Genomic DNA, 230686 nt, shown 5'->3' with positions numbered 1-230686 from the left:
TAACGCTTCAAAACAAAAACACGCTGATAATAGATCCTTCGGGAAATATTGTTTTAAATTCAATAAAAAACCATCAGTTTGAAAGCGTAATTGCACCTGACACTTATATCATTGTTAATAATATCACCAAAAAGAAAGGTGTAATAAATTCATCCGGACAATATGAAATTGAATGTAAATATGATGATATTCAATTTTCAAATTCAATTTACGAGGTAAAAAAAGATGGAAAAGAAGGTCTTGTTGATAAAAGAGACTCTGTTTTGAAACCCTTAATTTATGATACCGTATATGGCGTTTTTTACAAAGACAGCATTTCATTTAAAAATCAATATGAAGTTTCTAAAGGAAATTTAAAAGGTATTATAAATCCTTATTTAGAGAAAGAAATAATTCCGATTTCATATAAGTCTGTACAGCAATTTTATAATTATCACATTACAACAAATGCTGAAGATAAAAACGGTTTGTTTTCTGCTGACGGCCAGGTAATAATTCCAGAAGATTATGAGTTTTATACTGCTGCTCAAAATAAAATATTTGCCGTTAAAAATTCAAAAGAATATCTTCTAACCGTTGCAAATAACAGTTATACGAAAACAGAAATCATTGTTGGAGAATTCATTAAAGAGGAGTTCCGTTTCGGCGGTTTTAAAAAAAGCAATTATCAGGTTTTTAATTCCCAAAACAAAATTGGAGTTTTAAGCAATGAAAATAAAATTGTAATTCCGGCGGAATACGATTACATCAAAGAAATTTATGGTACAGGAGAGTTTGTTGTAAAGAAAAACAATAAATACGGAGTTTTAAATTCAGACAGCCAAATACTCCTGGAATTAAAATACGACTCGTTTCAAATCATTAAAGAAGCCGTACAATTTAATATAAAGAAAGACAAAGTATCAAAATATTACGCTGTTAAATTTCCTTTTGAGCCTCAATAACCTTCCATTCTTTTTTCGTTAAATAATATAAAAAAGCGGTTAAATTGCAAATATTGCAAAATGCATTCTATTTTATTATATATTTGAACGAAATACGATGTTTATGGAAGAATATGGCAAAATATTGATTATCGCAATGCCGGTTTTTTTAGTTTTAATTGTAATTGAAAAGATTTACGGTATTTACAAAAAAAACGATACTGCTCCATTAATTGACAGTGTTTCGAGTATCAGCTCCGGAATTACCAATTCTGTAAAAGATGTTTTAGGACTAAGTGTTACCTTTCTATCGTATGAATGGCTGGTTTCTAAAATTGCTGTTTTTCATCAGGAAGCCAATGTTGTATCTTATATTATTGCCTTTTTTGTCATTGATTTTTATGGTTACTGGAGCCACAGGCTGGCACATCAAATTAATTTTCTCTGGAACAAACATGCGATTCATCACAGCAGTGAAGAGTTTAATCTCGCCTGCGCACTCCGACAACCTATTGCGAGTTTAGTTAATCTATTTACTTTTTTATTAATTCCTGCAGCTTTATTGGGTGTTCCGGCTTCTGTAATTGCTATTACACTTCCACTCCATTTATTTTTGCAATTTTGGTATCATACTAAACATATTAAAAAAATGGGATTTGTGGAGCATATTTTGGTTACACCATCCCATCATCGGGTTCATCATGCTATAAATCCCGAGTATTTAGATAAAAATCATTCACAAATTTTTATTTTCTGGGATAAACTTTTTGGGACTTTTCAGGAAGAATTAGATGATGTTCCTCCGGTTTTTGGAATTACAAGACCCGCAAATACATGGAATCCGATTAAAATAAATTTTCAGCATTTGACCTTATTAATAAAAGATGCATGGCGTGCTGAAAGCTGGAAAGATAAACTCACCATTTGGTTTAAACCAACAGGATGGAGACCCGAAAATTTTGAACAAAAATATCCTGTAAACAAAATTGAAGACGTTTTTAACTTTGAAAAATACGGAACCCAAAATTCGCAAAAGCTTATTTACTGGTCGGTTATGCAAATTTTAATCACACTTTTGTTTGTGAGTTATCTTTTTGACAATATTGCCAAAATTGGTCTTCCAAATATTTTTGTCTATGGATTTTTTATTTTAGTTACCATTTACAGCAATTCAGAATTAATGGACAAAAGCAAGTTTGCCATTGTATGGGAAGGTTTCAGATTATCGATCGCGATCGCCATTATTGGATTTTACGGCGATTGGTTTGGTTTAAATACTGTTTTTTCTCTAAGCAATTATATAATTCTGGGATATCTGAGTCTGTCATTCTTAACCACCATTTATTTTGTAACGGTTGAATTTAGAATGAACCAAAACCAAACCATAAATTCACAAACCGCATAATGAAAAACGCTGTATTTTTTAAAATTTATATCGCTTTCAGCTTTATTTATTTGCTGCTTTTATATCTTGGATATGAAAGTATCGACTGTTATTTAAAACCGATATTAATTCCATTATTAATTGCAGGAGTTTATTTTTCTAAAAAATTTCCAACTCAAAATATCCTGTTAAGTGCCTTGTTGTTTTCATGGATTGGCGATGTTATTTTACTTTTTTCAGATATCGCTGAGATTTATTTTATTCTGGGATTAGTTTCTTTTCTGATTTCTCATATCATTTACTGCCTGCTTTTTAATAAACAGGCCAAAGAAAAAATCAAAAGAAATGCTGTAATTTTTGGCATTGGAAGCATCGTAATTGCTTGTTATTTAACTGGAATGCTGTATGTTTTACTTCCGGCATTAGGCGATTTAAAAATTCCGGTAATTGTTTATGCCAGTGTAATTTCGGTTATGCTTTTATTTTCCTATAATGGACTTTTAATCTGGAAAAAACCGGCAAATCAATATGTGTTTTTTGGTGCTTTATTTTTTGTTGTTTCAGATAGTATTTTGGCAATCAATAAGTTTCATATGCCAGTTCAAAAAAGTTCATTTATTATCATGCTGACTTATCTTGTGGCACAATATCTGATTGTAAAGGGTATATTAAAACTGAATTCAAAAAAGGAAATATAAAAGCACACTGATAATACAGCTAAAAAAAATTATCAGAGAGTTTATTTTTCTTTTTTGATTTTACAATCGGTACTAAAAACCTTTTACATTTGTGTGACCAAAATAAACCTCAACCATGAAAAAAGTAAGTCTTTTTATTCTTTTATTGATTACAGTAACTTCTTGTATAAGTACAAAATCGACTTTAAAAAATGTAGATGACAATGCTCCGGATTTAATCTTAAATAAAAATAATACATTTATTATCACGCAATTCAGCAAGGATAAAAAATACGGTTATGACCCTGATTATCCAATAAATATATTCTTTAGAAATACTCTGGATGAAACGGTAAACGAAGTTCGTTTTCTGAATGCTTTAGCAGGACCAAATGGAGAAAAAATCACTTACAAACGATTAGAAACCTGCTGTCCTTTTCCAACTAAAAGAAGCAATATGGGAGCCGGATTTTTAAATGTATATGAACTTACCTGGGAAGGCCAAAAAAAGCCTGTTACGCTGTATTTGAATATTTATGAAAAAGGAATTTTAATGGTTCCGATGGGATTGAGTTTGAAGAAAGAGTAAAAATTATAGATTATATAAACCATCATTTTTTCAGTATGTTCGGAATATCTCCTTTTATTTTCATTCTCTTACCTTTATTATTCCAGTTGTTTTATGGTGAAAAAGCAATTCATAAAACAATATCTAAAAGTTTTGGAACAATAACTTTCATCAGCCTCATTTCGCAAATTATTTTTTCTGTTATTGCCTTTTATATTGCGTCTTATAATTTTACAAAAAGTCTCGAAGGTAGGCCGTATAGATGTGGAATGGGAATATTGCCAATAGTTGCGTTTGCATTCTTATTTACGATTATTCTTTTGATTGTAATTATCGTACAGTATTTTATTAAAAAATCTCATGATAAGAAATCTAACAATTGATTAAAAAATTACTGAAAAGTTATAGTAATTAGAATAATATCCTAATTAAAAATAATGGTTTTTAAATCTCATTATTTTCTTTCTTTCCAAATATTAAGAAAAATTGTTTGTCGAGAAACTCTTATAAAAAATTTCAAAAACAATTATACGAAGAAAAGTATTACAATTTTAACAAAGCTGATCTTAAAATAATCTTAAATCTTCATCCGCTATTCATAAATCATAACTACCTTTGCATTGCAAAAAAATAATTTTATGAACTTACAACATATTCCACAAATCAAGCATACTGACAGCGGAAATTTCTTTTTATTGGCGGGGCCTTGCGCTATCGAAGGAGAAGAAATGGCGCTTAGAATTGCTGAAAAATTAGTTGGTATTACCGACAATCTTCAGATTCCTTATGTTTTTAAAGGATCTTTTAAAAAAGCGAACCGTTCCAGAATTGATAGTTTCTCAGGAATTGGAGACGAAAAAGCTTTAAAAATCTTAAGAAAAGTTTCAGAAACTTTTCACATTCCAACCGTTACAGACATTCATACAAACGAAGACGCTGACATGGCGGCACAATACGTTGATGTTTTACAAATTCCAGCATTTTTAGTTCGCCAGACAGACTTAGTTGTCGCTGCAGCAAATACCGGAAAAACAGTAAACCTGAAAAAAGGACAATTTATGAGTCCGGAAAGTATGAAACATGCTGTCCAAAAAGTATTAGACTGCCATAACGAAAATGTTATTGTTACAGATCGTGGTACCATGTTTGGCTATCAGGACATGATTGTTGACTTTAGAGGAATTCCAACTATGCAGCAATATGCAACAACAGTATTAGACGTTACGCATTCATTACAACAGCCAAACCAAACTGCAGGAGTTACGGGCGGAAGACCTGATATGATTGAAACTGTTGCAAAAGCTGGTATTGCAGTTGGTGTTGACGGTATTTTTATCGAGACGCATTTTGATCCTGCAAACGCAAAAAGTGATGGCGCTAACATGCTTCATTTAGACTATTTTGAAGGTTTAATGACGAAGCTGGTTGCTATCAGAAAAACAGTTAACTCATTTTAAATTTTAATACCAATTTCGTTGAAAACAAAATTTTTATTTTTCTTACTGACTTGTGTTTCTTTAAACACATTTGCTCAGGAAGAAATACCTGTACAAAAATATACAGCTCACAACAAAGGAAAATTCTTTGTTACTTGGGGCGGTAATAGAGAAAGTTACTCAAAATCTGATGTGAATTTTAGAGGTAAGGATTACAACTTTACAGTTTCTGATATGAAAGCTCATGACAAACCAAAAGGATGGCATGTAGATTATATTAATCCTGCAAATATGACTATTCCGCAAACCAATTTGAGATTAGGATATTTTTTTAGTGATCACTACAGCGTTACAATTGGTGTCGACCACATGAAATATGTAATGACACAAAATCAAATTGCAAATGTTAGTGGTGATATTAATTTACCTGCTGATCAATCTGGTTCTATCTACAATGGACATTATGACAACACGCCTGTGGATATGTCCCAAAATGGCGCTCAGGAAGGTGGTTTTGATAAAGGTACTATTCAACCAGGCAATCCTGCATTTTTGATGTACGAACATACAGATGGTTTGAACTATATTAATACCGAGGTTTCCAGATTTGACGATATTTCAAAATTGTTTAGTCTGCCAAATATAGACAAAGTTCAGATTAACTTAACCGAAGGTTTGGGTGCAGGAGTTTTATATCCAAAAACAAATGCAACTGTTTTAGGCAAAGAACGTCATGATGATTTTCATGTTTCCGGTTACGGTGTTTCTGCAAAAGCAGGTCTAAATATTACTTTCTTTAAGCACTTCTATGTTCAGGGTGAATTAAAAGGCGGTTATATCGATATGAAAGATATCAAAACTACAATGAGTAATGATGATAAAGCTTCTCAACACTTTTTATTCTTTCAGAGAATTATTGCTGTTGGAGGAATCTTCAGAATTTAATTTCAATTCGAAAAATATATTTAAAATAGTTACCATTTATTTGGTAACTATTTTTTTTATCATTTACTTTGTAACTCAAAGTACTTTATTTACTATTTGAGATATTATGAAGAAACAAAAATATATTTTCCTTATTGTTACTTTCCTGTTTAGTTTTGGTTTAGCCCTATTTGTGGCGATGAAAGTCTTTCCAAATAATCCATTTTCGAAAACCAAACCTGAAACCAATACTGTTTCAAATAAAATTCATGATGGAGATATTATATTTCAAACCTCCCAATCTGCACAATGCGAAGCGGTAAGAATTGCGACCAATTCTAAATTTTCACATTGCGGAATCATCTATGACATAAACGGAAACTGGTTTGTTTTTGAAGCCGTTCAGCCTGTAAAACTTACTCCGCTTGAAGAATGGATTGAGCATGGAAAAGACAATAAATATGTGGTCAAAAGATTAAAAAATGCCGATACAGTTTTGACTCCGGCGGTTCTTCAAAAAATGAAAGATTACAGCCAGCAGTTTGACGGAAAAGAATATGATGCTTATTTTGAATGGACTAATGAAAGAATCTATTGTTCTGAATTGGTTTGGAAAATCTATAAAAACGCCGCCGGGATTGAACTTTCAAAACTTAAAGAGTTGAAAGATTTTAATCTTCAGGATGCAAGAGTTCAGAAAATATTGAAAGAACGATATGGAAATGATATTCCGTTAGAAGAAAAAGTTGTTGCCCCTTCTGATCTGGACGATTCTAATTTGCTTATCACGATCATCGACAATTATTAAAACCAATAAAAGCTGATTCTAAAAATTAGCTTTTTTATTTCTTATTTTACTTTGAATTTCAAAGAACTTTTAATCAGTCCTAAAAACATGAAAGATCAATTAATCGAAAAACTTTACGAGTGCACGAAAAAGCCTTATCAAAAATATTTTAAAAAGAATGAGCCCTGGAATATCGATAAAAATGAATTGATGAATTATCCGGAAGAAAGTCTGGGTTTGGGTCTCGGAAATTTTCTTAATAAATATCATTTTGATATTCAGGAAAAACTAGAAGATCATGATATCATTCATGTTTTGACCAATACAGGAATTTCTGTTTATGAAGAAATTGGAATGCAGTATTATCTTTTCGGAAACGGAAAAAGAAGCTTGTATTTGTTTATGGTGACTTTATCCGGAATTATTTTTTATCCAAAAAAAATAAAGTATTTCATTCAGCAGTATAAAAAGGGAAAACAGGCACTTCCTTTTCATTATCTGGATTTTTCAAAAATGCTTTCTCTACCTGTTCAAACTATTCAGCAAACTTTTAAAATTTAAAAAATCATGAAAACAATAGACAATGAACCTTTTGAAGAAAAACAATCTACAGAATTAGCAATTGGCTCTTTTATAATTATTACACTTTTATTTATACTTTACATTCTTTCGGATCAAAGTCCAAACGTACTTATTATTGCATGGCCGTTTGCACTTTCGGCTATAATTGTAAATGCTATAATGCTATTTCATTTAACCGAAAAATTTATTCATTTACCGTTGCAGCGAAGAGATATTGCTGTCAAGATCTTAATTCTGCTTTCAAATATTCCTATAGCCTTTTTTTATTATTTATTAGTAATGAAAAATTAATTTATAAAGCAAAAAAAAAGCTGCGAATAGAAACTCGCAGCTTTTTAAATATTTTAGGCTTTCAAATTTAATTTGCAGAAGGAAGAATAATTCCTGTTTGGTCAATTAAGTAAACAAGTGACGTCATAGTTGCTGCCCCAAGTTCTAATTCTCTTTTATTGATCGCATCAAATTTATCATTTGCAGCGTGGTGATAATCAAAATAACGCTGCGAATCTGGTTTTAAACCTGCTTTTACAATTGCTTTAGACGTTAAATGATCGATATCTGATCCTGCATGTCCAATTGTAAAACTATGAACTAAATAAGGCTCAAAAAAGTCTCTGTAACCCTGAATCTTTTTCAAATTAGCATCATCTGCCTGAATTGAAAATCCTCTTGGACTAAATCCTCCTGAATCGCTTTCTAAGGCAAAAATGTGGTTTTCATTATTTTTCTTTGAAACTTCTTCGTATTTCGCTCCACCTTTTCCGCCATTTTCTTCATTCATAAATAAAACTACACGAATTGTATTTTTTGGCTTGTAGTTTAAGTTCTTTAGGATACGAATAACTTCCATACTTTGCACTACTCCTGCTCCATCATCGTGAGATCCGTCTGCCAAATCCCAGGAATCTAAGTGTCCGCCTATAACCATAATATTTTCAGGATGTTCTGTACCAGTAAGTTCACCAATTACATTATAGGATAAGACGTCTGGTAATGTCTCACAAGATTGTTTGAAATAAAATTTCAAAGCCGGATTAAATTTTAAAGTTTTACTCAACAATTCGGCTCCATTTGTACTAATTGCAGCTGTTGGTATGTATTGCTCTTTTGGAAGATCGCCATAACTTTGAACTCCTGTATGAGGAAAATCATCTAAACGTAAATTCATCGAACGAACAATTGTTCCTACTGCACCAAATTTAGCCGCTTCTTTTGCACCGGCAAATCTTTGGTCAACACATGCTCCGTAAGAAATAAATGTTTCGATATTTTCAGGATTCATTGGTCTGTTAAAAAACACAATTTTTCCTTTTACTTTATCTCCTAATGTTTTAAGTTCGTCGATTCCCTGTACTTCTATAATTTCTGCAGTAAGTCCCGTTTTTGGAGTTGCAACAGACCCTCCCAAAGCACAAATAGGTACAACCGTTTTTTCTTTTCCGTTTAAGATATAAGCAGTTTCTTTTTCACCACGAACCCAATGAGGCACCATCACTTCCTGCAGGTAAACTTTATCAAGTCCAATACTTTCTAATTGCCTTTTGGTGTATTGAACTGCTTCTTCGGCAGTTTTAGAACCTGATAAACGTGCTCCAATATCGTTGGACAAATACTCTAACCAGCTGTAACACTTTGATTCAGTTAAAGCTTTTTTATAAAATAATTTAATGTTTTTCTCATCATTTGACTGCGCAAAAGATGTCAATCCGTTTAAAACTAAAACAGTTAAAAGAATCGTTTTTTTCATGGTTTTTATAGCATTTTTGGGTTATCGTTCACATTTTCTGTGAGCATTACAAAGGAACAAAATTCTTTACAACCCGAAGGTATTTTTCTTAAACCTTTTCTGAAAAAAACCTCCAACTGCAAATTTTGTTATTCGCAATTAGAGGTTCAAATTTTAATTAAATCAAAATTATTTTACTTCAATAATTTTATTTTTATTCCCGATTCCGTTTTCGTTAAAGGCCTCAATTGTAAAATAATATTTTGTGCCTTTATCCAAACCTCTAAAATCATATGAACTTTCACCATAAACCATGATACTGTTGTATAATTTATCCGGAGAAATTCCGTAGTAAATATTGTATCCAACTGCATCATTTTGTTTTTTCCACGAAATCATAGCGTTTCTTGAATCTTGTTTATTTCTGTCAACCGTAAAAGCTGCAACTGCTTTTGGTTTTTCTGATAATCCGTTTCCAAAAACTCTGAAGTCTGAAATGGCAAACAATCCTGAAGCGTTGTGGATGTTTTCCATTTTAATATAACGCGCTTTAAATGATTTTGTCAATTCTATATAGTCATGCGGAACGTCTTTATCATTCTTAGATTTGTCTACAACCAAGGTCCAGTTTTGGGCATCATCAGACATGAAAATTTTGTATTGATAATAAATATCCATCGCTTTGTTATATTGGTTTGCTTTATGGTCAGCATAATTAATCTGCAGTGCATTAATTTCCATCTGCCTGCCTAAATCCATTTGAAGCCATTCGTCAGGATTACTTGTTTTTGCAGACCAATAAGTTTGAATATTTTCATCGGTTAAATTTTCAGGACCATAGCAGAATTTCTCATAGACTTTTTTTCCTCCATTGTCCATTCTGTGTGTTTCTACTTCCATACATTCTTCAGAAGAAGAAACAGTTACAGGCTTTTTATAAGACAATAACATCCATCCTGATGAAGCTCCTTTTGTCTGATCGCGCTGCTGCGTTGGAAGAACAATTGGAAAATCTCCATAAGAAGTGATTGAATACATTACATCGTCTTTGTCAAATCCGGCAGGAAACATGTCGATACGACGCTCAAAACGATCTTTTATAGATATTTTGCATGTTCCTGTATTCCAGTAATTTCCATAATTGTCTGCAAAAGTATTTCCGTGTCCCGCGCCAATTACAAATCCGCCCGGTTTATAAGACATTGGATTATGTTTTTGATACGTAAATGGCCCTAATGGATTATCACCTACGTGAACACCATTTGCATAACCTTTAAATTCAGTTGCCGGCGCTCCATACTGCATGTAATATTTTCCATTGTGTTTGGTCATCCAGGCGCCTTCAATAAAATTCCCCCATGGAGCCGGTTCCATATCATTGTTTGGCCCAAAACGTTCCCAGCCGTGAGCTGCAGGATCTAAAATAGCAACTTCTTTAATTTTTCCGTAAGGTTTTTGAATATCTTCTACTTCAGTTGCTTTATACAATTCTGCATAATCGGCCTGATTCCCTTTTGGAAGCCATGTTTTATAATCGACTTCAGTCCCTACAAGAGGCAGTTTTCCACTTGAGCCGTAATACATATATACTTTTTTATCGTCATCCTGAAAAATCGCAGGATCCCATGTTGGCAGCATTGCTTTATCTACATGGCGCGTCCATCTTCCTGATTTTGGATCAGCAGTTTTCCAGATTGGATGATCTCTTTTCCAGGTCGAGCCTACATAAAACAAAGTATCATTTACAACCCATGCAGCAGGTGCACACTGGTCATCGTCGCCGGGCTGTCTTTGAAAACTTCCATACACAAAATTCCAGTCTGACATATCTTTACTCCAAAAAAAACCTGCCTGATTGGTTGCAAATAAGTAATACTCTCCTTTGTAGGTAATAATTACAGGATCTGCACTTGAACGACGGGATTCCGGGATTCCATTATGATTGTATGTAGTAAAATTGTACCCAATATTGATTGGATTACAATAAGTTGAAGCTGGTTTGTTAGGATCAAACCACTCCGTTTTGCCCTGAATTGATTCCTTTTGTGCCGAAATATTTGCTGTGAAAGCAAATAATAACAATATAAATATCTTTCTCATTCGTATTCTTTTTAAGTTTTTATAGAATCATCTTGTAGAGTAAAAATGATGATAATCTATTTTTTCTTCTGCAGTCTTTCGTTCAGAAGTTCAGGTTCGTTTGTTGTTATGTAATTGAATTTATGCTCAATAATCCAATCCATATCGGCAGGGTCGTTTACTGTCCATGCATTTAGGATAATATTATTTTCTTTTGCCTCTTTAATCCACTCCGGATGTTTTTTAAAAACCGAATAATGGTAATCGACACCGTTAATATTATCTGTTTTTACTTCTTTAGGAGATTTATTTCCTTCTAAATACTGCAAAGAAGCTTTAGAATCGATTCTTCTAATTTGTTTTAAAATCTCATAATCGAAACTTATATAACAAGTAATTTTATCTGCCTTAAGTTTTTTAATAATTTCAACAGAAATTAATGCTGTTTTTTGTCCTCTTTCTTTACTTATTTCAGAAGGTTTTATTTCACAGACCAAAAGAGTGTGTTTGTTATTCTTTTTTCCTTCTGAAATGTATTCCCGTAAAGTCGGTAATTTTTCTCCGTTTGAAAGTTTGAATTTAATCAGATCGGCATAAGTAGTCTCTTCGATAAGCATTTTGTTATAATGTGCATCGTGATTAATGACAAGAGAATCGTCTGCGGTTCTCCAGACGTCAAATTCTGAACCAGGTAGTTTTAAATCAATTGCATGCCTTAAAGATGCAATCGAATTTTCAGGAAAATTGTTTTTCTTCCACGCCCCGCGATGCGCCACAATTGCGTTTTCTTTTATACTACACGATTGAAAAATAATGGCTGCAGCCAAAAAAAGTGATATGCTGAATATTTTAACAGAGTTCATTATTTTTAAATTATAATTTATAAAAAATGTTCTTTTATGAAAAAGCCCTCCGTCAACCAAACGAAGGGCTCTTTACTAATCAATAAACCAACTATTTAGTTAACTCAAAACTAACTTTCGTGTCGGCAGTTGAGTTTCCTCCAACGAAAACATCAAACTGTCCAGGTTCTGCTGCGAATTGCAAATCAGAATTATAAAATTTTAAATCTTCAACAGTAATGTCAAAACTCACCGTTTGTTTTTCACCTTTTTTAAGTGCTATTTTTTGGAAACCTTTTAATTCCCTAACTGGTCTCGTTACGGAACCAACTAAATCCCTAATATATAACTGAACGGTTTCTTTTCCATCATAATTCCCAGTATTGGTAACATCAACCGTTACTGTTAATTCTCCGCTGAAATTCATTTTATCAGAAGAAATTTTAAGGTTTGAATAATCAAAAGTAGTATAACTTAAACCAAACCCGAATGGAAATAATGGTTCGTTTCTTTCGTCAATATAGTTTGATCTGAATTTTTCGAATTTCCCTTCTGTATTAGAAAGAGGTCTTCCTGTATTTTTGTGTGCGTAATAAATTGGCAGCTGACCAACGCTTCTTGGGAAAGTTGACGTTAATTTCCCTGATGGATTTACATCTCCAAATAAAACATCTGCAATTGCATATCCAGCTTCTGTACCGGCAAACCAGGCATTTAAAATGGCCGGAACTGTTTTTTCTTCTTCAGTAATGACTAACGGGCGTCCGTCAAATAATACTACTACAACTGGTTTTCCTGTTTTTAATAAGGCATTTAATAAATCTTTTTGTGCTTGCGGAATCTGTAAATTTGTACGGCTGCTTGATTCTCCGCTCATTTCTGCAGATTCTCCCAGTGCAGCAACAATTACATCAGATTGTTGTGCCGCTTTTAAAGCTTCTGCTAACAATTCTTCTTTTGAACGGCTGTCACGGTGCAGTGTCTTTCCAAACATGGTTGCGTTTGTTTCAAAAGTTTCATCGTAATCTAAATTGCTTCCTTTAGCATATAAAACTTTCGTCGATGGTCCTGCTACTTCTCTAATTCCTGCTAATAATGAAACGGCATTTTCCATTCTTGTAGCAACACTCCAGGTTCCGGGCATGTTTTCTTTTGCATCTGCCAATGGTCCGATTAAAGCGATTGTTCCTGATTTTTTAAGAGGCAGTAACTGATTTTGGTTTTTTAATAATACCAAAGACTGCGCCGCAATCTGACGTGCTTCTTTTCTGCTGTCTGTTGTGAAAATTTCTGTTTTAGCTCTTTTTTCGTCACAATATTTATATGGATCTTCAAATAATCCTAAGTCATATTTAGCTTCTAAAATAAGTTTAACTGCATTATCTATAGTTTCGATTGAAACTCTTTTTTCATCTAAAGATTTTTTCAAAGTTCCTAAGAAACCTTCTCCTACCATATCCATTTCAACTCCGGCGTTTAAAGCCAAAGCAGAAACATCCTGAAGATTACCCATTCCGTGTTCGATCATTTCAGGAATTCCTGTAAAATCTGTTACTACAAAACCTTTAAATCCCCATTGTTTTCTTAAAACATCTGTCATTAACCATTTATTTCCGGTTGCAGGAATTCCGTCAATTTCATTGAAAGAAGCCATAACCGAACCTACACCAGCATCAACTGCAGCTTTGTAAGGAGGAAAATAGTCATTAAACATTCTGATGTGACTCATATCAACTGTGTTGTAGTCACGGCCTCCTTCTGGCGCTCCGTATAAAGCAAAATGTTTTACGCAGGCCAAAATTGAGTTGTTTTTTGAAAGATCATGCTGTTGGTATCCGTTTACCATTGCTTTTGCGATCTGGCTTCCTAAATACGGGTCTTCTCCAGATCCTTCAGAAACTCTTCCCCATCGAGGATCGCGGGAAATATCCACCATTGGCGAAAATGTCCAGTTGATTCCGTCTGCACTTGCCTCTTTTGCAGCAATTTGCGCACTTCTTTCAATTAAACCCATGTCCCATGTACAAGACAATCCTAAAGGAATTGGGAAGGTTGTTTCGTAACCGTGAATCACGTCCATACCAAAAAGTAATGGAATTTTTAAACGGCTTTTTTCAACAGCAATTTTTTGTACCTCTTTAATTTTTTGTACTGATTTTATATTGAACAAACCGCCTACTTTTCCTTCGGCAATATTTTTTGCAACATTTGAGCTATTTGCCTGTCCTGTTGTAATATCGCCAGATGTTGGTAAATTTAATTGTCCTAATTTTTCTTCTAATGTCATTTTTGACATTAATTCTGCTACAAACTCCGACTTAGGTTTAATTTTTACTGTACTCTTTGTGCTCTTTTTTTGAGCGTAACCCAAAACAGCACATCCTAAAAAAAGTAAGACTAATTTGTTTTTCATTCTGTTTGATTTATTATTTGTTCGTATTTGATTTTGTCTGCTTCAGCATCCAGTCATAGATTTCAGGATTGTCGTAAACCCTTGTCCAGCTATCGTGACTTGCATCGTCAAAAATGGTCAGATTCACATCTTTTGCATTACACTTTTTCAATTCTTTATAAATTGTGATTGCATAATTCACATTAACTACATCATCTAATAATCCGTGGAAAATTCTGGTTGGAATGTTGGCTATTTCACAAGTATGTTCTAACTGAATTAAATCTACAAAACCAGCGACAGGTACGTTTGCTGCAAATAGATCCGGATGTGAAAAAGCCAAATTCCATGAAGCCCAGCCTCCTGAGCTCAAACCAGTAACATATATTCTTTCTGCATCAATTTTATTTTCCTTCTGGATTTTTAAAATCAGCTGATATATTGATTCGGTATCCCAATTCTCATCTTCTTTACATTGCGGAGCCAATACGTATGTATCTAATGTATGGGTTTTTAAATATTTTAAAGGTCCGTGAACCTTCACTTTTTCGAGATCTGTCCCTTTTTCTCCATCACCTGAAATAAAAACTATTAATGGCTTTTTATCTTTTGTATTGGCTGGTTTGTGCAATACATAACCTAATTCATTATTGGTTACAATAACTGTTTTTAATTTTCCTGTAGTTTCACTTTGTGCAAAGCCCAGTACAGAAAAAAACAGCGATAGTAAGCCTAATTTATATTTCATAATATCCTATTCTTAAATCCCGTATTTTCCTGATGTAAATCCAAGTTTTTTCAGACCTTGTTTTGTATCTGATGCATTCATGAATAATTTCCACAGCAATCCAGTTCTATAGTTTTCAATCATAGGCGCAATTGTTCCCTGATCAATTGCTAAATATCTCGCTGTTACCCAATTGTATTGTGGAGAAAAAGCATCATACGGGCCTGCAATTCCAACATATTTTGCTTTATTTTCATCATACAAATAATGTAGAAATTTCATTGATTCTACCGGAGTATAAGGAAATGATGATAAAGCAGCTGTTGGTGAAATTACACCATTATCATTATTTGGCTGATGAGCTGTATAACCTGTAGTTCCGTCAGGGTTTCTGGTATAACTTGCTGTTAATCCCCAGCATTTATCTGAATAATCCTTAAAACCTTTTGGGTTTGAAATACTATACTGAACCATAATTTTTGCATGGTTTTGTGTCAATTGCCAATAATCAGCGTATTTGTCTTTTAAGTTATTTGGATCTAAACCTAAATAAGAATAATGCGACCAAAACATTGGCCCAACATTTCCTGTAGCTCCGTTGTAGTTTAATACGACAGGAATTCCATATTGAGAACCGCCGTTTACAATTGCTCCACTTCTTGCCCAAGCTTTATGATAAGCTTCTGCAGAGATTGGGTGTGTTGGTGAAGAAGCTGCCATTACATAGGTAATTAAACACTCATTATATCCTTCTAATTTGAAGTTCATTTCCCATCCATAATTTGGTGACCAATGCCAGTATAATGCGTCTTGACCTTGTGTATACCAATCCCATTCTACACCTTTCCAAAGTTCATCAGCTTTTGCAGCTAATGCTTTTTCGGATGTACTACCGTTTTTAAAATATTCTCTGATCGTTATTAATGCCTGACAAACGAAAGAAGTTTCTACCAAATCTCCTCCATTATCTTTTGTCCCGAATGGAATTACTTTCCCTGCCTTATTGTCCATCCAATGCGGCCACGCTCCGTGGAAACGATCTGCTTTTTCCAAAAAGGCTAAGGCTGTTGTAAGTCTAGAAACAGCTTCAGCTCTTGGCAAAAAACCTCTTTCTATACCTACAATAATACTCATTAAACCAAAAGCTGAACCGCCAGTAGTGACAATATTTGACTCAAAATTAGGATCTTCAGTTAGATATCTTTCTCGTGCAAGTTTTGAATTAGAATCAGCATATTCCCAAAAATATTTTATGGCGTCTTTCTGAACCTGATCCATAGCTTCAGTATCTGTCAAAGGTTTAGTTGGGGTGGTTGGATTTGTTGGTAATGGGGTTCCGCCTCCTGTTCCCTCTGGTGATGATGATGAACATGAATTAAAAAAACTAAAAAGAGAAACTATGTATATTGAAATTTTCATTTTCTTTAAAATAATATATTACTAATTAAAAATACACCTAGAGGATAACCTCTAGGTGTGATAATGTTTATCTTTTGTCTTTTTCCAGCTTATATAAAGCTACGACTTCATTATCTGTAAGAGCTGCATCATAAATTCTGAATTCATCCATTAAACCTGTGTAGTGAAGCATCCATCCATCAGCTGCACCCCAGGGAGTACCCAAATGCTGCTGGTAACCTCCAATTATAAATTTAGAAACCTCTGAATTTGCTAATTCACCATAAGGACCGCCTCCTGTAGCAGGATCACTTGCATATCTTTTTGCAATAGAAGCCGGAATATCTAATTTCTGTCCATCAATGTAAATACTATAAGTAGAACTTGTACCATTGTAAGTCCACACTAAGTGTTTCCATGTTCCAAACATATTTGCTAAAACATTTGCTCCTCCATGTTCAATAAATTGTCCTGACCAAGGAATACTAGGCGTGACATCTCTTTGAATATGATTTTTTAACAGCATTGTTGTTGCCGGTCCTGTTCCTTCAATAAGAGTAAAAATATTTCCCCAGAAATCTGTTTTTTTAGGAAGCATAAACAACGATTGTGCACCACCTGTGTGTGGATCCGTTTTAATCCACATTGAGACTGTAATGTTTTTTAAATTGACTACAGAACTCGCTACATCATTATAAGCAATAAAAGAACTTGCAGAACCTTGATAAGCTTCGCCTTTTATACCAGTTCCATAAGTAACATTCGTTCCTGTTCCGTTTGTTATGTTGTTTTTAGAATCGGCAATATTACCATCAAAACTAAATTTAGATACTAAGTGAGTCGATGCAACATCATCAGAATTCTCATATCCTCCAATCGATTCGTAAGGAATTGGACTGTTTACTTTATCAATACTATCCTCACAGCCCGCAAAAAATGTCGAAGCTAAAGCAAAAGAAAGCAAGAAAATAGATTTATTTTTTTTCATTTTTAATGTCTTTAAGAATTAATAACCAGGGTTTTGTGCTGATAATCCGTCTGCCTGTTTGATAAATGACGCCGGAATAGGAAATAATTCGTTTTTACCTTCGGTAAAAGTTTTTCCATCTACAGCAAAAGCAGCTTTTGCCTGACCCGTACGTACTAAATCAAAAAATCTGTCGTGCTCAAAAGCCATTTCAACTCTTCTCTCTCTCCAAATTGCAGTTCTTATATCCGCTTGTGATGAGAAAGTTGTATTTGCTAAACCTGCTCTGTTTCTAATTTGATTTAATAACGGAATTGCATCTGAAGTTTGTCCCAATTCATTTAATGCTTCTGCTTTCATTAATAAAACCTCAGCATATCTTAAATATTTAATATCAACATCTGTTTCCCATGCATCAGTATAAGCTGATGAATAAGCCTTGTAATTGTATCTTTCGTTTTCAACTGTTGTTGGTATAACTCTTCCGTCGTATAAAGTTGATCCTCTAAAAATAATAGTTGCTGCTTTTCTAACGTCTCCTGGCTCATAAGCATTTACCAGACTTTGAGAAGGTGTATTAAAACCCCAGCCCCAGCCTCCGGTACCACGAGCTCCCTGCGTGTTAGAATAACCTTCAATTCCTTTAGCTGGTACAGCGCCTTGTGCATAAATTTCAAAAATAGATTCTGAGTCAAATTTCCCTGTTGCTCTGTACATTGAAGCGTAATCGCTAACAATAGAATAACCCGTAACTTTATTACAATTGTCTATTACTTGCTGCCATTTCTTTTGATATAAACTTACTTTTGCTAATAAAGCATATGCAGCACCTTTTGACGCTCTTGATTTTTCATTCGCAGAATAAGCTGTTTTTTCAGGTAATGCTGCAATTGCATCATTTAAATCTGATTCAATAAAAGCATATACTTCCGCAGATGTTTTACGTGTCAACTGCATGATTCTATCTGAATCTGACCCCGGAACCGGCAAGTGGTCTACAATTGGCACTCCTCCGTAACATTTCACTAAAGTAAAATACATGAATGCTCTTAAAAACTTCGCTTCACCAGTTAATCTGTTTCTTAAATTAGCATCCACTTTATCTAATTTAGGAAGCATATTTAAAGCTTGGTTACATCTGTTTATTCCATCGTAATTAGCTATAAAAGTACTTTCAGCAGAAGGATTAGAAGCATTATAAGTTAATGCATCCAATACATCTTTGTCTGTTCCTGTATCTCCTGCAGAAGACCCTTTATCTGCATCATCAGATGTGATACTTGATAAACCGATCCATCCAAAAGAAGTCATGTCCCAATTCAAGAACTTATTATAAATTGCCGTCACAAATTGAGATGCTCCAGCTTCATTATTAAATAATTCCACATCGCTTGTCGAAATAGATTCTGTTTGATCTACATCAAGATAATCGTCTGCACATCCTGTAAAAAAGAATGCTGATAATACAAACGTCGCTATATATATCTTTTTCATAATATTAAAATTTTAAATTAGCACCAATTACAAATGATCTTAAAGTTGGGTAAGCATCAAGCTCAACCCCCTGAGTTCCATAAGGATTTCCATCTCCATTTAATTCTGGAGAAAATCCTGAGAATTTCTGTGTAATAAATGGATTAATAGCATTTATATAAATTCTGCATGCGCTAATAAAACTGTCTTCCTGCAATGGCAATTTGTATCCTAATGTTATATTATTGATTCTAAAAAAGTCTCCTGATTCTAAATAATAAGTAGAAGCTACAGGTACCTGATTAAACGGTGCCGGATTTGAAGCTGTTAAATTATTTGGTGTCCAGAAATCTGTTGCAATTGAATTTTCGATGTTTTCTCCATAAAAACGCTGTGCTTTTTTTCCATTATATACTTTTGCCCCAGCAGTACCATAACCATCAACAGAGAAATCAAAGTTTTTATAAACGAATCCTAAAGAAACTCCATAGTTAGATTTTGGCAAACTTGAACCTACGTATTTTTTATCTACAGTAGCACTTAAAGCATCCTGAGTTACTTTATCTCCTGCTGCATTGTAGTATAACATTTTTCCATTTGCAGGGTCAAATCCAGCATATTCATAGATATAAAAACTTCCTAATGGCTGCCCAACGGTAGTATTGTCAAGTAACTTTGTATCTTGACCATTTCCTAAACCACCGCCAATTACCGGAGATAAAACAACATTTTTTAAACCTGTAAGTTCGTTTTTATTGTTAGAGTAGTTTCCTCCAATATAGTAGCTGAAATTTTCACCTATTTTATCATCCCAACGTAATGAAATTTCATAACCTTTATTTGAAACTTCACCAACATGTGCCGGAGATGCAGTAGTAATACCAGATGTAATGTAAGGTTTCGTATTAAGGATTACGTTATTTGTATTTTTATCATACAAATCAACAGTACCTTTAAGCCTGCTGTCTAAGAATTCAAAATCTAAACCAACAGAAGATTCTTCTGTAACCTCCCAAGATAAACTTGGATCAATTTGTGAGTTAATAGTAGTTCCTTCATTAAGAATTGATCCGCCTAAATAAGCATTTAGACCCGAAGTATATCCCTGACTGTTAAGCGGTACATTTTGATTTCCTAATTTACCCCAGCTTCCTCTTAATTTTAATAGATTAAGTCCTTTTGCATCTGCTAAAAAACTTTCTTTAGAAATGATCCATCCTGCACCGAAAGCAGGGAAAGTTCCCCAACGATAATCTTTTCCAAAATTTGAAGATCCATCACGTCTAACTGTTCCTGTTAATAAGTATCTGTCTAACAATTTATATTGGAAACGGCCTAAATAAGATGCCAGTTTAGTTTCGTTAAAAACCTCATCTTTGTAACTTGTAACGTTTGTAGCATATTCAACGTCTTTTAAAGACCAATAATCAGCATCTGCATTTACATTTTTTCGTTTTATAGTCAGTTTTTCTCTTGAACCTTTCACATAAGTTTCAATACCTGCAGTTACTTCAATATCATGGATTTCGTTAAATATTTTATTATAAGTCAAATAATTTGACAAACTCCAGTTATAATATTGTTCTCTTCCTTTTGTCAATAAATTAATATTTGCATTTGGAAATTCTTTCTCATAATCACTTGCAACCTTATTAGGGTTTGCAGCTAACCATACATTTTTTGTATCTTCAAAATTATAATTTTTCCAGGTATAGTATTCTCCATTAAATTGTGAAGTGAATTTTAAAGACTTTAAAATTTCATAATCCAATTTTAAACCTCCCTGTAATGTAATGCTGCGCTGTTGTTCGTCAAAGAAATTTAATTGAGCAACAGGGTTTCCAACATTATTAATTGAGTTTCCAGTTTCGCTTGCAAAACCATTATCTCCTACACGTGCAACTCCATATTTACCATCTGCAAAATATACAGGAACAATAGGTGATTGTTTATATGCAGCTGTAAAAGCTGATAATGGTTTTGGAGTTGATTTAGTAGATGTTAAACTAAAGTTTTGAGTTAAGGTCAGTTTTTTAGAGATTTTGTACTCATTATTATTTCTAAAAGTTGTACGACCATAATCTAAACCATTTAATATTCCTTTTTCTTCATAATTTCCTAAACTGAAAAAGTATTTTACATTTTCAGTCGCTCCGGAAACAGAAACGTTGTTTTGAGTATAGCTGCCTGTTCTTGTAATCTCATCAAACCAATCTGTATTAACCGGCTGGTCCTGAGAATAAGTAGTAGACTGTAATGCTGCATTAGTATAATGAGCATATTTATTACTTCCAGCCATTTTTACTTTTTTAAGTGGAGTCCTTACACCACCAAAGCTTTCAACCTCAACAGAAACTTTGTCACCTTTACCTTTTTTGGTTGTAATGATAATAACTCCATTTGCTGCTCTCGTACCATAAATTGCCAGTGCAGAAGCATCTTTTAAAATATCATATGAAGTAATATCATTTGTATTAATGTTGTTGATGTTTTCTGTAGCCATTCCATCTACAATATATAAAGGTGTTCTTCCTCCCAATGCAGTACCCAAACCTCTAATAACCACTGATGGTGTACTTCCCGGAACATCAGAAGATGTTACCTGAACCCCCGCTGCTTTACCTTGAATAGCCTGCGAAGCATTTAATACTTTTGTTTTTGCGACATCTTCTCCTTTTAAAGAAGAAATTGCGGTTGTATTATCAATCTTTTTTCTGGTACCGTATCCAATTACGACTACTTCTTTCAGGGCAGTGTCGGCTGCTTCTTTTAAAGTAATTGTCATTGGTGCGGCAGTTGCCGGTACAGAAACTGGATCAAAACCTAACATCGAGATTTTTAAAATATCTCCCGGTTTGGCATTGATGGTAAAGTTTCCGTCGAAATCTGCATCTGCAGTTGCCCTCGCGTCCGAAGAAGCAATTACTGCTCCCGGAATTCCCATTCCGCTGCTGTCAACTACTTTCCCTTTAATTGCTTGTACTTGCCCAGACATATACGCTGGCAGTAATAAGAGCGCTAAAAAGCTAAAAATAAAATTTTTCATACAGTTTGTAATCGTTTAAGTTAGTAGAGCCAAATTAAGCAATTACATCGTTGTAGTACATCAAAAACCACTACTACACAGCTACATCATTATGTTAAAATTTAAGAATATAATACTGATTATCAAATTTTTATACCGAAAATAAATTTCATTAACATAACGTTATGATGTAGTAATGATGTATTGGAATTATGTAAAAATCAAGGGTTAAAAATATAAAATCTGTAAAAAACAAAATCAAATCTTACAGAGTTAATAAAAATTTTGACAGGTTTTCTTCCTGAGAAAGATTTAATTTCTTTCTAAGACGATATCTATGTAATTCTACTCCTCTAAATGAGATATTCATCATAGGTGCAATTTCCTTAGAAGACAGATTCATTTTAAGATAAACACAGAGTTTAATATCCTTGGGAGTTAGGTGTGGGTACTTTTTGGAAAGATTTATTATAAACTCATTATGGATTTGATTTAAATTAGTTTCAAATATTTCCCATTCGTGTTTATTTACTTCATTAATCTTAATTGCCTTTTTAATTTCACTTTTTAGCTTATTAAAATCTTTTTCAGAATCTAAAATGTTCTGAATATTTTCAATCATTTCACTTTGTTTAGCAATTGACAGAGACTTCCCTGCAACTTCAGAAGATTTTGTTTGAAGTTCTAATTCTAAAATATGCTTTTCGTATTCCTGTATGTTTAGTTCATTTTCTTTTTTCAGCTCCATTTCAAGAATTTCACGCTGATGTTTTAATTCTTCTGCCTGCAATTTTAATTTTTGTGTATAACGAAGTTTATTCCATTTATAATACAAAAATAAAACTGCCGCAATTACCAGCAGATAAAGAAATATCATCCAAAAAGAAAAATACCAAGGCTGGGCAACTCTAAAATCAAAGCCAGAAACTTTTTCATAATTGGCTCCGTCATGTTTAAAGATAGAAATAGTATGCGAACCGCTGCTTAAATTATTTAAAATGATGGCACCATTTGAAATCGGGATATAATTTTTTCCTTTATTTATCTGATAAAAAAGATTAGGCTTACTGGCGCCATAAATTCCGGAAATCACATTTATACGAAGCTCTGTATTATGTTTTATTTTCCCATCATTTTCAAGAAGTTCATTATCATTATAAGCTTCTACCTTAACACCTTTATTCTGCTTATTCTGATATCCTAACTGAAGCGAAATAAAGCCGTCATCAAGATTGAGAAGATAATGATTTTTACTTCTAAAGATTCTTAAATTTTCATTAATCAGCTTTCCTTTATAATATTTCTCCTGAATAATATTCCATATAAATTTATTATTGTGAGAATATATATGATAAAGAATCCCATCCTGAAGTACAATAAAATGATCCGGATCAATGGCTACGACATCGGAGATATTTTTGAAATTAGTATTGAATAATTCATTCTCCTCCAATTTGTTGGATATGGAATTAAAAGTATACCAGACATTATTTATCAGAAAAAGTATTTCGTTTCTAAATTCGAAAATCTTGACACCAAAATCATTTTTGATTTTACTTTGCTGTGTGATATTTTCAACTTTTTGAGTTGTAAAATTATCATCGAGAAAAACGCGGTACAATCCACGGTAATTATCTGCAGCCCAAATTTCATTTTTTTTGTTCTGGGCTACGTACTTAATAGGTTTTGAAAGATCTTTTATTTTTAAACTCTGGCTGAGTTTCAATGCGTCATTGTACACCAAAACACCGCTGTATGTGGACTGAAAATAAGTGTCGTTAATAATACTTTTAGATAAATTCCAGCCTCCGCTAACATTATTAATTTTTGCCAGTACTCCATTTTCATAGCAAAAAGTTCCGTCATTATGTCCAATAACATATTTATTGCCAATTTTGGTAATATTCCAGCCCTGTCCCTGTGTATTGGGCAGCATTTTGAAATTACCTGAATCAAATTCAAAAATTCCGTGATTTGAAGCAATTAAATATCCTTTATCAATAGTAGCAACTGAATATACTGATCCGAGAATTCCGGAATTATCATAGAAAAATGAAATTGGGGAATTTACCTCAACGTGTGCAAGTCCGTTATCGAGTCCAAGCCATAAGTCTTCTTCTTTATCAAATCCAATACTTAAAACCGAATTATTCATTAAAACATTGTTCCGGTCGATATTTTTGAAAGTATTGCTTACAAAATCATATATAAAAACACCTTTATTTCCTGTTCCCACAACAAGTTTATTATTTTTAATAAACTTGGCGACATTTATACCGTTAGATTTTAATGTTTCATTTAACGGATTATTCCAGGGCTTTAATCCAGTATGTTCTACGATAAAAATTCCTTTTTTTTGTGTAAAAATATAAGTCTTTCCTTTATATTTTTCGATGGCATGAACAACGGTATTTTTTAAAATGTCCCAGCCTTTTGGGTTTGAAATTTTAGAGCCGTTCATTTTAAAAACACCTTTTTCAACCGACGCTGCGTAGAGATTATTATCGACAACAAAACAGTATGAAATTAAAAAAGGAAACTTAATTTTTTTAACCTTTTTTCCGTCATAAATAAAAACATCATTAAAGGACTGAAAATATAAAACACCATTATACCGGAAGATTTTCCAGATTTCTTCATTGTCTTTTTCAGCAAAGAGGCGAAGTTTTTTGGTAATTGAAACATAATTCATTTTACCATTTTTTCTGTACCAATAACCAAATTCTTTATAAGAACCTGAATATATACGATCTCCTTCAATTAAAATTGAACGGATAATAGTTTTGTTTGGAAGCGAATATTTTTCCCAGATAACGCCGTCATACCGCAATAAATAATGATTATTGGCAAAATACATTGCTTTATCGCTGCCTTGTGCAACATTCCATATTTGATTATCTCCCTGATAATCTGATTTATTATAATTTTCTACAAAAGGAAGTAATTCTTGTGCTTGAATATGAAAAGCAATGAAAAAGAAGAAAAATGATTTTAAAAGTATCGTTTTCAAGTTATTCGGATTTAAATTCAAAGATACTGACAAAAATTTAATCTGAAAGCATAAAAAAAGCTCCTAAATGAGGAGCTTTCTTCATAGTATTCAATTTTAAATTCTTATTTATATAATTCCAAAACTAAAGTCAAAATACTAATTAACAGACATAATGGCGAATAGTATTTGGTATCGTTTACAGCAAACTGTGATGTTTTGTATTTTTTGAAGAAACCAACATAATTAAACTCTCCAATAGCTCTTAAAGTAAATATGGAAATCAATATCCAAAATCCTGATTTATAAAGCCATATTGGCAAGCTGATCTGGATGAATCCTGATTTTATTAGATAAAAAGTTCCAAAAGATAATAAGCTGACAGCGACAATAAAAGTAGAAACTGCACCTGGAATAAAAACCGGAATTCCATTGTTTTTTGTTGGTACAACTGCCTGACTTCCCCATTTTCCTCCAAAACCCCAATAAAAATGAATTACAGAAAGAAAAAGAAATAGTAAGAACAATACAATTGATATGATTTTCATTAGTTTTCCAACAATTGATATACCTGATTTGCAATTTCGTATTCTTCGTCTGTTGGTACAACCAATACTTTTACAATTGAATGTTGTGTGCTGATTTCTCTGATTTCTTTAGAACGAATTTGATTTTTTTCTTTGTCAATCTCAATTCCAAAATAATCCATATCTGTGCAAATCAATTTTCGCATATAAGAAGAATTTTCTCCAATTCCGGCTGTAAATACAATCGCGTCCAGACCGTTTAAAGCAGCAGCATAAGCGCCAATTGTTTTTTTAATTCTGTAAGCGTTCATCAATAAAGCAAGCTGACAGTCTTTGTCTCCTTCTTCGGCCCTGGTTTCAATATCACGAAGATCACTATAGCCGGTTAGTCCAAGCATTCCGCTTTGTTTCAATAAAATTGAATTTACCTCATCTGGTGTATATCCCAGATTTTTAACCATATAAAAAATTACTGACTGATCGATATCTCCTGCACGAGTTCCCATTATTAAACCATTTGCAGGCGAGAATCCCATTGTGTGGTCAATACTTTTTCCATTTTTTACAGCGGTCATACTGCAGCCATTTCCAAGATGAATGGTGATTATTTTTGAATTATTTTCTAAATAGCTGATCGCTTTTTCTGAAACATATTTATGACTTGTTCCGTGAAAACCGTAAACACGAATTTTATGTTCTGTTAAAAGATAATTTGGAATCGCATATTTATGAGCAACAACCGGTATTGTCTGATGAAAAGCAGTATCAAAAACGGCTACTTGTCTGGCATTCGAAAAAATTTCTTCGGCTACATTTATTCCAACTAAATGCGCCGGATTATGAAGCGGAGCTAGTTCTGAAAGTTCTTTTATTTTCTCTTTTACTTCTTCCGTAATTATCGTTGTATTAGAAAAATAACTTCCGCCATGTACCACTCTGTGTCCTACTGCATTAATTTCAGAAGTTGATTTTATAACCCCTTTTTCAGGATCAAGAAGCATATCTGCAACTTTTTGCAATCCTACTTTGTGTGTTAAAATTGGCAGTATTTCTTCATGCGAATCTACTGCAGTTTTAAAAGTTATATTGGAAGTTTCCAAACCAATCCTGTCGATCATTCCGGAACAAATTACTTTGTTTTCCGGCATGACCATTAATTGATATTTTATTGAAGAACTCCCGGAGTTTATGATTAATATTTTCATTTTTTTTTAAAGGTGCTAAGATTCTAAGGGTCTGAGTTTTTTTTAAAGCTCAGAACTTTTTATTTTTTATTTTTTAAGGTTTAAAGCTAACTCGTAATTATTAATTAAAGTCCTTGTGCCTGAATTGCAGTAATTACTACTGTATTTATAATATCGTCAACTGTACAGCCACGGCTCAAATCGTTTACAGGTTTATTGAGACCTTGTAGCATTGGTCCAATTGCCAAAGCTCCGGTTTCTCTCTGAACCGCTTTATAGGTATTATTTCCGGTGTTTAAATCCGGGAAAATAAGTACGCTTGCCTGCCCGGCTACTTCAGAATCTGGCATTTTGCTTTTTCCTACCGCACGATCAACCGCTGCATCATATTGAATTGGTCCTTCAATTTTTAAATCAGGTCGTTTTTGTTTTACAATTTCTGTCGCAGTTCTTACTTTATCAACCTCATCCCCTTTTCCTGAAGCTCCTGAAGAATAGGAAAGCATGGCAATTTTGGGTTCAATTCCGAAAGCTGAACTTGATTCTGCCGATGATATCGCAATTTCTGCCAATTGTTCCGCTGTTGGGTTTGGATTAATGGCACAATCTCCAAAAACAGAAACCCTGTCTTCTAAGCACATAAAAAATACAGACGAAACAACCGAAGAATTTGGTTTGGTTTTAATGAATTGCAGCGCAGGTAAAATAGTATGTTGTGTAGTATGCGCTGCACCGGAAACCATTCCATCTGCATGACCTTTATACACCATCATGGTTCCAAAATATGAAACATCTTCCATTAAATCCCTAGCCATTGTAATACTTACATTTTTAGCTTTTCTAAGCTCATAATACGTATTAGCGTAATCTTCATAAAATTCAGATTCTATTGGATTTATAATATTGACTTTTGAAAAATCTAACGAAATCCCTAATTCGGTAACTTTATTTTCAATTTGTTTTTTATCACCAATAATTGAAATATCGACTACATCCATCGCTAAAAGTCTTGAAGCTGCAATGATAATCCGGTCATCATTTCCTTCTGGCAGAACAATATGTTTACGATGCTGTCTGGCTCTTTTAACCATGTTATACTGAAACATTTTTGGAGTCATGCCTTCTGCTTCAAAAGTGATTAATCTTTGAGATAAAGCTTCATTATCAACGTATTTTTCGAAAGTAGTAATTGAGGTTTCAATTTTATGTGTATTGTTGGCATAAATCTTTGATTTTATAGCCCCAATTCTGTTTGTAATATGATACGTACCGCCATCAACTGCAATAATGGGAACAATGGCTGAAAGTCCTTCAATAAGTTTTAAAATACTTTCTTCAGGCACTATATTTCCTGTCAGGATAATTCCTGAAATCGTTGGGTAATTTGCCGATTCGTTTGCCTGCAGAGCGCCGAGTATAATATCAGATCGGTCACCTGGTGTTATTACAAGTGCGTTATTATCCAAATGTACCAGATAATTATGCAATTGCATCGCTCCAACGCTAAAGTGTCCAATTTCGTTATTTAGATAATTTTCTCCAAAAAGAACTTTTGCATTCAGTTCATTAACAATCTCCTGCATTGTTGGATTGTTCAGACTTGAAATGAGCGGAATAGTATTTACCAGTACATTTGGCGGCAAACTTTTTTGCAGGCTTTTTGTAACTAATTCAATATTTTCAGGTTGTACTTTATTAGCAAAAACCGATAATACTTCTACTTCTTTTACTTTAAAAGAGTCGTACACCAAATACAAACTATCGAGCAGCTCTTCTAATGTCTTTCCGATTCCGGAACCCACAATAATAGTTGGAATTCCGAGGTTTTTTGCGATTAAAACATTCAAGTCTAATTCGATAGAAGTTCCTTCACCGGTAAAACTTGTTCCTTCAACCAGGACAAAATCAAAGTTTTCTTCCAGCTTTTTATATTTTTCAATAATTAAGTCCAGAACCTCACCTATTTTTCCTTTATTTTTCTTTTTGATCAGTTTGCTTTTTGTAATGGCGTATGCATCTTCAAACTTAATATCAAGGTTAAAATAAGATAAAACAGTTTCGATATGGTTATCAACTTCACCATCAACAAAATCTTCAATTATAGGCCTGAAATAACCCACCTTAGCCGTTTTTCCAATCAAAATGCTCATTAAGCCGAGGGTTATTATCGACTTTCCGCTGTTTTGATCGCTTGTGGCTATATATATAGCTTTACTCATAATTATTATATTATTCTAAATAAAAAATTTTAATTATTTTGTTTTTGAAACACCTAAAACCAACGCCTTTTTTTGAAATAAACAATTAGTGCAATAACTAATAAGAACATGATTCCCATTACCACAAAATAGCCATTTTCTGTTTTGAGTTCCGGCATGTTTTCAAAGTTCATTCCATATACTCCAACAATAAAAGTCAGCGGAATAAATATGGCAGAAATAATAGTCAGCGTTTTCATAATTTCATTCATTTTTCGGCTTTGTTCCGAAAAATAAAAATTAGACGCACTTTCTAACGCACTCATATCTGATTCTATTTGTTCTAAAAGTTCTAAACTTTTTTGGTGAAGCCTGATAAAAAAATTAAACGTCTCTTTTTGAATTAATCTATTTTCATCTTCATCATCCTTTATCGTTTTTAGATAATAAAGTGAATCACGAAGCGGAACAATCGAACGCTTTAAGAAATTTAAGTTATCCCGATGATTCTCAATTTTTTCCAGAATAACGGGATTAGCACCTTTTTTGGTCAAATTGATTAATTCTTCAATTTTATCTTCTTCATTTTCAATTGTTATATAGAAATTTTCCATTACAGCGTCTAAAAGTAAATACAAGAGATAATCTACTTTTTTAGTTCTCACAATTCCGGCATGTGTGCGAAGGCGCTCGCGAATGTGCGTAAAGAAATCACTTCGTTTTTCCTGAAATGAAATTAAAATTCCTTCTTTTAAAATAAAACTGATTTGTTCGACACTAATATTATCTGAATATTCAGAAGGAAGTAATGACTTTATATTAAAGAAAAGAACATTTTGCTGTTCTTCTAATTTTGTTCTTTTGGTTGTATTTAAAATATCGGCAAGTAAAAAATCATCAAGTTTAAAATGTGTCCCGATAGTTTTTATCAGATTAATGTCATTTAGTCCATGAATATTGAGCCAGTTATTTTTAGTATAATCAAAACAAGAATTCAGCGCCAGAACTGTAAACTTTTCATATTCAACAACATCATTGTCATCATACACAAAAAGCTGCATTTCGCTTTCACTTTCTTTATGCGCTCCTGTATATTCTAATGTAATATGCTGCAGTTTGCGTCCTTTTTTGTATTTAATCTTTCTCATTCAAAAAAATTTACAATAGTAATATTACGAAAAAGAATCGGAACGGGAAATGACATTTGTCAGTTTATGAAAATCTTAAAAGTAGACGCACTGCAGTGCGTCTCAACCTTCATAAAAATAGAGCATAAAAAAACCGAGTCATTTCTGACCCGGTTTTCTATCTTAATAAATTATACTAATTGCTTAGTCTAAAGAATTATTTTACTTCTTCGAATTCAACGTCTTCAACATTGTCTCCAGAAGACTGCTCTTGTTGCGGAGCAGCTTGTTGTCCTTCACCACCTTGAGCGTACATTGCTTCTGTAGCTGTTTTCCAAGCTGCATTTACATTGTCTAATCCTTTTTGGATTGCGTCAAGATCTTGAGATTGGTGAGCCATTCTCAATTCAGTTAAAGCATATTCGATAGCTGTTTTGTGCTCATCTGTAAGTTTATCTCCTAACTCTTTCAATTGAGATTCAGTTTGGAAGATAGTACTGTCAGCTTCGTTTAATTTTTCAGCTCTTTCTTTTGCAATTCTGTCAGCATCAGCGTTAGCTTCAGCATCTTTTTTCATTTTTTCGATTTCTTCAGCTGTTAAACCAGAAGAAGCTTCGATACGGATATCGTGAGATTTTCCAGTTCCTTTATCAGTTGCAGAAACTTTGATAATACCGTTAGCATCAATATCGAAAGTAACTTCGATTTGAGGAACTCCTCTTGGTGCTGGCGGGATACCGTCTAAGTGGAAACGACCAATAGTTTTGTTATCAGCAGCCATTGCTCTCTCTCCTTGTAAAACGTGAATTTCAACAGATGGTTGAGAATCAGCAGCAGTAGAGAATACTTGAGATTTTTTAGTTGGAATAGTTGTGTTAGACTCGATTAATTTAGTCAATACACCACCCATAGTTTCGATACCTAAAGAAAGAGGCGTTACGTCAAGTAACAATACATCTTTTACATCTCCAGATAAAACTCCACCTTGAATAGCAGCTCCAATAGCAACAACCTCATCAGGGTTAACACCTTTAGAAGCTTTTTTACCGAAGAATTTCTCCACTTCGTCAGCGATTCTTGGCATACGAGTAGAACCTCCTACAAGGATAACTTCGTCAATATCAGATGTAGATAAACCTGCATCTTTTAATGCTTTAGCAACAGGCTCCATAGAACGTTTTACTAAAGAATCAGATAATTGTTCAAATTTAGCTCTTGATAATTTTTTCACTAAGTGTTTTGGTCCAGAAGCAGTAGCAGTTACGTATGGTAAGTTGATTTCTGTTTCAGCAGAAGATGATAATTCAATCTTAGCTTTCTCAGCAGCTTCTTTTAAACGCTGTAATGACATTGGATCTAAACGTAAGTCAATACCTTCTTCAGATTTGAATTCGTCAGCTAACCAGTCAATAATAACCTGGTCAAAATCATCACCACCTAAGTGAGTATCACCATTTGTAGATAATACTTCAAATACACCGTCTCCTAATTCAAGAACAGAGATATCAAAAGTACCTCCACCTAAATCGTAAACAGCAATTTTTTGATCATTTCCTTTTTTATCTAATCCGTAAGCAAGTGCAGCAGCAGTTGGCTCGTTGATGATACGCATAACTTTAAGACCAGCGATTTCTCCAGCTTCTTTAGTAGCCTGACGCTGAGCATCGTTAAAGTAAGCAGGAACTGTAATAACTGCCTCAGTTACTGTTTGACCTAAATAGTCTTCAGCAGTTTTTTTCATTTTTTGAAGTGTCATTGCAGACAACTCCTGAGCAGTGTATAAACGACCGTCAATATCCACACGTGGTGTATTGTTGTCACCTTTTACAACACTGTAAGGAACTCTTTTTGCCTCATCCTGAGTTTCAGCAAAAGTGTGCCCCATAAAACGTTTAATAGAAGCAATCGTTTTTGTAGGATTCGTTACTGCTTGTCTTTTTGCAGGATCACCTACTTTAATTTCGCCACCTTCAACAAAAGCGATGATAGATGGTGTAGTTCTTTTTCCTTCTGCGTTAGGGATAACAACTGCTTCGTTACCTTCCATTACAGAAACACAAGAGTTCGTCGTACCTAAGTCAATTCCGATTATTTTACCCATTTTTTATATATTTAATTTTGATTTATTTTTTATAACTCAGGTGGCATAAGTCAATCTTTGTGCCAATATAAAAAACCAAAGTAAAATGTCAGTTTTGCTGTTGACACATTAATAATCATCTGACAACATGACATTTTTAAAGACTGACATGCATGGCATAATCTTATTACATGTCATCAATTAGGAGTTCTTTTCTGGGGGCAGTACTTGCATTTTAAAGGAACTTTTATATCTTTTCAAAATCAGAATAATTTTTAATTAAATATCGAATTAAGTACATTAGCATTTTTCTAAATCCAAAAAATGGAAAACTACAGCATCATTATATTCATACTCGCCATTGTTATAGGATTATCAGCCTTTGCCGATAAAGCAAAACTTCCCTATCCTATTCTTCTCGTTATTGTTGGAATAGCCATCGGGTTTATCCCGACAATGACCGAAATACAAATTAATCCCGAAATTATCTTTTTGATATTCCTGCCGCCATTATTATATGATGCATCGTTTAATATTTCTCCAAAAGATTTCAAAACCAATCTTAACACCATCAGTACGCTGGCGATAACCCTGGTTTTCCTCACAACTTTTTGGATTGCTGTAGTAGCGCATTATATGATTCCGAATATAACCTGGCCTCTTGCCTTTGTAATTGGAGCCATACTCTCTGCAACCGATGCCGTAGCTGCCGTAAGCATCACAAAAGGACTCGGAATATCCCATAAAACGATTACCATTCTCGAAGGCGAAAGTCTTATAAACGATGCTTCGGCGCTTGTTGCTTATCGTTTTGCCGTAGCAGCTGTAATGGGATCCGCCTTTGTAATCTGGAAAGCAACGCTGCAGTTTATTTTGCTATTAGGAGGCGGTTTTTTGGTGGGAATGGTTATCGCAAAAATTTTAGCTTTTATATTGAGTAAAGTACACAAAAACACTAATGTTACTATCAGTTTTATGTTACTAATGCCATTTGTAGCTTATTTGGTTGCAGAACAATTTCATGTTTCAGGCGTAATTGCAGTTGTAGTTTCCGGACTGGCCATTGCCCGTTTCAGCAAAAAGATATTTCCGGAACATTTAAAAAACAGTTCCCGAAGCCTTTGGGACATTATCATTTTCCTTTTAAACGGATTAATCTTTATCCTGATCGGACTTAATTTTAGATACGTATTAAAAGATATCGAAAACGATATGATTCTGCCTTATATTGGTTATGCTTTTATCATTACAATTGTGGCCTTATTAATTCGGTTTGTTAGAATATTTCTCCAAAAAATTAACCTTCAAAAAGCTTTCAAAAAGAATCGAGGCGGAAAAAGAAAAATCAGCGAAGATGCACTTTTAGACTTTAATAATAGTATCATTTTAGGATGGTCCGGAATGCGCGGCATTGTTTCTCTAGCCATTGCGATTGGACTTCCAAAACTTCTCGAAGACGGAACTCCTTTTCCCGAAAGAAATACGATTATCTTTATTTCTGTTGCAGTTGTACTTTTTACCCTTATCGGACAAGGACTTACACTTCCGTGGATTGTTAAAAGGCTAAATGCTAAAAATGACAAGGAAGAAATGACAAAGAAGGATATATCGGCAGAGCAAATAAAGCTTACTCAAAAACTATAAATCTTACCAAAAACAAAAAATAAATGGATCAGGAATTACAAAACCACTTTGAAGAATTTGAAAAACCATTAATCATCAGAAGAAAACTTTTACCATGGTGGATTAAAACTTTCTGCTGGATTTTTATGATTATGGGAACCCTGAGTACAGGAACACTCGTTGCCAGTGCATTTTTAACCACCGTGAATCTATCTCTTTACGGTTTCACCAGCAGCACAGCATATTCTGGAGTTGGGATTTTTATAATTGCAGTAATGTTACTTAAAGGCTTTGCAGCTTATTCGTTATGGTTTGAAAAATCAAATGCCATAACAATTGCCAAAATTGATGCTATTGTTGGAATTGTCGTTTGCGTGTCCTCAATGTTTATAAATCCAAATGATAATGGAAATTTTTCTTTAAGGTTAGAAATTTTTCTTCTAATTCCATATTATATCAAAATAAATAAAATTGAATATGAATGGGATAATTTAGAAACCATTTAAATTTATTTCAAAAAAATAAAATATAAAATACTGAAAATCAAATATTTAATTTTGTTTTAAAATTCATTTCAAAAAAAATTAAATATTTTGTCCAATTCTGAAAGTTCGATTGTTATTAGAGTATAACATTAAAACTTATACAAAATGGAAACAAGAATTAACATTCACGCAAAAGGACAAGAAGCATTAAAAACACTTTACGGAATTGGCGGTTATTTAAAAAAATCTTCTGTAGAATTAGCGCTTTTAGAATTGGTTTACTTTAGGGTTTCACAAATCAACAGCTGTGCTTATTGTTTAGACATGCATTATAAAGATGCAAGACACAAAGGTGAAACAGAACAGCGTTTATACGGATTAAGCGCATGGCGTGAAGCTCCATATTATACAAACAGAGAAAGAGCCGCTTTTGCATGGGCAGAAGCTGTAACAAAATGTGACGTCCCGGATTCAGTTTATCAGGAAGCTATAAAAGAATTTACGGATCAGGAATTAATTGATTTAACTTTAGCCATTACTACAATCAATACTTATAACAGAATTAACCTTGCGTTTCCAAACGAACCCGGAACTTACAGAGTAGGGCAATTTGGCTAATTAATTATCACAACAAAACATTGTTATAAAAAAAATAATATCATGAACGAATTTGTATTAATATTTCGCAGAGATTATATCACAAAAGAAACTCAGCCTTCTCCGCAGGAATTGCAGGAATCACTTAAGCTTTGGCAGGACTGGCTGGGCGGAATTGCGGCTCAGGATAAGTTAGCAAAACCATTACAGCGATGGGACGGCGAAGGTAAAATAGTAAAATCGAATAAAAGTGTAATCAACGGTCCTTATGCTGAAATTAAAGAAGCAATTGGAGGATTGATTATGATTAAAGCTGCTGATTATGATGAAGCTGTAAGCATTGCAAACGGCTGTCCAATTTTAGAATTAGGCGGCAATGTCGAAATTAGAATGGCCGTTACCGGAACATATTAATCTTTTTACTTTTACTTTTAAAAAAAGATTTTTAACAGATGGAAGAAAGCCAGCTTTTACCCAATTTATTTAGAACAGAGTACCGAAAAATAGTTTCGGTACTCTGTTATTTATTTGGAATTGAAAATATCGAAATTGCCGAAGACATTACCAGCGATACTTTTCTGGCCGCAACAGAACTCTGGAGTGTAAAAGGAATTCCTGAAAACCCGGCTGCATGGCTTTATACCGTTGCAAAAAACAAAACAAAAAATTATTTAAAACGCGATACTCTTTTTGAGCAGAAAATTGCAGTTGAAGTAAAACACAATGCCGATAAATCTGAAGAAATTGAAATTGATTTATCCAATAAAAACATTTTCGACAGTCAATTAGCGATGATTTTTACGGTTTGTAATCCTGTAAATTCTGCCGAAGCACAAATTGCACTAGCACTAAATTTGTTATGCGGATTTGCAATTCAGGAAATTGCAGATGGTTTTATTACCAATAGAGAAGTCATTTACAAAAGAATTAACCGGGCTAAGGAAAAGCTCAAAGAAGCCAATATAAAAATTGAACAACCGGACAATAATGAAATTAAAAACAGGCTTGAAAATGTTTTGACAACGCTGTACTTATTATTTTCAGAAGGATATTATTCTGTTTCCCAAAACACAACTTTACGAAAAGATGTTTGTGCAGAAGCAATGCGTTTAACTTATTTATTAATAGAAAATCCGGCAACAAACCTGCCGCCTGTCAACGCATTACTTTCTTTAATGTGTTTTCATTCTTCGCGGTTTGATGCGAGAACGGATCATAACGGAGAAACGATTTTATATCATGATCAGGATGAAACCTTGTGGAATCAGGAACTTATAGAAAAAGGCGCTTATTTCCTTGCTCAGGCATCCAAAGGAAATGTGCTTAGTAAATACCATCTCGAAGCCGGAATTGCCTATTGGCACACACAAAAAGAAGATTCAGCAGTAAAATGGGAAAATATATTACAGCTTTACAATCAGCTTTTGATTCTCGAATATTCGCCTATTGCGGCACTCAACCGGACTTATGCTTTGGCAAAAACAAACGGAAAACAAAAAGCTATCAGCGAAGCTGAAAAATTAAACTTAAACGATAATCATTTTTATTATTCTTTATTAGGGAACCTGTATACCGATATTGACAACAAAAAAGCCGTAACTCATTTTGAAAAAGCATGGCAGCTGGCAAAATCTGCCTCAGATAAAAATACCATAATGCAAAGTATCAAATCTTTAAAAGAATTATAGTTTTGAGGCTTTAGTTTCTCTGCCGATTTCGGTTTTTATTTGTAATTTAGATTTCTTAAAAAATGTTCATTCGCAGAAATAATTCAGGAATAACATTTTAAATATTATTAAAATACAACTAAAAAAATGGCTTCATTTACAAAAGAAATCTCTTTTCGCTGGTCAGATCTTGACCCAAATTTTCACGTTCGTCATAGTGCATATTACGATTTTGGTGCACAGCATCGTATTGAAATCCTGGAAGAACTCGGCTTAACTCTAAAAGTAATGCAGACACAGGGTTTTGGTCCGGTTTTATTTAGGGAAGAATGTGTTTTTAGAAAAGAATTAAAACTTTCAGACAAAATATTTATTCATACCAAAACATCCAAAATGAAAGCCGATGCTTCGCGCTGGTCAATCATTCACGAATTTAGAAGAGAAGACGACACACTTTGCGCAACTATTACCGTTGATGGCGCATGGATGGATACTAAACTTAGAAAACTGGCTTCTCCTACTCCGGAAATTGCAATTCAGGCATTAAGTATTTTTCCAAAAAGTGATGATTTTGTTGGACTATAAAAGCAAAAACAAATGAGGTATACAATAGCGTTTTTATTTATTCTTGTACTTTTTACAAATTGTGAATCTCGTAAAACTTCAAAAGAAACTGCCGTTCAGGATTTGCCCAAATCTCCTAAAGAAACCGTAGAGGCTTATTTAGCTGCTGTAAACCGGTTTGATTTTAAGACTGCCAAAGAATTCGTTATTCTAAATCCGAAGAATTTAGCAACTCTTGAAGATCTTAAAAAAATGGAAAAAAGTATTCCCGATGATCAGAAATCGAGGTTTTTAAATAAAGAAAAAGACGCTGTTTATTACGAAAAAGAAATAACAGATTCGACTGCCCGGATTTTCGTAACTCCAAATCAGGATATTGTTTTACCAATCGAATTTAATTTGAAAAAAGTAAACGAAAAATGGTTAATTGAATCTGTCATCTCACATTGATTTAAAAATCCCAAAAACTATTTGCATCTTTTTTCTGATAATTTTAAGACTTTTATTTTTGCTTTTAAAAATGCATAGCGTTAAATTTATAATACTTAACTTAAAAATGCATCGCAATGAAAGCTATAAAACTCCTTGTACTGTTATTACCCTTTTTTTGCTTTTCGCAGAAAGAAAAAATAAAGGAATTAGATATAAATCTAAGCAATTATGAATATCCGTTTCCAGTTCAATTTTTAGAACTGAACAATCAGCGCCTGAATTTAAAAATGGCGTACATGGATATAAAACCAGATAATTACAACAATAAAAATATTGTTTTGCTGCATGGCAAAAATTTCAACGGAGCGTATTGGGAAACAACCATAAAAGCCTTAACCAAAGAAGGTTTCCGTGTTATTGTTCCGGATCAGATTGGTTTTGGAAAATCATCAAAACCTGATAATTTTCAATATACTTTTCAACAGTTTGCAGAAAACACAAAAAAATTACTCGATCATTTAGGCATTACAAAAACGACTGTTTTAGGGCATTCTATGGGCGGAATGTTAGCCACAAGATTTGCCTTAATGTATCCCGAAACTACAGAAAAACTGGTTCTCGAAAACCCAATTGGCTTAGAAGACTGGAAACTTGTTGTTCCGTATAAACCCGTAGACTGGTGGTTTGAATCTGAATTGAAACAAAATTATGAAGCTGTCAAAAAGTATCAAATGGAAAATTATTATGACGGAAAATGGAATGCCGATTATCAAAAATGGGCTGAACTTGCTGCCGGCTGGACCACAGCACCGGATTATAGCAAAGTTGCCTGGAATTCTGCCTTAATGTATGATATGATTTTTACGCAGCCGGTTTTATATGAATTTAAAAATATTAAAAGCCCGACACTTTTAATCATCGGAACAAGAGACAAAACCGCAATTGGAAAGCCTTTAGTGTCTGAAGAAATCCGAAAAACCATGGGAAATTATGCCGAACTGGGTAAAAAAACACAAAAAGCAATTCCAAATTCAAAATTAGTCGAAGTTCCCAATACAGGACATTTGCCACATATTGAATCTTTTGATTCATTTATAAAACCATTAATCGTATTTTTGAAATAATATTTTTTTTTACCGCGAATTACACGAATTTTAATTTAGTTATCATTGAATTAATTAGTGCAATTTGTGTAATTCGCGGCAAAAAACCCGAATCTAAATTTAATAATCTAAAATAATAAATATGTTTACTATTGATCAAATAAAAGAAGCACATGCTAAAGTAAAAAGCGGAGCCGATTTTCCAAATTATATACAAGACTTAATCATTTTGGGTGTAAAAGGTTACGACACCTTTGTAAATGATGGGCATGTTGAATATTATGGTGTAAATGGATACAGCGTTACATCTGACGAAAAATACAATCCAATTTCGATTGCTGTAACTGTAAACAAAGAACTTTTTATAGAGTTTTTGGTAAAACACCAGCAGGGAGAAACAGATTATCTTACTTTTTGCAATCATGCGGGGCAATGTGGTATTGCAAAATGGAGAGTTGACATTATCGAAATGACATGTACTTATTTTGACAGCGCGCAAAACGAAATTTTAATTGAAAAAATTCCAGGTTAATCCAATAAATCGATGGCAAATTTTAATCTAATTTATTCGCTGGCTAAAAAAGGTATTTTACTGCTGCTTTTTTTAATTAGCTTTTCCGTTTTTTCTCAGCATAAAAAAGAAAAACCAAAGTTTAAGGTAATTGCATTTTACACCGCAAAAAATGATCAGGCACATATCAGTTTTGTACATGAAGCCAACAAATGGTTTCCAAAACTAGCTGAAGAAAATCATTTTGTCTACGATTCGACCGATAACTGGAAGAATTTAAACGCAAAATTTTTAGCCAATTATCAGGTGGTTTTATTTTTAGATACAAGACCGGAAACTCCGGAGCAGCGTGCCGCTTTTCAGCAATATATGGAAAATGGAGGCGGTTTTATCGGATTTCATTTTTCGGCATTTGCTTTAAATAATTCAGCTTATCCGCAAAATTGGGATTGGTACCATAATACGTTTTTAGGTTCAGGCGAATACGGAAGCAATACGTGGAGGCCAACGTCGGCAGTTTTGAGAGTTGAAAATCTGCATCCGGTTACTAAAAACCTTCCTAAAACTTTCATATCTGCACCAAACGAATGGTACCGATGGAATAATGATCTTAGGAAAAATCCGGATATTAAAATTCTTCTGGCCATTGACGAAAGCAGTTTTCCGTTAGGAACCGGTCCAAAAGCACATGAAATCTGGCATGAAGGATATTATCCTGTAGTCTGGACCAACAAAAACTATAAAATGCTGTATGTCAATATGGGGCACAATGATATTGACTACGAAGGCGGAACCAACAAAACCCTTTCCTATACTTTTGAAAATAAAACACAAAGCAAACTGATCCTTGATACATTGCTTTGGTTAGGAAATTCTAAAAAATAAAACGATTTAAAATGTCCAGTAAACTTTCTCCTATCATAAATGCTGATGATTTATTAAAGCTAAATAACGAATCAGAAATTGTTTTAATTGATGCCAGAGCCGGAATAAATGCCCAAGAAAATTTTAAGGCAGAACACTTAAAAGGCGCGCGGTATGTAGATTTAAATAAAGATTTGGCAGCCGTTGAAAAAGATCCTGCAAATGGAGGAAGACATCCTCTGCCTTCTTTTTCAAAATTCTCAAAAGTACTTTCAAAACTCGGGATTTCACCTTCATCTCATGTTGTAATTTATGATGATAAAAACGGATCAAACGCTGCAGCAAGATTTTGGTGGATGCTCCGTGCGGCCGGACATGAAAAAGTTCAGGTACTAAATGGTGGTCTGCAGGAAGCGGTTAAAAAGGGTTTTGCTGTTAGTTCAGAAATAGAAAATTTTCAAAAAACAGAAAATTATCCTGTTACAGAATGGAAGTTGAAAACTGCGGATATTGAAGACGTTGAAAAAGCCAGAAAAAGTTCTGAAAAAATCGTAATTGACGTAAGGGACAAAAACCGTTTTGACGGACTTACAGAACCTCTTGATTTAATCGCCGGACATATTCCCGGTGCGGTAAATGTTCCGTTTAGCGAAAATCTGGACGAAAACGGCCTTTTTAAAACCTCAAAAGTTCTGGCAGAAAAATATACTGAAGTTTTAAAAAATAAATCATCGGAAAACACTATTGTACATTGCGGCTCCGGAGTTACTGCCTGCCATACTTTACTGGCTTTGGATTATGCCGGAATTGAAATTCCAAAACTTTATACAGGTTCCTGGAGCGAATGGTCGAGAAATGACCGCGAAATGGCACTAAAAAAACCAGAATAAGATTTTTGCCACAGATGAAGAATTAAAAACAGCAATCACTTAAATCTGTGAAATCTTGGCAAAAACTCAATACACACAACAAATTTTAAGATACCATAATGCAGCATTGGGATATACTTTTATCAAATCAGGTAAATAAAAAAGCTTTTATAGACAATATTTTAAATGGAGAAGCAAAAGGAGAACTAGCATTTTTTAATGACCAAAAAGGAATTTTGTTCTCAGATATTGCAATTGAAAAATTCATCGAAAAAGAGTATCAGTATGACAGCGTAGAAGCTGCTCCTGAATCACACCGGCAGCTTCGTACTTTTTCATCCGGAGAACGCAAAAAAGAGTTTTTAAAATACTGCATCAATCAAAACCCGGATTTTATTATTTTCGACAATCCGTTTGATCATTTGGATCAGGCTTCGCGGGTAATTTTAGCAGATTCTTTAAAAGATTTAACTCAGGAAATTGCTATTATTCAGCTTTTAAATCGTGTTGTTGATGTTTTGGAATTTGTTCCCAACAAAGCACAAATCAAAGACAATACTTTTGAGCTGTATCCCATTACAAAAACCGAAAGCCATTTTAAAACCTTAAATACATCGGCAATTCCAAAACCAATTGAGCCGCATTCCTTCCACGAAAGTGTATTAATAAAACTGGAAAACGTTTCGGTAAGTTATGAGGAAAGAAAAATTCTGGACAACATTTCCTGGACAATAAAACAAGGTGAATTCTGGCAGTTGATTGGTCCGAATGGTTCCGGAAAAAGTACTATTTTATCTTTAATTACAGGCGATAATCCAAAAGGATTTGGTCAGGATTTATTTTTGTTTGGAAGAAAAAAAGGCAGCGGAGAAAGTGTTTGGGACATCAAAAAGCAAATCGGAATCTTCGCCACTTCCATGACCGATTTATTTCAAAAAGGACATACTTTGGAAGAAATGATTCTTTCCGGATTTTTCGATTCCATTGGGCTTTATACTGAGCCGACAACGCATCAAAAACAAATCGTTTCGCAATGGCTTGAAGTAATCGAAATGACACATTTAAGAAAAAAACGTTTCATCGATCTTTCTATAGGCCAGCAAAGAGTTGCTTTAATCGTACGTGCCGTTTTAAAACACCCGCCATTATTAATTTTAGATGAACCTGTAGAAGGTCTGGACGACGAAAATGTAGATTTGGTGATTCAGCTCATCAACACAATTAAACAGGAAACAAATGTTACGATTTTATTTGTTTCCCACAGAATTGAGTCCGGCCTCGCTCCTACTTCTGTTTTTGAACTTATACCGTCTGAAACCGGATCAACAGGAATAATAAAACAGCAACCCGAATTCAATTAAAATGCAAAAATATACCACCGGAATCCTTCTTTTTTTTATTTTAATATCTTGTTCACCAACCCTGTCCACTAAAGACAAAGAATATCAAATTAGCGAAAAAACAAAATTTGAAAAAGAATGGAAATTTGAAGCCAAAGAATGGTCCTTAGAAAATAAAATTTTAGAAGGAAATGGATCTGCCGAACATTGGGCAGCCATTATTTCTAAGAAGAATCTTCCCGAAAATTATGAAATTACTTTTGAGATGAAGCTTCTGGCGGGAAACCTTACAGAAGTGATGCTTAATTTTGACAAAACAAATTATATCCGCGCTTACGCCTACAATATTGACAAAAACATTATAATTGGAAGAGGGACTTATAATGAAAAAAGCGATGAATATGGAAAACGCGGCGGCCCGACGCTCTTGAAAAAACCATTTGATTTTACATCAAATATCTGGCATCTCGTAAAAATCAAAGTTCAAAACAACCAGCTTCAATTTACGGTAAATGACAATATAACCTTAGAATGTTCTTTAGAAAAATACAATCTCAGCTCCAAAGGAAAACTAGGTTTTATTACAAATGGAAAAACAGAAATTAAAAATCTGGTTATCAAAACCCTATAAAAAAAGCTCCGAAAGGAGCTTTAATTTTATAAGTAACCAATAATTATCTAATTATCAAATTGACTAATTATCTAATTAATTCTCTTCTTCATCTGTATTATGCGATTTCACATAGTTACGCCATTTTTCAATACAATCCTGAAAATCCTGCGGCAATTCTGTATCAAAACGCATTAATTCTCCCGTATTTGGATGAACAAATCCAAGCGTTTTAGCATGCAGCGCCTGACGTGGCAAAGCTTTAAAACAATTCTCTATAAACTGTTTGTATTTGGTAAACGTTGTTCCTTTCAAAATTAAATGTCCGCCGTAACGTTCATCATTAAACAAAGGATGTCCAATGTGTTTCATGTGCGCACGAATCTGGTGTGTCCTTCCGGTTTCTAATTTACACGAAATCAAAGTTACATAACCAAAACGCTCCAAAACTTTATAATGTGTAATTGCCGGTTTTCCAATTTCAGGATCAGCAAAAACTGCCATCTGCATACGGTCTTTTAAATGTCTTGCAAGGTTTCCTTCAATAGTTCCGCTTTCGGCTACAACATTTCCCCAGACAAGAGCAATATACTCGCGTTCTGTTGTTTTGGCTTCAAATTGTTTGGCCAAGTGCGTCATTGCGGCTTCGGTTTTCGCAACAACCAAAAGTCCGGACGTATCTTTATCTATTCGGTGAACCAGACCGGGACGTTCGCTGCTGTTCATTGGCAGATTATCAAAATGATGCGCCAAAGCATTTACAAGAGTTCCGGTATAATTTCCGTGACCCGGATGCACAACCATTCCCGGCTCTTTATTGATTAACAAAAGTGCATCATCTTCATAAACAATATTCAGCGGAATATCTTCCGGAAGGATATGGTTTTCAAATGGCGGATGCGATAACATAACCGTTATTACATCAAAAGGTTTTACTTTATAATTCGATTTTACCGGAATATCATTCACAAAAATGTTTCCGTTCGCTGCCGCATTCTGAATTTTATTTCTTGTGGCATTCGGAATCAAATACATTAAATATTTGTCAATACGCAAAAACGCCTGACCTTTTGGGACTTCAAACCTGTAATGCTCAAATAATTCGTCTTCCAGATCTAAATTTTCTTCAATATTATTGTTCATCACTTGGGGTTTCAACAGGCACTGCAGTACTGTCTGCCTGACTATCATCTACATAACTCGCTTTTCCGTCACCTAAAACCAAATCAATTTTAGACGCTTTCAAAACACGGTCTCCTACTTTTAAATTTCTGCCTTTGTAACGCATTTCCAAAACCATATCTTTTCCAAGATTCGGAATATAAGTAATCGTTCCTGGCTCAAGTCCTAAAGCTTTCAGAGTTGGAACCGCTTCACGGTATGTTTTCTCAATTAAATCAGGAATTTTCACAGACGAAAATCCCGATGAATTAATTTTAATATATATTTTTCGTCCTACTTTTACTTTAGTTCCCGGCAGCGGATCCTGCTCAACAACACTAAATTTCGGATATTCACTTCGATAGTCAACGCTGTCCAAAAGCACATAATCTAAATCAAGTTCGTCTAGTTTTTCTTCAACTTGTTCTTCTGTCAGTCTTGCTAAATTAGGAACCGCAATTTCGTGTCCGTGATCAGTTGTAAAAGTCAGCCAATGCATAAACAAATAACCTAAAATTGCAATGATAGCCGCCGCAGCCAATACTTGTAAAAAAAACACCCGGCTGGTTAAATACTTACGTAAACTCATAAATTTATTTTTAGTTGTCGCAAAGATAAAGTATTTCATTTCAAAAAAAATGATAATTTTGTTTAAAACAAGAAAGTCCTGAATTGTCATGCTGAACAAAGTTTAACAGCAATTTTCAGAATAATAATCAGGAGCTGTTTCCTGCTGTACGCTATATCTTTTGTGTCTCGTTAAAAAAAACGAGACACAAAAGGATGTCGCTTCCATCAGGGCTAAAAGACTCATTTTCAATACAACATTCCGATTAATAAATTAACGATTAAACAAATAAACAAAAAGTCAATGAAAAACATTGCCATCATCATGGGCGGATATTCAAGCGAATACAAAATTTCGCTTATCAGCGGAAACGTTGTTTACCAATATCTTGACAAAACAAAATACAACGGATTCCGAGTTCACATCTTCAAAGAAAAATGGGTGTATGTAGATGCAAACGATGCCGAATTCCCAATTGACAGAAATGATTTTTCTGTAACTGTAAACGGAGAAAAAATTACATTTGACTGCGTTTTTAATGCCATTCACGGAACTCCGGGCGAAGACGGATTAATGCAGGCTTATTTTGAATTATTGGGTATTCCGCAATCATCCTGCGATTATTACCAATCGGCGTTGACTTTTAATAAACGTGATTTATTATCGGTTTTAAAACCATATGGAATCAAAACCGCGATTTCTTATTATTTAAATAAAGGTGACGAAATCAATACGGCTGAAATTGTTAAAAAAGTAGGTTTACCATGTTTCGTAAAACCAAATAAAGCCGGTTCCAGTTTTGGAATCTCAAAAGTAAAAACAGAAGCTGAACTTCCAATCGCAATTGAAGTTGCTTACAAAGAAGATAACGAAATTATCATTGAAAGTTTCCTTGACGGAACAGAAGTTTCTGTAGGTGTAATTAATTACAAAGGCGAAATCAAAGTTTTACCAATCACAGAAATTGTTTCAGATAATGATTTCTTTGATTATGAGGCAAAATACGAAGGAAAATCGCAAGAAATCACACCGGCCAGAATCTCTGACGAATTGACACAAAAGGTTGGAGAAACTGCAAAACGTGTTTACGAAGTCTTAAAAATGAAAGGATTCTCAAGAAGTGAATTTATCATTGTAGACAACGAACCTTATATGCTCGAAATGAACACGATTCCGGGTTTAACAACAGAAAGTTTAATTCCGCAGCAGGCAAAAGCAGCCGGAATTTCACTGGAAGAATTATTTACAAATGCAATAGAGCTGGCTTTAGCTTAAGATGCTAAGATACTGAGGTGCTAAGATCCTAAGATTTAGCACCTTTTTTTTATCCTTTTGTTTTTAGAAGTATCTAAAAACTATCAAAATTTCAAGAATTTTTTTTTGTCAAACATGGAAATTTAAATAAGTTTCTGCTGTAAAAACTTAGTACCTTAGTATCTCAGAACCATAGAACCTAAAAAAAATGAAAGAAATCTTTGAATGGGAAAGACTGCTTTTTAATAATCTACCGCAGAATTTTCTGCTGGAAGTTATATTTCGCTCCACCGTTATGTTTGTCATTTTACTGCTCACCTTAAAAATGGCAGGAAAACGAGGTGTAAAACAGCTTTCTATATTCGAAACGGTTATTATTATTGCGCTTGGCTCTGCAGCCGGCGATCCAATGTTTTATGAAGATGTAGGTATTATTCCGGCAGCTGTAGTTTTTACAGTTATAATTATTTTATATCGCTCCGTAACGTGGCTTACCGGAAAGAGCAAAAAATTTGAAGAATTTATTGAAGGAAAAACAGAATGTTTAATTAACGATGGTAAGTTTTCGGTTTCTACTTTTAAAAAAGAAAGTCTGGCGCAGGACGAATTTTTTACAGAACTTCGAATTAAATCCATCGAACATCTGGGTCAGGTAAAACACGCTTTTATAGAAACCAGCGGAGAAGTAAGCATTTTTTATTATGAAGATAAAGATGTAGGCTATGGACTTCCAATACTGCCGGCATTATTTGGTACAAAAAGTAAAATTATACCAAATGACGGTATATATTCGTGTACTTTCTGCGGTCATACTACAGAACAAAAAGCCGGAACTGCACAATGTGACGTTTGTCATAAACATGAATGGGTCGCTTCTATAAACACGCTCAGGGTAACTTAGAAAAAATACAATTCAATTTCAAAATAAAAACAATAAAAAGCTTTAACAAATTTAGTTCCTTTGTAACTTTGAAACTCCAAAACTAAAAAAGCTTTGCCTTTGCGGCCTTGAAGCTTTCAACCTTAAAAAGAAACAAATGCGAAAAGCTATATTTCCGGGATCATTTGACCCAATTACACTTGGACACGAAGACATTATCAAAAGAGGAATTTCTCTTTTCGACGAAATTGTAATTGCAATTGGTGTCAATGCCGAAAAAAAATACATGTTTTCACTTGAAGAAAGAAAACGCTTTATTGAAGAAACCTTCAAAGATGAACCGAAAATTTCTGTTATTACTTATGAAGGACTAACAATAGATTTGGCAAAAAAACTTAAAGCCAATTTCATTTTAAGAGGTTTACGCAACCCCGCGGATTTTGAATTCGAAAAAGCTATTGCCCACACCAACAGACGCCTTTCTAAAATCGAAACTGTATTCTTATTAACTGCTGCAAAAACTTCTTACATCAGCTCAAGTATTGTTCGTGATGTATTGAGAAATGGCGGTGAATATGAATTATTAGTTCCGGATGCTGTTAGAGTACAAAAATAATTACAATTTAAATTTCTTCAAAAAATGACATTAACCAAAATAATTATTCCCTTTTTTTTATTAATATTTTGCAATATCTCTTTCGGTCAAAAATATTTTGGTCAAATTGTAACACCAAAAAATGATACTTTAACTGTTGAAGTAAAACTTGAAGGATTTTTTAATGTTAACCGATTAATTAATTTACAAGAAAAAATTTCTGTTGTTGAAAATGGAGTTACCAAAATTTATCTGCCAAAAGATTTAAAAAGTTTTAAAATCAAATTAGAAAAAGAAATAATTCCTTTTGAAAGTGTTGATAATAAAGCTTTTGCTCAAATTCTATATTCTAATAAAATAAAACTTTATAAAATCTTAAACCAAATATCACATAGTCACATTATAAGAATATATGTTATTAAAAAACCTAACAATATCAATTATATGAAAATGCCTGCTATGGGACTAAGTAGATTAATTACCAAAAATGATATGTTACCGGCAATTGAAGATTGCAAATCTTCCTATGAAAAAATCAAAAATGATGAAGTTAAAATTAAGGATGAAAAAGTTTTAATAGAATTTATTAAAGATTATGAAACGAGTTGTTTTTAAAATTAAATCAAATAAAAAACAATAAACAGCAAACTTGCCTGCGGAGCAAATTATAAGTAATTTCGCATTTTTAAATAAAGCATAAATAATGAGCATCGAAAGAGAATTGAGCAAACGAAGCGGATCGAAATGTGAGCTTTGCGGAGCCGAAGAAAACCTAAAAGTATATCAGGTATTACCAACACAAAAAGGCGGTATTGATGAAGCTATTTTAGCTTGTAATACCTGTATTGACCAAATTGAGAACCCGGACAATGTCGATTTAAATCACTGGAGATGTCTTAACGACAGCATGTGGAACGAAAATATTCCGGTTCAGGTTGTGGCCTGGAGAATGTTAAGCCGTTTACGCTCTGCCGGATGGCCTCAGGAATTACTGGATATGATGTATTTAGATGAAGATACTCTTGCCTGGGCACAAGCAACCGGAGAAGGCGAAGAAGATGAAAATAAATTAATTCACCGCGATAGTAACGGCGTTGTTTTACAGCACGGAGATTCGGTTGTTTTAATCAAAGATCTTAAAGTAAAAGGATCAAGCATGGTTGCTAAGCAGGGAACTGCGGTTAGAAATATACGTCTGGATCACGAAAATGCTGAATACATAGAAGGAAAGGTAGATGGACAGCAAATTGTTATTATTACGCAGTATGTAAAGAAAATATAGTTTTTTTAAGGTGCTGAGGTTCTAAGTTGCTAAGATTCTAAGATTTTATTTAGAGAGTTATTTAACCGCAAGCACGCAAATATTTACGCAAAGTTCGCAAAATTTATGTTCAAAGCTTTGCGAACTTTGCACTTTTATAAGCATAATACCTTTAAAAAACTTAGCGTTCTTTGCGTTAAAAAAATGCACAAAGTACAGCACGTCAGACAATAAAAAAAGCCGTTCAGTTTTGAACGGCTTTTTCTATTTATTTCTGAAAACAAATTATTTTTGGAATAATTTACTGATTTGATCTTTTACTAATGGCTCAGAAACACTATTTGTAGCAGCATCTCTGTCTTTGCTTGAAACCATAAACTGAACTGTAGCTTTATCCGGCACCACATTTCCTGTGTAGTGTAACCAAATGTAGTTGTTTGGTAATTCTAATTTAATGTCATACAACGGAGTCGCTGTAAAACCTCCTATAATAATGTTATAAAGATTCGTGTAATCATTATTAACATTTTTGAATGAAAATTTTCTCAAAGGCGAAGAATCATCATCGTTTAAGATACTAGTGTAGTACACTGTATACTCGTCTCCAATTTTCTGAATGTAGTTGTTATTTACTTTTCCTAATTTCTCTACAGGAACTGTTTCAATAACTTTAATTTGTGCAAACGAAACAAAACTAAAGAACAAAATGGCAATGGTAATAATCTTTTTCATAGTGGATTTGGGGTTTACAATTTTACTGCAACAAAAAAACACAGAAATATTGAAAAAACAGCTATCAATTCATTATTTTTTTAACACAAAATTGTTAATGTTCTTCGATAAATCATAAAAAACTGATATACAGAAACATAAATACAATTCTAACTCTTTACAACTATCTTAAAAGGCCTAAAATTTCTTATTTTTCTCCTCTTCTTTCTTTATAACATTTCGGGCAACTTCAATTTTAAACTTCTTCCCTTTCATTTTTTCGTCTTTAATATTTTTCAAAAGTTCTTTTACCTTTCCAAATTTAACAGCTGCAAACGAAACAAAATCTTTTACTTCAATAATTCCTAAATCATCTTTTTCCAGTTTTCCTTTTTGAGAAAAGAAACCCACTATATCAAACTTATTTAATTTTGTTTTTTTTCCTCCGCTAATATATATGGTTTGAAATTCCGGTGGTTTTGGCAGACTCACTACATTTTTTACATCCAGGATTTCCATCTCATAATCAATGTAATCCAGTTGTTTTTCACTTTCATGAATAATAATATAAGCCGTACCCGTTGCCTGCATACGTGCTGTACGCCCGTTACGATGCGTAAATTCGTCCTCTTTTAAAGGCAGATGATAATGAATTACATGTTTCATTTCCGGAATATCCAATCCCCGTGCGGCAAGATCTGTCGTGATGAGGTAACTTATACTTCCGTTTCTAAACTGAATCAAAGCGCGCTCACGTTCATCCTGATCCATTCCTCCATGATAATAAGTCGCGTAAATTCCTTTTTCGTTTAGAGTGTCGCTGATACGTTCTGCAGCATCACGATGGTTGCAAAAAATAATAGCCGACTGCGATTTTAAGGAACAAATAAGGTTGAACAAACTTTCTAATTTATCTTTAGAAGACGAAACAATCATTTTCATCGAAAGATTTGTTTTTTCTTCTTCTTCGGGAATAAAATCTAAAACAGTTGGATTTACAACTCGTGTATATTTCGGAATTTCAATATCAGATGTGGCAGAAACTAATACTCTTTTATTTACTTTTGGCAATCTCCCAATGATAAAAGACATTTGTTCATGAAAACCTAACTGAAGCGATTTATCAAATTCATCTAAAATTAAAGTCTGAATTTTATCTGTTCTAAAAGTTTCTCTGTCAATATGATCGGCGATTCTTCCCGGAGTTCCAATTAATACTGCCGGCGGATTGCTTAAATTCTTTATTTCGGTATCAATTGAGTGTCCGCCGTAACAAATGTTTACTTTGTACTGCGTTCCCATTTTTTTCCAAACCTGTTCAATCTGAAGGCCAAGTTCTCGTGACGGAACCAAAATTAAGCATTGGACAGAAAGAATTTCAGGCTGTAACAATTCTAAAACAGGAAGCAAAAATGCCAGTGTTTTTCCTGATCCGGTTGGCGAAAGCAGTAAAACATTATTATCATTTAAGATTACATCTTGTGCAGTTTCCTGCATTTCATTCAGGCTCTGAATCCCTAAATTCGAAAGTATATTGTTGGAATGGTGATTTTTATTCATTTTGCAAAAGTAATTAAAAGGTTTCAGGTTTCAGGTTTTCTTTTGTTTCAAGTTTTTAACCTCAGGAAAAAAGATTTTATTTCTAGCAGATTTGGCAGATTGAGCAGATTAAGTATTTAAAAAAAATCTACGAAATCTGCCAAATCTGCGAGAGGAAAAACAACCACAAAGCATATCAAACTTAAAACAAAAAAACTATATTTGATTTCCGATAAAACCAAAACCATGAAACTTTTTACCCTTCTGATTTCCCTTTTTACCATCTCCATTTTCGCTCAAAATAATAAAAAATATGATACCTTTTTTGAGAAAGGAAACGGAAATCAATCGGCAGATTATTATGAAACTATTCGCTATTTTAAGCTTTTGGCAAATGACTTTCCAAAGATTCAAATAAAAGAAATGGGACTTACAGATTCTGGCGAGCCATTGCACATGATTACTTTTAATCCTGACAAAGAATTTGATTTTGATAAAATTCAGAAAACCAAAGCTGTTTTGTTTGTAAATAACGGAATCCACGCCGGAGAGCCGGACGGAATCGACGCAACAATGCAGTTTTACAGAGATTTAGCAACAGGAAAATTGAAAGCGCCAAAAAATACAGTTTTGGTCACGATTCCGGTTTATAATATTGGCGGCGCTTTAAATCGTAATTCTACAACGCGAGCCAATCAGGACGGACCAGAAGTTTACGGTTTTAGAGGTAATGCCAGAAACTACGATTTGAACCGTGATTTAATGAAATCGGACACCAGAGATACCAAAAGTTTTGTTGAGATTTTCCAGAAAATAAATGCCGATGTTTTTATCGATAATCACGTGAGCAATGGTTCTGATTATCAATACAAACTGACATATATTATGACACAGCACAACAAACTCGGAACGGTTTTAGGCAATTATATGAACGATGTCATGATGCCGGCTTTGGTAAAAGATTTGCAAAGCAAAAAAATCGAAACTACCCCGTATGTCGATTCTTTTAAAGATACTCCGGACAAAGGTTTCGGGCAGTTTGTCGACAGTCCGCGCTACACGACGGGCTATACTTCGTTATTTAACACAATTGGTTTTGTAGTAGAAACACACATGCTGAAAAAATACGCCGAACGTGTAAAAATGACGTACGAATATATGAAATCGACTTTGGATTTTACCGATGCCAATTATCAGAAAATCAAAGAACTGCGTATCAAAAACTTGGAACAATATCAGCCTAAAAAATCCTATACCTTAAAATGGGAAATGGACATCACCAAAACAACTAAATTTTCTTTCTTAGGTTACGAAGCAGGTTACAAAAAAAGTGAAGCCACCACAGGCGAACGTTTGTATTACGACCGAAGCAAGCCTTATAAAAAAGATGTTCCGTATATTAAAGAATTCAAATCACAAAAAGAAGTTGTTATTCCATCTGCTTATATCATTCCGCGTGGTTATTGGAACATTATTGAACTTTTGAAAAATAATAACATTCAATATTCACAGCTGAAAAACGACACTATTATTGAAGTCGAAAGTTACAGAATTGCCGATTTTAAAACTGTTCCTTCTGCCTACGAAGGGCATTATTTGCATAGAAATACAACGGTAACTTCTAAAATCGTTAAATTGGCTTTCGCCAAAGGAGATTATTTCGTTTCGACTAATCAAAAAGGTGTAAAGTATCTTTTAGAAGCTTTTGAACCGGAAGGAGTTGATTCATTTTTCAACTGGAATTTCTTCGATGCGATTTTACAGCAAAAAGAACATTATTCTGAATATATTTTTGAAGATACAGCCGCAAATCTTTTAAAAGAAAACCCGGCTTTAAAAGCAGAATTAGAATCTAAAAAACAAACCGATGCCGCTTTTGCTAAAAATCCCGAAGCACAGTTGGATTGGATCTATAAACATTCTGTTTATTATGAAAAGGCACATTTGCAATATCCTGTTTATCGTGTGCTTTGAGTTTTTTTTATTTTGCCGATATTTTTTAACGCAAAGTGCGCCAAGATTTTTTTTGATTTTGATTGAGTTGAAAAAACGCTAAGATCGCAAAGCTTTAGGTGTAGAACTTTGCCAAAGTTTTTACCCAAAGTTTGTCATTTCGACGAAGGAGAAATCTCCGCGAGAAGCTCGACAAAGATTGAATTCACATTGCGGAGCTACTTACGGAGATTTCTCCTTCGTCGAAATGACAAGATTATTCTATAAATTTTAAAAATTAAAAATGTCATACAAACTTTTTCTTGATGATATCAGAGATGTAAACATGGTTTACAAAAAACTTACTAATGATAATTTTGTTATCGTTAGAAATTTCAATGATTTTAAAAAAGTAATTCTCGAAAAAGGACTTCCAGAATTAATTAGTTTTGATAATGATTTAGGTCTTGATGAGAATGACAATGTTGCAGAAGATGGCTACGCTTGTGCCAAATGGCTGGTTTACGAATCTGGTCTTGATTTAAGAAATTTGAAATTCAATGTACATTCTGCAAATCCTGTTGCAAGTCAGCAGATTCAAAGTCTTCTTGATAACTACATTAAACATTTGAGAGGTTAATAATCCACGAGTGAGATGCTTTCTTAAAGAGTTTTTTAATCAAGGCATTAATCAATTATGGATTTCCGTAATTTTCGCACTTTACATGTTTTTATTTTTGAATATTCATTAATTTAAAAAATAAAAAATATGGCTTGGAGTTTTCGTAAACGTATTAAAGTTATACCAGGGGTTCATTTAAATTTAAGCAAAAGTGGTATCAGTACTTCGATTGGAGTTAAAGGCGCTAGCATAACTTTTGGAAAATCAGGAAATTATTTAAATACAACTGTACCTGTTTTAGGAATTTACAATAGGTATAAATTATCTGCTTCTGAAAACAATACAAAACCACAAATTTATGAACCTTTAGCACTTTCTGACAATATTTTCAGTTCCGATATTCATGAAATCACAAGTCAGAATATGCAAGGAATTAAAGAAGCAATTATTTTAGCCAATCAACAAAAAAAAGACCTGAAAAAAGATTTATTAAAGATTCATAAATCATTAAATTCTTCAAAACTAAAACTTGGTTTAAGCTATTTTTTAGTTTACGGATTGGTTAAAAAAAATATTCCCGAAAATATAAAAATAGATATTGAGGCAAAAAAAGAAGCCATAAAACAGACAAATGAGCAAATAGAAAACAGTTTTGTCAGACTTGATATAGAATTTGATCCTGAAATCATGGAACAATATGAAATTCTTTTAGAAGCATTTAAAAAACTAACCTTTTCACAAAAAATTTGGGATGTCACAAGTGCACATTATCAAGATAGAGTTGTTGCTAGGTCTTCTGCCAGTACTTTAGTAAATAAGAGAGATGTTAGATTTGCTTTAAAATCGCTTCCTGATATAAAGTCAGACTTTAATGCTTTGTATTTTCAAAATGCAAATGGTGGAGATTTATATTTTTATCCTAGTTTCATCGTCATGTATTCAAACAATTCTAATTTTGCCCTGATTGGAATTGATGAAATCATTTTTAACCAGAGTTATGTCAGATTTACAGAAACTGGATTTGTTCCAAAAGACTCTAAAGTAATTGATAAAACTTGGGCAAAAGTTAATAAAAATGGCACTCCAGATAAGAGATTTAAAGGAAACTATCAGATTCCTGTTGTACGCTATGGAGAAATTAAACTTAAAACAAATACAGGATTAAACGAAGAATATGAATTTAGCAATTATGAGGCAACTGAGGAATTTGGTAAAGCTTTTAGAGAATACCAAGCAACCATTAGATCTTTAAAAATTCTTAATTAAATCCTATTTTTTTTGAATCGAGGTACCAAGTAAAGTGAAGCTCCGCGTGAGGGATAGAGCCAAGCTACCGAAGTAGCGGCGAAAGCCCGACAGTATTTACAAAAAGACCCGATGAACGCAAAGTTGATTGGGTCTTTTTGTAAATACTGGCACGCCCTGAATTTTAAGATTCTGAGATACTAAGATTCTAAGTTTTTTAATCTGCTTTGACTTTTACTTCTTCTGCAAATAAGAGCTTAATATTTTCATAAGAGTTTTTAAGCGCTTCTTTAATTTGTTCCGGATTTAGCCAGGCTACCTTTTCTATGCCTTCTTCGATTTGTCCCTGCGGAGTTCCTTCAAAATCAGACTGCATTTCGAACCAATGCGTGATTTTAAGTTTGTATTTTCCGTTGCGTTTAAAAACGTGATATGTTTTTTGAAGTTTGTTGGTAATCCGTAATTTATTTACGCCGGTTTCTTCCTCTACTTCACGCATTGCGGTGGTTTCAATATCTTCCCCTTTTTCGATTCCGCCTTTTGGCAAATCCCATTTTCCGTTTCTAAAAATGAATAAAACCTCGCCTTTTTTATTATAAACAAAACCTCCGCCGGCTTTGTTTACCGGAATTTTGGCTTTAAGGGTTTTCATAATTTCACTTTCGTCGGGATGATATAAAATAGCTTTTTGAATTTTATTTTGAAAAATTTTAACTATAAGCTGTTCAATATCAATACTCTCCAACAAGAACAATTGAAAATCTGTTTCCTTTGAGATTTCATTTGTCAAAAAAAGTGGTTTGTCGTTCACAAAAACTTTATACATTTGTACTATGATTTTTAATAAAGATACAGCCGAAAAAACAGCCGAATTGCTTTTGCAAATAAATGCAATTAAATTGAATCCCGAAAATCCTTTTACATGGGCTTCTGGTTGGAAATCTCCTATTTATTGCGATAATAGGTTAATTCTTTCATTTCCTATCATCCGAAACTACGTTCGGGATGAGTTTGCCAAGAACATTGAAAAACAATTTGGAAAACCTGATGTTATTGCCGGTGTTGCCACTGGAGCCATTGGAGTTGGAATTCTTGTGGCCGAAAGTCTTGGACTTCCGTTTGTTTATGTTCGTCCGGAACCAAAAAAACACGGAAGACAAAATCAGGTTGAAGGTTTTTTGCAAAAAGGACAAAATGTTGTAGTTGTTGAAGATTTAATCAGCACAGGAAACAGCAGTTTACTTGCCGTTGAAGCTTTACGTAATGAAGGCGCCAATATTAAAGGTATGGCTGCCATTTTTACCTATGGATTTGGCGTTGCAGAGGAAAATTTCAAAAAAGCTAATGTGGATTTGTTTACATTAAGTAACTACGAAAACTTATTAGATTTGGCAGTTCAAAAGCAATATATTACAGAAGACCAGCAATCTACCTTACAAGAATGGAGCGTTAGCCCATCGACCTGGGGGCAGGAATAATTTTAGATTTTAGATTTTAGATTTTAGATTTTAGATTTTAGATTTTTTAAAATCGCTTTGCTCTTTTGGAATTTGGGATTTAAAGATTGGAATTTTATTAAATAAAAAACAAATAAACACTATATGAACTTAGAAAGTCCAAAAGTTACTGTTCAGAAATCAGCACAGGATTTATTCGATCAATTGACTGATGTAAAGAATTTTGAAAAATTAATGCCGGATAACATCGCTAAATTTGAAGTTACAGGCGAAGACGCTTTTATTTTTGGATTGAAAGGCATGCCGGAAATCAAACTTAAAATGAAAGACAAAACGGCTCCAAACAAAATTGTTTTAGGTGCCGCAAGTGATAAACTTCCGTTTACTTTAACTTCAAATATTGAGAGCATTTCTGATTCAGAAAGCGCAGTTCAATTGTTTTTTGAAGGTGAATTTAACGCTATGATGGCAATGATGATTAAAGGCCCAATTAGCAAGTTTATCGAAACTTTAGCAAACAATATGAATAAACTTTAATAATGGTTAATTATTAATTGTGAATTATAAATAAAGCCCGATGAAAATCGGGCTTTATTATTTCTTCTCATTTCCACCAAAAGGAGAAATGACAAAATGCGTTTCTAAATAAATCTTAGAATTTTAGTAACTTAGAGCCTTAGTAGCTTTAATAAAGCATCTGAATTTCTTTTATTTCATATTCGGCAATAGAATCGTCTTCTAACAAAACCTGCAATTTTCCCTGTTCTGAAACTCCCTGAATGATTCCCATAAAATTCTTGTCCTGAAGATTTTTAAAGGGAGTTGGAATGCCCTTTCTGAATAAGGAATTAAAATAATCTTCCCAAAAAACAGAAGAAGATGTTTCCCACAATGCTGTTTTTTCTTGTATTTTCTCGGCTATTAACAGAGTTAGATTATTTATATTAAAAGTTTTTCCTGAAATGACTGCCAATGAAGAACCACGCGGCAGTTCATCAAAATTTGTCTGATTGATATTTAAGCCAATCCCGACAACTGACACGATCCTGCCATCACTTTTGAGAGTATTTTCAATTAATATGCCACCAATCTTTTTGTTGTATGACATAATGTCGTTTGGCCATTTTATGCATAAATCAGGAATATTTAACGATTTTAGAGTTTCTAAAACCGCCAGGGAAACTACAATACTAAGATTAAAAACTTCTTGATTATCAAACAGAAAATCCTTAACCAAGATACTCATAATTAAGTTTTTACCCTTTTCAGAGTTCCACTTTGCTCCCATTTGCCCCTTGCCTTTTGTCTGATTTTCAGCCGTTACCACTGTAAAATTATCCAGTTCATCCTGACTTGACATTGATTTTAGGAAATCATTTGTAGAATCTATGGCATCGAGTTTGATTAGTTTCATTAAATAATTTAAATATCTTAATTTAATATTTTGTTAAGGTTCAAAAATAATCACAAAATTTGGTAACTTTACAAATTCATATAAAATAATTCATGGCGAAAAAGACTATTAATAATGATGTTCTACTGGCGAACATAATCAAAGGGATTGAGGAAGTAAAAGGAAATGATATTGACATTCTTGACTTAAGAGATATAGACACAGCGGTTTGTGACTATTTTGTCATTTGCAACGGTAGCTCTAATACCCAAGTTAACGCCATAGTAAACTCAATTCAAAAAACAGTATCTAAAGACTTAAAAGACAAACCTTGGCACGTAGAAGGAACCGATAATGCAGAATGGGTTCTTATGGATTATGTGCATATTGTGGTACATGTTTTCCAAAAACACATTCGTGAATACTATAATATCGAGAGCCTTTGGGGTGACGCCAAAATAACTACAATCGAAAACAAATACTAAAAGAAAAATTTTTCTAAATGGCTAAAGATAATAATCCAAATCCGAGTAAATTTAAAATAAGTCCCTGGTTAATATATACCGCAATACTTTTGGTTTTTTTATTTATAAGTTTTGCAACCGGAGGATCTAATTTAAGCGAACCTGCTCAATTGACTTCTTCTAAATTCAATACCTTATTAGAAAAAGGACAAATTGAAAAAGTAATCGTTTATAATAAAGCAGAAGCTGAGGTATACCTTACTACTGCCGCTCTTAAAGATCCGGCAAATGAAAAGGTATCTAAAGATATTTTTAAAAACCCTAATAAAGGGCCGCATTATACTTTAGAGATTGGTAACGACCAAATCTTTCAGACTAAACTTGAAAAAGCTGTTGGCGAAGGCAAACTAAAAGATTTCAATTTTCTTCAAAAAAATAACTGGAGCGATATTCTAATCAGCTTACTTCCTATCATCATCATTATTGGTGTATGGATTTTCATCATGCGTAAAATGTCTGGCGGAGGCGCTGGCGGAGGCGGACAGATTTTCAATATCGGAAAATCTAAAGCAAAACTTTTTGATGAAAAAACAGATATCAAAACTACTTTTAAAGATGTTGCAGGTTTAGAAGGAGCAAAAGAAGAAATACAGGAAATTGTAGAATTTCTTAAAAATCCTGAAAAATACACCAATCTTGGAGGTAAAATTCCAAAAGGAGCTTTACTTGTAGGACCTCCGGGAACTGGTAAAACATTACTGGCAAAAGCTGTTGCGGGCGAAGCTCAGGTTCCTTTTTTCTCTTTATCAGGTTCTGATTTCGTAGAAATGTTCGTAGGAGTTGGTGCATCCCGTGTACGTGACTTATTCAAACAGGCAAAAGAAAAATCTCCTGCTATCATTTTTATCGATGAAATTGATGCAGTTGGTAGAGCAAGAGGAAAAAGCAATATGTCTGGCGGAAACGACGAAAGAGAAAACACCCTGAACCAATTATTGACAGAAATGGATGGTTTTGGTACAAACTCTAACGTAATTGTTTTGGCTGCCACCAACAGAGCCGACGTTCTTGATAAAGCTTTAATGCGTGCAGGACGTTTTGACAGACAAATTTTTGTTGATTTACCAGATATTAGAGAAAGAGCTGAAATCTTTAAAGTTCACTTAGCTCCTATTAAAAAAGTTGAAGGGCTTGATCTTGATTTCTTAGCAAAACAAACTCCGGGATTCTCTGGTGCCGATATTGCAAATGTTTGTAACGAAGCAGCATTAATTGCAGCGCGTAATAATAAAACTGCTGTTGACAGACAAGATTTCCTTGATGCGGTTGACAGAATTATCGGAGGTCTTGAAAAGAAAAACAAAATCATTACTCCAGAAGAGAAAAGAGCTATTGCAATACACGAAGCGGGTCACGCTACAGTAAGCTGGATGCTAGAGCATGCTGCTCCGCTTATTAAAGTAACCATTGTTCCTCGTGGTCAGAGTTTAGGTGCTGCATGGTATTTACCAGAAGAAAGGCAAATCGTAAGAACAGATCAAATGTTAGACGAAATGTGTGCAACTATGGGCGGAAGAGCTGCAGAAAAAGTAACTTTTGACAGAATTTCGACCGGTGCATTAAGTGATTTGGAAAAAGTGACACGTCAGGCTCGTGCTATGGTAACAATTTATGGTTTGAATGAAAAAATAGGAAATGTTACTTATTACGATTCAACAGGTCAGAGTGAATATAATTTCTCAAAACCTTATTCTGACGAAACAGCAAAAATTATTGATGCAGAAATTTCAGAATTAATTGAAGGTCAATACGAAAGAGCAATTCAAATTCTTGAAGAAAACAAAGACAAGTTAAATCAGCTTGCCGACATATTAATCGAAAAGGAAGTAATCTTTAAAGATGATCTTGAAGCAATTTTCGGAAAACGTACCTGGGACAAAAATTTAGAAGAGGTCGTTTCTTAAATAATTACGAAATACGTAATAATTTTTTAAAATCTTAATTCAAAACAGGCTTTTGAATTAAGATTTTTTTATCTTTGAACGTTTTCAATTAACATGTAAAGTATTTCATATAAAAAATGAATTTTTTCAAAAAAATATTTGGTTCCGGCGAATCTGCTTCTGACGAAGAACACGAAAGTGAATACGCAGGAACTCCTGCCCCGAATAGTCATTTGTCTCTTGACGAACAATTCATTTTCAACTTCAAGAAAAATGGCGGAAAATTTTTGTATTGTGAAAACAGTCAGGAAGTTTCAGAACAATTCGAAAATATTTTAGAAGAAAATGACTGGTTTGAAAGTGAAGTTTTATGTTATGAACCAGCTCTTTTTCATTTATTAGAGGAGAATAAATTATTTTATATTGCACCTTCAAAACCTAAATTTTTATTAGCAAGCTGCGAAAATTTAATTGCAGATGAAGGTTCTATTTTGTTTTCTTCAAAACAAATCAGACAAAACAAACCAAACGATTTACCGGCAAATATTGTAATTCTTGCCACAACAAGTCAGATACTTCCAATGAAAAGCGATGGTTTAAGTGCCATTAAACGTAAATACGAAAGAGATTATCCAACTAATATCACCACAATAAAATATTTCGAAAAGGCAAAAGAAGAAGATTTTACTCAATATGGGAGTGTTGCAAAAAATCTGTATTTATTGCTCTTAGAAGATCTTTAAGATGAACGAAACGCTTAAAAGAACCATTTCTGGTGCTGTTTATATTGCTCTGTTGTTAACGTCAATCTTGTTTTCTACTGAAAGCTTTATTATTCTTTTTGGTATTTTTTTAATTATTACAATTTATGAGTTTTCAAATATTGTAAATCTTAATAAAATCTTTTCAATTTTATTTGGGACATTATTATATACAAGCGTAATACTTGTCAGCCATTACAACAAACAAACTACCAATTATCTCAACAGTATTTTTAAATCAAATCTCGATTTAGAAACCAATATTCAGCAGTTAGATTTAGTACTTTTAGCAATTACACTGGTTGTATCTGTTAAATGCATCATTTTTTTGTTTTACGATTCTGTTCAAAAAGTAAGTATATCTTCCAAATATTTATATCTTTTGGGATATATAACACTTCCTTTTATTTTTATTGTAAAAATTTCCTTTGGAACTAACGATTATAATCCAAAAATTATCATTGGCTTATTTATCCTGATCTGGACAAACGATACTTTTGCCTATTTGATTGGAAAATCAATGGGTAAACATAAATTATTTGAACGTGTTTCTCCTAAAAAAACAATCGAAGGTTTTTTAGGCGGAATGGTTTTCGCAGCTTTTGCAGGATTTTTAATCTCGAAATTTTATATTCAGCCTAATCCGGCTTTTAGCGGTAAATCTATTTTAATATGGACTATCATTGCTTTAATTGTCAGCATTTTTGGGACAATCGGTGACTTGATCGAATCCAAATTTAAAAGAATTGCAGGCATCAAGGACAGTGGTTCGATTATGCCGGGACACGGAGGTATCTTAGATCGATTAGATAGTGTTATATTTGTAGCACCAATTATATTTTTATTTTATCAAATTTTATATTATGTTTCATAAAGAAGGTGGCCCGTCTATTTTATTAGGTTCTGTTTTTACAGTAGCAGTACTTTTAATTGCTGATAAATTCATTGATATTGCCTGGCTGAGAATGCTTGTACAATTTGCAGCGGTTATAATTTTGATTATTATTCTGCAATTTTTTAGAAATCCTAAAAGAATCGCTGTTAGAAATAGTGATCACATTCTTGCTCCGGTTGACGGAAAAGTTGTGGTTATTGAAGAAGTATATGAAGGTGAATACTTTAAAGATAAACGCCTGCAGGTTTCTATTTTTATGTCACCTATCAATGTTCACGTTACGCGTTATGCTATGGACGGAATTATAAAATTCAGCAAATATCATCCTGGAAAGTTTTTGGTGGCATGGCACCCAAAAGCTAGTGAAGAAAACGAAAGAACAACTGTAGTGATCGAAAATGATACTTTTGGAGCTATCCTTTACAGACAAATTGCTGGCGCTCTGGCGCGCAGGATTGTAAATTATGCTCAGGAAGGAATGCAGGTTATTCAGGGTACTGATGCCGGTTTTATTAAATTTGGATCGAGAGTTGATTTATTTTTACCTTTAGGTACACCAATTAATGTGGTTTTAGACCAAAAAGCAATTGGAGGAAAAACTATTATTGCTACAAAAGCTTAAATGGCAGAAAAAGATTTAGATACACGCTTCAATAAGGCTGTAGAAACTGCAATGAAAATGACTCAGGCCTCACTGCCGCAAGATGTGCAGCTAAGACTTTATGCATTTTATAAGCAAGCCACTTTTGGAACTGCCGTTTATAATCAGTCTGAGAATTTTGATTTGAGAAATGCTTTTAAAACGAATGCCTGGATGCAGATCAGCCATTTATCAACAGATGAAGCAAAGGAGAATTATATTGAAATCATTAATTCACTAACATCAAAATAAATTAATATTATGAAGAATAACATTGTTCGTTTCAGCATTTTAGCTTCATTTTTTGTATTATTTTCCTGTAACGATAACAATAAGCTGACTGAAGTTGTAGAAGTCCCACTGCCAACTAAAGAAGAAAAAATCACCATTGGATCTCCAAATGATGTAAAAGCAGACCCGGGTTCATTTGAACTTACCAAACTGCCTTTTGCTTACGACGGATTAAGTCCTGCATTACGATCGCTGACTTTAGAAACGCATTATTCTAAACACTATTTATCATACACCAACAATTTTAATAAAGCAATTGTTTCTACCGAATTTGAAAATATGCCTATTGAGGATATTTTAAAAAAGATAGATCTCAGCAATGCAAATCTTCGTCAGAATGCAGGCGGATATTACAATCACACGCTTTATTTTAATGTTTTGACTCCAAAAGAGCAGACTCCAAAAGATACTCTTGCCAGTTCTATAGATAAGGAATTTGGATCGTTTAAGAATCTCACCACACAGTTTAAGGGTCAGGCCGAGAAACAATTTGGTTCTGGATGGGTTTGGTTAGTAGTAGACAGATATGGCAAACTGCAAATCACAACAACTGAAGATCAGGATAATCCGTTAATGAAAAATGCTTTAATTCCGGGAACTCCAATTCTAGGTATTGATCTTTGGGAACATGCTTATTATCTGGATTATCAAAATAGGAAAGGAAGTTATATCGATGCTTTTTATGAACATATAAACTGGGAAAAAGTAAACGAATATTACGTCGAAGCCCTCAAGAAGGTCAAGAAAGTATAAAAAAAAGCTGACAGATAAAAAATCTGTCAGCTTTTTTTTATACCTTAAGGGTAACACTAGATACCTTAAAAACATGAAAGACATTGCAAATCGTTTTATAGAGAATCCATTATTATCACCATCAGATTTACCGCCAAGTATAGAAGGCCTGGAAATAACATGTCTTCTTAATCCCGGTGTATTTCAATTTCAAAATAAAATCTGGCTGGCGGTCAGGGTCGCCGAAAGACCAAAGCAAATAGAAAATATTATTTCGTTTCCTGTACTTACTCATACAGGTGCTATTCAAATCATTGAAATTTTAAAAGATCATCCTGAACTATTTGCAACAGACGCCCGTGTGATAAATTATCAGGGTATTGATTATCTTACTACGCTATCCCATATCAGATTATTATGCAGTGAAGATGGAAAGCATTTTTACGAACCAGAAAATTATGCCTATTTGGTTGGTGAAGGAATACTGGAAACTTTTGGAATTGAAGACTGTCGTGTTTCTTTAATCGAAGGAAAATATTATTTGACCTTTACTTCTGTTTCAGACAATGGCGTTGGTGTTGGAATGCGCACCACAACAGACTGGATAAATTTTGATAAACACGGCATGATATTTCCTCCGCATAATAAAGACTGCGCTATTTTTGAAGAAAAAATAAACGGGAAATTTTATGCGCTGCATCGTCCAAGCAGCGTAGACATTGGCGGAAATTATATCTGGATTGCATCATCTCCCGACGGGATTCACTGGGGAAATCATAAATGCATCATTAAAACCAGAAAAGACAGCTGGGACAGTAAAAGAGTCGGCGCAGGTGCAGCACCTGTAAAGACAGAAAAAGGCTGGCTTGAAATTTATCACGGCGCAAATGAATCTCATCAATATTGCTTAGGTGCTTTTTTATTGGATTTGGAAGATCCTTCAAAAGTAATCTCCAGAACTGTAGATCCTATTATGTTTCCTCAAACTGATTATGAATTAAGCGGTTTTTTTGGAAATGTCGTTTTTACCAACGGTCATATTATGGAACCGGATGGAGATACTTTGACCGTTTATTACGGTGCTTCTGATGAATTTGTCTGTGGTGCTTCATTTTCTATCAAAGAAATTCTTTCCCTTTTAAAAGAGATTTAAAAAAAACTTGTTTAGAAAGCTTCGGCTATTCTAAACAAGTTTATTATGTATTTTTGAGTAAATTAATTTACTTCATAAATAAATGATTCAGAAGGTTTTATTTTAATTTGTGCAGCTCCTTCCCCATTTTTAACATATAGATATGTTTTACTCTTTTGATACAACTGATCAACCAAAACATAGGAACCTTCTTTTAAATTCCATTTTGAAATTATTTCTGCAGGAATTTTTAATTCAATTTCACTTTCTCTTTCAGAAGAAAAATTAGTAATTACAATTAATTTTTGGTTTGATGACCAGCGGACAAAGGAATACAATAAAGGGTCATAATTATGATTTTGTCTATTAACCGATTGAATTTCTGCAAAACTTCCAGTTAATGCCTTGCTTTTGATTGTAAAATTCAACAGGCGTTTATAAAAATCCCGAAGTTCTTTTTCAGATTCAGATAACTGGCCACCATCAAATTTACCTTCATTCATCCAGCGCTGATGATTGGGAACTCCAATATAATCAAAAATTGATGTTCTCGAACGCTTTCCAAAACCTGCATCTTCATTTCCTGCTTCTCCTACTTCCTGCCCAAAATAAATCATCGTTGGAGAAGTGCTTATTGTGGCCGAAACAACCATTAAAGGTTTTCCACGTTCCGGAGTTCCTGCAAATTCCGGAGATGCTAATCGCTGCTCATCGTGATTATCTAAAAAATGGAGCATATGATGTTCGATATCCACCATTCCGTTTTGGATATTTGATAAGTCATCTGGCGATGATTTTCCACGAATAATATCTTTTAATTTATCGTACGTTTCTACCTTATCATACAAATAATCCATTTTTCCTAGACGAATATAATTTCTGTATTCATTTGGGTTATAAACTTCTGCCAATAAAAAAGCATCCGGATTTTTCGTTTTAATGGCTGAGTTCATATAACTCCAAAATTCATACGGAACCATTTCTGCCATATCGTAACGAAAACCGTCCACTCCTTTTGCTGTCCAGTAAATAGCAATATCTTTAAACTTTTTCCAGGAATCCGGAATATCTTTGTCCTGCCAGAAGATAAAATGCTCCTGATAAGACTTTTGATCAAAACCAGCCGGAAGTTCCGGAAAATCTTTTGAACCATCCGGACGAATACCATAATTTACCTTTACAGTTTCATACCAGTCATTTTGATCCGGTTTTACTTTTCGCGATCCGTTTCCTGTCCATTTTGCGGGATTTTCATCAAAAACGCCATCCACGAGTTCATTTTTTTCTCCATTTAATGGAATATCCCCATCCGGAATTTCAAAGTGTGAATTTGGAATATAATAGAAATTATTATCCCTTTTGTATTCTACGTTTACATCATCATCGGCCCCAAAATCTTTTACACCTTCAGGATTATTCTTTCCTTCATATTTTCGTGCAATATGATTTGGAACAATATCAATAATCAATTTTAATCCGGCTTTGTGTGTACGCGCGATCAAATCTTCAAATTCCTGCAGTCTGTTTGCCGGATTTACGGCCAAATCAGGATTTACATTGTAATAGTCTTTTACGGCATATGGCGAACCTGCACGGCCTTTTACCACCTCCGGATCATCGTTAGAAATTCCGTAAGCGGTATAATCACGAACCAAAGCATGATGAGGTACTCCGGTGTACCAAATATAAGTTACACCTAAATCTTTTATTTCGTGAAGTGCTTTATCTGTAAAATCATTAAATTTTCCAACACCGTTTTCTTCGATCGTTCCCCATGGTTTATTGGTTTTATTTTTATTACCGAATAAACGTGTAAAAACTTGGTATACAACAATTTTATGATCTTTTGAATCCTCTTTTTTTACTTCACTCATTTTTAAATCTTTTGTTTTGCAGCCCGAAAACAACATTGCAGCGGCCATTCCCGCGGCAACAAATTTACTTTTTATCATAGTTTTAAATATAAACGCATCAGATTTTTTTGGAATAACAATTTAAATCCAATTTCTAAATTTAGTTTATTTTTTAAAACCCGGCATAAGCCGCTTTAAATTTGTTATTTTACTATGATGTTATTGTCAACTACAACGAAAGAGTTAAGGATTTTGTTGATAAGTTTGGACAAGCTCAAAGAACAAAGATTGAGACGAACAAAGTTTTAAAAATCTGCAATATATGATTTGAAGGATCAAAAAAACGTTGAACCTTTGTTCTTCCGAACCTTTACCTCTTAAAAATAAACATTGATAAATTAATGCTAATAACAATCTAAGGTTATAACCTTTTTCATAAATTTGACAAAAATTTAATCACTTGAAGAAATTACTCTTTTTTATATTTTGTCTGCTTTTATTGAGTGTTCCAAACATTTCAGCGCAAGCTTCAAAAAATGCGCAGGCACCCAAAAAAATCAACATAGAACATTCTGATTTTTTAGATGTTGATCAGGTTTTAGTTCCTGATGGAATCCTGCTTACCGGAAATGTAAAAGTAAATCACGACGGAGTGGTTCTTACTTGTAATAAAGCGTATTATTTTCAGAAAGAGAATTATTTAAAAGCCTTTGGAAATGTACAACTGGTACAAGGTGATACTTTATTTCTGAACAGTAAATATGCTGAATACAGCGGTAACATAAAAAAAGCTTTTGCCACTGGAAATGCCGTAATGACTTCTCCGGATGCTACTTTGCAGACAGACACTATTAATTTTGACCGAAATACGCAGGAAGTTTTTTATAATACAAAAGGAACAATCGTTAATAAAGACAATACTCTGGTAAGTAAATCAGGTAAATATTTTGTAGCTGAAAAAAAGTTCCAGTTTTTGACAGAAGTTACGATTACGAATCCTAAATATGTAATAAAATCAAATCATTTAGATTATTACAGTAATTCCGGACATACTTATTTGCTCGGTCCATCAACAATTACCAGTAAGGCAAATTACATTTATACCGAAAAAGGTTTTTACGACACAAAGAAAAACCTCGCCCATTTTTTACGGAAATCGTATATAAAATATGACGACCGGCTAATTGAAGGAGACAGTTTATTTTACAACAGAAATACCGAATTTGCTTCGGCAACACGAAATGTAAAAATTACAGATTCTATTAATAAAGGACTTGTAAAAGGACATTATGCCGAAATTTATAAGCTAAAAGATTCTATGTTTGTAACTAAAAGGGCTGTTGCAATTAATTTGGTCGAAAATGATTCGGTATACATTCACGGGCAAAAATTAATGGTTACCGGAAAAGAAGGTGAAAGAATTTTAAGAGCTTTTAAAAATGTTCGTTTTTATAAAACAGACATGAGCGGAAAATGTGATTCGATACATTCAAACTCTAAAACAGCCTTGACAAAATTAATTGGAAATCCGATACTTTGGAATGGCGACAGCCAGATAACAGGCGATGTAATGCACCTGATTGGAGACAATAATACCAAAAAATTAGATTCCTTAAAAGTTATCAATAATACGTTTTTAATCTCAAAAGATACTTTAGGCACGGGATATAACCAGGTCAAGGGGCTCAATCTGTTCGGAAAGTTTAAAGAAGGAAAACTGCATGATGTTGATGTCGTCAAGAATACCGAAGTTGTCTATTTTATGCGGAATGACGCCAACGAATTAATTGGTATTAATAAAAATGTCAGCAGTAAAATTAACCTGATTCTCGAGAATAATGCTGTAGAAACCATTACATTTTTTAATCGTGTAGACGGAGATATTTTTCCCGAAGAAGATCTGCCTGAAAATGCCCGAAAGCTGCGTGGTTTTGTCTGGCGCGGGGATGAAAGAATAAAATCGAAAGATGATATTTTTACTGACGAAGAAAATGAAATGAACGACAAATTAATTAAAGAAGGAAAAGAACAGGAAGAAAAGGATAAAAACGTTCCGATGAAAGTCAGGAAAGAGACTTTAAACTACGACAAAAAGAAACCTGCTCCGGCTGCAGCTGCAACTCCTAAAAGTAAAAAATAGTTTTCAGTCGCAGTCTCAGTTTCCAGTCTTTGTGATAAAGTTAATCGTAGTCTCAGTTCACAAACTTTGAGATCTAAACATTGAAATGTAATCTTAATTTTAACCTTACAAACTTTGCGCAAATCTTTGCGATCTTTGCGTTAAAATTAGTCGCAGTATTCAGTCGTAATTCACACAACTGGAACAGAAACCTCAGAACCTAAGTATCTCAGCAACTTTGAACCTTAAAAAAAATGAATCCAGATTTTATAAAATACCAGGCTCAGACTTCTCCCTATCCTTTAGGAATGGAAGTTTCGCACGCTATTGGCTCTTACATATACGACACAAACAATAAAAAATTTTTAGACTTTGTTGCCGGAGTTTCGGCTTGTACACTTGGGCATCAGCACCCAAGAGTAAATCAGGCTATAAAAGATCAGCTGGACAAGTATTCGCACGTAATGGTTTATGGTGAATACTCACAAAGTCCAGCCGTTCAATATTGCAAATTAATGGCTTCACTCCTGCCGGAATCTCTGAATAAAACATATTTAGTAAATTCAGGTACAGAAGCAATTGAAGGCGCTTTAAAACTCGCAAAACGAACAACAGGACGCAGCCAGCTTATTTCATGCCATAACGCATATCACGGAAACACAATGGGTTCTATGAGTGTAATGGGATTTGAAGAGCGCAAACAAGCATTCAGACCATTGCTTCCCGATGTTGATTTTATAACATTCAACAACGAAGCCGATTTAGAAAAAATAACAACCAGAACAGCAGCTATTTTATTAGAAACTATTCAGGGCGGAGCCGGATTTATTCAGCCGGAAAATAACTTTTTACAAAAAGTCCGCAAACGCTGTGATCAAGTTGGCGCACTGATGATTGTAGATGAAATTCAGCCTGGTTTTGGAAGAACCGGAAAGCTTTTTGGTTTTCAAAACTACGATGTAATTCCGGATATCGTCGTCATGGGAAAAGGAATGGGAGGCGGAATGCCCGTTGGTGCTTTTACCGCTTCTGCAGAAAAAATGGACCTGTTAACAGAAAACCCGAAACTGGGACATATAACCACCTTTGGAGGGCATCCTGTCATTGCGTCAGCTTGTTTAGCAACTTTGCAGGAATTAACTGAAACAAATTTAATGCAGGAAGCATTAGAGAAGGAAAAGCTCTTTAGATCGCTTTTGGTACATCCTTTGATAAAAGAAGTTAGAGGAAAGGGATTAATGCTTGCCGCAATGACCGAAAGTGCAGATATAACCAATCAGGTTATTTTAAACTGTCAGGATAGAGGTTTAATACTGTTCTGGCTTTTGTTTGAAGGATGCGCTATTCGTATAACACCGCCATTGACAATTTCTGAAGAAGAAATAAAAGAAGGATGTGCCATAATTTTAGAAGTTATGGATGAAATATTAAAAGCAGACAATGAATAAATAATCTATTAAATATCAAAAGATTATAGTTATATTTAGGGCGTAAATCTTAAATTCATTGTTAATTAAATTGTTCAAAACAATTATTTTTCCTTCCCCACATCAATTATATGGTTGCCTAAATTTATAACAGGCTAATTTCAAATAAAAAAAAAGTATGCAATTGAGCAACGAAGAAGAAGATTATAACCTATCCTTATCAAAATTTGAGTCGATGTTAAAAACTAACAAAGTACTCTTTTTTGATTCTGAAGAATTCGAAGAAATTATTCTTCATTATTTAGATATAGGTAAGGCTAATTTAGCAAAAAAGGCCTTAAAACTTGCATTAGACCAACATCCAAAATCTACAGGCTTAAAATTAGTACAAGTAGAAATGCTGGTTTACGAAGACAAACTTGATATCGCTGAGAAGCTTTTAAATGAGTTGTATGCAATTGAACCGAACAACGAGGAAATTTATATCCAGAAAGCCAATATCTGTTCTAAAAGAGATCAGCACGAAAAAGCGGTAGAATTATTAAAAATTGCCCTGCAATATACTGATGATTACGCCGATGTGTACAACCTGATTGGAATGGAATATCTTTTTATGGATAATCTTGAACTGGCAAAAGAGAACTTCATTAAATGTCTTGAAGAAGATTTAGAAGATCAGTCTGCCTTATATAACGTAGTATATTGTTTTGAATTTTTAGATCAAAATCAGGAAGCTATCGTATATTTAAACGAGTACATCAACAAAAACCCATACAGCGAAATTGCATGGCATCAGCTTGGAAGACTGCATTATGGTGTAAAAGAATATGAAAATGCAATTCGTGCTTTTGATTATGCCACGTTAATTGACGATGAGTTTCTGGGTGCATTTATGGAAAAAGCAAAAGCCTACGAGCGTCTTAAAAAGTACAATGAGGCTATTGAAAGCTACAACCGTACAATTGAGTTAGACGACGCTACATCGTATGCTTTACTGCGCATTGGTAAATGTTATGAAAAACTTGGAAATGCTGTAAAAGCACTTCAATATTACAACCAGACCGTACACGAAGATCCACTTTTAGATAAAGGCTGGATTGCAATTACGGATTTTCATGTTCGTCAGAAGAATTTTCAAAAAGCATTGTTTTTTGTCAATAAGGCGCTGGCCATTGACAATCAAAATCGCATGTACTGGAAGCGTTATGCAACGATAAACAAACAAATGAACTTTTTTGAAGAAGCTGAGTTTGGATACAGAAAAGCGGTTGAATTTGGAGATTATGCTCTTGATACCTGGTTGTATTGGGTAGATATCCTTCAGTTTCTTGGTGAATTTGAAAGTGCAATTCAGACTTTACTGCAGGCATCAGAATATTTTCCGGAAGAAAACGAAATCGAATATCGTTTAGCCGGATTATACTTTATGATTCAGGACAATACAAAAGCAAAATTCCATTTAAGCAATGGTTTACGCTTAAACTTTGATAATTACATTCTTATCGAAGATTTGTTTCCGGTAGTATGGACAAAAAAAGCAGTTAGAAATTATATCGAAAAACATAGAAAATAATAATGATTGATATTTTAAAAAGGCGTTTTGGCTTATTGGGCCGTAATATTAGTTACTCTTTTTCAAAAGGTTATTTTACAGAAAAATTTAATAATGAAGTTTTTACCGGCAACAGCTATGAAAACTTTGACATTTCGGAAATTAGTCACTTTAAAGGATTAATTAAAAACAATCCCGACCTGAAAGGCTTAAATGTTACGATTCCTTATAAAGAGCAGGTAATTCCTTTTTTAGATAAACTATCAAAAAAAGCAGCTTTAATTGGTGCTGTAAACACTATTAAATTTACCAAAAGCGGGAAATTAAAAGGTTACAACACCGATTATTACGGCTTTAAAAAATCATTGAAACCTTTATTAGAACCACATCATAAAAAAGCGTTGATTCTTGGAACAGGCGGTGCTTCAAAAGGAGTTGCTTTTGCTCTGGATGAACTTGCTATTCCTTATACTTTTGTTTCGAGAGAAGCCAAAGAAAATATTATCGATTATAATTTGATCAATGCCACTACTTTTGATAATTTTCAAATCATAATCAACTGTACACCAGTTGGTACAAGTCCGAATATCGAAGCCTGCCCTGATCTGCCTTATGAGTTTTTTACAGAAAAACACATTGCTTACGATTTGATTTACAATCCTGCCGAAACTCAATTTTTAAAAAATGCAAAAGAAAAAGGTGCAGTAATTAAAAACGGATACGATATGCTTATTTTTCAGGCAGAGAAAGCATGGAAAATCTGGAATAAATAAAAAGCCTAAAAATCAATAAGTTAAAGTAAATTTCGTACATTAGTCTACTCATTTGTAGATAGTTATGGAAAAATTACATCTGTTTTACTGGTTGAGTCTGATATGCGTTTTTTCGATTAACGCCCAAGACACTATAAAACAGGGGAAAAATCCATATACAGAAGCCCGATATCATTATTATATTAAAACCATTCTGTTTTTTAATGAATATCTAGATACCGATTCGGGGTCCTTAAATACTACACAAATTCGGTTCCTGCATCCTATTGGTAATAAGGCCTGGAATTTAAGAATTGATCTTCCGCTGGTATCCACAAATACTTCTTCTGTCAATAAAACAGGAATTGGAGATATTGGCGTCGGGATTAGTTATATTCCCTACTTAGACCGCCGGGAAGGAATTGCTTTTCGAGCCCGCATAATTTCAAATTCGGCAGTTGACCCGGCTTTAGGAACTGGAAAATGGGTCTTTGCTCCTGCTGTATTTTACGGTACTTACTTTTATAAAAAAGCCTTAATTTGGATTGTTTCTCTGGAAAATCAGCTGAGTTTTGCAGGATCTGGCAATCGAAGTGATATAAACACCACCTCATTTGAAAATTATTTCATGCTTATTTTTGGAAAAAACTGGCTTGCGGCAGATGCAGCTTTTCGTTATAATGCTATAAACAAAGGCTTTCCAAATAATTTTTTTATAGAATTTGGTAGAAAAATATCTGCAAATGACATGGTATATTTACATCCGAGTGCCGGATTTGGGAATCGCAAAAGTTATAATTTTGGTGTAGAAGCCGGAATGCTGGTTTTATTTTAAATTCAGAATAAACAAAAATTTAATTTTCGAACGTGTTTTAAATTCGTTTTTCTAAAAAATAATGTGAAATCAGAATTTTAATATCTTTCAAATAATTTACAAAAATTAACATATCAGATGCGCAAATAGAATTAAAGAATAAGAATTTGATCGCAAAATACAGCATAAACAAACGATTTATTTTGTATTTAGAAACACCTTTACTATCTTTCGCACTGTTTAAAGTAAAAACCTTATACATTTAAAATGTTAGAAGAAAAGAATGATAACCTGCCAGAAGCAGACGGAAAATCAGGAATCGATACAGGCGATTCTACACAAGATGATACAGTACAAATTACAGCGCCTGAAACTGTAAATGAAACTCCTGCTTCAAATACTGAAAATAAAGCTGAAGAAGCAGCAGAAATTGAAGAAACTGATCATCAAAGTGCACTTGATGCCATAACAAATTCAAACGCTGAAGAAAGTGAAGATGAGACGCTAAAAGAGCGTCATGATATTCCTATGAAGGATTATGATACTTTTTCTTTGGATGCACTTGTAGATGAACTTAAAAAACTGGTCAATCTGGACAAAGCAATGTCTGTAAAAGATCATATCGAGGAAATTAAAAAATCATTTTTATTACAATACAACCATCTTTTAGAAGAAAAAAGAGAAGAATTTAATGCTTCAAAAGAAGATCCGAATGAGGAATTTGAATATCATTCTCCTTTAAAATCTAAATTTGATGAATACTATAATATTTTCAGAGAAAAAAGAAATGCTCATTTTAAACATCTTCAGACTAATCTAAAATCAAATTTAGACAACAGGCTTGCCATTGTTGAGGAATTAAAAGAGCTTATAAATCCGCAGGCAAACATAAAAGACACTCTTAAACATTTTAACGATTTGAGAGAAAGATGGAAAAATGCCGGTGCGATCCCAAAAGACAAATACAATCACGTTTGGAATAACTACCATTTTCATGTAGAGAACTTTTACGATTACCTGCATTTAGACCGTGAAGCAAGAGATCTTGATTTTAAACATAATTTAGAGCAGAAACAAAAAATTATTGCAAGGGTTGAAGAACTTGTAGATGAAGCTGATGTAAGCAAAGCTTTTCGTGAATTGCAGGATTTACACAGACTTTGGAAAGAAGATATTGGTCCGGTTTCCAAAGAACACAGAGATTCAATCTGGAATAAATTTAGCGAGCTGACTAAAAAAATACACGACAAGAGAGAAGTTTTATTTGAAAGCCAAAAAGCCAGCGAACAGCAAAATCTTGAAGTTAAAAAAGACATCATTGCCAAAATTGAGGTTTTGGGAACTGAAAAAGTAAATTCGCACTCGCAATGGCTGGTGCAAATTCAGAAAGTAGAAACACTTAGAAATGAGTTTTTTGCCGCAGGAAAAGTTCCGTCTGAAGTGAATGAAGAAACCTGGGCTGCGTTTAAAACAGCTGTTAGAAATTTTAATGCTTTTAAAAATTCTTTCTACAAAGACATTAAGAAAGACCAAAACGATAATTTAAACAAAAAAACAGCTCTTGTCGCTAAAGCCAAAGAGCTTCAGGAAAGTACAGATTTTGCTGCTACTACTCCAATCATGAAACAAATTCAGGAAGAATGGAAACAGATTGGCCACGTTCCTAAAAAATATTCAGATAAAATCTGGAAAGAGTTTAAAGATGCCTGCAACCATTATTTTGATAAATTAAAAGAACACAAATCAGAAGAAAACGCTGATGAGGTTGCAGCTTTTGAAAACAAAAAAGCTTATTTGGATACGCTGAGAGCTTATCAGCTTACAGGAGATCATAAAACAGATCTTGATGCTATTAAAAAGCATATCGAAATCTGGAAAGGTTATGGAAAAGTGCCTTTTTCAAGACGCCACATTGAAGGAAAGTTCAATAAAATTTTAGATGCTTTATTTGAGAAATTAAGTTTAAGCAAAAAAGAATCTGAAATGATGCGTTTTTCTAACAGGATCGATTCTTTATCAGACAGTAACGATACTCGTAAGTTAGATAATGAAAAAATCTTCATTATGCGCAAAATTGAAGAGGTTCAGAATGAGATTTTCCAGTTAGAAAATAACATTCAGTTTTTTACCAATACTAAAAATGCTAAAAAAGAGAATTCAATTGTTACTGAGGTACGTAAAAATATTGCAATTCACAAAGAAAGCCTTGAGGTTTGGAAAGATAAACTGAAACAATTAAGAAACTTAAATCAGGAATAAAATTAAAAATTCCATTTTTTTTTAATTCCAAATTCCAATTGATTACGCAATCTGGAATTGATTTTTTTACAAATTTAAAAGATGCAATGAAATTCATTGCATCTTTTTTTTATGAATTTACTTTCAAATAACAAACAGATAAAATAATACTGAAAAATATTCTTTATATTTGAGTAGACACTATTAATTGGCTGTCAAACAATACTATTACTATTAATTTTAAATATAAAGAACATGAAATTTACTAGAAAAGCAAATGCCAACTGGAAAGGAACCGGTATGGAAGGAAAAGGAACTATCAGTACGCAAAGTACAACTCTTGATAACGCTCAATTATCATTTAAAACAAGATTTGCAGACGGAGTAGGAACAAATCCGGAAGAATTGGTAGCGGCAGCTCATTCCGGCTGTTTTACGATGCAATTAAGCTTCTTGCTAAATGAAGCCGGATTTACTGCAGATGATTTGTCTACAGAAGCTACTGTAACTTTTGAAGATGGCACGATCACTTTAATTCATTTAGATTTAAAAGGGAAAGTTCCGTCAATTTCAGCTGAAGAATTTGAAAAAACTGCGGCAAAAGCAAAAGAAATCTGCCCGATTTCAAAACTGCTGAATACTACTATAACACTTTCTGCTTCATTAGTAAGCTAAATAATATTCTCTTAAATAAAAAAAACCATTCGTTGCGGCGAATGGTTTTTTTATGAAGTGAAATAACTGAATTAGTTCATTGTAGCTTTTAAAGCTTTTGCTTCAGCAGTCATTTCTAATGCTTTGTAAACTCCTAATAATGTTTTAGCAACATCTTCGTTTTTAGGGTCTAATTCATTTGCTTTTTTAAGGTAAGGAATTACACCTTTAAAAACGTCTTCTCTTTGTGCTTTTAAAACATCATAACGTTTCATATCTTTTGCAGAAGTTCCTAATTTATTCATCTCGTCGATGATTGGTTTCTCAGCATCTAATTTTAATGCCGCAAGATTTAAATACGCATTAGTATAGCTTGGATTGATTTCGATTGCTTTTAAATAATATTTCTCAGCGTCAGCATTATTTTTTGCGTTTGCACTCAATACACCTAAGTTGAAAACTAAATCTGCATTGTTTGGATCTTTTTGTAAAGCTTCTCCAACTAGTTTTTTATACTGATCGTAATCTTTAGTTTCTAGGTACAAGTTAGCCTCTGTAAGAATCAAAGAACTGTCATCTGGATTTGTTTTTCTGGCGTCAGCGATTGCTTTTTTAGCTTCTTCGATTTTACCTTTTTGAACTAAAATCAAAGCTAAGTTTTTGTAGATCTCTCCTCTTTTTGAAGGAATAGCTTCTGTTTTAGGTTTTTCGTGAGTTCCTAATTTTATAGCTAAATCTCTTTCTTTTGCATTAGCGAAGTTATCTTCATTGTTATTTGCTTTGTTTGTAGCTAAATACAAAGTTCCTTTACCAGAATAGTTTAATTTTTTCAACTCTTCATACATTGGAAGCGCTGTATCAAAATCCTGAGCATTTACCGCTGTAGAAGCTGCATAGTAAAGATTAATCGTATCGTTTTTATCTAACAAATAGGCATCATATAATTTTTTAGCTCCGTCAGAATGTTTGTTAGCCTGAGTATCAGCAATTGCTGAATTAATCAACAAACCTTTGATATTTGTAATTGAAGCTGCAGCCTGAGTTGAGTATTTCTGTTTTCCAGAAGTTTTTTCAACATCAATTAATTTTTTATAACTGTCTGCAGCAGCAGATAAATTTTTACTTTCTTCAACTTTTTTGTTTGCAAGGTCTAAGTAAGCATTTCCTTGTACAAAATAAAATTGCGCCTGCTCAGTATCTTTTGCATTCACTATTAGGTTCTCTGCATCTTTTAATTGTGCAAGAGCTCCTTGTGCATCACCGCTTTTTAATGCTTTTTCTGCATTTTTAATTTGATCTTTTTGAGCAAATGTAGCTACAGAAATCAGTAATGCTGATGCTAGTATAACATATTTACTTTTCATAATGTTCAATTTGTATATTTAATTTAATTTTCTTGTGGTTTTTACTTCCTATTCCTCCGATTCTTCTTCTTCAGAGTCGTCTTCGTCTTCAACTACATCGTCAGAATCATCATCATCTTCTTCTGCAGCTCCGTCATCTTCAAGAACTTCTAAATCTGGTTTTATTCTTTCGATAGCAGACTCTACAACATTTCCATTTTCATCAACTACAACTTCTTCTGCGTCATCTTTCATTACTTTTGTCACAGCAGCGATAGAATCTTTTCCTTTTAGGTTAATCAATCTAACACCTTGGGTTGCACGTCCCATAACACGTAAATCCTCAATTGCCATTCTAATTGTCAGTCCTGATTTATTGATAATCATTAAATCATCAGAATCTGTTACAGCGTTAATGGAAATTAGTTTTCCTGTTTTCTCCGTAATATTCAGCGTTTTAACACCTTTACCTCCACGGTTTGTAATTCTGTAAACATCTTCACCATCATCGTCAACTAATTTGGTACGTTTACCGTATCCATTTTCAGTTACAACTAAAATTTGTGAATCAGCAATATCATTTTTAGCAACAGTAACCATACCAATTACTTCATCGCTCTCATTTTTTAAGCTAATTCCACGAACTCCCGAAGCAGTTCTTCCCATCGGACGTGTCTTAGTCTCTTCAAAACGAACTAATTTACCAGATTTAACTGCTAAAATAATCTGGCTTTCTCCATCCGTTAATTTAGCTTCAAGTAATTCGTCACCTTCTTTAATTGTTATAGCTGCTACTCCATTGGCACGTGGTTTTGAATATTTCTCTAAAGAAGTTTTCTTAACCTGTCCTTGTTTTGTAACCATTACAAGATTATGTGTATTGATATAATCTTTGTCTTTTAAATCTTGTGTACAAATGAAAGCTTTAACTTTATCATCACTTTCAATATTTACAAGGTTTTGAATTGCTCTTCCTTTTGCTGTTTTGCTTCCTTCCGGAATTTCGTAAACGCGCATCCAGAAACATTTTCCTTTTTGTGTAAAGAACATCATGTATTGGTGGTTTGTTGCCACAAACATGTGCTCAAGGAAATCCTGGTCTCTGGTTCCGGCACTTTTTTGACCAACTCCGCCTCTGTTTTGAGTTTTGTATTCCGTAAGGTTTGTACGTTTGATGTAACCTGCATGCGAAATTGTAATGACTACATTTTCATCTGCAATTAAATCTTCAATACTTACATCACCTCCGGAGTATTCAATTTGAGAACGACGTGCATCACCATATTTATCGCGAATTTCGATAAGCTCTTCTTTAATTAAGTCTGTTCTTAAATTAACGTCTGCTAATAAAGCTTTTAAGTGCTCGATTAATTTCATTAATTCGTCAAATTCAGCTCTTAATTTATCTTGTTCCAGACCGGTTAACTGACGTAAACGCATTTCTACGATTGCACGTGCCTGAATGTCAGATAATTTGAATCTTTCGATTAATTTCTCTCTTGCTTCATCTGTGTTTTTCGAACCTCTAATTAACGCAATAACTTCATCAATATTGTCAGAAGCGATAATAAGACCTTCTAAAATGTGCGCTCTTTCTTCTGCTTTGCGTAATTCAAACTGTGTTCTTCTTACTACTACATCATGACGGTGCTCAATAAAGTAGTGAATCATATCTTTTAGATTCAACAACTGAGGACGCCCTTTTACTAATGCAATATTATTTACACTAAAAGATGATTGTAATTGTGTATACTTATATAAGGTATTTAAAACTACGTTTGGCGTAGCATCACGTTTAAGGATGTAAACGATACGCATACCATTTCTGTCAGACTCGTCACGGATATTGGCAATACCGTCAATTTTTTTATCATTAACTAAATCAGCTGTACGTTTAATCATCTCAGCTTTGTTAACCTGATATGGAATTTCAGTAACAATAATACATTCTCTTCCGTCAACTTCTTCAAAACCAACTTTTGCACGCATTACAATACGTCCTCTACCGGTTTTAAAAGCTTCACGAACACCTTCATATCCATATATTATACCACCGGTTGGAAAATCCGGAGCTTTAATATGTGTGATTAATTCATCTACTTCAATATCGTTATTATCAAGATAAGCTAATGTACCATTGATAACTTCTGTTAAATTGTGGGGAGGCATATTAGTTGCCATACCAACCGCAATACCTGTAGCTCCGTTTACTAATAAAGTAGGAACTCTTGTAGGCATTACTTTTGGCTCATATATAGTATCATCAAAGTTTAACTGAAAATCAACTGTTTCTTTTTCAATATCTGCCATAATTTCCTCAGAAATCTTGCGCATTCTAGCCTCCGTATAACGCATTGCTGCGGGGCTGTCTCCATCGACAGAACCAAAGTTACCCTGACCATCAACTAATAAATATCGCAGGCTCCACTCCTGAGCCATGCGAACCATTGCATCATAAACAGAGGTATCACCATGAGGGTGATACTTACCCAGAACCTCTCCCACGATTCTTGCAGACTTTTTGTGGGCAGATCTTGAAGTTACACCTAAATCATACATTCCGTAAAGAACTCTTCGATGCACTGGTTTCAAGCCATCTCTAACATCAGGAAGTGCTCTCGATACAATTACTGACATCGAATAATCGATGTAAGCTGATTTCATTTCATCTTCAATGTTAATAGGAATTAACTTTTCTCCTTCAGACATAAGTTGTTATGTTTAAATAATTATTTAGTTTCAAAGCGTGCCAAGATACGTTTTTTTAAAATTTTTTCAGCTATTTCCTTACACTTATTTAAATGATTTATTAACAACTTTTATTTGGCTTTTGGTTAATAAATTAAGCGTTTTTTAACGCTTTTATTGTTATTTTTTTTGTCAATTAGCTGACAGTAGTTCTCGATGGGTATGGTTTTTGTTTTTAAAACTGTAATTCATTAAATTTACAATACCAATTATATATTATGGATGATAATTTTTCACCAAGAGTAAAAGATGTTATTACGTACAGTAAGGAAGAAGCCCTTCGTTTAGGACACGACTTTATTGGTACTGAACATCTAATGCTGGGCATTTTAAGAGATGGTAACGGAAAAGCTATTCATATACTTAATAACCTGGCAGTCGATTTAGACCATTTACGCAGGAAGGTAGAAATACTGAGTCCCGCCAACCACAGCGTTGAAGTAAATGCCGAAAAGAAAAACCTTCATCTTACCCGACAGGCCGAAAGGGCACTGAAGACCACTTTTCTGGAAGCTAAAGTATTTCAAAGTTCGTCGATTAGCACAGCTCATTTGCTTTTATGTATCTTACGAAATGAAAACGATCCAACAACCAAGCTGTTGAATAAGCTAAAAATAGATTATGACATAGCTAAAGAACAATATTTAAACATGACGCCAAACGAAGAAGAATTCTTAGAAAACTTGCCAAGAAACGAATCGTACAATGACGATTCAGGACAAGATGACAGTCTAAAGGAAAGTAGTTTTAATAATCCAGCCAATAAGTCAAACAAAAAATCTAAGACTCCGGTTTTAGATAATTTTGGGAGAGATTTAACAGAAATGGCTGAAGAAGGAAAACTCGATCCTGTAGTGGGACGCGAAAAAGAAATTGAACGTGTCTCACAAATTTTAAGCCGAAGAAAAAAGAACAACCCGCTTCTTATTGGAGAACCGGGAGTTGGTAAATCTGCTATTGCAGAAGGACTAGCTCTTCGCATCATTCAAAAGAAAGTATCCCGTATTCTTTTTAACAAACGTGTTGTAACATTAGATTTGGCAAGTTTAGTTGCCGGAACTAAATACAGAGGACAATTTGAAGAGAGAATGAAAGCCGTAATGAACGAGCTTGAAAAAAACGACGATATCATTCTTTTTATTGATGAGATCCATACTATTGTAGGAGCCGGAGGAGCAACAGGATCACTTGATGCTTCAAACATGTTCAAACCTGCATTAGCAAGAGGAGAAATCCAATGTATTGGTGCTACTACTCTGGATGAGTACAGACAATATATTGAAAAAGACGGTGCTCTTGAAAGACGTTTTCAAAAAGTAATTGTTGAACCAACTTCTGTTGAGGAAACAATCGCTATTCTGAATAACGTAAAAGACAAATACGAAGATCACCACAACGTAACATATACTCCAGAAGCAATTGAAGCTTGTGTTAAGTTAACAAACAGATATATGTCTGAGCGTTTCTTACCGGACAAAGCTATTGATGCAATGGACGAAGCCGGATCTCGTGTACACATTACCAATATTGATGTTCCAAAACAAATCCTTGATTTAGAACGTCAGCTGGAAGAAGTTCGTGAGCTTAAAAATATGGTTGTTAAAAAACAAAAATATGAAGAAGCTGCTAAACTTCGTGATGATGAAAAACGTATCGAAAAAGATCTTGCATTAGCACAAGAACAATGGGAAGAAGATTCTAAAAACAACAGAATTGAAGTTACAGAAGATAATGTAGCCGATGTTGTGTCGATGATGACCGGAATACCTGTAAACAGAATTGCACAAACAGAAAGCAACAAATTAGCACAGTTACCTGAATTAATTCAGAACAAAGTAATTGGTCAAAATGATGCTGTTCTTAAAATTGCACGTTCTATTCAGCGTAACAGAGCCGGACTTAAAGATCCTAATAAACCAATTGGTTCATTTATCTTCTTAGGTCAGACCGGAGTTGGTAAAACACAATTAGCAAAAGTTTTAGCAAAAGAATTATTCGATTCTGAAGATGCGTTAGTTCGTATCGATATGAGTGAATACATGGAGAAATTTGCTATTTCGCGTTTAGTTGGAGCGCCTCCGGGATATGTTGGTTATGAAGAAGGTGGTCAGTTAACTGAAAAAGTTCGTAGAAAACCATATTGTGTTGTACTTTTAGATGAGATCGAAAAAGCGCATCCGGATGTTTTCAACATGATGCTTCAGGTTTTAGATGACGGATATTTAACAGATAGTTTAGGTCGCAAAATTGACTTTAAAAATACTATTATTATCATGACTTCTAACGTTGGTGCACGCCAGTTGAAAGATTTTGGACAAGGTGTTGGATTTGGAACCGCTGCAAGAACAGCGCAGGCTGATGAAAACTCAAAAAGCATTATCGAAAATGCATTGAAAAAAACTTTTGCTCCGGAATTCTTAAACAGGATTGATGATGTAATTGTCTTTAATGCACTTGAAAAAGGAGATATTGATTTGATTATCGAAATCGAATTGAAAAAACTATATTCCCGTATTGCAGAGTTAGGTTACAAATTAAGCTTAACAGACAAAGCCAAAGCATTTATTGCCGAAAAAGGTTTTGATAAGCAATTTGGAGCAAGACCGCTGAAAAGAGCAATTCAAAAATATGTTGAAGATTTGTTAGCAGAAGAAATCATCACTTCGAAAATACATTCAGGAGATGAAATTATGATGGATTTAAAAGAAGATTCACAAGAACTTTCGGTAGAAATTCATAAAGCCGAAGAGCCGACAAATCAATAAATTAGTCAAAATTTATAACAAAAATAATCTACCCGTTACGTTTTCATAACTTAACGGGTATTTTTTTTGGATAATTTACTATCTTTAGTAAAAGCAAATAGCTATTTTTGGATTCAAATTTTATAACAAAAAAACAAAGTATGCTTCAAAACAAAGTCATTTTAGGCAGCGAAGAATGGTGCTCATTTCCAGAACTTGGAATCCCGACAATAAAGGCTCGTGTAGATTCTGGTGCCAAAACTTCGGCAATGCACGCCATAAACATAGCTCCTTTTATAAAAAATGATGCTAATTGGGTAAAATTTGATATTAACCCGATTCAGAATAACATTAAAACTATTATTCACTGTGAAGCTCCGCTGGTAGACAAACGAATTGTAAAAAGTTCAAGCGGTTACAGAGAACATCGTTATGTTATTCAGACAAATTTAAAAATTGGCGATGCAAAATGGCCGATTGAAATGACTTTGACCAATCGTGACTCAATGGGTTTCAGAATGCTTTTAGGACGTGAAGCCATGAGCGGACGCGTATTGGTTGATCCGGAAGAAAAATATTTACTTGGACAGCCTACCACCGAAGCCTTAAAAGAATTATACCAGAACTCAGAAAAAGCAAGTTCCGGTTTAAGAATTGGTCTTTTAGCCAGTAATCCGGAATTATACAGCAATAAAAGAATCATGGAAGCCGGCGAAATGCGAGGACATGAAATGCATTTTTTGAATATCAAAGAATGTTACATGAAATTGGACGCCAAAACTCCTGAAATTCATTACAGAGGCGGAAAAATCCTGAATCAGTTTGATGCTATTATTCCACGCATCAGACCGAGTATTACTTTTTACGGCTGTGCTTTAACGCGTCAGTTTGAAGCTTTGAAGGTTTTCTGCTTAAATTCTGCTACAGCCATTACACAATCCAGGGATAAATTATATTCATTACAATTACTTCTAAACAGCGGGATTGACATTCCAACAACCGGATTCGCTAATTCTCCGCTGGATACAGACAATCTTATTAAAATGGTGGGCGGTTCACCTCTAATTGTAAAATTATTAGAAGGAACGCAGGGAAAAGGTGTTGTTTTGGCAGAGACTAAAAAAGCTGCAGAAAGTGTTATTAATGCTTTTAAAAGTTTAAATGCCAATATCTTAGTTCAGGAATTTATTAAAGAAGCAAACGGAAAAGATATTCGCTGTTTTGTGATCGATGGAAAAGTGGTTGCCGCCATTCAGCGTGAAGCTATGCCGGGCGAATTTAGAGCCAATATTCATCTTGGTGGAACTGCATCTGTCATTAAAGTAACTTCTGAAGAAAAAAAGATTGCTATAAAAGCCGCAAAAGCAATGGACTTAAAAGTAGCAGGAGTCGATATTATCCGTTCATCAAAAGGACCGTTATTACTTGAAGTTAACTCTTCTCCGGGTCTTGAAGGAATCGAAGGCGCGACAAACAAAGATATTGCCGGAGAAATGATTAAAGCAATCGAAAAAAATTTCAAGCTCAGTTAAGTTCATTTCAGCTTAATCCTATATAAATAATTTAGCAGCTTTGTCAAAGTTTACAACTTTGGCAAAGCTTTTTTATTTAACTTTAAAATAAAAAATATGGATTTTCCTTATTTAGATATTGTTTTGAGAAGTATTGCTGTTTATTTTTTCATGACAATAGCTTTACGCATATTTGGCAAAAAAGAACTTTCGCAGTTAAATACAGCCGATGTAATTCTGATTTTATTAATCAGCAACTCTGTTCAAAATGCAATGGTTGGACCAGATACAAGTCTAATTGGCGGATTGGTCGCCGCTTTTGTTTTGTTTATTATCAATTTTATTATTAAAAAACTAACCCGCAAATACAAAGTTTTTGGCGAGTTGTTGCTTGATAAACCTCAAATCTTAATTCACGACGGAAAGCTGGATTTTAAAGCCCTAAGCAGACTTGATATTTCTGATGAAGAATTAAAAGAGGCCATGAGAGAACACGGAATAGAATTTTTTAAGAACGTAAAACTCGCAATGCTGGAAATTGACGGTACAATAAGTATTATTTCTGAAGATCAAAAAAATTTAAAGCAGACGCATTATAAGCGTCGGCATAATCGAAAAAATCTGCAGAAGTTTTGATTCAAATAAAAAGACCGATTTCAATTTAAAATCGGTCTTTCATATTTCAGGATTTTAATAATTGACTTTTTTTATCGTTTTATTGGTTAAACTAAAATCTTTAAGTCGATGATTTAGATTCGCTAAAACATAATCTTGTTCCTCCGGAAAACGCTCAGCAATGGTTTTATAATACTTCAAAAGTCTTTTATCTTTTACACCGTCTAAAGCTTGTAAAGTAATATGAACAACCCTATTAGCTTCATCATTTAAACCCAAAATAAAAGTATCCAGATAATCAGTCTTATTCTTCAAAAGACCAAGTGAATAATAAGCTTGTACCCGTATTTCAACGTTTTGATGTGAAGCAAACGGAATTAAAAAAGTGCCATAATCAGCACCACTTTCTTTTAACAAATAGGTACAAAAACAAAATGTTTCATTATCGTTTATTTTGACAGCATTTTCATTAATCACATCTAGCCAATCAGCACTTTTATCTTTTACGTACCAAAATACAGTTTGAAAAACGGTTAATAAATCACTTTTTACAAAATCAATCAAATAAGGACGTGCCAGATTATAATCAAATTTGGCAAGCACTTGAAGAATTCTTTTTTGAATTTCCACATTGCTTGCTTTAAACTCTTTGTCTAAAAACGTTAAAGCTTCTAAATCTATTTTCTTCTTACGCAGCATTCCAGACAAACACTCCAATTTAATCTCCTCATCTTCTGTTGAAACATACACTTTTAAAATATGCGACACCGAACCGCCCAATGTGTAATTAAACAAATCGCGATCTTCAGTTCGGCTTTCAGCCGTAATTTCATCAAGCCAGCGCTCGTACCAGTCTAAAAAATTGGATTCGAAAACAAAGTAAGGTTTTTGCCTGTCTAAATCAACTCCTACTACTTTTCCTTTAAATTCTCCATTTAAAACAAGACCATAATAATACGAACAGCCTTGGCTTCCTTAGGCAAAATTCCCGCAAACATTTTACCTAATTCCTCATCAAATTCTTCATCTGAAATATCTTCATTCTCATCAATTTTGCGTGTTAATTCCTTCCAGAATTCATCGCTCATCTTTGGATATATCACACAATTTTTCGCCAGACAGTTTTCAGGATTCATATAAATCAATTCCTCAATATGCTCACCAAAAGGAAATATCCCATATGAAGGTCCAGCAGCAGAATTTTGATAAGATATTCCTCCGTTACCAATATTCATTAAAAATTCTTTGTAACATTCCGGAAGATCAAGATTATATTCTTTTTCGAACTTCAAAATTTCATCAGCTGTAACTGCTTCTCCTATTTCATATTTATGAGAACTTGCACCAAATACTTCAAATTCTTTATCAGCATCTTTTGCTAAAATGAGTTTCTTTTTGATTCTGTTTATTTGATCCAAGTTTTCAGGGTTCATATTTATATTATGATAAAATTTAGCTTTTAAATTACTTCGCTGCTTTATTAGGAATTACAGATTTTCCATAAAATGGTAAAATTAAATCACTATCTGCATATTTGCCATTTAAATCCGATTTAACTGGGCTCTTTACTAATAATGTATTAAATCTTCCTTCAACATCAATATAAATTTTCTTTTTATTTAAAGAATCAGCCGCTTTTAAGCAGTCTTCAACAGCGTACAACAATTCTTTTCTGGATGATTTTTCAATACCTTTCATATCACCTACCTTCACAATAATCAAAATTGTATCGTTTTTTTCTTTTGAAAAATATTTTAATTTATCTGTCTTAATACCTGACAACGTTATGTTTACACATTCTTGTACAAAATAAGAAATAGGATCTGTTTTTTCATTTGGAGTGTCAGTAACTTTAGCCTGATCCTGCAATAAATAAGCCTGTCTCATATCATCCGGTGTAGTGTTACCACAAGAACAAAAAGCGATACCAATAAACATTAAAGCCGCAATTGAAGCAGCAAAACTATTAATTCTTTGCATTTGTATTTTATTTTTTATTAAACAATTTAAGCTCTTGTTGAAATAAGCATCATTTCAATACTGCTCTATTTTTTTTGCAAAGGTCTTGTTACTACACTTTAAAAATATCCCCTAAAAGTTTTTTAATTTTCATTTTAAGACAATTATTGATCTGAACACAAACATAAAAAAAGGCCGATTTCAATTTGAAATCGGCCTTTTTTTATGTTAACAAATGTGATTTACATCCACATTTTACAATAATCTTTTTTAAATAAATACGCTTAGTACAAAATAAACCAAACCAGCTAAAATTGCTGAAATTGGAATAGTAAGGATCCACGCCCAGACTAAACTTACTGTAACACCCCAGCGAACTGCTGATACACGTTTTGTTAATCCAACACCAATAATAGATCCTGTAATAGTATGCGTTGTACTCACCGGAATTTTTAAGTGTTCAGTAAAATAAAGTGTCAGGGCTCCGGCAGTTTCTGCAGCAACACCTTCAAAAGAACTTACTTTTGTGATTTTAGAACCCATTGTTTTCACAATCTTCCATCCACCACTTAAAGTTCCTGCTGCAATTGCAGAATAACATGCTAACGGAATCCAGCTTGGCATTTGTCCTTTAATTCCTAAATCTTCATTAGGTAAAACAACATCCAGCCAGGCATCCATATGCACACCATGATTTGTATTAATATAAACTGCAACAGCTGCTGCAATAATACCCATTACTTTTTGTGAATCATTTCCTCCGTGACCTAAACTAAATGCCGCAGAAGATAACAATTGCATTTTTTTCAAAGCAGCATCTGCCTGATGAAGATTTAAACTACTGAATATCAAACAAAATGCACTTACTGTTAAAATAATAAAAGCAACTAAAAACCATTTTATATTATGACCTTCAAAAGCTACACTCCAAAAGTGAGAGGAAAATCTCGGTTTATCTATCTCAGAATAAGGAACCATTTGAGAATATACAAACCAAACCGTGGCGATCATTAAAACTATTGTGAATATTTTTGGACCAATACTTTTACGGGAAGCATTTAACAGCCAAATCGAGATTAAGTACGATGCCAAAGCTCCTAATAATGGTGCCAAAACAATAAAAGCAATGATAATAAGAACTCCGGAAGGCATTGCGCCATCTTTTCCAGCCTTATACCAGCTTACAATTTCATACCAGTAATGTGTTGCTCCGTCTTCTCCAACATAACCAGAAAAACCATGAACTGCAATAGCATGCGCAACCGCAGCTCCTGCAAAACCTCCAATTAAAGTATGAGAAGAACTTGAAGGAATCCCTAGCCACCAAGTCAATAAATTCCAGCAGATTGCCGCAATTACTCCGGCAAGAATTACAACCAGGTTAATTTCCATTGTGTGCGCTGTTTTAGCAACAGTATCTGCAACACCAAATCCGAAAACCCAATAAGCCAAAAAGTTAAAAAATGCTGCCCAGACAACCGCCTGAAAAGGTGTCAGAACCTTTGTTGCAACAACAGTCGCTATAGCATTTGCCGCATCATGAAAACCATTGATGTAATCAAAAATTAAGGCTAATACTATAATTAATATAAGTAGCGTCATAAAATTATAACTTCAGAATGAAAAATTGAATTAAGAATGTTTTACAGAAATAGATTCCAGTATGTTCGCAACACTCTTACATTTGTCTGTTGCTGATTCTAAAACAGATAACACTTCTTTATATTTAATAATATTTTTAGCGTCTGTTTCGTTTTCAAAAATTTCAAAAACTGCTTTGTTATATACATTATCAGATTTGTTTTCCAGTTTGTTAATTCTGGCACAAGCATCCTTAATGATTTTAAAATTCTGTAGATTTCTTAATTCTTTAACTGCGCTGTCAATATTCTGACAAGCTTCAAGATTGATTTCAGTCATTTTTCTGATAGATTTTGTAATCTTATCAACCTGATACAATCTCATACGGCTTGCCGCACCGTGAAGGTAATCGGCAACGTTATCAATAGAAGTAATTAATGTATGGATATCCTCTCTGTCAAATGGAGTGATAAAGTTTCTGCTTAACTCTAAATTGGTCTGACGTGTAATGTCTTCTCCTTTTTGTTCTAATTCGTCAATTTTTTGAAAAAGAATTTCTCTTTCTTTCAATGGAAGGTTTACAGCTTCGTGTAAGTTAGAAGCTAATTCAATTAAATTGCTTGAAGCCTCTTCAAAAAGTGGAAAGAATTTCTTGTCTTTCGGCACTAAAAATTGGAAAATACTGTTTATTGACATTTTTATATTTTTGATAGTGCAAAATTACTTCAATAATATTTTACAATGTTAAGCCATTGTTAACAAATCGTTTTCTATTTGGAAACTCTTTAGGAACAAAACTGTATTTTCAATATCTATATGTAAAATTCTGTCTTCTTTAACCAATGGAACGACTTCTCTGTAACTGCTGAGGAACATTTCGATAAAATCACTTGATTTTAAAGGCTCCCTGTAAGCAATTGCCTGTGAAGCATTCAGTAATTCGATTGCTAAAATACGCTCTAAATTGTCTAAAATTCGTAAGGCTTTTGTTGCTCCGTTAGCTCCCATACTTACATGGTCTTCCTGACCATTGCTGGAAACAATACTGTCAATACTTGACGGAGTTGCCAGCTGCTTGTTCTGGCTTGCAATACTTGCTGCGGTGTATTGCGGAATCATAAAACCGGAATTCAATCCCGGATTATCTACTAAAAAAGCAGGAAGATTACGTAACCCTGAAATTAACTGGTAGGTTCTTCTTTCAGAAATACTTCCTAATTCTGCCAGCGCAATTGCCATAAAATCTAAAGCCAGTGCTAAAGGCTGACCGTGAAAATTTCCACCGGAAATAATCTGATCCGCCTCAATAAATATATTTGGATTATCTGTAACGGAGTTGATTTCCGTTTTAAATACTTTTCTAACATAATCAATCGCATCTTTTGAAGCACCGTGAACCTGCGGCATGCAGCGAAAAGAATAAGGATCCTGAACATGTTTCTTTTCCTGAACGATAATTTCGCTTCCGTCCAAAAATTCTGTTATGCGCTGCGCTGTTACAATCTGGCCCTTATGCGGACGTATATAATGTATCAATTCGTTAAACGGCTCAATTCTTCCGTCAAAAGCTTCTAACGAAATTGTTCCGATTAAATCTGCCAGATATGAATATTTATAAGCTTTAATTAAAATGTGTGCTCCGTAAGCACTCATAAACTGTGTTCCGTTTAATAATGCCAAACCTTCTTTTGACTGTAAAACAATCGGCTGCCAGTTGAAATGTTTTAAAACTTCGGCCGCAGCCACTTTTTTACCTTCAAAATAAACTTCGCCTTCTCCTATTAAAGGAAGAGATAAATGAGCCAGAGGTGCTAAATCTCCCGAAGCTCCAAGTGAACCTTGTGTATAAATTACAGGCAGAATATCGTTATTATAAAAATCTGCCAAACGCTGCAGTGTAATTAACTGAATACCGGAATGTCCGTAGCTTAAAGATTGGATTTTAAGCAGCAGCATCATTTTTACAATTTCGGACGGAACTTCTTCTCCTGTTCCGCAAGCATGAGATTTAACTAAATTTTCCTGAAGTTTTGATAAGTTTTCATTGGAGATTTTTACACTATATAAAGATCCAAAACCGGTATTAATTCCATAAATAGGCGCAGTATGCGATGCCATTTTTTTATCTAAATAATCACGGCATTTTTGAACATTGACCTTTGCCTCTTCAGACAGCTCAAGCATTTTATCATTTGCTAAAATCTCGTGCAGTGTTTCTAAAGTTATGGTTTCAGTACTAATATAATGGATTTCTCTCATGACATTTTTAAATTTAAGATGTCAAAATTCAACAAATCAATATTAAAAAGCAACATTTTATCACAATAATTAAAATTTGAACAGAACAGATTTAACCATTTTAATTATTTCACAATAATAATCATACAAAACAAAGCTGTAATTCAGGAGGTTTTTAACTTAAAATCACATAATTTCATATCAAAAAAGATGCTCAGCTTTGGTTTATTTCTTAAAATCGCACCTTGAAATCTGTCAAAACGGCAACTTAACATATCTAATTTTAACAAATGCTCAATATTGAAATCTAAGGATTTGAATTATTAAAATATTCGCAAAAAGGCTTTTTAGGTTTTTAACTTTTATAAAAAGCTGTAATTTTGAAAAATCAAAAATGAAAAGTAACAGCATAAAATATCAATCTGCAATTATTACAGCTCAAACAGAAGCTGCAATTGCTGTTACCACAATTTCTACTACAACTACAACTACCCCTTAGGGGTATACATTTTTACATATAATCCAGATTATCTATACTTTTTTCTTAAAAGAAGAAAGGTATTGGATACATGAAAAACATTTACAAAAAGAAAAAGAAGACACAGTTTTTCAGTTTCAGTTCATAGTTGATAACCTTTGAACTTTGTTACTCAAAATCTTTGCACCTTATTAAAAAATATCAAAAATGAAAGTATTAAAATTTGGCGGAACTTCGGTTGCCAATGCTCAAAATATAAAACTCGTTCTCGAAATTGTTAATCAAAAAGCCAAAAGCGACAAACTGGTTGTTGTAGTTTCTGCACTTAGCAAAGTAACAGATTTACTGCAGTCTGCAGCAGCAAAAGCAGCGGCAAACGACGAAGGTTTTAGGGAAATTGTTGCTGAAATAGAGAAAAAACACCTTGACACTCTTAAAGAACTTATTCCGGTAAGCGAGCAAAGCAGTTTGTTAAGCCATGTAAAAAGAATCATCAATCATTTAGAAACTTTATTAGACGGCTGTTTCCTTTTAGGCGAATTATCTCCAAGAACTGCTGATACTATTTTAAGTTTTGGAGAATTGCTTTCGTCTTATATTATTGCGCAGGCTTTTCAGCAAACTGATAAAGAAGCTCTTTACAAAGACAGTCGTGAATTAATTAAAACAGATCATAACTACGGAAAAGCGGCGGTAAACTTTGAAATTTCTAATAATTTAATTCAGGAATATTTTGGGCAGAATGAATCTAGGATTAATATTTTACCCGGATTTATTGCACAGACTCTTGACGGAATCACGACAACTCTCGGCCGCGGCGGATCTGATTATACAGCGGCAATTATCGCCGGAGCAATTGATGCCGAACAACTTGAAATCTGGACTGATGTAAACGGAATGTTTACGGCAAACCCGAAAATCGTAAAACAAGCACAGCCAATTGCGAATATTTCGTACCAGGAGGCAATGGAATTGTCTCATTTTGGTGCTAAAGTTTTGTATCCGCCTACGATTCAGCCGGTTTTAAGAAAAAATATTCCGATTTTAATTAAAAATACTTTTGAACCGGAAGCTGAAGGCACTTTAATTTCTGATCATGTTGTAACAAAAGATACAGTCGTAAAAGGAATCAGCCATATTAATAATATTTCGCTTGTTACTCTTGAAGGTCCGGGAATGATTGGTGTTGCGGGTTCTTCCCGACGTTTGTTTGAAGTATTGTCTCAGGAAAAAATCAATGTAATTTTTATTACTCAGGCTTCTTCGGAACATTCTATTTGTATCGGAATTTTAAATTCTGATGCTGATAACGCCGAAGCTGCGATTAACAGGGCTTTTGAAATCGAAATTGCACAAAACAAAATCGATCCTTGTTATGTAGAAAAAGACCTTTGCATTATTGCTTTGGTGGGCGAAAACATGAAAAACCATCAGGGTTTGAGCGGAAGAATGTTCAGCACTTTAGGAAAAAACAACGTGAATATCCGTGCCATTGCGCAAGGTGCTTCTGAACGTAATATTTCGACTGTAATAAACGAAAGAGACGTTAAAAAAGCACTGAATACGCTGCACGAGAATTTCTTTGAAGAAAATACTAAACAGCTCAATTTATTTGTGATGGGAGTTGGAAATGTAGGCGAAAAATTCATCGAGCAGATTCACAACCAAAAGAAATTCTTAAAAGAGGTTTTAAAAATTAATGTTCGCGTAATTGCTTTGTCCAATTCAAGAAAAATGCTTTTTGATGAAGATGGAATTTCCTTAAAAGACTGGCAGTCGACTTTAGATAAAGGAGAAGCTGCAATTGCAACAGAATTTATCGCCCGGGCCAAAGAACTGAATTTACGCAACAGCATTTTTGTAGATATCACAGCAAATGCAAGCGTTTCTGATATGTACGAGAAATTCCTAAAAGAAAGTATTGCCGTTGTAACCTGCAACAAAATTGCCTGTTCTTCTGCTTACGACAATTATAAAAAATTAAAAAGCTTATCACGCCAATATAATGCGCCGTTTTTGTTTGAAACAAATGTTGGTGCAGGATTACCAATTATTGATACCGTAAAAAACTTAATCGCATCCGGTGATAAAGTGCATAAAATTCAGGCAGTTTTATCTGGAAGTTTAAACTTTATTTTCAACAATTTTGATGAAAACAATTCTTTCCACGATGTGGTAAAAGAAGCCGGAGTTCAGGGTTTTACTGAACCGGATCCAAAAATTGACCTTAGCGGAATCGACGTGGCCCGTAAAATCCTGATTTTAATTCGCGAAAGCGGTTACGAAATGGATATTGATGCCATTGCAAATGAATCGTTTTTACCGGCAGAATGTCTGGAAACAACAAACAACGAAGATTTCTTTGCCTCTTTAATCAAACATGCATCGCATTTTGAAAACATTTATAAAGAAGCTTTAGCCAAAGATTCAAGATTAAAATACGTAGCACAATTCGAGAACGGAAAAGCTAGCGTTGGTCTTCAGTTTATTCCAAAAGATCATCCGTTTTACAATTTGGAAGGAAAAGACAATATCGTGCTTTTCTACACCGATCGTTACGTAGATCAGCCTTTATTAATAAAAGGTGCCGGAGCCGGTGCAGCAGTTACAGCTTCAGGAATTTTTGCAGATGTAATTCGAATAGGTAATATATAAAGGTGCTAAGGTTCTAAGATGCTAAGGGTCTGAGTTTTTTTCAAAACAACCTTAGCATCTTAGAATCTCAAAACCTTAGAAACTTAAAAACAATAAGTTGCAAAGAAACCTTAGAATCTTAGCATCTTAGAACCTCAGAACCTTAAAAATGGAAATAAAATTATTCTGTCCCGCTACAATCGCAAATCTTTCGTGCGGATTTGACGTACTTGGACTTTGCTTAGACAATGCGGGTGACGAAATGATCGTTCGGAAATCAGATCAAAAAGGAGTACGGATTACTAAAATCGTGGGTGCCGATTTACCGCTTGAAACGGAGAAAAATGTTTCGGGTGTTGCAGCTTTGGCGATGTTGGCAACTTTAGACGAGTTGGATTTTGGATTTGAAATCGAAATTTATAAAAACATCAAAGCCGGAAGCGGTATCGGAAGCAGTGCGGCAAGTTCTGCCGGAGCGGTTTTCGGAATTAATGAATTATTAGGAAGACCGTATTCGCGAAAAGATTTGGTACAGTTTGCCATGCAGGGCGAAAAATTAGCCAGCGGAAACGCTCACGCAGACAACGTTGCTCCTGCCCTTTTAGGCGGTTTTACGTTGGTAAGAAGTTATGCTCCACTGGACATTATCAGAATCGATAGTCCGGAAGAATTGTTTGCTACGGTGGTTCATCCTCAAATTGAGTTAAAAACTTCTGACGCGCGTTCGGTTTTAAAACAAACGGTTTCCCTAAAAAGCGCCATTATGCAATGGGGAAATGTAGGCGGATTGATTGCTGGTCTTTACACCAAAGATTACGATTTGATTGGCCGTTCGCTTCACGATGAAATCGTAGAACCTTTAAGAAGTGTTTTAATTCCGGGATTTGACCAAATCAAGCAAACGGCTTTAGAAAATGGTGCTTTAGGTTCTGGAATTTCAGGTTCTGGTCCGTCGATTTTTGCTTTAAGCAAAGGAAAAGAAACAGCCGACCAAATCGCCAAAGCCATGAGCGATGTATACGAAAAAATGAATTTACCATATGAAATTCACGTTTCGAAGATTAATCCGGATGGGGTAAGAATTTTGTAATTTCTTGAATTATGGATGAAATAACAAAAGAAGAGCAAATTGAAAATTGGTTAAAAATTGGTTTCAGCCAGCCAGAAGAAAGAATTTCTGAAATATTTTATTTCGATAAAAGGGACAATCAATTTTTCTCGATTCTTGTTTCTGATTATTTTCATTTTGATGATGATTATAATATTCCTAAAAATGCTGTTTCAACCTATTCTAAAGATATTTTAGTAGTGTTAGCAGAAAGAATGAAACGAATTGAAAATGATGACAAATCAATTATTTCATTAAGCAGAGCCAAAAAAGATGAAAATCTTACGGATGAATATTTAAATCAAAAAATAGAAACATTCTTAAATTTAAATTCAATAGAGATAGCAACTGCAACCATTTGGGAAGTCGATGAAATTGGAAGTGTTACTATTAACTTGATGGATGATGAATCAGAAGCTAACGTAGGTAAACAAAAAAGTTGGTGGGAATTTTGGAAATGATTCACACTATCTAGATAATTTTTGATAAAAAAATAAATAAAAACTATAAAGTTTGTCAGGCCGAGCGACGTCGAAGCCCACGCAAAGCATTAACATACAGTTTGTCATTTCGACGGAGGAGAAATCTCCGCGAGAAACTCGACAAAGATTGGAGATTTTCTGTACGGAGCTACTTGCGGAGATTTCTCCTCCGTCGAAATGACAAAGATTGCCGAATTACTGTGAGGAATCACGAGTGCGATTTCTCCTTACGTCGAAATGACAAAAAATGCGCTTAAATAATTATTGAAATAAAAATAGTACCGCAAAGCTTTGCGTTCTCTGCGTTTTCAAAAGAAACAAATCCTTTGCGCTCTTTGCGGTTAAACAAAAAACAACCATTAAATTTTAGACAAAGAATGAAAATCTAAAATCTAAAATCAAAAATCTAAAATAATGAATTACTACAGTTTAAACCATAATGCCCCAAAAGTTTCTTTTCAGGAAGCTGTAATACAAGGATTAGCGAGTGACAAAGGATTATATTTCCCGGAAAATATTACACCTCTTGATCCTTCATTTTTTGATAAAATCGAAAGTTTAAGCCACGAAGAAATGGCGTATGAAGCAATTAAACAATTTGTGGGCGATGAAATTCCGGAAGCAAAATTGAAAGAAATCATTGCTGATACTTTGGTTTTTGATTTTCCGGTGGTGAGAGTCGAAGACGGAATTTATTCGCTAGAATTATTTCACGGCCCTACAATGGCGTTTAAAGACGTTGGAGCGCGATTTATGTCACGTTGTCTGGGTTATTTCAATAAAGATAAAAAAGACGCTAAAAATACCGTTTTAGTTGCAACTTCCGGCGATACAGGCGGAGCAGTTGCAAGCGGATTTTTAGGTGTTGACGGTGTTGATGTTGTGATTTTATATCCGTCTGGAAAAGTGAGTGATATTCAGGAAAAACAATTGACGACTTTAGGGCAGAATATTAAAGCTCTTGAAGTTGACGGTGTTTTTGATGATTGTCAGGATATGGTGAAAAAAGCATTTTTGGATGAAACTTTAGCGCATAAGAACCTGACTTCGGCGAATTCTATTAATATTGCGCGTTGGTTACCACAAATGTTTTATTTCTTCTTTGCTTACAAAGCATTGAAAAACCAAAACAAACCATTGGTTTTCTCTTGCCCAAGCGGAAACTTCGGGAATATCTGCGCCGGAATTATGGCAAAGAGATTAGGTTTACCAATTGAACATTTCGTGGCTTCTACAAACGTAAACGACACAGTGCCAAGATTCTTAGCAAACGGAAAATACGACCCGAAACCTTCTAAAGCAACGATTTCTAACGCAATGGATGTTGGAAACCCAAGTAACTTTATCAGGATTCAGGAATTATACAATAATGATTTAAAGGCTTTTGAAAAAGATTTCTCTTCTTATAGCTATACCGATGAAGAAACGCTGGAAGCTCTAAAGAAAATTTATAACACCGACGGTTACATCGCAGAACCTCACGGCGCGGTTGGGTATTTAGGTCTCAAAAAAGAACTTGAAAAATATCCTAACGCCATTGGTATTTTCTTAGAAACCGCTCACCCAATTAAATTCTTAGATGTTGTTGAACCAGCGCTGGGAATTACGCTTCCGATTCCGGCACAGATTGAGAGTGTTATTAATGAGGAGAAAGTTAGTGTGAAGATTGGGAGTTATGAGGAGTTGAAGGCTTTTTTGGGCTGATATTAATTTCTAAATAAAATTCTATAAGCTGCAAATTTCAAGATTTTCTTCTTGTGATCTTGTAGCTTTTTTTATTTATTAATTTTATTACATTTAGGGAAATTTATAAGTTGATGAATTAGGATCAATATTTATAAATTTGATTAAAACGATATAAAATGAATTTAAAAGACCTGGCTGAAGACTTAATTTTTATAGAAAAGATTGATTCTATAGATCCATTAATGTTTCATGAAATAGCAAATAATACGGAATGGGATGATTCAATGGCTGCAAGAAAAACAGCTAGTTATGGGAAACCATATAATTATAACAATATGACATATGCTGAAAAGAAGTTTCCTGCATATATATCTGAATTGGCTAAAATAGTAGAAGAACGTATTTACTTTGATCCAAATAATTGTTTAATAAATTATTACTACAAAAGCGATTCTAAAATGGGCTTCCATTCTGATCAAATAGATATTCTATATGAAAATACCGGAATTGCAATTTTTTCGCTTGGTTCAAATCGTATAATGAAATTCAAAAACAAAAAAGACAAATCTATTTCTTTTGAAGTGGAACTTCAGTCGCAAAGTTTAATATACATGACTCAAAATTTTCAAAATGACTGGCTGCATGCAATTTTATCTTCATCTCAGGAAAATAACGAAAGAATAAGTATAACCTTTAGAAAAATAAAAGGCTAATTTATAAATTCTAATTTCAATTCTACCTACTGATCCTCATACTGTTGTGAGTACATCGTTGGTGAATATAAAGATTGCTTGATTTTTATAATTTTAAAAAGAGCCACAAGCGAGAATTAATCTTCAGATTCCTACTCAAATTGAGAGTGTTATTAATGAGGAGAAAGTTAGTGTAAAGATTGGGACTTATGAGGAGTTGAAGGCTTTCTTGGGGTAAATTATTTTTATAATATAAAAACGATTGGGATTTATTTCAGTCGTTTTTTATTCAATTATTTTTTCTTAAATATTTTTTAGATTTCTTTTCTTCTAAAAAACATTTTTTCTCCATCAAGTCTAAAAGTATAGTAAGAAAAAAAACTATTTATTTGAAAAGCAAAGAAAAAAAACGAATCAAACCTTCGCCTATCTAACCAAATAGAGGTGTAAATGCGGAAGGTTTGTTTCGCATATAAATGAGTTAGAGCTAATAAAAAACAAAAATATGAGCAAAGATAAAATTACTGAAGACTTAGAAAAAATACCAATGATGGAACCCGAAGCAATATTATCAACTTTAGACGGTATACCCTTACCACCAGCAATAAAAAAAAATCTTTGGAAATCATTAGGAAGACTAATAACGGGGCTAGTTGATATACCTGTAGCCTTTTTAGAATCTAAAACCGAAAGTATAAAAGGAGAGACTATAGCTTTAAATATATTCAGACAAAAAATTATTGAAAAAGCTTCTGATGATTTTATAGAAGATACTGAATTAATGAACCGTGCTGTAAACTATTATGGTTCAAAAGTTTTAAGGGAACAATTAAACAGAGAGAAGGTATTTGATAAGACAATAGAAGATTTAAAATTAAATACACCAAATGAAGACACTGACAAAGAAATTGATGATGACTGGTTAGTAAATTTCTCAAGGATAGTAGAAACTAAATCAAATGAAGATGTTCAATTAGCACTTTCAAAAATATTGTCTGGAGAAATAAAACAACCTGGTAGTTTTGGATTAAAGACATTACAGACTCTTGCTATACTTGACCAAGAAACTGCCAAAATTTTTGAAAAATTTTGTAGACTAAGTTACCAGAATTTGTCATTACCAGAATCACCATTACTTGTACATGGGCCTTTTAAAAGTCCTGCAAGTAATTCATTACGAGAATTCGATTTAAGCTATAAAGAAATATTAGAGCTACAAGATTCAGGTCTAGTACAAAATGAAATAGGAGTTCAAATAAACTTTTCCCAAGCATTTTTCAATTTGCCATTTACATTAGGTAAACAAGTTTATAAAATTACACCTCAATATGATTCTGTAAAAATTGAAAAGCAAGTAAACTGTACCTGTTTTACCAAAGTTGGAATGGAATTAAGAAGAGTAATGGATTATAGTTTTGATGCCAAGTTTAATGAAAAATTTATGGAATGGGTAAAAGAAGAGTTTAAAATTGAATAATTACTTGCCCTAACAGCCGCTTGGCAAGATTAATTTTTGGCATTAATGGAAAAATTACGCATCTTTATTCTCAAACCTCGCCACAAGATAGAACAATAGCAGTAAATTAAAAACCGACACAGAGCAAGAACAATGACAAATGAAGAATTGAATTTAGAAAATAGAAAAATAAATCAAGAGAATTTTAGAAACTTACATAGTTTGCAATACGATAGAATTGGAAAATTAGAAAGTCAAGAAAATTATATAAGTTCATTTGTAACTGGATTGAGTACAATTACAATCGCATTTTCTTTCATAAGTGAAACCTTTGACTCCAAATTGAAATATATAGTTTTACCTTTAATTTTTAGTGTTGCAAACATAATTGCAATTCTATACATTCAAAAAACAAGAAGTTTTATTAAATTACATCAAAGTAGAGCAAAGAAATTGCGTGAAACTTTTGCTGAGAATTTTCAAGCCCTGTATGAGGAAATCAAAAAGCCAGATAGTAATAAAGATATTTTTAACCGAACTAATTATATGTCGGCTTTGCATTTAGTAATTGCAATTATTGGATTTTCAATAATCTATTATTTTAACTTTAAAAATTAGAATTTGGAAAGAGGAACAATTTTACAAGCAACGCATCGAGCTTTAACACAAGGTTTTCATTACATAGTATATTTTGAAGGAAATCCCGACCAAGATTTTATAGGTGGAATGATTACACATTATAATGGGAATGGAAATGTCCCTATGCAACCAGAATATTTTGAGATAAACGATAAGAATGATAAAGCTTTTAAAGTTACTTATGATAATTCTTTTTTAGTAGTTGGAAAATTTATTAAACCTTCCCAATGGGGTCCATATTCAAAAGTGGGAAAACTCTCCGAAGAGGGAATTCAATTTTTAGAGAATATTATTGGTAATTTACCTTTCGAACCATTTGCTTATTATTATAAGAGAAATCAAAAGTAACCACCTGTCCCCCCTGCTGGCGCGGGCTTCTCGCTCGTGAACACAAAGAAATTTAAAAACCAATTGGAGCGTGCACATGCGGGACTCTCGCGTTAGCAATCGAACCAGATAAGAATAAAAAAGAGACCTCATCAAGGTCTCTTTTCAATTTAATAATATCTTCAAAAAACGAATTATTTCCCGTTTAATAACTTCTCCAAATAATTCACTTTATCTTTTTCAGCTTGCACCAAACGTTCGTAAAGTTCAACAACTTTATCTAAAGGATTAAAAGTGCAATTATAATTAAGTCCGGCATTTACAATACCATTATCGTGATAAGTATTTCCAATAATATTTAAAACCGCTTCTTCTGAAAAGTTCCTAATAGCTTCAACAGAAACATCAAGAGCTTTTGCAATCTCTATAAGTTTTTGTTCGTCTACCGTTTCGCTGTTTTCAAGAACAGAAACTGCCTGCTGGCTCATTCCTAAAGCCTGCGCCAGTGCTTCCTGTTTCATATCTTTAAGCTCTCTGATACGGCTTATATTTCTGCCGATATGTTTTGGTTTTGTTGCTGTACTCATATTTCAAAGATATTTAAAATTCTGAAACGAAAATAGGTTTTGGTAAAAAACAAGATTTTTTTGCAAGATACGCTTTTCAAAATTCATATAAATTATCTTTCTCTAAGGCTTTCTTTTCAAATTTGAATAAGTTTATTATGTTTGATTTAAAAAACAATAAAACTCAATATGGGCACAAACATTGTTCTGGTCTTTTTAGCATTAATTATTATTTTTCTTCTCATATATCCAAAAATTCAATCCTGGATTGATTATTATAAAGAACAAAGAGCAATAGAATTTAAACAAAAAACAGGTCTTGATTTCTGGTCAATGTACAGATTATCAGCTCCAAAACCTTACTTAGAAAATTTGATATTCAAATCTGCTGTTTTTTATTTTGATGAAGATAATTTATACCGAATAAAACCAAATGAACCTTTGATTAAATATCCTCTTTCAACAATTACCGAAGCCAGGAGGACTATGATTATGATTAATAACAGAAGAGTTTGGAAAATAATAATAAACCAATCGGGTCAGCAAAGAATATATAAGTTGAGAGCTTACAAAAACTTTAGCCTTTTCTTAGAGAAAGTAAGCGAAAATCCAAATGCAATTGTAGATGATAGATATATTTGGGGAATATTTGAGTGATTAAAAATCAATAGTTTAAAACATTACAAATGGCAATCTGGCAATATCTCTTAATCGTTGTTCCAAAAAATTCAATCGATAAGAATTACAATATTTTTGAAACTAATAAAACTGAATTTTTGCCAGATACTGATTCATTCTGGAAAAACTTTGGTGGCAGTATTACTGCTATTATTTCAGAATTGGATCTAATTCTTCCAAAAGCTGATTGGGGTAACGAAACTTATTTAAACTGGAAAGGCAATGGCAATAATAACGAAGATAATGATGCCTGTATTTACTTAACAGATGATGCAACTCAAATAAAAGAATTTCAATTCAGAATTGATTTGAGAAAAGCATCCAATGTTACAAATGTTCTTAAATCAATTTTAGAACTTTGCAAAAGATATGATCTTGTACTAATTGATTTAAAAGGAGAAATTTTTGAACCTGAATTAAAAGATATTGTAAATAGTCTAAGAACATCAAATGCTTTCAGCTTTATTACTGATCCTATAAATTTTTTTGAAAATTTAGACCCTGAAAAATAATCGATTTATTAAACTAAAACTTTACTTCCTCGTTCCCAACAAATACAAAATCTTAGTTGACCCAGATTTTACTCTTCCAATTTCCCAGTTAAAATTTGCTGCATTGTTTAAATTAGCAACCAGAGCATTCATTTCGTCTACAGAATACGTTCGTAAAGAAGAAACCACGCCATCCCACAAAATCAAAATGGGCACAATCGGAATCAGGTATGTAAAAATAATCCGTCCGATATGAAACGGTTTTATAAACGGTGTGGTCAGTAAAACTGTGATCGGTGAAAAAATCATCGCCAAAATACTCTGAAAGCTTCTCTCCTGCCCTTCAAAAATCGCGATGGAACTATTGGTATCAATTGCATTCTGCAGAATCTGCTGTGCATCTTTGGGTCTAAAATGATGCAGGGATAAAAACTGAGTCCGGAGTCCGTTTAGGTTTTCGGGAACATTTCTGGCGTCAACTCTGGTTTTTATAAATTCGAAATTATCGGCTTGTTTATGAGTGTGTTCAAACGCCGGAATATTCGGAAAATAATCCGTCAGCAGAATTTTTAATTTGGGTTTTTCTTTTCGTAATTCTTTATTCAGCCAGATTAATCCTCCTCCTCCTCCAGAGCCTAGATCTATTATCTGATTGGTGTTGGTTTCTCTTAACCCTTTATCTATAATTGGCACAATTCCTTTATACATTGGAGTTTTATTAGAAAGGAATTGAAGAAAATCGGTCATATAATTTCTTAGGAAACCGGGTAACCAATTTTGATCTTCAAATTCGAACAAATGAATTCTTGCCATATTTTTTTTGTTTTCAGACAATCACAAATTTCAATAATTTTTCAGTTATTTCCTTGCATTAATTTAAAATAAAAAAATCATTTTCAACTGTCTCCCGCATTAGTCTGAAATTCTGTTCTAATTCTGTTTCGCTTTAGTCAAAAAAACTCCGAAAATTGCTCAAGCCATTTCTTAATATCCTAATTTTGTCGTTCCGGCTAAAGCAGGATACTATTTATACATTCTTATAAAAAATATGATTACAAAAGCATTACCCGAAGATATTCTGGCCTTAACAGCCTTAATTAATTCTGCTTACAGAGGAGAATCTTCAAAACAAGGCTGGACAACAGAAGCCAATCTTCTGGAAGGAAAAAGAACCAATGAAGCCGAATTGACGGAAATCATTACTAATCCGAAAAATACGATTCTGAAGTTTACGGAAAATGATACAATTATCGGTTCAGTATTACTTGCAGCAAAAGAACATCAATTGTATTTAGGAATGCTTACGGTTTCTCCTGAACTCCAAAACAGCGGAATCGGAAAAAAAATGCTGGCCGAAGCCGAAGTTTTTGCAAAATCTTTGGGATTGACTTCGATTGTGATGACGGTAATTTCGGTTCGTGAAGAATTGATTGCCTGGTACAAACGCCACGGTTACGCAGATACAGGCGAAAGAGAAGCTTTTCCTCAAAGCGAAATTCATGTTACAATTGCTGAAGAACCGCTCGAGTTTATTTATATGGAAAAGAAGCTTTAGTTTTATTGTTTCAGGTTTCAGGTTTCAGGTTTCAGGTTTCAGGTTTCAGGTTTCAGGTTTCAGGTTTCAGGTTTCAGGTTTCAGGTTTCAGGTTTCAGGTTTTTTCAGGTTTCATGTTTCAGGTTTCAGGTTTCAGGTTTCAGGTTTCAGGTTTAACCTAAAAGTTTCCACAAAGTTTGTCATTTGGACGAAGGAGAAATCCCGGCGGCAATATTCTACAAAATTAAAAACTTTGTAGAGTTACTTGTGGAGATTTATCCTTTCGAAATGACAAAAATGAGACTAAAAATAAAAAATCATTTTAATCATTTTAATCCTTTTAATCTGTGGCCAAAAACCTTTTAACCCTTTGGCGCTATGCCAATTTAAACCTTCCCTAAAGAACCAGTTCTTCAAACAATCTCTGAATCGTTTTTTCTAAATCCTGACACAAACCCGGATGAGGTCTTGATGTTTGAATCGCAGAACTTCTAATTGCCGTTAACCATCGAAAACGTTCCGGAATTTCAAATTCTGCAATTGGTCCGCCGTCTTTGGCTCCGTTTGCGATTTTCTCCAATGAAGTTAAATTGCATTCTAACTGTTCGATATCAAAATCAGCAGAAAGTGCTTGTATTCTCTCTTTATTAAGATGAAAAAGTACTTTTATAAACTTGGCTTTTTTGCAAAACAAAATGATTCCGATATTCAGGAATTCTTCGCGCTCTACCCTTGGCACAACACGAATCACAGCATATTCGTATAATTGATTATCTTGCATTGTGAGCCTGATTTACAAATATTTCTGAATTCTCTAATCTTGTCTTTAAAAACTGCAGATAAACGTTACGCAAACCTTCCGGTGTTTCATCTGCATCTTCCCACTGCAGCCAGTCCAGCGGAATCGTATTTACAATTTCTTCTAAAATCTGCGGTGTTAAGATGGCTTTAAACTCAGCATCGACTTCTTTTAAAAGTGAAGCCTGCGGCAGTAAAACGTGATCTTTTATCAATGCAAACGGACTTTTGGCATGCTGCTCCCAATTGTTCCAGGAATGATGAAAATACAAACATGCACCGTGATCAATCAGCCATAGTTCTTTATGCCAGATCAGCATATTGGTATTTTTGAAAGTTCTGTCAACGTTGGTGATATAAGCATCGAGCCAGACAATCTGCGAAGCTAATTTGGCCTCAACAGTTGTAACAGCCGGATCGAAAGTAATAGCGCCCGAAAGAAAATGAAGTGCCAGATTTAATCCCTGACTTCCCTGCAGTAAATCCTGAATTTCTTCGTCAGCTTCGGTTCTTCCAAAAGCTTCGTCGAGATTGGCAAAAACTAATTCAGGCAATTGTAATTTTAAAGCTTTTGCGATTTGTCCGCCAACTAATTCGGCTATAAGTGCTTTTACGCCGTGACCGGCTCCTCTAAATTTTAATACGTATTTAAAATCGTCATCGGCTTCTGCTAAAGCGGGTAAAGAACCGCCTTCACGCAGCGGCGTTATATAACGCATGACGTTTACCGTTCTGAGATCGAAGTTGTTTTTCATATTACAAACTTACAATTTTTTGATTTTAGATTTTAGAGGGCAGATTTTAGATTTTTTTCTAACCGCAAACGCAAAGATTGACGCTAAGAATTAATTCTGATATGGAAATAGCTCGCAAAGTCGCGGAGGCGCAAAGTTTTTGTTTCACGCAGATTTAAAAAGATTTAAGCTGATGCTGCAGATTATTTATTCTCATTTTTTGTCCTCCTGAGCAAAGTCGAAGGATCGCATAGTTATTCCTCAAAGCATGCCGACTTCTTTGCGGAGCTACTCGTGACTCTTCGACTTCGCTCAGAGTGACAAACTATACAAAAATTATCTAATTATCAAATTGACAAATTATCAAATTGACAAATTATCTAATTCAAGAAAAGCCTTTCCTAAATACTTAATAATAGTTGAAGCCGTAAAAGATTCATAACCAAATTTTGGCAGCGCTAAATCGGCTGTTAATCCGTGGAGGTAAACGCCAAGTTTAGAAGCATATTTGGGTTCGTAACCCTGCGCTAAAAGGCTTGTCAGGATTCCGGTTAAAACATCACCGCTTCCGGCAGTTGCGAGTGCTGCGTTTCCGGTTGTGTTTTCGTAGACGGAAGTTCTGTTGATGATAAATGTTGGCGCGCCTTTCATGACAATTATGACTTTATATTTCTCTGAAAAAGCAATTGTTTTTTGGAATTTCTCCGATTCTGAATTCCATTTTCCGATTAATCGTTCCAGTTCTTTTGGATGAGGTGTGAGGATTGTATCTTCGGGTATCAATTCCAGCCATGATAAATTTTCTGAAATGATGTTTAAGGCATCTGCATCAAGAACTAAAGGTGCTTTATTTACTCTTAAAAATTCAAATAAAGCTTTTTGTGTTCCGAGTTCTTTTCCGATTCCCGGACCAATTCCAACTGCCTGCGGAATTAAAGGCAAATGAACATTGGTAATAAAATTTGTGTTTTCATCTGTAACTGTCATTACTTCCGGAATTGCGATTTGAAGGATTTGATAACCGCATTTTGGAATAAAAGACGTTACAAGTCCGCAGCCGGATTTAAGACAGGATTTTGAAGCTAAAATCGCTGCACCTATTTTTCCGTAACTTCCGGCAATTATAACCGCATGACCCTGGGTTCCTTTGTGCGCTTTGGAATCTACTGGCTTATATAGTTTTAGAATTTCTTCTTTGGTGATTAAATACGGAGATTTCATTCGGGTTGTTTAATTATTGTGGTTGTTTTGAAACACATACAATCATGGTTTCTTTTTGCAGAAAGGCGTTTCAGTTGTCTTTTTATACACTAAAGTTACAGAAAAATTTGAAATCATGAATTCTTCTTTTGAAAACGTTTCCCCTAGCCCTGATAGGAGCGGCATCCTTTTTGTTTTTTCTTTAAAAACAAAAAGATATAGCGGATAGCAGGAAATAGCTCCTGATTATTGCGAAATTTATAATTTCAGACATTTAAATTAGATATTTTTTGAATAGATTTGCAAAACAATTTTATAAAACAACACAATGAAAAATACTGCGCTTACGCACATACATGAGAGTTTGGGAGCGAAAATGCTGCCTTTTGCTGGTTACAACATGCCTATTACTTACGAGGGTGTAAATGCTGAACATGAAACGGTTCGTAATGGTGTGGGCGTTTTTGACGTTTCGCATATGGGTGAGTTTTTGTTAACAGGTCCAAATGCTTTGGCTTTGATTCAAAAAGTGACTTCAAATGATGCTTCGACTTTGACAATTGGAAGAGCGCAATATTCTTGTCTGCCAAATAATGAAGGCGGAATTGTAGATGATTTGATTGTTTATAAAATAAAAGAAGAGCAGTATTTGTTAGTAGTAAATGCTTCAAATATTGAAAAAGACTGGAACTGGATTTCATCTCATAATGATCTGGGAGTTGAAATGAGAAATCTTTCTGATGATTATTCTCTTTTGGCAATTCAGGGACCAAAAGCGGTTGAGGCAATGCAGGCTTTAACTTCTGTAGATTTAGCTGCGATTGCCTATTATCATTTTGAAGTGGGTGATTTTGCCGGAATCGAGCATGTAATTATTTCTGCTACAGGTTATACTGGTTCTGGCGGATTTGAAATTTACTGTAAAAACAACGATGTAGAACAAGTTTGGAACAAGGTTTTTGAAGCAGGAGCCGCTTTCGGAATTAAACCAATCGGCCTTGCTGCGCGTGATACTTTACGTCTTGAAATGGGATTCTGCCTTTACGGAAACGATATTAATGATACTACTTCTCCTCTTGAAGCAGGTTTAGGATGGATTACTAAATTCACAAAAGACTTTACTAATTCTGAAGCTCTTAAAAAACAAAAAGAAGCTGGTGTTACCAAAAAATTAGTTGCTTTTGAAATGCAGGAACGTGCAGTGCCAAGACATGATTATGAAATTGTCGATGCATCGGGAGAAGTTATTGGAATTGTAACTTCTGGAACAATGTCGCCTTCTATGAATAAAGGAATTGGATTAGGATATGTTACAGTTGCTAACAGTGCTGTTGACAGTGATATTTTTATCAGAATCAGAAAAAATGACGTTGCTGCTAAAGTGGTAAAATTACCTTTTTATAAGAAATAGATTTTCGACTCTAAAACTATTATAAAAATGCATTACGATTTACGAATTGTAATGCATTTTTTTATTGACTGGACTTAGAATTTATAGAGAAATTATACTAATTTATATGTAAGATTTTTTAGAAAAAATATAAATCATTTTCAAAAAATTAGCGTAATTTTAATTTAAATGCTGACGTTTTACCCATGAACAAAATTTTGCCGTTATTTTTACTATTTACCACTTTACTATTTAGTCAAAATAGCGCTGAAACGTGCCAGATACTTAACAAAATAAACACCGTAATTCAGACTGAACATTTAAGACCTAAACCTGTCGATGACAGTTTATCTGTTTTTGTGTTTGATAATCTTATAAATGAATTAGATCCTTCGAGAAACATTTTTTTTAAAAGTGAATACGATGAAATGGCCGCCAAATATCGTTTTAAACTCGACGATTTGATACTTGAAAACGACTGCAGTTTTTTAACAGATATTACATCCAAATATATAAATGCCTTAATAAGAACTAAGGAAGTTCTTGAAAAAATTCAGGCAACCGCATTTGATTATACTAAAAAAGATACTATTCGCTTTTATAAAAAATCATTTCCGTTTTACTTAAAAAAAGAAGATTTAGAGAAAGTATGGCGAAAAAAACTTCGTTATCAGATTTTAGATGATATTGCAGAAACAAGTGATAATCTGGATTCTATCAAAGCTAATTTTAGTTCGATTGAAGCCAAGTCTAAAAAACTGATTGTTTCTAATGAAATATGCCGTTTTTCGACACTTCTGCAAACAAAGACCAAACAGAATGAGAATTTATATAACTTTTTCTGTACCTATTTTGATCCTCATACAGCTTATTTTAGCGACGACTCTAAATCGAGTTTTGTTGCTTCATTATCCAAAGAACATTTGTCGTTAGGAATGACAGTTAATCTTAATGAAAAAAACGAAATTATTGTTCACGAAATTGATCCAAATGGTCCGGCGTATCAAACAGGCCAGATAAAAAAAGGCGATCAGATTATTTCTGTTTCCAACAATAAAGAAACGCTTCAGGTTTCTTGTGCTTCGCTGGAATCAATTTCTACTATGATTTTATCCGAAGCTAATAAAAGTTTGACCCTTACACTCAAGAGAAATTCAGGTAAAAACTTTGATGTCTACATCGAAAAAAAGGTGATGAAGGATGAAGAAAATTCGGTTTACAGTTTTATTATTGGAAAAGAAAGTAAAATTGGATATATAAAAATTCCGAGTTTTTATGCTGATTTAGATGGAAACAGCAGAAAAGGCTGTGCAGATGATGTGGCAAGAGAAGTAATGAAACTGGAAAAAGATAATATTAAAGGCTTAGTTATTGACCTGATTGACAACGGCGGCGGTTCGATGGAAGAAGCCATAAAACTGGCCGGAATGTTTATTGATTACGGACCAATTTCTATTGTTATTGACCATACTAAAGAAAGATCTGTCATCAATGATCCTTACAGAGGAATGATTTACAGAGGCCCAATTGTGATTTTAGTGAATAGCAACACGGCATCTGCAAGCGAATTTTTCTCTTCTATTTTACAGGATTATAATCGTGCCCTTTTATTAGGAAGCAGTACGCTTGGAAAAGCTACCATGCAGACGATTCTTTCGCTTGACGAAAATAAAAATACTGATTTCTTAAAAATTACAATAAATAAATTTTACAGAGTTACCGGAAAAAGTCATCAGTACATTGGTGTAACACCGGATGTGATTCTTCCTGAATTTTATGAAGATATTTACCAAAAGGAAAGCGATTTTCCGACAGCAGTAAAAAATGACAGTATTGAATCGTTTTTAAAGTACAAACCTTACGTAAAACGTGCTTTAATAGATAAACTGGCTAAAAACAGCACTTTGCGACTTGCTAATAATTATTATTTTAATGATATTAAAAAGATCAATCAAAAAATTGATCAGCTGGTTAATACGCCAAAAGCCGAAATTCCAATGACATTGGATGCCGTTTTTAAACAGAAAAAAAATGTAGATTCACTGTGGACAGAAATCAATACTTTTAATGATGAAAATAATCCGCTGGATATTTATAATTCGTCCGTAAATCAGTTTTTATTAGGTTCATATCATAATGACAAAACGATCAATCAATACCAAATGGACAATTTAAAAACAAATCCATACCTCAACGAAGCGGTAAATATTATAAATGACTTTAATTTTTCGAAATAAGGATTTTTGTTTCAGGTTTCAGGTTTCACGTTTCAGGTTTCAGGTTTCACGTTGACACAACTTTACAACATTCCGTAAAACTTGAAACCCGAAACTTGAAACTTGAAACAAATAAAAAAAAATTAAATTTTTGATTTTGGATAAATAAGGAATAACCTTTATTTTTGCATCACAAAACTAAAAATTAGAAATGGGAAGAGCGTTCGAATTTAGAAAAGGAAGAAAAATGAAACGTTGGTCTGCAATGGCCAAAACATTTACCAGAATTGGTAAAGACATCGTTATGGCTGTTAAAGAAGGCGGTCCTAACCCTGATGCCAATTCTAGATTAAGAGCTGTTATACAAAATGCGAAAGCGGCCAACATGCCAAAAGATAATGTTGAGCGCGCGATAAAAAATGCCAGTAACAAAGATACTGCTAACTATAAAGAGATTTTGTTTGAAGGATACGCTCCTCACGGAATCGCAATTTTGATCGAAACTGCATCTGACAACAATAACAGAACAGTAGCAAACATCAGAAGCTATTTCAACAAATGCAACGGTACAATGGGAACTCAGGGTTCTGTTGAATTTATGTTTGATCATACCTGCAATTTCAGAATTGCAAAAGACGGCATCGATGCTGAAGAACTAGAACTGGAATTAATTGATTTTGGTGCAGAAGAAGTTTTTGAAGACGAAGACGGAATCCTGATCTATGCTCCTTTTGGAAGTTTTGGTGCTTTACAAAAAGAATTAGAAAACAGAGGTTTAGAAATCTTGTCTTCTGGTTTTGAGCGTATTCCGCAAATTACAAAAGAACTGACAGAAGCTCAAATCGCTGATGTTGAAAAATTAATCGAGAAAATTGAAGAAGATGATGACGTTATGAACGTTTATCATACAATGAAAGAAGAATAATTTTATTCTTTATATTAAAATTAAAGGCCCTTGATATTTCAAGGGCTTTTTTGTTTGTTAAAGTTTATTTTTAAAGTAAGAAAATCAAATAAACTATTAAATTTGCCAATACCTGATTTTTACACCTTAAACAAAACAATATGAATACATCAAAATACACAAGATTTGCCGTAATTATTTTGGTAATCTTATTTGTAGTACTTAGCGTTATTAGCTAAAAAAAATAAAAAGCCTTCTGATTTCAGGAGGCTTTTTTTATAAATGATATAATTTTAATTGGAGACTTTAATTAAATAAGTTCCTTCCGGCAGATCTCCGATATTTGAAGCGTTAGCTCCTATAATTTTTTTACCCTGCGAAAAAACCTCAACATTTTTGACAACTTTATTTGTTTCGCTTGCCGGAGCTGCTGATTTAGCCGGAGTGCTTGCAGCTGCTGCAGCCACTTTTTTAACAGGACCAGAAACTGCTTTTGTTTCAGCCGCTGCAGAACCAGCCGGTTTTGAGCTGTTATAAGCTTCTATAACCTGCTCGTCTGTCATCGCCACGCTATATACTTTAAGATCATCAATATCAGCATTGATACTTGTTGTGTTATTTAATTTTCCCACACTTAAAATATAACCTTTTGTGGTGCGTACAATTCCGTCTACCGATTTTAGCAATTCACCATTACGGTAAATTTTCGAAACATTACCGTCATATGTAATGCAGTACATATACCAGATTTCCTTAGTAAGAGGCACAGAAGCCACAACGTCATTTCCTGCTCCCCAGCCTGACAAAACCGCATCAGAACTGCTCCCGGCTCCCGCCTGTTGTACCAACCCGAAATATTGTGCATTTGCAGCAGTACCGTAGGCTAAAATATAATTGGGAGTATTTACAGCATTATATTTTACCCAAACAGAAATTGTTCTGGGTTTATTACCCTGCGGAAGATCGCCCACTACAGCCTGAAAAGACTTGTTCGTAAGTCGCAACGCTCCTCTGGGAGTTCCTGCTCTGTCATTTACAAAAACGGGAGAGCCTAAAAACGAAATCGTATTATCAGAACTATTTAAATTGCCATTGAAATTAAATTCCTGAACCGGATTTTGCGAATTAGCATTTAAAAAACTTACAAACATTAAAGTGAGTAATATTTTTTTCATATATATTTAAATTTTACAGAATATTTTCAGTGTGAGTAACTATTTGTCTGGCATACTTTTAAAAACTGCCAGATTATATCATTACAAATTTTAACTCATTATTTTTATAAATTTTGTTAAAACTATAATTTTATTTCAGCATCACCAAACGATTCTTACATACAATTATATAATTCTCACAAAAATAAAATCATCTACTCTATCCATTTTTTAATTATATAAAAAAGCAATTAGAGAAAAAAAATAAAAAATCCTTCCGGACTCAGAGCACTTCCGTTAATTCTGATATATAAAAACTAATTTAGAATGAATAAAAGAGCTTCTTTGGAAGTTTAATCCTTTACGGGTGCATTTATATAATTTCAGTAAATTAGTTCCTTAAATAGCTCGATAATAATCTTTAAACAACTCATTTAATGATTTGTATGCTGCAAATGAAACTTATGTAAATTATTAAATATTATAGCATTTAAAATTCCATCATCATTTCTGGACTTAATAATCAGACATAAAAAAAACTCCATTCTTATTGAATGGAGTTTTCATTTATTTTAAAAATAGATTTCTATTTTACGAATTCAATTTTTTGAGTTTCTTCTTCATTAACACTGTCAAAGAATCCTTGTTCATTCATCCAGTCATCACTAAATACTTTACTCATGTAGCGAGAACCATGATCCGGGAAAATTGCAATAATATTACTGTCTTTAGTAAATTCACCTTCTTCTGCATATTGTTTGATAGCCTGCATTACTGCTCCTGATGTGTATCCTACAAACAAACCTTCTTTACGGGTAATTTCTCTTGCAGAGTGTGCACTTTCTTCATCGGTAACTTTCATGAATTTATCGATGATGTCAAAATCTGTTGCAGATGGAATTAAATTTTTACCCAAACCTTCAATTCTGTATGGATAAATTTCTTTGCTGTCAAATTCTCTTGTTTCATGATATTTTTTCAATACTGATCCAAAAGCATCTACACCTAAAATTCTGATATTAGGATTTTGCTCTTTTAAGAATTTTGCTGTTCCTGAGATAGTTCCTCCGGTTCCGCTGCAAGCAATAAGATGTGTGATTTTTCCTTTTGTTTGTTCCCAGATTTCGGGACCTGTAGTATTGTAATGGGCATCAATATTTAACTGATTAAAATATTGATTAATGTAGACAGAACCTTTTGTTTCTTCATGTAAACGTTTTGCTACATTATAGTATGATCTTTCATCATCTGCAGAAACGTGAGCCGGACAGACATAAACTTTTGCGCCCAGGCTTCTCAGCATGTCAATTTTATCTTTGGATGATTTTGAACTTACAGCCAAAATGCAATTGTAACCTTTGATAATGCTTACCATTGCCAGACTAAAACCCGTATTACCTGATGTAGTTTCTATAATAGTATCACCTGGCGAAAGTATTCCTTTTCTCTCGGCTTCTTCAATAATATATAACGCTATTCTATCTTTTGAGGAATGACCTGGATTAAAAGCTTCTACCTTTGCGTAGAAATTTCCTTCTAACTCTTCGGTGATTTTATTTAGCTTAATAAGCGGGGTATTACCTATTAATTCTAAAACATTATTATAAGCGTTTATTTCTTCTTTCATAAAAAAATAGTTAATCAAAGATGTTTTTTAAACATCCCGATAGGTTGCAAATTTAACAAAAAATTTCTAATTAGCTTTTAATTTTTTCTAAATCTAATAAAAAACTAAATTCTTTTGCTAAGTCTTTTAAAGCCTCAAAACGTCCTGAAGCCCCGCCATGTCCGGCATCCATATTAGTATCTAAAAACAATTGAGCATCATTTGTTTTTAAATTCCTTAATTTTGCCACCCATTTAGCTGGCTCCCAATACTGTACCTGAGAATCGTGCAATCCTGTAGAAACATACATATTAGGATATTTTTGCGCTTTTACATTATCGTAAGGTGAATACGACAGCATATAATCGTAATATTCTTTCTTATTCGGGTTTCCCCATTCATCATATTCTCCTGTTGTCAGCGGAATACTGTCATCCAGCATTGTTGTAACAACATCTACAAAAGGCACCTGAGCAATAACTCCATTGTATAACTCCGGAGCTTCATTTACAATAACTCCCATTAAAAGACCCCCTGCAGATCCACCTTCAGCATAAAGATGTTCAGGCGAAGTGTATTTCTCGTCTATTACAAATTTAGAGCAATCGATGAAATCTGTAAAGGTATTTTTCTTTTTTAACAGTTTTCCGTCTTCATACCATTGTCTTCCTAGGTCTTCTCCTCCTCGAATATGGGCGATTGCATAAACAAATCCACGATCCAGCAATGAAAGTCTTGTCGAAGAAAAATAAGTGTCCATCGTAATTCCGTACGAACCATAGGCATATAAAAGCAGCGGATTTTTTCCGTCCTTTTTTAATCCCTTTCTGTAAATCATCGAAATTGGTACTTTCACTCCATCTCTTGCGGTTGCCCAAACGCGTTCTTCGGTATAATTTTCTTTATCAAATTTTCCGCCCAGAACCTCTTGTTCTTTTAGAACTTCTTTGGTTTTGGTTTTCATATTGAAATCGATAACTGAAGACGGCGTCGCCAGTGATTGATAGCTGTAACGCAAAATATCAGTATCAAAATCAATATTTGTTGTGGTAAAAGCATTATAAGTTTCGCTTCCGAATGGCAGATAATAATCCGGCTCATCATTCCAGGGCATAATTCTGATATGATTTAAGCCATTTGAGCGTTCTTCTACAACTAAATAGTTTTTGAATATCTCAATATCTTCTAGCAAAACATCGTCTCTGTGTGCAATTACATCGACCCAGTTATTTTTACCTGTTTTATTTTCAGGCGTTTTCATGAGTTTAAAATTGGTTGCCTTGTCTTTATTTGTTAAAATATAAAACGAATCTTTATAATGCGAAATACTGTATTCTAAACCACGGACACGTTTTTGAAAAACCTCAAATTCTCCATCCGGATTATCGGAATTTAAAATTCTATATTCTGTTGTTAAAGTACTTGAAGAACCAATAACAATATATTTTCGTGATTTTTCTTTACTTACCGAAACATTAAAAGTATCATCTGTTTCATCATAAACCAAAACATCTTTTTTAGAATCTGTATTTAATTTATGTCTGAAAACCTTATCAGATCTTAACGTAACTTCGTCCTGTCTGGTGTAAAAGATGGTGTTGTTATCGTTTGCCCAGACAGATCCGCCTGTGGCATTTTCGATTTTATCAGGAAGGATTTCTCCTGTTTCCAGATTTTTGATTTGAACTGTATAAATTCTTCTTCCAACAATATCCGTCCCAAAAGAAGCAAATTTATTGTCCGGGCTTATACTTAAACCGCCAAGTTTAAAATACGCGTGACCTTGTGCCATTTCATTACAGTTGAACAAAATTTCTTCATCTGCCGAAAGGCTTCCTTTTTTTCTGGCAAAAATGGGATAGTCTTTACCTGTTTCAAAACGTGTGATATAAAAATAACCGTTGTAGAAATAAGGAACAGAAGAATCATCTTCTTTAATCCTGCCTTTCATTTCTTCATATAAAGAGGCTTGCAGCTCTTTTGTATGAGCGGTCTTTTTTTGATAATATTCGTTTTCTTTGTTAAGATAATCGATAACCTCAGGATTCTCTCTGTCGTTTAGCCAGAAGTAATTGTCGATTCGGGTTTCTTTATGTTTTTTTAGCGTTTTTGGTATCTGCCTGGCCTTTGGAGCTTCTATATTGTCTTGCATTGATTGAGCATTTATTTTTAAATACGAAGGAGCAAAAATAGTACATACGCAACAGAACAAAATTAATATTTTCATAAAATATTCTATTGAATTAATAAAGCAATATACTAATTTTGTATGAAATAATTTAAAAATCAACAAAAAATGGATTTAATGGGAATGATGGGTAAACTTAAAGAAGCCCAGCAAAAAATTGAAGATACAAAGAAACGCCTTGATACTGTTTTAATTGACGAACAAAGCGCAGACGGATTATTGAAAATTACAGTTACTGCAAATAGAAAAATAAAATCAATCTCTGTTGATGATTCTCTTTTAGAAGATAAAGAACAACTGGAAGATTATTTAATCGTAACCTTAAATAAAGCTATCGAAAGAGCTACAAGTGTAAACGAAAGAGAACTTGATGCTGTAGCAAAAATGGACATGCCGATGATTCCCGGAATGGATAATTTGTTTAAATAAGGTTCTGAGATTCTGAGGTGCTAAGGTACTAAGATGCTAAGGTTTTCTTCCGTAAATTCAAACATTGGTGCATAAAAAAAGACGCACAGCTGTGCGTCTCTACATTAAATCTTAGAACCTTAGCATCTTAGTACCTCAGCCCCTTTTAAATTTTCGAAAACATTTCCAACACATAAGTATGCATTACTTCTTTGTAATCTAAATGGGTCACTATTCGGAGTTTGTTATGTCCTAAGGAACTTATTAAAATGTTTTTCTGTTTTAATTTTTCAATCAAAAGCTGATCGCTGTAGCCTTCTGCCAAAGAAAAAATCAAAATATTGGTTTCTACTGGTTCTACGGCAGAAATCCATGATTTTGTGCTTAAAATTGCTCCAATTTCTTTTGCTCTTCTGTGGTCTTCTGCAAGACGTTCAATATTGTTTGCCAACGCATATAATCCGGCAGCGGCCAAATAACCCACCTGACGCATTCCGCCTCCAAGTATTTTTCTGATTCTTAATGCTCTGTGTATATCTGCTTTGCTTCCTAATAAAACGGAACCAATTGGAGCACCTAATCCTTTAGAAAGACAAACCGAAATAGTATCGAAAATGGCTCCAAATTCCTTCGGATTCTGTCTTTTTGCTACTAACGCATTCCAAATTCTAGCTCCATCTAAATGGAATTTTAAACTATTGGCATCGCAGACTTTTTTTATTTCTTTTAAATCATCTAATTCGTAGCAGGCTCCGCCGCCTTTATTGGTCGTGTTTTCTACACAAACCAAACTTGTTAACGGACTATGATAAAATTCGGGGTCATTAATTGCAGCGGCAACCTGGGCCGCATTTATCATTCCGCGGTTTCCGTCAAGCAGACAGCATGAAACGCCGCTGTTAAAAGAAACTCCTCCTCCTTCATAATGAAAAACGTGTGCATATTTATCAGCAATTAATTGCTCTCCGGGCTGTGTATGAAGTTTAATTGCGGTTTGATTCGCCATAGTTCCAGACGGAAAAAAAAGTCCAGCTTCCATACCAAAAAATTCGGCTACTCTTGTCTCTAATTCGATAACTGTAGGATCTTGTTTGTATACGTCGTCGCCAACCTGAGCGTTAAACATATACTGCAGCATCTCGTAGGATGGTTTGGTAATGGTATCGCTAATTAAATTTATTTCCATATAAAACTATATCTTTTTTGGACAGCAAAATTACGTATTACTGTTAGTTATTAATCCCAAGTTTTAATAAATTTTAACTTGTGAATTACCATAGAACCAAATTAACGTAATATTTATAAAAAACATATAAAACTACCATTAATAATTCAAAAATTATTTGCAGTTTTTGAAACTATTTTTTGTCCCGGGAAACTTCATTTTCCGTATATCCGTGAAATGCGGAACTTAAGCAGCCAGAAGGATAAATCTCTTTTGCTGATTTTCTCCATTAAAATTTAATGCTGTATTCTAAAAACTAAATCTTATTTTTGTAAAACAAAATTACGCACTACTATTTTGTGGAAATTAGCGTAATAGCAACAAAAACACTTAAAAACAAGTTATTAATTTATGACAACAGCCGAACAAGTAAAAGGTATTGTGGAGCGCCTTGGTGCGTTGAGGAGGTATCTTTGACGTTGATGCCAAGCTAATCGAAATTGCAAACGAAGAAGAAAAAACTTTTGCTCCGGATTTTTGGAACAATCCAAAAGAAGCAGAAAATCTTGTAAAAAATCTTCGAAACAAAAAAAAATGGATTGAAGATTATGATAAAGCCGTAGCTCTTACAGATGAATTACAGCTGGCACATGATTTTTATAAAGAAGGGGAACTTTCTACAGAAGAGTTAGATGAACAATACAATATAACTCAAACCCATATTGAAAATATCGAGTTTAAAAACATGCTTTCTGACGAAGGTGACAGTTTAAGCGCCGTGGTACAAATTACTGCAGGAGCCGGAGGAACTGAAAGCTGCGACTGGGCCGGAATGCTAATGCGTATGTACATGATGTGGGGCGAAAGTTATGGCTATAAAATCAAAGAACTTAACTTTCAGGAAGGTGATGTTGCCGGAATTAAAACCGTAACTTTAGAGTTTGAAGGCGATTATTCTTTTGGATATTTAAAAGGCGAGAACGGGGTTCACCGTTTGGTTAGGATTTCTCCTTTTGACAGTAATGCCAAACGCCACACTTCATTTGTGTCTGTTTATGTTTATCCGTTGGTGGATGACAGTATTGAAATTGACATCAATCCTGCAGACATCGAGATTACAACTTCCCGTTCAAGCGGTGCCGGAGGACAAAATGTGAATAAAGTGGAAACAAAAGTTCAATTGGTTCATAAACCAACCGGAATCCAGATACAGTGTTCTGAAACAAGATCACAGCAAGACAACAGACAGCGTGCCATGCAAATGCTGCGTTCTCAGTTGTATGAAATTGAATTAAAGAAACAACAAGCACAACGTGCTGATATTGAAGCCGGAAAAATGAAAATCGAATGGGGTTCGCAGATTCGTAATTACGTAATGCAGCCTTATAAATTAGTAAAAGACGTTCGTACAGGTTATGAAACAAGCGATGTTGACGGTGTAATGAATGGAAATATTGATGGTTTCCTAAAAGCCTATCTTATGATGATGGGACAAAAGGAAGAAGAATAATTCTAACGTTTTTCAGTTCGCAGTCGCAGTTTTCAGTCACAGTAACCTGAAACTTGAAACAATAACATTAGAAACAAAAACGAAAGTTATGATAAAATGGGCAGACGTAATTCATTTTACAAATAAAGGAAATCCAGCTCCTGAAAAGAGAGTGGAAAAAACAGATGAAGAATGGAAACAGCTTTTAACTCCTGAAGAATATCAGGTAACACGTTTAAAAGGAACTGAAAGATCTTTTAGCTCTGAATTATGCAGCTTATTTGATCCGGGTATTTATGAATGTAAATGCTGCGGAACGGTTCTTTTTGATGCGAGTGAAAAATTTGAATCCGGTACAGGATGGCCTTCTTTTACACAGCCAATTAAAGAAAACGCAATTGGTTATCATGCCGACAAATCTTACGGAATGATTCGTGTTGAGGTAGTCTGTAATGTATGCGATGCGCATTTGGGACACGTTTTTCCGGATGGGCCGCCGCCAAGTGGTTTACGATACTGTATCAATGCTGTTTCTTTATCAAAAATTAAAGAATAATTTTAAAAGCGATTCCTTTAAAAAGTGAATCGCTTTTTTTTATTTAATCGGCACTAAATTAAATCGTTAACAAAAGAATTGTAAGTCACTACTTATCAATAAATCATTGATTAAAAAAAATTAACACTTTAGGTCATTTTTACTAAAAGATGAGACACAGCAATCTTCAGCATTAAAAAACTATCAAAAAATTAATAGTTAAAATGTTAATTTTGTAATATTTAAACTTCTATTTTAAATATTCATTAAGAAACTAGAAAAAAATATTAGGTAATTAAAATCTATTTTATTTTATTTGACAAAAAATAACCCTAAGTCGATTAAAAATTATCAATGAAGTCCTATTCAATTCAAGAAATTAATGAAGTAATTAATGGTGTAATTTACGGCACCACTTCACAAAGCATTACGGCAACAGAGCAATTAGAAAAAGCTACAACTTCTGAAATTTCTTTTATAGGAAATAAAAAATATGAAAAATACTGGTCTGCATCAAATGCATCAGTAGCAGTAGTTAATGAAGATATTTCGATTGAACCTGGTGAAAACCGCGCTTTTATTAAAGTTAAAAATGCCGATTTAGCCATGTCGCAGATTCTGGCACTTTTTGCTCCTCCTGCTCCTTTATTTCGTACTAATATTCACAAAACAGCCACAATCGACGAAACAGCCATAATTGGAGAAGGTGCAAATATTGGTGCTGGGTGTTATATTGGTCCAAAAGTTGAAATTGGTGCCAATGCGACAATATACCCAAATGTGACTATTCTTGATGAATGTACTATTGGAAAAAATACTATTATCTGGTCGGGAACAGTAGTTCGGGAACGCTGTCATGTTGGGAATGATTGTATTATTCATCCAAATGCAACAATTGGTGCAGATGGTTTTGGTTTTCGTCCCTGTTCTGAAAAAGGTTTAGTAAAAATTCCGCAGATTGGAAATGTAATCATTGGAAACGGAGTTGAAATTGGAGCAAATTCCTGCGTTGACCGCGGAAAATTTAGTTCGACAATTTTAGGAGACGGCTGTAAAATTGATAATCTGGTTCAGATTGGGCACAACAGCAAGTTAGGTAAATTCTGTATCATGGCTGGCAACAGTGGTTTGGCAGGTTCTGTAACTTTAGGAAACGGTGTTATTATTGGCGGAAGCGCTTCTATAAAAGACCATACTATAATTGGCGACGGCGCTGTAATTGGTGCCGGGTCTGGTGTTACGGGAAACGTTCCTGCGGGAAAAACAATGCTCGGATATCCTGCTGTTGAAGCCCGTTATGCTTTAAAACAATGGGCAATGTTAAAACGAATGGTCTGTGACCCTAAAAAATAATCCAATTACAAATTTAGTTATATTTAAAAAACCATCTGTCACGGCAGATGGTTTTTTGTTTTATAAAGGTTCACATTCAAAGCCAATTACTTTCATTAAAAAAATAACCTTTTCGATAACATCATCATTACATTCAAATCTTAGAATATTATCGCAGTCTTCAAGATCAAAATTCCACTTTGAATTGGGAAATAACTGATTCAGTTTTGGTGCAGCCTTTTTTACTTTCGAAATGCTGTCAACGTTTGTTTTGAATACAAAAATCATGATTTTATTGATTTTGAATTTTACTTAAAATCTTAGAATCAATGTAAAAAGTTCCAAACGGAATTATGCATGCCAAAAGCACTTTCCATGTGGTATCTTTAAATTTCCAATTCTGCTCTACACCAACGCTCAGGGTATTAAAAACAAAAAGCAGGAATAAGGCACCATGAATTGTTCCGACAGGTCTTGTTAAAAATGGCATTTCAAAAATATATTTCATTGGCATTGCTATAAAAAGCAAAATTAAGAGAGAACTTCCTTCAAGGAATCCAATAATTCGTAATCTTCCGGTATTGGTTTGGAATAAATTTTTCATAATTATCTAAAATAAGGTCGGTTTGCAAGAGGTGAAAATGGCCACGGAATAGCAATAAAAATAATCAGTAAGGCGATAGAAAACCATAAAAGCATGGTTTTGAATTTTTGCTCATCTGTGAGTTTTCTTTTGGCTAAAGCAGAACCAATTGTAATAAAAACTATCGCAGTAAGCATTAAAGTAATATGGATAATTCCGAAAAATGAAGCGTCTAAATTTTGAATTCCTTCTTTAAAATTTTTCCAGAAATACTTCACAACAGGACTCTGAACATATACTAATATTCCCAAAATTAACTGAATATGGGCAATTGTTGCTGTCCAGTGACGGATGAGGTTATCTTTTTTAGTAAAAGAAAGTTTTTGAGAATAACCTCTGTAAGCTGTATAAATAGAATATAACAAGCTTAATAATACGAACCATCTTATAAAAGAATGGCCTTCTAATAGTGACTGATACATTGTTTTTCGATTAAGACAATGCAAATATATTTAAAAACATACTAATTAGTATGTTTTTGAAAAATAATTTTATTTTAAGCCATTTAAATAATTCTTAAGTTCTTTTAAGTAAATAAGATAAGATGAATTATCATTTTGAAGTTTTCCAAAATTTCGTATTCCCCAATAGCCGGATAAAATAAAAAAAGCGACCTGTTCCCCATCTACATCTTTACGGATTAAACCAGATTCTTTTCCTTTTTCTATTGAATTTATAATTGTCTTTTTCCATAAATCGACCAATTCAGTCAAAGCTTTACTAAACTTAGTATTCCACGGCGTCATTTCCTGCGTCAGGTTTCCAACCGGGCAGCCGTATTGTATCTGCAAAAAAGGATCTTCCAACAACAAATACGAAATCATATTATAAAAATCTTCAGCTGGATTTTGCGATAATGCTGTTGGTTTTATAAAATGTTCCTGCATGGTTGGTTTTAAAATCTCTTCGATAATGGCGACTCCCATTTCATCTTTTGTTTTAAAATGATAATAAAATGCCCCTTTTGTAACTTGGGTCGTCGCAATAATTTCATCAATACTTGTAGTTTGATATCCTTTGGTATAGATCAATTCAAAGGCTTTGTTGAGGATTGTAAGTCGGGTATTTGCAGCTTTAGACATAAAAAATACTAATTAGTATGAAAAAGCAAATTAAAGAAAATATTTGGTGTAATTAATCTAACACATACAAACATAGTTTGACTATGTTTTACAAACCAGTTTCTTTTACTTCTTTTTTAATTAAATATTGTATGTCTGGATGTATTTAAATAAACCATGCTTATAAAACTTTTTCTTATTCATAAAGGAATCGGTTTATTTCAATTGATTTTGTAAATTAGCCAACACTATTTTGTAAAATCAATATTATATCATGGATTTAAACTTCAATAAAAACGAAGATCACAATAAACTATTACTTTCAGAACTCAAACAAAAATTTGCCAAAGTAAAATTAGGCGGAGGAGAAAAACGAATCGAGAAATTACATGCCGAAGGAAAAATGACAGCCCGTGAGCGAATAGAATATTTATTGGATGCAAATTCAAATAATATTGAAATTGGCGGTTTTGCCGGAGAAGGCATGTACGCAGAACACGGCGGATGTCCTTCTGGCGGAGTTGTTGTTAAAATTGGATATATAAAAGGAAAACAATGTATTGTTGTTGCCAATGATGCTACCGTAAAAGCGGGTGCATGGTTTCCAATTACCGGTAAAAAAAATCTGCGTGCACAGGAAATTGCAATCGAAAACAGACTTCCTATTATTTATCTTGTAGACAGCGCCGGAGTTTATCTTCCTATGCAGGATGAAATTTTTCCTGATAAAGAACATTTCGGCCGGATCTTTAGAAATAATGCTCAAATGAGCAGTATGGGAATCACACAAATCGCCGCCGTTATGGGCAGCTGCGTTGCCGGTGGGGCTTATCTGCCTATTATGAGCGATGAAGCTTTAATTGTAGACAAAACGGGCAGTATTTTCCTTGCCGGGAGTTATTTGGTAAAAGCTGCAATTGGCGAAACTATTGATAACGAAACTTTGGGCGGGGCAACAACACACTGTGAAATCTCCGGAGTGACAGATTATAAAGCCAAAGATGACAAAGATGCTTTAGACAAAATAAAAAATATTGTAGATAAAATTGGTGATTTTGATAAAGCTGGTTACAGCCGAATAAAAGCTGAAAAACCTGCTTTAGAACAAAGTGACATTTATGGAATTCTTCCAAAAGCCCGAACAGAACAATACGATATGATGGAGATCATCAAACGTTTGGTTGATAATTCAGAATTTGAAGCATATAAAGACGGCTACGGCCAGTCATTAATTACGGGTTATGCCAGAATCGACGGATGGGCAGTTGGTATTGTCGCTAATCAGCGAAAAGTGGTAAAAACAAAGAAAGGAGAAATGCAGTTTGGCGGTGTAATTTATTCTGACAGCGCCGATAAAGCAACGCGTTTTATAGCAAATTGCAATCAAAAGAAAATTCCGTTGGTATTTTTACAAGATGTAACCGGTTTTATGGTAGGGTCAAAATCTGAACATGGCGGTATTATTAAAGACGGTGCAAAAATGGTAAATGCGGTAAGCAATTCTGTGGTACCAAAATTTACTGTGATTGTGGGTAATTCATACGGAGCAGGAAATTATGCGATGTGCGGAAAAGCTTATGATCCCAGATTAATTTTTGCCTGGCCAAGTGCAGAACTTGCGGTTATGGGCGGAACGCAGGCCGCTAAGGTTTTGGCACAAATTGAAGCTTCTTCGCTTAAAGCAAAAGGAGAAATTGTAGACGAAGCCAAGGAAGCCGAACTTTTTAACAAAATAAAAGCACGTTACGACGAACAGACTTCTCCGTATTATGCTGCTTCCCGACTATGGACAGACGCTATTATCGACCCGCTTGATACCAGAAAATGGATTTCAATGGGAATAGAAGCTGCCAATCACACTCCTATTCAAAAACCATTTAATTTAGGCGTAATTCAGGTCTAACATTTCACCAATTCAAAAAAGGTGTTAAATAAAAAGTAAAAAACTTATTTTCAGATACTTAAATTAAATATATTACTAAAAATTAGTAACTTTATGTAATAATTTTTAATCACGTAGTATCATGGAAAATGTCAAAAGCTTAAATAAGTGGGCAAACTCGCACACTTATTTACCAGTAGATTTAGTGCGTATTATATTGGGCGTTTTTTTGTTTATGAAAGGAATTTCGTTTGTAACTAATGTTCAGTATTTACATGATTTAATTTCTCCTATTGATAGGTTTGGGGGCGGAATGTTTCTTCTGCATTATATTGCTCCGGCCCACATGATTGGAGGTATAATGATTGTATTCGGGCTGCTGACCCGCTGGGCAATTGCAGCTCAATTACCTGTACTATTTGGTGCAGTTCTCATTAATTTTATGGGACACATGCACTCTGAAAGCCTTGCCTTAGCCATAATAGTTCTTTTAGTCTGCATTTTCTTTTTATTCTACGGAGGCGGAAAACATTCTGCAGATTATTATTTTAAAATGCAGCAATAATAGTAATTATCCTCAGCTCAAACCATAATAAGCTGAGGATATCAATAAGGCTTTTTTAAGAAGTAATTAGCACTTAAAATTTCATTTATTGTCTTTTATGAACTAAATTCGCTGCCATGAATTGGATTCGTAAAACGGTAATTTTTGTATCATTTTTGATCATCGGTCTTTTTGCTGCTCAGGCAAATGATTTTCCTGTGCAAAAAACTGAAACTCAAAAAACAGATACCAATTTTTCCAGACAAACACCCGATTCTTCAGCCTTTATACAGCCTCAGGGCAGTTATCATCTTGCTGCCAATATTAAAACAGACCATACAATCTCAATAAAATGGTTTGAGTCATTGCTGGTTGTAATTCCGCAGCACAAAACAGTTAAATCTGCTTTTAACTTTACAAATCAATTTAATACTCAGAGCAAAAAAATCTTGTTACTGCTCTATGCTTTCCATTTTTTCTGGTAAATAAATCCATGAAGTTATAATTTGAAGATGAAATCTTCACAATTGATTAAACCGTTTCGATCCTGAAACTGTTTATTATTTCGTACTATTTATCAAATTAAGAAAACATGGAAACAAGTGTAACTATAATAGGTATTGTGATTGCGATCATAATAGCCATTCCAATTTATTTTTCAGCGCGATCGAGTGCCGCTAATAAATCAAAAATTTTAAACATAAAAAAGAAATTTAACCCTAACAATCCGCAGGAATTCGATTTAACGGAATCCCAAAACAATAAAACACTTACAATCGATCATAAAAACAGAAAATTCATTTTGATGAATTTTAACCCAAATCAGCAGGAGTCTACTTATGTTGATTTAAAAAGTGTTTCGTCGTGCAGACTGGTTTTAACTACCGAAGGAAGTTCAGATACAATTGTAAAAATAGATTATGAATTTCAGGACAAGAATACTTCAAAAAAAATTATAATTCCATTCTATGATTTTGACGATGACCGCATTAAACAAATTAGTGCTTATCAGGATCATATGTTTGCGAAAAAATGGCTTAAGATCATTCAGGATTCTATTTAATGTTAGTTATTTAATTCAGTAAAAAGAGGCTCTTTATGGGTCTCTTTTTTATTACATGATATTTGTCATTTTATGACCGGGTTTGAACTATTAATTTTGATGAAAACTAAATCTGTCCTTATGAAAATTTCATTAACCCAAAAATACAATGTGCCTGGTCCGAGATATACGAGTTATCCCACGGTTCCGTATTGGAATGAAGATGCTTTTTCCATAGACAAATGGAAATCATCTTTTCAAAAAGCATTTTCAGAAAGTAATTCACAAAACGGAATTAGTTTATATATTCATCTGCCTTTCTGCGAAAGCATGTGTACTTTCTGCGGATGCAATAAAAGAATTACCAAAAATCATTCTGTAGAAGAAAAATATATTCAGGCACTTTTAAAAGAATGGAGCTTATACTGCCGATTACTGCCGCAAAAACCATATATAAAAGAAATACATTTGGGCGGAGGAACTCCAACCTTCTTTTCGGTAAAAAATTTAGAACATCTTATTAACGGAATTTTCAGTTTTGCAAATAAAGCTGAAAACCATGAATTTAGTTTTGAAGGACATCCAAATAATACTACTTATGAACAGCTGAAAAAGTTATATGATTTAGGCTTTCGCCGAGTAAGTTTTGGTGTTCAGGATTACTCTGCAAAAGTTCAAAAAGCAATTAACCGGATTCAACCTTTCCATAATGTGGCAAAAGTTACCTTTTGGGCAAAAGAAATTGGCTATACTTCAATAGGACATGATCTTATATTTGGTCTTCCATTTCAAACCCTTGAAGACGTAATAGATACAATCGAAAAAACAAATTCGGTAAAACCAGACCGTTTGGCATTTTACAGTTATGCGCACGTGCCCTGGATTAAAGGAAACGGACAAAGAGGTTTTAATGATGAAAACCTTCCTCAGGATACCGAAAAAAGACAACTTTATGAAATTGGAAAAAAATTACTTTCAGCCAATCATTATCATGAAATAGGGATGGATCATTTTGCTTTAAAAACGGACAGTTTATATCATGCTGCACAAGACAAAAGCTTACACAGAAACTTTATGGGATACAGCGCTTCTAAAACACAATTAATGATTGGTTTAGGAGTTTCTTCAATTAGTGACAGCTGGTATGGTTTTGCCCAAAATACTAAAAGTCTGGAAGATTATTATCAAATTCTGGAATGGAATCAGCTTCCGGTTGTAAAAGGTCATATTTTAACCGATGAAGATTTAATTATCCGAAAACACATTTTAAATTTAACCTGCAAACTTGAAACTTCCTGGAGTCCGGATTATTTATATTTTGAAGAATTACCTGAAGTTTTAATCGCTTTAAAAGAAATAGAAAAAGATCAATTAATTGTAATTGAAGAAGATAAAATTAAAATAACAGAAGAAGGAAGACCGTTTGTACGTAATATTTGTATGGCTTTTGATTTACATTTAAAAAGAAAATCACCAGAAACAAACTTATTTTCGATGACTGTTTAATGACAATTAGGAGTCTGCTGAACAAACAAACTCATATTTGAAGGTGATAAATATGGAATTCCTAAACCTAAGCCTCTTAAAATAAATAATATTCCAATTATTACTGCAACATACGGAATTGCCTTTTGAATTTTATTTCTAAAAGGAAGCTTTAATACTGAATGTATATAAACTACAATGGTCATTAAAGGTATAGTTCCAAGTCCGTAAAGCAACATATACAAAACACCAAAGCCGGCACTCTGCATGGCAATTGCTCCAAACAATGCTGCATACACCAGTCCACAGGGCAGAAATCCATTTAATATTCCTATTGTAAAAAGAGACTTGTAGCTCTTCTTTTTAAACTGTTTTCCTAAGCTTGATTTTATATTTGAAATAATTTTATAAACAGGTTTTGAAAAATTATATGCAGCAAACACTTTTTCAGGTATCAAAACAATTAAAATCATTGCAATGCCAATAAAAATGGACATTTTTTGCTGAATTCCGGCTAAGAAAAAACCTCTCCCTAATAATCCGAATATTAAACCAATTGTTGAATATGCTGTTAATCTTCCTAAGTGATAAGTAATAATCTGCGTTACTTTTTTAATTTCATTTTGATGATCAACAGGAAGCATCATAGCAATAGGCCCGCACATTCCTACACAATGCAGACTGCTGATAAGACCTAATATGAAAGCTGAGAATATCATTTTTAATTTACGTAAATCACTTCTTTGGTTAAGTATTTTTTACCTTCATACTGCCATTCCATATTAACATCCCAACGTCCTTTTACTAATTTGCTGTGCGGAATAATTAAAGAAGAATTTATTAAAGATATTGGAGTGTTAAAATCAAATTTTTTATTTGAAGGTCTGTATAATAAAATATTGCCTTTGATTTTATCATTTTTAAAATCTGCAGGAAAAACAACTTTTACTCCTTCTTCTTCAAATTTAACTGAAGGCTTGTGTTGTAAATCATGTGCATTTTGAATGCGTGCCATTTCTTCCTGAAAATGCGAATCATGTTTGTAATATTCCTCTACAACCAACTCATTGTCGTATTTACTATTTGACTGCACTTCAAAAACAAAATATAAAATAAAAGTCATAAACAATGCGAATGCAATGACAATTCCGGTTCCCCAATTAATTTTCATGATAATATGTTTTTAATTAAAACTTCGTGGTCCTAAGAAATTTGTTTTGGTAGTTTCCAGAAGTTTATTTCCGTTATAGACCCCAATTTTTATATTAGTTTTATCACTTTCAAGCAACACTTCATCTATTTCTATAAATAATGTTCCTTGCGAAATTCCTTCTTTTGTTACTTTAAAATGCTGCTTTCCAACATTTTTAATTTCACCTTTTTGATCGATCAATTCAAAATGGATGTCATTGTAATCTTTCATTGTCTTGTTGACAATTTTATAAGTGTAAACATTACTAATTTTATCTCCTTTATGCTGAAAAAGCTGCCCTGGTAAACGTAAAATTACAGCCTGTAGATCTGTTCTTAAAAACAGCATTCCAACAAAAACACTCAATAAAATAAATAAAACGGCCGTGTAGCCTTTCATTCTGGAAGTAAACCTGAAAGGTTCTTTTTTTGCAATTTCATCTTCAGATGCATAACGGATAAGTCCTTTTGGCAAACCTATGCTTTCCATGATATGATCGCATTCATCAATACAAGCAGTACAATTAGTGCATTCTAACTGAGTCCCGTTTCTAATGTCAATTCCCATTGGGCAGACATGGACGCATTGGAGACAGTCGATACAATCTCCTTTTCCGGTTAAAGCCCTGTCTTCTTTTTTATTGAACTTTGCACGTCCATTTTCCTTTTCGCCGCGTACAAAATCATACGCAACATTAATAGATTTATTGTCTAAAAGAACACCTTGTAATCGTCCGTAAGGGCAGGCAATGATACAAACCTGTTCACGAAACCAGACAAATACAAAATAGAAAACACCGGTAAAAATTAAAAGCGCAATAAAATTACCTGCCTGCTGTATTGGTCCTTGTTCAACCATAAGTAATAAAGCATCACTTCCTACTAAATAGGCCAGAAAAACATTAGCAATAAGAAAAGATATTAAAAAGAAAATTGTCCATTTAATCAATCTTTTCCTGATTTTCTCACCATTCCATTCTTGTCTTGCTAATCTGGATTGTGATCCGCGGTCTCCATCAATCCAATATTCAATTCGACGAAAAACCATTTCAAGAAAAATAGTCTGTGGACAAATCCAACCACAAAATATTCGGCCAAAAACTACTGTAAACAAAATTACAAATACAATTCCAACAAGAATTGAAATTACAAACAAGTAAAAGTCCTGAGGCCAAAAAGGAAATCCAAAAATATTAAACCGACGTTCAATTATATTGAACATCATAAATTGGTTTCCGTTTACTTTTATAAACGGATTTATAAATAAAACTGCTAATAAAATGTAGCTGACAATTTTTCTGTAATCATAAAATTTACCAGACGGTTTTTTAGGGAAAATAAATTTTCTTTTTCCACCTTCATCTATAGTTCCGATTGTATCTCTAAAAGCCTCGTCTGGTGAATTTGACATGATTATTGTAATTATTTTTTAACTTCAGTGGTATCTTTTTTTGAATCTGCGGCTGCAGTTGTTTTAGGTGCACTATCATCTACCCAAATCTCACCATCCGGAGCTTTTGGATCTTTAGGATTACTTCCCTGCAATGATAAAACGTAACTCGCTACTTTTTGAATCTCTTTTGGTTTTAACGTTCCTTTCCAGGCAATCATTCCTTTACCGTCTCGGCCGCCATTTGTAATGGTGTGAAATAAATTTTTAATTCCTCCTCCTAAAATCCAGTGATCATCTGTTAAGTTTGGTCCAATCTGTCCTCCTGCATCTGCTCTGTGGCAGGCTGCGCAATTGTTCATAAAAATATCTTTTCCAGCGGCTAAACTTGGTGCATCTGTAAGTAAGACAACTGTTTTTTCATCCATTAAATCCGGAGCAGTTTTAAGATATTCATCGACATCTATTTTTGCCTGCGCCATTTCTTTCTGAAGTTCCATTTCCTGATTATCCCCTCCAAACACTTCATATCGAGCTAAATAAACTGCTCCAAAAATGATACAGATATAGAATAAATACACCCACCATGGCGGTAGATTATTATCCAGCTCTTTGATACCGTCATAATCATGATCCATTAATAAATCAGCTTCTTTAGACATTGGTTCAGTCTTGGTAAGTTTATGCATTAGTTCTTTAAACCATGCACTTTCCTTAAGACTTAAAGTACTTTCATATTCTAGTTTTGCTTTTTCTTCCGGAGACATTAATTGATACATCACTCGATCTACAGCATTAAGTGTAACTTCAATTGCAATCAAAATAAATAAAAAGACAAATAAAAAGACAGAAACCATTGGGTACTTTATAAAAGCCGGCCTGTCACCTGAATCTATAAAATATTCCATTAAAGCAAATACGATGAAGAAAATCAAGGGTACTCTAACATATACTGGGAAAAATTTTTTCATTTTATTGATCTTTTGAAATTATACTAAGCCCTTCATCTAAAGGTATATTGCTCATTTCCTGAATTTTGTCTTTTCTATATGCGAAAACCCAAAAACCTAGTCCTACAAAAAAGAAGAAGAAAATCAGGAGGGAAAGTATTGGGTAAATTTCTACACCCGATATTGTTTCCATATTGTGTTTTATTTGTTCAAACATAATGCTGTTATTTAGAAGTTTCTTTTACTTTAATATCAGTACCAAGTCTTTGTATATAAGCAATCAAAGCAACAATTTCTCTTTCATTCATCGGAACAAATTTTTCACCTTTTGCCGCTGCTTTTTTCTTACTGTCTTCGTAACTTTTTACGTAGTCAGGATCGCTTTCCAGACTTTTTTCAATTTTAAGAGCCTGCGCTTTTAATGTTTTCTGTGCATTTGCAACATCTTCTGCTGAATAGGGAACACCAAGTGAAATCATAGCATTCATTTTCTTTTCAGTTAATGAAACATCTAAAGGTTTATTGTCAAATAACCATTTATAAGCCGGCATAACAGATCCTGCAGATGTATTTTGCGGATTCCACATGTGATTGAAGTGCCAGTTGTCATTGTACTTACCACCTACTCTTAATAAATCAGGACCCGTACGTTTTGATCCCCATAAGAATGGATGATCATAAACAAATTCTCCAGCTTTTGACTGAGGTCCATAACGCTCTACTTCACTCCTGAATGGACGGACAGACTGAGAGTGACAACCAACACAACCTTCTCTAATATATAAATCACGTCCTTCAAGCTCTAACGGTGTATAAGGTTTAACACTTGTTATAGTTGGAATATTTGTTTTTACCATAATAGTTGGCACAATTTGAATTATACCTCCAATTAAAATGGCAATCGTAGCTAAAATGGTTAACTGAATTGGTTTTCTTTCTAACCATGAATGGAATCTTTCTCCACTTAGTCGATTCTTACTGATTTTTTGTAAAGCAGGTGCCTGAGCTAATTCATCTTCAATGGTTTCACCAGATCTTACAGTCATTATGATGTTATAAACTAATGTCAGCATTCCAATTAAATATAAACTACCTCCAATAGCTCTCATCCAGTACATTGGCATTATAGCAGTAACTGTTTCAAGAAAATTTCCGTAAGTTAAAGTTCCGTCTGGATTAAATTGTTTCCACATTGAAGCTTGCTGGAAACCAGCGACATATAATGGAATTGTATAGACAATAATTCCCAGAGTACCAATCCAAAAGTGGAAGTTTGCTAATTTCTTAGAGAATAATGTAGTTTTTGCCATTCTTGGAATCAGCCAGTAGATAATAGCAAAAGACATAAAACCATTCCATGCTAATGCTCCTACGTGAACGTGAGCAACGATCCAGTCTGTATAATGCGCAATAGCATTAACATTTTTAAGGGATAACATTGGTCCTTCAAAAGTTGCCATTCCGTAACCGGTAATTGCTACTACAAAGAATTTTAAAACAGGTTCTTCACGAACTTTGTCCCACGCTCCTCTTAAAGTTAAAAGTCCGTTGATCATACCACCCCACGATGGTGCAATAAGCATTACTGAGAATACAACACCCAGGTTTTGTGCCCAGTTTGGTAAAGCTGAATATAATAAATGGTGTGGTCCAGCCCAGATATAGATAAAAATTAAAGACCAGAAGTGAATAATTGATAGTCTATAAGAGTAAATCGGACGGTTGGCAATTTTAGGAACGAAATAATACATTAATCCTAAAAACGGTGTTGTCAGAAAAAATGCTACTGCATTGTGTCCATACCACCATTGTACCAAAGCATCCTGAACACCAGCATAAACTGAATAACTTTTAAATGCTGAAACAGGAATTTCAATATTGTTAAAAATATGCAGTACTGCAACTGTTACTAATGTTGCAAGATAAAACCAAATTGCTACATACAAATGGCGCTCTCTACGGCGCAGCATTGTACCTATCATATTAATTCCCATTACAACCCAAATTACCGTTATAGCAATATCAATAGGCCATTCAAGTTCAGCATATTCTTTTGAAGAAGTATATCCTAATGGTAATGTGATGGCAGCCGCAACAATAATTAACTGCCAGCCCCAAAAATGCAGGTTACTTAAAAAGTCACTAAACATTCTGGCTTTGAGCAATCGCTGCATTGAATAATACATCCCTGCAAAAAAAGCATTACCAACAAAGGCAAATATTACAGCATTGGTGTGCAAAGGCCTTAAACGACCATAGCTAAGCCACGAAATCCCATCTGTAATATTGGGAAAAAGGTACATAACCGCTAAGGTTAGTCCCACTAACATGCCCACTACTCCAAAAAGAATAGTAGCATAAATGAATTTTTTTACAATTTTGTTGTCGTAATAAAACTGTTCCATTTCCATAATTTAAACTTGTTTTTCTTCGATTGATGAATTATTTGGGGAAGTAATTTTGGTCTCGTCATCAAAAAGAATTCTGACCGAGGGAGTATAATCATCATCATACTGACCTGTTTTGACAGCGATAATGAAGGCAATAAAGAAACAAACTGCCACGAAAATACTTACTGAAATTAATAGATAAATAACACTCATACCGTAAATTTATGTTAACAAAATTACTAGGTACGCGGCGTTTAAAATATGATAATTATCATGGTTGATAGAAGAAGTATAAAATTAAAAAAAATAATCTTACAATTACAGAAATCTATCTTAAATTTCTAGCAATGAAATAGTTAGACATAAAAGTTACAAAACTCACAATGGTAATTGTACTTAGTGGCATTATGATGGCAGCAACCAAAGGAAGCAGATTTCCGGTGACCGCAAATGTGAGTCCAACGACATTATAAAGAAGCGATAAACCAAAGCTCATTTTAATAATCAGTATCGCTTTATGAGAAAGTTTTAAGAAGTAATTTAATCTTGAAAATTCGCCTGCATCTAAAATAGCATCACATGCCGGAGAAAACACATTTACGTTTTCTGAAACAGAAACCCCAACATTACTCTGTGCCAAGGCTCCTGCATCATTTAAACCATCTCCTACCATCATAACATTTTTTCCGGTTTCCTGCAGTTTTTTTATAAACTCGAGTTTTTGCTCTGGTTTTTGGTTAAAAATCAGTTCTGTATTTTTTGGCAAAATAGCTTCCAGATTTTCTTTTTCTCCGTCATTATCGCCTGACAGCACCTTTATAGTATACTCATTGCTTAATGCTGCAAATAATTCCTGCAAACCTTCCCGATATTGGTTTTGGAAAACAAATTTCCCGTAATATACATTCTCTATTCTAATATGAAGTCCGGTTTTTTCGATTTCGGATAAATCTGAAACTGGACTTTCTACAAACGTTGATGAGCCAATTTTTATTTCTTTTCCTTCGGCGAAAGCCAAAATGCCTCTGCCCGTTATTTCCTGAAAATCATTTATTTTCATTTTCTTATTTTGAGGAAGAAAATCATAAAGCATTCTGCTCAACGGATGATTGGAACCACGAAGGACGTTTTTTATCAAAGATAAATTTTCATCTGATAAAGGAGTTCCTTCATATAAAATATTCGATTTTTTATTGGTTGTAATGGTTCCTGTTTTATCAAAAACTATGGTATCAACTTTAGCTAATTGTTCTATTACCAAAGCATTTTTAAGATACATTTTTTGTTTACCCATTATCCTGAGAATGTTCCCAAAAGTAAAAGGTGCAGTTAGTGCAAGCGCGCAAGGACATGCCACGATTAAAACAGCCGTAAAAACATTGAAAGCTGTGTTGGCATCAAAAAATATCCAATAACCAAATCCGGCAAAAGCTATAAGCAGTAAAATTGGTGTAAAATAACGACTGACTGTATCGGTAATTGTTTTGTGCTTTTGGTCTACTTTTTTCTGAAATATTTCGTTGCTCCACAGTTGTGTCAAATAACTCTGTGAAACAGAATGCAATACTTCCATTTCGATTACTTTTCCAATCTGTTTTCCTCCGGCAAAAATTTTATCTCCTGATTTTTTGGTAATCGGAACTGCTTCTCCTGTAACAAAACTATAATCGATTTCAGCTTTTTCGCTTATCAGAATTCCATCTACGGGAATTAATTCCTGATTTCTGATTAACAAGCGATTTCCTTTAAGAACATCATAGATTGGCACGCTTTCTTCTGATGCATCAGAATTAATTCTGGTAACTGCGATTGGAAAATAAGATTTAAAATCTCTTTCAAAACTTAAAAAACTGTAGGTTTTGGTTTGAAACATTTTACCAAGAAGCATGAAGAAAACCAAACTGGCTAAGCTGTCAAAAAATCCCGGACCATGATCCATTAACATATCATAAGTACTTCGAATAAACATCACAATAATTCCTAAAGCAATAGGAATGTCGATATTTAACATTCTGGTTCTGATACTATGATAGGCTGAAACATAATAACCACTCGCTGAATAAAAAAAACTTGGAAGGGCTAAAAGAAAAATCAAAATTCTAAAAAATGGTTTGTAATTATCTAACCAAAATTCTTTTAATTCAAAATATTCCGGAAACGAGAGCAGCATGATATTTCCGAAACAGAAAAAGGCAACTCCAGCCTTGTATGTCAGACTTCTGTCTAATTTATTTTTTCCGGCTTCGTAATTTTCTAAACTAATATAAGGTTCGTAACCAATTGAGCTCAATAAGTTAACAATGGTTTTAAGAGAAACTTTTTCAGAATTGAATGTAATCCGAACTTTTTTTTCCGGAAAATTAACCTGTGATATATTTATTCCCGGCTGTAAACGGTTGAGGTTTTCAAGAATCCAGATGCATGAACTGCAGTGAATATGAGGTATATTTAATGAAACTATTGAAGTATTTCCTTCCTGAAATTCAAGAACTTTTGCCAAAATCGTTTCATTTTCTAAAAAGTCATACTTTCCTTTAATGTCCTGCGGAGTTGCTCCCGGCGATTTTTCAAAATCATAATAGCAGGTTAAATCATTAAGACTAAAAATTTCGTAAACTGTTTTACAGCCTGTACAACAAAATTTTTTCTCATCAAAATTGATTTCTTCATTATGAGGTATAGTTAACCCGCAATGAAAACAACTCTGCTCACTCATAATTTGTTTTTTTTAATTAGCAAAATTCCAAATAAGCGGTGACATTAAATATGACATTTATCATGTTCATTAAAATCGATTTCTAAATTACTAAAATTAAATCTTCAAACTGCAATAATGTCCTTTTTCATTATTTTTAAACCTTAATAATACCTTTAAGACGCAATAATTCATTAATTTTGCATCAAATTAATTTTGCTATGAATAAATGTGATCAATGTATTGTTCGTCAGCTTTCATCTTTAAAAGCCCTTAATAAAGATGAGGTAATAAAACTGGCCAATAGCAAAACAACCTATACTATCAAAAAAGGTGAAGCTATTTTTGAAGAAGGTGAAGTTACCAATGGTGTTTTTTGTGTTAAAGACGGAGTTGGAAAGCTTTCTAAATTAAGTGCCAACGGAAAAGATCAAATTGTTAAGCTTGTAAAATCCGGCGAACTTTTGGGACAGCGCTCCATGATTAGTAATGAACCTGCAAACTTATCTGCCAAAGCGATTGCTGACATGGAAGTCTGCTTTATTCCAAAAAGTGAAATCATACATTTTTTTAATAATAACAATCAGTTTTCTTTGAATTTGATGCAGTCTGTATGTGAAGATTTAAAAGAATCTGAAAACGATAAAATTGCTTTAGTTCAGAAAACGGTAAAACAGCGTTTGGCAGAAACTTTACTGCAGCTGCACGATGACTTTGGTGAAAATCCCGATAAAACTTTAAAAGTACAGCTTACACGAGAAGAACTTGCCGGAATAATTGGTACTGCCACTGAAAGCTGCATCCGATTATTATCTGATTTTAATAAATTGGAATTAATTGAGTTAGCAGGTAAAAAAATTATACTGAAAAACGTAAAAGCGCTAAAGAAAATGGCGGAATAATAGCTTACTGCTTTTTAGCTTCATTCCAAAAAACATCCATTTCTGCCAAAGTCATATCCATTAAAGGTTTTCCTAATTCTACTGCTTTACTCTCTAAATATTGAAAACGACTGATAAATTTTTTATTCGTACGTTCTAAAGCATCTTCCGGGTTTACATTTAAAAAGCGCGCATAATTGATCATTGAAAACAACACGTCACCAAACTCGGCTTCTATTTTATCCTGATCTCCTGCTTTTATTTCAACTTGCAATTCCTCAAGTTCTTCCTGCACTTTATCCCAAACCTGATGAGGCTCTTCCCAGTCAAAACCAACCCCTTTTACTTTATCCTGAATTCTGCTGGCTTTTACCAACGCAGGCAAACTTCTTGGAACTCCTTCTAAAACAGATTTTTTTCCTTCTTTAAGTTTTAATTTTTCCCAGTTTTGTTTTACTTCTTCTTCATCTTTTACAACTGTATCAGAATAAATATGAGGATGACGGTGAATTAATTTATCGCAGATTTCATTGCAGACATCAGCAATATCAAAATCATTGGTTTCTGAACCTATTTTAGCATAAAAAACAATATGCAGCAATAAATCCCCGAGTTCTTTTTTAACCTCGTTTAAATCATTATCCAAAATAGCATCGCCTAATTCATAGGTTTCTTCAATAGTTAAATGCCTTAATGTCTGCAGTGTCTGTTTTTTATCCCACGGACATTGTTCACGAAGTTCGTCCATTATAATTAATAGTCTTTCGAAGGCTTTTAGCTGAAGTTCTTTGCTCATTTTGAAGTTTTTTTTCGGTTTAACCAATAATGTAAAAGTAAAAAATCCTGTCAAGAAAACATCTCAACAGGATTAATATATTTTGAATGTAAAAACTACTATTCTTCTTCTTTAGCCGCTGCCTTTTTAGCAGGAGCTTTTTTAGCTGCAGGAGCTTTCTTTGGTTTTTCTTCAGCCGGAGTTTCTTCTTTTGCTTCAGCCGCCGCCGGAGCCAAATCAGTAACTAAACCTTTAGCCTGAAGTGTATTATACCAGTTTAATACTTTTTTAATATCAGAAGCATAAACTCTTTCCTCATCATAATCCGGTAAAATTTCTTTAAAATAAGCAGCTAAAGTCGCATTATCTTCTTTATGAGAAATTGCCTGACCGTTATTTTCTTTAGATGCAATTTTCTGCATTACTTCAGTCAGCGGTTTTTCTCCTTCGTATGTATAAATTGAAATTTCTGATAGTAAACTTACATTACTTTTTAAGTTCACCGTAATTTTTTTTCCGTCTAATAATGATTCTGCCACAAAACCTGTACGTGTCTGCACCTTCAATACATATAAACCTGGTTTCCCAGAAATGGCTAAAATTTTGTCTAAATTCATGTTTATTAAAATTAGTATTAAGAATTTTTGTCTTTTTATTAATGTTCCCTAGGAACTTTTATCTCCCTTTTTTAGCGGCAGCAAATTTCATTCTGTATTCCTGAAAAGTTTTGCCTTCGGTTATGTTTTTTAATTTCTTTTGAATCAAACGTTTTTTCAAAGAAGATATTTTATCTGTAAATAAAACCCCTTCGATATGGTCATATTCATGTTGAATAACCCTCGCAATTAAACCATCAAAAACCTCTCTTTTCATTACAAAATCTTCTTCGCAGTATTCAATTGTAACAGTTGGTTTTCTGTACACATCTTCACGAACATCCGGTATACTCAGACATCCTTCATTAAAACTCCACTCCTCACCTTCTTCTTTAACGATTTTAGCATTGATAAAAGTTCTTTTGAAACCTTTTAAATCTTTTTGCTCATTCTCTGGTAAATCATCGTCATCACTAAAAGGAGTTGTGTCAATAACAAATATGCGAATAGGCAGACCTACCTGCGGTGCAGCCAGTCCAACTCCTAAAGCATTATACATGGTTTCATACATGTTTGCTATTGTCTCTTTTAAGTTTGGATAATCTGGCGTAACCGCCGTTCCTACTTTTCTTAAAACAGGATCACCATATCCTACAATTGGTAAAATCATTTGTAATTATTTAATGTTTTTATAGAACGAAAACCTTAAATTCGGTTCACATAATTCAGCTGGCAAAAATAGTAAAAAATAGTCAACGATGCGTTCTAAAGCTACATTATAACATAATTTTTATGTGCTATGGAAAACTCCGCTATAATTATGCCAAAATATTTCGTACAATTCTTAACTTTGTTACTAAACCTCACTATAATGCTTGAACGAATCTCAAAATTCACCAACAGTACTTCTTTTTTAAATGCATCAAAAGTTACTATTGCCTCAGTCGTACCTGTTCTGATTTTGAATTTTTTAGGCCATTTTGAAATAGGTTTTACTATTGCACTTGGAGCTTTTTATACTTATCCGAGTGATATTCCGAGTTCTTTAAGTCATAAAATTAAAGGATTAATTGTTGCATCGTTAATTGTTTCCGGTGTTAATTTATTAGTAAATCTTGCTTACCCTTTTCCTCTTTTATTTTATCCGTTTTTAGGATTTTTATTGTTTTTATGTTCAATGATTTCCGTTTACGGACAGCGTGCCACTTTAGTTTCCTTTTCTGCATTGTTATCGATTTCATTATCATTTGCACATTTACATGAAGGCTGGGAGGCTTTTCAATATTCCGGTTTTATTTTTATTGGAGGGATTTTATATCTGATTGTTTCGCTTGTTTTTCATTTTGTACAGCCTTATAAATATGTTGAATTACAAATTGCCGAAGGAATCAAGCTGACAGCGAAATATTTAAAGTTAAGAGGAGATTTATGGAGTCCTGAAGCCAACCGACAAAAAATAATTGAAAAACAACTGGCGATACAAGTCGATCTTAATTTAATTCATGAAGATCTTCGAAAAATGCTTATTGGCAATCAGAATACTTCCGGAACCACGAGCCAGAATCGTAAAATGCTTTTGGTGTTTATTACCTTGGTAGAAATTCAGGAACTGGCCCTTTATACTTCTTTTGATCACAGTAAGCTTCATGAAAAATTTGCCAGACATCCGGAAGTTTTACGCACTTATCAAAATGTGGCTTACAAGCTGGCGTCAACTCTTAAAAAGCTTTCTAAAAATGTGCATCATATTGCGGTGTATGTAGATAAAAATGATTTAAAAGATGAATTGGATGCACTGGAATTTGCCATTTTTGATTATGAAAAAACCCTAGGCAAAGAAGAAGCAGCAGAAGGTGTATTGATGCTGACTAACATGCTTAAATACGCTAAAAATCAGGTTGGTAAAATAAAAATTATTCAGCGTGCTTTGTCATTGGCAATGCAGTCTTATAAACTAAAAGACAAAGATAAGGAACTGGAAAAATTCTTAACGCCGCAATATTATCCTTTAAGGACACTGACGGAAAATTTAAGCTATTCTTCTTCAATTTTCAGGCATTCCCTTCGTTTAACCATTACAATTCTGCTTGGTTTTGTGTTAGGACAGTTATTACATCTTCAAAATAATTACTGGATTTTATTGACAATCGTTGTAATTATGCGTCCCGGTTACGGCTTAACAAAAGAACGTTCTTACAATAGAATCTTCGGAACTATTTTAGGGGGACTCATCGCTTTTGGAATTGTATCTGTAATTCAAAACCACGTTGTTTTGAGCATTTTCTCGATTGTCTGCATGCTTTTGGGAATTTCGTTTACACAAATCAATTACAAAATAAGCGCAACTTTTGTAACCATGTATGTTGTTTTTATTTACGGAATTTTAACTCCAAATGTTGTTGAAGTAATTCAGTTTAGAATATTAGATTCGCTTGCCGGAGCAGCTTTAGCTTTTATTGCCAATCAGTTTTTATGGCCGGCCTGGGAATTTATAAATACACCAATTCACATTGAAAATTCGATTAGAGCCAATAAAAATTACTTAAAAGAAATCGCTGATTATTATAATAAAAAAGGAGAAGTCCCTACTTCTTACAGGTTATCACGAAAAAACGCTTTTGTCGAAATAGGAAATCTTATGACCTCTTTTCAGCGTATGATGCAGGAACCCAAATCGAAGCAAAAAACAATGCCTTTGGTGAATAAACTGGTAGTTTTAAATCATTCATTGTTATCAGCTTTGGCGTCATTATCTACTTATATCCAATCGCATCAAACAACATCTGCTTCAGAGTCATTTAATTATATTATAAAAACTATTTTATCAAATCTAGAGCATTCGATTTCCATTCTACGAAATGAAACAATTATAACCGATACTTTTTTTGATAAAGAAGATGTGACTTTACAATTTGAAGAGCTGAAACGTAAAAATTTCACACGACTTGCTACTGATGATGAACTTGACAAAGAAACCCGTCAGGCTAAAATGCAGGAAGCCTCAATGGTTATTGAGCAATTGATTTGGATGAGCAATCTTGCGGAGAAAATACTAAAAATTACGAAAGAATTAAAAGCAATAAAAAATGATTAAAGGTTTTAATTCTTTCGTTTATTGCTTTAAAGCAGATTTTGTTTTATAAAATCGGTTGTTACTACGGCTGCAAATTCTTCATTTAAACTTGCTAATGCTGTTTCATGAATTAGTTCTGCCGAAAAATTTTGTCCGTCAACGCCTTTTTTGTTGAATGTTGCCGTTGCATCTGAAACAATAAAGGTTTCATAACCAAAATTTCCGGCCATTCGCGTTGTTGTCGAAACGCAGTGATCTGTTGTTAAACCTACAATTACAAGGGTTTTTATTTCTGCATTGTCTAATTGCTCTTTTAAATTTGTACCGATAAAAGCGCTGTTTACATTTTTCTTAATAACAATTTCATTATTAATTGGCTTTACAACATCCTTAAATTCATTACCTGAATTATTTTCGTTAAGCAATGAATCCGGATTTGATGAACAATGCTGGATATGAAAAACAGGAAGATCATTGTCTCGCCATAATTTTAAAATTTCACCTGCATTGTCTTCTGCATTTAGGTTATTTCTTTGTCCGCCCCAATAATCAATATCATCAAATCCTTTTTGAATATCAATTAAAATCAATGCCGGTTTGTTTGTTTTAGAAAGTGCCATATTGTTTATTATAATTAAAAAAGGACCTAGTTATTTACAAACTAAGTCCTTTGGGGTTTATTATTTTACATTCGAAATTTTAATTATTTAATTTTTAAAACTTCAGCTGTATGTTTTCTCAATTCTGCTAAAAGCTCTGGTTTATCATTTAGCGTTTGACCATAAGACGGAATCATTTCTTTCATTTTAGCTTCCCATTCCGGTGTTTTAATTTGGTTCGTAAAACATCTGCTTATTAAGTCAATCATGATAGCCACAGCAGTTGATGCACCTGGAGAAGCTCCTAATAAAACTGCTAAAGTTCCGTCGTGTGTATTGATTACTTCTGTTCCAAATTCAAGAACTCCGCCTCCGTTTTCACCTTTTTTAATAACCTGAACACGCTGTCCTGCTTTTTCCAGTTTCCAGTCTTTAGAACGTGCCGTTGGAAGATATTCACGTAGTGCTTTCATTCTGTCTTTTGGAGACTGACGAACCTGCTCGATTAAATATTTAGTCAGCGGTATATTGTGAAATCCCGCAGAAAGCATCGGAATTAAATTGTTTGCTTTTATGGATAATGGTAAATCCAAATAAGATCCATTTTTTAAGAAACGTGTAGAGAATCCTGCAAATGGTCCAAAAAGAAGTGCTTTTTCACCATCAATTACACGCGTATCAATATGAGGAACAGACATTGGAGGTGCTCCAACACTTGCTTTTCCGTAAACTTTTGCCTGATGTTTGGCAATAACTTCCGGATTTGTACATTTTAGCCATTGTCCGCTAACAGGAAAACCTCCATAACCGTGACCTTCAGGAACATCTGCTTTTTCTAATAAAGGCAATGAACCTCCTCCGGCACCAATAAATACAAATTTGGTATACGCTTTTCTTGTTTGACCTGTAGATAAATCTGTAATTTTAATTCTCCATGATTTATCTTCGCGCTGTCTTAGTTTTTTGACCTCGTGGTTAAAATATAAATTAACGCCGTCTAACTTTTCAAGATAGTTAAACATACTTCTGGTTAAGGCTCCAAAATTAACATCGGTACCTATTTCCATGTGGGTTGCAGCTAATTTTTCGCCTTCTTCCCTGCCTTCCATTACAAGAGGCATCCATTTTTTTAACTGATTAAAATCAGTGCTGAATGTCATTTCAGAAAAAATAGGATTACTTTGAAGTGCTTCGAATCTTTTTCTTAAATATTCTACATTTTTGTCTCCCCATACAAAACTCATGTGAGGTACGCTTTTAATAAAATTTTCCGGCGACGGAACTTTATTCTGCTGTACGAGATAAGACCAAAACTGACGTGAAATTTCAAATGATTCAGCTATGCTTATTGCTTTTTTAGGATCAATACTTCCATCTGCCTTTTCCGGAGTATAATTTAGTTCACAAAATGCAGAGTGTCCTGTTCCTGCATTATTCCAGGCATCTGAGCTTTCGGCTGCTGCCACATCTAATCTTTCGTAAATTTCAATTTTTATATCAGGCTGCAGCTCTTTCAAAATTAATCCAAGAGTTGCACTCATAATTCCAGCTCCAATAAGCACTACTTCACTATTGGAACGTATTGTATTGTCAGGCATAACAGTAATTTGTTTTAAAATGCAAAGGTACTTTTTTCAATCGCAAAAAAAAACTAATTTTTACATGATAAAAGTTAGGAAATTATAATTTTTTCTAAAAAAGTAAAATTAATCAGAAATAAACTTAAAAACGTTTGGAAGAAAGATAATCCTGAAGCATAATTGTTGCCGAAATTTCATCAATGAGACCTTTGTTTTGGCGCTGTTTCTTATTTAGTCCGCTGTCAATCATCGTTTGAAAGGCCATTTTTGAAGTAAAACGCTCATCAACACGAATTACTTTCATATCCGGAAAAATATTCGAAAAATGGGTTACAAAACCATTAATTACTGATGCACTTTCAGATGGCTGGCCGTTCATTTGTTTCGGCTCGCCAATTAAAACTGCTTCTACCTTTTCTTTAGCAAAATAATCTTTGAGAAAATCAATTAAAGTATGGGTTGGAATTGTAGTTAAACCTGATGCTATTATCTGCATTTCGTCAGTAACTGCTATTCCTGTACGTTTTTGTCCGTAATCTATGGAGAGAATTCTTGGCATTTTATTTTTTATAAAAGATAAAGAAAATCTGTAACGTTTAGAAAGAGTTCCTGTATTTAATAAATGCGAAGACTAAAACGGTTTCTTCTTTGCTATTAACTTCATAAACAGAAACATATCCTTTAAAAATATAATCTCTTATATTTTCATTATCAAAATATTGGGATTTTTTAAATAAAAAAGGATTTTGAATATCTTTCCTTATTTTTTTTTATTAAATCATTTTTAAACTTTTTAGCCGCTTTTGGTTTATCTTGAGCTATGTAATCAACCTGGTCTTCTAAAGCAAACAAAAAATCCTCAGTAAAATTAATCTTCATGTTTAGAAATTGTGTTTTCTAAAATTTCATCAACTTCTTCTAATGTGTATAGTTTTGCTGTACCATTTTTTAAATTAGCGTAAGCCGCATGTACTTTCTTTTTATTTTCATCAAAATCAGGATCTTCGGGAGTGATTTTTAATTCATCTGAAGAAAATGAACTTAAAAAATTCAAGATTTTTTCTTTAATCTCTGGCTGAAATTCTAATCTAATCGCTTCCATAATGCTTTCATTTTACAATACAAATATAAACTTTTTTAAATTGATGTTTTAAATTAAACCGAAAACCAAAAGGCCCGCTCTGAATTAATCAAAACGGACCCCGAACCTAAATATTTAAAACCTAAAAATTATTCTATCGATTAAATAATCTGCTGAAAAAGCCTTTGTGCTCTTCTTCTCCCTGCTCCTCTTCATAATTGGCAAACTTCGCCTGATTTTTTTCATGTTCGTAAATTAGCTCCTTAATATATTCGACATATGTTCTCTTTTTTTCTTCTAAAAAACCGATCAGATATTTCTCGCTAAACTCCACACCGCTTGCCGCTTCAATTTGAAGTAACTTTTTATACAAAGGCTCAATATGCATGGCTACAACTTCCTGAGGAACAGCTTGTCTTCTGCCAAAATAATTAACAATAACACCGTTTTCATCTCTTGCAATATCAAAATCTGTAATTACCCAATAGTACCTTCCTGATTTTGCAAGGTTTTTTACGATGGCATGAAAGTTTTTACCGTTTTTAAGATTTTCCCAAAGCACTTTAAAAATAACTTTAGGCATATCCGGGTGACGAATAATATTGTGCGGCTGTCCCATTAATTCGTAATCTTCATAACCGCAGACATCAACAAAAACTTCGTTGGCATATTCAATAATACCAAAAGCATTTGTTTTACTCATAATTACCTGCGTTTTATCCCACGTAACTTCTTTATCGATTACTGTAACCGGGTTTCGGAGTTGGTTTTCCTGATTCATGTTCTGTAGATTTAATATGTTTTTGGATTGGACTTTAATTCCGGTTTCCCAAAATTAATTCTGCAAAAGTAGAAGTAAGAAAAAGTTCAAAATCTGACAAATGTCATATTTTGATATAAAAAAAACTTTTAGCGGCAGTTTATTCGAATAAGGTTTGATTAGAAAATTTTATTTATCAAATTATAAACAAAAAGTTACATTTATAACATTTTCCATTGTGTTTACTTTTTTGCATTTCTACAAATACCTTATCTTTGCCAAAAATTTAAACTATGAATTCTTTACAGACTATAATTGAACAAGCTTGGGAAAACAGAGCTTTATTACAAGAAAAAACTACAACTGATGCTATTAGAGAAGTTATCGAATTAGTAGACGCAGGAAAATTACGTGTTGCAGAACCAGTTGGTGACGCCTGGCAGGTAAACGAATGGGTTAAAAAAGCAGTTGTAATGTATTTCCCAATTCAAAAAATGGAAACATGGGAATCTGGTATTTTTGAATATCACGATAAAATGTTACTTAAAAAAGGTTATGCTGAAAAAGGAATTCGTGTCGTACCAAATGCAGTTGCACGTTACGGAGCTTATATTTCAAGCGGTGTTATTTTAATGCCAAGTTATGTAAATATTGGTGCTTATGTTGACGAAGGAACGATGGTTGACACCTGGGCAACAGTGGGAAGCTGTGCACAAATTGGTAAAAACGTACACTTAAGTGGTGGTGTTGGTATTGGTGGTGTTTTAGAGCCGTTACAAGCTGCTCCGGTAATTATTGAAGACGGTGCTTTTATTGGATCTCGCTGCATTGTTGTAGAAGGTGTTCACGTTGGTAAAGAAGCTGTTCTTGGCGCTAACGTTTGTTTGACTGCTTCTACAAAAATCATCGATGTTACTGGTGATAAGCCTGTTGAAATGAAAGGTTTTGTTCCTGCTCGTTCTGTTGTAATTCCCGGAAGTTATACTAAAAAGTTTGCTGCTGGAGAATTTCAGGTTCCATGCGCTTTAATCATTGGTACCCGTAAACCATCTACAGATTTAAAAACTTCATTAAATAATGCACTTCGCGAATACGACGTTGCTGTATAATTTTTAGAAATAAATAAATTAAAAATCCAAATTCTGATCTTAATCAATTGGAATTTGGATTTTTTTTGCTTCAATTTGTAATCAATTAAAAGATTAATTTTTTTAGATGAAGATACTTGTTATTCAGCAAAAAATGATTGGGGACGTTTTAGTCAGCAGTATTATTTGTAACAATCTGCATACTGCTTATCCGGATGCTCAAATTGATTATTTAGTGTATGCTTCGACAACTCCGGTTTTAGAAGGGAATTCAAGTATTGACAATATTATTTTATTTGAAGAAAAGCACCGTAACAGCAAAAAAGAATTATTGAAACTTGGACTTCAGATCCGAAGTGAAAAATATGATCTTTTAATAGATGCGTATTCAAAATTAGAAAGCTGGATTTTGGTATTTTTAAGTAATGCTAAAAGAAAAATCTCTTATAAAAAACCCGGCAGAAATTTTCTTTATACAGATAATGTTCCTTTTGAGCCTTTTCCTAAAACTAATTTAGGTTTAGCAATCGAAAGAAGACTTTCGCTATTAGAGCCTTTACATCTAAAAATCAAAACAGATCCAATTCCTAAATTATTTGTTTCTGAAAAAGAAAATCAGCAAGCTTTATCCTTATTGGAAAAACACAATGTTCGAAAAGACAAAAAAACGATTATGATTAGTCTTTTGGGAAGTGAAAAATTAAAAACCTATCCCTTGGAATTCATGTCGAAAGTTGTGGATTATGTAGCTGATAATGCAGATGTAAATATTCTTTTTAATTACTTTCCAAAACAAATTGAAGATGCAAAAACCGTTTATAACGGCTGCAAAGCTTCAACGCAGGAAAAAATTTATTTTGATTTATTAGGCGGAGATTTACGCTCGTTTATTGCCCTTATGAATCAGTGTGATGCCATTATTGGAAATGACGGAGGCGCAATAAATATGGCTAAAGCTTTAGAAAAACCCTCGTTTATAATCTTTTCTCCCTGGATTGAGAAAAAAATATGGGCCACTTTTGAAGACGAAATTCATCATCTTTCTGTTCATTTAAAAGATTATCGTGCTGATTTATTTGAGCAGAAATCTGAAAAAATGCTAAAAAAAGAAGCTTTATCCTTATACGAAGAGTTTAAACCAGAATTCTTTAAAGATAAAATTGAATCATTTCTAGAAAAAAATATCCGCTAAGATGATTTCGGCTCAAAAACAACTTTTATCTGCTTTGCTAATAACTTATAATGAAGAATCGAATATTCATGCGGTTCTTGATAATTTGGCTTTCGCCGATGAAATAGTCATTGTAGATTCTTTTAGCACAGACAGAACTTTTGAGATTGCTTCGACATACAAAAACGTAAAAATTGCTCAGCGTGCCTTTGACAATTTTGCGCTTCAACGCAATTATACAATTGATTTAGCATCAAATTCGTGGATTCTTTTTATAGATGCCGATGAAAGATTAAGCACCGCACTTGAGCAGGAAATAAAAACAGTTATCAATCAGGAAAATCCGGCATCTGCTTATTATGTGGCGCGCGATTTTATTTTTGAGAATACAAAACTCCGTTTCAGCGGCTGGCAGAATGATAAAATAATCCGTCTTTTTAAAAAAGAAAATGCTGTTTACAACAGTAATAAAATTGTTCACGAGAAATTAATTGTAAACGGAAAAACCGAAAAACTAAAAAACAAATTAACTCATTATTCGTATTCGAATTATGATGATTATAAGCAAAAAATGATTTTTTACGGTCGGTTAAAAGCGCAGGAAGAGATTTCAAAGAATACAAATCCTAATTTTTTCCATTTTTATATTCGTCCTGTTTACCAGTTTCTCAATCAATATTTACTGAGACTTGGATTTCTAGACGGCAAAAAAGGAATTATAATTTGTTATCTGAATGCGTTGAGTGTTGCTGTCCGTTTTCAGGAACTAAAAAAAATAATTAAACAGAAAAACTAAGATTTCCAGAATTTAAGTTTCTTTTTCAGCCTTTTCTTTCTCGCAAATTCTTCCTGAAAATCTGAAGTTGCCTGCCACATTTTTTCAAAAATTTCAGTTTCAGTTTTATCAGTATAAAACTTTGAATATTCATTGCTCATTACGGCAATCATTTCTTTCTTTGGCGTCAGACGGCTAAAATTATTCATACGCTGTTCAAAACTCATGTTTTCGTGAAAATTCATTCGGTTTAAATCGACTAAAAAGAAACTATAAATATTGTTTTCATTCTTTTTAATCAAAGTATTTCCGGGTGAATGATCCAAAAACTCTACTCCCTTTTCGTGAAGGTCAAAAGTAAATTTTGTAAACTGCCTGAGAATAATATCATTATCGGGATATTCAGGAATTTCTACCAGTTCCCTATAAGTCAATTCTGTAACCAGATGTTCACTGGCATAATAACTGTCTTTTAAACCAAGAAGATTAAAATTTTCAAGAAATGCAATTGGTTCCGGAGTTCCAATTCCTTTTTCTAATAAAATTGTAGCGTATTCAAACGAACGTCTTGCTTTTGATTTTCTAAAATATTTATAAGCAATTTTGTTAACTATATTCGGAATTTTAAATGATTTAATGTTAATCGTTTTTCCATCCAAATCAAACAATTTTATCTTGTTACGATCTCCATTTCCAAAAAGTTCGCCAGAAGCATTAAACTTTTGGATTTTGTCAAGAATTGACGAAGTATTATTTTCGAAAAAAGGATTTACTTTAAAATTCATCAGTAGTTTTTTAAGAGCACAAAAATACGTATTTAAGACTTCAAATTATTATTGTACTTTCGTAAAAAAAGAAAATAATGTCCCAAAAAAGTATTTTTCTAGAAACACACAATATAAACAACAGAGCATCAGGTTTAGGAACTTTTAATTATGAATTAATTAAAGGATTATCTGCATTAGACTTTGGTAATTACGAATTAACTTTAAACAGCTCAAAACCTGAAGTTCTTGAAGAAGAATTTAAAGATAAATTCAAATATCACAAGTACAGCAGCCTTTCGAGACATCCTTTGTTTAGAATTCGAAAAAAATACGATTTGTGGCATTCTGTAAATCAAAATATAAAAGTAGAACCTTTTCATAAAAGCAATTATGTCCTTACTGTACATGATATTCATTTTGTTGAAGAAGTTTCAGATAGTAAAAGCCCTAAGTTAAAAAAGCTTTTTAAAGGAAAACTTGAAAGAGCAAATGCAATTACTTACATTTCAGAATTTGCCAAAAAACACACGCATGAACATTTTGATGTCCCTAATGTTCCTGAATATGTTATTTATAACGGAAATCCTATTTCGACTCTTTTAGATACCTCCACATTTGTTTCAAATGTTCCTGCAGACAAGCCTTTCTTTTATTCTATAGGAGATTTTATAGAACGAAAAAATTATTCTTCGATCATTAAAATGATGAAATTAATTAAAGATTACAATTTGATTATTTCCGGAAATAACGATAAAAAATATGGAGAAGAAATTAAAAAACTAATTGAAGACAACGGCTTAAATAATCAGGTTTTTTTGACCGGAAAAGTTTCAGATCAGGGAAAACAGTTTTATATGAAAAACTGTACCGCATTTCTTTTTCCATCAATTCGCGAAGGTTTTGGACTCCCGCCAATTGAAGCAATGAGTTTTGGCAAACCTGTATTTCTTTCAGACAAGACTTCATTACCTGAAATTGGAGGTGATGTTTCAAATTACTGGGCAAATTTTGATCCTGAATATATGAAAGATATTCTTTTTGAGGGATTAACCCACTTTGACAATAATAAAAACGAGATAGAAAGTTTATTGAAAAAAAGAGCTGCAAGTTTCGATTGGAAAATTGCAGCTGCTGAATATTTTAATGTTTACAAAGAAATATTAAAGTAAAGAAACAATGTAAACTTACAAGTGTTTAAACCATTGTCCCAGGTTTCTTTTCCAAATATAGAAATCTGAGGGCAAGACTTTAAAAAAGTCAAGATTATTCTTGATTTCATTAAAAGTAGTACCTTTTACAAAAGCCAGTTTTTTCCATTTATGAGGTTCCATGTAAAAAAAGTTACGCATGCTTTTGTAGTTGCGTTCGTTTACAATCTCCCATTTATGTAAAAACTCTTCTTTATTTATGTCTGTATCATGTCCCCAGTTATTGAATTTCATTTCCAGCTCTTCTTTAGTTCTGGAAATACATTCATGTAAAATAGGGCCTTTAAAATAAATAATCCTTTTGCGGGTTTGTCTTCCTATTTTGTAACTTGGATAATTGGTCGCAACCATAATTTTGGTTGGTTTTTTCACATACAGTACTCCGTTATCAACTCTTTTATAAAGATTTATAAGGCATGGCGAAATCTGAACCTGATTTTTTTCAGGATTATTAAGAAAATGATTTTTAGATTTTAAAAATTTTACAAACCCTTTAAAATCCAGAAAATATTCATCGGCATCAAGCTGAATAAGCCAATTTCCTATTCCCATTTTTTCGGCAAGGATTTTTCTTTCTAAAACCTCACACTGCATGCTGGTTAACTCCGGATGATAAAAATTATCTTCCAGAATTTGTATTTTAGAATCAACATCAATAGACCTTATCCATTGAAAAAAATCGTCTTCTATTACAAAAGATTCTCCTTTCCAGGTCTTTCTTTCTTTATCAATTGCTAAAAAAATTGAGTCAGATTCTTTATATACTTGTGGAATTGCAATTTTAAGCAATTCATAATCATACGACACTAAAAATCCGACCTGAATTTTTTTCATTTATTTATATTTGTTAGGGCAAAGATAAAAACATTCCGAAATTATCTACGAAAATTGCTTTCGAATTTTTAAGATAATTTTAACGTAAATCTTATCTTTGCCATGTAAAACAAAAACCATGCAAATTCTTCAAATTCCTGAAATTTCTGTGATAATTCCTGTGTTTAACGCAGCTTCATTTTTGCAGGAAAGCATTGAAAGTATCTTAAACCAAACATTCTCAGACTTTGAGCTTATAATATTAAATGATAAATCTACAGACGAAAGTTTAGAAATAATTCAAAAGCTTCAATCTAAAGATAATCGTATCATAATTATTGATAAAGAACAGAATGTCGGTCCGGCAAATCTTAGGAATGAAGGAATTAACGCTGCAAAAGGTACTTATATTGCCTTAATGGATGCTGATGATATTGCTTTGCCAACACGTTTTGAAAAACAGCTTGCTGTATTAAAAAACAATCCGGAAATTGGATTATGCGGCACGTGGTTTACTTTTTTTGGATCTAAAAAAGACAAGATCATAAAACACAATACCGATCCTGACGCCATAAAAGTATCTTTTTTACACAGTTGTAACATCGGGAATCCAACGGTTATGTTTAAAAAAGAAGTTTTAGGAGATTTAAAATTCGATAATGATTATGTTCCTGTTGAAGATTACGATTTATGGAGCCGATTATTAGCCAGAACCAGCTTTTATAATATTCCCGAATCTTTATTAAATTACAGACAGCATAACAACAATATCAGTAAAACAAAAATTGATAATGTGAACCGATCCGTAAGAAGAGTAAAAATAAATCAGTTAGCTCAGCTTGGAGTAAACCCTTCAGATCCAAAGATTGATTTTTACTTAAATGCTGTTTCATTTAAAAAAGGACTTTCTCCGGAAGAAGTAATCGAAACCATTGACGCTTCTAAATTTTTGATTTCGCAAAATGAAAAATCAGGTTATTTCAATCAGGATGTTTTTCAAAAACACATCAACAAGAATCTTATACGCACGGTTCGAAACGCCGGTTCGTATAATCTTTCATTTTATAAACATTTAAAGAATAAGGAAAGTTTATTGTTTCAAAAAATAAACATATTAGATAAAATAATTTTATACTTTAAATCCTTAACCGGCAGATAAGATTATATGTTCGTTTTAATATAACGCCACAAATATTTCAATTTTAAAGAAAATCCTGCTTTGTCTAAAAACTCATTTATTGCTATTTGAGGTTCTTCAATATTTTTGTATTCATCTGATTTGCGTAATTTTAAAGCTTCAAAAGCCGATGCTTTCAATAAAGCTGCCATAACTTTTTTCATATTATTGGTTCTGGCCTGCGGAATATTTTGAAGTATTTCTTTTATATTTAGATAAGAAGAATAACGCTGATAAAAAGGAGATTGTAAAGAGTAAATTCCCCCCGGATGCCATCTGTAAACTGCTGCCTGAAAGTTTAGAAATGCTCCTTTTCCATTACAAAGCAATAATGCATAAAGCGTATTATCTTTAGAATATTTAAACTTCTTGTAATCTAAAGGATCAACAGCGTCTTTTCTAAAAACACTTGTTAATGTATATGTACAATAAGGCTGAAAAAGGGTATTAAAATCAATTGTGTAAACGTCCGGCAGAGTAGTATTAAAATCATTTGGAAGTAATTCCGTTTCTTTTTTAGTATAAAAATCTGTCCATGTAATTACATATTCAGAGTTATTTTCTAAAAAATCTACTTGCTTTTGCAGTTTTAATTCGTCGATCCAATAATCGTCTCCTTCGCATAATGCCATATATTTTCCCTGTGCTGCAGGAAAAGTAAAATCACTCCAAATATTAACTTCTTTATTAGAATATTGATTTTCACGCTGTAAAATCGGCTTAATAATTAAAGGATATTTTGCAGCAAATTCACTGATTATACTGGCCGTATTATCTGTCGAGGCATCATCATGAACAATTATTTCAAAAGGAAATGTCGTTTTCTGAATTAAAAAACCATTTAAAGTTTCGGCAATAAAATTCTCATGATTATAAGTAGTACATAGAATACTTACAAAAGGTTTTATCTCCTTGTTTATCCAGCCTGAAACAATCTCGTTTTGATCTCTCATATTTAAAAGTCCATTTTTTTGGCAGGAACTCCAAAAACAGTCGTATTTTCTTTTACATTTTTTATAACAAGACTTGCAGCACCAACTGTTGCACCTTTTCGGACAATAATATTTGGCAGCACAGTAGATCGAGTATTTAAGCAGACTTCTTCTTCTAAAACTGCGTAGCCGCCAGTAAAACTATAGGCATTAATATGAGACCATTTGCCAATTTTAGAATCGTGCCCAATTGCGACAAATCCCTGAATTGTTACAAAATCTTCAATCACACAATCATTACTTATATTAGAATACATGAACACAATTATACCGTTGCCCAATTTTACATTTGATGTAAAAACAACTGTTGGGTGAATCAAATTGATAAATTGACCTCCTTTTGATAAAATAATTTCTGTGTAATGTTTTTTCCATTTTACGCTTCCGAGTGCACAGATAAATACATCATTCTCCTGAATTTCATAATTTTCAACAGATGAAATAATTTCTGGATAATTTTCAAAACCGTCAAGAGCGTCTAATTTATCATCTAAAAAACCTTTTATAGTGTATTCAGAATTAAACCCGGAACATTGTCTTGCAAGACCGCATACTTCTCGTCCGTATCCTCTTGCCCCTATTATGATTAGATTTTTCATTTTTAGATTATTAAGTTACACGCTGCCCAAGAATATCCTACTCCAAATCCTGCTAAAATTAAATTTTTAGATTCTTTCAATTTTCCTTGCTTTTGGGCTTCATACAAAGCAATTGGAATTGTTGATGAGACCGTATTACCACAATTTTCCATGGAAATAAAGAATTTTTCTTCCGGAATTTTTATTTTTTTCCTCAAATGATTAAGCATGTACTTATTTGCCTGATGAAAAATATATAAATCGATATCTTCTTTGGTTAAATTTGATTTTTCTAAAATCGCTTCTGTAAGTTTCGGAACAAATTCTCCTGTAAAATTAAAGATCTCCGTTCCGTTCATATACAAATTTTTATCATTACGAACATTTCCAAACTCATCTGAAATATCTTCATTTTGATTTGAAACCGGAAAACGCATTCCTCCTTGCTTTACAATTAAATTTTCAGCTCCTTTTCCATCTGTTCCAAAAATGAATTTATCAAGAGTGCAAAATCCTTCATCGCTTGATATTAAAGTTGCTGCGGCAGCATCTCCAAAAATTGTTTTGTTACTTTTATCTCTCGGATGAATAAACTTAGAATAGGTTTCTGAAGTAATCAACAAAACGTTTTTTGCCATTTCACCAGCAATTAAACCTTTTGCTAAACTCAATCCGTAGACAAACCCTGAACAGCCTAAATTAAAATCTAATGCTCCAATTGAAGTATTTAATCCCAATTTTTCCTGAATGATACAAGCTGTAGTAGGCAGGAAATAATCCGGACTTTGGGTACAAAACAACAAATAATCAATAGTTGTTTTATCAATATTATGCTCGGCAAACAATCGTTCTGCAGCTTTTACAGCCATATCAGATGAAAATTCATCTTTGGCACTTATATGTCTTGAATGGATTCCGGTTTTAGAACTGATTTTCTCAATATCCCATTCCGGAAATTCTTTATTAATTAAATCATTCGACAGTACTTCTTCCGGAAGGTAATAGGAAATAGCTTTTATATTAGCTTTCATTTTCTAAGAATTTTAAATATTGTTTTTGAAAATGATGTACTCGTTCTTCTTCATCAGATAATTTTCCTGATAAATTGGTATGTCTTACTCCTTGCTGCACCAGCTGACAAACGGTTTTGTCTTCATCGAAAACCTGTCTGTTAAAACCAATTAAAGATTCTTCAAAAGCTTTAATAACGATTGGTGTAGTTTCTGATTCTGTAACCGATGTAAAAACGTGACTTGTAAATTTTGTGCTGTCCGGTGTAATAGGTTCAATTAGAGAGTAATTAAACGAAACTCCGTGTGTACTCGATATCAAAAGATTAGGAAAAATCAATATGTGTTTATAGCCTTCAATATCGTAGCTTCGCGGTGAATAATAATTGTTGATTTTTTTATATCCGCCTTTATCTTTTACGATATTCAGATTACTTGTCCAGCTTGAATTATTTTTATCAAAATCAAAATCTAATCCGGAAGGTTCTAATTTGGCCAAAGTTTGAGAATGAACTAAGCCGACATGATAACTTTCGAGTGTATTTTCGACAATTACTTTCCAGTTTGCATTTATTTCCATAGAATTAACATCAATTCTATTTCCTAAATTTAATGACATTACTTTTAATTCATCGTAAAAAACACCTATAAAATCTTCTAAAGGTTCAACATCTTCATTTAAAGAGACAAAACATAAATTTCCGCAGAATGAAACTTTAAATTCTTTTAGTTTCATTTCGCAGAGTTCTTCTTTCGAGAATTTTTTAAACAAAGGTTTTTTCGGAATTCCGCTTGGAATTCCATTTTTATCATACGCCCATCCGTGATAAGGACATACTAAAGGTCTGTTTCCTGATTCTTCTTGCTGAATTATCGAAAAGCGATGCGAACAAACATTTAAAAATGATTTAATTTCGCCTCTCACATTCTGGACTAGAACGGGCGTTCCTGAAATTTTTAAAGCAATGAAATCATTATCATTTAAAAAATCAGATTTGAATCCCACAAAATGCCATACTTTTTTAAACAGCTTATTATTTTCCTGTTCAAATATAGCGTCATCATAATAATGAAAAGCAGGTATGTTTGAATTCATAATTTTATTTTAAAGTGAATCCGCCATCAATAATTAAGTCCGAACCAGTCATCCATTTACTCGTATCACTTAATAAATACATAACCAAGCCAGCAACGTCTGCTGCTTCGCCGTATCCAAGCGGATATTCTGATTCTGCTTTTTTTAATTCTTCTTCAGAAGCCGCATCGCTTGCTTGTTCCGTCATTGCCGTTTTTACAATTCCCGGGCAAATACTGTTTGATCTGATTCCCTGCGGAGCTAATTCTGTAGCTAATACTTTTGAAAAAGATATTAATGCCGCTTTTGATGCCGCATACATAGCCGTTCCGCCAACGCCTAATTTTGAAGAAATTGATGATATAAATACAAGCGAGCCTTTTTTATTCAGCAATTTCTTTTTGATTAATTTTTGGCTTAAAACAACATTACTGTCAAAATTCACAGAAAAAACACTGTCTATTTTGTCTTCATTCAAAAACTTAACAGGAAGATATTCAACTATTCCTGCATTAAAAACTACACCATCAAAAGGAGCACTTTCTGAAATTAACGTATCAATTTCTGAAGAAACAGAAAGATCAACAGCAAACATTTTGTGTCCGTTTCCTGTTAATAACGAAATAGTTTCCTGCAGTTTTTCTGCATTTCTTCCAACAATGGTAACATTTGCGCCTAACTTTGAAGCAGTGATTGCAATTTCTCTCCCAATTCCCTGAGAAGCGCCTGTAATTAATATATTTTTATCTTGTAATGTAATCATTTATAATTCGATTAAATCCAGAACTTCTAATTTACAATCCTGAGCCATTACTGTTCCCCACGATAATCCAACTCCAAAACCGCACATTAGTAAATTAGACATTTTGTTTTCTATTTTATCTTTCAATTCTGAAACTATCGTTAATGGAATTGTAGCTGAAGAAGTATTTCCAAAATGCTGTAATGAATATGGAACTTTTTCTACTGGCAGTTTTAATTTTTTAGCAATCATTTTATTCATCATCAAATTTGCCTGATGAAAAATAAAGTAATCGATTTGCTCTTTATCGATTGTAAACTTTTCTAAAAGTTTATTGACTGTTTTTGGGCCTTGCGAAATTCCAAAACCAAAAACATCCATACCATCAAGAACCAGCTCACATGCACTGCGATTTATTCCTTCGTCAATTTTTTTAGTTTCTAAAGAATCAGCCGTTATCCGGTTTCTTGATCCTCCATCGGGAACAATTATAGTTTTATATCCAGATCCGTCTGTACCTAAATCAAAAAGCAAATCTCCGGCATTTTCATCAATCTCAAATGCGGTTGCACTTCCTGCATCGCCAAAAAGCGGTAATGTACTTTTATCAGTATTTGATACAATTTTACTTATTGTATCTCCGGCCAGAAGCAAACCTTTTTTTAAACCGGTCGCTTTCATCATTCCTGCAATAATAGATATTCCGTATACATATCCTGAACATCCAAGCGGAACATCAAAAGCGATACAATTTGTAGATAAGCCTAATCTATCCTGAAGTATAGCGGCAGAAATTGGTAAAATATAATCAGCGGTCTGAGAAACAAAAACCAGAATTTCTATTTCGTCTTTCTGCCAATTTAAGTCTTTAATTAATTTTTCAGCAGCTTCGCAGCATAAATCAGAAGTACAAATTTCTTTTGTCGCAATACGTCGTTCTTCAACTCCGGTTACTTCAATAAATTTTTGAATTTCCTCCTGCGTTACTATTTCTAAACCAACATTTAGTTCCTTATTTTTAGGAACGCAGCAGGAAATACCTTTTATCGCAATGTCATTTACTGAAAAAGCTGCCATTTAATTATGCTTTATTTTTAATTATTTCGAAGATGTCGTTTAACGAATTCGAAGATTTAATTTCATCTCCAGTTAATTTTACATCATATTCTTCATCTGCCATCGCGATCAATGATAATGCAGTCAATGAGTTCCATTCATCTAAATCTCTAAAAACAGTTTCCTGCGTAATTAGATCTGCATCAGTATCATCTAAAATATCTGCAAAATTTTTCAAAAAAGCGGTGATTTCCATAGTAATCTTAAATTTATTTTGTGTTCATTTTTCACATTAATCATACCAAATATTTAAAAAACATTCTTTACAATTCAATTAAAAACTTTAACCAGCTGTTAACCAAGTATGTTAACTAAAAGTTTCGCTTCTCAAAATGTTATAATATTTAGTTATATCAAAAATTAAGGTTTCTTTTCCTAATTTTACCACGCAAATATAACAATAGTTTATCCGTAAAGATAAATTAAACTCACTAAATCAATAATTAAATGATTCCTGTAACCAAAACTTTTTTGCCCCCGCAAGAAGAATACAATTCTTATGTAAAACGTGCATGGGATAAAGTTTGGCTAACAAACAGAGGCGAACTTACATTAGAACTCGAAGATAAACTTAAAAATTTCCTCGACGTTTCAAATTTAATAATTACTAATAACGGTACAATTCCAATTCAAATTGCATTAAAACTTTTTGGAAAAGGAGGCGAAATCATAACTACACCTTTTTCATACGTCGCAACATCTGCGGCTATTGTATGGGAAAACTGTACGCCTGTATTTGTAGACATACATCCGGAATATTTAACAATTGACGAAACCAAAATTGAAGCTGCAATAACTTCAAAAACAACTGCAATACTGGCAACTCATGTTTTTGGAAATCCTTGTGATGTTGCTGCAATCGAGAATATTGCAAAAAAACACAATCTGAAAGTTATTTATGACGCTGCACATTGTTTTGGAGTGAAATACAATAATCAATCTGTATTTAATTTTGGCGATGTAAGTACTTGCAGTTTTCACGCTACAAAATTATTTCATACTGGCGAAGGCGGTGCAATGTTCTGCAATGATGCCGATACGTATCATCAGTTTTATTACAGCCATAATTTTGGACATAATGGTCCTTTGGCATTTCATGGCTTAGGAATAAACGCCAAAATTTCTGAACTCCAGTCAGCAATGGGTTTAGCAATATTTCCATATATGAATCATATTGTTGAGGAAAGAAAAAAAGTCGTTGATTTTTACAATAGCAATTTGAATTTCAAAATGCTGAAATCTTTAAAAATAAGGGAAAACACAGAATGGAATTACAGCTATTATCCTGTCATTCTAGACTCGGAAGAAACCTTATTACGAGTTTTAGATGCTTTGGCAAATGAAGATATCATTCCCCGACGTTATTTTTATCCGTCTTTAAATACTATAGAATATACTAAAGGAGAAAAAATGCCTGTTTCTGAATCTATTGCATCCCGAATTTTGTGTTTACCTCTTTATGTAGGAATTCCTGAAACCGATTTGGAAAACATCGTTCGAATTATAAATATGCAGATACAACAATAATTTTTATTGCTATAAATATATTACGTTATGAATCAAGATATTAACACTGAAGTTCACAATGCTTACGAAGTAATTAAAGAGGGCGGAATTATTCTTTACCCAACTGATACTGTTTGGGGAATTGGATGTGACGCCACAAATTCCGAAGCGGTGGCGAAAATCTACAAATTAAAACAACGTGCAGAAACTCAAAGTATGATTGTTTTAATGAATGGCGAAAAAATGATGTACAATGTTTTTAAAGATATTCCCGAAGTTGCCTGGCAGATTATGGATTTATCTGAAAAACCAACTACTTTAATTTTAGATGATGCGAGAAACGTTGCTCCTAATGTCATTTCTGCAGACAAATCACTTGGTGTTAGATTGGTAAAAGAACCTTTTTGCTTTAAATTGATGGAGAGAATGAAAAAACCATTGGTTTCAACTTCTGCCAACATTTCAGGTCAGCCTACTCCGCTAAGTTTTAAAGACATTAGCCCGGAAATTATAAAAGGAGTTGATTATGTAGTGAAATTAAATCAGGACAAAATCAACGGAAAATCATCGACAATTATTAAGTTGACAAAGGATTCGCAGGTAAAAGTTATTCGAAAATAGATTTTAGATTTTAGATTTTAGATTTTAGATTTTAGATTTTAGATTTTAGATTTTAGATTTTAGATTTTAGATTTTAGTCTATAAAAAAATGGATGAGATAAATCTCATCCATTTTTTTATATTACAAGGTTGATAAAACTTAGAAACTCAGCATCTCAGAATCTTAGTATCTTAGCAACTTAGATAGTTTTCAAACTCTCAATCAGCCAATCGATATCTTCATTTGTGTTATAATGACTGAATGAAATTCGGAGATTTGGTAATTTAAGATCATTTTCAGAAAGCATTTCTTTTAAAACATGTGAAGGTTTTATGCTTCCGGACTGGCAGGCGCTTCCTCTTGAAACTGCAATTCCTTTCATGTCCAGACTAAACAAAAGCATTGAAGTTTTATCTGAAGAAAAAGGCAGAGTGATATTAATGATATTATAAAAATCTTCTTTTTTCCCGTTGATTCTAAAACCCGGAAAATTAATTTCTAATTGTTCAATAAGATATTTTTTAAGATTCGAAATATAACTTCTTTCTTCCTCTAAATTTTCATAAGAAATCGATAAGGCTTTTGCCATTCCGGCAATTTGATGCACGGCTTCTGTTCCGGCGCGAAGGCCTTTTTCCTGCTCTCCTCCAAAAATTAAGGGCTGCAAACCAGAATTTTTACGAATAAAAGCAAAACCAACACCTTTTGGTCCGTGAAATTTATGGGCGCTTGCCACGATAAAATCAACCGGAATTTTTTGAAGATCTATTTCTGTTTTTCCAATTGACTGAACCGTATCTGAGTGAAACAAAGCATTGTATTGTTTGCAGATAATACCAACTCTTTCTAAATCTAAAACAATTCCAATTTCGTTATTTACATGCATTAAGCTGACGATTGTTTTTTTCTCTTCAGCCAACAAATTAGAAAGATGCGTTAAGTCTATGCTTCCGTCTTCATTAACATTTACATAATCAACCTGAATATTATAATCTGACTGCAAAGCCAAAACGCTGTATAAAACAGCATGATGTTCTATTTTTGAAGTAATAATTCGTTCTGCCTTAAGATCTTCAACAGCCGATCTTAAAATCCAGTTATCAGCTTCTGTTCCTCCGGAAGTAAAAATAATTTCCTGTGCAGAACAGTTTAAATATTTCGCAATGCTTTTTCTTGAAAGTTCCAGAACTGTTTTTGCATTTCTGCCAAAACTATGCGTAGAAGACGGATTACCAAAATCTTCTGCCATAATTTTAGTTATTTCCTGAATAACTTCAGGTCGCATGGCAGTTGTTGAGGCGTTATCGAGGTATACTTTTTTCATTGCAGCAAAGTTATGAAATATCAATTGTCTAATCTTAAATATCATTTGCCAAATTTTTCACTATTTTTGACGCAAATAAAATTACGATGAAAAAATATGCAAGCCTTTTTTTATTGGCGCTTTTCTTAAATGGTTGTGACGACGGTGATTTAACAGTTGATACAATCGATTTCGACTCTGTTACTCCGGTAAGCTGTGTTGATTTTAATGAAAACAGCACCAGTAATGATCCTACTATTATCTATAAGTTAAAATCTCAGGAAGCTTTAATTTTACAGCTGCCAAAAACGGAAGGTTTAGTAAATGATCCGGGTGAAGTATTGTATGATATAGATGAAAACCAATATCGTGTTTTATACAGAGCTTATAACGGAACCGTTGCTAAAGATAATATCTGCGGAACAATACCGCCAAGTACCCCAAATGTTACCGAAGAATGGACCGGAACTGCTGGAAAAATAAGAATCACAACGGCTCAGGTAACTACAGATCCGGATGAAGATGGTGCAACGCGGATTAAAGCTTACAATCATACTATCCGATTTGAAAATATAACTTTCTTAAAACCTTCAGGGCCGCAGATTGAAGAGCTTTTTGAATATGGAACTTATCAGACAAATGTAACACCTGCAGATTTAACCTTTGCAGATGTAGATACGGGTAAAGCATTTAAATGTGCAGATAATAAAAAAGTATACAACTACAATGCATCATTTACACTGACAGTAGAAAACCTGGATGCAAATCTTCTTAGTAATGTACCTACTCCTGCCGGACAGCCAAAAACGGCAAATATTGGAACCACTAATAACAAAGTTGTATATCGAACTTTCGCAAGCGGATCCGGAAGTATTACTTCTTCTTATGACTTTTGTGCTGCCCAGCTTCCATCATTACCCCTCCTAAGTCAGACCTGGATTGGTGCAAGTGATACAGCAGCAGGTACACAGGCAACTATCGAAGTTACAACAGAAAGTGTTGGAGGAATTATTATACATACTGTTGTATTAAAGAATGTGGTTCTGACTAAAGGAGGCAGCTCTTTTAAACTTGGAAACAGTTTCCTTTTAGGAAAAATAACAGTAGAATAATCATATATAAAAGTATTTAAAACCTATTTATAAGGTCATAAAAACACTTTTTATTCTTACAAAAAAATGTCCGTTTTTCATTTGATTTTATATCGTAATCAATGTAGAAAAACGGACATTTTTATGCCTGAAATTAAAGCATTTTCAGCTTCAAAAATCTTCTTATTTATTATTTTGACGAATGTAAACTTCGGTTGCTCCTAAGCCATATTTTTGATAATTGGCATCCTGAAAATCGATACCGTCATAACGGCCTAACAAAAAATCAAGTTCAGCTTTTAAAATTCCTTCACCGACTCCGTGAATAAAAACAATTTTTGGAATACGGTTTCTAATCGCAAATTCAATGTGTCTTTTTGCAGTTTCAGTCTGCAGGGTCAAAATATCATAATTTGACATTCCGCGTTTATTTGGAACCAATTTTTCGATATGTAAATCAAATTCCGGAACCCCAACTTCACGTTTGTCTTTTTTTTCCTTGACAAAACTTCTTGGTTTTGGCTCTGTTTTCTCTTTTGTAATTTCTTCTAAATCAATTCTTTTAATAGAATTCATTAAATCACTGGAATCTTGAATTTTAACTAATTCATTGACAAAAAATGTCATCGTAAATCCGTCCTCTGTTTCTATTAAAACTTCATTGTTTTTAACCGAAATTACTTTACCGTTTATCGCTTCGTCTAAGACAGAAACTTTATCACCTTTATTCAACATCCTGCTCCTCTTTTTCTTGATTTTTACTTGGTGTTTTTACACTCAGCTGCATCATTCCATACATAAAAACAGCAATTGCAATTACCATTACATAGATATTTTTATCATCAGACACCTGCTCGTATAACGCAACTGAAATAGCAAGAATCATAATTAAAATTTTAAAAGTTTTCATTTTTTAAAGTTTAAGAATCCAAAAGTATAAAACTTTAAAATAGAAGTTCGGCTCTTCTGAAATGTTATCGAATATTTTTTGTAAAATTGTAAAAAAATCCGACTGTGAATTTAGAGAAATATATGATCCCATGCCTGTTCAAAAAACTCTTTGGAATGGAGTGTCTGGGCTGTGGTTTTCAACGTTCTTTATTCTTACTTTTTCAGGGCGAATTTTTGACTGCTTTTAAAATGTATCCGGCAGTTTATACTTCACTTTTATTTTTGGTTTTACTGCTGTTTTACTTTTTTGATAAGTCCAGAAATTACCAAAAAATAATCTGGAAAGCAGCGGCACTAAATGTCGTTTTTATGTGTATTGGATATTACTTCAAACATTTTTTATTTTAGATTTTTGAATTGGGCTTCGACTTCACTCAGCCTGACAAACCGGAAATTTGGAATTTAAAAATTGAAATTTCAATCAAATTTACTTCTTAACCTGATTCAAAATATCATTCATCATTTCGATCTGAACTTTTTGAATTTCGATTAATTCCTGCTGCTGATGCATAATTAAATGGTCAATTTTGTCGTGAATCATTCTGATTTCTAATTCAGATTTCAGGTTAATCATATAATCTTTTTTGGCTCGGTTGCGGTCTTTTTCTTCCTGACGGTTCTGGCTCATCATGATTACGGGAGCCTGAAGTGCTGCAATACAGGATAAAATTAAATTAAGTAATATAAACGGATACGGATCAAACCCTTTATCCAATAAAAAATAAACATTGGAACCAATCCAAACTATAATAAAAGCAACAAATGAAATAATAAAAGTCCAGCTTCCTCCAAAATCTGCCACCTGATCGGCTATTTTTTGCCCAAAATTTCTTTTCTCATCTTCATCTTCTACAATGCTTACAATTGATTTATCTTCTTTTAAAGAGGAAATCACATTTTTTTCAAGATCTGAAAGTGCTCCAATTTCCGTAGACAAATAATTGGAAATATATTTTTGACGGTATTCATTCAATTCCTGAACAGAAATACAGTCATCATCGCAAAACAAAGGATGATCTTTAATTATCATGCCTAAAATTGGATCATGAATAGATTTACCGCAAATTTTCTCACTTTCGGGAAAAGAAATATCTGAAATCGCACTTTTAAAAGTTGAAACATTTTTCATTTTAATAAATTTTATCAGCTAATTTACATAATTAACTTCTTAAGAATCATATAAAAAAATATCATTTATCAATCTTTTATTTATCACAAATACGATTCCGGAAACAAAATTTCTTTAGTTAAATCGTATCCTTATTTACAAAAAACACCTTACTTTTAACGTTTCAAAATATCCATTCAATTTTACTATTGTGACAAAAGACAATATCATACAAAATATTAAGGCTTTAAAGAGCCATTCTAATATAAATTACGGGATCAAAACCAAAACAGAAGATTTTACCGAAAAGCTTTTTTACACACTTTTTGATTCGAATGCCGCACTTGATGAAAGTATAGACGAACTTGAAATCCGCTTTAAAGAAATAGCAGTTTTAGCCTGTAAAAAACCACAAAATTTATGCGGATCAATTTGGGACAGATTTGTAGAAAAACTGCCTGGTGTTCTGGAAAAATTAAATGAGGATGCTGCATATATTCTCGAAAATGATCCCGCTTCTAACAGCATTGATGAGGTATATTTGGGTTATCCCGGTTTTTATGCCATTGCGATTTACAGATTAAGTCACGAATTATACAAACTCGATTTATTATTGTTTTCGAGATTAATGAGTGAATATGCACACCGAATTACCGGAACTGATATTCACGCCGGAGCCGATATTGCTTCTCCCTTCTTTATAGATCATGCTACGGGAATCGTTATTGGAGAAACAACCGTTATAAAAAAACACGTTAAAATTTATCAGGGTGTAACTTTAGGTGCTTTAAGTGTAAGCAAGGAAATGAAAAATGCCAAAAGACATCCAACCGTCGAAGCCAATGTATGCATTTATGCCAATGCAACGATTTTAGGAGGAGAAACGGTCATTGGTAAAAACAGTATAATTGGTGGAAACTCATGGGTTACTAAATCTATTCCTGAAGATTCTATCGTATTGAATACCACTACAACAGAAGTTAAAATAAAAGAAAAAAAATAAAATGGGTCCACAGAAGTTATTAAACCTAATTGGAAATACTCCATTAATGGAAACCGTCAATCTGGTTAAAAATAAAAACGTTAAACTTTTACTGAAACTGGAAGGAAATAATCCCGGCGGCAGCGTAAAAGACAGAGCGGCATATAATATGATCGCAGCAGCTCTGGAGAGAGGCGAAATTAAAAAAGGAGATAAATTAATTGAAGCAACAAGCGGCAATACCGGAATTGCCCTTGCAATGATTGCGCAGTTGTTTCAAATAGAAATAGAATTAATTCTTCCGGAAGATTCTACAAAAGAGCGAACACAAACCATGCGTGCTTATGGCGCTACAGTTATTTTAACGCCTGCAGAAGAAGGAATTATAGGTTCAAGAGATTATGCCGACAAAAAAGTTGCTCAAGGCGGTTACATCATGCTAAATCAGTTTGCGAATGATGATAACTGGAAAGCCCATTATAAAACCACCGGTCCTGAAATCTGGAATGATACGGAAGGAACTGTAACACATTTCGTTTCTGCTATGGGAACTACAGGAACAATCATTGGTACTTCGACCTATTTAAAAGAAAAAAATCCGGCAATCCAGATTATTGGTGCTCAGCCAAGCGACGGGTCTCAAATTCCGGGAATTCGCAAATGGCCTCAGGAATATTTACCTAAAATTTTTGATGCCTCAAAAGTAGACACTGTTGTAGATGTCAGCGAAGAAGAAGCCAGAGAAATGACTAAAAGACTAGCTCTTGAAGAAGGTGTTTTTGCCGGAATGAGCAGCGGCGGTTCTGTTGCCGTGGCTCTAAAAATTGCCGAACAATTAGAATCAGGAGTTATAGTTGCCGTGATCTGCGACCGCGGTGACAGGTATTTGTCTTCGGATTTATTTGATTGATTAAAAAAGGCGCTAAGGTTCTGAGGTACTAAGGTTCTAAGTTTTTATTTTTTAACTTATTGACTAGAATTTAGAAGAAACCTTAGCATCTTAGCATCTTAGCATCTTAGCATCTCAGAACCTTAAAAAAACCTTAGCATCTTAGTACCTCAGAACCTCAGAATCTAAAAAAAACCTTAGAACCTTAAAAATGAACTATAGAAAACTAGGAAAAACAAACTTTAACATCTCTGAAATCTCTCTTGGAACCTGGCAGGTTGGCGGAAAATGGGGATCAGGATTTAATGATAAAACTGCTGATGAGCTTATCAATACAGCAATTGACAACGGCGTCAATTTTATTGATACTGCCGATGTTTACGAAAACGGATTGAGTGAAACCGCCGTTGGAAGAGTCGTACGCTCCCGCTCTGAACGAATTTATGTAGCCACAAAATGCGGACGCCAGATTAATCCGCATGTAAATGAAGGATATCAGCCAAAAGTGCTTCAAAAATTTGTTGAAGACAGCTTAAAGAGAACAGGATTAGAAACTTTAGATTTAATTCAGCTGCACTGTCCGCCGACAGAAGTGTATTATCGTCCTGAAATTTTTGAGCTTTTTGATCGTTTAAAAGAGCAGGGGAAAATTTTGAATTTAGGCGTTAGTGTAGAAAAAGTCGAGGAAGCGTTGAAAGCTATCGAATATTCGAATGTAACCACAGTTCAGATTATATTTAATTTGTTCCGCCAGCGTCCATCGCAATTATTTTTCTCTGAGGCCCAGAAAAAAGATATCGGAATTATTGCGAGAGTCCCACTTGCAAGCGGACTTTTGACTGGTAAATTTGATACCAAAACAACTTTTGATGCACAGGATCACAGAAATTTTAACCGAAACGGAGATGCTTTTGATAAAGGCGAAACCTTTTCGGGAATTGATTATGATTTAGGTTTAAAAGCAGTTGAAGAATTAAAAGCTTTATTTCCCGAAACTGCAAACCTCGCTCCTATTGCACTGCAATGGATTTTGAGTTTTAACGAAATCAGCTGTATTATTCCCGGAGCTTCAAAAGAAAGCCACATACTTTCGAATTTATCTGTTTATGACTTACCAAAACTAAGTCCGGAAAAAATTTCAGAAATGAATAAAATTTACGAAAAATATATAAAACCTTCTGTTCACCAACTTTGGTAAAAATTGATGAATCTAAAAAAAGGGGATGATTAATAATTTAATCGTCCCCTTTTTTTTAAATCTATCCTAATTTATTGTTTTAATACCTTAAAGCAGCTTTCCTGTAAAAGTAAAATATTCTTCTTTGCACGAAATATTAATACTTCGGTATTTTTTTCGTTTACACGCAACCATTTAAATAAAGCAGCATCTTGATAATGTATCCAAAACAAAAATTTTACGCAATCATGAAAAATATTAGTTTTATCCTAAAAGTAGTTTGTTTGCTAATCCTTTCACGCGAAAGTGACGACGAAGAATTAATGGAAGAAAGAAAATAAACTTGACCTAAAAGATAAAACTCCCAATACCAAAACTAAGTCCGGAATCTCAAAACGTCAGCCTTTTAGAAATTAAGCTTCAAATTCAATTTTAAATTCAGCACCTCTGTTTTTACCTTCGCTTACAGCACTCAGTCGGCCTTTATTTTTTTCGATAATCTTTTTGCACAAGTAAAGTCCAATTCCTGTCGAAGATTCGTTAGCAGTTCCTAAACGGCTCATTTTGGTGAATTTTTTAAACAATTCTTCCATTTGATTTTTATCAAAACCAATTCCTTTATCTGCAACGGTAATAACAACATTTGAATTTTCTCTGTAAATCCTCACTTTAACTTCACTATCAAAATAAGAAAATTTAATGGCGTTACTAATTAAGTTTACCAAAACCTGAACTAATAATCCTTCATCTATCCTGAGTTTGGCTTCGGTGGTTTCAAGACTTAAATTAAGTATAATGTTTTTATCGAGTAATCGCTGTTCAACCTGTTCGTTTATAAACGGAATAATATTTTCAAAAGAAATAATCCTGATTTCCTGATTGGTTTTTACCACCTGATCTTGTTCTTTCAGCAATTTAATGAAGTTTTCGATGTATCGGAACTGCAGATTAGTCGATTCACAAATTAAATCGGCCAGATGTTTAATCGATTCAGAAGGATTTTCGCTCAATATTAATTTTGCCAGACCCTGCGGATTTCCGGCAAAATTTTTCAAATCATGCGAAAGCATATAAATCAAATCCTGTTTTTCATTTATAAAACTTTCAGATTCATAAATAGATTCCTGAATATTACACATCAGCAATCCGGCTTCATCTGTATATTCTGTTGGGAGAATCGACAATTTCCTGTTGTTTCTGTAATCATCCAATGATTTTGAAGCAATCGAAATGGGCTGTATTAATTGTTTTAGAACTAAAAGCGTCACGGCAGTAGCCAATAATGTCATTATCAATGAAAAAATCAGAATTGATGCTGTCGAGATCGTATGCTCGAAAAAAAGTACAAAGAATAAAATTCCGATAAGCGGAATATGTATTCCTATAAAAGCGACAAATAAAAATTTAAACGCATAACTTTTCTTCAAAAAGCTAATTTGTGAAAGATTATGATACAATTTCATAAAAACATAACAAAACTATTGAGAATATATTGTAGCTTGGGGCATAATATAGCGACAAAGTTAACCTTTAAAGTTAATTAAACTAGCAAATTACATAATTTGATAAAATATTATGAAAATAAAATTTGTAAAAGTTTACAAAGGTTTATTTTTGCGCTATGGGAAGAAAAAATACAGACAAAGTTGTCTTTCATCAAATTCAGGTTCTTGATGCCGGAGCAAAAGGTGTCTCAGTAGCAAAAGCTCCTGACGGAAAAGTTATCTTTATTCCGAATGTCGTTCCTGGCGATGTTGTTGATGTACAAACATTCAAAAAAAGAAAAGCATACTACGAAGGAAAAGCCGTAAAATTTCATGAATTATCTGCGCACCGTATTGATCCAATCTGCGAGCATTTTGGCGTTTGTGGCGGTTGTAAATGGCAGAATATGAAATACAGCCAGCAGTTGCATTACAAACAAAACGAAGTAAAAAATCATTTACAGCGTATTGGAAAAGTTGAATTACCGGAATTCGAAACTATTTTGGGTTCTGAAAAACAGTTTTTCTACAGAAATAAAATGGAATTTTCGTTTTCTAACAGTCGCTGGTTAACTGAGAAAGAAATTGGAAGCACGGAAGATTTAGGAAACAGAAATGCTTTAGGATTTCATATTCCGAAAATGTGGGATAAAATCCTTGATATTGAAAAATGTTATTTGCAGGAAGATCCTTCAAATGCAATCCGAAACGAACTCAGGGCTTTTGCCAATGAGCATAATTTAGCTTTTTTTAATCCGAGAGAACATTCAGGATTATTAAGAACATTAATGATTCGTACAGCTTCAACTGGCGAAACAATGGTTTTGATTCAGTTTTTTGAAGATGACAAAATAAACCGCGAATTGGTTTTAGACCATTTATACGAAAAATTCCCGCAGATTACCTCTTTACAATATGTGGTAAATGCGAAGCAAAACGATACAATTTACGATCAGGATATCAAACTTTATAAAGGAAGAGATTATATCCTGGAAGAAATGGAAGGCTTAAAATTTAGCATTAATGCAAAATCCTTCTATCAAACCAATTCTGATCAGGCTTATGAATTGTACAAAATAACGCGTGATTACGCCGGATTAACCGGAGAAGAAACCGTTTACGATTTATACACTGGAACGGGAACTATTGCACAATTTGTTTCTAAAAAAGCAAAAAAGGTAATTGGTGTAGAAAGTGTTCCTGAAGCGATTTTAGACGCTAAGGCCAATGCGGAACGCAATAATATTACGAATTGTGAGTTTTTTGTTGGAGACATGAAAGTGGTATTCAACGAAGCGTTTATTGCGCAGCACGGCAAACCGGATGTTATTATTACAGATCCGCCGCGAGACGGAATGCACGCAGCAGTTATTGACCAGATCCTGAAAATTGCTCCAAAAAAAGTGGTATATGTAAGTTGTAATTCGGCGACACAAGCACGTGATTTGGCATTGATGGACGAAAAATATAAAGTAACCCATGTTCGTCCGGTTGATATGTTTCCACAAACACATCATGTTGAAAATGTTGTACTTTTAGAACTTCGATAATTATAAAACTGTAAATGAAAAAAATAATCTCCTTTTTATTAATCTTTACCTTTGGCTTGTCTAGTTGTGAAAAAGATGATATTTGCGATGCAAATACACCTACAACTCCACGATTAGTCATAACATTTTATGACAATGCATCACCTACATTACTAAGAACTGTTACGAATCTAAAAGTTGTTGGCGTAGGTAAAGATGATAGTGATGCGATTATTTTTAACGAAAGCGGAACTTCTGTAACTAAATATTTAACGAATGCAAATACTATTTCTATTCCGTTAAAAACTGATGCTAAGACAACATCTTATAAGTTTATCTTTAATGCGGCAAGCGCAAATCCAAATGTCGATGTTTTAACATTTAACTATGAAACTCAAAGTGTATATGTTTCCAGAGCCTGCGGATTTAAAACTACTTTTTTATTAAATCCTCGTGATAACACAGCTAATTCAGGCCTTATACAAACAGATCCTGCAGCCGATGGATTGTGGATGCTGAATGTTAATATCGTAAAATCTAATATCGAACTTGAAAATGAAACACACGTTAAAGTATACTTTTAGCATCTGCTTTTTGCTTTTAATGTTTACGGGATATTCTCAGGTGGTCGTAAAAGATACCATAACAGTAAGAGACCTTGATGATAAAAAACCAAAAACTGAAACTGTAAAACCAGCAGCTAAGGAAGTAAAAAAAGACAGTATTGCGATTAAAAATGACCGTTATGGTTTGCGTGTTGGTGTCGATTTATATAAACTAACAAGAGGTTTTTATGATAAAGATTATAAAGGAATAGAATTTACAGCCGACTGGCGTTTAACAAAACGATATTATGCCGCGGCTGAGTTAGGTTTTGAAGACAAAACAACAGACGACGACCGCTTAAATTCTACAGCAACAGGAACCTACATAAAAGCAGGTTTTGATTACAATTTGTATGATAACTGGCTTGATATGGAAAATCTTATAACAATAGGTTTACGAGGTGGTTTTAGTACTTTTAGTCAGGACTTAAACAGCTATAAAATTTACAACCCAAACCCGTATTGGGGCGAACAGCAGTCTATTACTGTCGACCAGAAATACAGCGGACAGACAGCTGCATGGCTTGAGGTGGCAGGAGGGATTAAGGCAGAAGTTTTTAATAATGTATTTGTTGGTTTTGGAGTTCAGCTGAAACTTTTGGTAATGAACAACAAACCGTCCGGGTTTGATAATCTTTATATTCCCGGATTCAACAGAACGTACGACGGAAGCTTTGGTGTAGGTTTCAACTATACTGTTTCTTACTTTATTCCTATTTACAAGAAAAAGGTAATTGTTCCTGAAATTAAAAAAGAAACTCCTAAAAAGAAGAAATAACTTTTACAAAAAAAGCCGTAAATTCAGGAATTTACGGCTTTTTTTTTCTTACGACAATTGAAATTCAACAGCCGCTTTTGCATGTATTAAAGTGGTATCAAAAACAGGAACCGGCAAATCTTCAGGTTTTATTACTAACGGAATTTCGGTACAACCCAAAATAATTCCTTCGGCGCCATTTTTAATTAATTCATCTGCGATTTGCAAATACCGTTTTTTGGTTTCATCGCTTACAATTCCTCTTCCAAGTTCTTCAAAAATTGTATAATGAATAAAATCTTTGTCCTCCTGATTAACCGGAATAATGGTTTCAATTCCTTTATCTTTTAATTTATCTGTAAAAAAATCCAGTTCCATGGTAAACTTAGTTCCCAGTAAACCCACTTTTTTAAGTTGTTTGTTTTGAATTTCAATAGCAGTTTCTGCCGCAATATGAATCACCGGAAGACCTATGGCATCCTGAAGTTTATCGGCAATTAAATGCATGGTATTAGCACATAAAACAATAGCCTCTGCTCCGCCCGATTTTAAAAATTCGCACCCTTTAAAAAGCATTTTAAAGGTTGAATCCCAATCGTTATTATCGTTATTCTTTTTAATATCAGCATAATTAAAGGAATAAACCAAACATTCGGAGAAATTTAAACCTCCCAGTTTTTCATTTATTCCAAGATTTATAAGTTTATAATAATCTGCAGTCGACACCCAGCTGATTCCACCTATAAGTCCAATTTTCTTCATAATACTAATTTAAAAAGTTAACCAATTATTTTAACTCCTTTAATAAAAATCCATTTCATAAAAAGCTTTTCGCCATCTTTTGTTTTTACAGCCTGAAATTGAGGGCTCAAAATAGTCGCGACAACAAAAGCCGTAATTGGAATCCAAAATCCGGTTAAACCGGTATAGGCTGCAATTATAAATCTTCCTAAAATAAACAGAATAGCGAAACTTCCTAATTGAAAAAGAAACGCTCTTACTTGTAGTTTTGTCATTTTTTTTTAAAGTTGCTAAGGTTCTAAGACACTAATATTCTAAGATTTTTCTTTTGAACTTAAACTTTGAACCTAAAATTATTTATCACTATTTCGCCAGCCAAATTTCTTAGTATCTTAGAAACTTAGCCACTTAGAACCTTAGACTTGAAATTTCGTTCTCTTGCTTCCTTCGTACATTTCGTATTTAACCAAACGTGCTTCCAGGCTTCCGTTAAAAAGTTTGATTTTTCTTGACGGTTTTAATCCAACAAATTTTAAAGCTTCCAGATTTGCGGTTATAAACCAGGCATTTGTTCCCGGATAATTTTTTTTAAGAGTATCTCCTATATTTTTATAGAATTGTTCCATATGGATATCCAGACGCTCATCATACGGCGGATTGAAAACAATATGCAGTTTTCCTTCGACTTCTTTTTCAGTATCAAAAAAGTTATCTTCCTGAATTGTTATATAATCTTCAAGATTTGCATTCCTGATATTGTCTTTTGCTTTGCTTACTGCACTTGGCGCTTTATCAAAACCTTTTATAGAATAATGAAATTCTCTTGTTTTCTTCATCAAACTGTCTACAATTGTATCAAACAATTCATTGTCCCAGTCTTTCCATTTTTCAAAAGCAAATTCTTTTCGGTTGATATTTGCCGGAATATTGCAGGCAATCATGGCAGCTTCGGCAAGAAAAGTTCCGGAACCGCACATTGGATCTAAAAAGTGAGTTTGTCCATCCCAACCCGATAATAAAAGGATTCCGGCAGCCAAAACTTCATTTATAGGCGCAATATTAGTCGCTGTTCTGTAACCACGCTGATGAAGCGAGTTTCCTGAAGTATCTAAAGAAACCGAAACCTGATCTTTATCGATGTGAACATTGATTCTTAAATCCGGATATTGTTTATCGATGCTTGGTCTTTGTCCCGTTCTTTCTCTAAACTGATCGACAATGGCATCTTTACATTTTTGAGAAACAAATTCAGAATGGTTAAAATAAGTCGAATGAACCGTTGCATCAATAACAAAAGTCTGGTTGGCGTTTAACAATTTCGACCAGTTTATTCCTAAAATTCCTTTGTACAAAGCCTGTTCGTTATTAGCTCTAAAAGAATAAATTGGTTTAAGCACTTTAAGTGCCGTCCTAAGTGATAAATTGGCTTTGTACATAAAACCTTTATCACCTTTAAAGCTTACCATTCTTACGCCTTTTTCAACATCCTGAGCACCAAGCGCACGCAATTCTTTTTCTAATATTTCTTCAAAGCCAAAAAAGCATTTGGCTATCATTCTAAAATTTTCTTCCATTTCTATCTAAATTAAAAAAATCCAATCGGCTGCGGATATTACCGGACAAGTTTACAGGTATCGCAGCGAAATAGTTATTTTTCGGCAAAAATACACTAAATTTGCCGGACTTGAATTAATTGAAATAGAATAAATGTCTGAAGCACCTAACTCATCTACACCAAATCAGGAAAGAAATACCGAAAACTGGTTTACATCATGGTTTGATACTCCGTATTATCATATTCTTTATAAGGATAGAAATTACAGGGAAGCTCAGATTTTCATGGATAACTTAACACATTATTTAAATCTTCCTGAAAAAGCAAAAGTACTGGATTTAGCCTGCGGAAAAGGACGTCATTCTATTTACCTAAACCAATTGGGGTATAATGTTTTAGGCGCAGATTTATCTGAAAACAGCATTGCCGAAGCCAATAAAAACAGCAACGAACATCTTCATTTTAAAGTACACGACATGCGTGAGCCTTTTGAAGAAAAATTCGATGCCATTTTTAATCTTTTTACCAGTTTTGGCTACTTCGAAAGTGACGAAGATAACCTAACAACCCTGAAAGCAATTAAAGAAAGCCTCTCTGAATATGGTTTTGCCGTTATCGATTTTATGAATGTTACCCAGGTAATTGAAACTTTGGTTCCTCAGGAAGTTAAAACTGTTGACGGAATCGATTTTCACATTAAAAGATACGTTGAAGACGGACATATTTTAAAAGAAATTGATTTTGAAGATCAGGGCAGAAAATATCATTTTACCGAAAAAGTAAAAGCTTTAACCCTAAAAGATTTTCAGGATTTAATGGACGAGGCAGGAATTTACCTTCTGGATATTTTTGGAGATTACAAACTCAAAAAATTCCACAAAACCGAAAGCGAAAGATTAATCATGATTTTTAAATAAGGTTAATTGTTTAATCGTTGATTTGTTTAACCGTTAAATCGATAAACAAAAAAACAGTTAAACGATTAAACAAATCAACGATTAAACAAAAAGAAACAAATGAATTATCTACTACCTTTATTTTCTGTACTTTTAGGATATAGTGTGGCTTTGTTTATAAAACCTCAAAACAAAACCAATTTAAAATTACTTTTGGCTTTCAGCGGTTCATTTTTGTTATCCTTAACCGTAATGCATCTTCTTCCGGAAGTTTACGAATCACACAATCATAAAATTGGTTTGTTTATAATGGTTGGAATTTTATTCCAGATCGTTTTAGAATTTTTCTCAAAAGGTGCTGAACACGGACATGTTCACGGACATGCAAAAATGTCGCAGATTCCATGGCTGCTTTTCATAAGTTTGTGCATACATGCCTTTTTAGAAGGTTTTCCGGTAAGTCATCATCATGATTTGGCACTTGGAATTGCAATTCATCATTTGCCAATTGCCGTAATTTTAACGACTTTTTTTATCAATGCTGACCTGAACAAAAAAGCCATTTTTGCCTTTATGATTACTTTTGCCATCATGACGCCGCTTGGAACTATTGCATCAGAATACCTGCCTGTTTTAAACGATTATTATACAGAAATAACCGCAATAGTAATTGGAATTTTATTTCATATTTCATCCACCATTATTTTTGAAAGCAGTGAAGGGCATAAATTTAATGTGGCAAAAGTTTCAATGATCGTTCTCGGAATTTTATTGGCATTCTTTTTATAATGAATCAATTAGAAAATATGTCAATTAGAAAATTATCTAATTGACATATTCTCTAATTATCAAATTAACTACTTCCCGGTTCGTTTTTTCTCTTCTTTATTTCCAAAATCACGTTCCTGCACTTTAATTTTTTTATTACCAAAATTATAAACTGCAGATAACCTCAAAAATCTATTACTTTCATTCTGACTGTAAACCTGTGTTACGCCATTTACAATTGATTTATATCCTTTTAAATAAGAAGTATTAAAAATATCGTTAATCAAAAAAGTCAATTTCAGATCATTTTTTAGGAAATTTTGTCTTATCGCAAGATTCAGCCCTGACATATAACCTATTTCATACAAACCTTTTTTGAAAGGCGAACTGTAAAAATATTCCAGCTGCAATTTTGTAGTTTCACTTAACGAAAATGTATTTTCTGTTGTAAAATAAACCTGCTCACTATTAGACGGAACTGCATTTATACCCGAAATAAAAGACGTTTTTGCTCCCAAAAGATAAATTGAAGTTTGTGTTTCGAACCAGCTTGTAACTTCGGCATTATAACTCTCTCCAATTCCAAATGAGTTTTCGTCAAAATAATTTTCTCTTGTCACAATTTGTGTATTAATTTCAGGATTTGAAGTAAAAACAACTCCATAACCATTCGTCGTTCTGTTAAAGTAAATAGAAGTGCTCAAATTCTTTTTAAACGAATAAGTCAAATCGAAATTATTGCTAAAAGAAGGTTTTAAAAAAGGATTTCCCTCAGAATAACTATTACTATTGATATAGGTTCGAAACGGATTCAGCATTCCAAAACCCGGACGGTTAATGCGTTTTCCGTAACTGAAATTTAATCCGTGGTTGTCATTAAACTGATAATCCAGATAAACACTCGGAAACAACTTCAAATAATCATTTTTTACTTCCTGATGTAAGGTTTGAGAATAACCGTTTGTCTGCGTATTTTCTAATCTTAAACCCAGCTTGACCGAAAATTTATCATTCCATTTTTTATTTCCGTCAATATAAAGTGCCTGATTATTTTCCTGATATTCAAATACATTTGACTGATTTGGATCTAATTCCGGCGTTCCGGAAATAGTGTTGTAATAAAACACATTACTGTTACTTTTTATAAAACTTATTTTTCCTCCGTAAGACAAATCAAAAGCTTTCATTGGAAATTCGAAATCAGTTTTTAAACTAAAATTATCAATATCCTGATTGGAATTATTTCGCGCCGCCTGATTGGTGTTTTGATACGTTCCATCTGGCAGATAGGATTTTGCAGCAAAATTTTTATCGAATTTTGAACCGTAGCTGAAATAATCTAAATCGACGCTTACTTTTTTTCCTGTTGAGTCTAATCTTGAGATCAAATGCGCATTATAAGTCTGACTTCCGGAATATTTATTGTTAAAACCTTTATTTACAAGCAGCGAATCGACAGAATTTGAATTATTAAAAATCCTGATAACCGTATTCGAATTCATATCAGGATTGTAACTTTCGTTTAAATATTGAAAACCTATTGTAGTTCTTTCAGAAACATCATAATCTAAAGAAAAACGCCCCGAAATGCTGTTTTCTTTTTGTTTAGAAACGTCTCTTAATTCCCAAAGTCCGTTTGGATAATAAATATCTAAATCTTCGGTATTATTTGTGTTTCCAATGCGTCCGTTTCCGCTAAAAGCAAATCTGAATTTATTTTTATTATAAAAAAAGCTGTTTCTCAAAGTATAAATTCCGTATTTATTTTGATCGTACGATAGCGTTATGGCATTTTTCCAGGAATCCCGCATCCCTTTTTTCATGATAATATTAATGATTCCGCCAGTTCCGTTTGCTTCATATTTTGCCGGCGGATTTGCAATTACTTCAACACTTTTAATATCATTTGCAGCAATTGATTTCAGGAAATTATTCAGCTCTTCGCCCGATAATTCAATCATTCTGCCATCAATCATAACTCTTGAGTCACCTTTTCCTAATATATTAATCGTGCTGCTTTGTACTACAACGCCGGGCGCAGCATTTATTGCCGTAAGTGCATCTCCGCTGGCCGCCGAAATATTATTTTCTACATTATAAACAACGCGGTCTATCTTTTGTTCTACTGTATTCTTTTTAGTTTTTATAACAACTTCATTCAGATTTGCTGTTGTTTCTTTCAAAATGATTGTTCCCAAATCAGTTTCTTTTTCTATCACAATTTCTTTTTCAAATTCTGAAAATCCCAAAAGGCTGATTCCAATTTTATAAGTTCCTTTTTTCAGATTCATTTCAAAAGTTCCGTCTGGTTTGGTGGTAGTTCCATCGATAATTTTTCCTTCTGAATTGAATATAGAAACATCTGCCCATTCTAAAGGCATCACTTCATTTGATACTTTTCCTTTTAATTTCATGGTCGACTGCGCTAAACAAAACAAAGGCAATAATAAAAAGATAAGGAGATTTGACTTTTTCATAATTTCTAATTTTAACTTGTTCGATAATTTGAAGCAAAGCTGCATTAGAAATTTTCAGAATTCGACCGACAAAAAAAAGTCGAACCATTTTCTAATCAGGAAATTGGTTCGACTTTATTTGTTATAAAGTACGACTTTTTACAAAGTCTTTATTTTCAACTATTTCTGTAAGCTGTTGGTGTTAAATTCGTATATTTTTTAAAAGAAGTATTAAACGAAGATTTTGAATTAAAACCAACATCATATAAAATTTCTAAAACGGTAAGATCTTTTTTGGAAGGATTCTTTAGAATATGCATTGCCTTTTGAATGCGATATTCATTTACAAAATCAAAAAAATGCTGATCGATATGGTGATTAATTAAAATCGATAAATCGCGAACCGGAATATTAATCTGACCTGCTAATTCCTGAATCGTAAGCGAAGGATTTAAATAAGGCTCTTTCTCTGTCATGTATTGTTTTAAAGTCACGATTTGAGCATGAATCAATTCGTTTTGACTGTTTACTAATTCTGGTTTTTTATCTTCTTCCGGCAGAATGTCTTTTGTTAATTTCAATTTAGAATTTATTCCCCTGAAAAGTTCCGGATGATTTAATGCTTTCATTATAAACCAGCAGGTAATAAGCAGTGCCACACTTCCAACCAAAATATTCGCCCAAATAAATGATTCATTATAATTAGTATAACGCAATAAATTTTTTAATACCACAATGGTATGTGCAATAACAAAAACGGTTGTTATTTGAAAAAGCCATTTATAGGTTGAAAAACTTGTATCGGTATAATTTTCTAAATAAAGTGCCTTGTATTTCTTCAAAATCAAATAAACACTAATGATATAAAACACGTACTGAACTTCTACCGTAATATGAAAAAACAAAATTTCGGGCATTTGATTGTGCACTTTAAAAAACTGAATTTTCTCTGCTTCACCAACAGCATAAAACCTCGGAATAAAAATAAAATTTACAAATAGAAAGGGAATCGCATGTAAAAAATGTTTCCATTTTAATTGAAAATCAGAATAACAAACTGCTAAAACAAAAAGATAAAATAAAGGCATTCCCAAAAGGCAGGTTGTCCATCTAAAAACCTCGAGATTTAATTGTCCTTCGATAAATTCATAAACGAAAAATCCGCTGAGATCGATTGCGGTTAAAATAAAAAAGAAAGCAAATAAACGATTGGCGAGTTTATTTTCTGTCTTTACGGTTAATAAAAAGAAAGCCAGAAGCAGCGACACAAAAACAGAAATCCAGGCTATACCGTTCAAAAAACTTAATTTATCCATTTGTTTTTAATATTTAACAAATATAATATTTTAGTTCATTCTGCAAGGTTTCCTAAGGGTTTGCTGATACACAAATCAACAAAAAAAGATTAAAAATGCAAATGAGTTTACTTCTTAATTTTTCATGATTTGCCATAAAAAAGTTTAATTTTGGAGGATAACTATTTCGACAAAAAATGACTTTTACAAAAACAACCGAACAATCTTCAAAATACGAACATTTAGAAAAAATGTCAGTTCACGAACTGCTGACCAATATTAATCAGGAAGACAAAACTGTACCGCACGCTGTCGAAAAAGCGATACCGCAAATCGAAGCTTTGGTAGCGCAGGTTGTCGCCAATTTAAAGCTGGGCGGACGAATTTTTTACATTGGTGCCGGAACATCCGGACGTTTGGGTGTTGTTGATGCTTCAGAATGTCCTCCTACTTTTGGCGTTCCCTTTGATTTGGTAAACGGAATTATTGCGGGCGGTGATACTGCAATTCGCCGTGCGGTAGAAAATGCCGAAGACAATGCGACGCAGGCCTGGATTGACTTACAGTCACATAACATTAACCAAAATGATGTTGTTATTGGAATTGCTGCTTCAGGAACCACTCCGTATGTTATTGGCGGTTTAGAAACTTGTAATGCAAATAATATCGTTACAGGCTGTATTACCTGCAATGCCGGAAGCCCGCTTGCGCTGACAGCAAAATTTCCTGTCGAAGTTGTCGTTGGACCTGAATTTGTTACCGGAAGTTCGAGAATGAAAGCCGGAACTGCACAAAAGCTGGTTTTAAATATGATTTCGACTGCAGCAATGATTCAGCTTGGGAAAGTAAAAGGCAACAAAATGGTCGATATGCAGCTGAGCAATGTTAAACTGGTAGACCGCGGGGTTAAAATGATTATGGGAGAAATTCCGGTTTCGTATGAAGAAGCTTCAGAATTATTAAAAAAATACGGCAGCGTGAGAAATGCTGTTGACAATTATAATAAATAAACGATAAAATAATCATATCGTTTGCATATCGACAAAGGACAAATCTGAAGTCTGAAATTCGAAAAGAAAACCTGAAAAAAAAATGGCAACAAACAAACAATTATTAGGAAAAGGGATTAAATATTTGACAGGCGCTCTGCCGCTAATGTTTATTGGACCTTCATTAATTTACAATGCGTTTCAAAATCAGAAAAACGATTGGCATTATCTGGTTTTAGGAATTGGAATTGTGGCTTGTCTGAGTTCGATGCTTCTGATTTTCTTAGGATTGAAAATTATTATGAAAGGCATATTCAATGACTAAATAGTTCATAAGAAGCAAATTTTTAATCTATAATTAAATTACATGGAAGGTATAATTCACATTCAAAAAACATTCGAAAAAGTTATTTATATTGATAAACGAATCAACAATCGTGAGTTTGAAGATTGTGTCTTTAAAAATTGTGATTTTTCTAATAGCAATTTTGGTTCAAATAGCTTTTTAGACTGCGAATTTATTGATTGCAACCTTTCCATGACAAGTTTAGCCGGAACGAGTTTAAAAAATGTAACATTTAGAAACTGTAAACTTCTTGGGATTGGTTTTCATGAATGTGACGATTTTCTGTTTCAGGTTCATTTTGAAGAATGTACGTTAGATTATGCTGTCTTTTCTAATAAAAAAATGCCAAAAACAAAGTTCATTAATTCATCATTACGTGAAGTCACTTTTATTGGAACAAATTTAACGAGTTCTGTTTTTGCTGATTGTAATTTAGACGGCGCCATTTTTAATGAAACACAATTAGCTGCTGTTGATTTTACAACGGCTTACAATTACAAAATTGATCCTGAATTTAATGCCATGAGAAAAGCACAATTCTCAACTCAGGGAATTGTGGGACTTTTAGATAAATATGATATAAAAATTGTGTAGTTATGAGTGCAGATAGTTCGTATTTAGAAAGTGTCAAAAAACAGTTTTTATATTATAAAATGCTGGGCGAAAAAGCAATAGAACAATTAGAACCCGACCAGCTTTTTGTTGCTATAAATGAAGATACTAACAGCATTGCCACAATTATAAAACATATTTCCGGCAACATGCTTTCGCGCTGGACAGATTTTCTAACTTCTGATGGTGAAAAAGAATGGAGAAATCGTGATGCTGAGTTTGAAAATGATTTACATTCTAAAGAAGAAATTTTAGAAATCTGGAATAAAGGCTGGAACTGTTTAGAAAATGCTCTTAATAGTTTAAAACCGGAGCAGCTTTCAGATATTATTTATATAAGAAATGAAGGTCATACGGTTATTGAAGCTATTAATCGCCAATTGGCACATTATCCTTATCATGTTGGACAGATTGTTTTTTATGCCAAACAATTAAAAAAGAGTTCGTGGGAAAGTTTATCGATTCCGAGAAATAAATCCGAAAATTACAATGCCGAAAAGTTTGCGAAAGAAAAAGAAATCAAGAACTTTACCGATGATGAATTAAAAAGATTGAAATGATTCCTTTATAAATCTAAGTGAACTCAAAATCTTATAAATCAAATTCTTTTGATTCCATCTGGATTTTAAAAAAATATCTAAAATGAAAAAAATTATATTCTTATTTCCTTTTCTGACTTTAGTTTCCTGTTATAATGCCGAACATAATTGCAAAGACTTTAAAAACGGAAAATTTAAATTTGAGTTTGAAGTAAATGGCGTTAAAAAAACTACTTTTTTTGAGCGCAGAGACAGCATAGAAATTGAAACTTTTGAAGGAAAAACAGATACATCTACGATACGCTGGGTAAGCGATTGCGAATATGTTTTACAAAAGAAACACCCAAAAAACATGGCCGAAGAAAAAGCAATCAGCATGAAGATCCTGACAACTGAAAAAGATTCCTATACTTTTGAATTTGGAATGGTTGGTTCTGAAGAAAAACAGAGAGGTAAGGTTTTTAGAGCAGAATAATAAATTAAAGTCCCAAAATTGGGGCTTTTTTTATACTAACAAAACCCGATTTTTATTTCTGCAATTATCTTTCAATAAAAAAATGTATTTCTCTACTTATACTTCTTTATAACTTTAAAAAAGAAACTTTAGTGTTTATTTTACGTTTATACTTTTAAATAGTATTTTAGAACTTTAAACTAACCAAATGAAAAATACCATTTCGCAAAGAGTTGCAGACTTTTTAAAAAGTTATCCGCCATTTAATTTTCTTCATCAGAAAGATTTAGAAAAACTATCTGAGCAAATTTCTATTATTTATAAGGAGAAAGATGCTGTAATTTTTGCCGAAAATGACAAAACACACGATTCATTTTATGTCGTTCATAAAGGGGCCGTGGCCTTGAAAAAAAGTACCAAAAATACAGTTCTCGACATGTGCGATGAAGGAGATATTTTTGGTCTTCGCCCGCTTTTGGCACAGGAAAATTATATTATGGAAGCCGCAGCACATGAGGAAACAATATTATATGCTATTCCCATCGCCGTTTTTAAACCTTATGCGCTTGAGAATCGAAATGTTGGTAATTTCCTGATTGAAAGTTATGCTTCAAATACACGAAATCCGTATTCAGACATTCATAAAGATAAATTATATGGTGATGATCTTCTGGATGAAAGCCTTAATTCAAGCAACCATTCCTTTGATTTAGCTCCCATAAAATATTCAAAAAAAATCGTAACCTGCAGTCCTTCAACAACGGTTAAAGAGATTGCTAAAATTATGAATAAAAAGAAAGTTGGCGCAATTTTGATTGTTGATGAAATGCTTCCGATTGGTATTTTGACAGATAAAGATCTCCGAAACAAAATCGTAACCGGGGATTTCCCCATAACGACAACTGCCGAAACCATAATGACAAAACCGGTTATTACCTATCCAAAAAAAATGACCGTTACTGAAGCACAAATGGCAATGATGAAAAGCAGCATTAGTCATTTATGCTTAACAAAAGACGGTACCGTAAATACTAAAGCCGTTGGAATTTTATCCAAACATGATGTTATGGTTGCACTCGGAAATAATCCGGCTGTTTTAATCAAAGCATTAAAAAGAGCGAAAAAGACAAAGGACATAAAACCTATCCGAAACCAAATAATGCAGCTGCTTCAGGGTTATTTAGACCAAAATATTCCTATGACCTTGATTTCTAAAATCATAACAGAGCTGAACGAAGCTTGCACAACACGCGTTATTGAAATTTGTTTAGATAAAATGAGCAGTCCGCCGCCGGTAAAATTTGCATGGCTGGCAATGGGAAGTCAGGGACGAGGCGAACAAATGCTGCATACGGATCAGGATAATGCAATTGTTTATGAAAATGTAAATGAAGTTTTTAAGGACGAAACAAGGATTTACTTTTTGAAGTTTGCTTCTTTAGTAAACAAAGGACTTTTTGATATTGGTTATGATTATTGTCCTGCTGAAATGATGGCATCGAGCCCAAAATGGTGTATGAGTCTTGATGAATGGAAAAATCAGGTACATCACTGGATTACGAATCCGGGTAAAAATGAGGTTTTATTGTCGTTTATATTTTTTGATTACAGCAAGACTTATGGTGACTCTGAAATTGTAAATCACTTATCTGATTATATATTTGAAACCATAAAAGCAAATCCAATTTTTTATATGCATTTAGTGAGTGGTGCACTGCAAAGCCCTTCTCCTACCGGCTTTTTCAGACAGTTTTTAGTTGAACAAGATGGTGCAAATAAAGATCATTTTGATATTAAACGAAGAGCACTCATGCCTTTGACAGATGCTGCCCGTGTTTTGATTTTATCCCACTCGGTAAAAGGAATCAGTAATACTGCAGAACGTTTTGAAAAACTGGCTGAACTGGAACCGACTAACAGAGAATTGTATCTATCCTGCTCCTATTCGTTTAAGGCTTTATTGAAATTCAGGACAAAACAAGGACTGTTACACCATGATTCGGGACAATTTATTGCTTTGGAATCATTATCCAAAATGGAAAAAATCAAACTGAAACGTACTTTTAAAACAATTAAGGAACTTCAGGAACTTATTTCGATTCGCTTTAACATCTCCAATTTAGTTTAATATGGGATTATTTAATTTTTGGAAAAAAGAAGAAAATCTATTCAATGAAAGTATCACAATCGAAGAAACTCGTTTTGTCGTTTTAGATACTGAAACTACTGGTTTTGATTATGAAAATGACCGTATTTTATGTATTGGTGCATTAATTCTTCAAAACGGAATTATCGCTATTGAGAATAGTTTTGAAGTGTATCTCAAACAGGATCATTATGATAAATCGACAGCACAAATTCATGGTATTTTAAAAGATTTACTTATTAAACGTCCTGATGAATTGGAAGCTTTACAACAGTTTTTAACTTTTTTAGGAGATTCCGTAATCATTGCGCATCACACTATTTTTGATATTACAATGATTAATAAAGCTCTGGAACGAAACGGACTTCCGCATTTAACGAATAAAACATTAGATACGGCTTATTTATATAAAAAGACTTTAATTCAATCGCATCTATTTGAACGAAAAGATCACTATACTTTAGACGATCTTGCCGATAAATTTGACATTTCAAAAAAAGACAGACACACGGCGCTGGGCGATGCCTATATTACTGCGATTGCTTTTTTGAAAATTGTAAAGAAATTAATGGAGAAAAAAGAGATTACTTTGAACTCGCTGTTTAAACTTTAAATAATCTATCTAGAAAAATCGCTTGCTTTTTTATACATATAAAACTTATTATACTTTAAACTTTTTTTTGAAAATCTCCCCAGAGAATCTGGTTTTCTATTGATTTCTTTAGCAGCATAACCTTCTTTTGTAAAGAGTAATTTAAATGGAGCGTGCGAATTTATATCTATTCGAAAAAAACCGATGCTGTTTGTTTGGATTGTATTGTCATTAATTACTATGCTGACATTTTTTAAAGGACGTTCACTATCGTAATCGTACACATAGCCATCCAGTTCAATGTTACTGCTGCAGGAACAAAGCAATAAGACTATAAAAATCAATTGATTCTTCATTCTTTTTTAATTTGTAATTCTTTTGAAAAACAAATTTAGGCCGGTAAACAGCAATGAGAAGTCCATTAAAAATTATAATAGTATAACTTTAGGGTAATTATAATTTTATAAAATAAAAAAACGCTGAGAAATCTAATTCTCAGCGTTTTTTATTTATTCTAAAACCAAACCTATCTGCCCATCATCATCTAATTCTGTTTCAACAGATTCATCTTCATTAAATTCTGGTTTTTCCGGAATTTCTTCGACAGGTTCTTCATAAGGAAGAGGGTCTAACAAATTAACTTGTTTTAGTTTCTCTGTGGTCAATTGGTTTCCTAAAGCCTTAAAACCTTTTACAGCTATAAAGTCCTCAACATCAATATGTAAATCATCTTTTTGAACTCCTTTTACTTTTGCAAAAACCAATTGAGCAACCGGACGATAGTCTGTCGATACAATTTCTAATTGCGAATTAGGATGGTCTGTAATAAAGCTTTCTTCTTTCCCTTCATTTTCTACAAGAAAACGTTTCAGGAAGTAACGCTCTTTTTCTCCATCATAATAAATTGCTGAAATTGGTTTCTTAGGTTTCCATTTTTCTAAAATGATCATATCTTCTTCGAAGTGAGTCGACAATTCCGGAATAATTACTTTTAATTTACCAGACTGGCTTATTACTAAAATTTTATCGCTTGGTTTAAATTCGCCCAGCAATTCACCTCTTCCATCAACATTCAAACGCTTTACGGTATCATCAAACCAAACTTTTCTTGGCAGTAAAGTTGAAATTCCTTTTTCTTTTAATTCGATTTTCTTGATTGGATATTTAGTAACCAAATTTCCTTTTGATCCACGGCCTTTTATAGCCAGTTTTGCAAAATCAATGTCGAATTTCAGTTTTTTAATAGTTCCAACCTGACGCAGTAAAATGGTAACAACCTCAGCTTCCCCGTTTGGATTATGCGAAAAGTACACTACCTGAGAACCATTTGTTCCGTTCGTTAAATCGTAAGCTTTATCACGCGTTACACCTGAAACATTGAAACGTTTAATAAACGATGGTCCCGATTTACCGTCCCGATAAATCATATTGTATATCGTACGTTTATCACTTTTATCAAAAACGGCAACGTGTATGATATCTTTTCCGATAAAGGTTTTAGCGTCGACTTTTGTAATCATCATTTTACCATCGCGTAAAAACACAATTACATCATCAATATCAGAACAATCGCCAACATATTCATCTTTCTTTAAACTTGTTCCTACAAATCCTTCTTCGCGGTTTACATATAGTTTTGTATTACGTAAAACGACTTTTGTAGCTTCAACATTATCGAAAACACGAAGCTCTGTCAAACGTTCACGGCCTTTACCGTATTTCTCTTTTAATCGGGTAAAATAGGTAATTGCAAAATCTGTTAAATGTTCCAGATTATGCTCCACCTCTTTCATTTCATCTTCCAGTTTTGAAATCAAATCATCTGCTTTATCAGAATCGAAACGCGTAATACGAATCATCGGAATCTGAGTCAATCGCTGTAAATCATCATCATTAATTTCTCTGACGAATGATTTTTTGAAAGGTTCAAAGCGATCATATAAATATTTATAAAGTGACTCTCTGTCTCCGTATAATTTGAAATCAATATACATTTCTTCACGAATGAAGATTTTTTCTAAAGTAGAAAAATGCCATTTATTTTTTAATTCTTCTAACTGAATTTCTAATTCCTGACGTAATAAATCAACGGTTCTGTGAGTTGAAATTTTCAACATTTCAGAAACTCCGATAAACAGAGGTTTGTTGTCTTCAATAACGCAGCCTAAAGGCGCTACAGAAGTTTCACACGCTGTAAAAGCAAACAATGCATCAATTGTTTTATCTGGAGAAACCCCCGGGAAAAGATGAATCAGAATTTCAACATCGGCGGCAGTATTGTCTTCAATTTTCTTGATTTTGATTTTACCTTTTTCATTGGCTTTCAAAATACTATCAATTAAACTGGAAGTATTGGTAGAAAACGGAATCTGCGTAATTACCAGTGTATTTTTGTCTAATTGAGAAATTTTAGCACGTACCCGTACACGTCCGCCACGCATTCCATCATTGTAATTTGAAACATCGGCAATACCTGCGGTCATAAAATCAGGATAAAGCGTAAACGGTTTCCCTTTTAAGATTTTAATCGAAGCATCAATTAATTCATTGAAGTTATGAGGTAAAACTTTCGTTGATAAACCTACCGCAATACCTTCTGCTCCCTGCGCCAAAAGCAATGGAAATTTTACAGGAAGATTAATTGGCTCTGCCTTTCTCCCATCATATGAAAGACCCCATTCTGTAATTTTTGGAGAATATAAAACCTCCAAAGCAAATTTTGACAAACGCGCTTCGATATAACGTGAAGCCGCTGCACCATCGCCTGTTAGTATATTTCCCCAGTTTCCCTGGCAGTCAATCAATAAATCTTTCTGCCCAATTTGCACCATAGCGTCACCAATACTCGCATCTCCGTGTGGGTGATACTGCATGGTGTGCCCTACTACATTAGCAACTTTATTATAACGGCCGTCATCCAGCTCTTTTAGGGAGTGCATAATACGACGCTGAACCGGTTTGAATCCGTCCTCGATAGCAGGAACAGCACGTTCCAGAATTACATATGAGGCATAATCCAGAAACCAGTCTTTGTACATTCCGGTTACTTTGGTAATGACGTCATCTCCCTCCTCTTCATCATTTTCATAAAAATGCTGGCCTTCAAAATGCCTGGCATCTACATTTATAATTTCTTCTGAGTCATCGTCCTGATTTTCATCATTCTGATTCTCATCGTAATTATTTTCGTCTTCGTTTGGAATTATGTTATCGTCTTCTTCGTCTTTCATTATTTATATTCGAAATTATAAATTTGATGTTATATGTTCTCAATAAGTCTTTTTAAATCTAACTCACTCGGTAAAACTGTTTTATATTTACTCGCAAAAATCTGCTCGTTATTCTCTGGCAGAGTATATCGAACTACCGCTTCACTTTTAGTCTGGCAAAGAACAATTCCAATTGTTTTGTTTTCATCTTCTAAACGCATTTCTCTGTCATAATAATTGACATACATTTGCATCTGTCCTAAATCCTGATGTTTTAATTCTCCAATTTTCAAATCAATAAGAACAAAACATTTTAAAATTCTATTGTAAAAAACTAAATCAATCCTAAAATGTTTGTCATCAAAAGTAATTCTCTGCTGCCGTCCTACAAAAGTAAAACCTTGGCCTAATTCTAATAGAAAATGCTCTAGCTTATTGATTATTTCTTCCTCTAATTGAGATTCAGAATATTGATTCAATTCTGGCAGTCCTAAAAACTCAAGTATATAAGGATCTTTAATTATGTCTTTTGGCTTCTCTATAATCTGACCTTCTTCCGAAAGTTTTAAAATTCCTTCTTTATCCCGACTTAAAGCTAATCTTGTATAAAGTGCGGAATCATATTGACGTTTTAATTCACGAACACTCCAATTGTTTTTCTCAGATTCTATTTTGTAAAATCTTCTTTCTTTCTCATCATCAATTCGCATTAGAAATACATAATGAGTAAAACTCAGTTGAAAAAACGAAGATAAAGTTTGATAATCTAACTTCTTAAATTCCGCAGTCACTGACTGCGTTTTTTGAATTTCGAAAATCCGAGACAGTGACTCGGATTTTGAATAAGTCATATAGAATTGTCTAATTTGTTCTAAATTTCTAATAGAAAATCCTTTTCCAAATTCTTTCGTCAATTGTATAGATAGACCTTTTATTAATTGTTTCCCGTACTCAGCTCTATCTTTTCCGTTTTGCTCTTCTTCAACAATAATTCTTCCAATTTCAAAATAAGTTATTGTCATTGTAGAATTTACAGTACGCAAAACTTCTTGCCGAGCATTTTGTAATAATTCAGCAACTTGTTTAAAAATAACTTTATTTTGAAGATCGTTTGACATTCTATTATTTAAAAATCTTAAACTTCCTCAAGCTCATCAATTTCAACTTTCAGATTCTTGATAATAAAGTCTTGTCTGTCTGGTGTATTTTTTCCCATATAGAAAGACAACAACTGCTCGATTGAAGTATGTTTATCCATCATAACCGGATCAAGGCGGATTGTATCTCCAATAAAATTTTTGAACTCGTCTGGCGAAATCTCTCCCAAACCTTTAAATCGCGTGATCTCTGGTTTTGGTTTTAGCTTTTCAATCGCCTCTTTTCTTTCTTCTTCAGAATAACAATAAATGGTTTCTTTTTTATTTCGAACCCTGAAAAGCGGTGTTTGCAAAATATATAAATGTCCTTCTTTGATTAATTCAGGAAAAAACTGCAAAAAGAAAGTGATTAACAACAAACGAATGTGCATTCCGTCGACATCGGCATCGGTTGCGATTACGATGTTGTTGTAGCGTAATTTTTCTAATCCGTCTTCGATATCTAATGCCGCCTGCAGTAAATTGAATTCTTCATTTTCATACACAATCTTTTTGGTCATTCCGTATGAATTCAGAGGTTTTCCACGTAAACTGAAAACTGCCTGCGTATTAACGTCACGCGACTTTGTAATGGAGCCGGAAGCCGAATCTCCCTCGGTAATAAAAAGTGTACTTTCTAAGTTCCTCGGGTTTTTTGTATCCGGAAGATGTGCACGGCAGTCTCTTAATTTTTTATTATGAAGATTAGCTTTTTTTGCACGATCTGTGGCCAGTTTTCTAATTCCTGACAATTCCTTACGCTCCCGTTCTGCCTGAAGAATTTTACGTAATAAAGCTTCTGCTGTCGGCGGGTTTTTATGTAAATAATTATCTAATTTGGTTTTGATAAAATCATTTACAAATGTACGTACCGAAACTGCCGGTGTTCCATCATCAGAACCCATATCGGTTGAACCTAATTTAGTTTTAGTCTGAGACTCAAAAACAGGCTCCATAACTTTAATACTAATCGCACTTACAATCGATTTACGAACATCTGAAGCTTCAAAATTCTTGTTGTAAAACTCACGAATTGTTTTTACAACTGCTTCTCGATAAGCCGCTAAATGCGTTCCTCCCTGCGTTGTGTTTTGTCCGTTTACGAAAGAGTGATACTCTTCGCTGTACTGTGTTTTACTGTGCGTTAGGGCAACCTCGATATCATGATCTTTCAAATGAATAATAGGATATTCTAAGTCATCTTCATTGATGGTTTCTTCTAATAAATCGCGAAGTCCATTTTCTGAATAGTATTTTTCGCCGTTAAAAATAATCGTCAGACCATTGTTCAGATAACAATAGTTTTTGACCATTTTGATAACATATTCTAAACGGAATTTATAGTTTTTGAAAATCGTTTCGTCCGGCGTAAAAGTTACTTTTGTCCCTTTACGTTTTGTCGTATCAATGACATCTTCTTCCTGAACCAGATTTCCGGCAGAGAATTCGGCTGCTTTTTGTTTGTCATCACGAACTGATTCTACACGGAAATAATTTGAAAGCGCATTTACAGCTTTCGTTCCGACACCGTTCAAACCAACAGATTTCTGGAAAGCTTTAGAATCGTACTTTCCTCCCGTATTCATCTTCGAAACGACATCGACCACTTTTCCCAAAGGAATTCCACGTCCGTAGTCACGAACCGAAACCGTTTTATCTTTAATTGTTACTTCAATAGTTTTTCCGGCACCCATAACGAACTCGTCGATACAGTTGTCCAGAACCTCTTTTAAAAGAATGTAAATACCATCATCCGGTGATGATCCGTCCCCTAATTTCCCGATGTACATACCCGGACGCATACGGATATGTTCCTTCCAATCGAGTGAACGAATATTATCTTCATTGTATTGATTTTGCTCTAGCATAAATGAATTTAGGATTTTTGGCTAATGTACCATTTATCGGGAAAAAATAAAAGCGTATTTCTTTTTTGTTATGAATAATAACAGTTTAAAATCTATTTAAATTGATTTCAAAATAAAACGGGCACCAAAATCATGAAAAAACTGCTTTTTCAGCAAAAAATCTATTTGATTCCGAGCACTTCTTTTGCTAAAGCAATCATTTCGGGCGTTCCCGTATTTTTATTTTTTTCATCTGAGAGTTTTACCACGCCCTGCCAATGTATGTTATCGGGTTTTGTATCGGTTAATTTTATAACCATATTCATGGCAGGCAGTCCAACATCGTTGGTGAAATTTGTTCCAATCCCGAATGACATTTTTATTTTGTCCTGACAGAAATCGGCGATCGTTTTTACTTTTTCAAAATTTAGCGAATCAGAAAAAACAATTGCTTTAGATTTTGGGTCGATTCCCATTTTGGTGTAATGTGCGATTACTTTTTTTGCAAATTCAACCGGATCTCCGCTGTCATGTCGAACGCCATCAAATAATTTGGAATATTTTTTATCAAACTGATTGAAAAAGATCTCTGTTGTATAAGTATCTGTTAAGGCAATTCCGAGATCGCCGCCATAAACTTGTGTCCAATGTTCCAGACTTATCGAATTTGCCATTTTAAAACCATATTGCGCTGCATGAAACATAAACCATTCGTGGGCGTGTGTTCCTAAAGGTCTTCGGTTATTGACCATTGCAAAATGTACATTGCTGGTCCCTAAAAAACTTTGTCCGCCAAAAGTTTGTAACGTTTCATTTACCAAATTATGCACATCATACGAATGCCGGCGTCTTGTGCCAAATTCTAAAACTGAAACTCCCAGTTTGTTATAATTGTCCATTTTTTCTTTGGTCAGATTTTTTATGGCTTCGTCATTTAAGCGAATTAAATGACTGGATTTATAAAAAAGTTCTGAAATTAGTGCCATCAACGGAACTTCCCACAAAATAGTACGGTACCAAAATCCTTCAACTGTAACTTTAATTTCTGATCCTTCCTGAGAAATTTGTACTTCTGACGGATCAAAACTATATCCCTGCAGAAAATCTAAATAAGTGGGGTCCAGATAATGACAATAATGAGATAAATAATTCTTTTCTTCTTTGGTTAAACGAAGATCAGCCATTGCGTCAACAGAATGGCGAAGTAAATCTGCAAATCCGGCAGGAAATTTATGTTTTCCACGATTTATAAATCCGTATCGAACTTTTGCCTTTGGAAAAAGTCTAATTACAGCGTGCTGCATCGTAAATTTGTAGAAATCATTATCTAAAATCGATTTCAGAAAAGTTGCCTCCATATCTCATTAATTCATCTTGAATTGCTAAGATACGCCAATAAATACAAATTATTACTCTAAAACATTATCAAATCAGCTTGTTTTAGGAATTATTTTAAAAGACGCAAAAGCTTTGTTAAAAAGACGCAAAGCAATAAATCTGCCTAATTTCCTATTGTAAGTAATCTGAAATTCTAATATTCCATTTTCTTGTTTTACATTCTCAAGACGCACTCTCTTTTCTTTTTTATCCAGATAATAAAGGTCGTCAATTTTGGAAAGGTTCTTAATTTTGAAAGTAATTTTATCTCCGTCATTTGCATTTATAACCCCTGAAAATGGCTCTAAAATTTCAGCCTTTTCTTCTATCAAAGCATCATAAATAAGCGGTCCATTTAAAAACTCCATCTTATTTCCTGTATTTGCTTTATACATTGAAGATTCGGCAAAAGTGTTTCGCATTGAAGTATTTTGAATCCATGTCAAAATATATAGGCGTAAATCTTTTTACCAATATTTCTCGTTTAAAATCATAATATCCACCGCCCCAGGTAGCATCAATTAATATCCATTTCCCATCAATAAGGACCGTATTCCATGCGTGATTTATTAAATAATTTCTTCTGCCAATATCTTCAACTTTAACTTTAGCGTCTCCAGTTATAACCTGACATTTTAATCCGGTTAATGCTGCCAAATGAGCATATATAAGTGAATATCCACCACAAACAGCTTTTCTTGACCTAAAGGCTTTTTGTGTTTCTTTTTCATTTATTAACTGCATTTTTTTAGCCAAATCGGCATCATCTTTAACCGAATAACTTTTTCTTTCGGGAGGATTTAAATAAGTCTCCAAATCATAATTAATATTCAAAGCAATCCAACTATAAATTGCTCTTGCTTTATCACGATCAGATTTGAAATCTTCATTGATTTTTTCTGCTAATTTTTCTGTGCTTCCAAAATCCGGATATTTTAATACAATACTATCAATAGCAATATATTGTTGTGAGCAAGTTGAATTTATAAAAACAATATTGAGAAAAAATAATATAGAAAAGATTTTTTTAAACGACATATAAATTTGGAGTTGAGATTGATTAGTCGTTTTATTTCTGAATTACTTTAAAAGAAACAATACTGTTTGTGTTTACAAAAATGGTAATATAATCACCAATCGTATTGTCATACAGAATTTGAAATTCTAAACCGCCTCTTTTTTCTTTTGAGTTTTTAACGAGAACTGGCTGATTTCTTTTATTCAAATAAAAAACCTGATCTGATTTAGTCAGATTTTTAATTTCAACTTCTATTTTATCTCCATATTTAGCTTCGATTATTCCTGAATTTGGGGATTTAATCTGAAAATCGTATTCAATTGTTTTGTTATAAATCAAAGGTCCGTTCAGGAAATCTTCTTTATTTAATTTGTCTCCCAGATAAGAACCTGAATCGGGAAAATGCTTAGCAAAGAAATAATCGGGATCTGTATCAAAATAAACCGGTGAAAAATCAGTTACCATTCGGCCTTTACTGCTGTCAAAGTAGCCCTGTCCCCAGGTTACATCAATCAAACGCCATTTTCTTTCAATTAAAACAATATTCCATGCGTGATTAGAAGAAATATTTTTTCGGCCAATATCCCGCACCGAAATTTTAGAATCTCCACGAATTATTTCAGATTTTAATCCTGATAATTCTGCTAAATGCTGATATAGTGTCGTAAAACCTTCGCAAACCGCTTTTTTAGAACTAAATGCTTTTTGAAATAACCTGTCATTCAGTTCTTTAATTTTGCGTTGCTTTTCGGCTTCTGTAGAATAACTAAATCCCTGCGTTCTGGGCGGATTTAAATAAGCATTATAATCGTATTTTATATTAAAGGCAATCCAGCTGTAAATGGCACGTGCTTTATCATAATCAGATTTAAAATCATCATTGATTCTTTCTGCCAATTCTTCTGTAGTGCTAAAATTTTTGGGATATTTTAAAACGATTTTATCAACTTCATTATATTTCTGTGCAAATGTTGAAAAGGTAAAAATGATGTTCAACAAAAGAAATATAAAACCTCTCTTCATTATTTTCATCAATTAAAAACTAGATTTTATAATATTTTTCAACTCCTGATCTAATTCGGGATTTGAGATTTTATTTTGCTGTAGATCGAAATTTGCATTGAAAGAAGGCAGAGAAAAAGATCCTTTGATCTCGCCGCCATAACGTGGAAAAAGATTTTGGGCAATTCCTAAAACAGATGCGCCGCCTCTTCCGCCCGGAGATGTTGCCAGTAATAACATTGGGATATGCTGAAAAACATCTTTTTCAATTCGGGAACTCCAATCGAAAACATTTTTGAAGGCCGCAGAGTAATTTCCGTTATTTTCTGCCATGGAAACAACCAGAATATCGGCTTCTTTCAGTTTATTTAAAAAAGCCTGTGCAATCTGGTGCTGACCGATTTCTTTTTCTAAATCAACACTAAAAAGAGGCATTGCAAAATCGTTTAAATCTAAAACCTCAACATAGGCATTTTCAAATAAACTGGCTGCATACGCGGCTAAACGTTTGTTGATAGATTGCTGGCTGTTGCTTCCTCCAAAGGCTATTATTTTCATATTGTGGTATTTATATATAATTGATGCTTTCAAAAATTAAGCCACAAAAATCATATGGCTTTATTTTAATAAAAATATAATATGGCTTTTATGGCTAAAATAAATTTTATGCGTTTTCTATTTCAAAAACCTCTTTTTTTATTTCTACTGAATAATCATTTGGAGCAATTTGCCCGCCAAAGGATTTTGCATACACTTTCGTAAATTCTGCACCAAAATATAAAATTATTGCTGAATAATAAACCCAGACCAAAATTATAATTACAGAACCTGCTGCTCCGTAAACGCTCGCTATAGTCGAATTCCCTAAGTAAACACCAATGGCAAACTTACCTATCATAAATAAAATGGCCGTACATGATGAACCTATAAAAGCATCTTTCCATTTAATTATTCCGTCTGGTAAAGTTCTAAAGATAATAGCGAAAAGCAATGTTATACTCGAAAAAACAATTAGTAAATTGACAACATAAAATAAATACACTGTTGTATCCGGAAAATACAATTTTAAACGTGCATTCAAAACATCTAGTGTTGCATTGAGCATTAAACTTACGAGCATTAAAAATCCAACAGAAACAATCATCGAAAAAGACATGATTCTATTTTGTATAAACTTTCTGAGTCCTTTGTTTGGTTTGGCGCGGAGCCCCCAAATATAATTAATCGAACTTTGGATTTCTGCAAAAACTCCTGAAGCACCCACCAAAAGCATCACGATCCCAAAAATGGTTACAAAAACATTACTGTCTGATAATTGTACATTTTTAATTGCTTCCTGAATCTGGATCGCAGCGTTGTTTCCAACCAATCTGTTTATTTGTCCGTATAATTGACCCGTTACCGCTTCTTCTCCAAAAAAGAAACCACAAATGGTTATGATAATAATTAGTAAAGGAGGCAGCGCAAAAATGGTATAGTAGGATAATGCGGCACTTAATTTAATGGCATTATCATCATTAAATTCCAGAAACGTATTCTTTAATAAATACCATGATTTTGAAAATATATTTTGATTTTTCATTTGCAGATTTTTTGATATTCTCTCAAATTTACGCAATAATCAAAAATTTTGGATTCTTGTTTTTTAGCGAGATTTTATATCTTTTCCATGTGATTTTATTTCGAAATCTTTTTATACTCACGATCAAATCCTAAGTTTTTAATTTTTAAAATCTTTTTGAATTCGCTTCTTGTTGGTTTAACCAAATAAGAAGTTGAATCGAGCATTTTGCCTTTAGTTTTAGTTACAGAATCTAATTTTCTCAAATCTTTCTCTTCACAAAGTCTTTTAAATTTGATTGTATTATTTTGAATTGAAAGAAATTGAGAAGTCCAAAATATAGAATCTTTTCTGCTCAAAATTAACTGTCCATCAATACGTTTGGCTTTGTTATAAAGTGAAAACCTAAATAATGTATCAATCTGTTTTTGGATTAATTCTATTGAATCACCTTTTGGAACCATATCATATTCATCATTCGTATCTTTTCTTATTTAATTTTCCATTAACGATATTATATTCTGTCTTTGTTGAATCTAATGTTAATTTATGAATTTTGAGTTTCCAGGAATATTCTTCCAAAATTCTATCTTCTTCAATTCGAATAAAAGTCGAATCTGAATTCATATATAATCCTTTAAATTTATTTGGAAAACTATTCAGCTCTGAATCGTTAATTGGCTGCGGAGTTTCAAAATATAAAATCACACATTCTTCACAAGCCGCAGCGTCTGCTTTTTTACACGAAATAATTAATAAAATTGCTGCTACAATTAAAATTGATTTTTTCATAGCAAGATTATTTATAATGACAAAAAATCCCCTTATCATAAACTGTCCATAAACTTGCTTTTTGGTTTGCCGCTTTTAAAGCGTTGTTTGCCCAGGTATTGCAAGTATAGAAAAGGCTGTAACTCCCTTTTGCTTCATAAAAAGCATCTTTTTTTCCGTAACTGTGTCCTTCAATCCATTGTGGATGAATTGGATCGCTGAAACTGTCTGAAATATAATTGACTAAACTCTTATAATTCTCTTCTGAAATCAGAATGCGTTTACAGTCGTCGCCTTCTCTTAATTGTTTAAAAAATGTAGTATGCATTGCCGATGAACTGATTCCAAATGCGGCTTTTAAAGCTGTACTGGCTTTTAAGTCTGACCATTCCGGCGTATCCAGATAAAAACCTTTATCGCCCCAGCCAAAAGCAATAAAATTCATTAAAGAATCTTTTGATTGGGTCTGGCTGAACTGAATTTCATTTCGCCAGTCTTTGATCTCGTTTTTAACAGGAACCACAATATCCGTATGAACTCCGTTGGAAAGAATATAAATCGGAATTGTTTTTTCTTGTTTTACAAAATCAGCATCTGAATTAACTGTGATTTTAGAAATCAGGTAAACTGATAATACATAAAGTATAAGAAAACTGAAGATTCCAAAAAGCGTCCAGCCCAAAAATTTGAAAGTTTTTTTTAGCATTTTAATTGGTTTATTTTAGATTAGTAATTGGTTATTTTTTCAGTAACCAATTTTTGAGCCAAATTTTTTTGTTTTGCGAAAATGGCACGCGGATTTTACTGGTTCGCTTTCGCGAAAGCGCCGATTTAAATTGAAATCTATATGAATAACCTTTGCGTAGACGCACTGCGGTGCGTCTCTACAGCGAATCTTTGCGGTAAAAATACCCACAAAAAAACCGCTGAATTTCTCCAGCGGTTCTATTTTCTTTCTTCTTTCTTCTATTCTCTAAAAAGAAAAGATTAAACGTTAAAACGGAAGTGCATTACATCACCATCTTTTACAATATATTCTTTTCCTTCCACTCTGAATTTTCCGGCTTCTTTTGCCTTTGCCTCAGAACCATATTGAACATAATCATCGTATGAAATAACTTCTGCACGGATAAATCCTTTTTCAAAATCAGTGTGTATAACACCCGCAGCCTGTGGTGCAGTTGCTCCAATATTGATTGTCCAGGCACGAACTTCTTTTACACCAGCTGTAAAATACGTCTGCTGCTTTAGTAATTTGTAGGCTGCACGAATTAAAACAGATGCTCCCGGCTCTTCAAGTCCCATATCTTCAAGGAAAACCTGACGCTCTTCGTAACTTTCTAATTCTGTAATATCAGCCTCTGCTCCTACTGAAAGTACAATAACTTCAGCATCTTCGTCTTTTACTAATTCACGAACCTGATCTACATATTTATTTCCATTTACAGCAGAACTTTCATCAACATTACAAACATATAAAACCGGTTTTGCCGTAATCAATTGAAAACTTTCTAACAAAACTTCTTCATCATTATTTTGAGGAACAATTGTTCTGGCAGATTTTGCCTGTAATAAAGCTTCTCTGATTCTGTTTAATAAAGCTTCTTCAACCTGAGCTTCTTTATTTCCTGTTTTGGCAGCACGTTTTACTTTTTCTAAACGTTTTTCGATTGTTTCTAAATCTTTTAACTGCAATTCGATATCAATAGTTTCTTTGTCACGAATTGGATTTACATTTCCGTCAACATGTACAATATTATCATTATCAAAACAACGCAAAACGTGAATAATAGCATTACACTCTCTAATGTTTCCTAAAAACTGGTTTCCAAGACCTTCACCTTTACTTGCTCCTTTTACCAGACCTGCAATATCTACGATATCTACGGTTGCCATTTGTACGCGTTCTGGTTTTACTAATTCTTCCAGTTTATTAATTCTCGGATCCGGAACGTTTACAACACCAATATTAGGTTCGATTGTACAAAACGGAAAGTTGGCACTCTGCGCTTTTGCATTAGATAAACAATTAAATAATGTTGATTTTCCAACATTTGGTAATCCTACAATTCCTGCTTTCATCTGTTGTTTCTATTTATTTTTAATCGACTCTGAATTTGTCAAAGCCCGCCATTAAAGCTTATATTTTAATGGATTATGATTTATGGATATTTTTAGGTTTCTGCCGAAATGATATTTTTGGCTTTAAAATTTTGCAAATATAAGATTTAATACCTCGTAAGCGAAGTAAAAATGTGCATTAATACAATTTTAAGGTTATTCTTAAAAATTTTTAAACTTTTTATTAAGTTTTTGTTAAAAAATATTACTTTTATAAAAATAATCAATAAAAAACAAACCAAAAAACCAACAACCATGAAAAAGTTTGCATTATTTTTATTTGTACTGAATTCAGCATTTCTTTTTGCCCAAAAAGAAGTCTCGGGCGTCGTAAAGGACAAAACAGGAACGCCGCTTCCCGGTGTTAATATTGTCGAAAAAGGAACTTCAAATGGGGTTTCTACCGATTTTGAAGGTGCATATAAAATAAAAGTGAAAGACGGTGCCACATTAGTTTTTAGTTATGTAGGCTTCACAACAGTAGAAAAATCAGCTTCAAGTGATAAAATAAATGTCAATTTAGATGAAAGCGGCGGCCAGGTTTTAAGCGACGTTGTTGTTACAGGTTCGAGAAGTACCAAAAGAACTGTAGTAAACTCAGCCGTTCCTATCGATGTTATTAATGTAAAAGACGTTACAACGCAAAGTGGTAAAATTGAAATCAACCAATTACTTCAATACGTTGCCCCGTCTTTTAATGCTAATAAACAATCTGGATCTGATGGCGCTGACCACGTCGATCCGGCTTCATTAAGAGGAATGGGTCCAGACCAGACTTTAGTGTTAATTAACGGAAAAAGAAGACATCAATCGTCTTTAATTAATTTATTTGGAACAAGAGGCCGTGGAAACACAGGAACAGATTTAAATGCAATTCCTGCCGCTTCTATTAAAAGAATTGAGATTTTACGTGACGGCGCTTCAGCCCAATATGGCTCTGATGCAATTGCAGGAGTTATTAATATCATAACAAACGACAATGTAAATGAATTAACAGGATCTGTGACTTATGGCGTTTTTAATACCCATGCTCAAGGTGATTTCCTTCCCGGAACTCCAAACACAAAAGGATACAGATTAGATAAAGACGGAAATGGAAATTCGTACGGAAAAGATCAGGATTTTGACGGAGGTTCTATTAGAGTTGCTGCTAATTATGGAGTTGCACTAGGCACAAAAGGCGGTTATGCCAATTTTACAGGAGAATTTTTAAACAAAAACAAAACCTTAAGACCTGCATATGATTTTAGAAAAGGTTTTGGTGATGCCAGTATGCACGGTGTAAATTTATTTGCCAATTTTTCTGTTCCTATTGCTGACAAAACAGAGTTTTATGCTTTTGGCGGAAGCAATTTTAGGGATACTGATGCTTATGCTTTTACCAGAAATGATGGTGAAAGAGTTGTAGAATCAGTATACCCTGGCGGTTATACACCTAGAATTACTTCTAAAATTAATGATAATTCTGTTGCTGCAGGAATTAAAACTGAATCTTCGGGAGGATGGAAATTTGATTTAAGTAATACTTTCGGAAAAAATAAATTTCAATACGATATTAAAGGTACAATAAATGCTTCGCTGGAAGAAAAGTCTCCACATGAATTTGATGCCGGAGGACATAGCTTACTTCAAAATACAACCAATTTTGATATTTCTAAAAATTATGACAGTGTTCTTAATGGTTTTAATATTGCTTTTGGATCTGAATTCAGAGTAGAAAAATTTGAAATATTTGCCGGAGAAGAAGGATCTTATACTACTTACGATACAAACGGACAGCCAATTACGGATCCAACCACTCAAAGTGCTCCTATTGATCCTATTTCCGGAAATCCAAGACCGGGAAGTTCACAGGGCTTTCCTGGCTACAGCCCTGCAAATGAAGTAAATGAAAGCCGTACCAATTTTTCTTTGTATGCTGATGGTGAATTGGATGTAACGAAAGCTTTTATGTTAAATGCAGCCGTTCGTTTTGAAAATTACAGCGATTTTGGAAGTACTGTTAACGGTAAACTGGCATCAAGATTAAAACTTGGCGATCATTTTAATTTAAGAGGTTCTGTAAGTACGGGTTTCCGTGCGCCGTCTTTGGCTCAGATCTATTATAATTTACGTTTTACAAATTTTAACGCAAGCGGCGCAACTGAGGTTTTACTGGCACCAAATAACAGTGAGATTACAAGAGCCTTTGGAATTGGTAAATTAAATGAAGAAAAAGCGGTAAATGCATCTTTGGGTTTTACGGCTTCTTTTGGAGATTTTACAGCAACTGTTGACGGTTATTACATTCAGGTAAAAGATCGTATTGTACTAACCGGATATTTTGATGCAAGTGCTTTAAATCTTGGTGTTTCTGAAGCTCAGTTTTTTGCAAATGGAGTTGATACAAGCACTCATGGTCTGGATTTGGTTTTATCATGGAAAAAATCTTTTAATTTTGGAAATTTTGGCGCAACATTGGTTGGAAATATCAATGACATGAAAATTGATAAAGTAAAAAATGGCGGTCTTGACGAAGCAACTTTCTTCGGAAAACGCGAAAAAGCCTTTTTATTAGCTTCTGCGCCTGATAATAAATTTGGTTTAAACTTAAACTATTCAAAAAGCAAATTTGATGCAGGTTTAGCGTTTACACGTTTCAGCAAAGTTGTTTTGGTCGATTATGCCGATGAAGATGATGTTTACAATCCTAAATTAGTAACCGATCTTACTTTTGGATACCAATTTACAAAAAGTTTAAAATTAAGTATTGGAAGCAACAACTTATTCAATATTTATCCAACAAAACAGGATGAACAGGGAAATACAGAAGCCGGAGGATATTGGGATGCCGTACAAATGGGTTTCAGCGGAGCTTATTACTATGCCAGACTTGGATTTAATTTTTAAAAAAGGTCTTCGACTTCGTTCAGCCTGTCAACAATAAAAAACAAAAAATCCTGAACTTATTGAGTTCAGGATTTTTTTATTTTTCAGAGTTATAACTCCTACAGCTTATAATCCAAAGAAGCAATTATTGCCTTTTCTTCGTCGGTAGAAACAAATCCCGAAATATCCCAGTAATTGGTCAGGATTTTGTTTCTTTTATTAAAAAGTGATTTCTCTTTAAAAACGTCACTTTCTTTATAAGTAAAATTTTGTTTGTTGAAATTTGTGGTGATAAAACTATTGCGAACCTGAATTTTCTTTACCTGATCTTTCAAAATAAGATCATAAGCTATTTCTTCATTTGAACCCAGTAAATAATAATTTTCTCCGTCTAACCTGTAATTAACATTGATAAATGACTTGGTAATATTTTTAGAATTCGCTCCGGTTTTTTCTTCAACTTTATCAAGGTTTTGCGGTGTAACATCAATTTTAAATTCAATAATAAGCTTTTTTTCAGGATCATAAACAATCTCAAAATTATCGATTGCATCTTTTGCCTTATCCAGAGGCGTAATATACATTACATAATAATCTTTATTCTTCGGATGGCCTTTTATTATAAAATCATATTCTTTTTTTGCTTTTGGATCTAAAAGCGGATCAAAATATTTAAAATCATTATAATTCTTCATGATATTATTTAAATCATACCCTCTTAAATCGGCACTTATATCTGTTTCCAGCAAACCATACGATCTGTTTTGTTCTACCAAAAGTGTTGTCGAAGGGCTTCCCGAAAATTGAAAATTAACTAATCCGTCATTAAAATAAGAATATTTGTTATCTAACATAAAAAACTCCCTTACATATACTTTAAGCCTGTAAGAATCGGCTAATCTCTTTGACGATGTAAGCACAAGTTTTTGAAGTACTTTTTGCGGAGCCTGTTTAGAAAGAACAATTTCATCCAGCTTAGTATTATTGCTTTTCAGATAAACAATAAATTTTTGATCTCCGTTTAAAGAAGTCCAGCGTACCGTCAAGTTTTCATAATTTTTTTCCGAAACCTGTACATTAGAACCGCCGGTAAGCATAAAACTTACTTTACCTTCTTTATTACTAGTCAGTATTTGTTTTGTTTTTAGAATAACAACTGTCGCATTTTCAATAGGAAGCTGTGTTTCTATATCTTTTACAATAATAGAATACTGCTCTTCCTGCGAAAAAGCGTTAAATCCAATTAAAACAAAAAATAAAAGTATGAATTTCCTCATATGCTTATTAAATTTTCAACTAAAGTATTAAATTTTTATTAAAAAAATAAGCACTAAAATATAAAATATTATAAACCAACACAATAAGATTTTTAAATTTCGAATAAAGCAAAAAAAAATCCTGAGTTCGCACTCAGGATTATATTTTGAAAAATTAATTTAATTTTTATTCACCATGCAGAAATGCCTGTCTGTTCAACAAGGTTTCGTCATCTTCAACGTGATTATCATCTGGCACACAGCAATCAACAGGACATACAGCAGCACATTGAGGCTCATCGTGAAAACCTTTACATTCTGTACATTTTCCCGGAACGATATAATAGATTTCATCAGAAATTGGAGTTTGTGCGTCATCAGCATTCACTTCAGTTCCGTCAGGTAAAATTACAGTTCCCGAAAGGCTTGTTCCGTCTTTATATCTCCAATCATCTGCTCCTTCATATATTGCTGTATTTGGGCATTCTGGTTCACAGGCCCCACAGTTTATGCATTCGTCAGTTATAATAATTGCCATGTTTTTTAATCTTTAAAGTTAAAAGTCTTAAAGTTATAAAGTCAGAAAAATCTAAAAAAGACATTCATAGCATTTGATCTGATGACTTTTGACTTTCGACTTATTTATGCTTATTTTTGTGCAAAATTACAATCAAAACAATTCATAAACAAACATTATGACATTAGAAACAAAAAAAAGTGTTTTTGTTGAATTAGGAAAATTTTTAAGTCAGTTTTCGGAAGGCGCTTCTGCAAAAAAATCTGACGTTTTATATAATGATATCTTTTTTGATGATTTTGAGAGATTAATTCACCTTTCACAATCACATAATGGCTGGTACACACCAGAGCAGGTTTACTTTGCGGTAAAATCCTGGGCAGAGGCTTTGACAAAAGAAAACATCGACAAATGGCTTTCCAATTATAACTTTGAATCGTCTCGCGGAGAAAAAGCAGTCGCTCTGATTTTAGCCGGGAATATTCCGCTTGTTGGTTTTCATGATTTTATCTCGGTTTTAATTACCGGAAACAAGGCATTGGTAAAAACATCATCAAATGATCAGCATTTACTGCCGTTTCTGGCCCGATATATAATTGCTGTCGACGAAAGTTTTAAAGATAAAATCACTTTCGTGGAAGGAAAGCTGGAAAATTTTGATGCCGTAATTGCTACCGGAAGCAATAATACAGCACGTTATTTTGAGTATTATTTTAAAGACAAACCTTCCATTATCCGAAAAAACAGAAATTCGGCTGCCGTTTTAAACGGAAAAGAATCAAATGAAGAACTGGAAGCTTTAGGAGAAGATATTTTTAGGTATTTTGGTTTAGGATGCCGAAATGTATCTAAACTTTTTGTCCCGAAAGGATATACTTTTGATGCTTTTTTTCAGGCCGTTTTTAAATATCAGGATGTTATTCATTATGAGAAATATGCTAATAATTACGATTATAATAAAGCGGTTTTCTTAATGAGTAATTTTAAATTAACAGACAATGGTTTCCTGACTTTAAAAGAAGATTCGAGCTACGCCTCGCCTATTTCCAGCGTTTTTTATGAATATTATGAAAATCTGGAAGATTTAAAATCCAGACTTGAAACCGATGCAGAACAAATTCAATGTATCGTTAGCAGCGATATAATAAAAAATAGTGTTGCATTCGGGCAAACCCAAAATCCTCAATTGTGGGATTATGCAGATAACGTTGATACTATAACGTTTTTGTTAACAATAAAGTAAAAAAATGTTTAATTATTTCGAATTATTTATCGCTTTTTCAGCTCCTATTGCCGAAATTTGCGTCTTTAAAATTTTCGACTATTAACAACAACCATGAAAAAACACAACTACAGCGCAGGACCAAGTATTTTACCTCAGGAAGTTTTTGAGAAGGCATCAAAAGCAATTTTAAATTTTAATGATTCAGGATTATCAATTCTTGAAATCTCGCACCGAAGCAAAGATTTTGTTGCTGTTATGGATGAAGCTCGTTCGCTGGCTTTAGAATTATTAGGACTTCAGGGAAAAGGATATCAGGCTTTGTTTTTACAAGGCGGTGCAAGTACTGCATTCCTGATGGCTCCTTACAACCTGATGAAAGAAAACGGAAAAGCGGCTTACTTAGATTCAGGTACGTGGGCAACTGCGGCTATTAAAGAAGCTAAACTTTTTGGAGAAACTATTGTTGTAGCTTCTTCAAAAGATGATAATTATACTCACATTCCAAAAGGTTACGAAATACCAGCCGATGCTGATTATTTTCACTGTACAAGCAATAATACCATTTTTGGAACTCAAATGAATGATTTTCCAGCTACAAATATTCCTGTAGTTTGTGATATGAGTTCTGATATTTTCTCACGCGAATTAGATTTCTCAAAATTCGACTTAATCTATGCCGGAGCTCAGAAAAATATGGGTCCTGCAGGAACAACTCTTGTAGTAGTTAAAGAAGAAATCTTAGGCAAAAACGGAAGAACAATTCCTAGTATGTTAGATTATGCTAAACATATCAAAGCAGAAAGTATGTACAATACTCCGCCTGTTTTTTCTGTATATGTTTCTTTATTAACATTACAATGGATTAAAGAAAAAGGTGGAATTGCTGCTGTTGAAAAATTAAACAATGCAAAAGCAGATTTACTGTATGCAGAAATCGACAGAAACCCATTATTTAAAGGTGCTGCAGCTATTGAAGACCGTTCTAAAATGAACGTGACTTTCTTATTAAACAACCCGGATCATACGGAAACTTTTGACGCTTTATGGAAAGCCGCAAATATTTCAGGATTGCCAGGACACCGTTCTGTGGGTGGTTACAGAGCTTCTATTTACAACGCTATGCCAATCGAAAGTGTTCAGGTTTTAGTTGATGTAATGAAAGCACTTGAAAGTAAAGTTTAATGTTTTCGGTTAATCGTTAATTTGTTTAATCGGTTAATCGTAAAATGTTTCCTTTATAATATCAAAAAGAAAAATATAAAATAGTCTGGTCGATCGATTAAACAATTTAACGATTAACCAAATAAACACATAAACCTAAAATGAAAGTATTAGCAAATGACGGAATTTCTAAAAGTGGAATTCTGGCCTTAGAAAAAGGCGGATTTGAAGTTATAACTACAAAAGTAGCTCAGGAACAAGTAGCTAACTTTATCAATGAAAATAATGTAAGCGTAATTTTAGTTCGTAGTGCTACTAAAGTTCGTAAAGATATTATCGATGCTTGTCCTGGTATCAAAATCATCGGTCGTGGTGGTGTTGGTATGGATAATATCGATGTTGATTATGCTAAAAGCAAAGGGATCCATGTAATTAACACTCCTGCTTCATCTTCAGAATCTGTTGCTGAACTGGTATTCGGACACTTATTTTCTGGTGTTCGTTTTTTACATGATTCTAACAGAAATATGCCTCTTGAAGGAGATTCAAACTTTGACGGTCTGAAAAAAGCATACGCAAATGGTATTGAATTAAGAGGAAAAACGCTTGGAATTGTTGGTATTGGCCGTATTGGTCAGGCAACTGCAAAAATGGCGCTTGGTCTTGGAATGAAAGTTATCGCTGCAGATAGTTTTATTCCGGAAGTAGATATTAAAGTTGAATTTTTTGACGGACAATCCATTACTACAAAAGTAGTTTCTCAATCTTTAGAATCTTTATTTAAAGAAGCTGACTTCATTACTTTACACGTTCCTGCCCAGGATGGTTACATCATTGGACAAAAAGAACTTGCAATTATGAAAGACGGCGTGGGAATTGTAAACTGTGCCCGCGGTGGAGTTATTGACGAAGTAGCTTTGGTAAAAGCTTTAGATTCAGGCAAAGTTGCTTTTGCAGGTTTAGACGTTTTCGAAAGTGAGCCAAAACCAGAAATGGCAATCCTGATGCACCCTAAAATCTCTTTGACACCTCACATTGGAGCTGCAACAGGAGAAGCACAAGACAGAATTGGTACTGAATTAGCTTCACAAATTATTACTCTATTAAGCTAATAAACTATAAATAAAATATTTAAGAAGGGATTTATTAACATCGTTTAATAAATCCCTTTCTTTTTTTAACTAAATTTGATTTCTAATCCCTAATTATCGAAATCATGTTTGAACAATTAACACAATTAGTAAGACAATACGGTGGCGATGCTGTTGTCAATAATGCTGCCGTTCCAGATGAACACAATGAAGCTGTAATTGGCGAAACTAGCTCCTCCATATTTAGCAGTCTGCAAAAAATTGTTGCCGAAGGCGGAGGAGAACAACTAGCCGGATTATTTAGTGGAAACCAGGCAATAGACAGCACCAACCCTGTAGTTCAGAAAATCCAGCACCAATTGAGTGACACTCTTGGCGAGAAATTTGGTTTAAGCAGCGTAGATTCTACAGGAGTTGCTTCAAACATGATTCCACAGGTTTTAAATTCTTTAGTAAATAAAGCAAAAGATCCAAACGACAATAGTTTTCAAATCTCTGATATAATTTCGGCCATTTCCGGAAACAGTACACAAGCATCAGGAATCATGGATACGATCTCAAAATACGGAATGCAATTTGGGCTTGACCAAAACAATGACGGAAAAGTAGATGTTGCAGATGTGCTGGTAGTAACAAAAAGCAAAGGCGGTATCGCCGGATTTATTGGGAAATTATTTGGAAGTAAATAAATGTTCTGAGGGACTAAGATGCTAAGGTCCTAAGATTCTGATAAAAATAACCAAAAGCTGTTTATATATAAACAGCTTTTTTATTTAAAAATGAAAAAACTTAGAACCCCAGAAGCTTAATATTTGACCATCTTAAAAAAAATCTTAGATTCTTAGCATCTTAGAACCTTAGCACCTATTTTAAAAAGATCTTAGAATCTTAGCACCTCAGAACCTTAGCATCTTAAAAAAAAATCGTAACTTTAAGTCTGAAAAGGGAGAGAGTTATGAAAAAGTGTATTTCTATATTAATTATATTATTAACAATAATTGCTTGTTCTACAGCTTCGCAAAATATTGCCAGCGCAGATAATACTACTGCAAATAAAAAAATTAGTGATACGGTCCGAATCGCAAATGATTCTTTGGAATATGAAGTAATAATTATCGATAACGGTTTTAGCTCATGGCTGGCTTCAAGAGCATATCCCAGAAATTATCATTCATTAGAATATCTTGAAAACAAAAATAACTTGTATATAACAGAATGGAACAGCCGCGTTCTGCAGCCACAGCGATACAATCCTAATTTATACGAAATGTCAATTAATTATCGTCCGGACATTCACTACGGTTACGAGGTAAACTACTTAATTTACAATTACATGATTTATTTTCAAAATACTTACAAACAAAAACTTTGGGGGTATGTTCCTTCAAGATAATTACTATATTTGTAATCATTACAAATAGCAATGAATAAACTAAAAGAACGCTGGGGAATTACCTCAAACCTACAAGCCATTATAATATTTATCGTTTTTGCCATCACAGGATCGGCTTCTGCGTGGCTTTCTAAACCCTTTTGCGTTTGGTTAGGAATTACCAAAGAAGATTTTGGAGGATGGTTTACCTTAATTCGACTGCTTATAATTTTTCCAATCTATCAGGTTTTATTAGTTGTAATAGGCACAGTCTTTGGGCAGTACAGATTCTTTTGGAATTTCGAAAAGAAAATGCTCAAAAATATGGGGTTAGGATTTTTATTTAAAGACTAAACTTTCATTCTTTCTCTGGAAAAGAAATAAGTATAAATCCATGTAAGGGTAAAGGACGGAATTACATCTGTAAACGGAAGTATTTCTTCCAGAAATGTTAAAACACCCGCAACCTTTCCTACCCTTCCTTTATACATTCGGGTCATGATAAGAGCTGCAATTGGAGCCCAGATAATGTCTCCAAATTCAGCAAGTCCAAAAACAGAATAAGTCAGCATACCAACGCCGTCCAAAATTAAACCAATGATTAATTTTGACATTCTGTTATCTTCTACAACATTTAAATCCTGCATTTTAAGTTTGATTTGAGTTCGTCCGAAAATTAAAAATAATTTATGAATCTCATTTTATTCAGACATTAAATTTAATTTCAAAATTCCCATATCAGGAAAAGAGCTGATTTTTTAATTTTATAATTCCCAATTATTGTATTTGTAATTTAAGATTTGAAATTTGATTCTAACCATAATCTTCGTTTCTTTGTAAAAACAGTTTCAATAAATGATACACGCAAAAAACATACATAAATTCTACGATAAACTAGAGGTTTTAAAGGGAGTTGATTTACATATTAAAAAAGGCGAAATTGTTTCGATTGTTGGCGCTTCCGGTGCCGGAAAAACAACCTTACTTCAGATTTTAGGAACATTGGACATTCCCGAAAGAAATCCGGAATCATCACTTACAATCAACGGCGAAAACATTCTGAAACTGCAGGATATTGAAAATGATAACACCAAACGAGAAAAAACATTTAAAATTATAACCTGGCTTGGAACCGGTTATATTGTAATTCTAACTGTTTTTTTATTGCTGTTTAGAAATAAAATTCTGGATGATACCTTGAGATACATAACAATTGGAGTTTTATTTTTACCCATATTTTCAATGCTTGTTTATTATAACAGCTATTTTAAAAAGAAAAACAAACAAGATAAAGTACTATCCAACTTCAGGAATTTAAACCTCGGCTTTATTTTTCAGTTTCATCAATTATTACCTGAATTCACGGCTTTAGAAAACGTTTGTATTCCGGCTTTCATGACCAATAAACCAAAAGCAGAAACGGAAAAAGAAGCCAAAAGAATTCTAGAATATTTAGGTTTATCACACAGGATCAATCATAAACCAAGCGAACTTTCGGGCGGAGAACAACAACGTGTTGCTGTGGCAAGAGCTTTAATCAACAAACCCGATGTTATTTTTGCCGATGAACCATCTGGAAATCTCGACACACATTCTGCCGAAAATTTACACCAACTGTTTTTTAAGCTTCGCGATGAATTCGGGCAGACTTTTGTTATTGTAACTCACAACGAAGAATTAGCCAACATGGCCGACAGAAAACTGGTTATGGTCGATGGCCAGATTAGTAATTAGGAGCTGTTTCCTGCTGTCCGCTGTATCTTTTGTTTTTTAAAGAAAAAAACAAAAGGATGCCGCTCCCATCAGGGCTAGGGCAATCGAATAAAAGAACTTTCATTTTAAACATGAATCAAAAAGAACTCAAAGAATTTCTTGACGAAAAAGTCATTCAATATAATAATCAGGATTTTATTGAAAGCGATCCTGTACAAATTCCGCATTTGTTTTCTCAAAAAGAAGATGTTGAAATTGCCGGTTTTCTGAGTGCTTCAATTGCGTGGGGAAATCGCAAAATGATTATCCGGAATTCACATAAAATGATGGAATTAATGGGAAATGCACCTTATGATTTTGTCATGTCACATTCAGAAGACAATCTGGCCGATTTAGAAACCTTTGTTCACCGTACGTTCAACGGAAAGGATTTTGGAAGTTTTATAAAAGGGCTTCAGCATATCTACAAAAATCACAACGGACTGGAAGCTGTATTTGCTAAAAATCAGGAAAAAGACAGCCTGCAGAAAAGTATAAGTGAATTCAAAAAGATTTTTTTCGAAATCGATCATTTAGCCCGAACTCAAAAACATATTTCAGACCCGCTGAACAATTCGGCAGCAAAACGAATCAACATGTATTTACGCTGGATGGTCCGTCAGGATGCAAAAGGTGTCGATTTAGGAATCTGGAAAAGTATTTCTCCAGCTGTATTATCCTGTCCGCTAGATGTTCATTCCGGAAATGTTGCGCGCAAACTTGGCATTCTTTCGCGAAAGCAGAACGATGCAAAAGCATTGGCAGAATTAGATAAAAAACTTCGTGAAATGGACGCACAAGATCCTGTAAAATATGATTTTGCACTTTTTGGGTTAGGCGTTTTTGAAGGATTTTAAGTTACTCCAATCGTTATAAGGCTGAGCGAAGTTGAAGTCAAAGCTGTAATTATCAAGTTCTTTAACATCTCTCAGGATGATAATGAAAATGATGATAGAATATCTAAAATTACAAAATCAGCAAAAAACCATGAATTTAACGTACATTTGCACAAAATTTAATGCAAATGAGCACTTTCGAAAAATTCAATCTTCCAAAATCATTACAAAAAGCAGTTGACGAATTAGGTTTTGTTACGCCAACTCCTATTCAGGAAAAATCTTTCTCTGTAATCATGTCTGGACGTGATATGATGGGAATTGCACAAACCGGAACCGGTAAAACATTTGCATATTTGTTACCGCTTTTAAAACTTTACAAATTCACAAACACCAATACACCAAAGATTGTGGTACTTGTTCCAACCCGTGAATTAGTAGTTCAGGTTGTGGAAGAAGTTGAAAAACTGACTAAATACATGTCGGTTAAAACCCTTGGAATTTACGGTGGCGTAAATATTAATACACAGAAAAAAGCTGTTTACGAAGGTGTAGATATTTTAGTTGGTACTCCCGGACGTACAATGGATTTAGCTTTAGACGCTGTTGTTCGTTTTGATGAAACTCAAAAATTAGTAATCGACGAATTTGACGAAATGCTGAATCTTGGTTTCCGCCCTCAGCTGACTTCGCTTTTAGCGATGATGAAAACCAAACGTCAAAATATATTGTTCTCTGCAACAATGACAGATGAAGTGGATGATATTTTGAACGATTATTTTGATTTTCCTGAAGAGGTTACACTTGCAGCATCCGGAACACCGCTTGAAAAAATTACGCAGGTTACATATAATGTACCAAATTTTAATACAAAAGTAAATCTTCTAAAACATTTACTGCAGACAGACGAAACCATGGATCGTGTTTTGGTTTTCGTAAACAATAAAAAAATCTCTGATATGCTGCATACACGCATTGAAGAAGATTTTGACGGTCAGTTTGGGGTAATTCACTCTAATAAATCTCAAAATTATCGTTTGAGTACAATGGCAGAATTTCAGGAAGGAAACCTTCGTGGATTAATCACAACTGATATTATGGCGAGAGGTCTTGATATTTCTGATATTTCGCATGTAATCAATTTTGAAATGCCGGAAGAACCTGAATTATACATGCACAGAATTGGTCGTACAGGTCGTGCAGATGCCACAGGAACCGCTATTAGCTTTGTTACTCCAAGAGAAGAAGAATCTAAAATTGAAGTGGAAGTTTTAATGAATCTGGAACTTGAAATCACTGATTTTCCTGAAGAAGTAGAAATTTCATCTAAATTAATTGAACCTGAAAAAGACAAACAGCCCATTAAGTTTTTAATGAAAAAAGTAAAACTTGAAGGTGATGGCGCATTTCACGAAAAATCTAAAAAGAACAAAAAAGTAAATCTTGGAGGACCATCAAAAACCAAAAAGAAAACGCATGGTTCTGTTAATAGAAATATGCTTAAAACCAGAGATAAAAAAAGAAAAGACAAAGACAAATAGTTTTTTTTTAAAAGTTTCTAAGAGGCTAAGATTCTAAGCCGCTAAATTTTTATTTTCAATATTAATAAAGGCTCAAAGATTTAATTATTTAAATCTTTGAGCCTTTATCTTAGAGCTTTAGCAGCTCAGTATCTTAGAAACTTAAAAAAACTAAATCTTTGTAAAAACCAGTCCTACCGGAGAACACAACTCGATTTTCTTTTTAGTATCAGTAAGTTTTCCTGTAGATTTGTCTCTTTTAAAAATAATAATATCATTAGTGTATTGATGTCCGACTAAAAGATAATTCCCTGTAGGGTCAATTGCGAAATCTCTTGGACCTTTTCCTAAAGTACTTACCTGCTCCACCAATTCTAAAGCTCCGTCTTTAAGAATTTTATAAACCGAAATCAAGTTAGCATCTACGCGGTCAGATACATATAAAAAAGCGCCGTCTGGCGAAATTTTAATCGCTGCTGCGCCAGTTCCGCCCTTGAAATCTTTTGGCAAAATACTGGTTTCTGCAATTATTTTCAGACTTCCGCTTTTATCATAACTTAAAGTGGTCAAAGTACCGTCTAATTCCTGAACTAAATACACGAATCTGCCATCTTTACTAAACGTTAAATGTCTTGGCCCGCTTCCTTTTTTGACCTCAACACTTCCTTTTAGGGTTAAGATTTCATGCGCTGCGCCTGCATTATACTTATAAATAAAAATTTTATCCAGACCTAAATCATTCGATAAAACAAACTTTTTATCTGGAGAAAACATTACCATATGCACATGCGCTTTTTCCTGACGCGCCGCATTTGGTCCTTTCCCTTCATGCTGAATCAATTGCTGTCCTTCTGTAATACTTCCGTCGGCATTTTTCTTAAACACAGCAATACTTCCGCCAGAATAATTAGCAGCAATTACATTTTTGTCATCATTTATTAAATGACAAGGATCTGCGCCTAAAGAAGCATTAGAATTTATAGGTTTAATTTTTCCAGTTTTTGAATCATATCCAAAAGCGCTCACAGCACTTTGTGTCCCGTTTTCGTTTACGGCATAAATAAATTTATTGTCTGCCGAAACAGATAAATAACTCGGACTTACAACATTCTCCGAAGAATTTTTAAGTTTAAAGTCACCAGAAACTGCATCAAATTCATATACATAAATCCCGTTGCTCTGACATGTATTGGTATAAGTTCCAACCAATAAGTTAAATTTCTTTTGAGCTTCTGCAGTTGTGACTGCCAAAGCTGAAAATAATACTACATATATTTTTTTCATAATTTGTTTTTTGAATATGCTAAAATAAGGAATAATATCTTTTTTAAATAGCAGCTTTGTTACAAAAGAAATTACAAAAGTTACATTTTTCAGACATTTCTAAGTGTTGAAGAAGTCAATTAAGTCCATTTCATTTATTTCTGACAATACTTACAATCTGTTAAATGAACTTATATGGTTTAAATAATTTTTAATTTGTATTTTTGACCAACATCTTTGCAAAATAAAAATAACAGCGAAGTAAATCAAAGCCAGAATGCACTTTAAACATCCCGAAATTCTATACTTTCTTTTTTTATTGATTGTTCCAATTTTGGTTCATTTATTTCAATTACGACGTTTTAAAACATCTTATTTTACGAATGTTCGTTTCTTAAAAGAACTCGCCATTCAGACCCGCAAAAGTTCAAAAATTAAAAAACGATTGCTGCTGGCCACGCGCCTTCTATTACTTACCTGCGCTATTATCGCTTTTGCACAGCCTTTTTTTGAAGCCAGAGACAGCAAAAATGCATCAAACGAAATGTATATCATTCTGGATAATTCGTTTAGTATGCAGGCAAAAGGCAAAAAAGGAGAATTATTAAAACGTGCCGTTCAGGAATTACTGGAAAATACGCCGGAAACCGCTCAGTTTTCTTTACTTACCAACACAGAAAATTATTGGAATACTGATATCAAATCGGTTAAAAGTTCTTTGCAAAATCTAAAATACAGCGCAGCACCATTTGAACTTTCGTCGATTATGGCAAAAGTAAAAGCACACAAAACGGCACATAAAAAAGATATCGTTATTATTTCTGATGCCGTTGGGTTAAAGGAAAATGATATTGCAACTATTGAGTCTGAAGAAAAACCATATTTCATAATTCCGGAAGCCGAACAAAAAAACAATATTTCAATTGACAGCGTTTATATCAATCAGACGTTAGAAAATTTCTACGAAATAAGTGTCGATTTATCTGGTTACGGAGACGATTTCAAACCGGTTTCGACAGCTTTATACAATCAAAACAAACTGATTGCCAAAATAATTATCAACTTTGACACAAAGAAAAAGAAGATTAATTTCACCATTCCAAAAGAAGCTTTTCACGGCTATGTTTCCATTGAAGACAATGGTTTAACTTATGACAATAAATTGTTTTTCAGCATTTCTAAAAACAAAAAAGCAAATGTAATCAGTATCGGTGAACCTGAAAAAAGTATTTTTTTAGCGAGAATTTACACTTCGGGCGAATTCAATTACAATAATTATGCAATCAATTCCTTGGATTATAATAGTTTGGAAAAACAGAATACGATAATCTTAAACGAATTAGTTGAAATCCCTCAGGCTTTGCAGACAACATTAAAAGCATTTGTTTCCAAAGGAGGAAATTTAGTTGTTATTCCTTCTGAAAAAAGTTCGATTTCAAACCTGAATTCCTTTTTAGGAAATTTTGGAAAAGTTCAGTTTAATAGCCTTAAAACTGAAAGTAAGCTAATTACAAAAATTAATTTTGATCATCCGCTTTTTTCCGGTGTTTTTGAGAATAAAATAACGAATTTCCAATACCCAAAAACCAATAGTTCATTTGATATCTCAAGCCCATATCCGGCTGTTTTATCTTTTGAGGATCAAAGTACGTTTGTAACAGCAATTCAAAATCCAACTGCCGGAATTACGGTATTTTCAGCACCAATAAATGGCGGAAATTCAAATTTTCAGCAATCGCCTTTAATTGTTCCGTTGTTCTACAAAATGGCAGTAAACAATCAAAAAACGGGAGTAAATGCTTTGACAATAGGAAACAACAAACCTTATTTTGTTGATGTATTATTGACAAAAGATGCAATTTTGGAGGTAAAGGGAACAGAAGATTCATTTATTCCAATTCAGCAGATTTTGAATAATAAAGTCAAATTAACCTTTAATGATTTTCCTGAAACCGCTGGAAATTACAGCATTTTTGATAAAAAGGAAAATGTCGAAAATTTAAGTTTTAATTATAAAAGAACCGAAAGCGATTTGAGTCAGGTAAATACCAATGTAGTTTCTGATTTTAAAACTGCCGATACGATTTCGACCATTTTTAACACGTTACAAACTGAACGAACCGACAGCCAAATTTGGAAATGGTTTGTTATCTTTGCACTGTTGTTTTTAGCATTAGAAATGGCAATTATAAAATTTGTAAAATAATTTGTTTTCACCATTAAGGCATTAAGATTATTAAGTTTTTCCTGTATGAACTTACTTTTTTAATATTAGAAAATTAAGGTTCTCTCCATGAACTTAATTACTTAATAGTAGAAATAAAACATTTAATGTTTGAATAAAATAAATATCCAAAATATGAAAATAATCATCAAAAGCGCCAAAATTATCGACTCAAAAAGTCCGTTTCATAACCAGACTGTTGATCTTTTAATTGCAGATGGTTTAATCGAAAAAATTGGCATTTCACTTCCAAACGACGATGCAGAAATTGTACGTTTTGACGATCTTCATGTTTCTCCGGGCTGGTTTGACAGCAGTGTTTCGCTTGGCGAACCGGGTTATGAAGACAGAGAAACAATCGAAAACGGATTAAATGCTGCGGCAAAAAGCGGTTTTACAGCAATCGCACTCCAGCCCAACTCTTATCCTGTTATTGATAATCAGTCTCAGGTAAATTTTGTAAAAAATAAAGCAAACGGTTTTGCAACAGAAATTTTTCCAATTGGTGCTTTAACAAAAGCGAGTGAAGGAAAAGATATGGCAGAACTTTTTGACATGAAAAAATCCGGGGCAATCGCTTTTGGAGATTATAATAAAAGCATCGATAATGCCAATTTGCTTAAAATTGCATTACAATATGTACAGGATTTTGACGGTTTGGTAATTGCTTATTCTCAAGATCCAAATATTAAAGGAAATGGCGTTGTAAATGAAGGAATTGTCTCGACCAGACTAGGTTTAAAAGGAATCCCGAATTTAGCCGAAGAACTGCAGATTTCCAGAAACTTATTTTTATTGGAATATACCGGTGGAAAACTTCATATTCCGACAATTTCTACAGCAAAGTCAGTTCAATTGATTCGTGAAGCAAAAGCAAAAGGTTTAAACGTAACCTGCAGTGCCTCTGTACATCATTTGGTTTTAACCGATGAAAAACTGGACGGTTTTGATACCCGCTTTAAAGTTACGCCTCCATTACGAACAGAAGTTGACAGACAGGCTTTATTGAACGGAATTGCCGATCATACCATCGACATTATTACTTCAGACCACAATCCGATTGATATTGAATTTAAAAAGATGGAATTTGATACAGCTAAAAATGGAACTATTGGTTTAGAAAGTGCTTTTGGAGCTTTGCTAACAGTTTTACCTGTTGAAACTATTGTAGCGAAACTTACTTTTGGAAGAGCTGTTTTTGGGCTTGAAGAAAATACAATCCAGGAAGGTGCCAAAGCAAATTTTACTTTATTTACAACAGAAGGAAAATCAATATTTACGAAAGAAAATATTCTTTCAAAATCTAAAAATTCTGCTTTTTTAGGAACAGAATTAAAAGGTTCAGTTTACGGAATCTTAAATCAAAATCAACTTGTTACAAAATAATACAATGAACAATACAGTCGAAGAAGGAAAGTCAATTGCGATTACCAGTTATATTTTAATTATTGGCGTTTTGATTGCCATGAGCATGAATTCTGAAAACAAAAACAGTTTTGCATCTTTTCACATTCGTCAGGCTTTAGGCTTGTCTTTAACCTTTATTTCGTTTGGTGCCATTATCAGTAATTTCGACAGCTTTTTTATTACTTTTCCAATGTGGATTTGTATTTCAATTCTGTGGACTTTTGGTATTTTCAATGCAATTCAGGGACAAATGAGACCAATACCTCTGGTTGGGGAATTATTTCAAAAATGGTTTAAAAAGATTGGATAGAGGTTTGAAAAATTTCAATTTTAAAATTCCAAATTCCAACTTAACGCCCTGAAAACTAAGACTGCGACTGAATACTAATTTACAATTCACAATTAAATGAATCTATCTTTAGAATATAAAATACAAGAACCAAAAGTAATTTTAGATAAAAATCCATTATTGTTATTATTACACGGATACGGCAGTAACGAGGCAGATTTATTTTCGTTTGCGTCTGAACTTCCTGATAATTATTATGTGATTTCTGCCAGAGCGCCTTACGATTTGCAATATGGTGCCTATGCCTGGTATGCAATTAATTTCGATGCTGATCAGAATAAATTTTCAGACAATGAGCAGGCTAAAACGTCAAGAGATGCAATTGCTTCTTTTGTTGATGAATTGATTGCAAATTACCCTATTGATGCCAATAATGTAACTTTAATTGGTTTTAGTCAAGGTTCGATTTTGAGTTATTCTGTCGCACTTTCTTATCCTGAAAAAATTCAGCGCGTTGTAGCAATGAGCGGTTATTTTAATGAAGAAATTATCAAAGAAGGTTATCAAAATAACGACTTTAAAAACTTAAAAATATTTGCATCTCACGGAACTGTAGATCAGGTTATTCCAATTGAATGGGCAAGAAAAACGCCGACAATTTTAGAAAAATTAAATATTCCTGTCACATACAAAGAATATCCAGTTGGACACGGCGTTGCGCCCCAAAATTTCTTTGATTTTAAGAATTGGCTTCTTGGTTAGTATTCAGTCGTAGTCACAGTTTTCAGTTATACGATACTGAAAACTGTGACTACGACTGAATACTGCAAACTTTTAATTTCCGGTATAAACAATCTTACCTTCTTTTTTCAAAACATATCCTTTCCACGGAATCAACTGCCAATCGCCATTTATCCACGAATCACCTTCCGATTTTCTTTCTAAAATGATGGATTCTTTTTGAGTGTCCAGAAAAAGTTCGGCTTTGTTTCCTTCAAAAATTACGTAAGAAGCAGTTGTATATGTCTTACCGTCGTCGTAATGCGATAATTTTGTTCCTTCAAAAACTCTAATGCATTCTTTTTTAAGTGTTGACCAGGTATATCCTGCAGAAGCTTTACATCCGTGAGAATCAGAATCGGCACCAACAACAGCTTCTTTTTTTATTTCTTTTGGAGTTACATTTTCCTGAGAAACTTTTTTACCGCATGAAGATATTACAGCGGTTACAATAATCGAAAACAAAAACATCTTTTTCATAATCCTATTCTATTTTATTGGGTCAAAAAAAATAGGATTAAAAATCCTATTTTTGATATAACCAGGTTTGATTTACCTCAAAGGTAATGTTATCATCATTATCAACAAAGTATTTTAACAAGACTTCTCCCCATAATTCGCCATTACTGTAATCTGCGATAATCCAACGGTGGTTTAGAATTTTTACTTTATTTATAATAAATTTATTTGGACCTATTTGATCCTGGCCGGTATAAGGATTTCCTTTTGGATTGGCATTAAAATCTAATAATTTCTCGGTTACCACCGGAATCAGTTTTTCATATAAAATCACTTTTCCTCCAGAAGCACTGTTATCAAAATAATTTTGTGCATTTTCGTTATGTTCCAAAGAAAAATAATCGGCTTCAGCTAATTTCGCCGAAACTAAATTAATACTGTCTCTTAGCTTTTTAGTTGTTTTCTCATATCTTTCTTCCCCAAATTTTACTTCGCGGCTGTAAAACATATAAGTAAAAACATTCATTAATATCGCAAGGATAAAAAGATAAAGCATTAAGGATTTTTTCATTTTGTGGTATAATTAAATTGTAATTTCTAAATTATCGTAAGCCAGGAAAACGTTTTCCGGAAGTTGTTTCTGCACTTCTTCATGAAAACCTAAAACATGACTAATATGGGTTAAATAAGCTTTTTCAGGTTTTACCAGATTAATAAAATCCAGTGCTTCCTGAAGGTTAAAATGGGTATCATGAGGCTCGACACGCAATGCATTTACAACCAAAACTTTTAAACCTTTAAGCTTATCAATTTCATCCTGTTGTATTGTTTTGACATCGGTTAAATAGGCAAAATCTTCTATTCTGTATCCAAAAACCTGCAAATCGCCATGCATGGCATTTATAGGAATAGCTGTTTTATCGCCAACTGCAAAAGACTCATTGTTTTTTACTTCGATCGTTTTTACGCTCGGAGCGCCCGGATATTTGTTTACCGTTTCGAAAACATAATCAAAACGGCGTCTTAGATTATCTAAAACACGTTTATGACCATAAATTGGAATTTCGCCCTGTCTGAAGTTAAACGGACGAATATCGTCTAAACCGGCAGTATGATCTGCGTGTTCGTGCGTAAATAAAATAGCGTCGAGTCTGCGGCATCCGCAGGAAAGCATCTGCTGTCTGAAATCAGGACCGCAATCGATTACAAATGAATGCTCGTTCCATGTAATCCAGATCGATACACGGAGCCTTTTATCCTTAGCATCAGTGCTTTTACAAACGGGATGATCGATTCCGATAATCGGAATGCCTTGAGAAGTACCAGTACCTAAAAAATAGACCTTCAATTGAACTTAATTTTTTTACAAAAATAGGATTATTTCTCTTTCATTAGAACCCTAATTTACTAACTTTGTAACAAATCTATTTAAAATAAAATGGGTACAGAAATAAAACTCAAAGGTGACAAGGTCATCGAACAGATTCCTTCTATAAAAGACAAAGCTTTACGCATTAATTTAAACGAGAATATTTACGGGACATTTGCTGAAATTGGAGCTGGACAAGAGACAGTTAGACATTTTTTCAGATCCGGAGGTTCATCAGGAACTATTGCAAAAGCAATGTCGGCTTATGACAAAGATTTTAGTGATGCTGTTTATGGAGTTGAAAGTGACGGAAGATATGTTACTGAAAACCGATTAAAAAAAATGCTTACGTTTGAAGGGGAATTGATCGAAGAACGTCTAAGCAGAGAAAAACACCCAAACAAACTTTTCTTCAGCTACGCCAATACAGTAGCTACAATAGATTTTGCCAAACAATTTAAAGGACACGGCTGGGTTGGAATCCGATACCAAATTGAACCAGACGAAGCTTATAACGAAATTATTCTTCACATTCGTTTTAAAGAAACCGATGCCAGATTACAACAAGAAACATTAGGAATTTTAGGTGTAAACTTAATTTACGGTGCCTTTTATAAATATAATGATCCTAAACGTTTACTGCGTTATTTATACGATCACTTAGATAAAGACCAGTTAGAAATTGATACGATTAACTTTGCGGGTCCGCGTTTTGCCGATGTCGACAATCGTTTGATGAGTTTGCAATTGGTTAAAAACGGAATGACCGATGCCGTAATGTTTAATCCTGAAGGAAAAAACATTCTTCCGGCGGCCATTTTATACAAAAAGAACCTTTTGGCTTTGAGAGGAAGTTTTCGTCCGGTTACTAAGGTAAATATGGACATGTATGAGAAGTCATTGAAAATGTTCCTTGAAGAAAACAAAGTTGAAAAAGACAATACGCTTGTGGTTTTTGAAATTACGCTTTCAAATTTACGTTCTGACGGAGAAATTGACGAACGTGACTTTATGGACAGAGCCGAGTTGCTCTGCTCACTTGGACAGACTGTTATGATTTCAAATTTCCAGGAATATTATAAAGTAGTTGAATATTTTGCTAATTACACAAAAGCCCGTATGGGATTGGCAATGGGTGTAAATAACCTTGTCGATATTTTTGATGAGAAATATTACCGCCATTTAAGTGGAGGAATTCTGGAAGCTTTTGGAAAATTATTCTACCGCGATATGAAAGTTTTCCTTTACCCGATGCTGGATGAAAATGGAGAATTAATGACTTCAGAAAACTTAAAAGTTCATCCTAGAATGAAAGAATTGTACAAGTTCTTTAAGTTTAACGGAAAAGTAATCGATATTACAGATTACGATCCGCATAATCTGGAGGTTTTCTCCCGCGAGGTTTTAAAGATGATCAATCAGGGAAAAAAAGGCTGGGAACCAATGCTTCCGCCGGGTATTCCGGAAATTATAAAAGAACATCACCTTTTTGGATATCATCCACAGAAGGAGTTAGAAGAAAATGCTTAATTAAAAAAAGTCCCTTTATTGGGACTTTTTTAGTTTTCGGTACTTTGATATATCTAAACAGCGGCTTAAAATTTATTTCAAAATTTGTGCTGCGTGTTCTTTTGTTTTTACATTCTCGATTACTTCCTCGATAATTCCTTTTTCATTGATTACAAAGGTTGTTCTGTGAATTCCGTCGTATTCTTTACCCATGAATTTTTTTGGTCCCCAAACTCCAAATGCATTTATTACAGATTTATCTTCGTCGGCAATTAATGGAAAAGGAAGCTCGTATTTATCTTTAAATTTCGATTGTGCTTTCTGACTGTCAGCACTCACTCCTAAAAGCTCATAATTATTTGCTTTAAAACGCTCAAAATTATCTCTTAAATCACACGCTTCAGCTGTACAACCCGGTGTGCTGGCTTTTGGATAAAAGAAAACTACTACTTTTTTTCCGGCATAATCTGCCAGTTTATGTGTTTTTCCGTCCTGATCTGTTCCTGAAAAAACAGGTGCTTTGTCTCCGGCTTTTAATGTTGTCATATTTTAGATTTTAGATTTTAGATTCCTGCAAGGTTTAAAAATCTTGCAGGAATTTTTATTTTATATTTCTTTCAAATTTATGATTTCTTATTCGAAACTCCATAACCTGAGTTTTCTTTTTGCCCCAGATTGAAGTGAAAACCCCGGAATTATGCCAGTTTACATTTTTTGTATTTAAAAAGCGACCAACGGAAGCTCTTTTAAATACTTAAAAATGTTACTGGCATAATGAGGAGTTGAAACGAAAAGCTGGATTAGGCACATCATTAAAATTATACTATTTTTACAGGCAATAAAACCATCGAAATGAATAAAGAAGCCCGCGTGCAATTTGTTATTGATACATTAAAAGAACTTTACCCTACAATACCTGTACCGCTCGATCATAAAGATCCTTATACCTTATTAATTGCTGTTTTACTGTCGGCGCAGTGTACAGATGTCCGTGTAAATCAAATTACGCCGCTTTTGTTTGCAAAAGCTGATAATCCTTATGATATGGTAAAAATGTCTATTGAGGAAATTAAGGAAATTATTCGCCCTTGTGGTTTATCTCCTATGAAATCGAAGGGAATTCATGGTTTGTCTGAAATCCTGATTGAGAAATACAATGGCGAAGTACCGCAGAGTTTTGAAGCACTCGAATCTTTACCGGCTGTTGGCCATAAAACAGCGAGTGTGGTTATGTCTCAGGCTTTTGGTGTTCCGGCTTTTCCGGTTGATACCCATATTCACAGATTAATGCACAGATGGAATCTTTCAAACGGGAAAAATGTTGTACAAACTGAAAAAGATGCTAAAAGGTTGTTTCCAAGAGATTTATGGAACGATCTGCATTTGCAGATTATTTGGTACGGAAGAGAATATTCTCCTGCTCGCGGCTGGAGTTTAGATAAAGATATTATCACTAGAACTATTGGAAAAAAATCGATAATAGAAGAAGCTGCTAAAAAGAAAGTTTAGCAGCTTCTTTTTTATTTTACATGCTGCTTTTTAGCGCATTGTATTCATTTGTCATATCAAGTGATCGATATACTCCCAAAAGTGTTTTTGTCGCTTCTGGATTTTTTGGTTCAATAATTAGCGCTTGTTTTAGATACGGAATTGCGCTGCGGGCAATATCATCTTTTTTAGCGTTTAGCTTGTCATATTTTTGCATTTCGGCTGGAGAAGTTCCTAAAGAAGCTATTTCATCGGCTAAATCTTTTTTGACCTGTAGTTTCAAATACGCCATATTTATATAGGCATCCAGGTAATTAGGGTTAAGTTCCAAAACATAATTATAAGCTGCTTCGGCTTTAGGATAATCTTTTTTCTCTAAATAAGCATAAGCTAAATTACTGTTAACCTCTACTTTTTTTGAAGGCACTAACTCGTTTCTCGGTTTTTCATAAAACCCTTGTTCTATAGCTGATTCCCTGGCTTTTGTAGAAACAAAAAAATCTTCTTCTTTTGTTTTCTTATTTGTAGCATAATACATCATTCTCTTTCCGGAAAAATTTATTTTCTTTAAGATTTCATAATATTTTACTGCCGACTCGTAATCCTTAGCATTTATAGAAGATGATGCAGCATTAAGTAAGTTTAATGTGTCTTTTTTATCAAACAAATAAACTTTATAACTTTTCTCTGCACTTTCTTTGAATTTTCCAGCATTAAAATCGGTCATTGCACCATTAACGAGAGCAGATTTCATAGTTTTTAAAGCTGCATTTGCCTTAACTGTAAACTTAAACTTTCCTGATTCATTTTCGTATAAAAACACATCCTGATAAGCTTGTGAGGCCAATGTAAAATTATTAGCTGCATCTATATTTTTTCCAGCTAAATCTTTATATACATTTCCTTTTAAAAAATAGTAATCAGATTTGGCTTCATCTGATGCGTTAAGGATAAGATATTCTGTTTTGTTTAAAATTGCCAATGCTTCCTCGCTTTTTCCTTTATCGTACAAAGACTGCGCTTCTTTTATTTGATCATTTTGAGCAAATGCTGCGACATTTATCAATAGCAGCATTGATAATATCTTTAGGTTCTTTTTCATATTTCGGTTGGTTTGATTGTTAATTAGATTTTGTTTTTGGTGAATTTACAGCAGAGATGATTTGGATAGTTCAAATCTGTGTGGGAGAAAAATTAAATACCAGAGATAATTGCCATAAGTCTCTACATTCAATTTTTCAGAATTTTAATTTCTTAGCAGAACACTAAGAGACAATACAAACAAAACGAAATAAAGCAGTGTAGTTTTTCTTCATAAATTTCTGGTTATTTGTTAAACATATTTTTTAATTATTTATCTAAAAATTATTTGATCTAATTGTTTTAATACGAAAAATTCTTCATTTTTAATAAAATTGTAATTATTTTTTAACTAAAATAAAATTAATAATTGAATAAAGAAATTTTTTTGATAAAAATATTAGATTTTAACAAAAACAGTGTTTAATTGCAACACTCACTTTTCATTCATTGGAAGTAAATGAACTGACAAATAATCGGTCATAAAAGCCCTTTAGGGCATTAAACAGTAATTTAAATTTTGAGCATAAAAAAACTCACTACTTGTATCTTCATACAAGTAGTGAGTTTTAAACCAAAACGACCATTTGGTTTTTCTTTTGAAATAAACATCCGACCAGAGCAGCGGGCTGTTTAATTAGCTATAATCTCAAAACTTTTATCTTCAATTTTCACAACTTTAAGAGCTTGTGAATAGCTTAGTAAAAAAGAAACAACTTCTTTTTTTGGTTTTAAATCTTTAGAAGCTAATGCCTTTTTTGAGTAAATTTTCGCCATACCATGTAAATGTTTTATACTAGTATAACGGGCTAATATTCAAATTAGTATTAGTTGGTCAAAATAATTTGATGTTTGTCTATAATTTTTCTCAAATTCATTAAAGCATAACGCATTCTTCCCAATGCCGTATTAATGCTTACATCTGTTAATTCTGAGATTTCCTTAAAACTCATATCCTGATACATTCTCATTACCAAAACTTCTTTTTGATCTTCAGGAAGTTCTTCGATCAGCCTTTTTAAATCTACCTCAACCTGATCTACAATCATTCTGCTTTCGATGTTTAGTGAATCGTCAGACATGATTGAGAAGATCGAGAATTCTTCAGTTTCTCTGTACATTGGCATTTTTTTGGTTTTGCGAAAATGATCCACAATTAAATTGTGTGAAATACGCATTACCCACGGAAGAAATTTGCCTTCTTCGTTATAGGAATTACTTTTTAAAGTTTTAATAACTTTAATAAAAGTGTCTTGAAAAATATCATTTGAAATATCTCTATCAGCAATCTTAGAATATATAAATCCGTATATCTTTGATTCGTGCCTTTTAATTAATGCTGCAAGGGCACTTTCGTTGCCTTCAACATAATTTTTTACTAATAGAGCGTCTGGAATGTGCAGATCAGCCATAATACTACTTTTTTAGTTTTAATAATTTGGAGTAATTTTCTAAAAAGTAATTTTATTTTATAGGCGTGATCTTTTTTGAGTTATGTTAATATTGTTGTGACCAAATTTAACAAATATTTATTTTAAAAAGCAAACAAAAACAATAATAATTAACATTAATTCGTTAAGTTTTTTACTGCAAAGTCTATTTTTGATAAAAATCGTTAAAAAAAATGGATTCGTAAATCCATAAAAAACAGATGTAAATAACTTACAACTAACAATTTAAGTTATTTACAACTGATCTTTTTTAATAATTTTAATGTAATTCTTTTTATTGGTAAACCCGTACATAATCGACGTAATATTTTTGAGGAAAAACAGAATCATCTACTTCAGGACCTCCAAAATTACCTCCAATGGCTAAATTTACGATAATATAAAACGGTTTATTGAATGGCCATGTATCTTCATTTTTTACTTCGGGATTGAAGGTATAAACTAAAGTCTGATCTACAAAAAAATCAATTTTTTCTTCATTCCATTCAATGGCATAAACATGATATCCTTCCTCAATATTTGGAAATTCTGTTCTTTTCGTGTTGATTGTATTTCCGTGGCTGTCCTGCGTATGAAGCGTTGTATACACCATGTGAGGATCTCTGCCGATATATTCTAAAATATCAATTTCTCCTGTTTTTGGCCATTTTACTTCATCAATATTAGCACCAAGCATCCAAAAAGCCGGCCATAAACCGTGTCCTATTGGGAGTTTTGCCCTGGCTTCAATTCGGCCGTATTTAAACTCTTTTTTTCCTTTTGTTGTAATTTTTGTCGACGTGTATTTATTGCCTTCTTTTCTGGCTTCTATAATTAAATTTCCGTCTTTAATTTCATGATTTGTTTTGGTATAAATCTGCCTTTCATTATTTCCGTAACCGCAAAGATTAGGACATCCGTCTCCAAGTTCAAAATTCCAGATTTTTTCATTTATGTTTTTCTTATTGAAATTTTCTTCCCAGACTAATTTCCTTTTTACTCCTTGTGCAAATGAAAAACTGCAGACCAGCAATAGTAAAACTATCTTATTCATAGTATCCTTTTAAAATTAAGAAGGCCAGCCGAAACTGACCTTCTAAAAATTACTAATTAATTAACTTATATTCTATTGATAAATCCTCACATAATCAATCTCCATAGAAGACTGAGTGAAAGCACCATCAATATTACCGCCCAGATTACCTCCCATTGCAACGTTTAAGATTAGGAAAAAGTCGCTGTTAAAAGGTAAAGATCCGTCATTTGGAACAGAATGAAGTAAATCATCGTCTACATAAGTTTTTACAGATGCAGGGCTCCAGATTACTTTATAAACATGAAATTCTGTTGAAACGTTAGCATATGTTTTGGAACTTGAAACCCCGTTTCCTCCTGAATGTCCAGGATAATGAAGCGTGCTCAAAATAACATTTTGATTATTTCCAACATGTTCCATAATATCTATTTCTCCACAAGCCGGCCAAGGTTTAGAAGCATAGTTTTGTCCCAGCATCCAGATTGCAGGCCATGTTCCTGCTCCACTCGGAAGTTTGGCTTTAACCTCAACTTTTCCGTAAGTAAACGCAAATTTAGCATCTGTTTTTAATCTTGCTGATGAATAATCTGCACCGCCTGAAGCCTCTTTTTTAGCTGTGATAACTAAATTACCTCCCTGCACTTTTACATTTGATGCTGCGTTTGTATAATTCTGTTTTTCATTATTTCCCCAGCCATTATCACCTCTTCCTAGATCATAATTCCATTTTGCTGCATCCGGAGCTCCGTCGGTATTAAACTCATCCGACCAAACCAAATTGGTATAATCTGTTACCGGATTTTGATTTGGAGGTGTTGTAGTAAAGATATGGTACCATGCCAATGCAGGGTTTCCTCCCATTACTGCTCTTACAACCATTCTGTTTGCTGTAATTGACAGGATTTCATAAGAACTCTGACCAATATAATACCCCATAAATCCACCGTCAGAGAAATTAAGCATTGTTCCTCTGGTTTGTGTTGCGTGATTTGGATTTTTAGTCACAACAGATTCTGATGGGCTTAATGAAACGTTTTTAACCCCGCTTGTATTGTACGTCAAACATGCATCATCTGGACCGCTTCCGCCTCCTACACTTGCAAATGCTGCGTTGAAGAATGTTGCACCGCCGTTGTCTAATTCAAATTTCAATTGTTCTCCGTCTAAAGAGAAAGTCAATACGTTTTCGTATAAACAGCTGCTTGCCGGCGATGCTGCTTTTTCGAAAGGTCCTGCCATGTAGTAGTTTGCATAATAGTTTTTAGTTGCATCTCCATCATTCTGACCAACACCTAAATGTCCGGCTTCTGATGCTGACCAATACCATTTTTTAGATGATCCGCCCGTTAAGAATGCTACAGCTTCATCATCGCTAAAGTTACTTAACACCTTAACATCAATTGTTGTGTTTGAAGCCACACCGCCCCTGCCGTTTGCAATTACAGTAACTGTATATGTATTTACACCTGTTTTTGTGAAACGTTTTGTAAAAATTCCGCTTGGAGAAATTTCCGAAGTTCCATCACTAAAAACATATTTATAGGAAACAGCACCATCTGCTTTTGCAGTCAGTTTTACCGTTCCTGATCCGTCTCCATCTGGAGCATCAGCAGTTTTCCCTACAATTTCAGCTGTAACCTGAATGTTGGAAGGAGCCGTTAAATCGCCAAAAGAATAATCGTCTTTTTGGCAACTTATTGCTAACAGCAGAGCAAAAAGTAATACGAAGTATTTATTATATTTTTTCATTTTGTTATTTTTTATAAAATGTAAACTCATTTTAATTTCGTTGATAAAACCTGCTCTTATTTATGGAAATAAACGTTATCAATATAAATGGTATGACTTCCGGTTGGTGTTCCTGAATAAATAAGCTGCGCGATATGAGCTCTGGTTGTTAATCCTGTAAAATCACTTAAAGGAATATCCAGACTTACCCATTGTCCTTGTGCCGGAGCAGTAAACTTAAGTTCATGTTCTTTGTCATCTCCGCCTCCATTGTAAACTCCGTTGGCTCCAAAATCAACTAACTTAATTCTGAATTCTGTAAAATCTGAAGACCAAACATCTACGTGGAAATGTGTCATTCCTGTTGCATCGATTGTTGTAACCGGTTCTATACCTACAAAATTTAAATCTGAGTATTTTTTTACTGCATTTCCTGCTACTGCCGTTTCTTCCAGTGTCGCTGCAGACCAGTCTGTACGCCATGTCTGAATTGGAATATTGGAATAAGCATCACTAAATAATGAAATAACATCTGAAGCTGCTTTTGTTGGCGTTGGTGCTGCTGTGCTTAATGTTTCGACGTCTTTATAGAAATAAATATTATCAATAAATACAGTTCCTCCAGCCCAAGGCGTTCCAACAAATTTCAACTGGAAAATATCTGCTACTGTTAATCCCTGACTTGTAAATGCCGAAATTGGAATATCAATACTTGTCCATTGATTTGCTGTAAGATCTCTTGTAACCGGTTTTTCACCATTTGTTTTACTGATTAGTGAAGTTTCGATTTTTTGTAAATCTGCTGTCCAGACATCCATGTGAATGTAATCCATACCAGAAACATCAATTGTTACATTATCTGCCAAAGCAATTCCCTGATAACTTAATTTGATATAATTCAACATTTTGTCTCCATTTAAATCAAATTCTGTCCAGCTGCTGCCCTGTCCTGCTTGTCCCCAATCCGGGAAATAGTTAGTTCCGGCAACATTCGTATATTTTGATCCGTAAATAGAAATTACATTTCCTGCCGCTCTGTTTGGAGGTGTTGGTGCAGGAGTTGTCGGATTCAATACTAATTTTGCTTCAACCTGTGCTGTATATTCAGTAGTTTTGATGGCAGCACTTTTTGAAACTACACGAATTGTGTAAGTTCCTGCTTGCTGGTACGTATAAGAAACTGAATCGCCATTATTTGCTGAAATTGGATTTGGTTTTCCTTCTTCTCCAAAATAAACATCATAAAATAAAGCAAAATCGGCTGTTGCTTTTACAGTTACTTTTTTAGAAACTGATAAATCGTTTGTGATTACAACTACTAAATTTTCAGGAGCTCTAAATGAAACTACTACTTCCTGAGTCGCTTCTGTAGTTTTTCCTGTAATTCCCATTGCAATAATTTTGCTTTGGTAAGTTCCTTCTTTATAAACGTGTGTTACAGTTCCTCCTGACGGAAAATAATCAGACTCAGGCGATCCGTCTCCAAAGTTTATTTTGTACTGTGTCACTCCTTCTCCTTTTGGTAAAAAAGTTACTTTACCGGAGTTATCCTGAGTTACTGTGGTCAAAGCAGATATGTTTTCGGGTGCGCTGACACCTTCTAAATCAATATTGCTGTCATCGCTTGAACAACTAAAGAACAGCGTTAAAACGACAAGACTTAATATATAATATAATTTTTTCATAATAGTATTTTTTTAATATCCGGGATTTTGCTGCCAGTTTCCGTTTGCGAACTGAATTTCTTCGATTGGAAGTGGAAATAACTCGTTTTTATTTGCTGTAAATCCAGGGATTTTTCCAACAGCTTTACCAGTTCTTACTAAATCAAAGAAACGATGTCCTTCTCCAAAAAGCTCTACTCTTCTTTCTGCCCAGATAAAATCTGTAAGTGCCGCTCCGGAAGCCGTGATATTATGGTTATTATCTCCAAATGCACGTTGTCTAACAAGATTTAAATATGTTCTTGCTTTTGCATCATCAATTGCGCCTCTGTTGTAAGCTTCTGCTGCCATCAAAAGAACATCTGCATAACGAATTGATCTGTAATTATTTGGATTTGTTAAGTTCAAATCCCCCTGAGCATTAGCGCTTCTTTTTCTTGGAATATATTTTCTGTTGAAAAAACCTGTATCTTCATTTCCTTTTCCATAGCTTACTCCTTTTCCTCCGTCATAATTAGCATTCGCAGCAGCAAAAGCAGCGATATCTAAAATTGCCACATCTTTACGTCTGTCACCAACTTCAAAAGCATCTGCACCTTCCTGAGTTGGAATATTAAAACTAAA

Annotated in this window: 223 protein-coding genes and 2 pseudogenes (2 of these 225 only partly in view); 117 read left to right on the top strand and 108 right to left on the bottom strand. The window is 33.6% G+C overall.

Annotated elements, in window-relative coordinates:
* The 9 genes from ASE21_RS10695 to ASE21_RS10650 all read left to right on the top strand — a co-directional run.
* A protein-coding gene (locus tag ASE21_RS10695; RefSeq protein WP_057122651.1) for a WG repeat-containing protein crosses the window boundary here: on the top strand, positions 1 to 944 show its 3' portion. The gene continues 568 nt to the left of window position 1, outside the view; only the last 944 of its 1512 coding nucleotides appear in the window; its start codon lies beyond the left edge, outside the window; it ends in the stop codon at positions 942 to 944.
* A gap of 103 nt (positions 945 to 1047) precedes the next feature.
* On the top strand, positions 1048 to 2328 hold the full coding sequence (locus tag ASE21_RS10690; protein ID WP_057122650.1) for a sterol desaturase family protein: 1281 nt from the start codon (positions 1048 to 1050) through the stop codon (positions 2326 to 2328).
* Positions 2328 to 3005 carry a lysoplasmalogenase gene (locus ASE21_RS10685; RefSeq protein ID WP_057122649.1) on the top strand — a complete coding sequence of 226 codons (678 nt, stop codon included), beginning with the start codon at positions 2328 to 2330 and terminating at the stop codon, positions 3003 to 3005. Before ASE21_RS10690 ends, ASE21_RS10685 begins: the two co-directional genes overlap by 1 nt.
* A gap of 115 nt (positions 3006 to 3120) precedes the next feature.
* Entirely contained in the window at positions 3121 to 3573 is a 453-nt protein-coding gene (locus ASE21_RS10680; RefSeq protein ID WP_057122648.1) for a hypothetical protein, read from the top strand.
* Positions 3574 to 4190: 617 nt separating this feature from the next.
* Positions 4191 to 5009, top strand: a complete 819-nt coding sequence (gene kdsA, locus ASE21_RS10670) for a 3-deoxy-8-phosphooctulonate synthase (protein WP_057122646.1) — start codon at positions 4191 to 4193, stop codon at positions 5007 to 5009.
* Between the two features lie 18 nt (positions 5010 to 5027).
* The gene (locus tag ASE21_RS10665; RefSeq protein WP_057122645.1) at positions 5028 to 5933 is read left to right on the top strand and encodes a hypothetical protein; all 906 of its coding nucleotides are present in this window, start codon (positions 5028 to 5030) and stop codon (positions 5931 to 5933) included.
* A gap of 106 nt (positions 5934 to 6039) precedes the next feature.
* Positions 6040 to 6720 carry a YiiX family permuted papain-like enzyme gene (locus tag ASE21_RS10660; protein WP_057122644.1) on the top strand — a complete coding sequence of 227 codons (681 nt, stop codon included), beginning with the start codon at positions 6040 to 6042 and terminating at the stop codon, positions 6718 to 6720.
* An 87-nt stretch (positions 6721 to 6807) separates the two neighbouring features.
* Entirely contained in the window at positions 6808 to 7260 is a 453-nt protein-coding gene (locus ASE21_RS10655; RefSeq protein ID WP_057122643.1) for a hypothetical protein, read from the top strand.
* A 6-nt stretch (positions 7261 to 7266) separates the two neighbouring features.
* Complete coding sequence (locus ASE21_RS10650) at positions 7267 to 7572, top strand: hypothetical protein (protein WP_057122642.1); 306 nt, start codon at positions 7267 to 7269, stop codon at positions 7570 to 7572.
* A gap of 67 nt (positions 7573 to 7639) precedes the next feature.
* Here the strand turns inward: ASE21_RS10650 and ASE21_RS10645 are convergent, their stop codons facing one another.
* The 15 genes from ASE21_RS10645 to dnaK form a co-directional block, all read right to left on the bottom strand.
* Positions 7640 to 9028 carry a M20/M25/M40 family metallo-hydrolase gene (locus ASE21_RS10645; RefSeq protein WP_057122641.1) on the bottom strand — a complete coding sequence of 463 codons (1389 nt, stop codon included), beginning with the start codon at positions 9026 to 9028 and terminating at the stop codon, positions 7640 to 7642.
* Positions 9029 to 9196: 168 nt separating this feature from the next.
* Entirely contained in the window at positions 9197 to 11107 is a 1911-nt protein-coding gene (locus tag ASE21_RS10640) for a discoidin domain-containing protein (protein ID WP_057122640.1), read from the bottom strand.
* Positions 11108 to 11163: 56 nt separating this feature from the next.
* The gene (locus ASE21_RS10635) at positions 11164 to 11949 is read right to left on the bottom strand and encodes a glycerophosphodiester phosphodiesterase family protein (RefSeq protein ID WP_057122639.1); all 786 of its coding nucleotides are present in this window, start codon (positions 11947 to 11949) and stop codon (positions 11164 to 11166) included.
* 91 nt (positions 11950 to 12040) lie between these two features.
* Entirely contained in the window at positions 12041 to 14341 is a 2301-nt protein-coding gene (gene bglX, locus ASE21_RS10630) for a beta-glucosidase BglX (protein WP_057122638.1), read from the bottom strand.
* A 13-nt stretch (positions 14342 to 14354) separates the two neighbouring features.
* Entirely contained in the window at positions 14355 to 15068 is a 714-nt protein-coding gene (locus ASE21_RS10625; protein ID WP_057122637.1) for a prolyl oligopeptidase family serine peptidase, read from the bottom strand.
* Positions 15069 to 15080: 12 nt separating this feature from the next.
* Positions 15081 to 16466: a glucoamylase family protein gene (locus ASE21_RS10620; protein ID WP_057122636.1), complete on the bottom strand. Its 1386-nt coding sequence runs from the start codon at positions 16464 to 16466 to the stop codon at positions 15081 to 15083.
* Between the two features lie 67 nt (positions 16467 to 16533).
* Positions 16534 to 17433: a LamG domain-containing protein gene (locus tag ASE21_RS10615; RefSeq protein WP_057122635.1), complete on the bottom strand. Its 900-nt coding sequence runs from the start codon at positions 17431 to 17433 to the stop codon at positions 16534 to 16536.
* Positions 17434 to 17451: 18 nt separating this feature from the next.
* Positions 17452 to 18906, bottom strand: coding sequence for a RagB/SusD family nutrient uptake outer membrane protein (locus ASE21_RS10610; RefSeq protein WP_057122634.1), 1455 nt, complete (start codon positions 18904 to 18906; stop codon positions 17452 to 17454).
* A 4-nt stretch (positions 18907 to 18910) separates the two neighbouring features.
* Complete coding sequence (locus tag ASE21_RS10605) at positions 18911 to 21931, bottom strand: SusC/RagA family TonB-linked outer membrane protein (RefSeq protein WP_057122633.1); 3021 nt, start codon at positions 21929 to 21931, stop codon at positions 18911 to 18913.
* Between the two features lie 244 nt (positions 21932 to 22175).
* Positions 22176 to 24920 carry a histidine kinase gene (locus ASE21_RS10600; protein WP_057123174.1) on the bottom strand — a complete coding sequence of 915 codons (2745 nt, stop codon included), beginning with the start codon at positions 24918 to 24920 and terminating at the stop codon, positions 22176 to 22178.
* Positions 24921 to 25024: 104 nt separating this feature from the next.
* Positions 25025 to 25447, bottom strand: a complete 423-nt coding sequence (locus ASE21_RS10595; RefSeq protein WP_057122632.1) for a DUF3995 domain-containing protein — start codon at positions 25445 to 25447, stop codon at positions 25025 to 25027.
* Complete coding sequence (locus ASE21_RS10590; protein WP_057122631.1) at positions 25447 to 26631, bottom strand: acetate/propionate family kinase; 1185 nt, start codon at positions 26629 to 26631, stop codon at positions 25447 to 25449. Before ASE21_RS10590 ends, ASE21_RS10595 begins: the two co-directional genes overlap by 1 nt.
* A gap of 104 nt (positions 26632 to 26735) precedes the next feature.
* A complete protein-coding gene (gene pta / locus ASE21_RS10585) occupies positions 26736 to 28829 on the bottom strand; it encodes a phosphate acetyltransferase (RefSeq protein ID WP_057122630.1) in 2094 nt (697 codons plus the stop codon).
* Positions 28830 to 28882: 53 nt separating this feature from the next.
* Positions 28883 to 29956, bottom strand: coding sequence for a magnesium/cobalt transporter CorA (gene corA / locus ASE21_RS10580; protein WP_057122629.1), 1074 nt, complete (start codon positions 29954 to 29956; stop codon positions 28883 to 28885).
* A gap of 196 nt (positions 29957 to 30152) precedes the next feature.
* Positions 30153 to 32036, bottom strand: a complete 1884-nt coding sequence (dnaK, locus tag ASE21_RS10575; protein WP_057122628.1) for a molecular chaperone DnaK — start codon at positions 32034 to 32036, stop codon at positions 30153 to 30155.
* Positions 32037 to 32339: 303 nt separating this feature from the next.
* On the opposite strand from dnaK, the gene ASE21_RS10570 reads away from it, so the two are divergent.
* The 13 genes from ASE21_RS10570 (at position 32340) to ASE21_RS10510 (ending at position 42701) form a co-directional block, all read left to right on the top strand.
* Positions 32340 to 33659, top strand: coding sequence for a Na+/H+ antiporter (locus ASE21_RS10570; RefSeq protein ID WP_057122627.1), 1320 nt, complete (start codon positions 32340 to 32342; stop codon positions 33657 to 33659).
* A 23-nt stretch (positions 33660 to 33682) separates the two neighbouring features.
* Positions 33683 to 34144 (top strand): hypothetical protein, encoded by a 462-nt coding sequence (locus ASE21_RS10565; protein ID WP_057122626.1) that lies wholly within the window; start codon positions 33683 to 33685, stop codon positions 34142 to 34144.
* Between the two features lie 144 nt (positions 34145 to 34288).
* Positions 34289 to 34741: a carboxymuconolactone decarboxylase family protein gene (locus ASE21_RS10560; protein ID WP_057122625.1), complete on the top strand. Its 453-nt coding sequence runs from the start codon at positions 34289 to 34291 to the stop codon at positions 34739 to 34741.
* Between the two features lie 42 nt (positions 34742 to 34783).
* Positions 34784 to 35134 (top strand): YciI family protein, encoded by a 351-nt coding sequence (locus ASE21_RS10555; protein ID WP_057122624.1) that lies wholly within the window; start codon positions 34784 to 34786, stop codon positions 35132 to 35134.
* 38 nt (positions 35135 to 35172) lie between these two features.
* Entirely contained in the window at positions 35173 to 36408 is a 1236-nt protein-coding gene (locus tag ASE21_RS10550) for an RNA polymerase sigma factor (protein ID WP_057122623.1), read from the top strand.
* A 126-nt stretch (positions 36409 to 36534) separates the two neighbouring features.
* A complete protein-coding gene (locus ASE21_RS10545) occupies positions 36535 to 36972 on the top strand; it encodes an acyl-CoA thioesterase (RefSeq protein ID WP_057122622.1) in 438 nt (145 codons plus the stop codon).
* A gap of 12 nt (positions 36973 to 36984) precedes the next feature.
* Complete coding sequence (locus ASE21_RS10540; protein WP_057122621.1) at positions 36985 to 37401, top strand: hypothetical protein; 417 nt, start codon at positions 36985 to 36987, stop codon at positions 37399 to 37401.
* 116 nt (positions 37402 to 37517) lie between these two features.
* Positions 37518 to 38507 carry an alpha/beta fold hydrolase gene (locus ASE21_RS10535; protein ID WP_057122620.1) on the top strand — a complete coding sequence of 330 codons (990 nt, stop codon included), beginning with the start codon at positions 37518 to 37520 and terminating at the stop codon, positions 38505 to 38507.
* 121 nt (positions 38508 to 38628) lie between these two features.
* The gene (locus ASE21_RS10530) at positions 38629 to 39018 is read left to right on the top strand and encodes a DUF1398 domain-containing protein (protein ID WP_057122619.1); all 390 of its coding nucleotides are present in this window, start codon (positions 38629 to 38631) and stop codon (positions 39016 to 39018) included.
* A 12-nt stretch (positions 39019 to 39030) separates the two neighbouring features.
* Positions 39031 to 39882: a ThuA domain-containing protein gene (locus tag ASE21_RS10525; protein ID WP_057122618.1), complete on the top strand. Its 852-nt coding sequence runs from the start codon at positions 39031 to 39033 to the stop codon at positions 39880 to 39882.
* An 11-nt stretch (positions 39883 to 39893) separates the two neighbouring features.
* Positions 39894 to 40751, top strand: a complete 858-nt coding sequence (locus tag ASE21_RS10520; RefSeq protein WP_057122617.1) for a sulfurtransferase — start codon at positions 39894 to 39896, stop codon at positions 40749 to 40751.
* Positions 40752 to 40849: 98 nt separating this feature from the next.
* Positions 40850 to 42091: an ATP-binding cassette domain-containing protein gene (locus tag ASE21_RS10515; RefSeq protein WP_057122616.1), complete on the top strand. Its 1242-nt coding sequence runs from the start codon at positions 40850 to 40852 to the stop codon at positions 42089 to 42091.
* Between the two features lies 1 nt (position 42092).
* Positions 42093 to 42701, top strand: a complete 609-nt coding sequence (locus tag ASE21_RS10510; protein WP_057122615.1) for a family 16 glycoside hydrolase — start codon at positions 42093 to 42095, stop codon at positions 42699 to 42701.
* 75 nt (positions 42702 to 42776) lie between these two features.
* Here the strand turns inward: ASE21_RS10510 and ASE21_RS10505 are convergent, their stop codons facing one another.
* Both ASE21_RS10505 and ASE21_RS10500 read right to left on the bottom strand, forming a co-directional pair.
* Positions 42777 to 43823 (bottom strand): RluA family pseudouridine synthase, encoded by a 1047-nt coding sequence (locus ASE21_RS10505; protein WP_057122614.1) that lies wholly within the window; start codon positions 43821 to 43823, stop codon positions 42777 to 42779.
* Complete coding sequence (locus ASE21_RS10500) at positions 43813 to 44430, bottom strand: PASTA domain-containing protein (RefSeq protein WP_057123173.1); 618 nt, start codon at positions 44428 to 44430, stop codon at positions 43813 to 43815. Before ASE21_RS10500 ends, ASE21_RS10505 begins: the two co-directional genes overlap by 11 nt.
* 282 nt (positions 44431 to 44712) lie before the next feature.
* Between ASE21_RS10500 and ASE21_RS10495 the strand changes: the two genes are divergently transcribed.
* The 5 genes from ASE21_RS10495 (at position 44713) to ASE21_RS10475 (ending at position 48420) form a co-directional block, all read left to right on the top strand.
* Positions 44713 to 45684, top strand: a complete 972-nt coding sequence (locus ASE21_RS10495; protein WP_057122613.1) for a D-alanine--D-alanine ligase — start codon at positions 44713 to 44715, stop codon at positions 45682 to 45684.
* Positions 45685 to 45871: 187 nt separating this feature from the next.
* Positions 45872 to 46564 (top strand): DUF421 domain-containing protein, encoded by a 693-nt coding sequence (locus ASE21_RS10490; RefSeq protein ID WP_057122612.1) that lies wholly within the window; start codon positions 45872 to 45874, stop codon positions 46562 to 46564.
* A gap of 136 nt (positions 46565 to 46700) precedes the next feature.
* Positions 46701 to 47159 carry a pantetheine-phosphate adenylyltransferase gene (coaD, locus tag ASE21_RS10485; protein ID WP_057122611.1) on the top strand — a complete coding sequence of 153 codons (459 nt, stop codon included), beginning with the start codon at positions 46701 to 46703 and terminating at the stop codon, positions 47157 to 47159.
* 24 nt (positions 47160 to 47183) lie between these two features.
* Positions 47184 to 47753 carry a hypothetical protein gene (locus tag ASE21_RS10480; RefSeq protein ID WP_057122610.1) on the top strand — a complete coding sequence of 190 codons (570 nt, stop codon included), beginning with the start codon at positions 47184 to 47186 and terminating at the stop codon, positions 47751 to 47753.
* An 88-nt stretch (positions 47754 to 47841) separates the two neighbouring features.
* A complete protein-coding gene (locus ASE21_RS10475; protein WP_057122609.1) occupies positions 47842 to 48420 on the top strand; it encodes a PhnA domain-containing protein in 579 nt (192 codons plus the stop codon).
* A 264-nt stretch (positions 48421 to 48684) separates the two neighbouring features.
* On the opposite strand, the gene ASE21_RS10470 is transcribed toward ASE21_RS10475, so the two are convergent.
* Together ASE21_RS10470 and ASE21_RS10465 are read right to left on the bottom strand one after the other, a co-directional pair.
* On the bottom strand, positions 48685 to 49131 hold the full coding sequence (locus ASE21_RS10470) for a hypothetical protein (protein ID WP_057122608.1): 447 nt from the start codon (positions 49129 to 49131) through the stop codon (positions 48685 to 48687).
* Between the two features lie 177 nt (positions 49132 to 49308).
* Positions 49309 to 50670 (bottom strand): DEAD/DEAH box helicase, encoded by a 1362-nt coding sequence (locus tag ASE21_RS10465; RefSeq protein WP_057122607.1) that lies wholly within the window; start codon positions 50668 to 50670, stop codon positions 49309 to 49311.
* Positions 50671 to 50895: 225 nt separating this feature from the next.
* Between ASE21_RS10465 and ASE21_RS10460 the strand changes: the two genes are divergently transcribed.
* The 3 genes from ASE21_RS10460 to ASE21_RS10450 all read left to right on the top strand — a co-directional run bounded on the left by ASE21_RS10460 (position 50896) and on the right by ASE21_RS10450 (position 54469).
* Positions 50896 to 52623 carry a M14 family metallopeptidase gene (locus ASE21_RS10460; protein WP_057122606.1) on the top strand — a complete coding sequence of 576 codons (1728 nt, stop codon included), beginning with the start codon at positions 50896 to 50898 and terminating at the stop codon, positions 52621 to 52623.
* Between the two features lie 262 nt (positions 52624 to 52885).
* Positions 52886 to 53221, top strand: a complete 336-nt coding sequence (locus ASE21_RS10455) for a cyclic-phosphate processing receiver domain-containing protein (protein WP_057122605.1) — start codon at positions 52886 to 52888, stop codon at positions 53219 to 53221.
* Between the two features lie 129 nt (positions 53222 to 53350).
* Positions 53351 to 54469: a DUF4236 domain-containing protein gene (locus ASE21_RS10450; RefSeq protein ID WP_057122604.1), complete on the top strand. Its 1119-nt coding sequence runs from the start codon at positions 53351 to 53353 to the stop codon at positions 54467 to 54469.
* 196 nt (positions 54470 to 54665) lie between these two features.
* Here the strand turns inward: ASE21_RS10450 and ASE21_RS10445 are convergent, their stop codons facing one another.
* Positions 54666 to 55274 carry an NUDIX hydrolase gene (locus ASE21_RS10445; protein WP_057122603.1) on the bottom strand — a complete coding sequence of 203 codons (609 nt, stop codon included), beginning with the start codon at positions 55272 to 55274 and terminating at the stop codon, positions 54666 to 54668.
* Positions 55275 to 55281: 7 nt separating this feature from the next.
* Here ASE21_RS10445 and pyrE point away from each other — a divergent pair, with 7 nt between their 5' ends.
* Both pyrE and ASE21_RS10435 read left to right on the top strand, forming a co-directional pair.
* Positions 55282 to 55926 carry an orotate phosphoribosyltransferase gene (gene pyrE / locus ASE21_RS10440; protein WP_057122602.1) on the top strand — a complete coding sequence of 215 codons (645 nt, stop codon included), beginning with the start codon at positions 55282 to 55284 and terminating at the stop codon, positions 55924 to 55926.
* Positions 55927 to 56049: 123 nt separating this feature from the next.
* Entirely contained in the window at positions 56050 to 56442 is a 393-nt protein-coding gene (locus ASE21_RS10435; RefSeq protein ID WP_057122601.1) for a hypothetical protein, read from the top strand.
* A 148-nt stretch (positions 56443 to 56590) separates the two neighbouring features.
* Here the strand turns inward: ASE21_RS10435 and ASE21_RS10430 are convergent, their stop codons facing one another.
* Entirely contained in the window at positions 56591 to 57319 is a 729-nt protein-coding gene (locus ASE21_RS10430) for a biotin--[acetyl-CoA-carboxylase] ligase (RefSeq protein ID WP_057122600.1), read from the bottom strand.
* Between the two features lie 92 nt (positions 57320 to 57411).
* Between ASE21_RS10430 and rsfS the strand changes: the two genes are divergently transcribed.
* The 8 genes from rsfS to ASE21_RS10390 all read left to right on the top strand — a co-directional run bounded on the left by rsfS (position 57412) and on the right by ASE21_RS10390 (position 64177).
* Positions 57412 to 57783, top strand: coding sequence for a ribosome silencing factor (rsfS, locus tag ASE21_RS10425; RefSeq protein WP_012024667.1), 372 nt, complete (start codon positions 57412 to 57414; stop codon positions 57781 to 57783).
* A gap of 17 nt (positions 57784 to 57800) precedes the next feature.
* On the top strand, positions 57801 to 59726 hold the full coding sequence (ftsH, locus tag ASE21_RS10420; RefSeq protein ID WP_057122599.1) for an ATP-dependent zinc metalloprotease FtsH: 1926 nt from the start codon (positions 57801 to 57803) through the stop codon (positions 59724 to 59726).
* Positions 59727 to 59842: 116 nt separating this feature from the next.
* The gene (locus tag ASE21_RS10415; RefSeq protein ID WP_057122598.1) at positions 59843 to 60448 is read left to right on the top strand and encodes a lactate utilization protein B/C; all 606 of its coding nucleotides are present in this window, start codon (positions 59843 to 59845) and stop codon (positions 60446 to 60448) included.
* A gap of 1 nt (position 60449) precedes the next feature.
* Positions 60450 to 61340 carry a phosphatidate cytidylyltransferase gene (locus ASE21_RS10410; protein WP_057122597.1) on the top strand — a complete coding sequence of 297 codons (891 nt, stop codon included), beginning with the start codon at positions 60450 to 60452 and terminating at the stop codon, positions 61338 to 61340.
* The gene (locus tag ASE21_RS10405; protein WP_057122596.1) at positions 61330 to 61983 is read left to right on the top strand and encodes a phosphatidylserine decarboxylase family protein; all 654 of its coding nucleotides are present in this window, start codon (positions 61330 to 61332) and stop codon (positions 61981 to 61983) included. The genes ASE21_RS10410 and ASE21_RS10405 overlap by 11 nt, the downstream gene beginning before the upstream one ends.
* On the top strand, positions 61984 to 62253 hold the full coding sequence (locus ASE21_RS10400) for an acyl-CoA-binding protein (protein WP_057122595.1): 270 nt from the start codon (positions 61984 to 61986) through the stop codon (positions 62251 to 62253).
* Positions 62254 to 62262: 9 nt separating this feature from the next.
* Entirely contained in the window at positions 62263 to 63045 is a 783-nt protein-coding gene (locus ASE21_RS10395) for a superoxide dismutase (protein WP_057122594.1), read from the top strand.
* Between the two features lie 73 nt (positions 63046 to 63118).
* On the top strand, positions 63119 to 64177 hold the full coding sequence (locus ASE21_RS10390) for a glycoside hydrolase family 130 protein (protein WP_057122593.1): 1059 nt from the start codon (positions 63119 to 63121) through the stop codon (positions 64175 to 64177).
* Positions 64178 to 64239: 62 nt separating this feature from the next.
* Here the strand turns inward: ASE21_RS10390 and ASE21_RS10385 are convergent, their stop codons facing one another.
* On the bottom strand, positions 64240 to 66108 hold the full coding sequence (locus tag ASE21_RS10385; protein ID WP_057122592.1) for an alpha-amylase family protein: 1869 nt from the start codon (positions 66106 to 66108) through the stop codon (positions 64240 to 64242).
* 361 nt (positions 66109 to 66469) lie between these two features.
* On the opposite strand from ASE21_RS10385, the gene ASE21_RS10380 reads away from it, so the two are divergent.
* The 7 genes from ASE21_RS10380 (at position 66470) to ASE21_RS10345 (ending at position 75586) form a co-directional block, all read left to right on the top strand.
* Positions 66470 to 68149: an OstA-like protein gene (locus ASE21_RS10380; RefSeq protein WP_057122591.1), complete on the top strand. Its 1680-nt coding sequence runs from the start codon at positions 66470 to 66472 to the stop codon at positions 68147 to 68149.
* 233 nt (positions 68150 to 68382) lie between these two features.
* Positions 68383 to 69576, top strand: coding sequence for an aspartate aminotransferase family protein (locus tag ASE21_RS10375; RefSeq protein ID WP_057122590.1), 1194 nt, complete (start codon positions 68383 to 68385; stop codon positions 69574 to 69576).
* Positions 69577 to 69733: 157 nt separating this feature from the next.
* On the top strand, positions 69734 to 71128 hold the full coding sequence (locus tag ASE21_RS10370; protein ID WP_057122589.1) for a tetratricopeptide repeat protein: 1395 nt from the start codon (positions 69734 to 69736) through the stop codon (positions 71126 to 71128).
* A gap of 2 nt (positions 71129 to 71130) precedes the next feature.
* A complete protein-coding gene (locus tag ASE21_RS10365) occupies positions 71131 to 71880 on the top strand; it encodes a shikimate dehydrogenase family protein (RefSeq protein WP_057122588.1) in 750 nt (249 codons plus the stop codon).
* Between the two features lie 64 nt (positions 71881 to 71944).
* Positions 71945 to 72694: a hypothetical protein gene (locus tag ASE21_RS10360; protein WP_057122587.1), complete on the top strand. Its 750-nt coding sequence runs from the start codon at positions 71945 to 71947 to the stop codon at positions 72692 to 72694.
* Positions 72695 to 72940: 246 nt separating this feature from the next.
* The gene (locus tag ASE21_RS10350) at positions 72941 to 74932 is read left to right on the top strand and encodes a DUF349 domain-containing protein (RefSeq protein ID WP_057122585.1); all 1992 of its coding nucleotides are present in this window, start codon (positions 72941 to 72943) and stop codon (positions 74930 to 74932) included.
* Positions 74933 to 75166: 234 nt separating this feature from the next.
* Positions 75167 to 75586, top strand: coding sequence for an OsmC family protein (locus ASE21_RS10345; RefSeq protein ID WP_057122584.1), 420 nt, complete (start codon positions 75167 to 75169; stop codon positions 75584 to 75586).
* A gap of 71 nt (positions 75587 to 75657) precedes the next feature.
* Here ASE21_RS10345 and ASE21_RS10340 read toward each other — a convergent pair whose 3' ends face one another.
* Both ASE21_RS10340 and gyrA read right to left on the bottom strand, forming a co-directional pair.
* The gene (locus ASE21_RS10340) at positions 75658 to 76929 is read right to left on the bottom strand and encodes a tetratricopeptide repeat protein (protein WP_057122583.1); all 1272 of its coding nucleotides are present in this window, start codon (positions 76927 to 76929) and stop codon (positions 75658 to 75660) included.
* Positions 76930 to 76977: 48 nt separating this feature from the next.
* The gene (gene gyrA / locus ASE21_RS10335) at positions 76978 to 79617 is read right to left on the bottom strand and encodes a DNA gyrase subunit A (protein ID WP_057122582.1); all 2640 of its coding nucleotides are present in this window, start codon (positions 79615 to 79617) and stop codon (positions 76978 to 76980) included.
* Positions 79618 to 79874: 257 nt separating this feature from the next.
* On the opposite strand from gyrA, the gene ASE21_RS10330 reads away from it, so the two are divergent.
* From ASE21_RS10330 to ASE21_RS10320, 3 genes are all read left to right on the top strand, one after another.
* Positions 79875 to 82421 (top strand): ATP-dependent Clp protease ATP-binding subunit, encoded by a 2547-nt coding sequence (locus ASE21_RS10330; protein ID WP_057122581.1) that lies wholly within the window; start codon positions 79875 to 79877, stop codon positions 82419 to 82421.
* A gap of 140 nt (positions 82422 to 82561) precedes the next feature.
* Positions 82562 to 83932, top strand: a complete 1371-nt coding sequence (gene rimK / locus ASE21_RS10325; protein ID WP_057122580.1) for a 30S ribosomal protein S6--L-glutamate ligase — start codon at positions 82562 to 82564, stop codon at positions 83930 to 83932.
* A 96-nt stretch (positions 83933 to 84028) separates the two neighbouring features.
* The gene (locus ASE21_RS10320; protein WP_057122579.1) at positions 84029 to 84547 is read left to right on the top strand and encodes a DUF421 domain-containing protein; all 519 of its coding nucleotides are present in this window, start codon (positions 84029 to 84031) and stop codon (positions 84545 to 84547) included.
* 54 nt (positions 84548 to 84601) lie between these two features.
* On the opposite strand, the gene ASE21_RS22295 is transcribed toward ASE21_RS10320, so the two are convergent.
* From ASE21_RS22295 to hutH, 6 genes are all read right to left on the bottom strand, one after another.
* Positions 84602 to 85321 (bottom strand): hypothetical protein, encoded by a 720-nt coding sequence (locus tag ASE21_RS22295; protein ID WP_242410252.1) that lies wholly within the window; start codon positions 85319 to 85321, stop codon positions 84602 to 84604.
* Between the two features lie 140 nt (positions 85322 to 85461).
* On the bottom strand, positions 85462 to 85959 hold the full coding sequence (locus ASE21_RS22290) for an SMI1/KNR4 family protein (RefSeq protein ID WP_242410251.1): 498 nt from the start codon (positions 85957 to 85959) through the stop codon (positions 85462 to 85464).
* Positions 85960 to 85990: 31 nt separating this feature from the next.
* Complete coding sequence (locus tag ASE21_RS10310) at positions 85991 to 86506, bottom strand: hypothetical protein (RefSeq protein ID WP_057122578.1); 516 nt, start codon at positions 86504 to 86506, stop codon at positions 85991 to 85993.
* 249 nt (positions 86507 to 86755) lie between these two features.
* Entirely contained in the window at positions 86756 to 88087 is a 1332-nt protein-coding gene (locus ASE21_RS10305; RefSeq protein ID WP_057122577.1) for an inorganic phosphate transporter, read from the bottom strand.
* Positions 88088 to 88117: 30 nt separating this feature from the next.
* On the bottom strand, positions 88118 to 88762 hold the full coding sequence (locus ASE21_RS10300) for a DUF47 domain-containing protein (RefSeq protein WP_012024643.1): 645 nt from the start codon (positions 88760 to 88762) through the stop codon (positions 88118 to 88120).
* Between the two features lie 48 nt (positions 88763 to 88810).
* Positions 88811 to 90325 carry a histidine ammonia-lyase gene (gene hutH, locus ASE21_RS10295; protein WP_057122576.1) on the bottom strand — a complete coding sequence of 505 codons (1515 nt, stop codon included), beginning with the start codon at positions 90323 to 90325 and terminating at the stop codon, positions 88811 to 88813.
* 664 nt (positions 90326 to 90989) lie between these two features.
* Between hutH and thrA the strand changes: the two genes are divergently transcribed.
* From thrA to ASE21_RS10255, 8 genes are all read left to right on the top strand, one after another.
* A complete protein-coding gene (gene thrA / locus ASE21_RS10290) occupies positions 90990 to 93437 on the top strand; it encodes a bifunctional aspartate kinase/homoserine dehydrogenase I (RefSeq protein WP_057122575.1) in 2448 nt (815 codons plus the stop codon).
* A 148-nt stretch (positions 93438 to 93585) separates the two neighbouring features.
* The gene (locus ASE21_RS10285; protein WP_057122574.1) at positions 93586 to 94506 is read left to right on the top strand and encodes a homoserine kinase; all 921 of its coding nucleotides are present in this window, start codon (positions 93586 to 93588) and stop codon (positions 94504 to 94506) included.
* A gap of 11 nt (positions 94507 to 94517) precedes the next feature.
* On the top strand, positions 94518 to 94985 hold the full coding sequence (locus ASE21_RS10280; RefSeq protein ID WP_057122573.1) for a hypothetical protein: 468 nt from the start codon (positions 94518 to 94520) through the stop codon (positions 94983 to 94985).
* A 435-nt stretch (positions 94986 to 95420) separates the two neighbouring features.
* The gene (thrC, locus tag ASE21_RS10275) at positions 95421 to 96710 is read left to right on the top strand and encodes a threonine synthase (protein WP_057122572.1); all 1290 of its coding nucleotides are present in this window, start codon (positions 95421 to 95423) and stop codon (positions 96708 to 96710) included.
* Between the two features lie 158 nt (positions 96711 to 96868).
* Positions 96869 to 97405, top strand: coding sequence for an alpha-ketoglutarate-dependent dioxygenase AlkB (locus ASE21_RS10270; RefSeq protein ID WP_057122571.1), 537 nt, complete (start codon positions 96869 to 96871; stop codon positions 97403 to 97405).
* A gap of 484 nt (positions 97406 to 97889) precedes the next feature.
* A complete protein-coding gene (locus ASE21_RS10265; RefSeq protein WP_057122570.1) occupies positions 97890 to 98861 on the top strand; it encodes a DUF2806 domain-containing protein in 972 nt (323 codons plus the stop codon).
* Positions 98862 to 98993: 132 nt separating this feature from the next.
* Entirely contained in the window at positions 98994 to 99458 is a 465-nt protein-coding gene (locus ASE21_RS10260) for a hypothetical protein (protein ID WP_057122569.1), read from the top strand.
* A gap of 3 nt (positions 99459 to 99461) precedes the next feature.
* Positions 99462 to 99827 (top strand): hypothetical protein, encoded by a 366-nt coding sequence (locus ASE21_RS10255; protein ID WP_057122568.1) that lies wholly within the window; start codon positions 99462 to 99464, stop codon positions 99825 to 99827.
* Positions 99828 to 100000: 173 nt separating this feature from the next.
* Here ASE21_RS10255 and ASE21_RS10250 read toward each other — a convergent pair whose 3' ends face one another.
* Positions 100001 to 100393 (bottom strand): helix-turn-helix domain-containing protein, encoded by a 393-nt coding sequence (locus tag ASE21_RS10250; protein WP_057122567.1) that lies wholly within the window; start codon positions 100391 to 100393, stop codon positions 100001 to 100003.
* Positions 100394 to 100561: 168 nt separating this feature from the next.
* Here ASE21_RS10250 and ASE21_RS10245 point away from each other — a divergent pair, with 168 nt between their 5' ends.
* Together ASE21_RS10245 and ASE21_RS10240 are read left to right on the top strand one after the other, a co-directional pair.
* The gene (locus ASE21_RS10245) at positions 100562 to 101029 is read left to right on the top strand and encodes a hypothetical protein (RefSeq protein ID WP_057122566.1); all 468 of its coding nucleotides are present in this window, start codon (positions 100562 to 100564) and stop codon (positions 101027 to 101029) included.
* A 29-nt stretch (positions 101030 to 101058) separates the two neighbouring features.
* Entirely contained in the window at positions 101059 to 101562 is a 504-nt protein-coding gene (locus tag ASE21_RS10240; protein ID WP_057122565.1) for a hypothetical protein, read from the top strand.
* A 21-nt stretch (positions 101563 to 101583) separates the two neighbouring features.
* Here ASE21_RS10240 and ASE21_RS10235 read toward each other — a convergent pair whose 3' ends face one another.
* Positions 101584 to 102354, bottom strand: coding sequence for a hypothetical protein (locus tag ASE21_RS10235; RefSeq protein WP_057123172.1), 771 nt, complete (start codon positions 102352 to 102354; stop codon positions 101584 to 101586).
* Between the two features lie 235 nt (positions 102355 to 102589).
* Here ASE21_RS10235 and ASE21_RS10230 point away from each other — a divergent pair, with 235 nt between their 5' ends.
* Together ASE21_RS10230 and ASE21_RS21840 are read left to right on the top strand one after the other, a co-directional pair.
* Positions 102590 to 103096: a GNAT family N-acetyltransferase gene (locus tag ASE21_RS10230; RefSeq protein ID WP_057122564.1), complete on the top strand. Its 507-nt coding sequence runs from the start codon at positions 102590 to 102592 to the stop codon at positions 103094 to 103096.
* 5 nt (positions 103097 to 103101) lie between these two features.
* The gene (locus ASE21_RS21840; protein WP_157848776.1) at positions 103102 to 103257 is read left to right on the top strand and encodes a hypothetical protein; all 156 of its coding nucleotides are present in this window, start codon (positions 103102 to 103104) and stop codon (positions 103255 to 103257) included.
* Positions 103258 to 103472: 215 nt separating this feature from the next.
* Here ASE21_RS21840 and ASE21_RS10225 read toward each other — a convergent pair whose 3' ends face one another.
* The 3 genes from ASE21_RS10225 to ASE21_RS10215 form a co-directional block, all read right to left on the bottom strand.
* Complete coding sequence (locus ASE21_RS10225) at positions 103473 to 103856, bottom strand: DUF3037 domain-containing protein (RefSeq protein WP_057122563.1); 384 nt, start codon at positions 103854 to 103856, stop codon at positions 103473 to 103475.
* Positions 103846 to 104628 carry a HipA family kinase gene (locus ASE21_RS10220; RefSeq protein WP_057122562.1) on the bottom strand — a complete coding sequence of 261 codons (783 nt, stop codon included), beginning with the start codon at positions 104626 to 104628 and terminating at the stop codon, positions 103846 to 103848. Before ASE21_RS10220 ends, ASE21_RS10225 begins: the two co-directional genes overlap by 11 nt.
* Positions 104629 to 104970: 342 nt before the next feature.
* On the bottom strand, positions 104971 to 105828 hold the full coding sequence (locus tag ASE21_RS10215) for an NAD(P)H-hydrate dehydratase (RefSeq protein ID WP_057122561.1): 858 nt from the start codon (positions 105826 to 105828) through the stop codon (positions 104971 to 104973).
* Between the two features lie 307 nt (positions 105829 to 106135).
* Between ASE21_RS10215 and gcvT the strand changes: the two genes are divergently transcribed.
* The 3 genes from gcvT to ASE21_RS10200 all read left to right on the top strand — a co-directional run bounded on the left by gcvT (position 106136) and on the right by ASE21_RS10200 (position 110338).
* A complete protein-coding gene (gene gcvT / locus ASE21_RS10210) occupies positions 106136 to 107218 on the top strand; it encodes a glycine cleavage system aminomethyltransferase GcvT (RefSeq protein WP_057122560.1) in 1083 nt (360 codons plus the stop codon).
* A 185-nt stretch (positions 107219 to 107403) separates the two neighbouring features.
* Positions 107404 to 109434 carry a carboxy terminal-processing peptidase gene (locus tag ASE21_RS10205; protein WP_057122559.1) on the top strand — a complete coding sequence of 677 codons (2031 nt, stop codon included), beginning with the start codon at positions 107404 to 107406 and terminating at the stop codon, positions 109432 to 109434.
* A 190-nt stretch (positions 109435 to 109624) separates the two neighbouring features.
* Complete coding sequence (locus ASE21_RS10200) at positions 109625 to 110338, top strand: YebC/PmpR family DNA-binding transcriptional regulator (protein ID WP_012024626.1); 714 nt, start codon at positions 109625 to 109627, stop codon at positions 110336 to 110338.
* Between the two features lie 272 nt (positions 110339 to 110610).
* Here the strand turns inward: ASE21_RS10200 and ASE21_RS10195 are convergent, their stop codons facing one another.
* The 3 genes from ASE21_RS10195 to ASE21_RS10185 form a co-directional block, all read right to left on the bottom strand.
* On the bottom strand, positions 110611 to 111492 hold the full coding sequence (locus ASE21_RS10195) for a LamG domain-containing protein (RefSeq protein ID WP_057122558.1): 882 nt from the start codon (positions 111490 to 111492) through the stop codon (positions 110611 to 110613).
* A 565-nt stretch (positions 111493 to 112057) separates the two neighbouring features.
* Positions 112058 to 113098, bottom strand: a complete 1041-nt coding sequence (locus ASE21_RS10190) for a PLP-dependent cysteine synthase family protein (protein ID WP_057122557.1) — start codon at positions 113096 to 113098, stop codon at positions 112058 to 112060.
* 70 nt (positions 113099 to 113168) lie between these two features.
* On the bottom strand, positions 113169 to 115304 hold the full coding sequence (locus ASE21_RS10185) for a S9 family peptidase (protein WP_057122556.1): 2136 nt from the start codon (positions 115302 to 115304) through the stop codon (positions 113169 to 113171).
* 69 nt (positions 115305 to 115373) lie between these two features.
* On the opposite strand from ASE21_RS10185, the gene ASE21_RS10180 reads away from it, so the two are divergent.
* Positions 115374 to 115694 (top strand): YbaB/EbfC family nucleoid-associated protein, encoded by a 321-nt coding sequence (locus ASE21_RS10180; RefSeq protein WP_057122555.1) that lies wholly within the window; start codon positions 115374 to 115376, stop codon positions 115692 to 115694.
* A 145-nt stretch (positions 115695 to 115839) separates the two neighbouring features.
* On the opposite strand, the gene ASE21_RS10175 is transcribed toward ASE21_RS10180, so the two are convergent.
* The gene (locus ASE21_RS10175) at positions 115840 to 116859 is read right to left on the bottom strand and encodes a threonine aldolase family protein (RefSeq protein ID WP_057122554.1); all 1020 of its coding nucleotides are present in this window, start codon (positions 116857 to 116859) and stop codon (positions 115840 to 115842) included.
* Positions 116860 to 117249: 390 nt separating this feature from the next.
* Here ASE21_RS10175 and prfB point away from each other — a divergent pair.
* From prfB to lpxD, 3 genes are all read left to right on the top strand, one after another.
* Positions 117250 to 118348, top strand: a protein-coding gene (gene prfB / locus ASE21_RS10170; RefSeq protein WP_128414685.1) for a peptide chain release factor 2 whose coding sequence is annotated in 2 segments (ribosomal slippage) — positions 117250 to 117312 and positions 117314 to 118348 — 1098 coding nt in all. Because the reading frame shifts where the segments join, the coding sequence is not laid out codon by codon here.
* An 88-nt stretch (positions 118349 to 118436) separates the two neighbouring features.
* The gene (msrB, locus tag ASE21_RS10165; RefSeq protein ID WP_057122552.1) at positions 118437 to 118883 is read left to right on the top strand and encodes a peptide-methionine (R)-S-oxide reductase MsrB; all 447 of its coding nucleotides are present in this window, start codon (positions 118437 to 118439) and stop codon (positions 118881 to 118883) included.
* Between the two features lie 333 nt (positions 118884 to 119216).
* Positions 119217 to 120215, top strand: coding sequence for a UDP-3-O-(3-hydroxymyristoyl)glucosamine N-acyltransferase (gene lpxD / locus ASE21_RS10160; protein WP_057122551.1), 999 nt, complete (start codon positions 119217 to 119219; stop codon positions 120213 to 120215).
* A gap of 60 nt (positions 120216 to 120275) precedes the next feature.
* Here lpxD and ASE21_RS10155 read toward each other — a convergent pair whose 3' ends face one another.
* The 4 genes from ASE21_RS10155 to ASE21_RS10140 all read right to left on the bottom strand — a co-directional run bounded on the left by ASE21_RS10155 (position 120276) and on the right by ASE21_RS10140 (position 121919).
* Entirely contained in the window at positions 120276 to 120482 is a 207-nt protein-coding gene (locus ASE21_RS10155) for a hypothetical protein (protein ID WP_057122550.1), read from the bottom strand.
* Positions 120483 to 120486: 4 nt separating this feature from the next.
* Entirely contained in the window at positions 120487 to 120798 is a 312-nt protein-coding gene (locus ASE21_RS10150) for a DUF3817 domain-containing protein (RefSeq protein ID WP_057122549.1), read from the bottom strand.
* Between the two features lie 2 nt (positions 120799 to 120800).
* On the bottom strand, positions 120801 to 121259 hold the full coding sequence (locus ASE21_RS10145) for a hypothetical protein (protein ID WP_057122548.1): 459 nt from the start codon (positions 121257 to 121259) through the stop codon (positions 120801 to 120803).
* 69 nt (positions 121260 to 121328) lie between these two features.
* Positions 121329 to 121919: a TetR/AcrR family transcriptional regulator gene (locus tag ASE21_RS10140; RefSeq protein WP_057122547.1), complete on the bottom strand. Its 591-nt coding sequence runs from the start codon at positions 121917 to 121919 to the stop codon at positions 121329 to 121331.
* Between the two features lie 253 nt (positions 121920 to 122172).
* Between ASE21_RS10140 and ASE21_RS10135 the strand changes: the two genes are divergently transcribed.
* The 5 genes from ASE21_RS10135 to hemN all read left to right on the top strand — a co-directional run bounded on the left by ASE21_RS10135 (position 122173) and on the right by hemN (position 126872).
* A complete protein-coding gene (locus ASE21_RS10135) occupies positions 122173 to 123801 on the top strand; it encodes an acyl-CoA carboxylase subunit beta (protein ID WP_057122546.1) in 1629 nt (542 codons plus the stop codon).
* A gap of 121 nt (positions 123802 to 123922) precedes the next feature.
* On the top strand, positions 123923 to 124345 hold the full coding sequence (locus ASE21_RS10130; protein WP_057122545.1) for a DoxX family protein: 423 nt from the start codon (positions 123923 to 123925) through the stop codon (positions 124343 to 124345).
* Between the two features lie 116 nt (positions 124346 to 124461).
* On the top strand, positions 124462 to 124809 hold the full coding sequence (locus ASE21_RS10125; RefSeq protein WP_057122544.1) for a hypothetical protein: 348 nt from the start codon (positions 124462 to 124464) through the stop codon (positions 124807 to 124809).
* A gap of 107 nt (positions 124810 to 124916) precedes the next feature.
* Positions 124917 to 125387: a hypothetical protein gene (locus tag ASE21_RS10120; protein WP_057122543.1), complete on the top strand. Its 471-nt coding sequence runs from the start codon at positions 124917 to 124919 to the stop codon at positions 125385 to 125387.
* 120 nt (positions 125388 to 125507) lie between these two features.
* Complete coding sequence (gene hemN / locus ASE21_RS10115; RefSeq protein WP_057122542.1) at positions 125508 to 126872, top strand: oxygen-independent coproporphyrinogen III oxidase; 1365 nt, start codon at positions 125508 to 125510, stop codon at positions 126870 to 126872.
* Here the strand turns inward: hemN and ASE21_RS10110 are convergent.
* The 8 genes from ASE21_RS10110 to ASE21_RS10075 form a co-directional block, all read right to left on the bottom strand.
* Positions 126869 to 127570 carry a sulfite exporter TauE/SafE family protein gene (locus tag ASE21_RS10110; RefSeq protein ID WP_057122541.1) on the bottom strand — a complete coding sequence of 234 codons (702 nt, stop codon included), beginning with the start codon at positions 127568 to 127570 and terminating at the stop codon, positions 126869 to 126871. The two genes, hemN and ASE21_RS10110, sit on opposite strands and share 4 nt — an antisense overlap.
* A gap of 2 nt (positions 127571 to 127572) precedes the next feature.
* Entirely contained in the window at positions 127573 to 128022 is a 450-nt protein-coding gene (locus tag ASE21_RS10105; protein WP_057122540.1) for a FixH family protein, read from the bottom strand.
* Positions 128023 to 128034: 12 nt separating this feature from the next.
* Positions 128035 to 129453, bottom strand: coding sequence for a cytochrome c oxidase accessory protein CcoG (ccoG, locus tag ASE21_RS10100; protein ID WP_057122539.1), 1419 nt, complete (start codon positions 129451 to 129453; stop codon positions 128035 to 128037).
* A gap of 11 nt (positions 129454 to 129464) precedes the next feature.
* Positions 129465 to 130403 carry a cbb3-type cytochrome c oxidase N-terminal domain-containing protein gene (locus tag ASE21_RS10095; RefSeq protein ID WP_057122538.1) on the bottom strand — a complete coding sequence of 313 codons (939 nt, stop codon included), beginning with the start codon at positions 130401 to 130403 and terminating at the stop codon, positions 129465 to 129467.
* 1 nt (position 130404) lies between these two features.
* Positions 130405 to 130599: a cytochrome c oxidase subunit IV gene (locus ASE21_RS10090; protein WP_057122537.1), complete on the bottom strand. Its 195-nt coding sequence runs from the start codon at positions 130597 to 130599 to the stop codon at positions 130405 to 130407.
* Positions 130600 to 130606: 7 nt separating this feature from the next.
* Positions 130607 to 132793: a cytochrome-c oxidase, cbb3-type subunit I gene (gene ccoN / locus ASE21_RS10085; RefSeq protein ID WP_057122536.1), complete on the bottom strand. Its 2187-nt coding sequence runs from the start codon at positions 132791 to 132793 to the stop codon at positions 130607 to 130609.
* A gap of 3 nt (positions 132794 to 132796) precedes the next feature.
* The gene (gene ccoS / locus ASE21_RS10080) at positions 132797 to 132985 is read right to left on the bottom strand and encodes a cbb3-type cytochrome oxidase assembly protein CcoS (protein WP_057122535.1); all 189 of its coding nucleotides are present in this window, start codon (positions 132983 to 132985) and stop codon (positions 132797 to 132799) included.
* Between the two features lie 115 nt (positions 132986 to 133100).
* The gene (locus ASE21_RS10075) at positions 133101 to 135488 is read right to left on the bottom strand and encodes a heavy metal translocating P-type ATPase (protein ID WP_057122534.1); all 2388 of its coding nucleotides are present in this window, start codon (positions 135486 to 135488) and stop codon (positions 133101 to 133103) included.
* A 200-nt stretch (positions 135489 to 135688) separates the two neighbouring features.
* On the opposite strand from ASE21_RS10075, the gene ASE21_RS10070 reads away from it, so the two are divergent.
* A complete protein-coding gene (locus tag ASE21_RS10070) occupies positions 135689 to 136369 on the top strand; it encodes a Crp/Fnr family transcriptional regulator (RefSeq protein ID WP_057122533.1) in 681 nt (226 codons plus the stop codon).
* 4 nt (positions 136370 to 136373) lie between these two features.
* Here ASE21_RS10070 and mazG read toward each other — a convergent pair whose 3' ends face one another.
* From mazG to def, 3 genes are all read right to left on the bottom strand, one after another.
* Positions 136374 to 137144: a nucleoside triphosphate pyrophosphohydrolase gene (gene mazG, locus ASE21_RS10065; protein WP_057123171.1), complete on the bottom strand. Its 771-nt coding sequence runs from the start codon at positions 137142 to 137144 to the stop codon at positions 136374 to 136376.
* Between the two features lie 98 nt (positions 137145 to 137242).
* The gene (locus ASE21_RS10060) at positions 137243 to 137740 is read right to left on the bottom strand and encodes a DUF5606 domain-containing protein (RefSeq protein WP_057122532.1); all 498 of its coding nucleotides are present in this window, start codon (positions 137738 to 137740) and stop codon (positions 137243 to 137245) included.
* A 58-nt stretch (positions 137741 to 137798) separates the two neighbouring features.
* A complete protein-coding gene (gene def, locus ASE21_RS10055) occupies positions 137799 to 138389 on the bottom strand; it encodes a peptide deformylase (RefSeq protein ID WP_057122531.1) in 591 nt (196 codons plus the stop codon).
* Positions 138390 to 138590: 201 nt separating this feature from the next.
* On the opposite strand from def, the gene ASE21_RS10050 reads away from it, so the two are divergent.
* A complete protein-coding gene (locus ASE21_RS10050; RefSeq protein ID WP_057122530.1) occupies positions 138591 to 140813 on the top strand; it encodes an FUSC family protein in 2223 nt (740 codons plus the stop codon).
* A gap of 26 nt (positions 140814 to 140839) precedes the next feature.
* Here the strand turns inward: ASE21_RS10050 and ASE21_RS10045 are convergent, their stop codons facing one another.
* The 6 genes from ASE21_RS10045 to ASE21_RS10020 form a co-directional block, all read right to left on the bottom strand.
* Positions 140840 to 141412 carry a cysteine hydrolase family protein gene (locus tag ASE21_RS10045; protein ID WP_057122529.1) on the bottom strand — a complete coding sequence of 191 codons (573 nt, stop codon included), beginning with the start codon at positions 141410 to 141412 and terminating at the stop codon, positions 140840 to 140842.
* A gap of 83 nt (positions 141413 to 141495) precedes the next feature.
* Positions 141496 to 142989, bottom strand: a complete 1494-nt coding sequence (locus ASE21_RS10040) for a malate:quinone oxidoreductase (protein WP_057122528.1) — start codon at positions 142987 to 142989, stop codon at positions 141496 to 141498.
* A 124-nt stretch (positions 142990 to 143113) separates the two neighbouring features.
* The gene (gene ruvX / locus ASE21_RS10035; protein WP_057122527.1) at positions 143114 to 143530 is read right to left on the bottom strand and encodes a Holliday junction resolvase RuvX; all 417 of its coding nucleotides are present in this window, start codon (positions 143528 to 143530) and stop codon (positions 143114 to 143116) included.
* A 170-nt stretch (positions 143531 to 143700) separates the two neighbouring features.
* Positions 143701 to 143850, bottom strand: a complete 150-nt coding sequence (locus tag ASE21_RS22285; RefSeq protein WP_242410250.1) for a hypothetical protein — start codon at positions 143848 to 143850, stop codon at positions 143701 to 143703.
* A complete protein-coding gene (locus ASE21_RS10025) occupies positions 143840 to 144073 on the bottom strand; it encodes a hypothetical protein (RefSeq protein ID WP_057122526.1) in 234 nt (77 codons plus the stop codon). The genes ASE21_RS22285 and ASE21_RS10025 overlap by 11 nt, the downstream gene beginning before the upstream one ends.
* A gap of 133 nt (positions 144074 to 144206) precedes the next feature.
* Positions 144207 to 144833: a PAS domain-containing protein gene (locus ASE21_RS10020; RefSeq protein WP_057122525.1), complete on the bottom strand. Its 627-nt coding sequence runs from the start codon at positions 144831 to 144833 to the stop codon at positions 144207 to 144209.
* Between the two features lie 272 nt (positions 144834 to 145105).
* Between ASE21_RS10020 and ASE21_RS10015 the strand changes: the two genes are divergently transcribed.
* The 3 genes from ASE21_RS10015 (at position 145106) to ASE21_RS10005 (ending at position 147867) form a co-directional block, all read left to right on the top strand.
* Positions 145106 to 145921 (top strand): 2,3,4,5-tetrahydropyridine-2,6-dicarboxylate N-succinyltransferase, encoded by an 816-nt coding sequence (locus tag ASE21_RS10015; protein WP_057122524.1) that lies wholly within the window; start codon positions 145106 to 145108, stop codon positions 145919 to 145921.
* A 106-nt stretch (positions 145922 to 146027) separates the two neighbouring features.
* Entirely contained in the window at positions 146028 to 147092 is a 1065-nt protein-coding gene (locus ASE21_RS10010) for a glycosyltransferase family 9 protein (protein ID WP_057122523.1), read from the top strand.
* Position 147093: 1 nt separating this feature from the next.
* A complete protein-coding gene (locus ASE21_RS10005; protein ID WP_057122522.1) occupies positions 147094 to 147867 on the top strand; it encodes a glycosyltransferase family 2 protein in 774 nt (257 codons plus the stop codon).
* Here the strand turns inward: ASE21_RS10005 and ASE21_RS10000 are convergent.
* On the bottom strand, positions 147864 to 148631 hold the full coding sequence (locus ASE21_RS10000; RefSeq protein ID WP_057122521.1) for a hypothetical protein: 768 nt from the start codon (positions 148629 to 148631) through the stop codon (positions 147864 to 147866). The two genes, ASE21_RS10005 and ASE21_RS10000, sit on opposite strands and share 4 nt — an antisense overlap.
* Positions 148632 to 148708: 77 nt before the next feature.
* Here ASE21_RS10000 and ASE21_RS09995 point away from each other — a divergent pair, with 77 nt between their 5' ends.
* Positions 148709 to 149782 (top strand): glycosyltransferase family 4 protein, encoded by a 1074-nt coding sequence (locus ASE21_RS09995; RefSeq protein ID WP_057122520.1) that lies wholly within the window; start codon positions 148709 to 148711, stop codon positions 149780 to 149782.
* Positions 149783 to 149797: 15 nt separating this feature from the next.
* Here ASE21_RS09995 and ASE21_RS09990 read toward each other — a convergent pair whose 3' ends face one another.
* Complete coding sequence (locus ASE21_RS09990; protein WP_057122519.1) at positions 149798 to 150655, bottom strand: hypothetical protein; 858 nt, start codon at positions 150653 to 150655, stop codon at positions 149798 to 149800.
* A gap of 118 nt (positions 150656 to 150773) precedes the next feature.
* Here ASE21_RS09990 and ASE21_RS09985 point away from each other — a divergent pair, with 118 nt between their 5' ends.
* Positions 150774 to 151793 (top strand): glycosyltransferase family 2 protein, encoded by a 1020-nt coding sequence (locus tag ASE21_RS09985; protein ID WP_057122518.1) that lies wholly within the window; start codon positions 150774 to 150776, stop codon positions 151791 to 151793.
* Positions 151794 to 151795: 2 nt separating this feature from the next.
* Here the strand turns inward: ASE21_RS09985 and ASE21_RS09980 are convergent, their stop codons facing one another.
* From ASE21_RS09980 to ASE21_RS09950, 7 genes are read right to left on the bottom strand one after another with little or no spacing between them, the layout of a single operon-like run.
* The gene (locus ASE21_RS09980) at positions 151796 to 152764 is read right to left on the bottom strand and encodes a glycosyltransferase family 2 protein (protein WP_057122517.1); all 969 of its coding nucleotides are present in this window, start codon (positions 152762 to 152764) and stop codon (positions 151796 to 151798) included.
* Between the two features lie 2 nt (positions 152765 to 152766).
* On the bottom strand, positions 152767 to 153402 hold the full coding sequence (locus tag ASE21_RS09975; protein WP_057122516.1) for a sialic acid O-acetyltransferase: 636 nt from the start codon (positions 153400 to 153402) through the stop codon (positions 152767 to 152769).
* 2 nt (positions 153403 to 153404) lie between these two features.
* Positions 153405 to 154412, bottom strand: a complete 1008-nt coding sequence (locus ASE21_RS09970; RefSeq protein WP_057122515.1) for a 3-oxoacyl-ACP synthase III family protein — start codon at positions 154410 to 154412, stop codon at positions 153405 to 153407.
* Positions 154402 to 155487, bottom strand: a complete 1086-nt coding sequence (locus ASE21_RS09965; RefSeq protein WP_057122514.1) for an aromatic ring-hydroxylating oxygenase subunit alpha — start codon at positions 155485 to 155487, stop codon at positions 154402 to 154404. Before ASE21_RS09965 ends, ASE21_RS09970 begins: the two co-directional genes overlap by 11 nt.
* A 4-nt stretch (positions 155488 to 155491) precedes the next feature.
* The gene (locus ASE21_RS09960) at positions 155492 to 156229 is read right to left on the bottom strand and encodes an SDR family NAD(P)-dependent oxidoreductase (RefSeq protein ID WP_057122513.1); all 738 of its coding nucleotides are present in this window, start codon (positions 156227 to 156229) and stop codon (positions 155492 to 155494) included.
* Positions 156230 to 157285, bottom strand: a complete 1056-nt coding sequence (locus ASE21_RS09955) for a 3-oxoacyl-ACP synthase III family protein (RefSeq protein WP_057122512.1) — start codon at positions 157283 to 157285, stop codon at positions 156230 to 156232.
* Positions 157286 to 157289: 4 nt separating this feature from the next.
* Positions 157290 to 157520, bottom strand: a complete 231-nt coding sequence (locus ASE21_RS09950; RefSeq protein WP_057122511.1) for a phosphopantetheine-binding protein — start codon at positions 157518 to 157520, stop codon at positions 157290 to 157292.
* Positions 157521 to 157771: 251 nt separating this feature from the next.
* Here ASE21_RS09950 and ASE21_RS09945 point away from each other — a divergent pair, with 251 nt between their 5' ends.
* Positions 157772 to 158851 carry a DegT/DnrJ/EryC1/StrS family aminotransferase gene (locus tag ASE21_RS09945; RefSeq protein ID WP_057122510.1) on the top strand — a complete coding sequence of 360 codons (1080 nt, stop codon included), beginning with the start codon at positions 157772 to 157774 and terminating at the stop codon, positions 158849 to 158851.
* A gap of 27 nt (positions 158852 to 158878) precedes the next feature.
* Entirely contained in the window at positions 158879 to 159451 is a 573-nt protein-coding gene (locus tag ASE21_RS09940; RefSeq protein ID WP_057122509.1) for an L-threonylcarbamoyladenylate synthase, read from the top strand.
* A 179-nt stretch (positions 159452 to 159630) separates the two neighbouring features.
* Here the strand turns inward: ASE21_RS09940 and ASE21_RS09935 are convergent, their stop codons facing one another.
* Positions 159631 to 160755 (bottom strand): cysteine desulfurase family protein, encoded by a 1125-nt coding sequence (locus ASE21_RS09935; RefSeq protein WP_057122508.1) that lies wholly within the window; start codon positions 160753 to 160755, stop codon positions 159631 to 159633.
* An 86-nt stretch (positions 160756 to 160841) separates the two neighbouring features.
* Here ASE21_RS09935 and ASE21_RS09930 point away from each other — a divergent pair, with 86 nt between their 5' ends.
* Positions 160842 to 161846, top strand: coding sequence for a hypothetical protein (locus ASE21_RS09930; RefSeq protein WP_057122507.1), 1005 nt, complete (start codon positions 160842 to 160844; stop codon positions 161844 to 161846).
* 162 nt (positions 161847 to 162008) lie between these two features.
* On the opposite strand, the gene ASE21_RS09925 is transcribed toward ASE21_RS09930, so the two are convergent.
* Together ASE21_RS09925 and ASE21_RS09920 are read right to left on the bottom strand one after the other, a co-directional pair.
* Positions 162009 to 162560, bottom strand: coding sequence for a Smr/MutS family protein (locus tag ASE21_RS09925; RefSeq protein WP_057122506.1), 552 nt, complete (start codon positions 162558 to 162560; stop codon positions 162009 to 162011).
* Entirely contained in the window at positions 162550 to 162735 is a 186-nt protein-coding gene (locus tag ASE21_RS09920) for a hypothetical protein (protein WP_057122505.1), read from the bottom strand. The genes ASE21_RS09925 and ASE21_RS09920 overlap by 11 nt, the downstream gene beginning before the upstream one ends.
* A 104-nt stretch (positions 162736 to 162839) precedes the next feature.
* Here ASE21_RS09920 and ASE21_RS09915 point away from each other — a divergent pair, with 104 nt between their 5' ends.
* Positions 162840 to 163124 carry a DUF2752 domain-containing protein gene (locus tag ASE21_RS09915; RefSeq protein ID WP_057122504.1) on the top strand — a complete coding sequence of 95 codons (285 nt, stop codon included), beginning with the start codon at positions 162840 to 162842 and terminating at the stop codon, positions 163122 to 163124.
* Between the two features lie 79 nt (positions 163125 to 163203).
* On the opposite strand, the gene ASE21_RS09910 is transcribed toward ASE21_RS09915, so the two are convergent.
* On the bottom strand, positions 163204 to 163905 hold the full coding sequence (locus ASE21_RS09910; RefSeq protein WP_057122503.1) for a DUF1003 domain-containing protein: 702 nt from the start codon (positions 163903 to 163905) through the stop codon (positions 163204 to 163206).
* 190 nt (positions 163906 to 164095) lie between these two features.
* On the opposite strand from ASE21_RS09910, the gene epsC reads away from it, so the two are divergent.
* The 3 genes from epsC to ASE21_RS09895 all read left to right on the top strand — a co-directional run bounded on the left by epsC (position 164096) and on the right by ASE21_RS09895 (position 166953).
* Positions 164096 to 164887 carry a serine O-acetyltransferase EpsC gene (gene epsC, locus ASE21_RS09905; RefSeq protein WP_057122502.1) on the top strand — a complete coding sequence of 264 codons (792 nt, stop codon included), beginning with the start codon at positions 164096 to 164098 and terminating at the stop codon, positions 164885 to 164887.
* Position 164888: 1 nt separating this feature from the next.
* Positions 164889 to 165776 carry a cysteine synthase CysM gene (gene cysM, locus ASE21_RS09900; RefSeq protein WP_057122501.1) on the top strand — a complete coding sequence of 296 codons (888 nt, stop codon included), beginning with the start codon at positions 164889 to 164891 and terminating at the stop codon, positions 165774 to 165776.
* A gap of 190 nt (positions 165777 to 165966) precedes the next feature.
* On the top strand, positions 165967 to 166953 hold the full coding sequence (locus ASE21_RS09895; protein WP_057122500.1) for an aldo/keto reductase: 987 nt from the start codon (positions 165967 to 165969) through the stop codon (positions 166951 to 166953).
* Positions 166954 to 167345: 392 nt separating this feature from the next.
* Here ASE21_RS09895 and ASE21_RS09890 read toward each other — a convergent pair whose 3' ends face one another.
* Positions 167346 to 168359: a sensor histidine kinase gene (locus ASE21_RS09890; protein ID WP_242410249.1), complete on the bottom strand. Its 1014-nt coding sequence runs from the start codon at positions 168357 to 168359 to the stop codon at positions 167346 to 167348.
* 194 nt (positions 168360 to 168553) lie between these two features.
* Here ASE21_RS09890 and rlmD point away from each other — a divergent pair, with 194 nt between their 5' ends.
* The 3 genes from rlmD to ASE21_RS09875 are packed head-to-tail and all read left to right on the top strand — an operon-like array spanning position 168554 to position 171328.
* A complete protein-coding gene (gene rlmD / locus ASE21_RS09885; RefSeq protein WP_057122498.1) occupies positions 168554 to 169966 on the top strand; it encodes a 23S rRNA (uracil(1939)-C(5))-methyltransferase RlmD in 1413 nt (470 codons plus the stop codon).
* Positions 169967 to 169980: 14 nt separating this feature from the next.
* Positions 169981 to 170529, top strand: coding sequence for a DUF6452 family protein (locus ASE21_RS09880; protein WP_057122497.1), 549 nt, complete (start codon positions 169981 to 169983; stop codon positions 170527 to 170529).
* Positions 170501 to 171328, top strand: a complete 828-nt coding sequence (locus ASE21_RS09875; protein ID WP_057122496.1) for a DUF6048 family protein — start codon at positions 170501 to 170503, stop codon at positions 171326 to 171328. The genes ASE21_RS09880 and ASE21_RS09875 overlap by 29 nt, the downstream gene beginning before the upstream one ends.
* A 48-nt stretch (positions 171329 to 171376) precedes the next feature.
* Here the strand turns inward: ASE21_RS09875 and ASE21_RS09870 are convergent, their stop codons facing one another.
* The 3 genes from ASE21_RS09870 to ASE21_RS09860 form a co-directional block, all read right to left on the bottom strand.
* Entirely contained in the window at positions 171377 to 172069 is a 693-nt protein-coding gene (locus ASE21_RS09870) for an aspartate/glutamate racemase family protein (protein WP_057122495.1), read from the bottom strand.
* A gap of 17 nt (positions 172070 to 172086) precedes the next feature.
* Positions 172087 to 172323, bottom strand: coding sequence for a hypothetical protein (locus ASE21_RS09865; protein ID WP_057122494.1), 237 nt, complete (start codon positions 172321 to 172323; stop codon positions 172087 to 172089).
* A gap of 141 nt (positions 172324 to 172464) precedes the next feature.
* Positions 172465 to 173622: a class I SAM-dependent RNA methyltransferase gene (locus ASE21_RS09860; RefSeq protein ID WP_057122493.1), complete on the bottom strand. Its 1158-nt coding sequence runs from the start codon at positions 173620 to 173622 to the stop codon at positions 172465 to 172467.
* Between the two features lie 133 nt (positions 173623 to 173755).
* On the opposite strand from ASE21_RS09860, the gene ASE21_RS09855 reads away from it, so the two are divergent.
* Positions 173756 to 174520 carry a class I SAM-dependent methyltransferase gene (locus ASE21_RS09855; protein WP_057122492.1) on the top strand — a complete coding sequence of 255 codons (765 nt, stop codon included), beginning with the start codon at positions 173756 to 173758 and terminating at the stop codon, positions 174518 to 174520.
* A gap of 99 nt (positions 174521 to 174619) precedes the next feature.
* Entirely contained in the window at positions 174620 to 175288 is a 669-nt protein-coding gene (locus tag ASE21_RS09850) for a ZIP family metal transporter (RefSeq protein WP_057122491.1), read from the top strand.
* A 68-nt stretch (positions 175289 to 175356) separates the two neighbouring features.
* On the opposite strand, the gene ASE21_RS09845 is transcribed toward ASE21_RS09850, so the two are convergent.
* Positions 175357 to 177744, bottom strand: a complete 2388-nt coding sequence (locus ASE21_RS09845; protein ID WP_057122490.1) for a TonB-dependent receptor domain-containing protein — start codon at positions 177742 to 177744, stop codon at positions 175357 to 175359.
* A gap of 155 nt (positions 177745 to 177899) precedes the next feature.
* Positions 177900 to 179039, bottom strand: a complete 1140-nt coding sequence (locus ASE21_RS09840) for a helix-turn-helix domain-containing protein (RefSeq protein WP_057122489.1) — start codon at positions 179037 to 179039, stop codon at positions 177900 to 177902.
* A gap of 176 nt (positions 179040 to 179215) precedes the next feature.
* Between ASE21_RS09840 and murQ the strand changes: the two genes are divergently transcribed.
* From murQ to ASE21_RS09805, 7 genes are all read left to right on the top strand, one after another.
* Positions 179216 to 180028 (top strand): N-acetylmuramic acid 6-phosphate etherase, encoded by an 813-nt coding sequence (murQ, locus tag ASE21_RS09835; protein WP_057122488.1) that lies wholly within the window; start codon positions 179216 to 179218, stop codon positions 180026 to 180028.
* An 82-nt stretch (positions 180029 to 180110) separates the two neighbouring features.
* Positions 180111 to 180332 (top strand): DUF6095 family protein, encoded by a 222-nt coding sequence (locus ASE21_RS09830; RefSeq protein WP_057122487.1) that lies wholly within the window; start codon positions 180111 to 180113, stop codon positions 180330 to 180332.
* A 42-nt stretch (positions 180333 to 180374) separates the two neighbouring features.
* Positions 180375 to 180947 (top strand): pentapeptide repeat-containing protein, encoded by a 573-nt coding sequence (locus ASE21_RS09825; protein ID WP_057122486.1) that lies wholly within the window; start codon positions 180375 to 180377, stop codon positions 180945 to 180947.
* A gap of 2 nt (positions 180948 to 180949) precedes the next feature.
* Positions 180950 to 181525 carry a DUF1572 family protein gene (locus ASE21_RS09820; RefSeq protein ID WP_057122485.1) on the top strand — a complete coding sequence of 192 codons (576 nt, stop codon included), beginning with the start codon at positions 180950 to 180952 and terminating at the stop codon, positions 181523 to 181525.
* Positions 181526 to 181607: 82 nt separating this feature from the next.
* Entirely contained in the window at positions 181608 to 181979 is a 372-nt protein-coding gene (locus ASE21_RS09815) for a hypothetical protein (RefSeq protein WP_057122484.1), read from the top strand.
* Between the two features lie 187 nt (positions 181980 to 182166).
* Complete coding sequence (locus ASE21_RS09810) at positions 182167 to 184086, top strand: DUF294 nucleotidyltransferase-like domain-containing protein (RefSeq protein ID WP_057122483.1); 1920 nt, start codon at positions 182167 to 182169, stop codon at positions 184084 to 184086.
* Position 184087: 1 nt separating this feature from the next.
* Complete coding sequence (locus tag ASE21_RS09805) at positions 184088 to 184717, top strand: PolC-type DNA polymerase III (protein ID WP_057122482.1); 630 nt, start codon at positions 184088 to 184090, stop codon at positions 184715 to 184717.
* Positions 184718 to 184722: 5 nt separating this feature from the next.
* Here ASE21_RS09805 and ASE21_RS09800 read toward each other — a convergent pair whose 3' ends face one another.
* The 14 genes from ASE21_RS09800 to ychF all read right to left on the bottom strand — a co-directional run bounded on the left by ASE21_RS09800 (position 184723) and on the right by ychF (position 198699).
* Positions 184723 to 185052, bottom strand: a complete 330-nt coding sequence (locus ASE21_RS09800; RefSeq protein WP_057122481.1) for a hypothetical protein — start codon at positions 185050 to 185052, stop codon at positions 184723 to 184725.
* A 153-nt stretch (positions 185053 to 185205) separates the two neighbouring features.
* Complete coding sequence (locus tag ASE21_RS09795) at positions 185206 to 187926, bottom strand: DNA gyrase/topoisomerase IV subunit A (protein ID WP_057122480.1); 2721 nt, start codon at positions 187924 to 187926, stop codon at positions 185206 to 185208.
* Between the two features lie 29 nt (positions 187927 to 187955).
* Entirely contained in the window at positions 187956 to 189023 is a 1068-nt protein-coding gene (locus ASE21_RS09790) for a YhcG family protein (protein ID WP_057122479.1), read from the bottom strand.
* Between the two features lie 17 nt (positions 189024 to 189040).
* On the bottom strand, positions 189041 to 190909 hold the full coding sequence (locus ASE21_RS09785; RefSeq protein ID WP_057122478.1) for a DNA topoisomerase IV subunit B: 1869 nt from the start codon (positions 190907 to 190909) through the stop codon (positions 189041 to 189043).
* 161 nt (positions 190910 to 191070) lie between these two features.
* The gene (gene pncB / locus ASE21_RS09780) at positions 191071 to 192246 is read right to left on the bottom strand and encodes a nicotinate phosphoribosyltransferase (protein ID WP_057122477.1); all 1176 of its coding nucleotides are present in this window, start codon (positions 192244 to 192246) and stop codon (positions 191071 to 191073) included.
* A gap of 72 nt (positions 192247 to 192318) precedes the next feature.
* Positions 192319 to 192687 carry a hypothetical protein gene (locus tag ASE21_RS22280; RefSeq protein ID WP_242410248.1) on the bottom strand — a complete coding sequence of 123 codons (369 nt, stop codon included), beginning with the start codon at positions 192685 to 192687 and terminating at the stop codon, positions 192319 to 192321.
* Complete coding sequence (locus tag ASE21_RS09775) at positions 192653 to 193303, bottom strand: transglutaminase domain-containing protein (protein ID WP_242410247.1); 651 nt, start codon at positions 193301 to 193303, stop codon at positions 192653 to 192655. The genes ASE21_RS22280 and ASE21_RS09775 overlap by 35 nt, the downstream gene beginning before the upstream one ends.
* A gap of 31 nt (positions 193304 to 193334) precedes the next feature.
* The gene (locus ASE21_RS09770; protein WP_057122475.1) at positions 193335 to 194315 is read right to left on the bottom strand and encodes a transglutaminase domain-containing protein; all 981 of its coding nucleotides are present in this window, start codon (positions 194313 to 194315) and stop codon (positions 193335 to 193337) included.
* 3 nt (positions 194316 to 194318) lie between these two features.
* Positions 194319 to 194843 carry an NADPH-dependent FMN reductase gene (locus tag ASE21_RS09765; RefSeq protein WP_057122473.1) on the bottom strand — a complete coding sequence of 175 codons (525 nt, stop codon included), beginning with the start codon at positions 194841 to 194843 and terminating at the stop codon, positions 194319 to 194321.
* Between the two features lie 106 nt (positions 194844 to 194949).
* Positions 194950 to 195867, bottom strand: coding sequence for a YihY/virulence factor BrkB family protein (locus tag ASE21_RS09760; protein ID WP_057122470.1), 918 nt, complete (start codon positions 195865 to 195867; stop codon positions 194950 to 194952).
* A 95-nt stretch (positions 195868 to 195962) separates the two neighbouring features.
* On the bottom strand, positions 195963 to 196310 hold the full coding sequence (locus tag ASE21_RS09755; protein WP_057122468.1) for a hypothetical protein: 348 nt from the start codon (positions 196308 to 196310) through the stop codon (positions 195963 to 195965).
* Between the two features lie 10 nt (positions 196311 to 196320).
* The gene (locus ASE21_RS09750; protein ID WP_057122466.1) at positions 196321 to 196638 is read right to left on the bottom strand and encodes a hypothetical protein; all 318 of its coding nucleotides are present in this window, start codon (positions 196636 to 196638) and stop codon (positions 196321 to 196323) included.
* A gap of 7 nt (positions 196639 to 196645) precedes the next feature.
* Positions 196646 to 197323, bottom strand: a complete 678-nt coding sequence (locus ASE21_RS09745) for a TIGR02117 family protein (protein WP_057122463.1) — start codon at positions 197321 to 197323, stop codon at positions 196646 to 196648.
* 281 nt (positions 197324 to 197604) lie between these two features.
* Positions 197605 to 198699 carry a redox-regulated ATPase YchF gene (gene ychF, locus ASE21_RS09740; protein WP_057122461.1) on the bottom strand — a complete coding sequence of 365 codons (1095 nt, stop codon included), beginning with the start codon at positions 198697 to 198699 and terminating at the stop codon, positions 197605 to 197607.
* Positions 198700 to 198993: 294 nt separating this feature from the next.
* On the opposite strand from ychF, the gene ASE21_RS09735 reads away from it, so the two are divergent.
* Positions 198994 to 201627, top strand: a complete 2634-nt coding sequence (locus ASE21_RS09735) for a TonB-dependent receptor (RefSeq protein WP_057123170.1) — start codon at positions 198994 to 198996, stop codon at positions 201625 to 201627.
* A 98-nt stretch (positions 201628 to 201725) separates the two neighbouring features.
* Here ASE21_RS09735 and ASE21_RS09730 read toward each other — a convergent pair whose 3' ends face one another.
* Both ASE21_RS09730 and ASE21_RS09725 read right to left on the bottom strand, forming a co-directional pair.
* A complete protein-coding gene (locus tag ASE21_RS09730; RefSeq protein ID WP_057122458.1) occupies positions 201726 to 202883 on the bottom strand; it encodes a hypothetical protein in 1158 nt (385 codons plus the stop codon).
* Between the two features lie 166 nt (positions 202884 to 203049).
* Positions 203050 to 203400, bottom strand: a complete 351-nt coding sequence (locus ASE21_RS09725; RefSeq protein ID WP_057122456.1) for a 4Fe-4S dicluster domain-containing protein — start codon at positions 203398 to 203400, stop codon at positions 203050 to 203052.
* A gap of 157 nt (positions 203401 to 203557) precedes the next feature.
* On the opposite strand from ASE21_RS09725, the gene ASE21_RS09720 reads away from it, so the two are divergent.
* From ASE21_RS09720 to ASE21_RS09695, 6 genes are all read left to right on the top strand, one after another.
* Positions 203558 to 204622 carry an acyl-CoA reductase gene (locus ASE21_RS09720; protein ID WP_057122453.1) on the top strand — a complete coding sequence of 355 codons (1065 nt, stop codon included), beginning with the start codon at positions 203558 to 203560 and terminating at the stop codon, positions 204620 to 204622.
* Between the two features lie 93 nt (positions 204623 to 204715).
* Complete coding sequence (gene serC, locus ASE21_RS09715) at positions 204716 to 205786, top strand: 3-phosphoserine/phosphohydroxythreonine transaminase (protein ID WP_057122451.1); 1071 nt, start codon at positions 204716 to 204718, stop codon at positions 205784 to 205786.
* Positions 205787 to 205926: 140 nt separating this feature from the next.
* On the top strand, positions 205927 to 206877 hold the full coding sequence (locus ASE21_RS09710; RefSeq protein WP_057122449.1) for a D-2-hydroxyacid dehydrogenase: 951 nt from the start codon (positions 205927 to 205929) through the stop codon (positions 206875 to 206877).
* 104 nt (positions 206878 to 206981) lie between these two features.
* On the top strand, positions 206982 to 207545 hold the full coding sequence (locus ASE21_RS09705; protein WP_057122448.1) for a hypothetical protein: 564 nt from the start codon (positions 206982 to 206984) through the stop codon (positions 207543 to 207545).
* Between the two features lie 266 nt (positions 207546 to 207811).
* The gene (locus tag ASE21_RS09700) at positions 207812 to 208249 is read left to right on the top strand and encodes a DUF6146 family protein (RefSeq protein ID WP_057122446.1); all 438 of its coding nucleotides are present in this window, start codon (positions 207812 to 207814) and stop codon (positions 208247 to 208249) included.
* Between the two features lie 30 nt (positions 208250 to 208279).
* On the top strand, positions 208280 to 208582 hold the full coding sequence (locus ASE21_RS09695) for a DUF6787 family protein (protein WP_057122444.1): 303 nt from the start codon (positions 208280 to 208282) through the stop codon (positions 208580 to 208582).
* Here ASE21_RS09695 and ASE21_RS09690 read toward each other — a convergent pair.
* Complete coding sequence (locus tag ASE21_RS09690; RefSeq protein WP_057122442.1) at positions 208579 to 208875, bottom strand: hypothetical protein; 297 nt, start codon at positions 208873 to 208875, stop codon at positions 208579 to 208581. The genes ASE21_RS09695 and ASE21_RS09690 overlap by 4 nt on opposite strands.
* A 208-nt stretch (positions 208876 to 209083) precedes the next feature.
* Between ASE21_RS09690 and ASE21_RS22275 the strand changes: the two are divergent.
* The 4 genes and pseudogenes from ASE21_RS22275 to ASE21_RS09675 all read left to right on the top strand — a co-directional run.
* A pseudogene (locus ASE21_RS22275) lies at positions 209084 to 209308 on the top strand (ATP-binding cassette domain-containing protein); the annotation flags it as partial.
* A gap of 204 nt (positions 209309 to 209512) precedes the next feature.
* Positions 209513 to 209962 (top strand): annotated as a pseudogene (locus ASE21_RS22270) (ABC transporter ATP-binding protein); the annotation flags it as partial.
* A gap of 110 nt (positions 209963 to 210072) precedes the next feature.
* Entirely contained in the window at positions 210073 to 210837 is a 765-nt protein-coding gene (locus tag ASE21_RS09680) for a TIGR02757 family protein (RefSeq protein WP_057122439.1), read from the top strand.
* Positions 210838 to 211004: 167 nt separating this feature from the next.
* The gene (locus ASE21_RS09675; protein WP_057122438.1) at positions 211005 to 212357 is read left to right on the top strand and encodes a DEAD/DEAH box helicase; all 1353 of its coding nucleotides are present in this window, start codon (positions 211005 to 211007) and stop codon (positions 212355 to 212357) included.
* 150 nt (positions 212358 to 212507) lie between these two features.
* Here ASE21_RS09675 and ASE21_RS09670 read toward each other — a convergent pair whose 3' ends face one another.
* Positions 212508 to 213620 (bottom strand): lactonase family protein, encoded by a 1113-nt coding sequence (locus tag ASE21_RS09670; protein WP_057122437.1) that lies wholly within the window; start codon positions 213618 to 213620, stop codon positions 212508 to 212510.
* A gap of 256 nt (positions 213621 to 213876) precedes the next feature.
* Here ASE21_RS09670 and ASE21_RS09665 point away from each other — a divergent pair, with 256 nt between their 5' ends.
* The 4 genes from ASE21_RS09665 (at position 213877) to ASE21_RS09650 (ending at position 218281) form a co-directional block, all read left to right on the top strand.
* The gene (locus tag ASE21_RS09665; RefSeq protein ID WP_057122436.1) at positions 213877 to 215805 is read left to right on the top strand and encodes a vWA domain-containing protein; all 1929 of its coding nucleotides are present in this window, start codon (positions 213877 to 213879) and stop codon (positions 215803 to 215805) included.
* Between the two features lie 153 nt (positions 215806 to 215958).
* Positions 215959 to 217209 (top strand): dihydroorotase, encoded by a 1251-nt coding sequence (locus tag ASE21_RS09660; protein WP_057122435.1) that lies wholly within the window; start codon positions 215959 to 215961, stop codon positions 217207 to 217209.
* 4 nt (positions 217210 to 217213) lie between these two features.
* A complete protein-coding gene (locus ASE21_RS09655; RefSeq protein ID WP_057123169.1) occupies positions 217214 to 217540 on the top strand; it encodes a hypothetical protein in 327 nt (108 codons plus the stop codon).
* Positions 217541 to 217636: 96 nt separating this feature from the next.
* A complete protein-coding gene (locus tag ASE21_RS09650) occupies positions 217637 to 218281 on the top strand; it encodes an alpha/beta hydrolase (protein ID WP_057122434.1) in 645 nt (214 codons plus the stop codon).
* A 72-nt stretch (positions 218282 to 218353) separates the two neighbouring features.
* Here ASE21_RS09650 and ASE21_RS09645 read toward each other — a convergent pair whose 3' ends face one another.
* The 3 genes from ASE21_RS09645 to ASE21_RS09635 are packed head-to-tail and all read right to left on the bottom strand — an operon-like array spanning position 218354 to position 220106.
* A complete protein-coding gene (locus ASE21_RS09645; RefSeq protein WP_242410246.1) occupies positions 218354 to 218779 on the bottom strand; it encodes a hypothetical protein in 426 nt (141 codons plus the stop codon).
* 46 nt (positions 218780 to 218825) lie between these two features.
* Positions 218826 to 219329 carry a hypothetical protein gene (locus tag ASE21_RS09640; RefSeq protein ID WP_057122432.1) on the bottom strand — a complete coding sequence of 168 codons (504 nt, stop codon included), beginning with the start codon at positions 219327 to 219329 and terminating at the stop codon, positions 218826 to 218828.
* 12 nt (positions 219330 to 219341) lie between these two features.
* Positions 219342 to 220106, bottom strand: coding sequence for an MBL fold metallo-hydrolase (locus tag ASE21_RS09635; RefSeq protein ID WP_057122431.1), 765 nt, complete (start codon positions 220104 to 220106; stop codon positions 219342 to 219344).
* Positions 220107 to 220196: 90 nt separating this feature from the next.
* On the opposite strand from ASE21_RS09635, the gene ASE21_RS09630 reads away from it, so the two are divergent.
* Positions 220197 to 221657, top strand: coding sequence for a TonB-dependent receptor (locus ASE21_RS09630; RefSeq protein WP_057122430.1), 1461 nt, complete (start codon positions 220197 to 220199; stop codon positions 221655 to 221657).
* Positions 221658 to 221729: 72 nt separating this feature from the next.
* Here the strand turns inward: ASE21_RS09630 and bcp are convergent, their stop codons facing one another.
* The gene (gene bcp / locus ASE21_RS09625) at positions 221730 to 222182 is read right to left on the bottom strand and encodes a thioredoxin-dependent thiol peroxidase (protein WP_057122429.1); all 453 of its coding nucleotides are present in this window, start codon (positions 222180 to 222182) and stop codon (positions 221730 to 221732) included.
* A gap of 306 nt (positions 222183 to 222488) precedes the next feature.
* On the opposite strand from bcp, the gene nth reads away from it, so the two are divergent.
* On the top strand, positions 222489 to 223145 hold the full coding sequence (gene nth / locus ASE21_RS09620) for an endonuclease III (protein ID WP_057122428.1): 657 nt from the start codon (positions 222489 to 222491) through the stop codon (positions 223143 to 223145).
* Between the two features lie 16 nt (positions 223146 to 223161).
* Here nth and ASE21_RS09615 read toward each other — a convergent pair whose 3' ends face one another.
* The 7 genes from ASE21_RS09615 to ASE21_RS09590 all read right to left on the bottom strand — a co-directional run.
* On the bottom strand, positions 223162 to 224226 hold the full coding sequence (locus ASE21_RS09615) for a tetratricopeptide repeat protein (protein ID WP_057122427.1): 1065 nt from the start codon (positions 224224 to 224226) through the stop codon (positions 223162 to 223164).
* A 611-nt stretch (positions 224227 to 224837) separates the two neighbouring features.
* Positions 224838 to 224981 carry a hypothetical protein gene (locus tag ASE21_RS21950; RefSeq protein WP_165608771.1) on the bottom strand — a complete coding sequence of 48 codons (144 nt, stop codon included), beginning with the start codon at positions 224979 to 224981 and terminating at the stop codon, positions 224838 to 224840.
* 50 nt (positions 224982 to 225031) lie between these two features.
* Entirely contained in the window at positions 225032 to 225616 is a 585-nt protein-coding gene (locus ASE21_RS09610; protein WP_057122426.1) for an RNA polymerase sigma factor, read from the bottom strand.
* Positions 225617 to 225929: 313 nt separating this feature from the next.
* Positions 225930 to 226688 carry a family 16 glycosylhydrolase gene (locus ASE21_RS09605; protein WP_057122425.1) on the bottom strand — a complete coding sequence of 253 codons (759 nt, stop codon included), beginning with the start codon at positions 226686 to 226688 and terminating at the stop codon, positions 225930 to 225932.
* A gap of 72 nt (positions 226689 to 226760) precedes the next feature.
* Positions 226761 to 228419 (bottom strand): family 16 glycosylhydrolase, encoded by a 1659-nt coding sequence (locus tag ASE21_RS09600; RefSeq protein WP_057122424.1) that lies wholly within the window; start codon positions 228417 to 228419, stop codon positions 226761 to 226763.
* A gap of 56 nt (positions 228420 to 228475) precedes the next feature.
* Positions 228476 to 230083 (bottom strand): PKD domain-containing protein, encoded by a 1608-nt coding sequence (locus tag ASE21_RS09595; protein ID WP_242410245.1) that lies wholly within the window; start codon positions 230081 to 230083, stop codon positions 228476 to 228478.
* Between the two features lie 12 nt (positions 230084 to 230095).
* A protein-coding gene (locus ASE21_RS09590) for a RagB/SusD family nutrient uptake outer membrane protein (protein WP_057122423.1) crosses the window boundary here: on the bottom strand, positions 230096 to 230686 show its 3' end. 909 nt of this gene lie beyond the right edge of the window; 591 of the gene's 1500 nt are visible here — the last part of the coding sequence; its start codon lies beyond the right edge, outside the window; the stop codon is at positions 230096 to 230098.

Source organism: Flavobacterium sp. Root901, assembly GCF_001429765.1.
Classification (GTDB): domain Bacteria; phylum Bacteroidota; class Bacteroidia; order Flavobacteriales; family Flavobacteriaceae; genus Flavobacterium.
Note: the sequence above shows the minus strand (reverse complement) of the source record. Positions and strands in the feature narration are given on the sequence as shown.

Bases quoted from the DNA above. Each gene is read 5' to 3' on its own strand.
- ASE21_RS10690 (WP_057122650.1), top strand. From the start codon at position 1,048: ATGGAAGAATATGGCAAAATATTGATTATCGCAATGCCGGTTTTTTTA.
- ASE21_RS10685 (WP_057122649.1), top strand. From the start codon at position 2,328: ATGAAAAACGCTGTATTTTTTAAAATTTATATCGCTTTCAGCTTTATT.
- ASE21_RS10680 (WP_057122648.1), top strand. From the start codon at position 3,121: ATGAAAAAAGTAAGTCTTTTTATTCTTTTATTGATTACAGTAACTTCT.
- kdsA (WP_057122646.1), top strand. From the start codon at position 4,191: ATGAACTTACAACATATTCCACAAATCAAGCATACTGACAGCGGAAAT.
- ASE21_RS10660 (WP_057122644.1), top strand. From the start codon at position 6,040: ATGAAGAAACAAAAATATATTTTCCTTATTGTTACTTTCCTGTTTAGT.
- ASE21_RS10655 (WP_057122643.1), top strand. From the start codon at position 6,808: ATGAAAGATCAATTAATCGAAAAACTTTACGAGTGCACGAAAAAGCCT.
- ASE21_RS10650 (WP_057122642.1), top strand. From the start codon at position 7,267: ATGAAAACAATAGACAATGAACCTTTTGAAGAAAAACAATCTACAGAA.
- ASE21_RS10645 (WP_057122641.1), bottom strand. From the start codon at position 9,028: ATGAAAAAAACGATTCTTTTAACTGTTTTAGTTTTAAACGGATTGACA.
- ASE21_RS10640 (WP_057122640.1), bottom strand. From the start codon at position 11,107: ATGAGAAAGATATTTATATTGTTATTATTTGCTTTCACAGCAAATATT.
- ASE21_RS10635 (WP_057122639.1), bottom strand. From the start codon at position 11,949: ATGAACTCTGTTAAAATATTCAGCATATCACTTTTTTTGGCTGCAGCC.
- bglX (WP_057122638.1), bottom strand. From the start codon at position 14,341: ATGAAAAACAAATTAGTCTTACTTTTTTTAGGATGTGCTGTTTTGGGT.
- ASE21_RS10625 (WP_057122637.1), bottom strand. From the start codon at position 15,068: ATGAAATATAAATTAGGCTTACTATCGCTGTTTTTTTCTGTACTGGGC.
- ASE21_RS10620 (WP_057122636.1), bottom strand. From the start codon at position 16,466: ATGAAAATTTCAATATACATAGTTTCTCTTTTTAGTTTTTTTAATTCA.
- ASE21_RS10615 (WP_057122635.1), bottom strand. From the start codon at position 17,433: ATGAAAAAAAATAAATCTATTTTCTTGCTTTCTTTTGCTTTAGCTTCG.
- ASE21_RS10610 (WP_057122634.1), bottom strand. From the start codon at position 18,906: ATGAAAAAGATATATATAGCGACGTTTGTATTATCAGCATTCTTTTTT.
- ASE21_RS10605 (WP_057122633.1), bottom strand. From the start codon at position 21,931: ATGAAAAATTTTATTTTTAGCTTTTTAGCGCTCTTATTACTGCCAGCG.
- ASE21_RS10595 (WP_057122632.1), bottom strand. From the start codon at position 25,447: ATGAAAATCATATCAATTGTATTGTTCTTACTATTTCTTTTTCTTTCT.
- ASE21_RS10590 (WP_057122631.1), bottom strand. From the start codon at position 26,631: ATGAAAATATTAATCATAAACTCCGGGAGTTCTTCAATAAAATATCAA.
- pta (WP_057122630.1), bottom strand. From the start codon at position 28,829: ATGAGTAAAGCTATATATATAGCCACAAGCGATCAAAACAGCGGAAAG.
- corA (WP_057122629.1), bottom strand. From the start codon at position 29,956: ATGAGAAAGATTAAATACAAAAAAGGACGCAAACTGCAGCATATTACA.
- dnaK (WP_057122628.1), bottom strand. From the start codon at position 32,036: ATGGGTAAAATAATCGGAATTGACTTAGGTACGACGAACTCTTGTGTT.
- ASE21_RS10570 (WP_057122627.1), top strand. From the start codon at position 32,340: ATGGAAAACTACAGCATCATTATATTCATACTCGCCATTGTTATAGGA.
- ASE21_RS10565 (WP_057122626.1), top strand. From the start codon at position 33,683: ATGGATCAGGAATTACAAAACCACTTTGAAGAATTTGAAAAACCATTA.
- ASE21_RS10560 (WP_057122625.1), top strand. From the start codon at position 34,289: ATGGAAACAAGAATTAACATTCACGCAAAAGGACAAGAAGCATTAAAA.
- ASE21_RS10555 (WP_057122624.1), top strand. From the start codon at position 34,784: ATGAACGAATTTGTATTAATATTTCGCAGAGATTATATCACAAAAGAA.
- ASE21_RS10550 (WP_057122623.1), top strand. From the start codon at position 35,173: ATGGAAGAAAGCCAGCTTTTACCCAATTTATTTAGAACAGAGTACCGA.
- ASE21_RS10545 (WP_057122622.1), top strand. From the start codon at position 36,535: ATGGCTTCATTTACAAAAGAAATCTCTTTTCGCTGGTCAGATCTTGAC.
- ASE21_RS10540 (WP_057122621.1), top strand. From the start codon at position 36,985: ATGAGGTATACAATAGCGTTTTTATTTATTCTTGTACTTTTTACAAAT.
- ASE21_RS10535 (WP_057122620.1), top strand. From the start codon at position 37,518: ATGAAAGCTATAAAACTCCTTGTACTGTTATTACCCTTTTTTTGCTTT.
- ASE21_RS10530 (WP_057122619.1), top strand. From the start codon at position 38,629: ATGTTTACTATTGATCAAATAAAAGAAGCACATGCTAAAGTAAAAAGC.
- ASE21_RS10525 (WP_057122618.1), top strand. From the start codon at position 39,031: ATGGCAAATTTTAATCTAATTTATTCGCTGGCTAAAAAAGGTATTTTA.
- ASE21_RS10520 (WP_057122617.1), top strand. From the start codon at position 39,894: ATGTCCAGTAAACTTTCTCCTATCATAAATGCTGATGATTTATTAAAG.
- ASE21_RS10515 (WP_057122616.1), top strand. From the start codon at position 40,850: ATGCAGCATTGGGATATACTTTTATCAAATCAGGTAAATAAAAAAGCT.
- ASE21_RS10510 (WP_057122615.1), top strand. From the start codon at position 42,093: ATGCAAAAATATACCACCGGAATCCTTCTTTTTTTTATTTTAATATCT.
- ASE21_RS10505 (WP_057122614.1), bottom strand. From the start codon at position 43,823: ATGAACAATAATATTGAAGAAAATTTAGATCTGGAAGACGAATTATTT.
- ASE21_RS10500 (WP_057123173.1), bottom strand. From the start codon at position 44,430: ATGAGTTTACGTAAGTATTTAACCAGCCGGGTGTTTTTTTTACAAGTA.
- ASE21_RS10495 (WP_057122613.1), top strand. From the start codon at position 44,713: ATGAAAAACATTGCCATCATCATGGGCGGATATTCAAGCGAATACAAA.
- ASE21_RS10490 (WP_057122612.1), top strand. From the start codon at position 45,872: ATGAAAGAAATCTTTGAATGGGAAAGACTGCTTTTTAATAATCTACCG.
- coaD (WP_057122611.1), top strand. From the start codon at position 46,701: ATGCGAAAAGCTATATTTCCGGGATCATTTGACCCAATTACACTTGGA.
- ASE21_RS10480 (WP_057122610.1), top strand. From the start codon at position 47,184: ATGACATTAACCAAAATAATTATTCCCTTTTTTTTATTAATATTTTGC.
- ASE21_RS10475 (WP_057122609.1), top strand. From the start codon at position 47,842: ATGAGCATCGAAAGAGAATTGAGCAAACGAAGCGGATCGAAATGTGAG.
- ASE21_RS10470 (WP_057122608.1), bottom strand. From the start codon at position 49,131: ATGAAAAAGATTATTACCATTGCCATTTTGTTCTTTAGTTTTGTTTCG.
- ASE21_RS10465 (WP_057122607.1), bottom strand. From the start codon at position 50,670: ATGAATAAAAATCACCATTCCAACAATATACTTTCGAATTTAGGGATT.
- ASE21_RS10460 (WP_057122606.1), top strand. From the start codon at position 50,896: ATGAAACTTTTTACCCTTCTGATTTCCCTTTTTACCATCTCCATTTTC.
- ASE21_RS10455 (WP_057122605.1), top strand. From the start codon at position 52,886: ATGTCATACAAACTTTTTCTTGATGATATCAGAGATGTAAACATGGTT.
- ASE21_RS10450 (WP_057122604.1), top strand. From the start codon at position 53,351: ATGGCTTGGAGTTTTCGTAAACGTATTAAAGTTATACCAGGGGTTCAT.
- ASE21_RS10445 (WP_057122603.1), bottom strand. From the start codon at position 55,274: ATGTATAAAGTTTTTGTGAACGACAAACCACTTTTTTTGACAAATGAA.
- pyrE (WP_057122602.1), top strand. From the start codon at position 55,282: ATGATTTTTAATAAAGATACAGCCGAAAAAACAGCCGAATTGCTTTTG.
- ASE21_RS10435 (WP_057122601.1), top strand. From the start codon at position 56,050: ATGAACTTAGAAAGTCCAAAAGTTACTGTTCAGAAATCAGCACAGGAT.
- ASE21_RS10430 (WP_057122600.1), bottom strand. From the start codon at position 57,319: ATGAAACTAATCAAACTCGATGCCATAGATTCTACAAATGATTTCCTA.
- rsfS (WP_012024667.1), top strand. From the start codon at position 57,412: ATGGCGAAAAAGACTATTAATAATGATGTTCTACTGGCGAACATAATC.
- ftsH (WP_057122599.1), top strand. From the start codon at position 57,801: ATGGCTAAAGATAATAATCCAAATCCGAGTAAATTTAAAATAAGTCCC.
- ASE21_RS10415 (WP_057122598.1), top strand. From the start codon at position 59,843: ATGAATTTTTTCAAAAAAATATTTGGTTCCGGCGAATCTGCTTCTGAC.
- ASE21_RS10410 (WP_057122597.1), top strand. From the start codon at position 60,450: ATGAACGAAACGCTTAAAAGAACCATTTCTGGTGCTGTTTATATTGCT.
- ASE21_RS10405 (WP_057122596.1), top strand. From the start codon at position 61,330: ATGTTTCATAAAGAAGGTGGCCCGTCTATTTTATTAGGTTCTGTTTTT.
- ASE21_RS10400 (WP_057122595.1), top strand. From the start codon at position 61,984: ATGGCAGAAAAAGATTTAGATACACGCTTCAATAAGGCTGTAGAAACT.
- ASE21_RS10395 (WP_057122594.1), top strand. From the start codon at position 62,263: ATGAAGAATAACATTGTTCGTTTCAGCATTTTAGCTTCATTTTTTGTA.
- ASE21_RS10390 (WP_057122593.1), top strand. From the start codon at position 63,119: ATGAAAGACATTGCAAATCGTTTTATAGAGAATCCATTATTATCACCA.
- ASE21_RS10385 (WP_057122592.1), bottom strand. From the start codon at position 66,108: ATGATAAAAAGTAAATTTGTTGCCGCGGGAATGGCCGCTGCAATGTTG.
- ASE21_RS10375 (WP_057122590.1), top strand. From the start codon at position 68,383: ATGAATCCAGATTTTATAAAATACCAGGCTCAGACTTCTCCCTATCCT.
- ASE21_RS10370 (WP_057122589.1), top strand. From the start codon at position 69,734: ATGCAATTGAGCAACGAAGAAGAAGATTATAACCTATCCTTATCAAAA.
- ASE21_RS10365 (WP_057122588.1), top strand. From the start codon at position 71,131: ATGATTGATATTTTAAAAAGGCGTTTTGGCTTATTGGGCCGTAATATT.
- ASE21_RS10360 (WP_057122587.1), top strand. From the start codon at position 71,945: ATGGAAAAATTACATCTGTTTTACTGGTTGAGTCTGATATGCGTTTTT.
- ASE21_RS10350 (WP_057122585.1), top strand. From the start codon at position 72,941: ATGTTAGAAGAAAAGAATGATAACCTGCCAGAAGCAGACGGAAAATCA.
- ASE21_RS10345 (WP_057122584.1), top strand. From the start codon at position 75,167: ATGAAATTTACTAGAAAAGCAAATGCCAACTGGAAAGGAACCGGTATG.
- ASE21_RS10340 (WP_057122583.1), bottom strand. From the start codon at position 76,929: ATGAAAAGTAAATATGTTATACTAGCATCAGCATTACTGATTTCTGTA.
- gyrA (WP_057122582.1), bottom strand. From the start codon at position 79,617: ATGTCTGAAGGAGAAAAGTTAATTCCTATTAACATTGAAGATGAAATG.
- ASE21_RS10330 (WP_057122581.1), top strand. From the start codon at position 79,875: ATGGATGATAATTTTTCACCAAGAGTAAAAGATGTTATTACGTACAGT.
- rimK (WP_057122580.1), top strand. From the start codon at position 82,562: ATGCTTCAAAACAAAGTCATTTTAGGCAGCGAAGAATGGTGCTCATTT.
- ASE21_RS10320 (WP_057122579.1), top strand. From the start codon at position 84,029: ATGGATTTTCCTTATTTAGATATTGTTTTGAGAAGTATTGCTGTTTAT.
- ASE21_RS22290 (WP_242410251.1), bottom strand. From the start codon at position 85,959: ATGAACCCTGAAAACTTGGATCAAATAAACAGAATCAAAAAGAAACTC.
- ASE21_RS10310 (WP_057122578.1), bottom strand. From the start codon at position 86,506: ATGCAAAGAATTAATAGTTTTGCTGCTTCAATTGCGGCTTTAATGTTT.
- ASE21_RS10305 (WP_057122577.1), bottom strand. From the start codon at position 88,087: ATGACGCTACTTATATTAATTATAGTATTAGCCTTAATTTTTGATTAC.
- ASE21_RS10300 (WP_012024643.1), bottom strand. From the start codon at position 88,762: ATGTCAATAAACAGTATTTTCCAATTTTTAGTGCCGAAAGACAAGAAA.
- hutH (WP_057122576.1), bottom strand. From the start codon at position 90,325: ATGAGAGAAATCCATTATATTAGTACTGAAACCATAACTTTAGAAACA.
- thrA (WP_057122575.1), top strand. From the start codon at position 90,990: ATGAAAGTATTAAAATTTGGCGGAACTTCGGTTGCCAATGCTCAAAAT.
- ASE21_RS10285 (WP_057122574.1), top strand. From the start codon at position 93,586: ATGGAAATAAAATTATTCTGTCCCGCTACAATCGCAAATCTTTCGTGC.
- ASE21_RS10280 (WP_057122573.1), top strand. From the start codon at position 94,518: ATGGATGAAATAACAAAAGAAGAGCAAATTGAAAATTGGTTAAAAATT.
- thrC (WP_057122572.1), top strand. From the start codon at position 95,421: ATGAATTACTACAGTTTAAACCATAATGCCCCAAAAGTTTCTTTTCAG.
- ASE21_RS10270 (WP_057122571.1), top strand. From the start codon at position 96,869: ATGAATTTAAAAGACCTGGCTGAAGACTTAATTTTTATAGAAAAGATT.
- ASE21_RS10265 (WP_057122570.1), top strand. From the start codon at position 97,890: ATGAGCAAAGATAAAATTACTGAAGACTTAGAAAAAATACCAATGATG.
- ASE21_RS10260 (WP_057122569.1), top strand. From the start codon at position 98,994: ATGACAAATGAAGAATTGAATTTAGAAAATAGAAAAATAAATCAAGAG.
- ASE21_RS10250 (WP_057122567.1), bottom strand. From the start codon at position 100,393: ATGAGTACAGCAACAAAACCAAAACATATCGGCAGAAATATAAGCCGT.
- ASE21_RS10245 (WP_057122566.1), top strand. From the start codon at position 100,562: ATGGGCACAAACATTGTTCTGGTCTTTTTAGCATTAATTATTATTTTT.
- ASE21_RS10240 (WP_057122565.1), top strand. From the start codon at position 101,059: ATGGCAATCTGGCAATATCTCTTAATCGTTGTTCCAAAAAATTCAATC.
- ASE21_RS10235 (WP_057123172.1), bottom strand. From the start codon at position 102,354: ATGGCAAGAATTCATTTGTTCGAATTTGAAGATCAAAATTGGTTACCC.
- ASE21_RS10230 (WP_057122564.1), top strand. From the start codon at position 102,590: ATGATTACAAAAGCATTACCCGAAGATATTCTGGCCTTAACAGCCTTA.
- ASE21_RS10225 (WP_057122563.1), bottom strand. From the start codon at position 103,856: ATGCAAGATAATCAATTATACGAATATGCTGTGATTCGTGTTGTGCCA.
- ASE21_RS10220 (WP_057122562.1), bottom strand. From the start codon at position 104,628: ATGAAAAACAACTTCGATCTCAGAACGGTAAACGTCATGCGTTATATA.
- ASE21_RS10215 (WP_057122561.1), bottom strand. From the start codon at position 105,828: ATGAAATCTCCGTATTTAATCACCAAAGAAGAAATTCTAAAACTATAT.
- gcvT (WP_057122560.1), top strand. From the start codon at position 106,136: ATGAAAAATACTGCGCTTACGCACATACATGAGAGTTTGGGAGCGAAA.
- ASE21_RS10205 (WP_057122559.1), top strand. From the start codon at position 107,404: ATGAACAAAATTTTGCCGTTATTTTTACTATTTACCACTTTACTATTT.
- ASE21_RS10200 (WP_012024626.1), top strand. From the start codon at position 109,625: ATGGGAAGAGCGTTCGAATTTAGAAAAGGAAGAAAAATGAAACGTTGG.
- ASE21_RS10195 (WP_057122558.1), bottom strand. From the start codon at position 111,492: ATGAAAAAAATATTACTCACTTTAATGTTTGTAAGTTTTTTAAATGCT.
- ASE21_RS10190 (WP_057122557.1), bottom strand. From the start codon at position 113,098: ATGAAAGAAGAAATAAACGCTTATAATAATGTTTTAGAATTAATAGGT.
- ASE21_RS10185 (WP_057122556.1), bottom strand. From the start codon at position 115,304: ATGAAAATATTAATTTTGTTCTGTTGCGTATGTACTATTTTTGCTCCT.
- ASE21_RS10180 (WP_057122555.1), top strand. From the start codon at position 115,374: ATGGATTTAATGGGAATGATGGGTAAACTTAAAGAAGCCCAGCAAAAA.
- ASE21_RS10175 (WP_057122554.1), bottom strand. From the start codon at position 116,859: ATGGAAATAAATTTAATTAGCGATACCATTACCAAACCATCCTACGAG.
- msrB (WP_057122552.1), top strand. From the start codon at position 118,437: ATGATAAAATGGGCAGACGTAATTCATTTTACAAATAAAGGAAATCCA.
- lpxD (WP_057122551.1), top strand. From the start codon at position 119,217: ATGAAGTCCTATTCAATTCAAGAAATTAATGAAGTAATTAATGGTGTA.
- ASE21_RS10155 (WP_057122550.1), bottom strand. From the start codon at position 120,482: ATGATTTTTGTATTCAAAACAAACGTTGACAGCATTTCGAAAGTAAAA.
- ASE21_RS10150 (WP_057122549.1), bottom strand. From the start codon at position 120,798: ATGAAAAATTTATTCCAAACCAATACCGGAAGATTACGAATTATTGGA.
- ASE21_RS10145 (WP_057122548.1), bottom strand. From the start codon at position 121,259: ATGTATCAGTCACTATTAGAAGGCCATTCTTTTATAAGATGGTTCGTA.
- ASE21_RS10140 (WP_057122547.1), bottom strand. From the start codon at position 121,919: ATGTCTAAAGCTGCAAATACCCGACTTACAATCCTCAACAAAGCCTTT.
- ASE21_RS10135 (WP_057122546.1), top strand. From the start codon at position 122,173: ATGGATTTAAACTTCAATAAAAACGAAGATCACAATAAACTATTACTT.
- ASE21_RS10130 (WP_057122545.1), top strand. From the start codon at position 123,923: ATGGAAAATGTCAAAAGCTTAAATAAGTGGGCAAACTCGCACACTTAT.
- ASE21_RS10125 (WP_057122544.1), top strand. From the start codon at position 124,462: ATGAATTGGATTCGTAAAACGGTAATTTTTGTATCATTTTTGATCATC.
- ASE21_RS10120 (WP_057122543.1), top strand. From the start codon at position 124,917: ATGGAAACAAGTGTAACTATAATAGGTATTGTGATTGCGATCATAATA.
- hemN (WP_057122542.1), top strand. From the start codon at position 125,508: ATGAAAATTTCATTAACCCAAAAATACAATGTGCCTGGTCCGAGATAT.
- ASE21_RS10110 (WP_057122541.1), bottom strand. From the start codon at position 127,570: ATGATATTCTCAGCTTTCATATTAGGTCTTATCAGCAGTCTGCATTGT.
- ASE21_RS10105 (WP_057122540.1), bottom strand. From the start codon at position 128,022: ATGAAAATTAATTGGGGAACCGGAATTGTCATTGCATTCGCATTGTTT.
- ccoG (WP_057122539.1), bottom strand. From the start codon at position 129,453: ATGTCAAATTCACCAGACGAGGCTTTTAGAGATACAATCGGAACTATA.
- ASE21_RS10095 (WP_057122538.1), bottom strand. From the start codon at position 130,403: ATGAAAAAATTTTTCCCAGTATATGTTAGAGTACCCTTGATTTTCTTC.
- ASE21_RS10090 (WP_057122537.1), bottom strand. From the start codon at position 130,599: ATGTTTGAACAAATAAAACACAATATGGAAACAATATCGGGTGTAGAA.
- ccoN (WP_057122536.1), bottom strand. From the start codon at position 132,793: ATGGAAATGGAACAGTTTTATTACGACAACAAAATTGTAAAAAAATTC.
- ccoS (WP_057122535.1), bottom strand. From the start codon at position 132,985: ATGAGTGTTATTTATCTATTAATTTCAGTAAGTATTTTCGTGGCAGTT.
- ASE21_RS10075 (WP_057122534.1), bottom strand. From the start codon at position 135,488: ATGAGTGAGCAGAGTTGTTTTCATTGCGGGTTAACTATACCTCATAAT.
- ASE21_RS10070 (WP_057122533.1), top strand. From the start codon at position 135,689: ATGAATAAATGTGATCAATGTATTGTTCGTCAGCTTTCATCTTTAAAA.
- mazG (WP_057123171.1), bottom strand. From the start codon at position 137,144: ATGAGCAAAGAACTTCAGCTAAAAGCCTTCGAAAGACTATTAATTATA.
- ASE21_RS10060 (WP_057122532.1), bottom strand. From the start codon at position 137,740: ATGAATTTAGACAAAATTTTAGCCATTTCTGGGAAACCAGGTTTATAT.
- def (WP_057122531.1), bottom strand. From the start codon at position 138,389: ATGATTTTACCAATTGTAGGATATGGTGATCCTGTTTTAAGAAAAGTA.
- ASE21_RS10050 (WP_057122530.1), top strand. From the start codon at position 138,591: ATGCTTGAACGAATCTCAAAATTCACCAACAGTACTTCTTTTTTAAAT.
- ASE21_RS10045 (WP_057122529.1), bottom strand. From the start codon at position 141,412: ATGGCACTTTCTAAAACAAACAAACCGGCATTGATTTTAATTGATATT.
- ASE21_RS10040 (WP_057122528.1), bottom strand. From the start codon at position 142,989: ATGCCTGACAATACAATACGTTCCAATAGTGAAGTAGTGCTTATTGGA.
- ruvX (WP_057122527.1), bottom strand. From the start codon at position 143,530: ATGCCAAGAATTCTCTCCATAGATTACGGACAAAAACGTACAGGAATA.
- ASE21_RS22285 (WP_242410250.1), bottom strand. From the start codon at position 143,850: ATGAAGATTAATTTTACTGAGGATTTTTTGTTTGCTTTAGAAGACCAG.
- ASE21_RS10025 (WP_057122526.1), bottom strand. From the start codon at position 144,073: ATGGAAGCGATTAGATTAGAATTTCAGCCAGAGATTAAAGAAAAAATC.
- ASE21_RS10020 (WP_057122525.1), bottom strand. From the start codon at position 144,833: ATGAATCAGGAAAACCAACTCCGAAACCCGGTTACAGTAATCGATAAA.
- ASE21_RS10015 (WP_057122524.1), top strand. From the start codon at position 145,106: ATGAATTCTTTACAGACTATAATTGAACAAGCTTGGGAAAACAGAGCT.
- ASE21_RS10010 (WP_057122523.1), top strand. From the start codon at position 146,028: ATGAAGATACTTGTTATTCAGCAAAAAATGATTGGGGACGTTTTAGTC.
- ASE21_RS10005 (WP_057122522.1), top strand. From the start codon at position 147,094: ATGATTTCGGCTCAAAAACAACTTTTATCTGCTTTGCTAATAACTTAT.
- ASE21_RS10000 (WP_057122521.1), bottom strand. From the start codon at position 148,631: ATGAATTTTAAAGTAAATCCTTTTTTCGAAAATAATACTTCGTCAATT.
- ASE21_RS09995 (WP_057122520.1), top strand. From the start codon at position 148,709: ATGTCCCAAAAAAGTATTTTTCTAGAAACACACAATATAAACAACAGA.
- ASE21_RS09990 (WP_057122519.1), bottom strand. From the start codon at position 150,655: ATGAAAAAAATTCAGGTCGGATTTTTAGTGTCGTATGATTATGAATTG.
- ASE21_RS09985 (WP_057122518.1), top strand. From the start codon at position 150,774: ATGCAAATTCTTCAAATTCCTGAAATTTCTGTGATAATTCCTGTGTTT.
- ASE21_RS09980 (WP_057122517.1), bottom strand. From the start codon at position 152,764: ATGAGAGATCAAAACGAGATTGTTTCAGGCTGGATAAACAAGGAGATA.
- ASE21_RS09975 (WP_057122516.1), bottom strand. From the start codon at position 153,402: ATGAAAAATCTAATCATAATAGGGGCAAGAGGATACGGACGAGAAGTA.
- ASE21_RS09970 (WP_057122515.1), bottom strand. From the start codon at position 154,412: ATGAAAGCTAATATAAAAGCTATTTCCTATTACCTTCCGGAAGAAGTA.
- ASE21_RS09965 (WP_057122514.1), bottom strand. From the start codon at position 155,487: ATGAATTCAAACATACCTGCTTTTCATTATTATGATGACGCTATATTT.
- ASE21_RS09960 (WP_057122513.1), bottom strand. From the start codon at position 156,229: ATGATTACATTACAAGATAAAAATATATTAATTACAGGCGCTTCTCAG.
- ASE21_RS09955 (WP_057122512.1), bottom strand. From the start codon at position 157,285: ATGGCAGCTTTTTCAGTAAATGACATTGCGATAAAAGGTATTTCCTGC.
- ASE21_RS09950 (WP_057122511.1), bottom strand. From the start codon at position 157,520: ATGGAAATCACCGCTTTTTTGAAAAATTTTGCAGATATTTTAGATGAT.
- ASE21_RS09945 (WP_057122510.1), top strand. From the start codon at position 157,772: ATGATTCCTGTAACCAAAACTTTTTTGCCCCCGCAAGAAGAATACAAT.
- ASE21_RS09940 (WP_057122509.1), top strand. From the start codon at position 158,879: ATGAATCAAGATATTAACACTGAAGTTCACAATGCTTACGAAGTAATT.
- ASE21_RS09935 (WP_057122508.1), bottom strand. From the start codon at position 160,755: ATGAAAAAAGTATACCTCGATAACGCCTCAACAACTGCCATGCGACCT.
- ASE21_RS09930 (WP_057122507.1), top strand. From the start codon at position 160,842: ATGAAAAAATATGCAAGCCTTTTTTTATTGGCGCTTTTCTTAAATGGT.
- ASE21_RS09925 (WP_057122506.1), bottom strand. From the start codon at position 162,560: ATGTTGAATAAAGGTGATAAAGTTTCTGTCTTAGACGAAGCGATAAAC.
- ASE21_RS09920 (WP_057122505.1), bottom strand. From the start codon at position 162,735: ATGAAAACTTTTAAAATTTTAATTATGATTCTTGCTATTTCAGTTGCG.
- ASE21_RS09910 (WP_057122503.1), bottom strand. From the start codon at position 163,905: ATGAAAAATGTTTCAACTTTTAAAAGTGCGATTTCAGATATTTCTTTT.
- cysM (WP_057122501.1), top strand. From the start codon at position 164,889: ATGGGTCCACAGAAGTTATTAAACCTAATTGGAAATACTCCATTAATG.
- ASE21_RS09895 (WP_057122500.1), top strand. From the start codon at position 165,967: ATGAACTATAGAAAACTAGGAAAAACAAACTTTAACATCTCTGAAATC.
- rlmD (WP_057122498.1), top strand. From the start codon at position 168,554: ATGGGAAGAAAAAATACAGACAAAGTTGTCTTTCATCAAATTCAGGTT.
- ASE21_RS09880 (WP_057122497.1), top strand. From the start codon at position 169,981: ATGAAAAAAATAATCTCCTTTTTATTAATCTTTACCTTTGGCTTGTCT.
- ASE21_RS09875 (WP_057122496.1), top strand. From the start codon at position 170,501: ATGAAACACACGTTAAAGTATACTTTTAGCATCTGCTTTTTGCTTTTA.
- ASE21_RS09870 (WP_057122495.1), bottom strand. From the start codon at position 172,069: ATGAAGAAAATTGGACTTATAGGTGGAATCAGCTGGGTGTCGACTGCA.
- ASE21_RS09865 (WP_057122494.1), bottom strand. From the start codon at position 172,323: ATGACAAAACTACAAGTAAGAGCGTTTCTTTTTCAATTAGGAAGTTTC.
- ASE21_RS09860 (WP_057122493.1), bottom strand. From the start codon at position 173,622: ATGGAAGAAAATTTTAGAATGATAGCCAAATGCTTTTTTGGCTTTGAA.
- ASE21_RS09855 (WP_057122492.1), top strand. From the start codon at position 173,756: ATGTCTGAAGCACCTAACTCATCTACACCAAATCAGGAAAGAAATACC.
- ASE21_RS09850 (WP_057122491.1), top strand. From the start codon at position 174,620: ATGAATTATCTACTACCTTTATTTTCTGTACTTTTAGGATATAGTGTG.
- ASE21_RS09845 (WP_057122490.1), bottom strand. From the start codon at position 177,744: ATGAAAAAGTCAAATCTCCTTATCTTTTTATTATTGCCTTTGTTTTGT.
- ASE21_RS09840 (WP_057122489.1), bottom strand. From the start codon at position 179,039: ATGGATAAATTAAGTTTTTTGAACGGTATAGCCTGGATTTCTGTTTTT.
- murQ (WP_057122488.1), top strand. From the start codon at position 179,216: ATGACTTTTACAAAAACAACCGAACAATCTTCAAAATACGAACATTTA.
- ASE21_RS09830 (WP_057122487.1), top strand. From the start codon at position 180,111: ATGGCAACAAACAAACAATTATTAGGAAAAGGGATTAAATATTTGACA.
- ASE21_RS09825 (WP_057122486.1), top strand. From the start codon at position 180,375: ATGGAAGGTATAATTCACATTCAAAAAACATTCGAAAAAGTTATTTAT.
- ASE21_RS09820 (WP_057122485.1), top strand. From the start codon at position 180,950: ATGAGTGCAGATAGTTCGTATTTAGAAAGTGTCAAAAAACAGTTTTTA.
- ASE21_RS09815 (WP_057122484.1), top strand. From the start codon at position 181,608: ATGAAAAAAATTATATTCTTATTTCCTTTTCTGACTTTAGTTTCCTGT.
- ASE21_RS09810 (WP_057122483.1), top strand. From the start codon at position 182,167: ATGAAAAATACCATTTCGCAAAGAGTTGCAGACTTTTTAAAAAGTTAT.
- ASE21_RS09805 (WP_057122482.1), top strand. From the start codon at position 184,088: ATGGGATTATTTAATTTTTGGAAAAAAGAAGAAAATCTATTCAATGAA.
- ASE21_RS09800 (WP_057122481.1), bottom strand. From the start codon at position 185,052: ATGAAGAATCAATTGATTTTTATAGTCTTATTGCTTTGTTCCTGCAGC.
- ASE21_RS09795 (WP_057122480.1), bottom strand. From the start codon at position 187,926: ATGAAAGACGAAGAAGACGATAACATAATTCCAAACGAAGACGAAAAT.
- ASE21_RS09790 (WP_057122479.1), bottom strand. From the start codon at position 189,023: ATGTCAAACGATCTTCAAAATAAAGTTATTTTTAAACAAGTTGCTGAA.
- ASE21_RS09785 (WP_057122478.1), bottom strand. From the start codon at position 190,909: ATGCTAGAGCAAAATCAATACAATGAAGATAATATTCGTTCACTCGAT.
- pncB (WP_057122477.1), bottom strand. From the start codon at position 192,246: ATGGAGGCAACTTTTCTGAAATCGATTTTAGATAATGATTTCTACAAA.
- ASE21_RS22280 (WP_242410248.1), bottom strand. From the start codon at position 192,687: ATGCGAAACACTTTTGCCGAATCTTCAATGTATAAAGCAAATACAGGA.
- ASE21_RS09775 (WP_242410247.1), bottom strand. From the start codon at position 193,303: ATGTCGTTTAAAAAAATCTTTTCTATATTATTTTTTCTCAATATTGTT.
- ASE21_RS09770 (WP_057122475.1), bottom strand. From the start codon at position 194,315: ATGAAAATAATGAAGAGAGGTTTTATATTTCTTTTGTTGAACATCATT.
- ASE21_RS09765 (WP_057122473.1), bottom strand. From the start codon at position 194,843: ATGAAAATAATAGCCTTTGGAGGAAGCAACAGCCAGCAATCTATCAAC.
- ASE21_RS09760 (WP_057122470.1), bottom strand. From the start codon at position 195,867: ATGAAAAATCAAAATATATTTTCAAAATCATGGTATTTATTAAAGAAT.
- ASE21_RS09755 (WP_057122468.1), bottom strand. From the start codon at position 196,310: ATGGTTCCAAAAGGTGATTCAATAGAATTAATCCAAAAACAGATTGAT.
- ASE21_RS09750 (WP_057122466.1), bottom strand. From the start codon at position 196,638: ATGAAAAAATCAATTTTAATTGTAGCAGCAATTTTATTAATTATTTCG.
- ASE21_RS09745 (WP_057122463.1), bottom strand. From the start codon at position 197,323: ATGCTAAAAAAAACTTTCAAATTTTTGGGCTGGACGCTTTTTGGAATC.
- ychF (WP_057122461.1), bottom strand. From the start codon at position 198,699: ATGAAAGCAGGAATTGTAGGATTACCAAATGTTGGAAAATCAACATTA.
- ASE21_RS09735 (WP_057123170.1), top strand. From the start codon at position 198,994: ATGAAAAAGTTTGCATTATTTTTATTTGTACTGAATTCAGCATTTCTT.
- ASE21_RS09730 (WP_057122458.1), bottom strand. From the start codon at position 202,883: ATGAGGAAATTCATACTTTTATTTTTTGTTTTAATTGGATTTAACGCT.
- ASE21_RS09725 (WP_057122456.1), bottom strand. From the start codon at position 203,400: ATGGCAATTATTATAACTGACGAATGCATAAACTGTGGGGCCTGTGAA.
- ASE21_RS09720 (WP_057122453.1), top strand. From the start codon at position 203,558: ATGACATTAGAAACAAAAAAAAGTGTTTTTGTTGAATTAGGAAAATTT.
- serC (WP_057122451.1), top strand. From the start codon at position 204,716: ATGAAAAAACACAACTACAGCGCAGGACCAAGTATTTTACCTCAGGAA.
- ASE21_RS09710 (WP_057122449.1), top strand. From the start codon at position 205,927: ATGAAAGTATTAGCAAATGACGGAATTTCTAAAAGTGGAATTCTGGCC.
- ASE21_RS09705 (WP_057122448.1), top strand. From the start codon at position 206,982: ATGTTTGAACAATTAACACAATTAGTAAGACAATACGGTGGCGATGCT.
- ASE21_RS09700 (WP_057122446.1), top strand. From the start codon at position 207,812: ATGAAAAAGTGTATTTCTATATTAATTATATTATTAACAATAATTGCT.
- ASE21_RS09695 (WP_057122444.1), top strand. From the start codon at position 208,280: ATGAATAAACTAAAAGAACGCTGGGGAATTACCTCAAACCTACAAGCC.
- ASE21_RS09690 (WP_057122442.1), bottom strand. From the start codon at position 208,875: ATGCAGGATTTAAATGTTGTAGAAGATAACAGAATGTCAAAATTAATC.
- ASE21_RS09680 (WP_057122439.1), top strand. From the start codon at position 210,073: ATGAATCAAAAAGAACTCAAAGAATTTCTTGACGAAAAAGTCATTCAA.
- ASE21_RS09675 (WP_057122438.1), top strand. From the start codon at position 211,005: ATGAGCACTTTCGAAAAATTCAATCTTCCAAAATCATTACAAAAAGCA.
- ASE21_RS09670 (WP_057122437.1), bottom strand. From the start codon at position 213,620: ATGAAAAAAATATATGTAGTATTATTTTCAGCTTTGGCAGTCACAACT.
- ASE21_RS09665 (WP_057122436.1), top strand. From the start codon at position 213,877: ATGCACTTTAAACATCCCGAAATTCTATACTTTCTTTTTTTATTGATT.
- ASE21_RS09660 (WP_057122435.1), top strand. From the start codon at position 215,959: ATGAAAATAATCATCAAAAGCGCCAAAATTATCGACTCAAAAAGTCCG.
- ASE21_RS09655 (WP_057123169.1), top strand. From the start codon at position 217,214: ATGAACAATACAGTCGAAGAAGGAAAGTCAATTGCGATTACCAGTTAT.
- ASE21_RS09650 (WP_057122434.1), top strand. From the start codon at position 217,637: ATGAATCTATCTTTAGAATATAAAATACAAGAACCAAAAGTAATTTTA.
- ASE21_RS09645 (WP_242410246.1), bottom strand. From the start codon at position 218,779: ATGAAAAAGATGTTTTTGTTTTCGATTATTGTAACCGCTGTAATATCT.
- ASE21_RS09640 (WP_057122432.1), bottom strand. From the start codon at position 219,329: ATGAAAAAATCCTTAATGCTTTATCTTTTTATCCTTGCGATATTAATG.
- ASE21_RS09630 (WP_057122430.1), top strand. From the start codon at position 220,197: ATGGGTACAGAAATAAAACTCAAAGGTGACAAGGTCATCGAACAGATT.
- bcp (WP_057122429.1), bottom strand. From the start codon at position 222,182: ATGACAACATTAAAAGCCGGAGACAAAGCACCTGTTTTTTCAGGAACA.
- nth (WP_057122428.1), top strand. From the start codon at position 222,489: ATGAATAAAGAAGCCCGCGTGCAATTTGTTATTGATACATTAAAAGAA.
- ASE21_RS09615 (WP_057122427.1), bottom strand. From the start codon at position 224,226: ATGAAAAAGAACCTAAAGATATTATCAATGCTGCTATTGATAAATGTC.
- ASE21_RS21950 (WP_165608771.1), bottom strand. From the start codon at position 224,981: ATGGCGAAAATTTACTCAAAAAAGGCATTAGCTTCTAAAGATTTAAAA.
- ASE21_RS09610 (WP_057122426.1), bottom strand. From the start codon at position 225,616: ATGGCTGATCTGCACATTCCAGACGCTCTATTAGTAAAAAATTATGTT.
- ASE21_RS09605 (WP_057122425.1), bottom strand. From the start codon at position 226,688: ATGAATAAGATAGTTTTACTATTGCTGGTCTGCAGTTTTTCATTTGCA.
- ASE21_RS09600 (WP_057122424.1), bottom strand. From the start codon at position 228,419: ATGAAAAAATATAATAAATACTTCGTATTACTTTTTGCTCTGCTGTTA.
- ASE21_RS09595 (WP_242410245.1), bottom strand. From the start codon at position 230,083: ATGAAAAAATTATATTATATATTAAGTCTTGTCGTTTTAACGCTGTTC.